The sequence below is a fragment of the Solibacillus sp. FSL K6-1126 genome (genome assembly GCF_038003445.1).
GTDB lineage: Bacteria > Bacillota > Bacilli > Bacillales_A > Planococcaceae > Solibacillus > Solibacillus silvestris.
In genome coordinates this window covers 1038872-1269557 of sequence record NZ_JBBOPD010000001.1, presented here as the reverse complement: position 1 = coordinate 1269557, position 230686 = coordinate 1038872, and the positions used below count along the sequence as shown (strand labels likewise).

Genomic DNA, 230686 nt, shown 5'->3' with positions numbered 1-230686 from the left:
CAACGCCGATCTGAACAGCAAGCTCATGCTTCAGCATTTCTTCGCCGCTTAAATCAACCTGCTTCGCCTTTAAACCAACATACACTTTTGGTTTTTGGACATCCATATGAAGCACGCGCTCTTTTTCTGCCACATTTGTTGGTTCTTCATCAAACAAACGTTTTAAATCTGTCGGCTTCTGGAATGTCTTTTTGTTTTGGTTGTCTTCAATAAAGGCCATCATTTCAACAGGATCTACAGCACCAATTACGAACAATAACATGTTCGATGGGTGGTAAAACGTGTTGTAGCACGTATATAAATGCTCGGCCGTAATTCCGTCAATTGACTCGATCGTGCCGGCAATATCAATTTTCACCGGGTGGTTATGATACATGTTTTCGATCGCGCCAAAATATAAACGCCAATCCGGCTGGTCATCGTACATCGTAATTTCCTGTCCGATAATGCCTTTTTCTTTATTCACCGTTTCTTCTGTGAAGTACGGCTCCTGTACGAAATTCAATAATGTTTCCGTACTTTTATAAATATGGTCTGTTGCAGAGAATAGATATGCTGTGCGGGTAAATGATGTAAACGCATTCGCCTGCGCGCCGACTTCACTGAACTTTTGGAATACATCCCCGTCTTCTTTTTCGAACATTTTATGCTCTAAAAAGTGGGCAATCCCGTCCGGCACAGTAACCGGTTCTGTTTCTCCGATCGGTACGAATGTACGGTCAATCGAACCATATTTCGTTGTAAATGTCACAAATGTTTTTGAAAAGCCTTTTTTCGGCAAAATGTATACGTCTAATCCATTGTTTAGCTGCTTGTAATATAATGTTTCATCTAGTTGCTGGAATTCAATTGTTTCCATGGATTACTCCCCCTTACCGCATAAGAAATACGTTGCTTCTAATTTAATATCCTGTGCCACTTTTTGCACGTCTTCTTTTGACACAGATTGCCAGCGTGCAGTCCACGTATCCAAATTAAACGGTTCGTCTAATGCTTTGTATTGGTCAAAAATTTCGATTTGGCCACGAGGTGAATCCAATGCTTCTTTTAACTGGTTAATAAGCATCGCCTTCGTTTGCGCCAATTCTAAATCGGTAATTTCTCCGTTTTGCATCACTTTTAACTGATCTGCAATTAGTTGGCGTGCCTTTTCTTCATTTGCCGGCTCAATACCTGACACGACAAACAATAATCCGTATTGAGAAGCGTATGAACTTGATGCATAATAAGCTAAACTTTCTTTTTCGCGGACATTCATAAATAATTTTGAATGGGCATATCCGCCAAAGATACCGTTGAAAATTTGCATGATTGGGAAATCTTTATCGCCAAATCGGACAGGTGTCGAGTAGCCGATATGCAGTTTCCCTTGTTTCATTTCCTGCGTTTCTTTTGTATATGGTTCAACGTTTGCAGGAGTTGTATCTTCTTTTGTTGTCTGATGTGCATCGCGGTCAGCAAACGGGAAAGCTGCTTTTAGCTGCTGCGTCATTTCTTCGATATTAATATCGCCGACAACGTAAATATCAATGACATCATTTGCTAGCATATCTTCATATGTTTTTGTTAATGATTGTGGTGTAATTGCTTTTACGGCTTCGATATTTCCGTTTGCAGAAAATGATGCTGCGCTGTTTGGACGGATAATTTCTGTTAAACGTTTTTGTGCATAGCGTGACTTGTCATCAAAAATGGATTGGATACGTTGGATGACCATCTCTTTTTCGCGGTTGACAATTGATTCTTTAAATACGCCGTTTTCGAAGTTCGGTTTGAAGATTGCTTCATGGATCAGATCGATTACTTCATTTAATACATTGCCATGTGATAAATACTGGTCGTTTACTGTTTCGACATTTAATAGTACAGTATGCTCCTGACCGCGCTTTGCTGTGTCAAAATACAATACTGTGCCAAAAAGGTCATCTAAATAGCTGCGGTAACTTGCCGATGTTGGAAATTTTTCGTTGCTGTGCTGCAGGACATTCGATAATACTGTACGTTGTGCCGCTGTTTCTTCATTTAATGGTGCTCTCCATTTGATCGAAAAGTTCACCGTTTTGAATTGGGCGGTTTGTCGTATATGAAGCGAAACACCTTTCGCAATTTCGGTTGTTAAAAACAAAAAAACTCCTCCTGACTACCTCGTGAATATAAATATAAATGCTTCTTCTCTACTATACATGTGTTGCCTTGATTTGTGCAAAGTTATTATCCGTACTAAGTGTTCCCTAATTCGTGACATTTATGAATAAAAAGTATGAACGGTAAAAAATTAAAAATATTTCTTTTTATAATAAAATTTCTAGACACTTTCTGCGTTTCTTAATGGAGTCCGTTGTACTGCGTTGCAGGGCACGCTTTCCTGGGGGCGTGGCTCCAACTAACTTGATGTATGCCTCTACGGCGGCATACATCAAGTGGATTTTCCGCGCACGCTTAATCCCCTAGGAGTCGGCCCCTCCACTCCGCACAACTATGGTTTTGTATGAAGTTTGGGCTGCTTATCTAATTCGTGGCAAGGTTCGTTAATTTTATTTTTTACTTTATAATGGTTCTTCTTTTTTACAGATCAAGGCTAATAAATTCCGCGGTTTCTACTTTTTCATGAATAGCTTCTACTTTAGCCGTAAAACTTTCTACTTTTTCCCGCAACTAGTTAATAAAATCAACGCTTTCTACTTTTCGAGCGAGAAGTTCCACTTTTTCCTAAATAGCTTCCATTTTAGCCCCATAACTTTCTACTTTTCCTTTAAAAAACTCTACTTTCCCCTGAATAGTTTCTACTTTAGTTCCTGAACTTTCTACTTTCCTCTAAATAGTTTCCGCTTTAGCCACAAAACTTTCCACTTTCTCTTCAATCAGTTCTACTTTCTCCAGCAATTTGGCTATTAAATTCAGTGCCCACACTTATTCAACATAAAAAAACCGTCTGTACAAATCCACTTTGTACAGACGGTTTTATAATTAGCGTTTTCCTTTGATGTATGGAACGCCTGATGCTTTTGGTGCTACTGCTTTTCCTACGAAGCCTGCTAATGCCAGGATTGTCAGGACGTATGGCAGGACTTGCAGGATTACTGGTGGGATCTCTTGAATGTATGGGATATTCCCGCCACCGATACTTAATGTTTGTGCTAATCCGAAGAACAGTGCAGCACCTAGGGTACCAAGTGGATGCCATTTACCGAAGATCATTGCGGCAATGGCGATGAAACCTTGTCCTGCTACTGTAGAGCCAGAGAAATCACCAGATGATGTCATAGCCAATGAAGCACCACCAACACCTGCTAATGCACCGGAAATCATAACGCCGATATAACGCATTTTTGCTACGTTAATCCCCATCGTATCCGCTGCCATTGGATGTTCTCCTACTGATCGAATACGTAAACCGAATGGCATTTTGTAAAGAACAAACCATGCTCCTACCGCAACAACCAATGCGATAATTGTTGTAGAGTATACATTTTGGAACAATAGCGGTCCTAAAAACGGTATATCGGATAAATACGGTATTTCAAAACGTTGTAATGGCGCTGAAACCATGTCTGTTTGACCTTTACCGTAAATTAATTTTACTAAGAATACTGTAATCGCTGCAGCAAGCATGTTCAGGGCAACACCTGTAACAGTTTGGTCTGCTCGGAATGTTACGGCTGCAACGGCAATAATCAACGAGAAGATGGCCCCTGCCAACAACGCTGCTAATAAAGCCAGCCAAATGACGTTTTTCCCAAAATCAGCATAGTATTCAAGGTTTATATAAATACCTGTAAATGCACCGACAATCATTAACCCTTCAACACCAAGACCGATTACCCCTGCACGCTCCGAGAATAGAGCCCCGATACCTGTTAAAATAAGCGGTGTTGCGTATAAAAGGGCAGAAGGGACGATAAAGTATAACACTTCTAAAAAGCTCATGTTACTTGCCCTCCTTTTTCTTTCCGAATTTCTGTAAACCAACACGTAAAATATAGCCTGATGCGACGAATAAAATAATTACTGCGATAATGATCGATACGATTTCTTCCGGAATTCCAGCTTCGTTCGGCATGTTTAAAGAACCGTATTTCAGGGAACCGAATAATGAAGCCCCGAAGAATACACCGATTGGATTGTTTGCACCAAGTAATGCTACGGCAATCCCGTCGAATCCGATACCTGAAGCTGCTGCTTTAATCGATGCGTTCTGGTATGTTCCCAATGCTTCCATCGCACCGCCAAGACCGGCGAATACACCGGAAATTGTCATCGCTAAAATGATATTGCGGTTTACGTTCATACCTGCATATTCAGCAGCGTTTTTATTGAACCCTACTGCTTTTAACTCATAACCGCGCGTTGTTTTTTCTAAAATGAACCACATGACAACAACCATGATCAGCGCAACGATAATCCCTAAGTGAAGACTTGAATTATCTGTAATGTCACGTAACCACTGATTACGTAATGTAGCGGACTCTAATACTGTCGGCGTTTTGAAACCGCCGTCTGATAATGATTTAATTGCAGCATTTGTTAAATATAATGCTGTGTAGTTTAACATGATCGACGCAATTACTTCGTGTACTTGGAGTTTTGCTTTCAGGAAACCGACGATAAATGCCCAGAATGCACCAGCTGCCGCAGCCGCTAGTAATGCTAATGGCAAGTGGATAATACGTGGTAATCCATCAATTGCATATCCGACATATGCCGCTGCAAGCCAGCCCATTAATAGCTGACCTTCAACACCGATGTTGAATAATCCTGTACGGAAGGCGAATGCTACCGCAAGACCTGCTAAAATATACGGTGTAATTTGGCGAATTGTATTACCGATAGAATAAGAATCTCCGAAAATACCATTCCATAGGGCAGTATACCCATCGATTGCATCATAGCCGCTGACAACCATGATGATTCCGCCAACGAGTAATCCTAAAACTACCGAGATGAGTGGAACGAGCAGATTCACAACTCGATTTGACATTATTCGTTCCCCTCCTTAACTGCCTTTGCTTTACGTTTTTCACCGGCCATCAATAAGCCCAGTTCTTGTTCAGATGTTTCTTTCGGATAAACCGTATCGACGATTGTTCCGTCATAAATAACGGCAATGCGGTCAGAAACATTCATTACTTCATCTAATTCAAACGAAATTAATAATACGGCTTTTCCTTTATCACGTTGCTCGATTAAACGAGAGTGGATAAATTCAATTGCCCCAACGTCCAATCCACGAGTAGGAAGTGCTGCAATCAGCAGATCCGGATCACGGTCAACTTCACGGCCGATAATTGCCTTTTGCTGGTTACCGCCTGAAAGTGCACGTGCAGGCGTCATTTCACCTTGACCTGTACGAACATCATACTCTTCAATGATTTTACGTGCTTTTTCGTTAATTTTCTTATAATCCATAATTGCGCCTTTTGAAATTGGCGATTTATAGTAAGTTTGTAATGCGATATTGTGCCCAATAGGGAAATCCAGGACAAGCCCGTGTTTGTGACGGTCCTGAGGAATATGTCCTACACCTGTCTCCGTAATTTCACGCGGTTTTAAACCTGTAATATCTTTGCCGCCTAAAGTAACTTTACCGCTCTTAATTTTACGCAGTCCTGTGATTGCTTCGATTAATTCTGATTGACCATTTCCGTCAATCCCTGCAATACCAACGATTTCCCCACGACGAATCGATAAATTCAAACCTTTTACTTTTTCGACATCCCGGTAATCCGTTACAACAAGATTTTCGACTTTGAAGATTTCTTCAGTAGGGTTTGCTTCCCCTTTTTCTGTTTTGAATTCTACTTGTCGGCCTACCATTAATTCCGCAAGCTGATCCGGGTTTGTTTCGTTCGTTACGACTGTTCCAACCCCTTCACCTTTACGGATAATTGTTACACGGTCAGATAATTCCATAATTTCTTTCAGCTTATGCGTAATGATAATGATCGATTTGCCTTCTTTAATCAGAAGTTTTAAAATCGCCATTAATTCCGTTATCTCTTGTGGTGTTAATGATGCAGTCGGCTCGTCAAAAATTAGGATTTCCGCACCACGGTATAATGTTTTTAAAATTTCTACACGCTGTTGCATTCCGACAGAAATATCTTCAATTTTCGCATATGGATCCACATCCAGATTGTATTTCTTCGATAATGCAGCGATATCTTTTGCGGCGTCTTTTATGTTGATAGCTCCTAATTTCGTAGGTTCGCTACCTAAAATGATGTTTTCCGTAACCGTGAAGTTTTCCACAAGCATAAAGTGCTGGTGTACCATTCCGATTCCTAAATCATTTGCTTTGTTTGGATCTGTAATTTTTACTGATTCTCCGCGTACTTTAATTTCTCCGGCTTCTGGTTGATATAGACCGAAAAGTACATTCATTAAAGTCGATTTACCTGCACCGTTTTCTCCTAGTAGTGCATGAATTTCGCCTTTTTTTAACTGGAGGGTGATATTGTTGTTTGCTACGAAATTACCGAACTCTTTACGGATTCCTAGCATTTCAATCACGTATTCCACTAGACTCACTCCCTTAGGCTATTTATCTTTAAAATTATTTTATAAAATTAACACATGAAAGATTTTTGGTAAAATCTTTCATCTATTAATTTTCAGACGAAATTTACACTAGATAAGTATCTTTTTTTACAATTCTATGAAAATATAACGCTTACATTTCCAATTTACTGAATATTTAAAACATACCTGTAAATTAGAAAATCATCATAGGGAATAATTCCCCTATGATGATTACTCCATTAAGAATTATTATTTATCTTTCGGTTTTTCTTCTGAAACTTTAATTTCGCCAGAAGCAATCTTCTCTTTATATTCTTCTACTTTATCTAATACTTCTTGAGGAATCGCACCACGAGAATCTGCTAAGCCAACACCGTCTTCAGCTAAACCGTAAACAGTTGTTGTTCCGCCTGGGAACTCACCGTTTTTCGCTTTAGTAGCGATATCCACTACTGCGTTGTTAACACCTTTTAACATAGAAGTTAAAGTGATGTTTGTTGAGTCATCAACTTGACCTTCTGCGTATTGGTCAGCGTCAACACCGATTACCCATACGTTAGCCTCCGGATCTTTTGCTTTACGCTCTTTAGCTTCTGAGAATACACCGTTACCAGTAGCACCAGCAGCGTGGAAAATAATATCTACGCCAGAAGAGTACATTGAGTTCGCAGCGATTTTACCTTTAGATGCATCATCGAAAACACCTGTGTAGTTTACTTGGATTTCGATATCCGGGTTAACAGCTTTTGCACCTTCGATAAAACCAGCGTGGAAGCGGTTAATTACTGGGATATCTGTACCACCTACGAAACCGATTTTGCCTGATTCAGACATTGAAGCAGCAACAACACCAGCTAAGAAAGCACCTTCTTGTTCTTTGAACAGGATGTTTGCTACGTTGTCAGCTTCAACAGCCGCATCGATTAATGCTAACTGTGCATCTGGATTGTCATTAGCGATTTCTTCAATTGCATCACCCATCATGAAACCAACACCGAATACTAAATCGAAGTCACGACGTAATAAGTTGTTTAAGTTTGTGTTGTAGTCAGCATCTGATTGAGATTGTAAGTAGTCGAAACCACCGTCACCTTTAGAAAGGCCGTTGTCAGCACCGAATTTTTGAACACCTTCCCAAGCTGATTGGTTGAATGATTTGTCGTCTACACCACCAACGTCTGTTACCATTGCGATTGAGAAATCGCCAGAACCAGCGTCTGTGCTTGTTTCAGAACCAGAAGTAGAATCGTTGTTAGAAGTGTCTTTTGAATCAGTGCCCTCATCGTCAGTTCCGCATGCTGCCAAAATTGCACCAGTTGCTACTACAGAAGAAATTAATAAACCAAATTTACGCTTTTTCATTAATGAGTCCCCCTCAAAGGTAATTGATATTAGCAGGAATTAAATAATAGAAATTATTGTTCTACACCCGTTTACGTACTACATGGAAGCTGAATTTGTCAGCTCTGAAATAATTTTTTGAATAAAGAACGACACGATCATTTTCATCATAGTGAAGTTGCTTTAATACAAGCAATGCTGTTTCCGGCCCACATTTCAATATCGGTGATACTTCATCGTGGAAGCCTACAGGATCGATATATGTCACTGCATATGCGACACGGATGGATCCGGTTTGCTCTAAAGCCGAGAAAATCGAAACGTTTTGATTACTTATAAATTCTTTTGGCAGTAAATTGGCCGGTACTTTGTCTACACAGTAGACGACCGGTTCATTGTCTGCCGTTCTTACACGTTCAATCGTGATAACATTGTCATCAATGTCAGTTTGGAAACGTTCCACATCATCTTCCGTGGCTTTTTCTTCCTTGGCACTGATGAAGATTGTGCCAGGATTCATACCCGCATTTTCAATCATAGATGATACACTCGATAAATGTTCAATGCCTGACGTAAAGACCGGCTTTGGATTGACGAATGTACCGACACCATGACGACGGACAATAATGTTTTCTTCTTCCAACAGTCGCAGTGCTTCACGAAGCGTTGCACGACTCACACCCAATGTTTTTGAAAGTTCGAATTCAGAGGGTAATTTTTCGTTCTCACGATAGGTCCCTTTATCTATATCTGACTTCAAACGATCAATCACTTGTAAGTATAAATGACGATGATCTGCTTTAATTGTCAATTAGTATCACCACCATAACTAGAGATCAGACATCTGATGTACAACATTCCTACTAATTCGTGAATAATATAACACTTTAAACGAAAAAAGAAAACATATTTCTTTCAATGTGTTATGTTAATGTGAAAAATTAGCGAATTTATTTCAAAACTTATAGAAAAGAATATATTCCGAAAAGTCCGATAATGTCAAGGTTTTCTAGTTAAATCGGTTCCCTAGAACTTGACGCGGTTTACTGCCTTCAGGTGGTCCAACGACACCGCGTTGTTCCATTTGATCGACAATTCGGGCTGCACGTGAATACCCGATTCTAAATCGGCGCTGCAGTAAAGATACGGAAGCTGTTTGCATTTCCAGTACGAGCTGAACTGCATCGTCATACAAGTCATCCGTTTCATCCATCACATCAACAATCGGTTCATCTGTCGGAATCATCGCCTCCTCATATTGTGCTTTTTGCTGTTCAATGACACTGTTAATAATTCGTTCCACTTCATGATCACTTACAAATGCACCTTGCACACGGACTGGTTTGGATGCTCCTGCCGGTAAATACAGCATATCGCCGCGGCCAAGTAGTCGCTCTGCCCCACCCATATCCAAAATGGTGCGGGAATCGACTGCAGATGACACGGCAAATGCAATACGGGAAGGAATATTTGCTTTGATGATGCCGGTAATAACATCAACAGACGGTCTTTGTGTCGCGATAATGAGGTGAATCCCTGCTGCACGCGCCATTTGGGCAAGCCGTGTAATCGCATCCTCCACTTCACTTGACGCAACCATCATTAAGTCCGCCAGCTCGTCGACAATTACGACAATGTAGGGAAGCTTCGGTTGTTTCTCCATTGCCTCTTCATTGCTTATATCGATATATTCGTTATATCCTTCAATATTCCTTGTACCGGAATGTGAAAATAGATCGTAGCGTCGTTCCATTTCCGACACAACTTTTTGTAAAGCCTGTGCCGCTTTACGCGGATCTGTTACAACCGGTGCCAATAAATGCGGAATACCATTATATACACTTAGCTCCACCATTTTCGGATCGATCATCATCATTTTCACTTCACTTGGTTTTGCGCGCATTAATAGTGACACAATAATGCCATTGATACATACACTTTTACCGCTGCCGGTTGAACCAGCGACCAATAAATGGGGCATTTTGTTAAGCTCAGCCGCAATCGCCTGGCCTGTTACATCGCGTCCCAAACTTACCAGCAATTTGGCCCCGACTTTCACCTGCTCATTTGCTTCAAGCACTTCACGTAATGTTACGACAGCTACTTCACTGTTCGGTACTTCAATCCCGACAGCCGACTTACCTGGAATTGGAGCTTCAATACGAATATCTTTTGCTGCTAGGGCAAGTGCCAAATCATCTTGAAGGCTGACAATTTTACTTACTTTTACACCAGTGTCCGGCATGACTTCATATTTTGTAACTGCAGGACCTAAATGAACCTGTGTCACTTTCGCTTTTACACCGAAGCTTAAAAACGTTTGTTCCAGTTTTTTTGCATTCATTTGAATGACCGAATATTCACCGCTTTGATCATGTTCTGGTGGTGGATTCAGTTGCTGCATGGACGGTAAAATGTAAGTTTGGTCCGGTTCGGAAGTTACAGCCATGATCGGCTCACTTATTTTTTCTTCTACCTCAATTTCGCTACCCTTTTGCTTTTCCTGTTTTACCTGCTCCACAAAATTTGAAATGATCGGTTCATGATGTGGTGCTGGCGTTGCCGTTGTAATAATCAGGTCTTCCAAATCAGCCGCTTCCTCTTCAATAATCGGTTCGGTTTTAGAACGACGCTGCTTCTCTTTCGTTTCAGGTTGCGGCTTACTTCTTGTGCTGCGTTTCGTCCTTTTGAACTTTCCCTTAAGTTTCGGGGCTTTCTCCACTAATATTGGCACGAGCGCTTTTCCGGTAATTAAAATAATTCCGATTGCCAATAATACAAATGCGGCAATTTTAGCTCCCGAAGCATCAAATAAAACGTGGAACAGGCTGAATAATAATCCGCCGATCATCCCTCCGCCGAGCGCATTGCTGCGGTTTACGATTCCGTCCGTACTGATGAGAATTCTCCAAGTTTCCTTTAATACGGAATTGGACAACAATGTATTCGTTGCATGCATTTGTTCGAATAACAAACTATGACTGAAAATCGTCAAGCTTGCCCCAACAAACAGCACGCCGTATACGACACGGGTATTGAATGCGACACCCCGGCGTTTAACCATTAACATCCCTGCGATTAAAAAGCATAATAACGGAATGATAAAATGTAAATTGCCGAAGAAAAACATGGCAATTGAATGGAGCATTCGTCCAACAAGTCCGAACTCCAGAAATTCGATAATGGCTAATGCGATGAGCAGCAATCCGATAATTTCATATGCGAGCGGATGCATCTCCTCTTTTGTTTTTGGCTTTAGCGTCGGCTTTGCTTTTGCTTTTGACTTACTACTTTTCTTTTTATCCAATCGTTGTTCACCTACTTAAAAATTGTTCCATATTGTTAGACGCCAAAGTTGCAATATAGGCTTCCGAATTATGTTGATGTGTTATTTAAGCGTAAGCGATAACTTAGTTTGTGCTGAATTAAAATAGTTTTACCGCTATGTACCGAAAAATCAGTTTTTTTCACGTAATCTTCAGGTTTTACTGTCTTTATCCAGCTCTCGCTAATTTCAACTCTATAAAGAACATCTCGACTCCGGAAATTTAGTTAGAAAAAGGGCTTTCTCACGCTTAATGTAAGAAAACCCTTTTTGATTATTAGATAAGGGAGCAATGATATGTCTCCCCTTCAAATTAGTACTCCATAATGATCGGAATAATCATTGGACGACGTTTTGTTTTTTGGAATAAATATTGATTTAGTGTGTCGCGAATTTCTTGCTTAATGTTTGTCCATTCGAATGTTTCTTTGCCGACATATTTCTCGATCACTTCGCGTGCGATTTCAGATGCTTCTTCCATTAACTGTTCTGATTCACGAACGTAAACGAATCCGCGCGATAAAATTTCGGGACCTGAAGCAATTTTCTTCTGTGCACGGTTCAATGTTACAACGACAATGAAGATACCATCTTGAGAAAGCAGTTTACGGTCGCGCAGTACAATATTCCCTACATCGCCTACACCGATTCCGTCGATCAGTACATTCCCTGCTTGTACACGACCTGTCATACGCACTTTGCCGTTTTTGTATTCAACAATATCGCCTTTATCTGCGATGAAGATTTGTGATTTTTGCAGACCTACTTGTTGTGCAAGTTTCGAGTGCGCAATTAACATGCGGTACTCCCCTTGAACCGGGATAAAGTATTTCGGCTTCATAAAGTTCAGCATCAGTTTTAAATCTTCCGCGCTGCCGTGACCTGAAACGTGGACTTTCTTATTCGAAGTCATGACATGTGCGCCCGCTTTTGCCAATTGGTTCATCGTGTTATACATTTGCACTTCCATGCTTGGTGATGGTGTAAATGTAATCAGGACTGTATCTGTATTTCTGATTTTAATGTCACGGTGGTGTTTACGCACAATTTTATCTAGTGCATCAAGTGGTTCACCTTTGTTGCCCGTAGCCATAATAATAATTTCGTCATCATGATATTTATGAATTTCGTTTACTGGTACAAGTGTTGATTCATCGATTTCCAAGTAGCCTAGGTTCACACCGATATCGACCATTTTTTCTAACGATTTTCCGACTACTGCGACTTTACGGTGCGATGCGGCAGCTTGTCTAAACACTTGCTGAATACGAATAAAGTTAGATGCATATAATGCTACGATAATTCGACCTGGTGCCGAATGGAACGTTTTTTGCAATTCTTCTGCAATAACTGCTTCACTTGTTGTATAGCCTGGACGTTCTGCTTCCATTGATTCTGATAAAAGCATGAATACGCCTTCTTCACCGAGCATCGCCATCTTTGCCAAATCCGGCTTGAACTTGCCTGTTGCCGACTGGTCAAATTTAAATTCACCCGTGTGAACGATAGCGCCTTCCGAAGTATGGAACACGATACCTAATGAATCTGGAATACTATGTGTTGTATGGAAGAATGTCACATAAGTAGAATTGAAGTTCATGCGACTATTGCTCGATACTTCAAAGAATTTCACTTGGTAAGGTGCAGGCAATTCTTTTAAATGCTCCTTCGCCAATGCGATCGTTAACTTCGAACCGTATACCGGTGCTTTAATTTTCTTTAATACATACGCAATCGATCCAATTGCATCTTCATGTCCATGTGTCAGGAAAATACCTTTTACGCGATCTTTATTTTCCTCTAAATACGTGATATCTGGAATGACGATATCAATTCCAAGCATTTCGTCTTCTGGGAACATGAGCCCACTGTCTACTACGAAAAGCTCTTCATCGATTTCTATTACATACATTGATTTTCCGATTTCGCCAACTCCACCTAATGGAATGACACGGATTAGTTCATTTTTTGATTTTGTCACTTTATTTCCTCCTAAATTGTTCCGAACAGCAACCACTTAAAGTTCATTATACGGTGAGAATGACGTTAGTACAAATAAAAAAGTGATTTTCTTTTTTTACGTTATGCCGGGCAAATTAAAATCGCAGCCGTTTTACTTGGCGCGGAAATTTTAATCCTCAGTTTAAACTGTGTAATCCTCAGCTGGTGACGGATATTCCTCAAGCATTGACGCATTATCCTCAGTTAGTTATGAATAATTCTCAGTTCATCCTCTATAATCCTCATTTCGCTAAAATAAAAAAACAGTCACCCGCTTCTCATCGGAAGGAGTGACTGTGTATGTGTTAGTTTACTTGTAATGCGCGGAAACCTTTTGCTTTTTCCTGATACGTATCCCAAATTTCATCAAATGCTGCCTTTTCTTCCGGTAGCATTTCCATCATTGGCATCCGTACATCAAGCGTATCAAAGCCTAGTTTTGTCATCGCATATTTAATTGGTGATGGATTCGGTTGTGCAAACAGCGCACGAACGAGCGGCAGTAATGCACGGTGAATTTTTGCAGCCTCCTGATGACGGCCTTCTTCAAATGCGCGAACCATTTGCTGCATATCTTTTCCTACAACATGTGAAGCGACAGAAATAATACCGCGACCGCCGATTGCAAGAAGTGGCAATGTTAACCCGTCATCACCTGAGTACACATGGAAATCCGAATCGACATTTTCAATGATGTCGCCCATCTGATCCAGGTTACCGCTTGCTTCTTTAATGCATGTAATATTCGGTACGTCTTTGCTGATCGCAATCGTTGTTTCCGCTAAAATGTTGGCACCTGTACGACCAGGGACATTATATAGCATGACAGGGAGTTTCGTTTCTTTTGCGATTGTTTTAAAGTGGGCATACATGCCGCGCTGGTTTGGCTTATTATAATATGGAGTTACGAGCATGATTCCGTTTGCCCCATTTTCCTCTGCTTTATGAGTCATCATAATCGAGTAAGCTGTTTCGTTATCACCTGTACCTGCGATAACAGGGATGCGTCCTGCCACTTTTTCAACTGTAAAGCGCACGACCTCGATTTTTTCCTCAGTTGACATTGTCGGGTTTTCCGAAGTTGTTCCACAAGCAATAATTGAATCTGTACCATTTTCAATTAAATGATCAATGATACGTTCTAACTCAGGATAATTAATCGTACCGTCTTTTTTAAACGGTGTAATCATCGCTGTACCAATACGTCCGAAATCCATAACTAATAATCCTCCCCTTATAGTAAGTGATCCTCTAGCATAGCTTCTGCAATTTGAATTGAGTTGAGTGCAGCCCCTTTTAATAAATTATCTGACACAATCCATAAGTGGAATCCTTTTTTGTTGTCTAAATCTTGGCGAATACGTCCAACATATGTCGGTTCTTCATTTTCCGCAAAAATTGGCATCGGGTAAAGCTGTTCGCGAATGTCATCTTGCAGAACAATACCCGGCGCATCCGTTAATGCGTCAAAAATTTGCTGTACTGTTGCTTCTTGCTCAAGTTCGATATAAACCGATTCTGAGTGGCCGGAAACAACCGGAACACGTACACATGTTGCAGCGACTTTCAGCTCAGGTGCTTCCATAATTTTTTTCGTTTCATTGATCATTTTCATTTCTTCATATGTAAAGCCATTGTCCGTAAATTTATCGATTTGCGGAATGACGTTACGTGCGATTGGATAATGTTTTTTATCTGATTTTACCGGCAAAACTTTCGCTTCAACGTTTTTACCTGCATCCCACTGTGCACTTTGCTCACGCAGCTCTTCAATTGCTGCCACACCAGAACCGGATACCGCTTGATATGTCGATACGACAACTTTTGTTAGACCGAACTTTTCACGGATTGGCTGTAATGCTGCAACCATTTGAATTGTCGAACAGTTTGGATTTGCGATAATCCCTTTTGGAATCGTTTTTAATGCATGGCGATTTACTTCCGGTACAACAAGCGGTACCTCTGGATCCATACGGAAATGGCTTGTGTTATCAATCACAATCGCTCCACGCTTTGCTGCTTCAGGTGCCAATACTTCTGATACAGCCCCGCCTGCTGAAAATAATGCTAGATCGATCCCTTCAAAGCTTTCCGGTTTCGCTTCTTCTATCGTATAGTTTTCACCATTAAATTCAATTTGTTTTCCCGCTGAACGAGCAGAAGCTAAAAACTTGATAGATGCAATTGGAAATTTGCGCTCAATCAGCTTCTCCATCATTTTTGAACCAACAGCTCCTGTTGCCCCAACTACGGCAACATTCAATTTCTTTGTCATGTCTCATCTCTCCTAAAATTATCGGTATGTATATAATGTTGGATATTGTATCATATATTATTAGAATTGTGCGAGATAATTTGATTATTTAAAATATTGTATAAATATCGGTTGAATCTGTTTTTTATGAGCGAGCGTATATGCTACAGTATCGAGCATTTTTGTGAAATCCGCTATAAGCGACGTCGGTTTTTTAATTGGATCGTCCTGACCGAATGGAATGAAGAAAATGTTTTTCGCATTCATTAATTTCATTAAATTCATCCCGTTTAACCCAAGCGCATCATTCGTTGAAATACCAAGTACTACAGGTGAACCATTTCGGAGTGTTGCTTTTGCTGCCATCAGTACGGCACTGTCTGTTGCGGCATTCGCAAATTTACTGATGGAATTCCCTGTCATCGGCGCAATTACCATACAGTCTAACGGATTACTCGGCCCAAATGGCTCCGCTTCCGCAATGGAACTGACAACCTTTTCCCCAGAGAATTCTTCGATTTTCGCAATCCATTCTTCACCCGTTCCAAATCGTGTAGCAGCGTGTAATACAGAAGGCGTTATAATCGGTACAACGGTTGCACCGGCTTCACGAAATTGGGTAATTTTCGGTATGACATCTTCATACGTACAATGTGATGCGGTAATTCCTAAACCAATGCGTTTTCCCTCAAGCATTTGCTTCCTCCTTTCGTAAATCTAGTATCGTTTCGTATAACAAGTTTGCTGCAGCTTGCGGAAAGTATTTCCCAGGTAATGCAGGTAGCAGCTCATATTGAGATAATTTGATATCGTTCAAACATCCCGGGCTTGATGCGATATCATAAATCGGACGGACCATCCATGATTCAAAATCCTTTGTCAGCCATTTTGTCGGAATCGTATTAATCAGAAAATCCGCTTCCATATCATTTTTCTCATTTAATTCAATCCCAGTATAGCCATATGCAAGGGCCTCGGCTTTTTGCGTTTCCGAACGAACGGCGATGATGACCTTTGCATTGAGACGTGTTAAAAACAGGGCAAGCATTTTTGCTACACGTCCAAACCCTGTAATCATAATTGTTTTATACTGCACATTTACTTTTTCTTTATACAGGTGCGCTAAAAAGCCTTCTGCAGTAAGTGCGGCATTTTTCCAGATGAATGTTTCATCTTCCAAATAATAATGCAAGCACTTGTTTTCAAGTATTTCTTTCCACTGATCTGTCAATTTCCCCGCAAAAAACTGTGCCTGTCGAATGCCTAGAAGCTCCTCCACTTGAATCGTTAAAGGGTGGATCGGCAACACAATTTCTGTCGGGTGCAGCTCCAACGCCACTTTGTTCAGCGCTTCATCCCAAACAGTCGTGTTTTTGTAATACACCGTGCGATCATTTGTCGATAATTGCTTCGCCAAAAACTTCATCCGCTCATCTGTCCCGATCACAAGCCAGCGTTCAGTCATCATAGGCATGCTTTAATGTCGATGTTGTTTTTTGAAATAATACCCGGTCTTCCCCAATTAAAATAATTTCACTCCAGGGAATGTATTTTACCATACCTGCCTTTTTCTTTTGGAAGGGCATTTTCACCATTTGTGCCGGCATTTCAAATCCGACAATCTTCCCTGTTTTGGCATCAAAAATACATTCCGTCTCGGCTAAAAATCCATATCGAACACCGTTTTCCATTTCGATCAGTTCTTTTTCAGCGAGCTCCGATAAAAGCATTGCATCCCTCCTCTTGTAAGAGCCTACATTACTATATGCATCAACTTTGGCAGAAGTGAAATGGTTCATCATTTAAGTTTGAAGGACCTACTCACAGGAAACGAGTCACACAACACTCCGTCGGAAAAATAACGGTAGTAATTAACCTAATTTAAAAATCTCTCTGGAATTGCTTTGATTTTTCAGTAGACATAATATGCCATATCTGTATATACTGTATATACACAGTTTAAACATGTGAGGTGAAACGATTGATAATCAAATTGAGCAATAATAGCGAAAAGCCTATTTATGAACAAATTACCGATCAGCTAAAACAGGCCATTTTGACAGGAACATTATTAACCGGTGATTCTCTACCTTCTATTCGGGCGTTGGCGAAAGAATTGAAAATCAGTGTGATGACAACGAAGCGGGCATATGCCGATTTGGAACGGGACGGCTTTATCGTCACGATTGCCGGTAAAGGGAGCTATGTATCAGAGCGCAATCAGGATTTCCTGCGTGAAGAGCTGATCCGACAAATTGAAGTTCATTTCACAAAGGCGGTATCCATTGCCAAAACGGCAAATGTGCCAAAAGAGGAACTGCATGACTTACTCGACTTACTATTGGAGGAATGATGATGAATGCAATTGAAGTAAAAAATGTTACGAAGCAATTCAAAAAATTTCGTTTAAATAATATTTCGTTCACTGTTGAGAGCGGGACCATTGCAGGCTTTATCGGGCAAAACGGTGCCGGGAAATCAACAACGATCAAACTGATGTTAAATTTGCTGAAAAAAATTGACGGCGACATTCTTTTATTCGGAAAAGATCATATCGAACATGAGGTGGAGCTAAAGGCGCAAATCGGGGTCGTGTTTGATGAACTGCATGTACCGGAAAGCTTTACACCAAAGGAGCTCGATGTCCTGTACGGGAATGTGTATCCTACTTGGGACCGTCCTTATTTTGACGGGTTGCTGGAGCAGCTGGATGTACCGAAGTATGACAAGATTAAAACGATGTCAAAAGGAACGAAAATGAAGCTCGCTCTTTCACTGGCACTGGGACACCGGCCGAAGCTTTTGCTGCTTGATGAACCAACGAGCGGGCTTGACCCGATTGTGCGCGATGAAGTGCTAAGTATGCTTCAACACTTTATGGAACAGGAAGATCATGCCATTCTCTTTTCTTCGCATATTACTACGGATCTAGAAAAAATTGCGGATACGATTACATTTATCCATGAAGGCGAAATTTTGTTCAGTGAAAATAAAGATGACCTGCTGTACGGTTACGGGATTTGGAAAGGAACGTATGAAGAAGCGAAAGTGATACCGAACCATTCGATTATCGGCCAACGGGATTATGTATTTGGAATCGAGTACTTAGTCTTGCGTGAATTTGTGAATCCAGTGATTGAATTGCAAAAACCGACGATTGATGATTTGATGTTGTTTTTCGTAAAGGGGCGAAAATAATGAAAAAAGTGCTTCTTCATTATTACGAACAGGGGTTGGTTTCCTGGCTTTTGTTTACACCACTTGTAGCATCTTTTTTTGCTCTTCCTTTATTATTTGAAGGTGCCGAAATGGCTGCATACTTAATACTGTCCATCAGTATTACAGCGCTTTGTGCCGTCTATTTGGATCAACGTGAGAACCAGCTCGTCATGACAAGTTTATTTCCGATTTCCAGAAAGACATTTTTCATTGTGGATCTCTCTTTTTTAGGTCGTTACACACTATATTATATCCTTTATACAATCGTAGCAACGACCGCTATTCAAACATTACTGGAAAAGCAGCTTGTTTTGCCTTCCGTCAGACAGCTATTAGTAAGCTTCGCCATCAGCTTTTTTATTATCGCTTTTTTCCTGCTGTTTCGTCGCAGCAAGTTTGGGCAAATGATAAACTTCTCTATATTTCTTATTCCATTAGGATTATCTCAACTACTTGTATTTTTAGGAAGCTTATCTACTTTTCAGAGTTTCAGTTTATTTATGAGTTTACTGATACTTCTCATCATCGCAGCAAGCATTACTTACTTTCGTGAATACTGGAGGGACGTCCCATGATTGCAATGCTTAAAATGCATTTTTATTTATCAAGAAAGATATTCATCACTGTTTTTTTATTCTTTTTAATCATGATCGGAATTCAGTGGGCGATCATTAAAGAAGTTAATTTAGGTTTTTTGACACTCTATTTTTTAGCTTTGTCGCCCGCATTAGGTGTTAGCTATTTACTTGAAAACCATTTTATAAACCGATTCCGTGTCATGCCGATTGACCCAAAGACTTTTGTGAAAAGTTTATTTATTTTCAGTTTGCTGCTTATGCTGATCATCACGGTTCCAATCGGGATTTATCAAACTTATTTATATTTAAATAATCAAATGGGAGGCATTGAACTTTCATTAATTTCAATCGTCTTTGCTGCTGGAATTGCTTCTATCGGCTCGATGCTGAAAAACTATTTAAGCAATCCGACAAAGGGTACGAAAAGCATATCAATTGGGACAATTATCGGTTATTTTTTTATCTTTACCTTTGTTCATTTACTGATCATGCTTATATTTAGTATTATGGACATTGAGCTCATAGGGGCACCGATTGCTCCAGTTTTAGGATTAATTGTTTATTACCGCTACTTTAAAACAGCCATCACAAAATTTAAAGCGGCCGAATTTTAAAAGGACAGCGCATGCTAACTACTAGCCCGCGCTGTCCTTTTGCGTTATTCGTTTTCCGGTCCGATAATCGCAATTGCCGGTTCGGATAATAAAATTTGTGTAATTAACTCATCGATCGTTTCCATCGAAATGGCATCGATTTTTGCCAATACTTCATCGACTGAACGGTGATTTTGGTGAATGAGTTCATTGACCCCGTTACGGTTCATAAAGTCTTCCGTACCTTCAAGCCCTAAAACGAAGCCGCCTTTTAATTGCTCCTTCGCATTTTCAAGCTCGGTTTCCGTTACCCCTCCTGCAACGAGGTCAAATAACGTCTGATCGATCTGCTGCTTTAATGAATCGAGGTTTTGTTTTGATGCCGACGCGTAAATCGTAAATGTCCCTACATCCTCATAGCTCGACTGGTAGCTGAATACAGAATACGCCAACCCGCGATCTTCTCGCACTTCCTGGAACAGGCGTGAGCTCATATTGCCGCCGATTATATTATTCAACGCAATAAAGCTGTACATTTTCGGATCTTTTACCGCAATTGCAGGGAAAGAAATCGCAATATGCGCCTGTTCCGTATCACGCAATTTTTCAATTTCACCTGGTGTAAATGTCGGATAGGATGGTTTGGAAACAATCGATTTCGCACTTGCTTCATAGTTTCCGAATAATGCTTCCACTTTTTCCAGTAAACTCTCTTCAATATTACCGGCAATTGAGATGACAACATTTTGAGGACCGTAATGTTTCGCCATATACGTACGGATCATCTCTTCATCAAATGTCGCCAATGTTTCCGGTGTCCCTAAAATTGGACGGCCTAGCGCATCATCCGGGAACATGACGCCCCATAATTTTTCATGGACATCATCTGCCGGATCGTCTTCGCTCATGTAGATTTCTTCAAGAACAACTTGCCGTTCTTTCTCGATATCTTCCTGCGCAAACAGCGAGTTAAAGAACATATCGGCCAGAATGTCGATTGCCAGTTCCCCGTGATGGTCCAGCACTTTCGCATAATAGCATGTATGTTCCTTCGATGTGAAGGCATTAATCTCTCCGCCGATGCGGTCGAACTCTTCCGCGATTTGACGGGCTGTACGGTTTTTCGTTCCTTTGAAAAGCATATGCTCGATGAAATGGGTAATGCCATTTTCTTCTTTTGTTTCGTAGCGTGAGCCCGCGTTGACCCAAATGCCGACCGATAAAGATCGGACATGCGGCATTTGCTCTGTGACAATGCGCACGCCATTTTTTGCTGTAATTACTTGTACCATAAATTTCTCCTTTATTTCGGCTAATAAACTATAAGTATTATTAAAAAATCTGTAATATTACAATTTTAAGCTTATTTTTGTAGTAAGTGTATGCTCCATTACGCATACCTCCCCTTACCATACTTCATCAAGTAATGGAAATCTCCAAACACCAGCTTAACGTTATTTAAAAAAGAGGCTGTACAATAGTGTACAACCTCCCTTTTTATCTTGTTTGAAACGCTTGTTTCAATTATTTTCCTTGTTCTGCGCGCTCTTTTTCTTCTTTGATTACTACTTTACGTGATAAGTTTACGCGACCTTGTTTATCGATTTCGATACATTTCACAAGTAATTCATCGCCTAGTTTTAATACGTCTTCTACTTCTTTCGTACGTTCTTCCTGAATTTCCGAAATGTGCAGTAAGCCGTCTTTACCTGGGAAGATTTCACAGAATGCACCGAATTTTTCAATGCGTTTTACTGTTGATAAGTAGTACTCGCCTACTTTAGCTTCGCGTACGATTGATTCGATCATTTCTTTAGCACGGTTAATCATTGCTTCATCAGCTGAAGCGATGTAAATTGTACCATCTTGTTCTGTATCGATTTTAACGCCTGTTTCATCAATAATTTTATTGATGACTTTACCACCCGGTCCGATTACATCGCGGATTTTGTCAGGATTAATTTTGATTGAAACGATTTTTGGTGCGTATTGTGATAATGAAGTGCGAGACGCTGAAATCGTTGACATCATATGCTCTAAAATGTGCATACGGCCGATTTTCGCCTGTGTTAATGCTTCTTCTAATATATCACGAGACAGACCATCGATTTTAATGTCCATTTGAAGTGCTGTTACACCTTTAGCTGTACCTGCCACTTTAAAGTCCATGTCGCCAAGGTGGTCTTCCATACCTTGGATATCTGATAATACTGTATAGTGTTCGCCTTTTTTAACAAGACCCATTGCAATACCTGCAACCGGTGCTTTAATTGGAACACCAGCAGCCATAAGTGCCATTGTTGATGCACAAATTGATGCTTGAGAAGTAGAACCGTTTGATTCCAATACTTCCGATACGCAACGGATTGCATACGGGAATTCCTCTTCTGTTGGCATTACCGCTAAAATCGCACGCTCACCTAATGCACCGTGACCAATTTCACGACGGCCTGGGCTACCGTAACGGCCTGTTTCCCCAACCGAGAATTGAGGGAAGTTGTAGTGGTGCATCCAGCGTTTTGACTCTTCAATACCTAAGCCGTCAATAATTTGAACGTCGCCTAAAGCACCTAAAGTACAAATTGATAATGCTTGCGTTTGTCCACGAGTGAATAATGCTGAACCGTGTGCACGTGGCAATAAATCTACTTCAGAAGAAAGTGGACGGATTTCATCTTGCTTACGACCATCCGGACGAACTTTATCTTCTGTAATTAAACGACGCACTTCATCTTTTACCATTTTATCTAAAATAGCATTCACTTGTTTCATCGTAGCTTCGTCAGCTTCCTGCACTTCATAAGCTTCGATTACACGTGTTTTTACTGCTGTAATATTTTCTTGGCGTAATTGCTTGTCCACTGTTTGGATCGCTGTATTCATATCAGCTTCACATTCAGCTTTGATCGCTGCTGTTAAGTCTGCATCTAATTCATATAATGTTACTTCAAGTTTTTCTTTACCAACTTCAGCAACAATTTGCTCTTGGAAGGCAATTAACTTTTTAATTTCTTCATGACCGAACATGATCGCTTCAAGCATAATATCTTCAGTTACTTCTAAAGCACCTGCTTCTACCATGTTAACCGCGTCTTTGTTACCTGCTACTGTTAAGTGAACAGTCGATTTAGCAGATTGTTCTACAGTCGGGTTCACAACGAATTCACCGTCGATATATCCTACATGTACACCTGCAATCGGTCCGTCGAATGGGATATCAGAAATTGCTAATGATAATGAAGAACCAAACATTGCCGCTACATCAGCAGGGCAGTTTGAATCATTTGACATAACCATTAAAATTGATTGTACTTCGTTACGGAAACCATCCGGGAACATAGGACGGATTGGACGGTCAATTAGGCGAGAAGTTAATACTGCCGCTTCTGATGGACGTCCTTCACGTTTAATGAAACCACCAGGGATTTTACCTGCTGCATATAGACGTTCTTCAAAGTTTACTGTTAACGGGAAGAAATCTAATGCTTTTGGTTGTTTTGACATTGTTGCCGTAGCTAGAACTGCTGTTTCGCCGTAGCGGATCATTGCAGCACCATTTGCTTGTTTTGCCAGCTGTCCTACTTCTACTGTTAGTGGACGGCCTGCCCATTCATACGAAAAGACCTTTTTTTCGTTCATTAAATGAACCCCTTTCTTATTGAAACACTCTACGTATCATATTATGTACCATAGTTAGTGTATCAAAAAAGCGTTTTCTATGCTAAATTTTTTGATCTAAATATCGATAAATTTAATAAAATATTTTTGGCTTTCCAGCAATGGTTTAACTTCTTTCAACAGGCGTGTTGACACCTGCTCAAAGAAGTTAAACATCGCACCATTGATTCGGAAAGCTGACTCATTTTCAAACATAATAAAAAGCGGGAAAAATCCCGCTTTTTATTGTCAGATTAACGACGTATTAGCGACGTAATCCAAGTTTAGTAATTAATTCACGGTAACGAGCTACGTCGTTTTCACGTAAATATTTTAATAAATGACGACGTTTACCTACCATTTTAAGAAGACCACGTTGAGAGTGGAAATCTTTCTTGTGAGTAGCTAAGTGAGCGTTTAATGCGTTGATTTCTGCAGTTAATACAGCTACTTGTACTTCTGGAGAACCAGTGTCTGTTTCGTGTACACGGTACTCAGCGATAATTTCGTTTTTACGTTCTTGTGTAATTGCCATTTTAAATGACCTCCTGATAATTAAGATATCCCCAATAGCACAGCAGTCGCTGGAGTTGCGAAAAGCCGAGCTAAGGTTCATACGAGAATTTCGTACTAGTGAATAGTACCATAATTGTTTATAGATGCGCAACTATTTAGCGTAGTTGCTCAAAATAGGCGATCGCTTGCTGTTTGTCCAATTCAATTTGCTCAATCAACGCTTCGATGCCGTTAAATTTCCGTTCGCTGCGAATGCGTTTATACCAACCTACAACGACCTCTTCACCGTAAATATTTTTATTGAAATTCAAAATATGCACTTCAATCGACAGCTGCTTTTCATCCGGATTGTTGAATGTCGGTTTATAGCCTACATTACAAACACCGTCATACCATTTATTTTGAACTGAAATTTTTACCGCATACACACCTGTTGCCGGTATGTAGCAGCCTTCCATCGCTTGGACATTCGCTGTCGGGAAGCCCATTGTCCGTCCGCGCTTATCTCCGTGCACAACGATTCCCGGCACTTCGAATGCGCGGCCTAATAGATTACGAGCCTGTTCCATATCCCCATCCTGCAATGCTTTGCGAATGCGTGTGGAACTAATTTTTTCAACTTCATCCTGCTGCTTTTCGATTACCGTCACACCATACTTTCCGTTTGACAGTTGGTCCATCAGCTCCATATTGCCTTTGCCGTAAGCGCCAAACGAGAAATCAAAGCCTGCAGTTACATGCTGAACATTTAAATCTACGATAAAGTACTTAATGAATTCTTCAGGTGTAAGCTTCGCAAAATCTGACGTAAAGTTTACAACAAATACTGTATCGATATTCAATTTTTTAAAAGTATCTATTTTTTGTGAAAGTGGCGTAATGTAGAATACTTTTTCATTACGTCTACCTAATACAATCGATGGATGTGGATCAAAAGTCATCACGGCGCTTTTAATATTTAGCTGCTCAGCTTTTTGCTTTGCCACTTCAATAACTGCCTGATGTCCTTTATGTACCCCATCAAAAAATCCGATTGCTAATGAGTACGCCTCTTTTTCTATTTCCTGTGCTAATTGATGGGGGTATTTCAAATGAATAACGTTCATCTCGTGCCTCCTAATTAATTTCGGGAAACATCTTATCCGGCTTCATTTGCCCGCTCTTTGTCGGATGGGCGATGTAAACCGCAAATGCTCGTCCCTCTACACCATATACAATTTTATCATGTTCCGTTAATAAAGTATGCATCGGGAGAACTTGCCCATTGAAAATTTGCTTTTCAATATCTTCCGTAATTTCAACGTATGGATAGTCGGATAATGCATATTCAACCGGCAACAGAAACTTCTCCTGCTCCCCGGCTTCCATCATTTCCGCGATTTCGGCCAATGTGAAGCAATTGTCTTTTGTGAATGTGCCTGATGCTGTTCGTACTAATTCATGCATATGTGCTGGGTAGCCTAGTGCTTCACCGATCTGAACAGCTAATGTACGGATATACGTCCCTTTAGAACATTTGATGCGAATAGAGAACGTCACTTCTTCCCCTTCGAACGTTTGTGCATCATCCATTAATTCCAGCTCATAAATCGTAATTTTACGTGTTGGGCGCTCGACTGTTTGGCCAGCTCTTGCATATTCATACAGTCGTTTCCCGTTCACCTTTACAGCGGAAAACATCGGTGGCGTTTGTTCGATTTCACCTGTCAATGTTTGAAGTGCGTGTAAAATTTCTTCACGTGTAAACGATTTGAAATCTGTATTTTGCTCGACCGTTTCACCTTCTGCATCTTCTGTTGTTGTCGTGCGTCCAATCGATACGACTGCCTCATACGTTTTGCCGGCATCTGTTAAATATTCGGCAATGCGTGTTGCCTGGCCGATACAGATCGGCAGTACGCCTTCTACACCCGGATCAAGTGTCCCGGTATGGCCTACTTTTTTCGTCTTTAATATTTTTCGTAATTTAAACACACAGTCATGACTAGTCATGCCGCGCTCTTTCCATAATGGCAAAATACCGTTCATTGTTTTGCTCCTTTGTTTGAAATAGGGATTTCGATATTTAATAGATTCTTTGATATAAGCTTCAGCTATAGTTGGTACTTTTCATACGATCCGTTCTGCTTCGCTACGGGAGGCCAACAGGATGTTAGTCACGAATGCGTTGTTACACGACGTAACGGTTTTAGCATTCGTTCTAATATTTAGCGGGCACGGCTCGAGCCTGTAGTCTCTCCCTCGTGCTTTTCCCGCAGGAGTCGCCCCCCTTCGCTTCGCGTCACTCTACCTTAGCATAAAGTTTATTTCCTTAACAAAACTTCTGTATTCAACAATTCCGTTAAATCAAAAGCAAAAAAGTCTGCCCGCATAGTTATGCAGTGCAGACTTCTTAGTTTTATTTCTCTTCGTGTAAACCACGTAGTAATGCATCGATTTTGTTACCGTATTCGATTGCTGTATCGAATTCGAATGCCAGTTCAGGCGTACGGCGTAAGCGGATACGTGAACCAACTTCCGAACGGATGAAACCGGATGCTTTTTCCAACGCTTGCAATGTTTCCGCACGTTCGCGGTCATTGCCTAACGATGTAATATAAACAGTTGCTTGCTGTAAGTCTCCTGTTACAGCTACATCTGTAACCGTAACGAAGCCTACACGCGGATCTTTGATTTTGCGCGCAATGATTTCAGTAATTTCTTTTTTCATTTGCTCAGCAACTCGATTGGAACGTAGAGACATAAATGTCACCTCATTTAAATTGCGTAATTAATAGTACATTTGCCACAAATCGTGGGCTTTATAAATATTCACGATAGAAATCCAGCTGTTCCCATTGCGGATTTGACTGCAGATAATGGATCGCCCGCATTAGCTCGCGTTCAGCCGCTTCTTTGGAAGAAGCAACTGCGACAAGCGCAAGCTTCGTACGCTGCCATACATCCTGATGATCAATTTCAGCAACGGAAACATTGAATTTTTGTTTCGTACGCGTCACCATTCGCTGAAGGACGGCGCGCTTTTCTTTTAATGAGTGGGCAGTCTGAATCATGAATTCAACTTCTGCGTATACAATCATTATTTACGAACGATTTCTTCCATTACGAAGGCTTCGATAATGTCGCCTTCTTTAATGTCGTTGTAGTTTTTAATCGTAATACCACACTCATACCCTTTTGCAACTTCTTTTGCATCATCTTTGAAGCGTTTTAGTGAATCCAGTTCACCTTCGAACACAACAACGTTTTCGCGGATAACACGTACTCCAGCATCGCGAACGATTTTACCTTCAATAACGTATGAACCAGCGATCGTACCAACTTTAGATACTTTAATTGTTTGACGAACTTCCGCTTGACCAACGATTTTCTCTTCGAACTCAGGATCAAGCATCCCTTTCATCGCGTGTTCGATTTCTTCGATTACTTTATAGATGATACGGTGCAGACGAATATCTACGCCTTCTTCATCAGCAGCACGTTTAGCATTTGTGTCCGGACGTACGTTGAATCCGATAACGATTGCATTTGATGCAGCAGCAAGAGAGATATCCGATTCTGTAATCGCACCCGCACCAGTGTGGATAATTTTAACATTAACGCCTTCAACATCAATTTTCATTAATGAAGAAGCCATTGCTTCCACTGTACCTTGTACGTCTGCTTTTACGATTAAGTTTAACTCTTTCATTTCGCCTTGGCTCATTTGTTCAAATAAGTTATCAAGAGTTACACGTTGTTTTTCTGAACGTGATGCTTGGATAGCTGTCATTGAACGAGATTCACCAACTTGACGAGCTGTTTTCTCATCTTGGAATACTACGAAACGGTCGCCCGCTTGTGGTACTTCGTTTAAGCCTGTAATTTCAATCGGCATAGAAGGACCAGCTGTTTTAATACGACGGCCAAGATCATTGACCATTGCACGTACACGACCATATGCATGACCGACTACGATTGGATCACCAACACGTAATGTACCATCCTGAACTAAAAGTGTTGCAACTGCTCCACGACCTTTATCAAGCTGTGCTTCAATAACTGTACCGATTGCTGAGCGGGTTGGGTTGGCTTTTAATTCGCCTACTTCGGAAACTAATAAAATCATTTCTAGAAGCTGGTCAATACCTTCACCTTTTAGTGCTGAAATTGGTACGAAGATTGTATCTCCACCCCATGCTTCAGGAACTAATCCGTGCTCTGTTAATTCTTGTTGTACACGGTCCGGATTGGCAGATGGTTTATCCATTTTGTTGATTGCTACGATAATTGGTACTTCTGCAGCTTTTGCGTGGTTGATTGCTTCAACTGTTTGAGGCATTACACCGTCATCTGCTGCTACTACGATAATTGCGATATCTGTAATTGATGCACCGCGCGCACGCATTGTTGTGAATGCCGCGTGTCCAGGAGTATCAAGGAATGAAATTTTCTTTCCGTTAACTTCTACTTGGTATGCACCGATATGCTGTGTAATACCGCCTGCTTCACCCGCAGTAACTTTCGTTTTACGGATTGAGTCAAGCAATGATGTTTTACCATGGTCAACGTGTCCCATGATTGTTACAACTGGTGGACGTTCTTCTAATGCGTTTTCGTCAACTTCCACGATTGTATCATCGAAGTACGTATCTAAATCTGTTTTGTCGATACGGATTTCTTCTTCAACTTCTACCCCGTAGTCTGCACAGATTAGCTCGATTGCATCCTTATCAAGTTCTTGGTTAATTGTTGCCATTACACCAAGCATGAATAATTTTTTAATAATTTCCGATGGCTCACGGTGTAATTTTTTTGCAAGTTCTGCAACTGATAAACTTTCATAGAAAGTAATTTTTTCAGGTAATTCTTTTTGCACCATTGGTTGTGGTGCAGGACGGTGCGTACGACGTTTACCACCATTGATACCTGGTTTTCTACGTTGTTGATAGCCGCCTTTATTTTGTGTGTTACCACCTTTATTTGGCGTGTTACCGCCTCTATTTGGCGTGTTACCGCCGCCTTTATTATTACTAGTGTTTTGTGTTGTGCCGCCTTTGCGGTTGTTAGAGTTATTTTGAGTCATATTTCGATTTTGGTTACCTTTTTCATTTCTTATTTTTTCGCCTTGTTGCGATTTTGTTTGCCCTTGGGCGTTTGAAGCTTTGTTCGGTTGTTGGTTATTCGAAGCAGATTGTGGACGATCCTGCTTTTGACCTTGCTGCACTTTTTTCTGCCCTTGTTCACCGCGTCTCGGTGTTACATTTACAGCTTTGGCAGGTGTCTTTGCAGGAGAATCTTTCGTTGGTTCCACTGCTTGCTTAAAGACAGAATTTAGTTTTGAGACCGCCTGCTCATCAATTACCGCCATGTGATTTTTCACCGGCAGATTATGTTTTGCAAGCTCTTCAATAACTTCCTTACTTGTTTTATTTACCTTTTTCGCATATTCATGAACTCTTACTTTGCTCATCTGCTCACCCCCGATTAATTTTCGTTGAGTAGACTAGACATTTTTTTAGCAAATCCGCTATCTGTAATAGCAATCGCTACACGGGCTTCCTTCCCGGTAGCATGTCCAAGATCATATCGATCCCCGAAAACATAATACTCAACATTATAAAACGTACATTTATCCTGAATCTTTTTGCTCGTATTTGCCGAAGCATCTGAAGCTAAAAAGACAAGCTTAGCTTTGCCGCTGCGAATTTCCTTTACGACAAGCTCTTCTCCGGATATTGTTTTTCGTGCACGTGCTGCTAAACCTAATAGCTGTAGCAATGCAGGGTTTGTCATAAAATCGACTCCCTGCGGATTAGCGTTAGCAACTCCTCATACACCTCATCCGGCACTTTTGCATCAAGCTGGCGATCTAAAATATTCTTTTTACGCGCCATTTCAACAGCATCTTCCGTTTTAGAAACATATGCTCCACGACCGGATTTTTTTCCTGTAATATCAACAGTCACTTCGCCCTCTTTAGAACGAACGACGCGAATCATTGATTTTTTCGGAAGCATCTCGCCTGTTGCAACACATTTGCGCAAAGGAATTTTTTTATTAACGACCATATTGCTTACCCTCCTTGCAAAATCATTCCAAATGACGGCTTATTCTTCGTCATCACCGTATAAATCAAATTTTACTTCTTCTGCATCTTCACGTGGAACGAATGTGCTCGTTTCAGAAGGATAGATTCCTAATTCGCGTGCATCTGTTTCACTCTTGATGTCGATTTTCCAGCCCGTTAATTTTGCTGCTAAACGAGCATTTTGTCCGCGCTTACCAATCGCTAGTGATAATTGATAATCCGGTACGACAACTGTTGTTGACTTTTCTTCTTCATTTACTTGAACGTCCAGAACTTTTGAAGGACTTAGTGCATTTGCAACGAATACAACCGGATCTTCTGACCATTCTACGATATCAATTTTCTCACCGTTTAATTCGTTTACAATTGTCTGCACACGGGCACCTTTAGCTCCGACACATGAACCTACTGGATCTACTTCTTCATTATGTGCATATACAGAGATTTTTGAACGGTCTCCCGCTTCACGCGCGATTGATTTAATTTCAACTGTGCCATCATAAATTTCCGGAACTTCCATTTCAAATAGGCGGCGCAATAATCCAGGATGAGTACGAGATACAATTACTTGTGGACCACGTGTTGTGCGTTCAACTTTTGTAATGTAAACACGGATGCGAGATGTTGGCTTGTAAACTTCACCTTGAATTTGTTCGTTAACAGGTAATGCCGCTTCCACTTTACCGATTGACACATAAATATTACGTGCATCTTGACGCTCGATTACGCCTGTTACGATGTCATCTTCACGGTCTACATACTCTTCATAAATTAAACCGCGCTCTGCTTCACGAACACGTTGCGTCACAACTTGCTTAGCCGTCTGTGCCGCGATACGTCCGAAGTTACGTGGTGTTACTTCTTCTTCTACGACGTCACCAATTTCATAAGCTGCATTAATAAACTTCGCGTCTTCCAAAGCGATTTCCAGACGATCGTCTTCTACTTCTTCTACTACGTCTTTACGAGAATAAACAACCATTGAACCTGTTTGTAGGTTAAGATCCACGCGAACATTTTGCGCTTGGTTGAAGTTACGTTTGTACGCCGTTACTAAAGCCGCCTCAATCGCCTCAATTAATACATCTCTTGAAATACCTTTCTGCTCTTCAAGGGCAGTTAGGGCATCTAGTAATTCACTACTCATTTTTGTTTTCACTCCTAAATTTGCTTATCTGAAAAATCGATAGCAAGACGCGCTTGCGCAATTTTTTCTTTTTCAATTTGTACTGTAACTTTACGTGTTTTAATACGGAATTCCATTTCTAAAAATTCATCTGTATATGCGCGTAAATAACCATAGAATTCTTTTAAATCCTTAACTGGCTCATAAGTTTTCACATAAATATATTTGCCGATTGCTTTTTCAAAGTCCTGTTGTTTCTTTAACGGACGTTCTGCTCCTGGTGAAGAAACCTCTAAGTAGTAGTTTTGCTCGATTGGATCATTTTCATCCAATTTCTCGCTTAAACTCTCACTCACTTGTGCACATTGTAAAATATCAATGCCGCCTTCTGGTGTGTCAACATAAATACGCAGGAACCAGTCGCGTCCTTCTTTTACGAACTCGATATCAACTAATTCCAAATCAAGCTCTTCCACGATCGGTGTCACTAGCTCTTCAATGATCGACGTAACTTTGCTCATCGTATCCTCCCTAACGTCTTTGTTTGTTTTAGATCTTCATAGTATTGGTTAAACAAAAGACGAGTTTTCATTGAAAAAATTGGACATTTACAACTAAATGCAATGGCGTCCAGATTTCTTTTGAGGCCCACAGGACGTGGGTCAGCCAGTCTTTGCCGCACGATGCGACGCGTTAGACGGACTTCTTTTTTTCATTATAAAATCTGCGACATTCGCCAGAGGTTTAACTCCACTCACAATTGATCAGAACACTTGCTCGTTGAAATTAAATAGTTGTGTAAACAACAGAAAAGAGCGGGAAACCCCACTCTTTTGCTGGCGAACTATCAACAAATTATTACATTTAGCATAGCACAAAGGCTATCCTAATGCAAATTTTGCCTATTAACACATAGAATTAACAACTACTGAGAGAATATGCATCCGAAAATACAAAATCCTCTCTTTTAGCCTGTCTGTACATTAGAATAAGGACAGCTGGTTGGCATCCGGCATTCCTTCCAAGCATCCAAGCTCATCCATATACTCGATTAACGTCTTCGATACACGGCCGCGCTGCTGTAAATCTTCTTTTGATAAAAATTCTCCATTTTTACGTGCTTCAACAATTTGTTTCGCTACGTTAGTACCAAGACCTGGAATGGCATCAAAAGGTGGAATCAATGAGTTTCCTTCGATGATGAACTCACTCGCATGCGAACGGTATAAATCAACCTTTTTGAAGCTCATCCCGCGTTCACACATTTCCAGTGCTAGTTCCATAACTGTCAGTAAACTTTTCTCTTTCGGCGCTGCATCGAGCCCCTTCATGTTGATTTCATCGATTTTTTTGCGGATCATGACAGAACCTTGTGTCATCGCAATTAAATCAAAGTCCGACGCACGCACAGTGAAGTACGCTGCATAGTAAAGAATCGGATGATGGACCTTGAACCATGCGATACGCACAGCCATTAATACATAGGCTGCGGCGTGGGCTTTCGGGAACATGTACTTAATCTTTTTACAAGAATCGATATACCATTCAGGCACTTTTTTCGCACGCATTTCCGCTTCCATTTCATCTGTTAACCCTTTACCTTTACGCACGGACTCCATAATTTTAAAGGCAAACGACGGTTCCAGATCCTGATAAATTAAATAAACCATAATATCGTCACGACAGCCGATTACTTCTTTTAATACACAAGTGCCGTCTTTAATCAGTTCCTGTGCATTTCCAAGCCATACGTCTGTACCATGTGAAAGTCCGGAAATCTGAACAAGTTCACTGAATGTCGACGGTTTTGTTTCTTCAAGCATTTGGCGTACGAATTTTGTTCCGAACTCCGGAATTCCGAGCGTTCCTGTTTTCGTTCCAATTTGCTTTTCGGTCACACCTAGCGATTCAGTTGAACTGAAAATCTTCATAACAATCGGGTCGTCTGTCGGGATTGTTTTTGGATCGATTCCGGATAAATCCTGAAGCATACGAATTACGGTTGGATCATCGTGCCCAAGTATATCAAGCTTTAAAATATTATCGTGGATCGAGTGGAAGTCGAAATGGGTTGTTTTCCATTCCGAATCCTGAGCATCCGCCGGGAACTGTACTGGCGAGAAGTCGTAAATATCCATATAATCCGGTACTACGATAATTCCCCCCGGGTGTTGTCCAGTTGTACGTTTTACTCCTGTACATCCTTGCACAAGGCGGTCCACTTCCGCATTCCGGTAAGTGATGCCATTGTCGCTTCCGTACCCTTTTACATAACCATATGCCGTCTTTTCGGCAACCGTACCAATCGTTCCGGCACGGAATACATAATCCTCACCGAATAGCACTTTCGTGTAGTTATGCGCTTGTGGCTGATATTCGCCGGAGAAGTTCAAATCGATATCGGGCACCTTGTCACCCTTGAATCCTAGGAACGTTTCGAACGGGATATCCTGGCCGTCTTTTTTGAACGGGGCACCACATTCCGGACATTGTTTGTTCGGTAAGTCATAGCCTGATGCAACCGAACCGTCCGCGATAAACTCGGAATGCTTACAGTTTGGACAAACATAATGCGGCGGCAGCGGGTTTACTTCGGTAATTTCCATAAATGTCGCGACAAGGGAAGACCCTACCGATCCACGTGAACCTACTAAGTAACCGTCAGCCAGCGATTTTTTTACGAGCTTCGCGGAAATCAGATAAATTACCCCGAACCCGTGCCCTAAAATAGATTTCAGTTCCTTATCAATACGGGCCTGGACAATTTCCGGTAAATTTTCGCCGTAAATGCTATGTGCCATCTCATAAGTTAAATTCGTTACTTCATCATCCGAGCCCTCAATTTTCGGCGTATATAAATCATCCTTGATCGGTTTTACATCGCCGATCATATCGGCAACTCGCTGCGTATTTGTCACGACAATTTCCTTTGCCAAATCCGGACCTAAAAAGTCGAATTCCTTCAGCATTTCATCCGTTGTACGGAAATGGACTTTCGGTAAAGGATTACGATTTAACGGGTTTGCGCCACCCATTGATCCAACTAAGATTTGACGGAACTTTGCATCGGTTTCATGCAAGTAGTGGACATTTCCCGTTGCTACGACCGGTAAGTTCAGCTTTTTGCCAAGCTTTACGATACGGCGGATAATATCTTCCAATGCCCATTCATCATGGACAGTACCGCCGTCCACTAATGGAGAATAGACCGGTTTCGGCATAACTTCCAAATAATCATAGAATTTTGCGATACGCTCGGCTTCTTCCTGCGTTTTATTCATCATCGTTTCAAAGAGCTCACCATTCGAGCATCCTGAGCCGACGATTAATCCTTGTCGTAGTTTCTGCAAATCAGAGCGGCGAATACGTGGTACACGGTAAAATGTTTCCGTATGCGAAATCGAAATTAACTTAAACAGATTTTTCAGCCCGGCATCATCTACAGCCAAAACTGTACAGTGACTTGGACGTGACTGCTTGTATCCTTCTTCACCGCCGACGTGGTCGTTCATTTCAATCAGATTTTTAATGCCTAAATCTGCAGCCTGTTTCAGCAAATGCAGGAATAGTTCACCTGTTGCTTCGGTATCATAAATTGCCCGGTGATGCTGGGTAAGTTCAATATTGTATTTTTTCGTTAAGGTTTTTAAGTTATGCGATTTTTGCCCTGGGTTTACAAGACGAGAAAGCTCGACCGTATCGATCCCCGGGTGACGAACTTCTATGCCAGCATTTTTGTAGGCAACATATAAGAAGCCTAAGTCAAACGCCGCATTATGCGCAACAACGACCCCATCACCGATAAAGTCATGGAATTCACGAATGACATCACTCAGCTCTGGTGCATTGACGAGCATATCATCGGTAATATGTGTCAGCTCGATAATTTTTGCTGTTAATTTTCGGTGCGGATTTGAGAATCGTTCAAATGTATCAATAACCTGACCATTCTTTATTTTGACGGCCGCCAGTTCGATAATCGTGTCATACACATTTGAAAAGCCGGTCGTCTCTACGTCAAATACAATATACGTTGCATCTTCAAGATCAACATCTATCGGATCGTAAACAATTGGTTTCCCGTCATCAACTAAGTTTGCCTCAACGCCGTAAATGACTTTAATGCCGTTTTTCTTGCCGGCAGCATAAGCTTCAGGGAATGCCTGAACAACAGCATGGTCAGTAACCGCAATCGCAGGATGTCCCCATTTAGCTGCCTGTGCTACTAGTTTATCGACAGATGTCATCGCATCCATTTGACTCATTGGTGTGTGCAAGTGAAGCTCAACACGCTTTTCGCCTTCCGGAGCATGGTCTTTTTTAGGTTCATGCTTAATTTCATTGATGTCTTTTACCATCATGACTAAATCGCGGGCAAATGTATCAAGCTGAATCGATCCGCGTACACGCACCCACATCCCTTTGCTCATCTGCTTCATCTTCACGACGTCCTCATCCCCGTTTGAGAACATTTTGACCATTAGTGAGTCGGTGTAGTCGGAAATTTTAAACTCAAGCAATGAACGACCGCTTCGAAGTTCCTTAATATCACACGCAAAAATAAACCCTTCCAGTACAATCGAACGTTCTTCTTCCAGTACTGTACGGATTTCAACAGGATCCGGATTTTTGATCAGTGCACCAATCTGGAACGGTGTATCTCCAGTAACAGCACCAGGATTGGCCGCCTTCTCTTTTTCGCGTGTTGCAAAATCGGCCATTGCCTGTTTCGACAACCGTTCTTCCTCTTCCTGACGTTGCTGATAAAACGCTTCTTGCTGCGCGATAAATTCATCTGATTCTTCCACCAGCTTGAACTCAAGCGGAATATGCGGGAAACCGAATGTCTTGTATGAATCGGCAATTTTATCCGTATACTTTGATTTTAATGATAAGTACTCTACTTCGAGCATCGACGTCACGACAAGCTTATGACCTGTCCATTTCGGTGTTTGCTTCGATAAATTGGTACGCAGCATTGGCGACATTTCATCCATTTGCTCAATAACTACTTGCCAATAATCCAAAATATGCTGCTCATTGACTACTGGATTATATGATTCAATCGTCAGTAACACATTGGCAATGGGCGAAAATTTCTCGACCATCCGCATCCGCAGTAATTGATACACTTGGTAAGGCAATATATTTTCTATTTTTATTTTAAAGTCCCAAACACGCTTCTTTTTATGAACTGTTACACGTTCGAGTGTTCCATTTTCAAAAAAGGACATATAGACATCATCAGTCAATTCAAGCTGCTGTAACAATAGTAGGAATTTTTGTCTTCCTTCCTGTTTTGACAATTGTTTCACCCTTTCATCATGCTGCTTTCATTGTGAGGCAAGGGTTGCACCGGCATGGAAAACACTCCGCGCGCACCAATCACCGGTCCCTTCACATCCAATGAAAAAGAAAAGAAAGTACATAAAAAATTGTACTTTCCCGTTCTCTCTATCTTAATCGTTACTAGTTTTGGCGGAAATATTCGTTTAAGCGATCGACTACTTCTTCTTTCGCCCATTCTGCAGATTCGCCTGTTGAACGGAATTTCACTTCCACTAGACCTTCTGAAGCTTTTTTACCTACTGTAATACGAACAGGTAATCCGATTAAATCCGCATCCGCAAATTTAACGCCGGCACGTTCTGCACGGTCATCATATAACACTTCATAGCGGTATGATTTCAGTACACCGTAAAGCTCGTCTGCTAATTGAACTTGTGCTTCGTCTTTAGCATTGACCGGTACTAACTGCAAATCATATGGCGCTAATTGTGCAGGCCATACAAATCCGTTTTCATCTTGGAAATGTTCTGCAACAGCAGCAAGTATACGTGAAACCCCGATACCATAGCATCCCATAATATAAGGTTTTGCTTTACCTTGCTCATCAAGGAATGTTGCATTTAGTTTTTCTGAATATGTTGTACCTAATTTGAAAATATGTCCAACTTCAATTCCTTCAGCAAACTTAATGATACCTTGACCGTCCGGAGATGGGTCACCTTGTTGGATGAAACGGATATCTTCATAAGAGCTGATCGCAAAGTCGCGCTCCGGATTGACATTTAATAAATGGAATCCATCTTCGTTTGCACCTGCAACACCGTTACGGATTGATTTGATTGCATTATCTGCAATTACTTTTACATTCACCGGCAATTTCACAGGACCGATTGAACCTGGTGTACAGCCAAGTAATTCTTTAATCGCTGCGTCTTCTGCCAATTCAACAGATGTAGCACCTAATGCATTTTTTAATTTAATGTCGTTAATTTCGTGGTCACCGCGCGCTAAAACAACAACCAACTCACCATCAATATCAAAAACTAGTGATTTAATCACATTTGAAGGTTCTACATTTAAAAATGCAGATACTTCTTCGATTGTTTTTTGATCTGGTGTTTCAATCTTTTCGATGTCTTTCATCGGTGTTGTCGGTGCTGTATATTCTACAACAACCTCTGCCATTTCGATGTTTGCCGCATAATCCGATGTATCCGAATAAGCGATTGTATCTTCCCCGATTTCAGAAAGCACCATGAATTCGTGTGTACCTTTACCGCCAATTGTACCTGCATCCGCGATTACGGCACGGAAGTTTAAGCCAAGACGTGTGAAGATATTTGAATAGGCACGGTACATATCATCATATGTGGCATCAAGTGATTCACGTGAAGAGTGGAAAGAATATGCATCTTTCATAATGAACTCGCGGCCGCGCAGTAAGCCGAAGCGTGGGCGTTTTTCATCACGGAATTTACTTTGGATTTGATAAAGTGTTAACGGTAATTTTTTATATGATTTAATTTCATCGCGCACTAAAGTTGTGATCACTTCTTCATGTGTTGCACCTAAAGCGAAGTCACGGTCATGACGGTCTTTTAAACGCATAAGCTCCGGACCGTATGCTTCCCAGCGACCTGACTCCTGCCATAGCTCTGCTGGTTGCAATGCAGGCATTAATAGCTCGATTGAATTGATTGCTTCCATTTCTTCACGGATGATTTGTTCGATTTTTGATAATACTCTGCGCGCTAATGGTAAGTATGAGTATACTCCGGCCGCATTTTGACGGATAAATCCGGCACGCAATAGCATACGATGCGATTTTACATCGGCATCGGATGGATTTTCCCTTAAAGTTGGGATAAACGTTTTGGTCTGTTTCATAAATAGTGCCACCTTTTTTATTTAAATTGCTACTTCTATAATACTAATCAAATTTAGCTTTGAACGCTAGTATTATTCATACAAAACGCTCAAAGCTGCCATTTTAAAACGTATTTTGTTTTAGAAGAAGAATCGCTGGATATCGTTCCATGTTACGACGACCATCAAGATCATCAGGAGGAGGATACCGACGAAGTGAACCATACCTTCTTTTTGACGGTCGATCGGTTTTCCTCTTACTGCTTCCACAGCGAAGAAAAGTAAACGGCCACCATCAAGTGCTGGTAGTGGTAACAAGTTCATAATCCCTAAGTTGACGCTCAGCATTGCCGCAAAGTATAGAATATTATATAAACCGAATGTGACAACCGTTTCAGTTGTTTTATAAATTCCTACAGGGCCTGATAATGCGTCAATCGAGAATTGGCCGGTAATCAGTTTGCCGACAAGTGTTCCGATTGTAATAATCATGTTATACGTTTCTTCCACACCATACACGACGGCTTTTAGCGGATTTTTTTCAATGGAACGCATTACACCGATTTGTCCGTAATCTGGACCACCTTCCTGCTCTACAGCTTTTGGTGTAAGTTCAATTATTTCATTACCCGTTTCACGTTCGACTTCGAATGTTACGGCTTTGTTCGGGTTTTCGAAAATTTGTTCTGATAATTCTTCCCAAGTTGAAATCGACTGTCCGTTCACCTTGACTACTTTATCGCCATCGACCAATCCGGCACTGCTCGCAACAGAATTGTCCATAACTTCGGCAATAATCGGTTCCTCAGAAGGAATCCCTTGAATAAGCCCGATAATCAGGAAGATGAAGAACGCTAAAATAAAATTGAATAATGGACCAGCGAAAATCGCCATTGCACGAGCACCAACAGATTTTGAATTAAATTGGCGATCAAGCGGCGCAATCATCTGCTCCGTACCATTTTCAACGATGCTTGCTGTACGGGATACATTGTAGCGAATGAACTGGTCATCCTCATCATAACCTTCAATCCAAAGTTCACGTTCCAGATCTGCACGCTCTACTTCTAAAAAGATGACGTTTTGATAATGTGTTTTTTGATTGAGTATGATTTTTTCTACGATATTTTCTTCATTTGTTATTAAAGCTACGCGGTAACCAGGCTGCAACTCTACCGTATCGGTATCTTCGCCGGCCATTCTTACATAACCGCCAATTGGTAATAGTCGTAGCGTATAGACTGTTTCACCTTTCGTCATCCCAAAAATCTTCGGTCCCATACCAATCGCAAATTCACGCACCATAATTCCTGCGCGTTTTGCAAATAAGAAGTGACCTAGCTCATGGAAAAAAACGAGTGAGCCAAAAATTAAAATAAAGGCTATAACTGTTTGCATAATCTCCCACCTTCATTGGAACTGAGCCGAATATTATTTCGCCCAATCTTTTTTAGCAATCAAGCTCTTTGAAAAAAGGCACCGCTTGTACAAAAAGGGGATGTCCACCTTTTTGTTCTTCACATCCGTTTTTCACACTTTCCTATTTTACCATGCTTGCGACTGTTTTTCTCGTTTCACTGTCTACATGTAAAATAGTTGCTAAATCTGGCAAAGCGATATTGTTATGACTATTCATAATACGCTCAATACATTCTTCAATTTCTAAAAAAGTAATTTTTTCTTGTAAAAACAATGCAACGGCTGCTTCGTTTGCTGCGTTCATTGCCGTTAAGATTGTCCCGCCCATGCGCCCTGCATCATAAGCAAGCTTTAATGCACGGAAACGGTCAAAATCCACTTCCTTAAAATGAAGCTGTCCAATTTGGGCCAAATTTAAACGTTGGCCATTTGCAAGCGGCAGACGATCCGGATAGCTAAGCGCATATTGAATCGGTACACGCATGTCCGGTGTTCCGAGCTGTGCGATGACACTTGTATCCTCATATTCAACCATCGAGTGAATGATGCTTTCTCGGTGCAGCAATACGTCGATGTTGTCATAAGGCATATCAAACAGTACATGTGCCTCAATCACTTCAAGCCCTTTATTCATCATTGTTGCTGAGTCAATCGTAATTTTGGCTCCCATTGACCAGTTCGGATGATTCAGAGCATCTTTTAACGTTACTCCTACTAGCTCATCTCTTGTTCGATCTCTGAATGAACCACCTGATGCCGTTAAAACAATGCGCTCGATACGCTTTTTGTTTTCACCGTTCATCGATTGGAAAACAGCTGAATGTTCACTGTCTACCGGTAAGATCGGTGCATTGTATTTTTTTGCTTCAGCCATGACAAGATGGCCTGCTGTTACAAGTGTTTCTTTGTTTGCAATGGCAATCGTTTTCCCCATGCGGATCGCAGCAAGTGTCGATTCCAGTCCAACGCTACCTAATACCGCATTAATAAGCACTGTCGAATCCGGATGTGTCGCTACTTCGACCAATCCTTTTTCACCATATGTAAAGGAAATATGCGGAAACTCTTTTTGTAAAGTGCCTGCCGCTTCCTCTGTTTGCATCGAAACTAATTCTGGTTGCAGTTTTTTTATGATTTCGCGGGACTTTTCAATATTTTGTCCGGCTGAAAATGCAACAAGCTTAAATTCATTCGGATTTGCAAGTAAAATATCAAAGGTTTGCCATCCGATGGAACCTGTTGCACCTAATAAACTAATTTTTTTCACAATGATACGTCCCTTCTATGTCCTAGGAAAAGAAATGTAAAAAATGCAGTAATGGTACGACAAATAGTAAACTGTCAAAGCGGTCCAATATGCCGCCGTGTCCTGGCAGAATATTGCCTGAATCTTTTACATCATAATGACGTTTAATAGCCGATTCGACCAAATCACCCATTTGACCAATAATTGATGCGATAATTGTCACAACGATTAATTGCAGCCAGCTTGAGGCAAAAGGATAGATGAGCTGCATAGCAATTGCAAAACAAACGGCAATCACAATCCCGCCAACAAAACCTTCCACTGTTTTCTTCGGCGAAATTTCCGGCCATAATTTATTTTTCCCTAATTTACGCCCAACAAAATAGGCGCCGGAATCTGTTGTCCACACGACTAACAATACAAAGACGACAAATTCTAGACCGATAAAACGTGTTTCGATAAAATAATGGAATCCAAGGCCGACATAAAATGCCCCTAACAATATAAAACCAATTTCATCAAAAGTCATTTTATTTTTTACAAGTACAATATAAATCAATAACAGTGCCGTAATTCCATACACAATCATCAAAATTGAATCATATTGAAAAAATTCAACGATATTCAGTGACCATTCATTTGGTACAACCAATACTATTAATGCAAGTGTACCAATAATACCTGGAACAGATGCAATTGAAATTCCTTTCATTTTCAGCAATTCATAGAAACCAATGACTGCGATAATACTCATTAAAATCGCAAATGGCGTTCCTCCATAAATTACGAATGGAATAAATAATGCTGCAGCAATTACTCCGGTAATGATGCGTTGTTTCAACTTGTTCCTTCTCCTTTCAGCCCTCCATAACGGCGGTTACGGTTTTGATACACGGAGATTGCCTCTTTTAAGCATGCTTCGTCAAAATCAGGCCAATGCGTATCAGTGAACCAAAACTCCGTATAGGCAAGCTGCCATAGCATAAAGTTACTTATGCGCACTTCACCACTCGTGCGAATTAATAAATCGGGTTCAGGTAAATGAGCCGTCATTACATACTGGGAAATATGTTGTTCATTTAATTCGTCAATTGTAAGACTTCCTGCTTCTACCTCTTTCAGAAGCTGTTGCATCGCCATTACAATTTCAGCACGCCCACCGTAATTCATCGCAAAATTTAAGACCAGTCCCGTATTCCCTGCAGTAGCTTCCATCGCCTTTTTTAAAGCGGATTGAGTATAGTCCGGCAATGAATCCATTACACCTATCATTTCCACTTTAATATTTCGCTCCATTAGCTCCGGCAAAAAGGAATTTAAAAATTGCTCTGGTAAACGCATTAAAAATTCGACTTCTGATTTAGGACGCTTCCAGTTTTCTGTTGAAAATGCGTAGAGCGTCAATACTTGTACTCCTAAATCACATGCGCAGCGTGTTATCTTTCGAATGGTTTTCATTCCTTCATGATGACCTGCGACCCTTGGCAATGAACGCTTTTTAGCCCAGCGTCCATTTCCGTCCATAATAATTGCAATATGGGTAGGGATTTCCTCTCCCTTAACTAAGTCCACATTTTCACTACTGAATGACTGTTCTTTATTTGTATTTTTTCCAAAAAGTTTTTTAAACATAGTTAATACCCCCAACTGCACAGATCGGACCGTTTCCCTTTTTATCATATCAAAAAAGGGATAGCCTGTCCTTTTTATATAATGAACTTCTTTAGTATCTAAAAGAATAAAGAATAAATTGTTCTTCTATTAACTTTCATATGTATTTTTTCTACAATTTATACTTTTCAATTAGGGGAAATGGGTTAATGCGCATTTTTTTGCTACAGCTATACTTCCCTAACAAACTTAAATTTTATCTATTATTGTAAAAAAAAACGTCCTTATTAGCAGGACGTTTTAATCCATGTAAAGTTCATACATCGCCAGAAAAAGATTTCGCGCTAATGTGATCCACCAGCGCGAAACAATATTATTAAAAATTAAGTATTATCTTATGAACATTGGGGTTAATATCCATTGCGGCCACCGCAGAAGAAGCAACGACTTGATGAATGAGAAGGCGAAATCTAGTCGCCTCCCCTATTCCAATCACCCTGTTTTATAAAATATACTTAAAATTAAACTGTTAAAATTTCTTTTTCTTTTTCTTTCACTAACTCCTCGATTTTAACAATTGAGTTGTCTGTTAGCTTTTGGATGTCATCGTTGAAGCCGCGTAGTTCGTCTTCTGTGATTTCACCGTTCTTTTCTAATTTTTTCAGGTCATCGTTAGCATCGCGGCGCACGTTACGTACAGCAACTTTCGCTTCTTCCGACTCTTTTTTCACCTGTTTAACTAATTCTTTACGGCGCTCTTCCGTTAATGCCGGTACTGCTAAACGAATAACATTCCCGTCATTTGTCGGAGTGATTCCGATGTCTGAACGCATAATCGCTTTTTCGATTTCGCCTAAAATTGATTTATCATAAGGCTGGATTACTAAAAGGCGTGCTTCCGGTACAGAGATACCTGCCATTTGGTTGATCGGTGTTGGAGAACCATAGTAGTCCACCGTAATACGATCCAATAGTGAAGCATTTGCTACACCTGCGCGAATTGAAGCTAATTCACGTGAGAAAGCATTAATAGATTTTGTCATTTTTTCTTGTGCTTGATTTAATACTTGTTGTGTCATTACGCATCTCTCCTAACAACTGTTCCAATTTTTTCGCCTAATGCGGCACGTTTAATATTACCTGGTTCTGATAAGTTGAAAACGACAAGCTTAATATCATTATCCATACATAATGTTGAAGCTGTAGAATCCATTACTTGCAAACCTTGTTGAATAACGTCTAAATACGTAAGTGTGTCATACTTAACTGCTTCAGAATCTAATTTTGGATCTGCAGAATAAACGCCATCCACATTGTTTTTCGCCATTAAAATTGCATCTGCATTAATTTCTGCGGCACGTAAAGCGGCTGTCGTATCTGTCGAGAAGTATGGGTTACCTGTTCCCGCAGCAAAGATTACGACACGTGCTTTTTCCAAATGACGAACTGCTTTACGTCGAATATATGGCTCTGCCACTTGTGTCATAACGATCGATGATTGAACACGTGTAGGAACACCCAGATTTTCCAGCGAGTCTTGTAATGCCAGTGCATTCATCACTGTTCCTAACATACCCATATAATCTGCATTGGCACGTTCCATTCCCATTTCAGCGCCGATTTTTCCGCGCCAAATGTTGCCTCCGCCGACAACTAATGCGACCTCTACACCTAAGTCGATAACTTCTTTAATTTCTCCAGCGATCGATTTAATAACATCCGGTGAGAAACCGAAGCCTAATTCTCCAGCTAATGCTTCCCCGCTAAGTTTAATAACTACTCGTTTGTACTCTGACACACCCATAGTAGACCTCCGTTACTCATTTATTTAAAAGGAAATACGACGCGATTTTTTTATGTATCGTACTTCGCTTCATTCAAAAATAGATTTCTTTAAAAATAGGGAACACGCAAATGGTGCTCCCTACTGTTTGCTTAAATTAATGTTAATTTAAGTTGTAATTTAATTAGTTACCTTTAACTTGGCTCATTACTTCTTCAGCGAAGTTATCTTCACGTTTTTCGATACCTTCACCAACACCATAACGAGTGAAGCTTGTTACAGTAGCACCTAATGAGTTTACGAAGTCGCGTACTTTTTGATCTGAGTTTTTAACGAAAGCTTGGTCTAATAAACATACGTCTTCGAAATATTTACCAAGACGGCCTTCTACCATTTTCGCTACGATGTTTTCTGGTTTACCTTCGTTTAACGCTTGCTCAGTTAATACTTTGCGCTCACGTTCAACTTCGTCAGTAGAAACTTCGTCACGAGAAATGTAAGTTGGGTTGATTGCAGCGATATGCATAGCGATATCTTTTGCAGCAGCAGCGTCAGTAGAACCTTCAAGAACTACTAATACACCAATACGTCCGCCCATGTGTAAGTAAGAACCGAATGCATCTGCATCAGTTTTTGTTTTGATTTCGAAACGACGTAATGAGATTTTTTCACCGATTGTAGCTGTAGCTGTAGAAATTTGGTCAACGATTTTCACGCCGTCTTTTTCTAATTCTAAAGCAGCTTCTACTGATTCTGGCTTAGCAGCTAATAATTGCTCTGCTAAAGAAGCAACTAAAACTTGGAACTTGTCGTTTTTCGCAACGAAGTCTGTTTCAGCGTTTACTTCTAAAAGAATCGCTTCATTACCGTTTTCTAAAATGTAAGTTGTACCTTCAGCAGCGATACGGTCAGCTTTTTTGCCAGCAGCAGCTAAACCTTTTTCACGTAGGAAATCGATTGCAGCATCGATGTCACCTTCTGTAGATACTAAAGCTTTTTTACAGTCCATCATACCTGCGCCTGTTTTTTCGCGTAATTCTTTTACTAATTGTGCAGTAATGTTTGCCATGTTGAGTTTCCTCCTAAATATAATGAAAAATTTATTTACACTATTTCATACTTTAAGCGATAAATCGCGATTTTTCAACGATTCATACATTTTCAAATTCATTTCTCAAAAAAAGGTGATAAGGGGTTCATCCACTTATCACCTTTTCTAACAGTGAATTACTCAGCTGTAGCTTCTTCTACTGCTGGAGCTTCTTCTTCACCTTGTTTAGCTTCTAATAAAGCGTCAGCCATTTTAGCAGTTAATAATTTAACCGCGCGGATAGCATCGTCGTTTGCAGGGATTACGTAATCAATTTCATCTGGATCACAGTTAGTGTCTACGATACCAACTAGAGGGATGTTTAATTTGATTGCTTCTGCAACTGCGATACGCTCTTTACGAGGGTCTACAACGAACATTACGTCCGGAATAGCTTTCATATCACGGATACCGCCTAAGAATTTAACTAAGCGCTCGTGCTCTTTTTTAAGTTGGATTACTTCTTTTTTAGGAAGTACAGCAAAAGTACCGTCTTCTTCCATTTTTTCGATATCTTTCATACGTTTTACACGTTTTTGAATAGTACCGAAGTTTGTTAAAGTACCACCTAACCAACGTTGGTTGATGTAGTAGTTACCTGAACGTTCAGCTTCTTCTTTGATCGCTTCTTGTGCTTGTTTTTTCGTACCTACGAATAAAACTTTACCACCGTCTTGACCAACTTGACGCATGAAATCGTATGCTTCTTCTAATTTTTTAACCGTTTTTTGTAAATCGATAATGTAAATACCGTTACGCTCTACGAAGATATATTTCTTCATTTTTGGGTTCCAACGGCGAGTTTGGTGACCGAAATGTACACCAGCTTCTAGTAATTGTTTCATTGAAATTACTGACATGAGTGTTTCCTCCTAATATGTTTGGTTTTTTTCCTCCGTATTTTTCATCTGCAACAAGCTACCCGTAGACTTACGAGCACCACTTACTACATCAAAATACGTGTGTATTGTTAACACCGCTTGTAACTATATCATAATGGACTTTCAAGTGCAACTACTTTACGCATGAAACTTTACGAGGAGCTCAATTTCCGTTTTTCCGCGTCCCATCATTCTCGCAATTTCTTCAATCGATTTCCCATTGCGATAATGATTGATTACTTGCTGTTCAAATGTCAGGTTTTGTTCTTGAATTTCATTGTCTTCAGAAAGTGTTTCCGCTTTTTCTAAAGCTTCATTGTCCTTTTCTTCAACTTGCTGCTGTGTCTTTTGCTTTTGATAGGCACTTGCAGCTTGCTTGACCGGTACGAATTTACGCGGTTCCATTTCCTGTTCTTTTACCGGTTGTTCTTTTATAGTCTGCGCCGTTCCTTCTTTACGGGTTGATGCTGCCTTTTGGACAACATTCGGTTTTTTCAGTTCACTGATTAACCGGTCATTTTCTTCTTTCATCTCCATTAAATATACGCTAATCGCATTGTCCATTTCATTAATCAGTTCATTTTGGCGCTTTTCTATATTCTGAAACTTAGAAAGCTTAGTATATAAAAGAACAATTACAAAAATCGTAATCATCTGGATGAGAAATAAGGTAATTACAACTGCGATCATGATGACTGCTCCTAGCCACTAAAATCAAAAAGGTTCCCTTTGAACGGGTGCTGCACTTTTTGTTCTAGCTGTTCCTTATTTTTCTTGTTTTCTTGAGTTTGCTCTTGTCCGTTTTGGGAAGGCTTATCCTGTTCCTCATCATTGAGGGCGTTCAGATGCTCTGTTTCATTGACGGATAATTGTTTGCGTTCCAGTTCCCTATTCAATGCTTCATTTGCATGCATTTGCTGCAGGATTGTATTTTGTTGACGCTGATCCGCCATCTTTCCTGCCTCAAATGTTTTAGGAATCGCAATCTGCAATTCCAGGCCCTTTAAACTCATAACGCCGCCTCCTTACGTATTAATCATTTCTGAAGACAATAATTTACGTAATTTAAACAATGCTTTTGAGTGAATTTGCGAAATTCTAGATGTGGACAGGTCCAGTATTTCACCGATTTCGGTTAATGTTAATTCTTCCGAGTAAAATAAACTAATGACAAGCTGTTCTTTTTCATTCAGCTTTTTAATATTTTCACCCAAATCGCCTAACAGTTCTACATGAACGCTATGCTGCTCCGGTGTTTTCGTATTGTCATCACGGATAACAAAGGACTTACCTTCCGATTCTTCCTGGTCCAGCTGCTCATTGATGGACAGCACATTAGAGAAAAAATGTTCCTGGAAAGTTTGGTACACTTCTTCGACAGGCAGATTCATATGTGCTGCAACTTCTTCTGCTGTCGCATGGCGCATCAACTTTTGCTCAAGTGACTCAATTTGCGATTCCAGTTTTTTTGCTTTTTCACGCGCTGATCTCGGGAGCCAGTCCTCTTTTCGTAAACCATCAAGGATAGCACCACGAACACGGAATGAAGCATACGTATCAAATTTTAAATCTCGGTTTATATCAAATTTATTTAACGCATCAAACAGCCCCATCATCCCAAGACTCATTAAGTCATCTCTGGAAATGTTTTTCGGAAGCCCGACAGCGATACGCTGTACATGATAGGATACGAGTGGTTTAAACTTTTTTATTAATAAATCGCCTGCTTCGGGATCACGGTTCTTTGTCCAACGAACCCATAATGATTGTTCGTCTCTATGCCTTTGTTCTGTCAAACATACCCACCCCTTTTTTGAAAAGTAACATATTTATGTTTATTATACCAAAAAGCCTTTTAATATACATTTAATCCAATAATTCGACACAGTATTTCCTTATATTCTGCTAAATAAAAAAGAGCCGGATATACGACTCTTTTACCTTGAAAGGGATTCATCGCTTTGAAGCATCGAACGAACGACTTGTGCAATTTCTTCCGAATTCTCATCTTCAACTTCCTTTGCCGGAAGGTCGCTTTGCGGAACAGCCTGTGTTTTGTCCGTCTCTTTTCCAACTGCTCCCGGAAGTTCCTCTTCTGTTTGTAACAAAACAGGTGATTCCGGTGTATAAAATACATATCCAAGGAAATAACGGATAAGAAACATTAAACTAAATGCAATGACAGCAACGACAAAAGCTGCGCCAATCGTCGGCAGTGGCAACGCATACGGATTTTGAATTGCAGCGATAAAATATACAGCGAATGAAAATAGTGCTGCCCAAAAATTATAAAATATTGAACCAAACATTAAATTTCACTCACTCCTTTATTGACGGTACGAACTGAAAGCATGCTCGTTTCAGGGTTAAACTCAATCGTACGACCGCTGTTACCGCCCGTATCTTCAGCGATGAGCGGTATGCCCAGTTCTTTTAACTGCGCTTTTACTGCTTCCACATTTCTAGGTCCAATCCTCATCGAATCTTTGTCTGCTGTAAATTGGAACATTTGTGCACCACCCGCAATCTTCGCCTTTAGCTTAAAGCGTTGTGCTCCTTCTTGTTTTAAAAGATCAACTAAAGCAGCAATTCCGGTATCGGCAAATTTTGCGGCATTCATTGTTGCCGTCCGATTTAAACTAGAATCCGGCAGCATGACATGGACCATACCGGCAACTTTTTTGGAATCGTCGTAAATGACTGCACCAACACAAGAACCTAAACCCGACGTACGGATTGTTTTAGGAACTTTTACGATATCCATTTGTGCAATACCTACTTTAATCACTTCGCTTGAATGGGTAACTATCATGTCGTAGGCACTCCTAATGCTTTAAAAATCGCTTCAAATGAATCAGGTTCAGGTAACAGGAAGAACTGCCCCTTTACTGCGTCATCATCAGACATGACTTCTTCATATATGGACGTGTTAATGACGATGACTGTATCGCTAACTTGTGAAAGTTCAATCAGGCCGATACTAATAATCGCACCAAACATATCCACACTCAATCCAGGGACAGTCGGATAGATTTTCAGCCCTGTAAAATCGGATAAAGCCGATAAATAAGAGCCGGATAAAATATTTCCCATTTCCTGCATTGCCGATACGCCCATTTCCGAATATGGAGGTGTGTGAAAATCAAATGATTCATCCTGAATAAGACTTTGAATAAATCGGTTTGCCTGTTCAATCGGCAAAATGAAAAACATGCTTCCTTGGGCATCCCCTTCTATACGAAGATAAATACCGACGACAGCATTTTCCGAGCCGCCAGCGAGTTCCATCATTTCATTAAACGAGGCCATCTTCACGTCGGGTACACGCATATCGATCTTTTTTCCCAATAAATTCGATAATGCCGTAGCCGCATGTGCAGCACCAATATTTCCGATTTCCTTTAAAACATCTAAATGCAGCAATGTGATTTTTTCACTAAAGTTCATTTTCAATCCCTACTTTAATAGATTCCAGGCAAGCGAAGCTCACCCGGAAAATTATTCATTGATATCAATCGAACGGATTTAACACTTTATCTAAGTGAAGTAAAATTAATAAGCGGTTTTCCAATTTTGCGACACCAGCGATAAAATCTTCTTCTAATGAGCCCACCACTTCCGGCTGCTGTTCAATGGAAGATGCATCGATATCCAACACATCATTTGCTGAATCTACTATAAAACCGACTTCCATCGTTTCCAGTGTAATAATAATGATTCGAGTTGTTTCCTCGTTCCCTGAAACCGGCAATTCAAACCGTTCACGTAAATCGATAACAGGGGTTACAACACCTCGAAGATTAATGACACCTTTTACATAACGTTCTGTTTTCGGCACACGTGTAATATGCATTAATTTTTCGATTCCTTTTACGTGCGAAACAGGAATGGCATATTCTTTATCTGCTAATTGAAACACAATTACTTTCAAGTTTTTTTGCTCTGTTGCATTCGTCATCCTTCACACCTCTTATCCTTTTACTTCATTAGTGCGTTACAGTCTACTATTAACGCCACTTTTCCGTTTCCTAATATCGTCGCACCTGAAATCGCAAAAATGTTCGTTAAGTAGTTTCCTAATGATTTCAGCACAATTTCCTGCTGACCGATAAATGAATCAACTACTAAACCAGCTAATTTATCGCCTTTACGGACAATTACAACTGAATGGAAGCCATCATCTTTTTGTTCAGCGCGCGGTACTTCAAAAATTTCTTCCAGGAATACAAGCGGTACAACTTTACCACGGAAATCGATTACTTTTTGATTATGGGCATTTAAAATATCTGAATGACGGATAATCGATGTTTCAATAATAGATGATAACGGAATTGCATAAATTTCATTTTCAATTTCTACAAGCATGACTGAAATAATTGACAGTGTCAGCGGTAATTGGATCGAGAAAACTGAACCGACATTTTGAGTTGATTCAATCGAAATATTCCCGCCTAATGATTCAATCGTTGTTTTAACAACATCCAAACCGACACCACGGCCTGATACATCCGAAATGACGTCCGCTGTTGAGAAACCAGATGCCATAATTAGCTCGTTAATCTGCTTGTCTGTCATCGTTAATGACTGTTCATGTGTAACAATCCCTTTAGACAGCGCTTTTGCCAATACTTTTTCTCGGTTGATTCCTGCCCCATCATCTTCAATCTCGATGAATACATAGTTCCCGCTATGATAAGCACGAAGTTCCACCGTTCCTTCTTCCGGTTTGCCTTTTGCACGACGTACTTCCGGACTTTCGATTCCATGGTCAACTGAGTTGCGGATCAGATGAACCAACGGATCTCCAATTTCATCAATTACTGTACGGTCAAGCTCTGTTTCTGCACCGACAATATTAAGTTCGATTTTTTTGTTTAAATCACGCGATAGTTGACGTACCATTTTCGGGAAACGGTTAAATACTGTGTCTACAGGAACCATGCGCATCGTTAAGACGATATTTTGCAGGTCACCCATTGTACGGCTCATACGTTCAACGGTTTCATTCAGTTCACCGTGATTCACGTCACCGGCAATTGTTAAAAGACGGCCGCGATCAATCGCAAGTTCTTCAAACAAGTTCATCAATATGTCTAGGCGTTCAATATTTACGCGGATCGTTTTACTAGATGCATGACCCGATTTATTAGTATTTTTAGCAGCTGCTGTTTTTGGCTGTTCTTCAGACACCGCAGTTACAGTTTCCTGTACTGCTGGCTGTGATTGTACTTCTTCTACAGGTACGTCGATGGCCGTAGTTTTTGTAACAAATACATCTCGGCTGATTTTATTGACAACTACACGATCGACCTCTGATACTTTCATGAGCATCTTTTGCAAATCTTCAGCTGACTCTTTCGAGATAAAGGCAACATGGAATTCACTATCAAACTGTTCTTCTTCTAATTTATCTACTGTCGGCGAAGATTTAATGACATCTCCATTTTTCTCCAGTATTTCGAATACCATGAACACACGAGCCGCTTTTAATAAACAGTCTTCACGCAAAAATACTGTAATTTCAAATGCATTGAAATCTTGTTCAGATGATTGCAGAATGACCGTTTTTTCAAAATCATCATAGGACAATTTTAATTCCAATCCTTGGGCTGGCTGTTCAAGCTCAGTTCCTACTACTGCAGCAGCAACTTCCTGTTCTGCCATTGTTTCTTCTGTATCGGTAGTTGCCGGTTCGCCTGCTTCAATGCGCTTTAGCTTTTCCACTGTTGCTTGCACATTGCGTTTACCGTCACCGCCATCAGCAATGTCAAATACCATTTCTTCTAAATGGTCGACTGATTCGAAAACGACATCTAAAATTTCTGCGTTCACTTTAATTTTACTGTTGCGGATCGCATCTAATATATTTTCCATTTTATGTGTTAAATCAGCCAAATCTTCAAAGCCCATTGTTGCTGCCATACCTTTTAAAGTATGTGCCGAGCGGAAAATCTCTCCGACAATCGTTAAATCTTCCGGATTTTTTTCAAGTTCCAATAAGTGTTCACTGCATGCTTGTAAATGTTCTTTACTTTCTTCAATGAACATTTCTAAATATTGATTTAATTCCATTTAGAGGGCACCCCTTTTTAAGGCATATATTTCATAATTGTTCGGGCAATATCATCAACATCCGCCACTTCATCTACAAGCTGCGTTTCCACGGCAGCTTTTGGCATTCCATATACGATACATGTTTCTGCTGACTCGGCAATAGCCGTGACATTCCCTGTTTTTTTGAGCGAGACAAGTCCTTTTGATCCGTCATAGCCCATTCCGGTCATAATGACGGCAATTTTATCGAATTCCGAATACTGACTGACATCTTCAAATAAGACGTCTACAGACGGGCGATGTCCTGCTCTTGGCGGTTCTTGATTATCGAGGACTACAGCAAATGCCGATCCGACTTTTCTTAATTTAAGATGATAGCCACCAGGGGCAATATAGGCCGTTCCCTTTTGCAATAGGTCGCCTTGTTCTGCTTCTTTTACATGAATTTCACTTAATTGATCAAGTCTGGCTGCCAATGATTTTGTAAATCCGGCAGGCATGTGCTGCACGATTAAGATCGGTGCATCCACATTTGCGGGAATTTTTGTAATGACTTCCTGTAAAGCTCTTGGACCACCTGTTGAAGTTCCGATTAAAATGATTTTCTTCGAAGTTTTGCTCCACTCCGTCTTTTGGGTCGGTACATCAATTTTGATGGTTGGTTTAGTCATGCTTTTTAGTTTTGATTCTTCATTATGAAGAGGTTGACGGATTGTTCTACTTACAACAGTCGATTTTTCGTATGGTTTTCTCAGTTTTGAAACCGTTACTTTAGATGCCTCTTCCACTTTTCGTACAAGTTCATCTTTAATTTTATGTAAATCCAATGAAATGGAACCGCTTGGTTTTGCAACGAAATCGACTGCTCCGTACTCCATTGCCATTAATGTATTCTCTGCACCGCGCTTTGTCGTACTTGAAAGCATGATGACAGGCAATGGGTACTTTTGCATGATTTCTTTTAACGCTTCCATCCCATTCATTTCCGGCATTTCCACATCCATTGTCACGACATCGGGTTTAAGCTGCTCAATTTTTTTTATGGCGTCTTTCCCATTACGGGCCGCCCCGATGACCTCAATATGCATATGATCCGAAAAAAAATCGCTTATTAGCTTCCGCATAAAGGCGGAATCATCAACAACTAGCAGTTTTGTTTTCTGTAAGTTGCTCATTTACTCACGCCCTCTCGAAAAGATGCTTTTTAATTTTGATATAAATTTCATCGACTCATTTGTTGCATGTACTTCTTTCATTACTGCCTGCGTTGTTAAAAATTGCTCTATAATTTTATCCATTGTTTTTGTGACAGGAGCATCAGGATAGAGCAATGCAAATAAGGCTTGCTGACGTACTGCTTGACGCACAACAGGGTCTTCCGGCAGCGATCCTAAAATCGATACTTCCTTTTCCAAAAAACGTTGCATCACTGTTTTCAGGCGCTGTGTCGTATCTTGCCCTTCCTCGATGGTAAATGCTCGATTGCATAATAGATAAAATTTCTTCATCGGGTCTTTTAGATGGATAAATTTCATCATAGAATAGGCATCCATAATGGATGTCGGTTCCGCGGTAGAAATAACGATAATTTCTTCTATGGATGTTAATAGATCGAGTGACCAATCCACAACACCGGCTCCCATATCAAATAAGACAAAATCATAATTTTTCTGCAATGTTTCAAAAGCCGTGATTAAACGTGCAAAAACATCAGGAGACCATTCCATTAACGACGACATACCGGTACCGCCGGAAATATAGCTTACCCCTTCCTTTGTTTCGCAAAGAACATCTTCCAGCGGCACTTGACCATCCAGGTAATCTTTTAAACTGTATTTCACGGAGCTTCCTATGAGAATGTGTACATTACCCATGCCAATATCCATATCTAATATAGCTACTTTTTTCCCCTTATTAGATAATAGGGTAGCGAAGTTTGTCGTGAAATTACTTTTACCAACTCCACCTTTTCCACTAACTACTGCAATTGATCGCCCTGGCTTATGTTCACTTTCAAGCATCTTCTGACGTAGTTTTTCAGCTTGATCTTTCATCGGAGTTCTCCTTGAAGAAAAGTTCTAGTAAATTATCACTATTAGGTTGTTCGATATCTTCTGGTACTTCTTGACCATTTGTATAATAAGCTATTCCTTTATTATATTTAATCATTAAATTAAACATAGTGCCAATAGAATTTGTTTCATCAAGCTTCGTAAAGATAAATTTTTCAATATGCAAGTTCGCAAATTGTTCAATAATTGATTCTAAGTCTTTTTGCTTAGACGTTAACGATAAAACTAAGTAAGATTCTACTTGTTCGCTAAATTGTATCAATGACTTTAAATCATCTACATATTTCGCTTCTTTGTAGTTTCTACCCGCTGTATCAATAAAAATTAAATCCAGATGGTCAAACTTTTGAAGCGCCTCTGCATAATCTGTTGGATTATAGACAACTTCAACCGGGGCCTGCAGCAATGCAGCATACGTTTTCAATTGTTCAATCGCAGCGATACGATAAGTGTCTGTTGTTATAAAACCGACTTTCTTTTTCTTTTCAAGTACAGCGCGTGCAGCCATTTTCGCAATCGTAGTCGTTTTCCCAACACCGGTTGGACCTAGCACGTTAATATATTTTTTCTCATATGAAATTCCGCTAATCGGCAAGTCATACAATTCTTTTCTTAGATAATCTTTGGCAACTTCCTGCATTTCTTTCCATGTCATTTGTTTGCCATGCTCGTTATAATACATAAAAAGCTCATCACTGATTTTTGTGATAAGCTCCTCTCCAAGTTCCTGCTCACGTAGAAAGTCGATAAATGATAAGAGTTCATCAGGATATTGAGACTGTGTAGACATACGTTGCATCGATTGCATCATCGATTTTAAATCAGCAATTTCTTTGATCAAGTTTTCAGGTAAGCCAGCAGCACCGTTTTGCGGAACTTTTGTATGTTGTTCCACAGACGATGCTGCTTCGCTGATTCCTTCCTCTTTCAATTGCGGTGCAAATGTCGGAAGGTCTTCAAAAGACGGTAATGAAGGTTTCTTTTCCAACGCGTCATATCCTGCCACGACTTCATAGCTTTTATTTTTTACTAATCCGAAAAACTTTTTCGTCACGACGACTTTCGAATTCAGAATAACTGCATCTTCCCCTAGATCAGCGCGAATTTGTTTCATTGCTTCAGCAATGGAAGGTGCATTGTATTTTTTCATCTTCATTCAACATTCACCACCCCTACACTTTGAATTTCAACGGCTGCATCCAATTCGTTATACGAAAGAATGGGGACTTGCGGGAAATAGCGTTCTGTCAGTTGTCTTATGTACAGACGCACACCCGGCGAACATAATATAATTGGCGACTGTTCCGTATAGGAAACACGCTCCACTTCTTTCGCAATAGCTTCCAATACGAATTGCGACTGCTGTGGATCCATCGCTAAATAGTTGCCATGGTCTGTTTGCTGAATGCTGTCAGCTACAAGTTTTTCGACTTTTGCAGACACTGTAATAACTTTTAACGCTTGTTGACCGTTAATAAATTGAGATGTAATTTGTCTAGCCAATGCCTGTCTCACATACTCAGTTAAAATATCGGGATCACTAGTAAGCTTTGCATAATCTGCTAATGTTTCGAAAATGATCGGCAAATTCCGTATCGAAACATTTTCACGCAATAATTTTGCCAATACTTTTTGTACTTCCCCTATCGATAATGGTGTCGGAATTAAATCGTCCACTAAAATGGCATGTGTTTCGCGTAAATGATCGATCAATTGCTTCGTCTCTTGACGGCCGAGCAGATCGTGGGCATTTGCACGGATAATTTCGGTTAAATGTGTAGAAACAACACTTGGTGGATCAACAACTGTATAGCCGAACATTTCCGCATCCTCTTTTACTGCTTCTGTAATCCATTTTGCAGGCAGGCCGAATGATGGCTCGGTTGTATCAATACCATCAATTGAATTATCATCCCCCGGACTCATTGCCAAATAATGATCCAGTAACAATTCACCTCTTGCCATTTCATTTCCCTTTATTTTAATCCGGTACTCATTTGGCTGCAGCTGAATATTGTCACGGATACGTACAATCGGTATGACAATCCCAAGCTCCAATGCAAGCTGACGACGGATCATAACAACGCGGTCCAGTAAATCCCCACCCTGTGCCGCATCTACTAAAGGAATTAATCCATAGCCAAATTCAAATTCTATCGGATCAACATTTAATAGATTAATAACATTTTCCGGACTTTTCATCGTATCAGAGGCAACTTCCTCTTCGAATTCCATAATTTCTTCCGGTGTTTCTTCCTTTTTACGGTCCATTAAGAATGCGCCAACCGCTAATGCAATTGCAATCGGAATCGTAATCCAGTCTGGAATCGGTGTAAATAATCCGAGCAGGAGAATTGTACCTGCAGCTACATACAATAGCTTTGATTGTGCAAATAACTGTGCTGTAATGTCTGAACCAAGATTTCCTTTTGAAGCAGCACGTGTTACAACAATCCCTGTCGCAGTAGAAATTAATAAGGCTGGGATTTGCGATACTAGTCCATCACCGACTGTCAGCATCGAATATTTAGATGCTGCTTCAGCAAAGCTTAGCTCCATCTGAATCATACCGATGATCATACCGAACAGTAAGTTAATACCAACCATAATAATCGAGGCAATGGCATCCCCTTTTACGAATTTCGTTGCACCATCCATTGCTCCGTAAAAGTCCGCTTCGCCGGATACTTTTTCACGGCGTTCCCGCGCTTCTTTTTCCGAAATCATTCCGGCGTTTAAATCAGCATCGATACTCATTTGCTTACCCGGCATCGCATCCAATGTGAAACGTGCAGCAACTTCCGCAACACGCTCCGAACCCTTTGTAATTACAATGAACTGGATAATAACTAGTAATAAGAAAATAACTAAACCTACTAAAATATTACCGCCTGTAACGAAATTACCAAATGTCTCTACTACTTTACCTGCGTCACCTTCCGCTAAAATGGCACGTGTTGTCGATACGGACAATGCCAGACGGAACAGTGTTAATAATAGAATAACAGTAGGGAAAATCGAGAAATCGAGCGCTTCCTTCATATTCATCGAAGTTAATAATACGAGTAGTGCCAATGTAATATTAATAATAATTAAAAAACTGAGTAGCCAATGTGGAAGAGGGATAATGAGCATCGCTACAACCATAATCACTGCAGCTAAAACCCCTAAGTCGCGTATTTGCATTGTTGTCCCTCCTGAAATCTATGTCAAATTTTGCGTTTGATTCGGTATACATATGCAAGAACTTCGGCAACAGCTTTGAAAAACTCTTCCGGTACAGCCTGGCCGATTTCAACCTGGTCATACATCGCACGGGCAAGCGGACGATTTTCTACCATAATGACATCATGTTCTTTTGCAATAAGTTTTATTTTCTGTGCGACAAAATCGGTCCCTTTTGCTACAACTTTCGGCGCATCCATCATATCTTCGTCGTATTTTAAAGCAATCGCAAAATGGGTCGGGTTTGTAATGACAACATCTGCAGCAGGTACTTCCTGCATCATTCTGCGCATCGCCATTTCACGTTGACGCTGTTTAATTTTCGACTTGATCAACGGGTCACCTTCTGCATTTTTATGCTCATCTTTAACATCCTGTTTCGACATTTTCAATTGTTTCTCATATTCATGCCGTTCATATATATAGTCAAACAATGCTATGAAAACGAGCATAATCGACGCGGCAATTCCCATGATTGCCGACATATATGCTACAGTGGCCAAAATTTCTGCCGGGCTATGTAAAGCAAGCGACAATACATCTTCCAGATATATAATTATGACAACGGTTGTCACGGTTCCGATTAACGTTACTTTCAATAATGATTTAATTAAATTGACGATTGCACGTACAGAAATAATCTTTTTGATCCCTTTAATCGGATCCATTTTTTTCAAATCTATTTTTAATGTTTCTGTTGTAAAAAGTAAGCCAAACTGAAAAAAGTTAGCTCCAATACCTGCAATAATGGCAATGACCATAATCGGCAGAACGATAATTGCCATCTCTTTAATGGACTCAACATACATATCCATTACGGTTTCAGCGTTCAGCGTTTCAATTAACATATTGCGGTTAAGTGCTTGTAATAAAAAATCTTTCATTCCTTCGTACATGAATGGTGCGAAGAAAAGTAAAAAGAAAAATGACAATAGCAGTAATACGGCAGCTGTGACGTCCTGACTTTTTAATACTTGTCCTTTTTTTCGTGAATCCTGCCGCTTTTTCGGTGTTGCTTTTTCCGTTTTTTCACCTGCAAAAAACTGAAGGTCAACGTTAATTAATAGCTTTCTGTCCATGTTAGCCACCACCTAAAATAACCATTAAGTCACGTAAAGAAATAATCATAAATTCAATTAGCTCCTTCATAACCCCCACTAATACACCCATTGTCACAATCAATACAAGAAACCCTACTGCAATTTTGATCGGGAATCCGATTACAAATATATTCATTTGCGGTACCGTTTTCCCTGTAATTCCTAACGCTAATGTTACTAAAAATAATGTTGCAACTATTGGAGCTGACATTTGAAATGCTATGGCAAAAACAGAAACAAATATTTTAATAATAAACAATGCGGTTCCTTCTTCACCGAAATTCGGGAAAAACTGATCCATCGGCATAAATTGATAACTATAATAAATACCATCTAAAATAAGATGATGACCATTTATTGACAGCAATAATAAAAGCATTAAAAAGTTTAAAAACTGCCCCATTAACGGAGACTGGGCACCTGTTTGCGGATCGATAATATTCGCCATCGCAAAACCCATCTGGAAATCGATAAATCCGCCTGCTATTTGAACAGCGGAAACGATAATCATCGCGGCCAATCCTAGCATGAGCCCGATAATTGCCTCTTTTAAAACGAGCAGCAAGTAAAACGCATTAATTTCAAACGGCTCGATATTAAACGTATAGTACATCATCCAAGCTAAAGCGACAGCCAATATAATACGCACTTGCGGTGGTATTGTACGATATGAAAATAAAGGGACGGAGACGAAAAATGCAGAAACACGTACTAAAATTAATAGCAATATTGATAAATTCGGTAATAATTCCGTCATCTACTCACCCAATATACCGAACTAGGTTATTTAAAATGTCGTGAAAGTAGTCCGTCATCTTGCTGATCATAAACGGGCCAAAAAAAATAATCGCCACTAAAACCGCTACGATTTTAGGTACGAACGCCAATGTTTGTTCTTGAATGGAAGTTGTTGCCTGAAATATACTGACTATTAAACCACTGATAAGCGCGATTAATAGTAAAGGTCCCGAAACTATCAATATCGTGAATACTGCATTTTCTGCAATTGAAATGACCATTTCCTGTGTCACTTTATATCATCCCCTAAAAACTTTGAAGTAAAGATTTCATCACTAAATACCAACCATCGACGAGTACAAATAATAAGATTTTAAATGGCAGTGAAATCATTACTGGAGGCAGCATCATCATCCCCATTGACATCAGTGTACTTGCGACCACCATATCAATAACTAAAAACGGAATGAAGATCATAAAACCCATTTGAAAAGCTGTTTTAATTTCACTTAACGCAAATGCGGGTACTAACAGTGTCATCGGAATTTCCTCGATGGAATCCGGATACTCCGCCTGATTATATTCGATAAAAAGCTCTAAATCCTTTTGCCTTGTATGCTGAGCCATAAATTGTTTAAACGGAATCGTCGCCCGATCATACGCCTCTTCCAAATTAATTTCTTCATCAAAAAGCGGTTGTAATGCCTGCTCATTTACTTGCTGGAAAGTCGGCGCCATAATAAAGAATGTTAAAAACAATGCCAACCCGATAATTACCTGGTTAGGCGGCATTTGGTTCGTCGCAAGGGCTGTCCTAGTAAACGACAAAACGATGACAATACGCGCAAAAGAAGTCATTAAGATTAATAGACTCGGTGCTAAAGATAGAACGGTTAACAGAAATAACAGCGTAACCGATGTGGATACATTTCCGGGATCACTTTCAGAAAACACGGAAAGAATGTCGTTCATCGATTATCACGCTCCTGTTCTTTCCAACGCTCCAGCTCATCACTTCGTTGTTGCTTGATTTTCCCGATTTTTTCATTGAACAAATCATTGAATTTAGGGCTTTCCGAAATATCTTGAGGGCGTTTTTTTTGTGAAAACTTATTAAATAATTGTGCTATATAAGGTGAAGTATTCACCATGCTCTGTTTAGTTTCGATCTGATTCAGTAAATGGTCGATTTCTTCCTCGGAATCAATTTCCTTCAGAAGCTGAATATTATCGCCGACACCCACTACATAAACTCGTTTTCCAATTAACAATAATTGTACAGACTTTTGCTGTCCTACAGACATGCCACCGATATTCTTAATTACGGCATTTTGTTGATAGTTGAAGTTACGCTTGTTTAAATACTTTAAAATGAACAATAATAGCCCTATGACGAAGACAAGTGCTATTAAAACTTTAAGATAATCCCAAAATCCAATACTAACGGATGCCGAGTCAGTTTGATCTGTGTCGGCATCCGGAGTATTTTCATCTGAAATTTTTTCTTCTGAACATACTTCAGGGTTTTCATTACAGTTTTCGTATACGTTACTTACCATCGCAAAAGTTCCATTTGAGTTTGGTGTAAATAGTGCCGTCATCCATACAATTCCAACAGCGAGCCAAAATCGAAATGATTTTTTTGCATTCATCACATCAACCTAAAGCTTTTTGAATCGCTTCGATTACGCGATCTGCTTGGAAAGGCTTTACGATAAAGTCTTTTGCACCAGCTTGAATCGCATCGATTACCATAGCTTGTTGGCCCATTGCTGAACACATAATAACTACCGCGCTTGGATCCGTGCCTTTAATTTCTTTTAATGCTGCAATACCATCCATTTCAGGCATTGTAATATCCATCGTTACTAAATCCGGACGTAATTCATTGTACTTTTCAACCGCTTGAATTCCGTCAGCTGCTTCCCCTACTACTTCAAAACCATTTTTCGTTAAAATATCTTTGATCATCATGCGCATGAAAGCTGCATCGTCCACAATTAAAATCCTTTTAGACATAATCTAATTCCTCCAATTAAAACTATCTAATATTGTTCAAGCGATCTGCCTGACTTAAAATATCTGTGATGCGAACACCGAAGTTCTCATCAATTACTACAACTTCACCTTTGGCAATTAACCGACTGTTTACTAAAATATCAACAGGTTCACCTGCAAGCTTATCCAATTCAATAATCGATCCGCTCGAAAGTTCCAGTATTTCTTTTACAGAACGTTTAGTCCGTCCCAGCTCAACTGTTACTTGCAATGGAATATCAAGCAGCATATTTAAATTGCGTGCTTCTGACTGTGTAATATTTGCCGATTCGAAGCTCGCAAATTGAGCTTGCTGTACATTTGCCGGTGGTGCTGTATAAGCGGGCTGCTGATAAACCGGCTGTTCATATACAGCTTGCTGTTGCACCGGTTGCTCATATATTGGCTGCTGATAGACCGGCTGCTGTACTGGCTGCTCATACATTGGCTGCTGAACAGGTTGTTCAAACATCGGTTGCTGTGCAGTCGGTTGTTGTGCCTGCTGCATTGGCTGCTGTTGTGTCGGCTGAACTGGCGGAGGCTCCACTGTTGTTGTTGCAGTAAGGGGCTCATCAGTTTCTCCCATTAATGACTTTACTATCTTTTTACTAAACTTTAAAGGTAATAATTGCATTAAATTCGAATCGATCAATTCACCGATACGCAATCTGAATGAAATTTTCACTAATAATTCATCTGTTGGAATAGTGTCTGTGCCTTCATTTTGTGAAATGTTCAGTAAATCAATTGTCGGCGGTGAAATATCAACCTTTTGGTTAAATACTGTTGACATGGAAGTCGCAGCTGAACCCATCATCTGATTCATTGCTTCTTGAACAGCACTTAACTGGATTTCACTTAATTCAGGTCTTGGATTTATACCATCGCCACCTAGCATTAAATCTGCAATAATGGCAGCATCCGATTGTTTGATGACAAGCAGGTTCATTCCTGATAATCCAGTTGTATACTCTACTTGTACTGCAACATATGGATGAGGGAATTCTTGTTCCAGATGATTGCGGTTAATCATTGAAATACTCGGCGTTGTAATTTCTACTTTTTGACCTAATAATGAAGATAATGCAGTTGCCGAACTGCCGAATGAGATATTCCCTACCTCACCTAATGCATCAATTTCTATTGGAGTTAAGTGATCCTCAACTTTAATTTCTTCTTGCGGACTTGCTGTATTTGCAGAAAAATCCTCCAGCGTTTCGCCCCTTAATAGAGCCTCAATTTCTTCTTGGGAGAGCATTTCATCACTCATCTTCGTCTCCTCCTTTCAAAGGGTCGATAATTTGAACAGCCATTTTATTATTCAATTTCCCTGGCTGAACAGTAAATTTCGGTAAACTGCCGACTTTTAGTGTTAACGGATTTTCAATTTTTTGATTTAACGGAATGACATCACCTACAGCCATTGTCAGGAAATCTTCAATCGTAATATCCGTCGTTCCTAACTCTGCAATTACGGGTAATTTAGCTTGTTTCACACGAGTTTCAAGCATTTTCGTTTGTTCCGGTGAAATTTCCTTCGTATTCGTCTGCATCCAGTAGCGAACAGATAAATTTGGAACGATCGGCTCTAATACAACATGCGGGATACAAATATTGATCATCCCTGTCGTATCTCCGATGATTGTATTAAATGAAATGACAACAACGGTCTCATTTGGCGAAATCATCTGTAAAAACTGTGGATTTACTTCCAATTCCACAAGCATCGGATCGATTTCCGCAACATTTTCCCATGCTTCACGCAAATTATCAAAAGAACGCTCGAATAAATTCGTCATGATTTTCGTTTCGATTTCAGTTAAATTATCAACATTGCTATGACTTCCCCCTGCTCCGCCCATCAAGCGGTCTAGCATCGAATAGGCGATGTTCGGGTTAATCTCCATTAAAATATTGCCATCCAAAGGCGGAACCTCAAATACATTGATCAATGTCATGTTTGGGATGGAACGAACAAATTCTTCAAACGGAATTTGGTCAACAGATGCAACTGTAATTTGGACATAGCTTCTTAACTGTGCAGAAAAGAAAGTTGTTAACAGTCGCGCAAAGTTTTCATGTATACGGGTCAAACTTCGGATTTGGTCTTTTGAGAAGCGCAGAGCCCGCTTAAAGTCATATACTTTTACTTTTCGTGTCTCATCTTCTTTTTTTATGTCTTCTGCAGACATCTCTCCGGTCGATATCGCTGATAAGAGCGCATCGATTTCGGATTGCGACATTATATCTCCTGCCATTTGCCCACCTCCATTTCAAAAATTAAAATTGTGTAGTACTGATTACTGAAGTACGTATGAAGTAATATACACTTGCGTAACTTCCCCTTCTTGCATTAACTCATTCACTTGAGATTTAATTGCATCTTGGAATGTAATTTTCCCTTGCTTACCTTCTAAAGCTTCTTCTTCCATTTCAGAAAGTTCCTGAATTACGATATTTTTCACTTGGAAATCTCGTTTAAACAACTCTTCACCAGCTTTTTTATCTGATGCCTGAATTTTCAATGTAATTCGGACAAAGCTTCCATCTGCTAAGTTCGTCGTAATCTCAGGAATGTCTACCGATGACTCGATGATTTCATCAATCGTTGGACCATCCGGCTTCTCTTTGTTGAGCTGTGTCAATAACACAACGACAATAACACCGAATAATGTAATCGTCACTAATATAATTAGCATAATTGTCAGTAATTTATTATTCTTCATCTTCTTCACCTCTAAGATGCGGGTTAGATAATACTTGGACATGCTGATAGAATGTCTTCACCTTTTGCCGCACCTGTTCTTCAGTCTCTAACACAATGAATTTACGTCCAGTCGTCAGCGTAATTTGGGTGTCCGGAAATGCTTCAACTGTTTCTATGTATAAAGCATTTAAAGTAAATGCTTTACCGTTAAGGCGAGTCACCTCGATCATTGAAATAGGGCCGGACCTGACTTGAGAGCCGGCCCGCCCCCCTTCTATAATGAATTTTTCAATGAAATTCAAATGAACTTAAACTATCGTTTTAAGTTAACTAGCTCTTGTAAAATTTCATCTGATGTTGTTATAATACGAGAGTTTGCCTGGAACCCACGCTGTGCAACAATCATCTCTGTGAATTCTTCAGAAAGATCCACGTTGGACATTTCCATGAAGCCTGAGTTAATCGAACCGATACCAGCTACTGTACCTACTTGGGAATATGGGGTACCTGAGTTAGGTGTAACTTGGAAGTAGTTTCCACCTTCCTTTTGTAAACCAGATGCATTTGGAAATTTTGTTAATATGATTTGACCAGCATATTGTAAATCACCTTTATAGTCTACATAGTTTACAGTTCCATCTTGGCTGATTGACATTGATTGTGCAGTTGTTGGTATACGAATAGGTGAGATATCAGTTGTAAAGTCGATTCCATCTTCTCCTGAAATATTTCCTTCAAAGTCTGAAATACCATTATTGTTTTTCGCATTCTCCGCCTCACTACCAACAATACTATCAGTATCTTCAGAAATCGATAATTCGTCAGCAGCATGACCCACTAAAAACTTACCATCTCCATTTACTAAATAGCCATTTCGATCCATATAAAAGTTACCTGCTCGCGTATACAGAATATTTGAATATCCTGGTTGATCGATATTCCCTTCATCATTAGGCAATCCATTCGAATCTGCAACCATGAAGAAACCTTCTCCTGATATTGCTAAATCTAATGTTCTCCCTGTTGTTTGCATAGAACCGGCATTATGGATTGTGTCAATAGCAGCTAATTGCGAGCCTAAACCGACTTGTACAGCATTTACACCACCGCGTGTTGCAGATGGACCTGATGCCCCTGTCTGTGTTTGCGAAATTAAATCTTTAAAAATAGTACGCTCTTTCTTGTAGCCGTACGTATTAACATTCGCGATATTATTCCCAATCACGTCTAATTTTGTCTGGAAGTTTTTTAAACCTGATATACCTGAATACATTGAACGTAACATAAAATGTCGTTCTCCCTTCGTTTTTCACATCTGTTTTTTAGTTCAGCCGTCTCGATCATTCAACGACTGTAGGCTTCCTTACTTCTGAAGGTCCGGCCTATAAAAGGATTGTTCCATCAATATTGGTAAATAGTTGCTGTTTTGCTTCATTACGATCCAATGCCGTAATAACCGTCGCATTTTTTGCACTTACAATTAATGCTGCCTGATCTAACAGGACTAATGGCTGCTTCACACCTTTATTTTTTGCCTCAAATACTTTTTCTGAAATTTGCTGCCATTCACGATCAGTTATAGAAATATTTCGTTCATTCAATCGTTCTGAAGCATGCTTGCTTATTTTTAATTCTTCACCGGTCGCCTGTTTTAAATGATCCATAAAGGACTGCTTTGAAACTTGGTCTGTATTTTGCTTTACTAATGGCTTAATCGGTGGATGGTATGGGATATGTTGAACATTGACTCGATTCATCAGCCCCACCCCTTATTCTGTTACATTTTCATTTTGGGCTGTTTGAGAACTTACCGTAAATTGGTCTTTCGTCAAACGGGAACCATCATTTAAAATGTATTCGATATTCACATTATTTGTTTTAATTGCTTCAATAATCGCCTCAACGACCTGATCTCCATTTTTATATTGAATGGTCTGTCCGATCAGCTTGCTTGCTTCTGCTAATGGATTTCCTGTTGGAACTGTCGGCTGTACTTCACTCGTACTACCAAGAATCGATGAAATATTGCCTGGTTTAATTTCCTTGCCATCAGCCAGTACAAACACGGCCTCTCCATTAACAAATTTCAATTCCTGAATAGTGCCTGTTCCTTCGTTATAGATCGGCTTATTATCTGCATCCACTTTATCTGTAATTTCATGCCATTTCACTTCTTTGCCTACAAATGTTGTATAACTCATCAATTGTGACTGTTGCTGTGATTGAAGTAAATTCTCCATCGCTTTTGTCATATTCTGCATTTGTTCCAACGATGAAAATTGTGCCATCTGAGAAATGAATTCTTTGTCATCCATTGGGCTTGTTGGATCCTGGTTTTGCAATTGGGTAATTAATATTTTTAGAAACGCATCTTTTCCGAGCGCCCCATTATCCTGTTTATCCGTTACTTTGAAATTTGCATTATTTGCCGGTAAATAATAATCATTTGAAATTGGGTTTGCCACTTATTCTACCTCCTCACTTAATAGGTCTTTAAACGATAGACTTTCTTCATCTAGAGTATCTTCATTTTTTTCTTGTTTTTCTTCATCTTTTTGACGGAAGAAATTATTAAAGAAGTTTTGATCACGCGCATTTCGATCGGCATCCTGTAAAGACTGTGCAACATCGATTCGTTCCATTTGAATATTCTGAGCGACGAAACCGGATTTTAGCTGGTTAATATTATTTTCCAGTAATTCTTTCCCCATCGCTGTCGTTGCCAATAATCGGGCAGTCATGACTCCATCTTTTTGAACTAGTTCAATGCGAATTTGACCGAGGTTTTCCGGAAACAGTTTCAGGAATAATTTCATATTACCTGGCTGTCCTGAAAGCTGACTGCGATTGATCAAGTTTTGAATTTCTTTTATTAATGCATCCGACTGTGCCGGCTTTTCAGCGGGTAATGTAACGGTCACGGTTTTTGTCTGTGTCACTTGCTGCTGTAAATGACCGGCTGTTTGCGTATCCGTTTCAACTTTTACGGTCGTCTGCTGGTTTTGAGTAGACTGTTGACCTTGCTGTACTACTTGTTGGAAAGTTGTAGTTTTTACAGTACTCTGTTCTGTCCCTGCTGATTTCTGAGCTTCATTTGCCAATGCCAGTAATGCATCTTTTAAACTGGCTAATTGGATTTCCTGTTGATAGACAGTATCGACTTTACTTCCGGCCAATTGAGCTAACTTTAACAGCTGGACAATTTGCTGCAATTCTTTTGGTTGCACATTGTTTTGTTCAGGCTTCTGCACAGCTGCCAATACTTCATTTAAAATATTCGGTGCCTGCTCGATAAGAGACCAAACATCCGTAATTTCTTGCTTTGCATCGCCTAATAACTGTTCAATAATTTGACTCAACTCCGCTTTTGTTATTCCTAAAAGCTGCGTTAAGTTATCCAAAGTCATTAGTTCGTCCAACGCGATTGGTGTACTTTCTTCACCTACTAATGCAAATAATCCCGACTCATCCAATTCAACACCTAATTGTTCAAGTAAACTTTCCAGTGAGTCCTCTTCTAAAATTCCGGAAATACTTTCAGCTAGCGGCGGTTCTGTCATTTCCGGTTGCTTGGCAGTTGGAGCAGATGACTTTGTAATCATCGAATTAAACACACTTCCAAATGCTTTTGAATCCGGCATTTCTGATTTCCCTATGTTTGACTGGAAATCTTGCTTCGGCATTTTTACTGTTTGTAACATTGCGATATTCATTTACTACACCTCCCTCCATTCAAGGACTATTGCTGTGATAAAAGCTCTGTATAGCGGGCAGCATCTGCCGGCTCCATTTTTGCGAAAATAGCTGATAATGTATCGGGTTTCATCTCCGACAGAATACGCACGCTTTCTGTATCACTCATTTCAACAAGTATAGGGGCTGCTTTTCTAGCAGACATTTTTTCGAAAGTAGACAGAATCTCTTTGAACTCTTTTTTCGTCTCTTCCTGATCACGCTGAAGTTTTTCAATTTCAAACAGCAATCGCTCCTGTTCGATTAAAAGCTCTTCCTTTTCAGTCGCTGATGCGTCAATTTGTGTTTGCAGTTGGGAAATTTGCGCTTCCTTCTCTTGAATTTCCGCTTGCAGCTCTACAACTTTTTGTTCATTTAGTGAGCTATTTTCTACTACTCCATCTTTTTCATCAGAGCTGATAAAGGGGATTTTCTCAACTGCCTTATCCGCTATTTTAAACACGTTATATTCCGTCATAGTTGAAATAATCAATAAAATTGCGATGAGAAACATGAACGGGATTAAAAAAAGGTAGAAAAACTTTTTGAAAAAACCTGGAGATTGGCTTTCCAACTCCATTTCTTCGAATTGTTCCATCGTATTTTTTATTTTTTTTGCCACGGAATCACCTGATTTCCTTCTTGTAATACGCAATTGTCGAAAGCTCATCCAGCTGTATTGCTTCTATATGAAGTTGATCTTCTATAAATCTTTCATGATCTCTTTCACGCATTTTTTCATATTTGCGTACTTCCAAACTTTTTTCCAATAATTTTTGCTCATGCCAATTCATTTTTGCCCGTGCCTGTATTACTTTTTGCTGAGCATCCTCGATTGTTTTTTCCATACTATCGATAAATTTCGAATAATGGTTAATTTCATCAATGGATGATCCTATTTTTAACCGTTCCTGCTGATATTCGATTAAATCTTCTTTTTTCTTTAACAGGTCATACAGCTTTGTAGCAATTTCCTCAAACACTTGCACGGATTCTTTAAAAGCCAGTTCCGATTCCGTTTTTTCCTGATCTTTTACAACAAGAATTTTTTCAAAACGATAATTGTACTTCATAGTTAACGGGCACCACCATTCGATAATGCGATAATTTCATTGACTGTTTGATCGATCGAAATTTTATCTTTATACCCTTGCTTTAAAAATTCCGTAATGAGCGGCTCATACATAATTGCTTCGTCGATTTCTTTTGATGTGCCCCGCTTATAGGCCCCGATATTGATCAGGTCCTCCGATTTTGAATAGCTGTAGTATAATTCCCGTAATCGGCTTGCTGCACGCACATGTTCAGGCTGTGCAATATGATTCATTAAACGACTTACACTTTTTAATACGTTAATCGCAGGATACTGGCCTTTATTGGCAAGATTCCGGTCCAGTACAATATGACCGTCCAAAATCCCCCGGACCGCATCTGCAATTGGTTCATTCATATCATCACCGTCAACTAGCACTGTATAAAATGCGGTAATTGTCCCATTTATATTCGTACCTGACCGTTCCAATAATGTTGGTAATATTGCAAAAACAGATGGTGTATAACCTCTTGTAGCAGGCGGTTCACCGATTGCCAGTCCAATTTCGCGCTGTGCCATCGCAACACGTGTTACGGAATCCATCATTAACATGACGTTCTTTCCGCGATCCCTAAAATATTCTGCAATGGCTGTGGCGGTAAATGCAGCTTTAATCCGCATTAATGCGGGCTGATCACTGGTAGCAGCTACAACAACCGACCTTTGTAACCCTTCTGGACCTAAATCCCGTTCGATAAACTCCCGTACTTCACGTCCACGTTCTCCTACAAGCGCAATGACATTGATATCTGCTTCCGTGTTTCGGGCAATCATACCTAGCAATGTACTTTTTCCGACGCCCGATCCTGCAAATATACCTACACGCTGACCGCTGCCAACTGTAAGCATTCCGTCAATCGCCTTTACCCCGACCTCTAACTGTTCGTTAATCGGCGGACGACTTAAAGGATTTGGCGGCTCTTTTTCCGTTGGTACTGTCATTAATCCTTTTGGCAATGGTTGTCCATCAAACGGGTTACCCATCGCATCAAGAACTTTCCCAATCAGTTCAGGACCTACTTTCACTTCCAGCGGTGAACCTGTCCCCTCTACAAGACAGCCAATCGAAATTTCCTTCAGCGAAGAGTATGGCATTAAAATCACAATCTCATCTTTAAAACCTACTACCTCCGCCAGCATAACTTGCGGACCATTTTTCGATGTTTGAATATGGATTTTACATACGTCACCGATGGAACTTTCAGGACCTTGGGACTCAATCATCAAGCCGACAACTCTCGTCACTCTACCATACTTTTTAAATGTATTAAGATTAGGAATCTGTTCAACTAATTGAGCCATTTTCATCCTTATCATTCCTTACTTTCGATTAGTTCGTATAACTGTCTGCGAAGCTCCTGCAACTGTTCATCTATTGAAACGACGATGCGTCCATGATTTGTTTCGATATAACTTTCCGAATCTAGTAAATCTTCATTGACAAATACCATAAACGGAACATTTACAGGAAACATTTCCGCTAATTCCTTTTGTTGCTCTGTTACAATCGGATGATATTTTGGCGAAACATATAATTTAATTTCCTTCATTTCACGTGCTTCTTTTAAACCACGTCGTACAATGGAAACGAATATTTCATCGTCACGGTCAAGTGTTGTATGAATGATGCGTTCTGCAGCTGATAATGCCAGTTCCAAAAGGACTGCCTCCTGTGACTCAATATAGGAAGCTGCATTTTTTTGTGCATTTGCCATCGTCTCATTTGCCGTTTGTAACGACTGTTGCATCGTTGCATTTGCCTTTTGTACGCCATCCTCATACCCTTGCGCAAAACCGCCTTCATAAGCTTCCTGCTGAAGAATGATTTTTTCTTCTTCCCACGATTGCTTTAACGCTTCAATTTCCGCAAGCTGCTCTTTTCGATATTGCTCAAATTCGACATTTTTCTGTTCGATTTCATCATTTGCCTGTGCCAGCATTTGCTGACGTTCAGCTTCAATGTCTATTGTTTTTTGTTGTGACAATTCCTCTATGCGTTCATCTTCCGTTTTCCCATAATGAATAGGCTCGAAGAAATTTTGAAGTTTAATTTCTACTATTGATGAATCTTCGGGTTGCTGTGCATTTGTTGAACGGATGATTTTAGACAATTACATCATCTCCTCCGCCACGTGCAATTATAATTTCTCCTGCATCTTCTAAACGTCGGATAACCGCTACAATTCGAGACTGTGCTTCTTCTACATCACGCAAACGCACTGGCCCCATAATATCCATTTCTTCACGGAATGTATCCGCCATACGTTGGGACATATTGCGGAAAATAATCTCTTTTACTTCTTCTGACGAAACTTTCATCGATAATAATAAGTCTTCGTTTTCACAGTCACGAATAACACGCTGGATTGAACGGTTATCGAGTGTAACGATATCTTCAAACACAAACATGCGCTTTTTAATTTCTTCGGCTAGTTCCGGATCTTGAATTTCAAGTGCATCAAGAATCGTTTTCTCAGTTTGACGGTCCACACCATTCAATACTTCCACGACCGCATCTACACCGCCTGTTTCTGTGTAATCCTGTGTAACAGTAGATGATAGTTTTCGCTCTAATACGGACTCAATTTCACTAATGACTTCCGGAGACGTCGATTCCATGATTGCAATACGCTTTGCAATATCCGCTTGTACTTCCTGTGGTAACGAAGAAAGAATAACCCCCGCTTGTCCTGGTTCTAAATAAGATAGAATAAGGGCAATTGTTTGGGGATGTTCATTTTGAATAAAATTGAAAATTTGTGCCGGATCTGCTTTTCTGGCAAAGTCAAATGGTCTAACTTGTAATGACGAAGTTAAACGATTCAGTATCGCCTGTGCCTGTTCAGCACCTAATGCTTTTTCCAGTACCGTTTTCGCATACCCGATACCACCTTGCGTAATATAATCCTGCGCAAGTGCAATTTGATGAAATTCTTCTATAATCTCTTCTTTGACAGTCGATTCCACTCTTTTAACACTTGAAATTTCCAGTGTCAGACGTTCAATTTCCTCTTCACTTAAATGCTTATATACAGAAGCCGAAACTTCCGGTCCTAGAGAAATTAACAGTAAAGCCGCCTTTTGCTTTCCTGATAGGTCTTTATCTTTCTTGGACACAGCGGAACCTCCTATTAATCTTCAGCAATCCAGCTACGCAATAGTTTCGCAAAATCTTCCGGCTTATCTTTAGCCATTTTCTCTAATTGCTTACGGCGTACAGTCGCTTCAGTTTCTTTTTCTTCGGAAATATCTTCTATTTCAATTAATTGCTGTTGCTGTTCTAAAATTTCCAGCTCTTCTTCATCTTGTTTACGTCGACGTGCACGTAGCACATTAATAACTAGTAATATAATTGCAACAACTAATATACCGCCAATTACCCATACCCACCATGGAATAACTGATTGTGGCTGATCTTCCGCTGTATCATTCCCTTGGAATTGCTGTACAGACACGACAATGCGATTTGCAATATCTTCGTCTGTCAGATTACCGGCAGCTTCTTGATCAATCGAAGTACGGACTATTGTCGATAAAATTTGTTCAATATCTGTGCGAACACCTTGATCGAACCCCTCTTCTGTATTTGGAGGGTCTACCATTACTTGAATACCCAAATTACGAATTTTGTAAGGACTTTCCTGTATCTCACGGCGAATGCGGTTAACATCATTGTTAATCGTCTCTTCTACTCGTTCATAATCGCCGTCACCGTTTGTTCCTTCTACATAATCTACAAAGTTATCTGTTACACTTCCTGCTTCAGTCGTGCCTTCTGCAGCTCCTGCAGCACCGCCCGAGTAAGTTTCTGTAATACGTTGGGCACTTATTTCAATGCCCTCCATATTCTCCTCATCAACAGGTCGGACCAGGTTTTCTTCGCGATTTTCTTTTTTAAAGTCAATATCGGCCGATACATTTACTACAACTTTATCCGGACCGATTAACGTACCGAGCATTTGCTGCACTTGGCGCTGCAAATCACGCTCAATTGTTTTCTTCACTTCCATTTGTCCAGTAACTGAATCTATTCCGCCGTTTCCATTTTCTGCTGAAGCCAGATCATAATATTCAGAATACTGATTCATGATCGTGATATTTTCTTTAGGTAAGTTCGGTATACTCATCGATACTAAATTAAATAACCCTTTAATTTGGTCGTCTGAGAACTTGTGTCCAGGTGCTGTATCCAATACAATTGCAGCCTGCGCTTCACCTTTGGCATCTTTAAGAAAGACTCCTTCTTCAGGTAAAGTAATCATGACACTTGCATCTTTTACTCCTTCGAATTTCCGAACTAAATTAGCCAGATCCGTTTCGATCGTCGCTTGTTTAATTACGTTAAATTCATTGTCTGTCATCCCAAAGCCTGCGTTAGAAGTAAAAAAAGACGTGTCAATTTCCCCAGAATCAGGATAACCCTGGGCTGCTAATGACACTTGTAAGTCCTGTACTTGATTTTCCGGCACTAAAATTACTGTCCCGCCATTTGTCACTTCGTACGTTACGCCTTGTGAAGCAAGAACTTCCGTAATTCTTCCTACTTCAGCTTGAGACATCTCAGGAAATAACTGAGCCATTGTCGTACGTGTTGAGAAATACGTAATTGCAGCTGCAATCGCAATGACAGCAATAAACGCCCCGATTAGTGCGCCTTTTTGATTTTTTGTACGACTTTGCCAGAAACCGGTTGAGTCGCTTTTAATTTTTGTAAGTCGTTCATTCATTATGAATCCTCCGCTTAAAGTGAATGCCCAACAATTCGTCAGTCGTTTTTCAAATCATTACACACTCATACGCATAATTTCTTGATAAGCTTCCACAGCTTTATTACGAACTTCAATTGTTGTGTTTAAAGTAACACTTGCTTTTTGTGCAGCAATCATCACTTCAAATAAATCAACATCTCCACCGTTAATTAATTTTTGAGTCATTGTATCCGATGTTTTTTGATGTTCAGTGACACTTGCAATCGCTTCTTTTAATGTATCCGCAAATTGCTGTTGGGCATTTGCAGGAGTCAGTTGATTCTGAACATTTACTTCATTCACAGATTGTGCAGGAGACATGAATGTTATTGGATTAATCGCCATTTAAATATCACCCTTTCCCGATTTCTAATGCTTTTGTCAACATGTTCTTGTTTGCATTAAAAGCAGTAATATTTGCTTCATAAGAGCGGCTCGCCGAAATCAGATCAACCATTTCTTTTAATACGTCAACATTCGACATTTGGACATACCCTTCTGCATTCGCATCGGGATGTGATGGATCATACATCAATTTAAAAGGGGTTTCCGTATCTTCTTTAATAGAACTTACTTTAACACCGTTACCGACACCGTTTTTTTCCGTTTTTCCGATTGCCATATTTAAAAAGTTAGAAAATTGGCCTTCCTGCTCTTTTAATGTGACAGATTTTTTCCGGTATGGCTCCCATTCTCCATTTACTTGCTTCGCTCTCGTTGTATCGACATTGGCAATATTGGAGGAAATTACATCCATTCGTAATCGCTGTGTCGTTAATGCAGAAGCTGTCGTATTCATACTATGAAAAATCGACATCGCTATCTTCCTCCTTTAACAACATTATTCAATGTTGAAAATTTACTGCTAACACGATCTATAAGCGCATTATAGTAAATGGTGTTTTCAGCCAGCTTTGCTTGTTCAGCATCCATGTTTACAGCATTTCCATTTGCTCTGCTGCGGAAGTTTTCATTTGAGTACACACCGTTGCTTCCAATATTAATTTTAAAATCATAATGCCTCGCATCTGTGCGATACGCAGGAATCGTGGCTTGCTTTGCATCATTTAATACGTCTTTGAAGCTTACTTCTTTTGTTTTATAGTTTGGTGTGTCAACATTCGCTATATTTTGTGTAATTGCTTTATTTTTCAATGTTGCATAGGAAAGTCCCTTTTCTAGGCTACTTATTGTCCCGCCAAATAAATCCAAATTTCTCACCTCGTTCATATTTCGCTAAAATTTGCGCACAGAAACTTAATAATACAATTGTAATTATATTAAACCTTAGTGTCTATCGACTTTAGTCCCTTTCGAATAGTCACAAGGAACTATTTTTATGTTTAAAAAATAACAGTTAACTATATATTAGTTCAAATATTTTTCGACATTTCATTTTATCCTATTATTTAGACCTACGTTAACATTATAGGTGAAAGAAAGTTATTATATAAATTTTAAATATAGATTTTCTATCTGGAAGAAATACTATTTAATTCCTTAAACATCATACATTAAATCCCTTTATATTAATATTTATATATATACATTTCATAAATTTGTAACAAATCGTTTGTCATATGAATTCTATCACCATTTAGGTCTAAAAGATATTTATTTTTTAATTTTAACAAAGACCTTATACCTAATTATATAATAAAAACTCTTAAAATACTCGTTCAAACTCTCGTCATTCGACAATTTTCTGCATTTTCTTAATTAAAAATAAATAAAAAAAAGCAAGGAGGAAAACCTCCTTGCTGTTTGTGAATATCTCTTACTTCATTTTAATTTCTGCTAAAGCGTTCAGGAACTTATCGTTTAATACTTTAATATATGTTCCTTTCATACCTAATGAACGTGATTCAATTACACCAGCAGACTCCAGTTTACGTAATGCGTTTACGATAACCGAACGCGTAATACCAACACGGTCAGCAATTTTCGAAGCAACTAGTAAGCCTTCGTTGCCATCTAATTCTTCAAAAATATGCTCGATTGCTTCAAGTTCAGAATAAGATAATGAATTGATTGCCATTTGGACAACTGCTTTTGAACGTGCTTCTTCTTCAATTTCTTCTGATTTTTCACGTAAAATTTCCATACCAACTACTGTTGCACCGTATTCAGCTAAAATAAGATCATCATCTTCAAATTGATCGCTAATACGCGCTAACATTAACGTACCTAAACGCTCACCGCCACCGATAATTGGAACAATTGTTGTTAAACCAGATGCAAATAGGTCTTTATTTTCCACTGGGAATGCAGTATGTTCATTGTTAATATCTAAATTGGAAGAAGTTTCTGTAATATTAAATAAGTTTTGTGTATATTCTTCAGGGAATTGGCGCTCTTCGAACATTTTCTTGATGCGCTCATTCTCGATTTGTTGGTGAATTGAAATGCCAAGCAACTTACCTTTACGGCTTACGATAAAGACGTTACTTTCGATAATATCGCCTAAAGTATTGGCCATCTCTTTAAAGTTAACTGGTTTACCAGCAGATGCTTGTAACATTGCGTTGATTTTTCGTGTTTTTGTTAATAAATTCATTTCTGTTTCCTCCTACGGAACGTTTCGTTTTAATTCACTTAATATTCTAAAGGTTTTTACAATTTAAAGATACTAATTCAACTTATACTTAAAGAATAAATTGCGATAAATCTTTGTTTTTTACTATATTCGCCAATTTTTGATCGACATAGTTCGGTGTAATGTCGATATGAGCGGGTGCAATTTCCGAAGCTTCAAAGGAAAGTTCCTCAAGCAAGCGTTCTAAAATGGTGTGCAGTCGGCGTGCACCAATGTTATCTGTCTCCTGATTTACTTCTGTTGCAATTTCCGCAATACGTTCTATCGCTTCGTCCGTAAAGTTCAGCGTAACACCTTCTGTTTCAAGCAATGCTTTATACTGCAATATTAATGATTGATCTGGTTCTTTTAAAATACGAACAAAATCATCTTTCGTTAACTTTTCGAGTTCGACGCGAATCGGGAATCGTCCTTGCAATTCAGGAATAAGATCGCTCGGTTTCGATATATGGAAAGCACCTGCTGCAATAAAGAGCATATAATCCGTTTTTACAGTGCCGTATTTTGTCGTAACTGTGGATCCTTCCACAATCGGTAATATGTCACGCTGAACGCCTTCACGGGATACTTCCGCCGATGAAGAACCTTTGCTTGCAATTTTATCGATTTCATCAATAAAAATAATACCAGCCTGTTCTGCACGCTGGATCGCCTCACTAGACAATGCATCCGTATCGATCAGCTTGTTTGCTTCTTCTTGTGTTAATAAACGACGCGCATCCTTTACTTGGACTTTGCGTTTTTTTGTCTTTTTCGGCATTAAATTAGATAGCATATCTTGCATACCGTTCGCATTATCCATATTCATACCAGGCATTGCATCAAAAAGAGATGGGGCATTTTCCGTTACTTCTATTGTTACCCATTGCTCTTCTAATTTACCGTCTTTTAAATCTTGGGTAATTTGCGCACGTCGTGTACGAATTTCCGGTTCATCCTGATTTGCTGTATCTTCTTGAGATGACTCTTTTTGTCCGAACAGCATTTCAAAAGGATTTTGCGTAAGCTTTTCTTTCACTTTAGAGGGTACAAGCAGTTTAACGAGTATATCATTCGCATTGCGCTCCGCCTGATCCTTTACTCTTTCGAACATTTCGTCCTTCACTAGTCGACGAGAAGCTTCTACCAAATCGCGTACCATTGATTCGACATCACGCCCCACATAACCGACTTCCGTGAACTTTGTCGCTTCCACTTTAATAAACGGAGCATTCGTCAGTTTTGCGATTCTGCGTGCAATTTCTGTTTTACCTACCCCGGTAGGTCCAATCATTAAAATATTTTTCGGTATAACTTCTGTTTTTAATTCTTCGCTTAATAAAGAGCGGCGATACCGGTTACGCAACGCAACTGCAACTGCACGTTTTGCTGTTTCCTGGCCAACAATATGTCGGTTTAATTGTTCCGTAATTTGTCTTGGTGTTAAATTGATCACAGTCATTATAATACCTCCAAGATAATATTATGGTTTGTAAACACACAAATATCCGCAGCGGTCGTCAGCGCAGCCTCTGCGATTTCTTTTGCCGATAAATGATCGCCCGCATGTTTTTTTAATGCTCTGCCAGCTGATAATGCATAGTTTCCACCTGACCCAATTGCTAAAATGCCATCGTCCGGCTCAATGACTTCACCAGTACCTGAAACAAGGAGCAATGTTGATTTATCCATTACAAGCAGCATCGCTTCCAGTTGACGGAGCATTTTATCTCCTCGCCATTGCTTCGCTACCTCTACCGAAGCTCTTTGCAGGTTACCATTATATTCATTCAGTTTTGCCTCAAACATTTCGAATAATGTAAAAGCGTCCGCAACAGAACCTGCGAAACCTGCCAGTACTTTCCCATTAAACAGACGTCTGACCTTACGTGCCGTATGCTTCATTACAACTGCATTTCCCAATGTCACCTGACCATCACCAGCCATTGCGCATTCACCGTTGTGATGAATAGCGAAAATCGTTGTCGCATGAATTTGACCCATTCTTTATTTCCTCCTTAACTATGCTCGCGGATGACTATTCATATATGTCTTTCTTAAAGCTTCCTTCGTTACATGAGTATAAATTTGAGTTGAAGATAAATTGGCGTGCCCAAGCAATTCCTGGACTGTACGCATATCTGCCCCATTATTCAATAAATGCGTAGCAAATGTATGTCGCAACATATGTGGATAAATTTTCGTATGCATACTGGCATTGTCAATCATCTCACTTAATATATAACGCACACCACGGGTAGTAAGTTCGCCACCGCGCATATTGACAAAAACTTTCTGATGATTTTCCTTCTTCATTAATGTCGGACGTACTTGTTCTATATAACGTATAAGTGCATCATGCGCATATTGACCGAACGGAATAATTCGCTCTTTCCGGCCTTTTCCCATTACACGGACGATATTGTAATGAAAATCGATATCCGTCAGTTCCAAACTGACACACTCGCTCACACGCATTCCAGTCGCATAAAGAAGTTCCAACAGCGCCATATTACGAATTTGAATCGGCTCATCGCCTTCATTTTTCTCGAATAGTTCCTTCAATTCTTCCTCATAAAAAAAGCTCGGTAATCGCTCTTCCTTTTTCGGATGATAAAGTGAACGAAACGGAGCATCATCAATATTCTGTTCTCGATTTAAAAAACGGAAAAAAGAACGGATCGATGAGATTTTCCTGGAAATTGAAGTTCTTGCTTTTTGTTCATCATAAAGCTTTGTTACATATAGACGTGCATGGATATACTCAACTTCTGCAATTTTTTGGATACCCTCAGCGTGCAAAAATGCAAAAAATTCTTCTAAATCAGAAGTATATTCGCGAACAGTATGTAGGGAAAAGTTTTTTTCTAGTTGCACGTAGCGAATAAATTGATCAAGCTGACTTTGCAAATTTTCATCCATCGTGTATACCCCCTGTTATTGCAAAAGAGAAATGATGTTGTATGAATAAATATGTTCATTTTCCTACTAAAAAAACACACATATTGACACTATACCTATTATGAATACTTTTCAAGTAAAATTTGCTGGAGTTATTCAACTTCTTTGTATTATTCGACAAATTTCGCAATATCATGTCAAGCAATTCTTATTTTTATAGTCATTTACAAAAAATCACCGCAAAATTAAAAGCCCCTAAAGTATAACAATCTTTAAGGGCTTTACGCAATTAAATTGCCTGATTATTAATAAAATTCTGAATTGCTTCTAATGCGCGGTTAGCATGGCGTTCAGCACGCTCAGGCTTTGATTTAATGCGTTCACCAAATTCCGGGAAAATCCCGAAGTTCACGTTCATCGGCTGGAAGTTTTTCGCATCTGTATGAGTAATGTATCGAGCCATTGCACCTAATGCTGTTTCATGCGGGAAGTAAAGTAACTCTTGACCTAACGCCATGCGAGCTGCATTAATTCCGGCAATCAGACCACTGCCGGCAGATTCTACATAACCTTCAACACCTGTCATCTGACCAGCGAAGAAAAGGTTTGGACGCGCTTTCAACTGATATGTCTGTGTCAGCACTTTTGGAGAATTGATGAATGTATTACGGTGCATTACGCCGTAGCGTACAATTTCCAAATTTTCTAAACCCGGAATCATCGAGAATACACGTTTTTGTTCCGGCCATTTTAAATGTGTTTGGAAACCTACTAAATTATAAAGTGTCCCCGCTGCATCATCTTGTCGTAACTGAACTACAGCATATGGACGCTTATCCGTTTTCGGATCTTCCAGACCAACCGGTTTCATCGGTCCGAATGTCATCGTTTTTTCACCGCGTGCGGCCATTACTTCAATTGGCATACACCCTTCGAAATATTTTTCTTTTTCGAATTCTTTTAGCGGTGCACATTCTGCTGTAATAAGTGCTTCACGGAAAGCATCAAATTCTTCTTTCGTCATCGGACAGTTCAAGTATGCCGCTTCACCTTTGTCATAGCGTGATTTCAAGTACACTTTATCCATATTGATCGAATCTTTCTCAATGATCGGTGCTGCAGCATCATAGAAGTACAAATAGTCTTCCCCTGTTAGGCCTTGGATTTGTTTTGCCAATGCTTCAGAAGTTAATGGACCTGTTGCGATTACTGTAATGCCTTCTGGAATTTCAGTTACCTCTTCATTGATTACCTCGATTAACGGGTGGTTTTTCACCTTTTCTGTTACGATTCCTGCAAATTCATGACGGTCAACGGCTAACGCACCGCCGGCAGGTACAGAACTATTGTCTGCTGCTGCAATAATAACAGAGTCCAATTTACGCATTTCCTCTTTAATTACACCGACAGCATTTGTCAGTCCGTTTGCACGTAAAGAGTTTGAGCATACAAGCTCTGCGAATTTATCTGTATGATGTGCCGGTGTTTGTTTTACTGGTCGCATTTCATATAAACGTACCTTCACACCGCGCTTTGCAATCTGCCAAGCTGCTTCTGAACCGGCTAAACCTGCACCAATTACATTTACTACTTGTTGTGTCATTTTTGTTACCTCTTCATTTTATTGTGACGGTGTTTCTTCATAATCACATTCACTGTTAGTACACTGAATCTGAACACCTTTTTTCAATTTCTTCTCTACTAATAATGCACTACATTTCGGACAAGGTCTACTAATCGGCTTATCCCATGATACGAAGTCACATTCCGGATACTGATTGCATCCGTAAAAAATGCGCTTTGTTTTGGATTTACGCTCGACAATTTCACCTGTCTCACATGAAGGACATTTAACGTCGATCGGTTTTACAATCGCTTTTGTATTGCGGCAATCCGGGAAGTTGGAACAAGCCATAAATTTCCCGTAACGTCCAAGCTTGAATACCATTGGCGCACCGCACTTTTCACAGTCTTCACCAGCAGGCTCATCTTTAATTTCGATTTTTTCCATCACTTCATCCGCATATTTTACCCGCGGTTCAAAGTCTTTGTAAAATTCATCGATGACATTTACCCATTGTGTAATGCCTTCTTCAATTTCATCCAGATTTTGCTCCATCTGTGCGGTAAATTCAATGTTGATGATTTCCGGGAAAAATTCCAATGTTGCTTGATGAACGATTTCTCCAAGTTCTGTTGGTACAAAGCGTTTTGCATCAAGCTGAACATAGCCGCGCTTTTGGATTGTATCCAGTGTAGGGGCATATGTCGATGGACGACCTATACCTAGCTCTTCCAATGTCTTTACTAGACGCGCCTCCGAATAGCGAGGAGGTGGCTGAGTGAAATGCTGTTTCGGTTCGATTTCAAGTGATTTCACTTTATCGCCGATTTCCATTTCAGGTAAAAGCTTATTCGTTTCTTCTTCCTGATCGTCTGTACCCTCAATATAAAGTTTCATAAATCCGGCAAATTTCACTTGAGATCCGTTCGCACGGAATAATACGTCATTGTTTTGCAAATCAACTGTTACAGTATCGAGTACAGCTGGAGACATTTGACTCGCGATAAAGCGTTCCCAAATTAAACGATACAGTCGCAGCTGGTCACGGCTTAAAATCGCCTTAAGCTCCTCTGGTGTACGCATCGCACTTGTTGGACGGATCGCTTCATGGGCATCCTGTGCATTTGCCTTCGCTTTTGCCTGTTTTTGTTCTCCGGCAATGAAATCTTTGCCGTATTTTGTTTCGATATATGACTTAGCCTCTGTTTTTGCCGTATCGGAAATACGAGTCGAGTCAGTACGCATATACGTAATTAATCCGACTGCACCTTCTTTTTTGCTTAGCTCGATACCTTCATAAAGCTGCTGGGCAAGCATCATTGTCTTCTTGGCGCGGAAGTTTAATTTACGTGCGGCTTCCTGTTGGAGTGAAGAAGTCGTAAAGGCTGGAGAAGCATTGCGTTTCCGTTCTCTTTTTATAACATTCATTACTTCAAATTCTGAGCCTTTTATACCTTTTAATATATCTTTAACTTGTTGTTCATTTGTTAATTTAACTTTTTCTTTACCGTTTCCGTAATAAAACGCATCGAATTGCTTTTTGTTTTTTTCGAAACTTGCATCGATCGACCAATATTCTTCAGGCTCAAAGCTTTTGATTTCATTTTCGCGGTCAATAATCAAACGCAATGAAACGGATTGTACACGTCCTGCCGATAAGCCTTTCTTTACTTTTTTCCAAAGGATCGGGCTAATATTGTAGCCTACTAGACGGTCTAAAATACGACGAGCTTGCTGTGCATCGACTAAATCCATATTAATCGGGCGCGGGTGCTTGAAGCTCTCTAAAATTGCTTCTTTCGTAATCTCGTTAAATACGACGCGGCAATCTGAATTAATATCAATGTTCAAAGCAGTGGCTAAATGCCATGCGATCGCTTCCCCTTCACGGTCTGGATCGGCTGCGAGATAAATCTTTTTCACTTTTTTTGCTGCTGTTTTCAGTTCCTGAAGTACCGGACCTTTACCGCGAATCGTAATATATTTTGGATCATAATTATTTTCGGTATCGATTCCCATTTGACTACGTGGTAAATCACGTACATGTCCAATCGAAGCTTTTACTTTATATTTTTTTCCTAAATATCGTTCAATTGTTTTCGCCTTTGCAGGTGATTCAACAATTACTAAATAATCTGCCATCTGTTGTCCTCCTTATAGAGGTATAGTTATTTTTCTTATATTCACGCACATGAAGCTGTCCATGTATGTCAAAGCTTTTCCTGTTGCAAAATGTATAACAGATTGGCTAATATTGCAACTTTTTTTCAACGCGAATTTGAAAACAATTGGATTTCCTCTAAGATTTGAAAGCCATCCCACACTGGAATTGCACCTTCTTTTATTAATTTATTTGTCCCTCGTGACTGCTCGCTAAAAATATTTCCCGGCACTGCAAAAACATCTTTTCCTTGCTCAAGAGCAAGCTCTGTTGTGATAAGTGTCCCGCTTTTGAGTGCGGCTTCCGTTACGACCAGTGCTTCACACAATCCGCTAATAATCCGGTTTCGTGCAGGGAAATGCCATTTTTGCACACCTACATAGGGTGGATATTCTGTTATGAGTAAATGCTCACTTGCCATATATGCATTCAGCTCTTTATTTTGTGGTGGGTAGCTATGGAATAAGCCATGGCCTAAAACACCTATCGTCTTTCCACCATATCGGATTGTTGCTTCATGTGCAAGTCGGTCGGCACCTTTTGCAAGACCGCTCACTATGATATATTGCTCACGAATTAATGGGGGAAGGATGGATTTCAATACGTTTTCACTATAGCTAGTCGCTGCTCTCGAACCGATGACCGCCATCATTTTCGGTCTGTTCAGCAGCTGAACATCACCTTTCGCATATACAACAGCAGGTGCATTGTACAGCTGTTTTAAGCGTTCCGGATATAAAGGGTCCGTATAAGGAATGGGCGTAATATTATGTTGGTCATAATATATTGCCATCGACCTTTGTATGAGCTCTTTATAATGTTTTATGAGCTGTGCGGCTTTTTCTTCTCTTATATTTAGCTGGCTCGCTAAAAATTTTGGCGAAATATGCAGTATTTCGTCGAAATCATCTGTAATTTTCATTAAATTTCGGACTTTTTCCCAGGAGAGAGGAAGAATATAATGCAGTTTCAATAATTGTTCATTTGCTGGATTGGTCATATCAACACTCCTTTTTAATAGAAGAAATTCAGATGACCGCAGTTTTAAGTGTGAGGTAAGCATCGTGTAAAACATAGTATTGCCAATGAATACAGGCTATTAACCCGTCCACGCAACCTAATGTACGGAGACATACGAAAAAGATGTAGCGAGGCGACCGCTACATCTTTCATTTTAATGTGTTTTACAAGCTTCGTACAAGCCTTTTTCTTTGATTACTTTAATCAGTGTTTCACCGATTACAGAAGGCGTCGGAGCTACTTCAATACCTGCTGCATTCATTGCTTTGATTTTCTCTGCAGCTGTTCCTTTACCGCCGGAAATAATGGCACCTGCGTGACCCATACGCTTTCCTGGAGGTGCTGTTTGACCACCGATAAAACCTACTACCGGTTTGTTCATGTTTTCCTGAATCCATTCAGCAGCTTCTTCTTCCGCTGTACCACCGATTTCTCCAATCATGACAACCGCATAAGTTTCCGGGTCTTCGTTGAATGCTTTTAAGCAGTCAATAAAGTTTGTCCCATTTACAGGGTCGCCCCCGATTCCTACCGCTGTTGTTTGACCAATTCCTGCCTGAGACAGCTGGTGTACCGCTTCATAAGTTAAAGTACCAGAACGTGAAACAACACCTACATGTCCTTTTGTATGAATGTAACCCGGCATGATACCAATTTTACATTCATCAGCAGTAATGACACCCGGACAGTTTGGACCAACTAAACGTGTCTTCTTGCCTTCCATATAGCGCTTTACTTTTACCATGTCAAGTACCGGTATATGTTCTGTAATACAAATCGCCATATCCAGGTCCGCATCCACTGCTTCGATAATTGCATCTGCTGCAAATGGTGCCGGTACGTAAATAACGGATACATTGGCACCTGTCGCATCGACTGCTTCTTGTACTGTATTGAATACAGGAACACCTTCGATTTCAAGACCGCCTTTACCTGGTGTTACCCCTGCAACGATTTTTGTTCCGTATTCAAGCATTTGTTTTGTATGGAAAAGGGCTGTTTCCCCAGTAATCCCTTGTACGATTACTTTTGTTTCTTTATTAATGAACACACTCATGCCGTTACCCCGCCTTCAGCTTCAACTAATTTCACGATTTTTTGAGCGCCGTCTGACATTGAGTCAGCTGCCACAATGTTTAAACCAGATTCATTTAACAACTTTTTACCTAGCTCTACGTTTGTCCCTTCTAAACGTACTACTAACGGAACCGCTAAACCAACTTCTTTTGCAGCCGTAATAACACCTTTTGCAATGATGTCGCATTTCATGATTCCACCAAAGATGTTAACGAAAATTCCTTTAACATTTTTGTCTGATAAAATGATTTTAAAAGCTTCTGTTACTTTTTCGGCTGTAGCACCGCCCCCAACGTCAAGGAAGTTTGCGGGTGATCCGCCGTAGTAACTAATCGTATCCATCGTCGCCATGGCAAGACCTGCACCATTTACCATACATCCGATATTACCGTCTAACGAAATATAACTTAAATCATATTTAGATGCTTTAATTTCTTTTGGATCTTCTTCATCGAAATCGCGTAATTCTACGATATCTTTGTGACGGTATAATGCGTTTGCATCAAAGTTGAATTTTGCATCAAGTGCCACTACCTGGTCATCACCAGTTACAACTAGCGGGTTGATTTCTACTGTTGATGCATCTTTATCGATAAATGCTTTGTAAATACCAAGCATTAATCCTACTGCTTTATTTACTAACTTAGCAGGAATATTCATATTGAATGCCATACGGCGTGCCTGGAAAGCATTCAGGCCTGTTACCGGATCAATCACTTCTTTGAAGATTTTTTCCGGATTCGTCTCGGCTACCTCTTCAATATCCATACCGCCCTCTTCAGAACCCATCATTACTACTCTAGAAGTTGCACGGTCTAATACTAAACTTAAGTAATACTCTTTTTTAATGTCCGAACCTTCTTCTATATAAAGACGCTTTACTTCTTTACCGTCTGGACCTGTCTGGTGAGTTACTAAAATTTTCCCTAATAATTCTTTAGAGAAAGAACGAACTTCATCCAGGTTTTTTGCAATTTTAACGCCACCCGCTTTACCGCGGCCCCCTGCATGAATTTGTGCTTTCACTACTGTTACGTTAGATCCTAGCTCTTTTGCTGCTTTTACTGCTTCGTCTGGTGAAAACGCGACACTTCCTCTTGGAACCGCTACACCGTATTGTCTTAATATCTCTTTCCCTTGATACTCATGGATATTCATGATACATCCTCCCATCGGACATTTGGAAATTATTCTACTAACATAATCTATTTTATACAATTATTCAGACAATGTCTATATTTGTCACACAAGCAATTTTTAGATTGCTTTATGTCAAAATATTCTTTGTCTAGATATTTTCTAATTTTCCGAAAGATATACTCTACATAAAAATAAAAAACATCGACTATTTATTTTTAAAAGTTAACCTCTGCTTTTCATCCAAATGATAAATAAAAGCAAAAACTTCTGCAACCGCCTGGTAAAGTTCTTCCGGTATCGATGTGTTCAAATCAAGCTGGCCTAACAGCTCGACTAAGTTTGGGTCTTCATAAACGGGTACTTCATGCATCGCTGCTTTTTCTAATATATTTTCCGCAATTTTCCCTTTCCCTTTTGCAACGATTGTCGGACCACTGCTTTTTTGCGGATCATAGGACAGGGCGATTGCTTCTTTTCTTATATATTTTTTTTCGGTCATACGCGTATATCGACACCACCCTGCTCATCTTCTCGCTGATTTGACAGTTTTGTGACAGTTTTTTCTCCTTGGTCTGCAAAAGGTTTGATAAACAGTCCCGATAATGTATATTCTTTTTCCAGCAATCCCGACTTTAATGTGCCTTTCAGCGATGTCGCCAACGAATCCAAATTCGGCATATCATTATATATATTAATCGTGACAACACGGTTTTGTACTTGCATATCGATTACCGTCTGCTGCAATGTTTCCATATTTAAATAGAATAGAATACGTGCAAAATTGGCATCGATTTTACCATCTTCCTTCATTCGACCATTCCATTGCAATGTGGCATCCATTTTCTTGCCGAAAAAATTTAGCGGCACTTGCATGACAAGCTGATGCTGATGTCCATTTTCCCCTGAAGTGAGCTGCATACCATTTAGTCTGGCCATCACCATTTCAGCGGCATCTTTTATTGCAGCGGGTGTTTGGACATCTTGAAGAAGCGCCAATAATTGCGGTTTTATCTGCTGGGCAATGGCCTGAATATCCCCTGCCTTATTTGCAAGTGTCGCCTCATAGCTGACACCGAGCCCCTTTAAAACGGTTTTTATTGCCTGTTCCATCGCACGACCATCAACTGCCGCCTGTACTTGACCTTCTGCTTGCGTAAGAGCACTTTGCATGACCGGCTGTGGACTATCAGCCGTCACTTTCACTAAATTCCGTAACAGCTGATCTGCAACCGGTAAATTCGCATCCGGCTTCAGTAACGTAAACAATTGATCCTTGGCGGAAAATCCTTGATCATTTTGCATAAACAATCGCGGTGTCACATTTTCACTGTATGCGTTTGTCAGTTGCTGCCGTAGTTGATTTACCAATGCTTCCACTGCTTGCTTCGAAGTCGGAATTTGCTCAAAACGCGTTAATAATTGCTGTAGCTGCTGCTTTTGTGTTGACGATAATAAGCTTTCATTATTAATCCAGACTCTTACTTGCTCTAACATCGGTTTTATCTGTTCAGAGCTTGTTTGCCCGAGCTGCTGCAGCATTTGACCTGCTTCTTTAAATAGCGGTGTTGCTGTTGTCTGTACTTGGTTCACAGATTGTTGGCTTCCTTGCTGGTTTACCGTTTGCCAATTTTGCAAAGTAGCATTTTGCGGTAAAATTCCAGCTTCTTTTAATACTGTCAGCGTCTGAAGTTTTGATGCAATCGACGAATTATTATCCATTAAATTTTGGGTCGCCCGCGCAAGGAGAATACCGCCTGTTTCATTGTTTAACGGCTTTGCCAGCTGGTCAATCTGCTGTAAAAGTGATGATTTAATCGCTTCATTCCCTCCAGACTGATTTGCCAAGAGCTGCGCTAAATTCGCTAAATTTGCCGACATACCATCTGTTTTAATCCCTTGAGTCAATGCTTGAAATACGGTATCTGTGAAAGGCATTTTCAGCTCCACCATACGCTGTAGTGCCTGAAGTGCACTATTTTTATCCACTCCTGCGGGCAAGTTTTTCATCCAGCTTTCCGCTGCAAGCAGCTGTTCTTTCGCAAGTGGCAGCTGGGCTTTCATAAAATGTGAAAGTACTTGCTGCATTTCATTCGATTTCGGCAAATTCATCGTCTCAAGCAGCTGGGACATTTGCTGGCCGGAAGTCATCGATTGTGACATCGGCCCGGTAATGACTTTTAATTCTGTTTGTGGATTTGTCGCTGTTACCTGAAAAAAGTGTGCATCGCCAAGTTTTAATGGAACTTCCAGCTTCGCCATGAGCTTTTGATTGCCCACTTGGACTTCCGCCATCTGATTTGGGTAGAGCTGCTTTATCGTCCCATGAAATACTTGATCTTGCCTTAGCGATAATGGCTGATTTGCTGGTACTTGCTGCGAAGTATTTGTTTGTACTGCATTAAACGTTGAGAAGTTCATGCCGTTACTCCCTTCTTTGAAGTATGGATTTTATCGGTTCGAATGTTTTTCGATGATGTATAGTCGGTCCATATTGCGCGATCGCTTCCAAATGCTGTTTTGTTCCATAACCTGCATGCTGGGCAAAACCATATTGCGGAAATTCGAGGTCCAGCTTCTCCATATAGTCATCACGTGCCGTTTTTGCTAAAATGGATGCCGCTGCGATTGCCAGGCTGCGGGCATCCCCCTTTATGATAGAAGCTTGCGGAATTGATGTTGAAAGAGTCATCGCATCGGCCAATATGTAATTTGGTGTGACTTCAAGTGCTTCAATACTTTTTAACATGGACTGTCGTGTTGCTTCATAAATGTTAAGGCGGTCAATTTCTTCGGCACTTTGAAAATGAACTGCATAATACAATGCATGTTTTTTAATCCGTTCAGCAAATTGATTGCGTTTTTCCTTTGACAATTGTTTGGAATCGTTTACGCCAAGGAGTTCCTGGCAGTGGTTCGGCAATATAACAGCCGCAGTTACGACAGGCCCTGCCAGTGGTCCGCGCCCGGCTTCATCTGTACCTGCGATATAGGCATGTTCATATGGTAAATAGCTTGCGTCAAATTGCAGTTTCTCATTATGTGCTTGTTGGAGTGCCTCCATCTTCTCAAGACGCTTTTGAAATTGTATCCATGCCTTTTGAACACCTGACCGTTCATCCTTTACTATAAAATCCATCCATGGCTCAATTTGTGCTGCTGTTTTCAATGCTTCTGTAATCTCTTTAATTGTTTTCATATAATGCCCTCAAATCTATTAATTCCGTTTTCTTTATATATCGTCAATTTCCATTCCGGAGGCTAACACAATGTTGGTCACGAAAGCGTTGTCACAGGACGTGACAGTTTTAGTTTCGTTCCATACTCCTCCATTCCAATCCACTTTGCTTTTTATCTCTAATTTTACTTTCTATCATTCTTACTTGTTATATCGTCTGTTGTTCTTATTATAAAAGAAAAAACCTTTCTCAAATAAATGAAAAAGGTTTCGCCTATCTATTATCCCACTTTATCCGTTGTTTTCTTGCTTTTTCTGGCGATTTAGCGCGGCAGTTTTTTTACGGCGTTCTTCGTTTTCCAGGGCAATCGCTTCTTCCAGTTGCTCTTTTTCAAGTTGCTCGGAAACAAAGTCAAATGTGAGTTTCCCAAGATTCTGTTCACGAATGTCGCGTACAATTAATACGGACACCTGATCATAGTCAATCTCTCCGCCTTGTCCAAATACACGGCGTAATTTCCCGATTGCATCGAATGTTTCAACAAGCTCTTCGGATACAGATGAAATTTTATAGCGTTCTTCCATGCGCGTTGGATAGTGCATTTCTAAAAAACGTAAGCCGTATACAGCCAAGTCTTCCATATTTGTAATCGTATCTTTAATCGCACCCGTTAATGCGAGCTTGTAGCCGACTTCCTGATCTTCAAACTTCGGCCATAAGATACCTGGTGTATCCAGAAGTTCGATTTCTTTACCGACTTTAATCCATTGCTGTGCTTTCGTAACACCTGGCATATTTCCTGTTTTCGCTAAGTTTTTCTTCGCTAAACGGTTGATTAAAGTGGATTTCCCGACGTTCGGAATACCGACAATCATGGCGCGGATCGCACGCGGCTTCATTCCTTTTGATTTCATGCGCTCCCATTTATCCGCCAAAATCTCCTGAGCAGCCTTTGTAACCGCCTGCAAGCCTTTCCCTTCCAACGAGTTGATTGCTACTGCTTTAAAGCCTCTGTCGGCAAAATATTGAATCCAGCGGCGTGTTTCCTGTTCATCGGCCATATCTTGTTTATTTAAAATGAGCAGACGCGGTTTTTGATGGATGACTTCATCGATCATCGGATTACGTGAAGATAATGGTAGACGTGCATCGACAAGTTCAAAAACGATATCGACAAGCTTTAAACTTTCCGATACTTGGCGGCGTGCCTTTGCCATATGTCCTGGAAACCATTGAATTGTCATAATGTATAACCTCCTGTAAATTACATACTTCTATTTTCAACAAAAAAATGAGGAGTTTAAACTGCCCCCTCATTTTAGACAATATTTACGATAATAAATATTACTTTACGATCTCAATTTCGTTTAACGGCCAGAAAATGATATTCGTATTACCGATAATTTCTTTCTGATCGACGATGCCGATATGGCGGCTGTCTTTACTGAAGCGACGGTTATCGCCCATTACGAATACGTAGCCTTCCGGAATCACATCCAGTGACGGATCGATATCTTTCAGCGAGAAGTCGCCTGTTAGGTTGCCTTCGCTAATTTCGGCTTTATATGCGTCCAAATACGGTTCGTCGATCGGTTCCCCATTAATGTATAATTGATCATCCTTATATTCTACAAAGTCCCCTGGAACACCGATGACACGTTTAATATAGTCCTTTTGTTCTGGTGCGTGGAATACGACGATATCAAAACGGTCGGGTTCGCCGATTTTATAGCTGAATTTGTTGACGATCATGCGATCACCATTTTCAAGGGTAGGCATCATTGAATCCCCGTCTACTACAATCGGTGTAAATAAAAAGTAACGAATAAATGCGGCAATCGCAAACGCAATCAGTAGAGCTTTCGTCCATTCCCAAAGCTCATTTTTTTCTTTTTCAGTTTTTTCCACGTAGCTATCCCCCTTGCTCATCACATTTATTGTATACGAAATATGTATATCAAGCAAAAATCTAATCTAAATATTGCATCAGATTATCTATAGTTTATTGTCAAAATCACATGTTAATACACATTTTTTATTTAAAGAAAGAAAGGGACTTGTATATACAAGCCCCCTTCTAAAAAGTTCTTATCGAATTTCTTTAATACGAGCAGCTTTACCACGTAAGTTACGTAGGTAGTAAAGTTTAGCACGACGTACTTTACCTTTACGTACTACTTCTAACTTAGCGATTTTTGGAGTGTGTACTGGGAAAGTACGCTCTACACCAACACCGTAAGAAATTTTACGTACTGTGAAAGTTTCGCTAATTCCGCCACCACGACGTTTAATAACTACACCTTCGAATAATTGGATACGTTCACGAGTACCCTCAACGATTTTAACGTGTACCTTAACTGTGTCACCTGGTTTGAATGTAGGTAAGTCTGAACGTAATTGATCTTTAGTGATCTCTGTAATAATGTTTGACATTGTTTTCTCTCCTTAGACAGATGCTCATGCACGCTAATTTAAGCCACAGCGGAACACCGTAATTCAGTGCTTACATTGAAGCACAAAATGAATCTTACCATAATTATTTTAGGCTTGCAAGTAGTTTTGCTTTACATTTCACTCTTAATTTTTTCAATTATTTTTATTTGCTTGTCCGTTAATTCAAGTGCTTCCAATAAATCCGGTCTACGCTCTAACGTACGCTTAAAGGACTGTTCCTCACGCCACGCTTCGATTTTCGCGTGATTACCTGATAACAGTATATCCGGCACTTTCATCCCTCTAAAATCAGCTGGACGCGTATAATGAGGATGCTCTAATAACCCTGTTGAAAATGAATCCTGAATATGTGAATCTTCCTGCCCTAATACACCCGGCAATAAACGTACAACCGCATCGATTACCGTCATCGCAGGAAGCTCGCCGCCAGTTAAAACAAAGTCGCCGATTGAAATCTCATCTGTTACAAGATGTTCCCGGATTCGCTCATCATATCCTTCATAATGGCCGCAAAGGAATACTAAATCATCTTCCAGTGCAAGCTCCTCCGCCTTCTTCTGCGTGAAGCGCTCGCCTTGTGGACACATGAGTATAACACGCGGTTTGCGGCCTTCTGTAATGGCTTCAACCGCATTGAACATCGGCTCCGGCTTTAATACCATTCCCGCACCGCCGCCGTATGGGTAATCATCCACTTGTTTGTGCTTATTTACACTGTACTCCCGGATATCGGTTACTGCGAGCTCGACTGCACCTTTTTCCTGAGCCTTTTTTAAAATTGAAGCGCCAAACACACCTGTGAACATATCGGGAAATAAACTTAATACGTGAATCTTCATTCCAGCAAACCTTCCATTACATGAATAATGATTTTCTTTTCATCGACATCAATATCTTTTACGATATCTTCAATGTAAGGAATGTAGTGTTTCTTACCATTTTGCGCTTTAACTTCCCATACGTCGTTTGCGCCTGTCTCTAAAATATCAGTAACAACGCCGATCAGTTCGCCCTCTTCCGAAAACACTTCACAATCTTTAATTTCAAAGTGATAGTATTCATTATCTTCAAGCTCATCTTCCGCTAATTGATCCATCGACACTTTTAAAAGACCTTCTTTAAATGGTTCCACTAAATTAATGTTTTCCATTCCTTCAAATGTCACCAATATAAAGTTTTTATGGCGTCTTGATGAACTGATCGTTACCCAAGTCGGTTTTTTATCATCTTTTTTGAATGCCGCAAGTTTAGAACCGACCGCAAAACGTTCTTCTTCAAAGTCCGTCGTCGATAAAATTCGCAGTTCCCCGCGAATACCATGTGTATTTACAATACGTCCTACATTAAACCATTCCATGTATATTCCACCTTTTATAATAATTTGTTACCACATAACTTTTATATACACCGTTGTTTGGAGTGAAGGCGGCGAAGTAACATTCAAATGCCTTTTGATTTGAATGTTACTTTGCGACGAAAGCGGAGCGACAGGAGCACATGCACAATGCTTCTATGGCAACCGCAATAAACTCCTACCGTAACGGAAAACAACATTATCATAACAAAAAAAGAAGGGTTAGCAAAATGCCACCCTTCTTTTACTAATCCAATATATCGACATACGTCTTTTTCTTCTGGTGGCCGCCCGCTGCTGAGTACACAATCGTACGAATTGCCTTCGCAACACGTCCTTGCTTGCCTATCACTTTCCCTCGATCCTCTGGATGAACAAAAAGTTTATAAACAACTCGATTGGAAGTTTCGTCCGTCTCAATACGAACGTCTTCCGGATAATCGACTAACGGTTTCACAATTGCTTCAATCAGCTGCTGCATAATGCCACCTCCGAATTAATCATTGAATTATTTGCTGTATTTAGCGTTATGGAATTTTTCCATGATACCTTGTTCTGAGAACAGGTTACGTACAGTATCAGATGGTTTTGCACCATCAGTTAACCATTTAAGAGCTTTCTCTTCATCGATTTGTACTGTAGCTGGAACTGTAAGTGGGTTGTAAGTACCTACTGTTTCGATTTGACGGCCATCACGTGGTGAACGAGCGTCTGCAACTACGATACGATAGAAAGGAGATTTTTTAGCTCCCATACGTTTTAAGCGAATTTTAACTGCCATTTTAATAGCACCTCCGAATAAGTTTCACACAAGATATTATATTAGCAATGTCTTGATGGTTTGTAAAGTGTTTTTTCTTAACACCTTATTTTTTATTTAAATAATGAATCAAAACCAGGCATTTTCATCTTCTTTTTACCTTTACCCTGAGCCATGCCCGTCATCTGTTTCATCATTTTTTTCATTTCTTCAAACTGCTTCAATAAGCGGTTTACTTCTTGAATTGTCGTCCCCGAACCAGTGGCAATACGCTTTTTACGGCTCGCCGAAATAATTTCAGGGTTTGTTTTTTCATTTGGTGTCATCGAATAGATAATTGCTTCGATGCGTCCCATCTGCTTTTCATCGACTTTGACATTGTCAAGGCCCTTCATTTTGTTTGCACCCGGAATCATTTTCAATAATTCATCAAGTGGTCCCATTTTTTTCACAGCTTGGAGTTGTTCGATAAAGTCATCAAATGTAAAGCTCTGTGTCATGAACTTTTCTTCCAGCTCTTTTGCCTTTTCCATATCAACGTTTGCTTGTGCTTTTTCGATCAGTGACAGGACATCGCCCATCCCTAAAATACGTGAAGCCATACGCTCCGGATGAAAAGGTTCCAGTGCATCCATCTTTTCGCCCATACCGACAAATTTAATCGGTTTCTCTGTAACCGAGCGAATCGACAGTGCCGCACCACCACGAGTATCACCGTCTAATTTTGTTAAGACAACGCCCGTAATGCCGACAGTTTCGTTAAAGCTTTGCGCAACATTTACAGCATCTTGACCTGTCATGGCATCAACAACTAAAAATACTTCATCCGGCTCTTTTAAACCGCGAATGTCTTTCAGTTCCTGCATCAGTTCTTCATCAATATGAAGACGACCGGCTGTATCGATTAATACAACGTCCAAATGCTCTTCCTTTGCATGCTCGATAGCCTGACGTGCAATTTCAACAGGTGAAACATCTGTACCAAGTGAGAACACCGGCAGTGATAACTGTTTCCCTAATGTCTGTAATTGCTCTACAGCCGCTGGACGGTATATATCTGCTGCAACGAGTAATGGTTTTTTATTATATTTTTTACGTAATACATTCGCCAATTTACCTGTAGTTGTCGTCTTACCTGCACCTTGTAAACCAACCATCATAATGACAGTAGGCGGACGGTTGCTGAATTTAATCGGACTTTGCTCGCCGCCCATTAAATTCTTCAATTCATCTTGAACAATTTTAATGACTTGCTGACCAGGTGTTAATGATTTCATGACGTCGACGCCGACTGCACGCTCACTAACTTTTTTAACGAATTCTTTTACTACTTTTAAGTTTACGTCCGCTTCGATTAAGGCAAATCGGACTTCACGCATCATTTCTTTAACGTCTTGTTCCGTTACTTTCCCTTTACCTTTAATCTTTTGGATCGTACCTTGGAGTCGCTCTGCTAAACCTTCAAAAGCCAACTCGTTCGCCCCCTAATCCGATTCCTTCAGTTGTTCAACCAATGCTAGTTTCGCCTCTGTCGTAGAAGCCTCATCCATGATCGCATTCGTCAATTGTTTTAACACGATTTGACGTTGTTGAAACTTTTCGAATAAATTTAGTTTTTCTTCATATTCTTCAAGCATCGCCTCAGTACGGCGAATATTATCGTAAACAGCTTGGCGTGAAATATTATAACTTTCGGCGATTTCTCCTAACGAGTGATCGTCCAAGTAATATAGTTCCATGTAGCTGCGCTGTTTATCAGTTAATAACGCTTGATAAAAGTCGAAGAGAAAGTTCATGCGTGTTGTTTTTTCAAGTAGCATTTTTATCTCTCCAATCATAATTTGTCTATCTTATCATAATCTTGTGGGCAGTTACTGTCAAGGTAATCCCCTTGTCCATTGAAGAACCTTTTCTTTTCATTAATAAACGATTTCAAAAAAATGACGATGCTCCTTCACGAAAAAGAGAGCATCGCCATTTCTTATATAATAGGAAGAATATGATAAACCGGACCAAATTTTCTACAGGGTAACACCTGTTTTAAAAATAGCCATTTCTTTGAAATTCATTCGTTCATGGTTTAATTGCTCTCCACTAGCAACAGCAATAATATATTGAATAAATTCTTCCAAAACCGCATCTTCGTCTACGCCATCTTCTAGTATTTGCCCTGCATTGAAATCAATCCAATGCTTTTTCTGTTCATAAATAGCGCTGTTTGTGGATATTTTCATCGTAGGTACAAATGAGCCGAATGGCGTACCGCGTCCTGTAGTAAACAACACTAATTGACAACCTGCAGATGCAAGCGCTGTACATGCAACAAGATCATTTCCCGGCGCACTCAATAAATTCAACCCGCGCTTTTTTAACCGCTCTCCGTATTTTAAAACATCGACAATTTCAGCACTGCCCGCTTTTTGCGTACAGCCTAACGACTTGTCTTCAAGCGTAGTGATTCCGCCTGCCTTATTGCCTGGTGAAGGATTTTCATAGATCGGCTGATTATAGTCGATAAAGTACTGCTTAAAGTCATTAATAAGCGAAACAATCTTCCCGAATGTTTCCTCATCTTGTGCACGGTTCATTAAAATCGTTTCCGCTCCAAACATTTCCGGCACTTCCGTCAGCACCGTTGTACCGCCCTGGGATACTAAAAAGTCGGAGAAACGCCCTAGAAGAGGATTCGCCGTAATGCCAGATAAGCCGTCTGAACCGCCACATTTCAGTCCGATACGCAATTCACTGATCGGAATATCTTCTCGTCGATCGTTGCGGACTGCCTCATGTAGTGCTACAAGCGCTTCTACACTAGCTTCAACCTCATCATCAACTTGCTGGGACACGACAAATTTCACACGGGACGTATCGTAATCGCCAAGTTCCTGCTTCATCTGTTCAATTGTATTATTCTCGCAGCCCAGCCCTAATACAAGCACAGCTGCAGCATTCGGATGGTTAACAGCATCCAGTAAAATAGTACGTGTATTTTCATGGTCATCACCTAATTGCGAACAACCAAAATTATGCTTTAATACAAGCGTGGATTCAAAAGGCGCAATACTTCCTACCCGTTGCTCAAATTCACGAATGATCATGTCCGCAATACCATTCACACATCCGACTGAGGGTATGATCCATAGTTCATTTCGTATACCGACTTCACCATTGCTACGTCGGTACCCTTTAAATGTTAAATTACGTTGCGGATAGTTCAATGAAATATCTTTCTTGTCGTAATTGTAGTTAATGATGTCCTGCAAATTTGTTTTTACATTATGCGTGTGGACGACGGTTCCTTTTGCAATGTCTTCAGTAGCATGCCCAATCGGATAGCCGTACTTTATAATATGTTCCCCTTTTTGAATGTTACGTGTGGCAATTTTATGCCCTCTAGGAACTTCCTGCTCTAGATTAATCTTCTCTTGGCCGATCGAAAATAGTTCGCCCGCTTCAAAGGAACGTAAAGCGACCGCAACATTATCAGACGAATGAATGACAATCGTTTCTTTCATAATCCTAGTGCCTCCTCTTCCAATTCCGCAATGAACTGTGCTGTTTGGCTCTCTTTAAACGCCGTAATTGCCTCCCCGACAAATTGTTCAAGTTGCGGAATCGTTGTTAAATCTATCCCCCAAAGATTTTCATTACTCAGTACACCCGCTAATGGCTTTGCCTTAATTTGCTCGATCGCTTCCGGAGCATCTTGCGGTGAAAATACTTCTGGAGTTTGATATAAGTATATCCACGCAGCCAATGCTGTTGTTAAATGTTTTGGAAGTGTTGCATATTGCTTATAATACGCCAGTAGCGATGGGATATTTCTAGTTTTAAACTTGGCAAGCGCATTAAGTGCAATACTTTTTACGTAATGTGCAATAAACGGATTTTCAAAGCGTTCTAATATCGCCTGTTGATATGTCATTAACTGTTCTTTGTCGCCATTAATCGTAGGAATCACTTCCTGTACAAGTAAACGTTGAACGAAAGGTCTTAATTTAGAGTGTTCCATCACTTGCCCGACTGTATCTGTATCCAGCAAAATAGCAAGCGGTGTTAAGGCAGAGTGTGCACCATTGAGCATTTTCACTTTACGCTCCCGGTAGTAACTCAAGTCGTCTACAAGCTTTACTTCAAATTGATTAGTAACTAACGGAAAAGAATGAAGCGCTTCTTCATTTTCTATTACCCAAATATAATACGGTTCTGCAGCAACGAGTAATTTATCCTCATAACCAAGCTTCAACGTCAATTCTTCATATTGGCTTTTCGGGAATCCGGGTACGATTCGGTCAACAAGTGTGTTGCAGAACGTATTGGCACCTGTCACCCAATCGATGAAGCTCTGCCCTAAATCCCATGCATTTGCATAGCTTACAATCCCGTTTTTTAAAGCGGTACCGTTCTGTTCAATTAATTCGCACGGTAAAAAGATCAGCCCTTTTGACGGATCCGCTCCAAACGATTCATAGCGTTTCCATAAAAAGTGCGTCACATTGGCCACAAAGTTTGTTGATGGCTGTGCATCAAATGGAAGCTGCTCATATACAATTCCTGCCTCCGTTGTATTGGATACAACATATTGGAGGTCTTCCGAAACCGCGAGCTTCATATATTCTTCATACTGGTTTTGCAATGATATACTGCGTGTCACACTTTCAATCACTTGTTCATAATTGACTTGCTGACCATTTTGAATCCCTTGCGTAACAAGTGTGTATAGACCATCTTGCGCATTGATCACTTCTGATGTACTTCCTGTTGTCGACTGGACAATAACAATTCCTAAATCCTGTTGCTGCTGTAAATTCGCTTCATGTATGAGCCAATCAACAAAAGCACGGAGAAAATTCCCCGTGCCGAATTGGACAATACGCTCTACGACAGCTGTTTTTCGAGTATACACTTCGTTAGATAACTGTTGCATGCTTCATCCACCTCATTTAAAAGTTAAAGTAATTTTTTGCATTGTAATAGCAAATATCTTGTACGATTGTTCCAAGAAGCTCGTAATCTTCAGGGAATTCTCCATTTTCCACCCATTCTCCAATGAGATTACATACTAAACGTCTAAAATATTCGTGACGTGTGTAGGACAGGAAACTACGCGAATCAGTCAGCATTCCGATAAAGCGGCTGAAAATCCCGATGCTCGCAAGTGCCTTCATCTGATCAAGCATTCCTTCTTTTTGGTCATTAAACCACCAAGCCGTACCGAATTGGATTTTCCCAGGCACTTTTTCCTGGAAGCTTCCGACTATACTTGCAATAACATAGTAGTCTTTTGGATTTAATGAATAAACAATCGTTTTCGGTAATGCATCTTCAAGTGCAAGCGCATCCAATAAACGTGTCAACGGTACTGCGATCGGTCCGTCATTAATGCTGTCATACCCTGTATCCGGCCCTAAATTATTGAACTGACGTGTATTGTTGTTACGGTGTGCCGAAATATGATATTGCATCGCCCAATTGTAAGAAGCGTACTGTTTCCCTAAAAAGATCAGTAATGCTGTTTTATATTTTGCTTCTTCTTCCAGCGATACTTGTTCCCCCGCAAGCCCCTTTTCAAAAATAGCACTCACTTCTTGTTCTGTCGCTTCTGCATAATAAATCGTATCCAATGCATGGTCTGACACTTTACCACCGACTTCATCAAAAAACTGAATTCGTTTTGCAAGAGCTTCTTTTAATTGTTCATAAGATTCGATTGTTTCGCCGACAACTTCCGATAATGATCCAATCCAAGCCGCAAATGTCGGCTTATTGATTTCCAATGCTTTATCCGGTCTGAAACTCGGCAGTACTTTCACGTTAAACTGCTCATCTTTTTGAAGTGCGATATGATATTCAAGTGAGTCAATCGGATCATCTGTAGTGCAGATCACTTCTACTTTTGAGTCCAAAATTAACTGACGAGCTGTCTTTTGAGGTAATTGTTCATTTACATTATCCCAAATAGCGCGTGCTGTTTTTTCATTTAATAAAGTTTCTTCATTAAAGAATCGGCGCAGTTCTAAATGTGTCCATTGATATAAAGGGTTGCCAATTGTATACGGAACGGTTTTTGCCCATGCTTCAAAACGCTCATAATCATCTGCATCACCTGTTACAAGATGCTCTGGAACTCCATTTGCGCGCATCGCACGCCATTTATAATGATCCCCGTACAACCAAGCCTCTGTAATATTTTTAAATTGCTTATCCTCATAAATTTCCTGAGGACTTAAATGACAGTGGTAATCGATAATCGGTAAATCTTTTGCATAGTCGAAATACAACTTTTCCGCTACTTTATTGTTCAATAGAAATGAGTTATCCAAAAATGTTTTTGCCATATTCTAGTCCCCTTACTTTAATAGTAATTCCGGAAGTTTTAACGTAATGTCTGGAACAAACGTTATTAATAGTAGTATAACAATCATTGCCCCATAGAATGGAAGCATCCCTTTTGTCGCTTTTTCAATCGGTACTTTTCCGATCGCACATCCGACAAACAGACATGTACCAACTGGCGGCGTTACAAGACCGATTGCTAAGTTCAGAATCAATACAACCCCAAATTGAACCGGATCCATACCTGCTTCAAGCGCTACAGGTAATAAAATTGGTGTCGCAATTAAAATTAACGGTGCCATGTCCATGAACATCCCTAATACTAGTAAAATGATATTAATAATTAATAATGTTACAAAATCATTCGGCGAAACAGCCAATAACGTTTCGGTTACCATTGCTGGTACTTTTAGAAATGCAAGTAACCAGCCGAATGCCGAAGAAGCAGCAATTAAAAACAGTACCATCGATAATGTTTTTACTGTACGTTTTAAAATGTTCCCCATTGCCGATAGCGGCACGTCTTTATAAACGAAGAACGAAATAATAAACGCATATAACGCACCGATTGCCGCGGATTCAGTCGCTGTGAAAACACCGGATAATATCCCACCAATAATAATGACCGCTGTAAACAATCCTAATAATCCTTCACGTACAATTTTCGGAACTTCTTCACGCTTAATCGGTTCACCTTTCGGATAATTACGTTTTACTGCAATCGTATACGCAAAGATCATTAAAATTAACCCTAATGCAATACCAGGAACTATTCCCCCCATAAACAATGCACCAACCGATACACCACCGGCAGCAGTAGAATAAATGATCATATTATGACTTGGCGGAATTAAAACCCCTTGTGCAGCACTTGAAATTGTAACGGCAACAGAATATTCCGCATCATATTTTTGCTTTTTCATCATCGGAATTAATACAGAACCAATTGATGAAACGTCCGCTACAGCCGAACCGGAAATACCCCCAAAAAACGTTGAAGATAAAACGTTTACCATTGCTAAACCGCCGCGTACTTTACCGACAATAACGTTCGCTAGATTAATTAAACGACGTGAGATACCGCCTTCATTCATAATTTCACCAGCTAAAATGAAAAATGGAATCGCAATAAGCGAAAAACTATTCAATCCACTTACCATTCGCTGTACAATAGCTGCTAAATCAATCCCTAAGTAAATCGTAGTGACAAATGACGATACAGCCAGACAAAGTGCAACCGGCACTCGTAAAAGTAATAACACTACAAATACTGCAAGTAATATCCCAATCCCCATTATTTAGCCGCCTCCATCGCTTCTTTGGCATCGTCATCAAAATCTTCATGAATCGCATCTTTAAAGAACATTTCAACCCCATAAATGAACGTTAAAATACCACTGACAGGAATTGCACTGTATAGAAAACTTTGCGGTAATCCTGTACCAGCCATTAGCGATCCGTGCATTAAAAATGTAAAACGGAAGCCGTAGTAAATAAAAATAATACTCATGGCGATCACTAAAACTTTTGTAATGAGATCAATTTTCTTTTGAATGGTCTTTGGCATCAAGCCTACAAAAACCCCTACCCCAATATGTAAGTTGTCTCTAAAACCAATAGCAATTCCGATAAAGGCAATCCAAATCAGTAAAAGCAATGCTAACTCTTCCGTCCATCTCGGTGTGAAATCTAAAAAGTTACGTGTGAATATTTGATAAATGATGATTAGTGTCATTGCAACAATCATTGTTCCTAACAGATAATCAAGACTGCGGTCTAAAATACTTTTTGCTTTTTTTATAGTAGCCACTCGTTTGCCCTCCCCTTTGTTTTACTTAACTAATGATTGAATCTTCTCTAAATTCTCTTTAAATTGCTCGCCGTATTTTGTGTAGATCGGTTGAACAGCTTCTTGCCAAGGTGTGACATCATCGATGACAGTAACTGTATTTCCGGCATTTTTTGCTTCACGCAAAGACTCTTCTTCCAACTCTGCCCACGCTTTTCGTTGCACTACTTGTGATTCCAGCGCCGCTTCCTTAAAGATTTCCTTATCTTCATCGGATAACGTATCCCAGAATGCTTTCGAAGCCGTCAAAACTTCGGGTACACCAGAATGTCCATCCATCGTTATGTACTTGGCCACTTCGAAATGATTCGTCGTGTAGTAACTCGGGAAGTTGTTTTCAGCCCCATCAATTACCCCTGTTTGAATAGCCGAATACACTTCACCATAGGACATTGCTGTGGCAGATGCCCCTAATGCCTCAACCATGTCAATATTTAAACTTGATTGCTGAACTCTTATTTTTAGCCCCGCTAAATCTTCCGGTGATTTTACTTCCCGGATTGCATTATAGAAATGACGATTTCCGGAATCGTAAAAAGCCAGACCTTGTAAATTTGATTCGCTTAATCCATCTAATAATGTCTCGCCGATATCACCATTCAATACTTCCCACTTATGTTCATCATCTGAAAACAAGTATGGTAAGGATAAAACACCTAATGACTCCGAGAATTCCATTAAAGGACTGCCATTAACTCGCGCCAGTTCAATTGCCCCAACCTGCATTAATTCAATGGCACTCTTTTCGTCACCAAGCTGTCCTCCTGTGTAAACTTCCACTTTATAACGTCCATTTGTTTTTTCTTCAATTAATCTCGCAAATTCATAATCGCCGACTGAAGTAGGATAATCATCTACCTGGTTCTCGGCTAAAATGATTGTTTGTGCTTCTTCTGAAGAATTACAAGCAGTTAAAAATATAGTTAATGCAAGTAATAGCATTAAAACCCCTTTTGTTTTCATCATTTCTCCCCCTTGTATGCGTTTACATTAGCTAAAACGTTTTAGTAAAACGTTTTATTAAAAAATAATAAATTATCTTCCAAACATTTGCAAGGACTATTCTTAATTTTTAGAATATTATTCTTAAAAAATAATATTCTATAATTTAAGAGGACCTGTTCTTATACAGTTCCTCAATCGTTATCATTTTTATACTAAAATGGGATCAAAACGGTATGCGGATAATAATTCTTCTGTGTAGCCGCTTTTTTTGATTTGAAGAAACAAATGAACGGCTTGTTTGGCCATTTCTTCTGTTGGCTGTTCAATCGTTGTCAATTTTGTAGACATAAATTTAGCTAATGGCATTTCGTCAATTACGGCAATACCGATCTTCGCTAAAAAATCCGGAGCATGTTCTTTTAAATAATGTAAAATTGCGAGCAGCATGCGGTCATTTCCGGCAATGATACCGTCGAGGTTGACTTCTGTAAGCAACTGATTGAACTGATCAGGCAGGTTTTCTGCTGAAGTAGCAATTATTTGGTGTTCTCCATAAGCTAACCCCCTATTATTCATTGCCTTGCGGAAACCTTCTAGCCTTTCGACACGTGGCGTAATATTTTGTTTGATCGAGCCCGCCACAATAGCTAAATTGCTATACCCTTTATTTAACAGTTCTCCAACTGCCAGATCGATTGCTTTTTCATTATTCAATAGAACACTTGGAATTTTCACATCGGCAATCATACGATCTAAAAATACAACCGGTATATTACTGTTATATAAATAGTCATACAAATCTTTGTTGTTGCCAGTAGGGAAAAGAATAAACCCTTCTACCTGCTTTGCGAGCAGCAAATCAATATGTTCACGTTCCAGTTGCGGATTATCATTTGCATTGCACACAATGACTTGAAAACCGTGCTGCTGAAACTGACGCTCTAAATGATGGACGATATGCGTAGTAAACGTGTACATAATATTGGCAACTATAATCCCTATTGTTTGTGTACCTTTGTTTTTCAGGCTTCGTGCTAAAATATTTGGTCGATAGCGTAGTTTTTCAACGGCTAACTGGATTTTTGCCCGTGTTTCAACACTCATGTACTCATAGCGCTGATTCATAAATTGTGAAACAGTACTGACCGAAACATTTGCTTCCTTAGCAACGTCGGCAATTGTTACTTTTTTCATTTTTGACTCCTTTTGTAAAAGTTTACTAAAACGTTTTGGTAAAGTTTATCATGTCAAAAGATAATACGAAATGCAACCCCTCAATTTAGAATTAAAAGAAAAATCAGTCGATTGACTCATTTCTCAACAAAAAAGCAATTCGTAAAATGAATACGAATTGCTTTTTGAATATAATAAATCATTACTCTTCTGATTTTTTAAGTTCTTTTTCAAGTCCCTCGGCAAATAAACCGTATACATAACGTTCTGCGTCGAATGGCTGCAGATCGTCCATTTTTTCACCAAGTCCTACAAATTTCACCGGGATGTGCAGTTTATTGCGAATTGCCAATACAATACCGCCTTTTGCCGTACCATCCAGTTTTGTTAAAACAATACCAGTTACATTTGTTGCCTCTTTGAACATTTGAGCCTGAACAAGCGCATTTTGGCCTGTTGTCGCATCCAATGCGAGCAATACTTCATGCGGTGCATCCGGAATTTCACGAGAAATTACACGGTGCACTTTTTCAAGTTCGTTCATTAAGTTGACTTTGTTTTGCAGACGGCCGGCTGTATCGCAAATTAAAATATCGACACCTCGGTTTTTGGCTGCACGAATGGCATCATACATTACTGCTGCCGGATCGGAACCTTCTGACTGTGCTATGACTTCTACACCGACACGGTCACCCCATACTTGCAGCTGCTCAATGGCACCGGCACGGAAAGTATCACCCGCTGCCAGCATCACTGATTTCCCTTCTGATTTTAAACGGTGGGCCAATTTACCGATTGTCGTTGTCTTACCGACACCATTTACACCAACAAATAAAATAACCGTTAAATCTCCGCTCTGCTGAATATTTAATTCTGTTAAATTTTCTTCGCCAGATTCATAAATTTCAACAAGCTTTTCAGATATAATCGCTTGAATTCCATTTGTATCTTTAATGTTTTGACGCTGTACTTCAAAACGTAATTTATCCATTAATTCCATCACGGTCTCAAAGCCTACATCCGCTTGCAGCAATACATCTTCAAGTTCTTCAAAGAAATCTTCATCCACTTTACGGTAACGTGCAACTAAATCATTTACTTTAGAAGTGAAAGAATTACGTGTTTTTTCTAATCCCGCTTTAAACTTCTGTGTAATCGACCAGGCAGACTCTTTTTGAGGTTGTTCCACAACATCAGTGTCCGATTGATTCGATATCACGTCTTCAACAGGTTGAATTTCTTCAATTGCCGGCTGTTCAATTGTTTCTTCCTGTTCTTTTTCAACAATTTGTTCAGAATTAGGATCTTCTTCCTCGACAGTTTCAATTAATCGATTTTCTTCCTGTACTTGTTCGTCAAGCGGTAACAAATCCACCTGTTGATCTTGTTGTTCTTGTTGTTCACTATTACCTGCCAGTTTTTCTTTCAGTCGCTTAAAAAAACTCATCTTCCGCCACTCCCTTGCGCTACTAATTCAGCATGTTCTTCCAGTTTTACTGATACAAGTTTCGATACACCTGACTCTTGCATTGTAATACCATACAGAACATCTGCCCCTTCCATCGTGCCTTTACGGTGCGTAATGACGATGAATTGAGTATGCTCACTAAATTTACGTAAATATTCACTATAACGCACAACATTCGATTCATCCAATGCTGCTTCAACCTCATCCAAAATACAGAATGGTACAGGTCGCGTATTTAAAATCGCAAACAATAAAGCAATAGCCGTTAATGCTCGTTCTCCGCCGGAAAGCAGACTTAAGCTTTGTAGTTTCTTCCCTGGAGGCTGGGCAATAATTTCGATGCCTGTCTCTAACATATTATTAGGATCCAACAGCACCAGATCAGCTGTACCGCCACCAAACAGCTCTCTAAAGGAAATGACGAATTGCTTGCGGATTTGTTTAAATGTTTCACTGAAACGTTCTGTCATTTCTTCATCCATCTCGCCGATTGCTTTGTGCAGCGTATCTTTTGCAGCGACCAAATCTTCGCGTTGTTCACTTAAAAATGTATAGCGTTCCTGAACACGCTCATATTCTTCAATCGATGTTAAATTGACTGGACCTAGTTCCTCGATCGATTGCTTCAACAGCTTTACTTTCCGTCGAACTTGTTCTTCGTCCTCTATGCCGATTGCTTCTTCTTGAGCAGATAAAATATCAAGTTCATATTGCTCGAGCAACTGCTCTTGCAAACTATTCATTTCAAATTCAATTCGGCTGCATTTCAGCTCCAATGCACGCAATGCATCGACATAGCTTTTGTGTACTCGCTGTATTTCCTGCAGGTGGATTTCATTTTCCGTAACTTGCTCATGCAAAGTAGAACGCATTGTACGGTTCTTTTGAATAATTTCTGTTAACGCGTCTTTTTTCTCCGTCCATTCGACAATTGTTTGGGCCAATTCTTCTGCAGATGGCCCGTTTAAGCCATCTTCAGATTCCACCCAGTCGATTTCCCGGGAAATTTTTTCGACATTTGCCTGTGCTTTTGACAAATTCAGTTCAATTCCTGCAATCGATGCCTGTACTTGCGTTAATTGTTCTTGTGCAACAGCAAGCTCAGATCTTTGTTGGGCCAACTGTTCACGCAGCACATCTTTTTGTGTTTCACTCTGCGCCTTAGTAAGTGTCAGTTCATCAACCGTTTGCTGAATTTCCTGTAATTCTTTACTTAATTCGGCTAATCGTGATTGTGCAGCTGCCTGTTGTTCATTTAAAGATTCTTTACGTGTCGATAATGAAGTTTGCTCCGACTGCGTAATCGTTACAGTCGTCTGCAGGTTCTTTACAATCATATCGAGCTCCATAAGCTTCGCACGGTGGATTTGCTCTTGTTCACGCAATGATTCACCTTGCAGCTTCATCTCTTCCAATGAATGTCGTAATGCTGCAATCTGTTCTTTCTTCGTCGCTACCGTATGCTCTGCAGAATGGATTGTTGTTTCCATTTCCCCTAATGTTGATACGAGTTTGTCGAGTTCCGCTTTTCGCGAGAACAATGAACTTTGCTGTTTTACGGCACCACCGGTTAAGGAACCACCAGCATTCACGATGTCTCCTTCAAGTGTCACAACCCGGTACTTAAATCCGCATAAACGGGCAATTTGACTCGCGCCTTCTAAAGAAGATGCAACTAGTACATTACCTAAAAGGTTCTCAATAATTGTAGTATTTTCTTGTGAATAATTCACTAATTCATATGCTAAGGCAACATATGCAGGATGTGATTGAATATCACTTAATTGCTGTGCATGAATCTTCCGAGAGCGCATGACTGTTTTCGGTAAAAATGTTGCACGGCCTGCACGTTTTTGCTTCAACCAGCCAATTGCTTTTTGGGCATGTTGTTCATTATCAGTCACAATATGCTGTGAAGCTGCGCCTAATGCTGTTTCAATTGCCTGTGAGTATTTCGCCTCGACTTGAATCAGCTCGGCAACCGCACCTTCAATCCCTTGCAGTTCTTTACGATCCCGCGCTAAAAGGACTTCCTTAACACCATGGAAGAAGCCTGAAAAATCAGCCTCAAGTTCAGCCAATGTTTCTTTACGTGCCTTTAATTGCTGATGATGCTGATAAGCTTTATACAATAATGCTTGCTTTTCATCTAAATCGGCAGTCGCTGATTTTAACTGAAGCTGCATGACATCAAAATGACCAAGCTGCTCTTTCACAGACTGTTCTGCCTGTTCCAGCGCACGTTCTGTCACTTCTTTTGCAACGAGTGCTTCAGTCAGTTCTTTTTGAATTTCTGATGAACGACCTGTCATTCGCTCAACAGATGCCTGTTCCTGCGAAAGTTGCTGGTCGATATGCTTTAATTCATTTTTTACTGTCGCTTCTTCGTTCAGCAAGTTAATATACGTATTTTTCGCATCTTCAATTTCTTGTTCGATTTCCGAAGCAGAGCGTGTTAAAGCTTGCTCTACTTGCTTTAACGTTGAACGAATTTCAGTTACGATTTTTTGCTTTTCCGTAAACTGACCTCGTTTTTCCCGTTCAGCCTCTTGCAGATCTTTTACCGTATTGGATGCTTCCGTTAAGCTATCACGTAGTTGCTGAATTTGTTTTTCGGCATTTGAACGCTTTTCGTTAAATAGCGCTTTACGCCCTTCCCAACGTTCTACTTCTGCGCTCGCTTCGACAAGCTGCTCTTGAGAACTGTCCAGCACTTCATCAATCGCTTTTAACTCCGTACGCATTTTGCGCAATTGCTGTTCAACTGTCGCAATTTCCGTTGCATGTTCTTTTTCGGTTGCTGTTAATTTGCGCTGCTCTTCGGTATAGCCTTGCAATACTTTCCCGCTTGTACGGATATCATGAACCATTAATGCTATATCAAAATCTTTCAGTTCTTCTGTCATCCGCACATAATCTTTCGCACTGGAAGCCTGAATTTTCAATGGCTCCAGGCGCTGGTCGATTTCATGCAAAATATCGAGAACCCGATTTAGATTTTCATCTGTTTCAACAAGTTTATGCTCCGCTTTTTTCTTGCGCAGCTTATATTTTAAAACACCTGCAGCCTCTTCAAAAATACTGCGGCGGTCATCTGGACGGCTGTTTAAAATTTCATCAACTCGTCCTTGGGAAATAATTGAAAAGGCTTCTTTCCCAAGCCCCGAATCCATAAACAAGTCTGTAATATCCTTCAGGCGACACTGCTGGTTATTCAATAAATATTCACTCTCGCCCGAGCGATAGACACGTCTTGTCACACTTACCTCTGTATAAGGTATTGCCACTTGTTCATCTGTATTATCTAAAACAAGTGTAACTTCCGCAAAGTTCAGTGCTCTTCTCGATTCACTTCCTGCAAAAATAACGTCTTCCATTTTGGCTCCACGCAGGCTTTTGGCAGACTGCTCTCCTAATACCCACCGGATTGCATCTGTTACATTACTTTTCCCACTACCATTTGGTCCTACAACTGCAGTAACACCAGGTACAAAATCGATCCCGATTCGTTCGGCAAATGATTTAAAGCCTACTACTTCGAGTCTTTTAAGGAACATGTTATTCCTCCTCTTGCTTTGACTGCTTAAGCATTAGCATGGCACTTTGCGCTGCTTGCTGCTCAGCCTCTTTCTTTGATTTTCCACGGCCAATACCTAACTCTTGGCTGTTTAACAATACGCGTGAAACGAATGTTCGATTATGTGCTGGACCTTTTTCATCAACTATTTCGTAATTTAAAAGGCCGTTATTTGTTTGTTGAATAATTTCTTGTAATTGACTTTTAAAATCCATCACATGCGAAAAAGCACCGACTTCAACTTTAGGGAATACGACACGTTCTAAAAATGCGACAACAACTTCTAAACCTTGATCTAAATAAAGGGCTCCGACAAATGATTCAAATACGTCAGCAAGCAATGCCGGACGTTCACGACCACCTGTTAATTCTTCGCCTTTACCTAATAATACAAATTGTCCGAAGTTCAATTCGTTCGCAAAAACAACTAGTGATGGCTCACATACGATTGATGCACGTAATTTCGTAAGTTCCCCTTCGCTCATATGCGGAAATTTTTCAAATAAATATTTTGATACAGATAACTCTAATACAGCGTCCCCTAAAAATTCTAATCGTTCGTTGTCCGTAAATAATTTGCGGCGATGCTCATTCACATAAGATGAATGTGTAAATGCTTGATATAATAAATCTTTATTCTGGAAATGAATGTTCATTTCGTTTTCTAAAATTTCAAATTGTGATTTTACTTTTTCAGGGAGTACACCGGGTTTCTGGTTGTTCCCTTTTTTTCTATAGGTCATGTAATTCTGCCTTCCTTCTAGTTTCTATCGTTTAGTTTACCTTGTTCTATAGCATTGTGCAAAGGGTATCAGTCAAAAACCTATCAAATTTCACTATATTTATTCAGCCCAATAGAAATGGCAATTTAACGAAATTTTCAGACGTAAAAAAGGCTGTACAAAAGTCGTTGTGACTTAGTACAGCCTGGTGTTTTATAAATGAATTAGCTAATTTTGCTTTCGATGTATGAAATTGCATTACCAACTGTTGCAATTTTTTCTGCATCTTCATCAGAAATTTCCATATCGAACTCATCTTCAAGTTCCATTACTAACTCAACAACGTCTAATGAATCTGCACCTAAATCCTCACGGAATGATGCTTCTAATTTCACTTCGCTTTCGTCAACGCCTAAACGGTCAACGACTACTTTTGAAACACGCTCAAATACTGTAGACAAATCAGTCACCTCCCCTCAATGCATGCTACTTTAATAATATCACTAACAATGCTTTCTACTACTAACAAGCGAAATTAGAGCTCGCTTTCCACGGGCGTGAGGCCAACACGATGTTGGTCACAAAAGCGTTGCCACAGGACGTGGCGCTCTTAGCTTTTGTTCCTTGTCTCAGGCATCACGCTTATCCCGCAGGAAGCTCGCTTGTAGCGAAAGGCATCGCCGGCAGCTACACTCGGCCCTTCACTCCAATCAACTAGATGGCTTATATTTAAATAATATTAAGCCATTACCATGCCGCCGTCTATTTGGAGCGTTTGGCCTGTAATGTAGTTGGAACTATCTGATGCGAAAAATACGACAGCTTTTGCGATATCTTCCGGTTGACCTAGTTTTGCCAACGGAATTTGTTTTAGCATACCTTCTTTCAAATCCTCCGGTAAGCCTTCCGTCATTTCCGTTGTAATAAAACCTGGTGCAATTGCATTGACTAAAATATTACGAGACGCAAGCTCCTGTGCAGTTGTTTTCGTCAGACCGATCACCCCCGCTTTTGCCGCTACATAATTAGCCTGTCCAGCATTTCCGGCAACCCCAACGATTGAAGAAATATTAATGATGCGACCTGCACGCTGTTTCATCATTTGACGCGTAACAGCTTTTGTACAAAGGAAAACACCTTTTAAATTCGTATTGATGACATCATCCCATTCGTCATCTTTCATACGCATTAATAAATTATCGCGAGTGATGCCCGCATTGTTTACTAAAATGTCGATCGAACCATACGTATCAAGCGCTGTTTTCATTAAATTCTGCACAGAATCCGTATCTGCCACATTCGCCTGTACGGCAATTGCTTCGCCGCCATTTGCTTTAATTTCTTCTACAACTTCCTGCGCCTTTTGCTCGCTCCCGCTATAATTGACAACGACTTTTGCCCCTTCACTTGCCAATTGTAATGCGATCGCGCGGCCAATGCCACGGGATGCCCCTGTTACGACAGCACATTTCCCTGTTAAACCCATTGTTTCCACTCCTTTGATGCCTCAACAACTTGTGTCAAACTCGCCTCATCATATACACAGTATGTTTGTACATTGCGGTCAATTTTTTTCACTAAGCCTGATAATACTTTTCCTGGTCCGCACTCGATAAAGACCGTTACCCCTTCAGCAATAAGCTTTTCAATGTTTTGTTGCCATTGTACTGAGCTTGTTACTTGGGCTACCATTTCTTCTTTAATCGCTTCAACAGTTGTTAAGAGCTCTGAAGTCACATTGCTCATTACCGGAATGTTTGGTTCCTGTAATGGTAAATTTGCTACCGTATTCTTTAAATTATGTGCCGCTTCCTGCATTAATGAACTATGGAAAGGACCGCTTACGACTAATGGTAAAGCTCGTTTTGCTCCTGCTTCCTTCGCTCTTTTACATGCTTCGTCAACACCTTGTTTCGTCCCTGAAATCACAATTTGGCCCGGACAGTTGAAGTTCGCTACTTGAACGACTTCTCCTTCAGCGGATACTTGCTGGCAAATGGCGTCTAGTTTTTCTCCGTCTAACGCCAATATAGCTGCCATTGCTCCTTGACCTGCAGGTACTGCCTCGTCCATAAATACACCCCGTCTATGAACCGTTTGAACTGCATCTTCAAAATCAATTACTCCTGAAATGACAAATGCACTGTACTCTCCTAATGAATGTCCCGCAGTATATTGCGGTGCAATACCAGCTTCAATCAGCTTATTTGCGATCATCACCCCTGATGTCAATAAAGCCGGCTGAGCATGGTATGTCAGTGTCAATGTTTCTTGTGGACCGTTTAACATATAGTCCGACAATGGAAGGTTTAACACTTCGTCCGCTCGTTTATAATACTGTTTGCTTACTTCATCATTCGCAACAAACTCCGCACCCATCCCTACAGTTTGTGAACCTTGTCCTGGAAAAATAAAAGCAATTTTTGTCATTTGATAATCCCCTTTGTAAATACGCTTATTCTGGCTTTGGCAATTGCTCGATTTTTTCGGCAATTGTTTCGCATACTTTATGCTCTACCATAATTGTCGCTTGACGAATCGCACTGTAAATCGCACGTGCATTCGATGAACCATGTGCTTTAATAACAGGTGCTTTCAGGCCGAATAAAGCCGCCCCACCGTATTCTGTATAGTCCATTTTACCTTTTAGCTGTTTTAAGTCATTCTTTACTAATGCAGCAGCAATTTTCGTTTTTGTCGTAGCAAATAATGCTTCCTTCAACATTTTGAATACCGTGCCTGCCGTACCTTCGATTGTTTTCAGCACCATATTGCCTGTAAACCCGTCCGTTACGACCACATCAGCGACCCCATTCAGCAATTCTCGTGCTTCTACATTGCCTTCAAAGTTAAAATCCGCTTCTTTTAATAATGTAAATGACGCTTTAGTTAATTCATTCCCTTTTTTATCTTCAGTACCGATATTTAATAATCCAATTCGAGGTGCTTTTTGACCGCGAACTTGCTTCACATAAATATCTCCCATAATTGCGTACTGTAATAAGTTTTCAGGTTTTGCATCTGCATTGGCACCTAAATCAAGCATAAGGAAACCGTCGCCATTCATTGTCGGTAAAGTTGTTGCTAATGCAGGACGCGCTACTCCATCAATACGTCCTACTTTGAAAAGTCCGCCTGCCATTAAGGCACCAGTATTCCCTGCCGATAAACAAGCGTCCGCCTTTCCTTCAGCAACTGCATCCAGCATACGAGCCATTGAAGAATCTTTTTTGCGGCGTACTGCGCGTGCCGGATCGTCCTCTGCCTCTACAACTTCACTACAATGAATAACCGTTAAGCGTTCGTGATTTTTTAAATATGGCGCCATTTTCTGTTCATCGCCATATAGATCAATCGTTAATTTCGGAAAATCTTCAAGCGCCATAAAGACTCCTGCTATGATTGCCTGTGGTGCGTTATCTCCGCCCATACCATCTACTGCTATTTTCATGTTGTTTCTTCACCTTTCATCCGATACATTTCAAACTCTCCCTTGAAAACTACTTCATTATCAACGGAAGAAGTCACTTCGATAAATGTACGGTTTTTATCAGGGTTTTTCCCTTTTACAACAGCCTTCGTTACGACACGATTGCCTGCACGAACCGGCTTTACGAAAGCTACATTTGATTTTACAGTAAGGGCAAGCTCATCATCAATTACTGCAACCGCCAAAGAATTGGCCTGTGCAAATAAATGGTGACCGCGCGCTATGCCGTTGCGCTGGAAAACATGTTCTTCTCCAACATCAAATATTGAAATTGCCCGATTATCCAGCTCTATATCAATAATTTCACCGATGACCTCATCAAGTGGCAACGATTTTACTTCATCATATTTTTTAGCAGCAACATCTTTAATACGTTCACGCAATTCCGGAATAGCGAGTTCCATGCGATCCAATCGAATTGTTTGAACGCTCACATTAAATTCAGCTGCTAATTGTTCATCTGTCACGAAAGGATTGTCTGCGATCTGTTCAGTCAATAACGACTGTCGCTCTTTTTTGGAACGCTTCATCGTATTTGTTACCTACCTTTAATTTTCTAAAAGATTAGTATTAGCACTTGGTACTAATATCAATATACATGTATAAAAAAAAGAACGCAACAACTTTTTGTTGCGTCCTTGAAATCTTAAGCTTCCAAGCTTAGCTGCCACAGCACACCAAACTTATCTGTTACTTGCCCATAGCACTTGCTCCAAAAGGTCTCCTGTAACTCCATTACGATCTTTCCGCCTTCTTTTAAACCATCGAAAATAAATCGGATTTCCTGCTCGTCTTTTGACGTATAGGCAATACTGATATTGTCCCCTACCGTCACTTGCGGAGAGCCCGGATACGTATCGGAAAACATCATTTGACCTTCCTCCAGTTCAATTTGTGCATTCATGACCAAATCTTTTGCTTCTGGCGGAATAGGGTGTTCAGGATTTGGCGGTAATTCTCCAAATGTTGAAATCGTTACACTTTTGGCATTAAACAGTTCTGCATATAACACTACTGCCTCTTTTGCTCGTCCATTTAACACAAAATACGGATACATGTTTCCCATCTTATTACCTCTTTTCAGCATTTTTAAGTAGCCTAAATAGTTTTCCACCAATTACAGGTTCTAACCGTTTAATCGATTCGTTCTCCTTGCATAACTCCAGAAGCCGTTAAATCTTCTCTTAAAAATTCATATTCCTGATCTTTCCAGAATGCTTCATCATAGAGCATTTTCTCGGCATCCTGTCTTGCCGTTTCAAGAGCCCGGTAATCATGGACAAGGTCGGCCAATTTAAATTCCGGCAACCCGCTTTGCCGTTTTCCGAAGAAATCCCCTGATCCTCGCAGCTCCAAATCTTTTTCAGCTAGGCGGAAACCATCATTCGTCTCGGTCATACTCATCATACGTTCTTTTCCTTCATCTGTTTTCGGATCGGCAATCAGCACACAATAGGATTGATGTTCTCCACGACCAACACGTCCACGCAGCTGGTGAAGCTGCGCCAAACCAAAACGCTCGGCATCATAAATTGTCATGAATGTCGCGTTTGGTACGTTTACCCCAACTTCGACAACAGTTGTCGATACAAGCACATGAATTTCCCCATCACTAAATGCTCGCATGACCGCATCTTTTTCGTCAGAATGCAGTCGACCATGCATCAGGCCGATTTCAAAACGGGTGCCGAAATACGCCTTCAATTGTTCGTAAGCTTCCACTGCATTTTGCACATCCAGTTTATCGGACTCTTCGATTAACGGCGCAATGACATACGCTTGGCGGCCTGCTTCAAGTTCTTGGGTCATGCGCATCAGCACACTGTTCAGCTGTTCTTTTTTCAGCCAATGCGTTTCAATCTCTTTACGCCCGGCAGGCAACTCATCAATAATCGAAACATCCATCTCACCAAAAGCTGTAATGGCTAATGTACGCGGAATAGGTGTTGCGGTCATGAACAGTACATCCGGATTTTCGCCTTTTTCACGCAGTACACGACGTTGTTCTACACCAAAACGATGCTGTTCATCCGTTATGACAAATCCTAGCTTCTTGAATTCAACATCCGGCTGAATGAGTGCATGTGTCCCAATAAGAATATCGATTTCTCCTGCTGCAAGTTGTGCCAATAATTCACGGCGTGCCTTTGTCTTTGTCGAGCCCGATAATAATGCTATCTTAACGCCAATCGGATCAAACCACATATGCAGGTTTTCTGCATGTTGCTCTGCTAAAATTTCGGTCGGCGCCATTAGAGCCCCTTGATATCCTGCCGTTACAGCTGCATATAGTCCGATCGCTGCCACGACAGTCTTTCCAGATCCTACATCCCCTTGAAGCAGACGATTCATACGTTGCGGCAATAACAAATCTTTGCAAATTTCATTGACAACCCGCTTTTGGGCACCTGTAAGCTCATATGGCAATGTCGTTATAAATGCTTTTAATTTTTCCAGATCAAAGCGAACGGAAATTCCTTTCTCATTTTCCTTATTCGCTTTTCTTAGGGCTTGAATACGCAGCTGGAACTGCAGTAATTCCTCATATACGAAACGGCGACGGGCCTGTTTTGCATGATCTGCATTTAGCGGAAAATGCACCCCTTCGAGCGCTTCTTGAATATTAACTAACTGATAGCTTTCACGCAGATAATTTGGCAATGTTTCAGGCAGTTCTTCCTTCACAGTATCCAACGCCTGGCGCATATATTTACGGAAGCGCTTTTGCTGAATATTCCCCTTTAAACTATAAACAGGCTCAAAATCCACTTGTTCTGTTTTCGGTCCGAATGTCACGGACGATCCGACAATAACTTGACGTCCGCGATCCCATTTACCGGTAACGGTTATGATGCCGCCAGTTGAAATTTTTTGCCGCAAATAATTTTGATTGAAAAACACAACTTTAATTAAATGTCTTCCTGCAAGAGCCGTAAATTGTAGTCGGGATTTATTTTTCCCTAAAAATAATACGGTCGGTTCACTTTCGACACGGGCTTCAATCGTCACACGCTCATTATGCGGTGTTTCAGTTAAATCTTTTAATCGAAAATCTTCATGGCGGTATGGAAATGTCCAAATCAAGTCATGGATTGTCTCGATGCCAATTTTCATTAAATTTTCGGCTGTTTCTTTTCCGATTCCCTTTAATTGTGAAACTGGCTCACGAATCATTGTCGACACTTCCTTTACGAATTATTTATCCCGCATTAACGGGTAGTAAAAGCCCGATTGGTTCGGGCCGACACGATGTTGGTCACACAAGCGTTGTCACAGGACGTGACGATTTTAGCTTGTGTTCCTTATAATCAGTGGGGTATGACCCCTCTGATTGAAGTTTCACTTTATAGTTTAACAATATCATAAAATGGGTGCATACGTTCTCTCATAAACTAAAAAAAGAACACAAAAATTTGTGTTCAATTTTTTATTAATTCAATGCAATATTATAACAAAGAGATAATTTCCTTATTAAATTATTATATTAATAAACAAACGTTAGTTACTGCCTACACGAGATTTGAGCAGGCTTTTCAGGTCTCCGCCTTCAAAGATTGCATGGGTAATCGCTTTGCCAGTTGGTGTTGCGGCTAAACCGCCTCGCGCTGTTTCTTTCAAGTTCGGGCTCATTGCCTGACCGATTCGGTACATTGCGCCGATTACCTCATCACATGGAATGCGGCTTGTTACACCTGCCAATGCCATATCCGCTGCGACTAATGAGTTGGATGCACCCATTGCATTACGTTTAACACAAGGTACTTCCACTAAGCCTGCAACCGGGTCACATACTAATCCGAGCATATTTTTCAGCGTGATGGCAAATGCTTCCGAACTTTGCTGCGCTGTTCCGCCAGCCATTTCTACAATCGCTGCCGCCGCCATTGCCGATGCACTGCCGACTTCTGCCTGACAGCCGCCTTCTGCACCTGAAATCGAAGCATTGTTCGCAACGATAAATCCAAATGCTCCCGAAGTGAATAAATATCGAATCATTTGTTCACGTGTCGGATTTAATTTATTTTGAACTGCAAATAATGTCCCCGGAACTACTCCCGCTGAACCTGCTGTTGGAGTCGCACAAATTGTACCCATTGCCGCATTCACTTCATTTGTTGCAACAGCTTTGCTGACAGCATCAAGTAAAAGGTCTCCGGCTAATGTATTGCCTTTTTTAATATAATTTTGAATGAGTACAGCATCGCCACCTGTTAAACCTGTTACGGATTGTACACCTTTTAAGCCGCGCTCTACTGCTTCTTCCATAATCGTTAAGTTGCGGTCCATCTGTTTAAAAATATCTTCACGAGAGCGACCTGTAATTAACATTTCCTGCTCAATCATTAACTCGGAAATAAGCTTTCCTTCTCTCTCAGCCAACTCCACTAACTCTCGAACACTGCGGAATAAAACATCCATATTTGTCACCCCTAGTTATTAATTTTCGATACCTTCGTAATATGTGGAATATATGAGATTTGCTCTAACAGACGCTTATCTATATTTTGATCGACTTCAATTACCATTAAAGCCGTTAATCCACGTTCAATACGCGATACTTCCATATGTCCAATATTGACATCATGCATGGCCAAACAGTTCGCCACGTTTGCAATACAGCCTGCACGGTCATCATGCACAACCAGAATTGCCGGCATCCCGCCTGTCAGACGCAGCTTAAAGCCATTTACTTCGCTAATCTCAATTTTACCGCCACCAATTGAAATACCTTCAACGCTCATTTCCGATTCATCATCGCCCATTAAAATGCGCGCAGTATTCGGATGCTCTTTATTGGCTGTTTCAGGAATAAACTCAAACTGTAAGCCTGCTTTTTCCGCTTCAGCAAAAGAAGTTTTAATCCGTTCATCATCCGTATCGTAATCTAGTAATCCACCTATAATTGCCACATCCGTACCATGACCGCGGTATGTTTCGGCAAAAGAACCGTATAAATAAATTTTCGCCCATTTCGGCTGACGTCCAAACAAATCGCGTGCAACACGTCCAATACGTGCTGCCCCTGCTGTATGTGAAGAGGACGGACCAATCATAACAGGTCCAATAATATCAAAAACCGAAGTAAATTTCATAAAGTTATCCCCCCATATTCTTTTATACTTTCATTTACTCCTAGTGTACTCATTTTTTCTGCAATTAACAAACTTCTTGTTGTAAAAACAGAATAATAACCATAATGAGGATTAAACTCCATAAGTTAACGCTGACAATTAAGCGGTTAGATGAATAAATCAATAGAATTATTCCCCTTACTTCCCACCAAATAGGTCTCACTACTGTAAATACCGCAAATTTGGGGCTTATTACCGAAGCGCCCGCTTAAGACACTTAAACATAATGAAAGCAGTGCATACTTGAAAGTACACACTGCTTTCACTATTTATTTTATTCTACAGATAAAATGAACGGATAAAGGGATTGTTTACCTTCAACAATTTCCACTTCAGCATCCGGATAATTTTCTTCGATAAAGTTTTGTAATTCTTCGGCTTGTTCAGCTGTTGCATCTTCACCATAAATGATTGTGATGATTTCTGAATCTTCATCCATCAATCCTTCAAGCACTTTTTTAGCTGCATCCATCATTTCAGGAGTCGATAAAATAATTTTACCTTCAGCCAATGCCATATAATCATCTTTACGGATTTCAACACCGTCGATCGATGTATCACGCACGGCAAATGTTACTTGACCAGTCTTTACATGTGCAAAGCCTTGTGTCATGTTTGCCTTATTCGTTTCAACTGACTCGGCAGGATTATATGCTAAAATAGCTGCCATTCCTTGAGGGATCGTTTTTGTCGGCACAACCGCTGCTTCAATTTCCAGAAGTTCAGCTGCTTGCTCTGCCGCCATAATGATATTTTTGTTGTTCGGTAAAATTAGTACTCGCTCTGCACCAATTTCTTTTACCGCTTTTACGATATCTTCTGTAGAAGGGTTCATCGTCTGTCCGCCTTCAATTACATAAGAAGCACCGATCGAGCGTAGAAGATTTGATACACCTTCACCCATTGCAATCGTTACAATCGCATATGGTACTTTTGTTTTTTGCTGTTTCGCAGGTGCTTGTGGTGCATCATTGACAATCGCAGAATGCTGTTCACGCATATTGTCTACTTTAATTTTAATTAAGCTACCATATCTTTGACCCGCTGCAAGTACGGCACCTGGAGTTTCCGAGTGTATATGTACTTTTGCAATTTCATCGTCCGAGATGACCAGTAATGAGTCGCCCATCGGATTCAACTCTTGGCGGAACTCCTCTTCATCAAAAGGCGCTTTGTCTTCTTCGAAACGCACCATGATTTCTGTACAGTATCCAAATTCAATGTCAGATGTGTCCATGAAGTCTTGTACACGGTGATGTTCTGCACTAATTAAATCATCCAATGAAGATTCATTTTTTTCCGGTAATGGCTCGCCTTTCATAGAAGCAAGGAATCCTTCATAAACGAACAGTAAACCTTGGCCGCCACTATCGACAACGCCTACTTCTTTTAATACAGGTAAAAGATCCGGCGTGCGGTTTAATGATTGTTTTGCTTCCTCGATAAACGCTTCCATCAAGACAATCATATCTTCTTCTGTTTCCGCAACTTCCACACCTTTTGCCGCCGCTTCACGAGCAACCGTTAAGATTGTCCCTTCCACTGGTTTCATAACGGCTTTATAGGCAGTATCTACGCCAGCCTGGAATGCGTTCGCTAAGCCTTTTGCATCGATTTCAGCTTCTTTTTCAATCGCTTTACCGAACCCGCGGAATAACTGCGATAAAATTACGCCTGAATTTCCGCGTGCGCCCATTAGTAAGCCTTTTGATAAAGCCTGAGCTGTTTTGCCGATATGTGCACTTACATTGGCTTCTGTTTCATCTGCACCAGATGTCATTGATAAATTCATATTTGTCCCTGTATCACCATCCGGCACAGGGAATACATTTAGCGAATCTACATATGCTGCATTTTGGTATAGGTGATGTGCACCCATTTGTACCATTTCAGCAAATTTAATTCCGTCTAAAGACTTCATTCGATTCATTTCCTCCTCTTACACGTTCGCAACACGAACGCCTTGAACAAAAATATTAACTGATTTAACGCTCATACCTAATGTTTTATTTACTGTATATTTTACTTTGGATTGTACTTGATAAGCGATTTCAGAAATTTTCGTACCATAGCTTACAATAATGTACATATCAATATGTAAGTCATCACCTTCTTGGCGAATGAGCACACCTTTTGCAAAATTCTCTTTTCGTAAAATATCTGTTAATCCATCACGAATCTGATGTTTTGATGCCATGCCTACAATGCCATAGCATTCAATCGCTGCTCCACCAGCAATTTGAGCAATAACATCATTGGATATATCAATATGACCGAATTCGTTATTTAATTCTACTGACATAGTGAATGCCCCCTTGGCTCTATTTGACTAATTTATATTGTACTACACAAAAGTCGATTATAAAAGAAAACGTTCACCTACGTCTAGCCTGAAGTCGTTTTTTTGAATTTCTCTTTATTAAGAATCTCTTTATTTTTAATCTTTCAATAAAGTGAAATTTCAATCAGTTAGGTTCTTTATCCCCACTGAATGCAAAACAACATCATATATTTTTTTGCACAACCTATTTAGAGTATTCGACAATTTTCAGTTGTTATACAAGGAAGCATCTTTGAAACATATCACTGACCATTTTAGCTCAATACCCAAATATATGTTTATCCGCACGTTCCACTACAGGCTGACGCTTTCCGCGGGCGTGGGCCATTCCTCACCGCTACGCTCTTGCGGTATATCGGCCGTCACGCTTATCCCGCAGGAGTCGCCGCCTTCCATTCCATATGCTTAGTTGCCAGCCGACTATTTATTACGTAACTATTTTGGGCGAGTCCCACTATTAACCGCGAAAAATTCGATATGATTATGCAAAATGGATATTTTTGCCGGAAGTTGGCTGATTAAGTCTCCGTCAACATTCAGCGGAAATGCTTCAGTCGCTTTTATATGCATTTCACGTGCATTCAATTTAATAATATTGTCATCGTCCTCATAATTGCCTGTAAGCAAATTTTTAGCTGTCCCTACTACTTGTAGTGTGCTCGTACTTTTAATAATAAACCCGTGCAAGAGGCCGTCTGATTTATCGGCATCTTCATTTAGTTGACGGAAGCTTCCGACTGAATCGGTTAATACACATATGAAGAGCATCATATTTTCTTTATACGTTTGTCCATCTGCCGTTACTTCCATTTCGTAGGAGTCATTTTGAATGGCCGCTTTCACTCCTTCAAATAAATAGGCGAGCGATCCAAGAGATGTTTTTTGCTCTACCGACACGTCACCAACCGCTTCTGCCAATAATCCGATTGCAATGACATTCGTGAAATAATGATCGTTCACTTTCCCGATGTCCGCTTTTGTTGTTTTTCCGCCAAGTAACGCGATCGCCTCATCAGGATCAAGCGATATGTCCAATGCACGCGCAAAATCATTGACTGTACCTAACGGAACAACTCCCACAACAGGGCGGTGAGGCTGTTCGGCAATTCCGTTGATCCCTTCATTTAATGTACCGTCTCCGCCGACTAAAATGACCGCATCATATTGCTCATCACATGCCATTTTAGCAAAGCGGGTTGCATCCTTCTCACCTGCTGTTTCTTTTACAATGACTTCATAATTATGTAATTGTCCGATAATTTTCTTTTCATACTCACTTGCTTTTTCTTTCCCTGAAGATGGGTTGATGATGACCATACACTTTTTCATAAATATTTCCCCCAAATAATTAGTTTATATAGTACATTACCTTTTCCAGGAAGTTTTTAATCCCGATTAAGCAAAATGGGGTGTAAAGGTTTTTTTCTTGAAAGGTTATGTAAAATGTCTTGCACTCATTGACTCTGTATGTTAAATTATTATGGTATGTGAAATAACGAACTGAAATAAAGATTTCAGATTCAGCTGTAAGGAGGAATTTTACAATGCCAAAACAATGCGTAATTACTGGCCGTAAAGCTCGTACAGGCAACAACCGTTCACACGCTATGAACGCTAACAAACGTACTTGGGGTGCTAACCTTCAAAAAGTTCGTATCTTAGTTGACGGTAAGCCAAAACGTGTATGGGTTTCTGCTCGTGCTTTAAAATCAGGTAAAATCGAGCGCGTATAATCGCGTATAGAGTATCAGCAATTTGCTGGTACTCTATTTTTTTGCAAAAAATGAACAAAAGCGCTAAAGCGCCCGTTCAACTCCGAGGGGGTATAACGCCACGTCCTTGTGGCATGCCCCCAATGGCTCACATCGTGTGAGCCTCAGACATTGGAAGGCCCGACGCAAAAGTAAACGGTTCACCACTTTTGCACGGAAGGACTGAAATGGCCGAGGAGTTGGCGCTTTAGCCTGGACGGGGACAAAAACTTGTTTCCAGGTTATCCATAGTGCGATAGTATATAATTTCCTTAACAACAGAAAAAATACAGCCCATAATCGCTATGAGCTGTAGACAGGATCTTTATTTTTCTTTTTTATCTCTACGAAACAACTTCACGCAGCCTCTTGCCACACCGCTTAACCATTTTGGCATTTGGAATGTATATACTTTCAGTGTTGTTCCTCCTTAATCTTTACTCTTTATCATTAAACATATGCCTTCCCTAAATGAAATAGACCCTGTACCTATTATTTCATTGCTTGTGAAACGTGTTGTCCCCTGTTCAATCACTTCATCTGTCGTCTCATATTTAACACTACGCAACGTCACGTTTCGCAGAGTCTTTCCATAGGCAAAAAACGATACGTAAGAATAATAGTCTTCTGTCAAAATATGTGTACCCGGCAGTAAAAATTGAATGATATTATGAGAATTAACGATTTTAAAAGTAATATGAGGATGCTGCTGCTGCATGAGAAATACAGACCGTAATGTCGCTTCGTAATGATCTAAACGCCCGCCTGTAACACCCGTTAAAAAGACTTCCTGCGGCTCATATGTGAGTGCCTTCTGCAAGGCTAAGTCTGTATCCGTCTCATCTTTTTCTGCCTGAAATTGTTCAACATGGTCTACAGCTTCGGAAATCCGCGCAAATTCCTCCGCTGTAATGGAATCAAAATCACCGACAATACTATGTGGCTGTATGCCTTTGTCCACTAAATATAATGCCCCCCGGTCGACTCCAATCCAGACATCCGGTGTTAAAGAAAAGGCGACCTCATGAACGGGGCCGCCTGAGCAGATTGCTACAATCATTGAATTGCCGCTAATCCTGCTTGTTTAATTTCCTGTAAAGCTTGTGCGCGATCTTCTTTACTGTAAATAGCTGAACCAGCAACAAAAACCGTTGCACCTGCTTTTGCACAAGGTACGATTGTTTCAGCGTTAATTCCGCCATCAATTTCAATTTCGATATTCAAGCCACGTTCTTTAATAATTTCCGATAATGCTTCCACTTTCGGCACAACCGATTCAATGAACTTTTGTCCGCCAAAGCCAGGGTTTACCGTCATAAACAGCACCATATCAACATCTTCCAAAATATGCTGTATTGTTTCAATCGGCGTATGCGGATTTAATACAACACCCGGTTTCACACCGTGTGAACGAATTAACTGAATCGTACGGTGCAGATGGCGGCATGCTTCAACATGTACCGTAATATAATCTGCACCCGCTTTCGCAAACTGTTCAATATACTGGTCCGGATTTTCAATCATTAAATGTACGTCCATCGGTAATGTAGAAAGAGGACGAATGGCTTCTAATGCAATTGCACCAAATGAAATATTCGGTACGAAATGACCGTCCATTACATCGATATGAATCAATTCGGCTCCTGCTGCTTCTACTTCTTTTACTTCTTGTCCCAGCTTTGCAAAGTCTGCTGCTAAAATTGATGGTGCAATTTTAATCATGTCTAATACCTCGGCTTTCGGTCAATAATTTCTTGTAAGATTTGTTCATAATGCTCATAGCGGTACGAACGGATTTCTCCCGTTTCTACTGCCTGTTTTACCGCACATTTCGGTTCTTTTATATGCAGACAACCACGGAACTTACAATTCTCGCTAATACGTTCGAACTCTGGCAAACAGGATGTCAGCTCTTCTTTTTCTATCATTTCAAAATCAAAAGAACTAAAGCCTGGTGTGTCCGCCAATAGTCCGCCGCATACTTCAATCAGCTCGACGTGGCGAGTTGTATGTTTCCCGCGCCCTAAACTTTTTGAAATAATACCTGTTTTTAAATCAAGCTCAGGAAGCAATGTATTTAATAATGTTGACTTCCCTACACCTGACTGGCCAGCAAGCACCGATGTTTTTTCTTGCAAGTATGGTTCAATTTTCTCCAGCAATGTTGGATCATCAATGTATGTTTCGATAATGTCATAGCCGATTTCTTTATAGTCGTCAATGTATGTTTGTAAATGTGCACGTTCTGCATCATTTAATAAATCCATCTTCGTTAAAATAATGATCGGCTGAACATGGAACGACTCGAGCACGACTAAAAAACGGTCGAGCAGTACTGTATTAAAATCCGGTTCTTTTGCGGAAAACACAAGTAATGCCTGATCCACATTCGCAATCGGTGGTCGGACGAGTTCGTTGTGACGTTCCAGTATTTTATCGATGGAACCATCCGATTCCCCATCATAGGAATATTCCACAAAATCGCCGACTAGTGGTGATTCTCCGCGATTACGGAAAATCCCACGAGCGCGACATTGAATTAAATTGCCGTCTTTTTCAACATAATAATAACCGCTTAATGCTTTTCGAATTTGGGCTTGCGCCATCCAATTCCTCCTTATTCCGCCAATTCTTCATACGTAATTGTTTTATTTTCGATTACATTGTTATCCCGTACAATCTGATAGGCTGCTTTGTCCCCTTCAACGATGACCAGCTTAATTGTATATAAAGTATCTTCATTAATTGTTAACTTTTCTACAGGCTCTGCCATTGTACGTGTTTTGTCCTGAATGTAAATGGAGACCTCTTGCTCGATCCCTTCTTCAAAAGGCTCGTACGGAATTTCAATTGTTTTTGTATAGAACTTTTCCTGTTTTGCTTTTGGTCCTTTCGAGATGACGACATTAATTGTGCCACCTTTTTCAAGCTTCGTGCCTGCTTTTGGTGTTTGACTGATTACTTCACCTGCCGGTTTATCCGAATATTCTTCACCAGTTACATTCACTTTAAAACCTGAGCTTTTTTCATATTCTGAACGGTTTGCATCATTAAACGCCATCAAGTCCCGCACCGTTACTTGTTCCTGTCCTCTACTAACTGTTAATACAACATCTGTCTCATTGACGTGAATTTCCTCTCCGGCTTCCGGTGTTTGACCGATAATCTCACCCGCTGCATGCTCAGAAGAATATTCCTCTCTAAAATCATAGCTATTATATTCTTCTAACTCATCGATTACTTCATCACGCTGTTTACCGACGAAATCCTCCATCTTTGTCAATTCCTTACCGATACTGACGATTAAATCCACCGTAGTGCCTTTATCACGTTCCCGACCTGCTTGCGGATTCGTTTCAATGATATTTCCGGATTCAATTTCTTCATTGTTGCGTTCCTCTTGTTCGCCAATAACGAAACCTTGCTCTTCTAAAATTCGAATCGCTTCTTCAACCGTCATATCTGTCACATCTTCTATGACTACTCTATTTGGAGTTAAAAGAACAGCTGCTACTACTGCACCAATTGCTAAAAGAACTAATAGACCAACGATAAGCGGCCATTTTTTCTTTTTCTTTTTTGGCTTTAACGGCTTCGGTTCTTCCTCTGCAGGCGGTTTTGAATCGATCCGGACTGTCTGTTCCGTAATGCCGGTAGATGGCTCCTGAACCGGGACAGGTACAGGCTTCGGATCTTTTATAATCGGCATTAGCTTTGTCGCGCCATTATCAACCGGCGGCATAAATTTAGGTTCATTCACCCGTTGTAATGATAAACATGTATTTAAATCTTCTTCCATCTCTTCTGCATTGCTATAACGGTGATTTTGATCTTTTGCTGTTGCCTTTAATACAATATTTTCCACGCTTTGCGGAATGCTTGCATCAAATTCACGTACGGAAGGTGTTTCCGCCTGCAGATGCTTTAACGCAATAGATACAGCAGATTCCCCTGAAAATGGCAATTCACCTGTTAAAAGCTCATAAAAAACGATTCCAAGTGCATATATATCGGACTTCATCGTTGCTACACCGCCGCGTGCCTGCTCCGGCGATAAATAATGGACTGTTCCGATGACTGAGTTCGTTTGCGTGAAGCTTGTTGCTCCAAGCGATGTCGCAATCCCGAAATCAGTGATTTTCACATTTCCTTCTTCGTCCATCAATATATTTTGAGGCTTTATATCTCGATGGATAATGCCGTTTTCATGTGCATGGGCAATTGCCGATGTAAGCTGCTTCATTATATGGGCACTACGCGCTGCAGATAAAGGTGAAAACTCTTGTATGTATTGTTTTAATGTTTTCCCTTTAATGTATTCCATGACAATATAGTGCATATCCCCATCTTCGCCAACATCATAGATGCTTACAATATTAGGATTAGTCAAACTTGTTGCAGACAATGCTTCACGCTGGAAACGACGGTGCAATTCTTCTTCATTCGATAAATCATAACGCAATATTTTGATTGCGACGTCACGGCTTAAAATAATGTCGTGTGCCAAATATACATTTGACATACCGCCTCCGCCAATTAATTTTAAAATTTTATAACGGCCACTTATATGTTTTCCTACTAGCATTGTTACACCTCCTGCACCGTTGTCATTAAGATAAGGGAAATATTATCTTCTCCACCACGCTCATTTGCTAATTGAACTAATTTTTTTCCTTTTTCCTGAACGGAAACCTGTGTAGTAATAATTTTGCCTATTTCCTCTGTAGACAGTTTATTACTTAACCCGTCGGAACAAATGAGTAAAAAGGCCTCATTTGATAGGGTGATTTCATAAAAATCAGGTTCAATCGAAATTTCTGTACCGAGTGCTTTTAAAATAAAGTTCCGTTGAGGATGATTTTGTGCCTCTTCTTCACTAATTTCTCCATTTTCCAATAAAATATTTACATAAGAATGATCTCTTGTTACTAACTTTACTGTTTCATTTGTAATATGGTATACACGACTGTCGCCGACATGGCTTATCGTGCAATCATTCCTATCAAGCAACACAGCGATCATTGTCGTACCCATACCTTGACAATTTTCATGTGTTAATGAGTAATGATATATTTTTTGATTAATATGTGACACCGCGTTACGCAACCATTCCAGCTTTAACTGTTTAGTTGCAAAATTTTCTGCATTTTCCTGTTTAAAGAGTGCATGCATTTCGGTAATAACCATTTCACTCGCTACATCACCAGCATTATGACCACCCATACCATCTGCTAAAATCGCAAGCTTAAAATGATCGGGGCGCTCAAAAAACGCGGCCCGATCTTCATTTATTTTTCGCTTTAACCCAATATCACTTTCCACTGTAAAGTTCACTATAGTCCACCTACTTTGTTTCGTGTGATCGTTCTTGTGCACGTAACTGGCCACATGCAGCTGCAATATCTGCACCTTGCTCACGGCGGATTGTTACGTTAATACCTTGCTCCTTAAGCGTTCTTTCAAAAGCAAAAATTTTACTGCGTGATGTACGAATATAATCACGTTCCGGCACGTAGTTAATCGGAATTAAGTTAACATGACATTTAATATTTTTGATCAGCTTCGCCAGTTCCATTGCTACTTCTTCTGTATCATTTTGACCTGACATTAAACCGTATTCAAATGTAACACGACGCCCTGTTTTCTTCGTATAGTATTTTACTGCTTCCATCAACTCTTCTAATTTATATGCTTTGGCAATCGGCATTAATTTCTGACGTGCCTCTTGGTTCGGTGCGTGAAGAGAAACCGCAAAGTTAATTTGCATGCCTTCATCTGCGAATTCATAGATTTTCGGTACAATTCCCGAAGTCGAAACCGTAATATGACGGGCACCGATATTTAATCCTTTGTCATCGTTCATAATTTTAAGGAAGTTCATCATCGCATCGTAGTTGTCAAACGGCTCACCGATTCCCATGATAACAATTGAAGATACACGCTCTTCTGTTTCGTCAAGCTGTTGCTGAACTTTTACGACCTGCTCAACAATTTCACCTGCCATTAAATGACGCTTCAAGCCACCTAACGTAGATGCACAGAATGTACAACCGATACGGCAGCCTACTTGTGTCGTTACACAAATTGAATTACCGTAATCATGACGCATCAATACAGTTTCAATTGAATAGCCGTCTTGCAGCTGGAATAAAAACTTGATCGTGCCGTCTTTTGATTCTTGTTTTATAATTGTCGATAGTGTCGTTAATGCAAACTCGGCCTCAAGTTTTTCACGCAATGCTTTCGGCAAGTTTGACATTTCTTCAAATGTTTGGACACGCTTTTCATAAAGCCATTCATAAATTTGCGCTGCCCGGAAAGCCTTTTCTCCATTTGCTGTCAGCCATTCCTTCATTTCATCTAGACGTAATGAGTAGACAGAAGGTTTTAACTGTGGCTTTTCTTTCTTCGCACGACGTACCGGTTTATCTGCTGTTTCTTCCACTAAATCCTGAATTCGTTCATCAAATTGTTTTAATTGTTCTTGCTCCATTAGTTAATTGGACGCTCCTTTTTTTACGAATGCAGCTACGAAAAATCCGTCACTGCCTATATCTTGCGGGAATACTTGTAGCATCCCGTCCTGTTGCTTCGCTTCTAGTTGTGTTGGTAAATTTTCAATCGGCACCAAGTTCATTTCAGGGTGCTCTTTTAAGAAGGCTTGTACCGTACCTTCATTTTCACTACGGTCTACTGTGCATGTTGAATACACTAATCGTCCGTCTTGTTTTAATAGCTGGACTGCATTATTCAAAATCGAAAGCTGAATTGTTTGCAGGCTCTCTAAATCTTCTTCTCGCTTTGTATATTTAATATCCGGCTTGCGTCGCATTACGCCCAAACCTGAGCAAGGTGCGTCAACCAGAATCGCATCATAGCCTTCCTTTTGTAAAAAGCCTGCTGCTTTTCTTCCGTCAAGCGGAGCTGTTTCGATAATATTCAATCCTAGACGCGCGACATTCTCTTCGATTAAATCCAATTTTTTCGGATGAAGATCGGTCGCTAAAATCGAGCCTTCGTTTTTCATAACTTCAGCAAGATGCGTTGTTTTCCCTCCTGGTGCTGCACACATATCAAGTACTTTCATACCTGGTTGCGGATTCAGCACTTTTGCCGGCAGCATCGAACTTTCATCCTGAATCGTAATAAGCCCATTTCGGAACGCTCCCGTACGTGCGGCCTGCCCGCTTTCAAGATGCAGACATTCAGGTATATATTCACTGCGGCGCGCTTTTACACCTTCACGTTCAAGTGTTGTCAATACTTGTTCAACAGTTGCTTTCGTCGTGTTGACACGTACTGTCTGCAATGGTGCAATATTATTTTCAAGCAGCATTTCACGTGTTTTATCATAGCCGTAGCTTTCAACCCAGCGATCGACCAGCCATTGCGGGTGACTTGTTTCGATTGCCAGACGCTCATTTGCATCTTCTATTAAATCGGTTGAACGAACACCTTCACGTAAAATCGAACGTAAAATACCGTTTACCATTGAGGCAATCCCTTTATGGCCTCGGCGTTTTGCAATTTCCACTGCTTCATTGACAGCGGCGTGTGCAGGAATACGTGTTAAATACTGCATTTGATAGAGCGACATACGCAACAGCCAACGCACCCAAATATCCACTTTTCCGCGAATAAATGGCTCCAGATAATAATCCAGTGTCAGTTTATGCTGCAATGTTCCATATGTGAGCTCTGTTAACAGGCCACGATCTTTCGCATCGATTTTATATTTTTCAATCGTTTGGTGTAATAATAAATTACTGTATGCCTGGCTTTTATCGACCGTCAGTAAAATCGTTAAAGCGGCATCCCGCACATTACCGTCCCAAATTACTTGTTTCTTTTTACTCATTCAAAACGGTCCCCAATCTGTAATTTCGAGCCCGTACCACGTAAAAACTCTTCTGCTGTCATGCGTTTCTTCCCTGCTGGTTGTACATCATACAGCGCCAATGTACTGCCATCGCCTGTCGCTACTTCAAAATGATCTTTTTCAATTTTCACGACTTCTCCCGGTGCAGCATTTGTTGCAGTTTCCCCCAGCTTTGCTCCCCAGACTTTAAAGTTAGCCCCTTCAAATGTCGTATAGGCAACAGGCCAAGGGTGTAGTCCGCGCACTTGATTATACAATGCACGCGCTTCATTATTCCAATCAATCAACTCCTGCTCACGGCTAATATTGCGTGCAAATGTTACGAGTGATTCATCTTGTGGAATGCGGGCATTTGTTCCGTCGATAATCGATGGCATTGTTTCTTTTAATAGTTCACGACCTACTGCACTTAATTTATCAAACATTGTACCTGTATTGTCTGTATCTTCAATGGCAATTTCCCGTTGTGAAATAATATCCCCGGCATCCAGTTTTTCCGCCATATACATAATCGTTACACCGGTTGATGCCTGTCCATCGATAATTGCCTGATGAATTGGTGCACCGCCTCGATATGCAGGTAATAATGATGCATGGACATTGATACAACCTAGTCGAGGTGCTTCAAGCAGTTCTTTCGGCAAAATCTGTCCAAATGCCGCCGTTACGACAATGTCCGCATTTAATGCTAAAATTTCTTCCAGCTCCTGTGAACCGCGCAACTTTTCAGGTTGAATAACCGGTAAGCCTAGTCGTAATGCTTCTTCTTTTACAGGTGGCGGTGTTAATACTTTTTTACGCCCAACTGGACGATCCGGCTGTGTAACAACCGCTGCGATGTCATAGCCCTCTTCATGAAGCATACGCAAAATTGGCGCTGAAAAGGCAGGTGTTCCCATAAATACGATTTTTGTCATCGATTATTCCTCCTCAACGTCCGCGTATAGCTCTTCTAATTCTTCCTCTGTTAATACACGCGTCATTTTCGAATCAAATAAAACGCCATCTAAATGATCGATTTCATGCAAAATACAGCGTGCTTCAAAGTCTTCAGCTTCAAGTTCATAAATACGTCCTTCACGATCTGAGGCTTCGATTTTTACGTATGTTGGGCGCTTTACCATGCCAAATAAGTCCGGGAAACTTAAACAGCCTTCCACATCTTCTTCTTCTCCACGTGTTTCAAGTACAATCGGGTTGATCATTTCTAAAATATCTTCACCTAATTCTACGATTGCTACACGTAAATCAACATTAATTTGAGGTGCAGCAATTCCTACACCATCATTTTCTACCATCGTGTCATATAAATCATCTAAAAGTTGAATGATATTTTCATCGATTACTTCAACTTCTCTTGTTTTTTTTGATAGTATATTCGCCGGGTTTTTTACAACTTCTTTAATTGCCATTTCAATACCTCTTTCTATATGCATTAGATCATTGTCGGATCTAAATCAACTGTTAACACAATGCCTTTTTTTATCCATTCCGAACGATACAGTTTTATTAGCTGTAAAAGAACCGGAATCAAATTTGGCTCTACTTTATATTTTATCAAACATTGATAACGATATCTATTTTGGAGACGAGCGATGCTGGCAGTGGTCGGTCCGATAACGGAAACATTAAATGATAAATTGGACCGCAAATACTCGGCAACACGGCCGGCATACTCAGCAGCAAACATGACGTCTTCATGCGACACTTGAATAAGCGCAATATAATAATATGGCGGATATCCTGCAATGTGTCTTGCATGCATTTCGCGTTCGTAAAACGGAGTATAATGCTGATCTTTTGATAGCTGGATTGCATAATGCTCCGGTGTATAAGTTTGGATATATACTTCGCCCAGTTTATTGTGGCGTCCTGCTCGACCACTTACTTGTGTCATGAGCTGGAATGTTTTTTCCGCTGCACGGTAGTCCGGTAAATGAAGCGAGGTATCGGCACTCAATACTCCGACTAATGTAATATTCGGGAAATCAAGTCCTTTAGCGATCATTTGCGTACCGAGCAAAATATCCGCTTCCCCTCGGCCGAACGCATCGAGCATTTTTTCATGTGCCCCTTTTTGTTTTGTCGTATCGACATCCATCCGCATAACACGTGCTTCCGGGAACAGCTTATGAATTTCTTCTTCAACCTTTTGAGTTCCGGTACCGAAATAACGGATGTTTTCACTTAGACATTCAGGACATCTTTCCGGTATATATTCATCGTGACCGCAATAATGGCATTTCAGCTTTTCCTGATAGCGGTGGTACGTCAACGAAATATCACAGTTCGGACATTGCACTGTTGTCCCGCAATCCCTGCATAATACAAACGATGAGTAGCCGCGGCGATTTAAAAATAGGACGGTCTGTTCTTTTTTATCGAGACGATCCCTTAATGCTTCCATAAGCGGTTCAGAAAACATCGAACGGTTTCCTGCCTGCAGCTGTTCCCGCATATCGATAATCTGAACGGTCGGCAATGCCTGATTTTTTGCCCGCTGTGACAATGTCAGTAACGTATACACACCTTTTTTCGCACGTGCAAACGATTCTAATGCAGGTGTCGCACTTCCTAAAATAACCGGACAATTATAATAATTTCCGCGCCATATCGCGACATCCCGTGCATGGTAGCGAGGCGAATCTTCCTGCTTGTATGTTGACTCATGTTCCTCATCCAAAATAAGCAGACCGAGATTTTTAAACGGTGCAAAAACAGCTGACCGTGCACCTACTACTACCTTTACTTTTCCTTGCTGCACTTTTCGCCATTCATCATACTTTTCACCGACAGACAACCCGCTATGCATAACTGCCACTTCGTCACCGAAACGCGATTTAAAACGCTCCGTCATTTGTGGTGTCAATGATATTTCAGGTACGAGTACAATCGCTTCTTTCCCGTCTGCAATTGTGCGCTGAATTGCCTGTAGATACACTTCTGTTTTGCCGCTGCCTGTAATGCCGTGAAGAAGAAAGGTCTCTTGACGTTTTTCATTTATGGCTTCCGTAATTTTTTTCAGTGCCTTGTCTTGCTCATCTGTTAATTGTAAAAAGTCTGTTTTTACGACTTCCTTTGTAAACGGATCACGGTAAACTTCCTCTTGTATATACGCTGCTGCCCCTTTTTCAATGACACTGTTTAATACACTGCTTGTCACTTGAACGGCTTCATATATTTGTTCCGGTAAAACGATGGCTCCAGCATGGTCTTGCATCCATTCCATCAATGCCAGCTGCTTTGGTGCCCGTTTTCCCATTTGTTCTATCACTTCTTCTATTTGTTCACGGGAATAAATTTGCACTTTACGTACTTGTTTCACTTGGCCTTTTTGTTTCACTTCATTTTCAATATTGACAAGATCGTCTTTTACTGCCCGTTTTAATGGTTTTAATAAATTTGCCTTTTCAAATTGTGCTAAATTCACTTTTTTGGCTTTCTCAAAGTAAGGCTGCAGCATTTGAGGTAATTGCGGCACTTCGCCTAGCAGGACAGCATACTTCTCATACTTGGCCCGCAAAGCACCCGGTAGCATTACTTGTAATGCATCAATTTCATAACAGATTGTTTGATGCTTCAGCCATTTTGCCAAGCTCAGCATTTCCTCAGTCAAAATGGATTCCAAATCGAGTATTTCTGAAATCGGCTTTATTTTTTCAACCGGAACGTCTGATTCGGCTACAATGCCGACGACAAAACCAAGCACATTGCGCGGTCCGAATGGGACTTTTACACGACATCCTATGTCAATCAGCTCTTCCCAATCTTCCGGTATTAAATAGTCGAAAGGACGGTCAACCGGATATGCGGAAACATCGACGATTACTTGTGCAAATCTCATTGTCCATCGCTTCCTGATTGCTCACGGAAATGCTTTTCTACGAGTGCAGTAATTTTTTCCGGCTCTTCCAGACGACCTTTCCCTACATAGCCGCATGCCAAAAAACCTTCAGACGGTTCGATAAAGCGGATGCCATCTTCGTGAAGTTGTGCAATATTCCGTAAAACGGCCGGATGTTCATACATATGTACATTCATCGCCGGTGCCACCCAAACAGGTGCAGTCGTTGCAAGTAATGTTGTTGTTACCATATCATCCGCCATTCCATGTGCCATTTTGGCAATCATATTGGCTGTTGCAGGAGCTACGATAATTAAATCTGCCCAATCCGCCAGATCAATATGGGCAATGACATTGGAATCTTTTTCATCGAACGTATCAAAAAACACATCATTTTTAGACATCACCTGGAAGCTTAAAGGGGTAACGAACTTTTGTGCTGAAGCTGTCATGATCACTTTTACATTGAAGCCTGCCTGAGACAGTTTGCTTACTAACGCTACCGCTTTATATACAGCAATTCCACCCGACACACACAATAGTATATTGTTTTTTTTCATTATTTTACCGTCCTTTCAAAGGATAAGCTCCCAAAGAAAAATTCTTAGGGAGCTTCTACTCAGGGAGTATTCTTTTAGTAAATTAACAACTAGATTTCGTCTTCGTAAACAGTTGAAGCGTCTTGTTGAACTTTGCGAAGCTTTCCGGCAGCTACTTCTTCCAATGCTTTTCCTACTGGTTTGTAAGAAACGTATGAGCTTAAGTGCTCGCCGCCCTCTTCTTGCATTTGGCGCGCGCGTTTTGAAGCTAAGCTCACTAAAGAATACTTAGAATCAATTTGTTTTTTTAACTTATCTACTGATGGATATAACATGGTTTCATTCTCCTCTCAACATTGACAAATAGCGTTTTTCCACACGTTCACGACGACAGTGCTCTGCTACTATGATAGCATTTATTTTATCACATGCATTTTGAACTTGGTCGTTTTCTACAACATAATCATATAAACTCATCATTTCGACTTCTTCACGTGCAGTAGCGATACGACGGGCGATTACATCTTCTGTTTCCGTACCACGACCAACTAAACGTTGTTCCAGTTCCGTAATGCTTGGTGGTGCTAAAAAGATAAACAACGCATCTGGTGCTTTTTCACGAATTTGTGCTGCTCCTTGTACTTCAATTTCCAAAAATACATCGCGTCCTGCTTCTAGCGTTTCATGTACATATGCAAGTGGTGTACCGTAATAATTGCCGACAAATTCCGCATGTTCCAGTAAGCCTCCTTGCTCAATTAACGATTCGAATTCCTCACGTGTTCTAAAGAAATAGTCTACACCATCTTCTTCTCCTTCGCGAGGATTACGCGTTGTCATTGAAATCGAATATTCGTAATTTGTATCCGGTTGTGAAAAGAGCTCTTTACGAACTGTCCCTTTACCGACACCTGATGGACCAGATAAAACAATTAATAATCCACGTTGTTTTTTCATAAGTAACTCCTTTATATTATTCAATATTTTGAACTTGTTCACGCATTTTTTCCAAAATCGTCTTTGCCTGTACAACTGCAGCTGAACATTGGGTTGACTGATTTTTTGAACCGATTGTATTAATTTCACGGTTCATTTCCTGCATAATGAAATCAAGCTTCCGTCCAATCGCAATGTTTTCATTTAATGTTTCGGACAACTGATTGAAATGGCTATCCAACCGGTCCAGCTCTTCTGTAATATCAATTCGCTCTGCATAAATCGCAACTTCCGTAAGTAAACGATCATCCAACGTTTGACCGCTCGCCACTTCTTCTAAACGGCTCATTAAACGTTCGCGATATTTTTCAACTGCGAGCGGTGCATAGTGGCGTATTACAGCAATTTGCGCTTCAAGGTCTTTTTTGTACTGTAGCATCACTTGCTGCAGACCTTGCCCTTCACGATCACGCATCGCAATGAGGTTTTGAATCGCTTCTGCCAATGCATTTTTTACAGCTTCTATGATCTCATCCTGCATGAACTCAATTTTTTCAACCTGCAACACTTGGTCCAAACTCACAAGCTCCTGCATTGTCCACTTTTCCTCCATTGGAACCGTTTGTGACAATTCCTTTTTTGCCTGGAGGAAAGCATTGAGCAGTGACCAATTGATTTGAATCGTCTGTTCAGTGTCATGGAGCTCCTTCAGAAAAATGATAACATCTATTTTCCCACGAGAAACTGCATCAGACAACATTTTTTTTGCTACTACTTCAGATTCCATCCATTCTTTTGGAAACTTTGTATTAATTTCTAAAAAACGATGATTCACAGCACGAATTTCAACAGTGAGTTGAAAGTGTTTCGTTGTTGTGACCCCCCTGCCGAATCCGGTCATACTACGTACCAAGGTTCGTCACATCCTTCTTTACTTAATTGTTTCAATTATAGCATATGTGTTATCGATTTTGCTTTAACGTCTATTATCCAAATATATATTTTATCATAGATAGGATGTAATAAAATACTTTTTATTTTATGTAAGAAGGAAGGAATTGGCTTCCTATAATTAGGGAGTTGATTTCCATTCCGGGGCGGACGCTTTCCGCGGGCGTGGCCTGAGCCTGTAGTCTCAGGCGTCACGCTGCTCCCGCTGGAGTTGCCACCCCTCCATTCCAATCAACAGGCTTTAATCATATTTCCCTCATATAAATAATACGTTTCCTTAATATATAGTAATTTACGATAACTACAGGTTTGAACGAAAAAATGGTATGATAAAACAATCAAAGAACTTATTTAATGAAAGAGGCATAAAGATGGCATTTGACGGACTATTTACTCGTTCGATGAGCAAGGAACTACAAAGCTTGACTTCCGGACGTATTACAAAAATTTATCAGCCGAATGCACTTGAAGTTGTATTGCAAATTCGTGCAGCAGGTCAAAATAGTAAACTATTATTTTCTATTCACCCTTCATATTCCCGTGTTCACATAACAGATCAATCGATTGAAAATCCGGCAGATCCGCCAATGTTTTGTATGCTGTTACGCAAACATATTGAAGGAGGCTTTATTTCCTCTGTCATTCAGGACGGCTTTGAACGGGTAATCACTTTTGAAATTGACAGTAAAAATGAAATCGGCGATGCGGTAAAGCGAAAACTCGTCATTGAAATTATGGGGCGTCATAGTAACTTGCTGTTAATCGATGCTAAAAACGATGTAATTATCGATAGCATAAAACATCTGCCACCATCGATGAACAGCTTCCGGACTGTTTTACCGGGGCAGCAGTATGTCGCACCGCCCCAACAACAAAAAATTGCCCTGACAAGTTTATCGGATGTTGAGTTGAAAGAGGTTTTCTCCAAACAACTAACCGCTAAAGACATTGTCCAACAGTTTGCCGGTTTTTCTCCATTGCATGCAAATGAATTGCTGCACCGTATCACAACAACTGATGCTGTTACTGCTAGCAGACAGCTGATGAATGAAATTGCAACGAGTGCAAACCCGACCTATGTTGAGCAGGAAGGAAAAATCTACTTCTCGCCAACAGCGCTAACTCATTTATCAGGTGCTGTTACAAACTATGGAACACTTGGCGAACTGCTTGACCGTGTATTTTTTGCCCGTGCAAAACGGGACCGGGTAAAACAGCAAGCTGGTGATCTTGAACGCTGGCTGCAAAATGAATTGAATAAATTAAAGCTGAAACAAAAAAAGCTTCAAAAAGATTTCGAACGTGCTCAAAATCTGGAGCAGTTCCAACTTTACGGTGAGCTTTTGATGGCCAATCTTTATAATTTCGAAAAAGGTGCAGAATTTGTAGATGTTGAAAACTATTACAGTGAAAATGCCGAAACAGTAAGAATACCGATTAGCCCGAGAAAAACACCGATCGAAAATGCGCAAAGCTATTACACAAAGTACAATAAAGCAAAAACTGCGTTAATTATGATTGAAGAACAGAAACATAAAGCAACGGAAGATATCAACTATTTGGAAATGCTTACACAGCAAGTACAGCAAGCCTCCACTAAAGATATTGAAGAAATCCGTGAAGAACTGGCAGAACAAGGTTTACTGCGAATTCGCCAGGCTAAACGAAAAAAGAAACCGACAAAACCCGAACCTGAAAAATTTGTATCTACTTCAGGTATTTCAATTTCGGTCGGCAAAAACAATAAACAAAATGATTATTTGACATTCAAAATTGGAAAACGCAACGAAGTATGGCTGCATACGAAAGATATTCCGGGCTCGCACGTTGTCATCCATTCGGAAAACCCGGATGAGCAGACATTAACGGAAGCCGCCGTATTATGTGCTTATTTTTCCAAAGCACGCGACTCTTCATCGGTTCCGGTCGACTATACGGAAATTCGCCATGTGAAAAAACCGAATGGTGCAAAACCAGGATTTGTCATTTATTTTGAGCAAAAAACGCTTTATGTAACACCGGATGAAGCGATTGTGATGCAATTGAAAAAATAAACATTGAAAAAACCGCTTAGAAAATTTCTAAGCGGCTTTTTTGTTAATAATTATTTAATTGGTGCGTCAGCTGTTAATTCAATTTCATGTAATTCAGTTGCATTTCCATAGTCAACATTGTAGTTTTTCACACGTTTGTTAACTGGAATGATTTCTGTACGGAAGTATGTTGGAACTGTTGTTGCTTGTTCGAACATGTACTCTTCCCACTTACGGAATGCATCAGCACGGTATTCTGCGTCAACCGCTTCTTTAGAGTCGATATCAGCTAATAATGTTTGTAATTCCGGTGTTACGAAACGGCTATAGTTGAATGAAGCTCCTTCACCGTATAAACCAAGTGGAGATGGGTTTGTACCAGTACCCCATGCAGCCATGAACATATCGATTTCTGGATCATCCGCTTTTACTTTGTCGTAGAAGCTGTTGAACTCGATTAAACGGCCAGTTGTTAACTGTACATCTAAACCAACATCTTTCCAGTTTTGACGGTAGTATTCAACGATTGCTTCGTCAGTATCAGAACCTGACATACCTGCCATACGGATTTCGAATTTTTCACCGTTTTTATCTTCACGGATTCCGTCGCCGTCAACATCTTTGTATCCAGCTTCATCTAATAATGCTTTTGCTTTTTCCGGATCATAGTTGAATCCTTCTAAAGAATTGTCATGGAATGAAGCGAACGCTGGCGGAATTAATGAAGTTGCACGTGAACGTAAACCTTGGTAGAAACGCTCACCAACTTGCTCGATATCCATTGCGTAAGCGATTGCCTTACGTAAATTAGCATCATTCATTTTTGCGTTTTCATCTGTAATGTTTACACTTGCAGTTGCATCCCATTTACCAAGCTTGAAGCCAAGGTAAGAGTATGCTAACTCCGGACGAGCTAATACTGTTAAGTTTTCAAGATCTTTAACGCCATCATACTGGTTTGTCGGATATGCAGATGCCATATCGTATTTACCTGTACGTAATGCTTCACCGATAGAAGATGAAGGTACTACTTGTAATACTACTTTGTCTAACTTCGGTTTACCTTTCCAGTAGTGCTCGTTCGCTACGAACTGAACAGATTCACCGTCAACTAATTTATCTAATTTAAATGGTCCTAAAGTTACAGGAGATTTACGTACCGCATCTGAAGAGATTAAGTCCTTAACAGGAATATCCTTCAGCACATGTTTCGGCGCTGCATAACCCCATAAGCCGTCACCTAAAGAGTAGATAGCCGGAGAAACTTTAGTCATAGAAATTTCAACTGTTTTGTCATCGATCTTTTTAATACCAGAGATTGTATCTGCAGTACCTGCTTTATATTCAGCAGCACCGATAATGTTTTTGAAATCATCATCATAACGGATACCTGTATAGTCAGGGTGACCGATAATTTCATATGCATAAATGATATCTTCAACAGTCATTGGCGTACCATCAGACCATTTCACTTCATCAGGTTGGATAGTGATTGTTACTTTGTTGTTATCTGCATCTACATCTAACTTCGCAATCCCTTCATCCGTTACAAGGAAGTCACCATCTGTTTCGAAAATTGAGTTTGTCATGAAATCTAAAATGTCTGAATCATAACCGTCTTCATATAATTCATACGAGAATACACCTTGGAAAGGAGAATCTGTTACTAAAGCGAATTGTAATGTACCGCCTTCGATTACATCTCCATCATTTGTAACGTCAGATGGTAATGTTGGAGATTCTGCAGTAGAACCGCCGTCATTTGTGTTTTCTTCTGTCTTTGTACCATCTGTATTTTCAGCTGGTTTTTCAGTTGTTGTTTCGTCATCGCCTCCACAAGCTGCTAATACTAGTGCCGTAGCAAATACTGATGACAGCATTAAACCTTTCTTTTTCTTCATCTGTTTTTCCTCCCTTATTATCCTAAACGTTGTTTTGCGTCAGCAGAGCGTCGTAACGCTTGACCAACGTAATTTATACCAAGCATCATTACTAAGATTAATATTGATGCAGGCAACCATACCCACCATTTACTCGATAAAATTATCGGGTTCATAGCATAACTTACTAAAGTTCCTAAACTTGGTGTTGACGGTGGTAAACCGAAACCTAAGAACGAAAGACCTGTTTCAATCCCTACATTTCCCGCAAAGCTTAATGTCACTTCGACAATTAAGAGCGAGCTTAAGTTTGGCAATAATCCTTTAAACATGATCGCGAAATCACTTGTACCCATTGTTTTGGAGGCACTAATGTAATCGCGTCGTGCTTCAGAAAGTGCTTTTGATCGCACAAGTCTGGCCGTCGACATCCACTGAAATGCTGCAATAATTAAGATTAAATCCAATATTCCGTATGATGGAATGATTGTTACGACTACGATGATGATCATAGTAGTTGGTAGAGTGATAAAGAAATCAATAATACGCATGAAGAAATTATCGATGAAACCACCGTAATACCCCATAATAATACCAAGACCGATACCTACTACATTTGCAATAATTGTAATAGCAATTGCAATCAAGATTGAGTTTTTAGCGCCAATGATCAGCTGCCCAAACATATCCCGTCCGGCTTCGTCGGCGCCAAGGAGATAACCTCGGACACCAGGTTCAGTGAAGCGCTCCAATAATTGAATTTTCATTACTTCAGTCTGATCAATAGTGAAGAATGCCATAATCATAATCGCAATCATTAGCAGAATACTTCCTATTAATGAGAACATTGCTAATTTATCTTTTTTAAACTCTCGCCATATTACTTGAATACCAGTTGGTGGAGAGCTTTGAGATTCTAATTTTTCTACTGTCTGTTCATTTTTGTTTTCCATGATTAAAATCACCTCTCCTTAGTCATTATTAATTGATTGATTAGTCTATGCGAATTCGCGGATCCACTATACTTAAGATAATATCGGATAATAGACTACCTAATAATGCTAAGAAGCCGTATAACATTACTAATGCCGTTATTACACTATAGTCACGACTTGAAATGGACTCGACAAACAATTTACCCATTCCCGGATAAGCGAATACAGTTTCAATGAAAATCGATCCACCGAGTAAACCGGTAATCGTGAATCCTAAGAACGCTGCAATCGGTAACAAAGAGTTACGGAAGATATGACGTGAATATACTTTCTTCATCGGTATCCCTTTACTGCGTGCTGTTTTAACATAATCCATTGTTTTTGCATCAATAATTTCCGAACGTAAATATTGAATGACACCCGTCGTACCTAGCAGTGCATAGCTGGCTGCAGGTAACAATAAATGGTAGAATTTACTCCAATAATAACTCCAGGTTCCTGGATCTACCCCTATTTCCACCGTACCACTTGTCGGGAACCACATTAGTCGGTAACCGAAAATGAATACGAAAATTAAATACAGTACGAATGCAGGTATTGCATAAGAGATAAAGCTGTAAAGTACAATAGACTTATCTAAAAATGAATCGTGGTAACGTCCAGCCAGTACTCCTAGAGGAATTGCCAGCACATAAAGGAAAATTACACTAAGCAATGAAAGTAATAATGTGTTCATAGCACGATCCCCAATAATATCTGCAACCGGCTTTTTAAATGTATAACTTTGACCGAAGTCACCTTGTGCTGCATTTGTTATCCAGTTATAGTACTGTACATACCATGGATCATAAAAACCTGCTTTAACACGTAATTCTTCAATAACATTCGGATCTGTTTCAGGAGTAATTAATCCTGTAAATGGATCCCCTGGCATTTGTTTCGCTAATATGAAAATTAGGAGACTTAAAATAAATAGCTGCGGAATCATTATTAATACACGGCGAACTATCGTTTTCCACATACTATACACGCTCCTTTTCATCTTCAGACATTGCTACTCTATGTGAGTCTGAAATCGATTTTAAAGGATATACTTTTCCATCCTTATCGTAATATTTATGTTGTTCCTGGCGATATGCTGCTTCAACTTGCTGACGTTCAAGCTTACGTTCAATTCGAGTTTCAGGCTCAATATCAGGAATTGCAGAAAGCAGACGATTTGTATAAATATGCTGCGGATTTGTGTAAATATCTTCACGCTTACCTGTTTCTACGAATCTACCTTTATACATAATAGAAATGTGGTCACACATATGGCGAACAACACCTAAATCGTGAGAGATGAATAAATAACTAATTCCATATTGTTCTTGAATATCCTTCATAAAGTTTAAAACTTGTGCCTGTACGGATAAATCAAGTGCCGAAACGGGCTCATCAGCAATAATCATTTTTGGGTTACATGCAACAGCACGGGCAATCCCTAAACGTTGCTTTTGTCCACCAGAAAATTCGTGCGGATATTTAAGTAGTACGTCCTCTGACATCCCTACAATTGCCAGTAGCTCATTAATACGTTTGCGCTCTTCTTGCGGAGACAACTTCAGGAAATTACGAATTGGCTCTGCTAAAATATCTAATACACGTTTACGCGGGTTCATACTGGAATGTGAATCCTGGAATATCATCTGGATATCTCGGTTATAGGCTGAATCACGTTTACGGCGTGCATTTGTTACATCTTCACCTTCATAAAGAATACGGCCTGATGTAATTTTTTCCAACCCGATAATTGCTTTACCGGTAGTCGATTTACCTGAGCCCGATTCCCCTACAAGACCGTAAGTTTTCCCTCGGTCAAATTCCATCGTTACACCATCTACTGCGTAAACATGGTCAACTACTGTGTTAAAAAATCCACCTCGGATCGGATAGTGAACTTTTAAATCTTCTACTTGCATGAAACTCATTGATTTACGCTCCCTTCCTCATCCTCAAAATGGAAATCTTTCCAACATGTACAGCGTACAAGGTGGCCAGGAGCAACTTCATGAAGCTGTGGATTTGCTTCATGTGCTGATTGCGGAATCCAAGGGATACGTGATGAGAAACGGCAGCCTTGGCGTGGTAACTTCATTAAAGAAGGAACCATCCCTTGAATTATTTCTAATTTTTCATTCTCACTGTTTGTTTGAGGAATTGATTTCAGTAAAGATCTTGTATACGGGTGCTTCGGATTTCTGAATAATTCCACAACAGGTGCTTCCTCTATTACTTCTCCGGCATACATTACAGCTACTCGGTCCGCTACTTCAGCAACAACCCCTAAGTCATGTGTAATTAAAATAATGCCTGATTGAATTTCATCTTGTAGTGACTTTAATAAGTCTAAAATTTGCGCTTGGATTGTTACATCAAGCGCTGTTGTCGGTTCATCCGCAATAATGATTGCAGGCTTTCCTGATAATGCGATGGCGATCATGACACGCTGACGCATACCACCAGATAACTGATGCGGGAATTGACTTGCAACACGTTGCATATTCGCAATCCCTACTTGATCCAATAATTCAATAACACGTTTTTCACGTTGTTCTTTAGTTAATTTTGTATGATAAATTAACCCTTCCTCAATTTGCTCACCGATACGCATTAATGGGTTTAATGCAGAAAGTGGATCTTGGAAAATGAAACCGATGTCATTTCCTCTTAACTTATTAAACTGTTCATCTGTCAATTTAACTAAGTTTTGATTGTTGTAAAGAATTTCCCCTTCAACTTTTGTAGTAACAGAATTGTGCAACCCAACCACTGATGTTGCCAAAGTACTTTTCCCACAACCTGATTCACCAACAATTGCTAAAATCTCATTTTTGCGAAGCGTTAACGAAACATTGTCTACAGCTGGGTAGTATGTATCTTTAATTCGGAAACTCGTACGTAAATTTCGGATTTCTAATAATTCATTCGTAGACACTATATAACCGCTCCTTTCTCCTTAAACATACCTTCGACTCTGCTAAACTCGTTCTATAATTAAATTTTTCCAAATAGAATAAAATACCCTTATCAAAAAAATTTAAACCTTGCTAATACTCAGTCTTTTTAAAATATTAATTATTTGTTAATTTTTGTATTACATTGTAAATTATCCATAAAACATATTTACATGTCAATTATTAAACTTTCTAACTATTCTAATTTAACATTTTAAATTTATCAATAGCAAACTATTCTTTTAAGTTTAAATTTTCCGATAATTTGATTTAAAAATTAACGTTTAATGATTAAATTTATCGCTTTTCCAACATAAAACAACGAGAATTACTTTTAGGCTTTGTTTAATAAAAAAGCATTTCATTAAACTTCATTATTAAAAAAACTGATATTTCACATAATGGAATTATATAACTATAACAAAAACGTGTAAAGTATATTTTTGATAACTTCACACGTTTTTGAATATTTTTAATATTTTTTATCCCGCATTAACGGGTAGTAAGACACCCAGGCGGATGACCAACTACCCGTAAAAGCCCGATTGGTGCAACTAACAATCCGTGGGTGATGAGCCCCCGGATTGAAGTTTTACTTTATCTCAATTTACCTGTTTTTAAATCTTGATGCCAATTTTTTAAGAAAGGAATGTCCTTTTCCTGAATGGCTGATGCCTCTTTTGCTGCATCGATTAAGTAATCAAAATTTGTTAATGAAACAAATTTCACGCCAGCTTCATCAAACGCCTGATCCGCTTTAGGCAAATTATATGTATACACACATACGACCCCTAACACTTCACAACCTGCATTTCGTAATGCTTCAACAGCAGTAATGGATGAACCTCCTGTTGAAATGATATCCTCGATTACAACGACTTTTTGACCTTTTGCATATTTTCCTTCAATTTGATTTCCGCGGCCGTGCTCTTTTGCTTTTGAACGCACATAAACCATCGGCAATTGCATAATATCCGCTACCCATGCAGCATGAGGAATCCCCGCAGTTGCAGTACCCGCCACTACTTCACAGTCAGAAAAATGATCTTTAATTAATGAGGAAAGTCCGTTGGCAAGCTGCTTGCGAATAACTGGATCTGAAATAGTTAAACGTGTATCGCAGTAAATTGGTGACTGAATTCCTGAAGCCCATGTAAATAAATCGGTCGGATTTAATTCCACCGCTCCTACTTTTAGCATTGCGTGTGCAATTTCGTTTTGTAATGACATTTTAATTAGCCTCCCATAAGTTACAAACTTCTTGATATGCTTTCACCGGATTGACGGCACCTGTAATGGCACGTCCTACAACAATTAGTGATGAGCCGTCTTTTTTAGCACCATCAGGGGTTGCAATACGCTGTTGATCATGTGCCTCCCCACCAAGCATACGGATTCCCGGTGTTACCCGTAAAAAGTCATCTCCGCATGCTTCACGAATAGCCTGTGCCTCATGAACAGAACAGACAACACCGTGAAGACCTGCTTGTTTTGTCAGCTGTGCATAATGTAAGACGGATTCTTTCAAAGATAGGGCAACTTTTTGCTCATCATGCATACGCTGTTCTGTCGTAGAAGTCAGTTGTGTAACGGCAATTAACGCCGCTCTTTTAGCTCCTGCTGGTGTACCCGCCTCCAAGCCTTCCAATGCACCTTCCATCATCATCCGTCCACCTGCTGCATGAACATTCACTAAATCCACACCTAGCCCTGCTAAGCCCTTCATTGCTGATTTCACTGTGTTCGGGATATCATGAAGCTTTAAGTCTAAAAATATATCATGTCCTTGTTCTTTTACTTTTCGGACAATAGTTGGGCCTTCCTGCATATACAGTTCCATCCCAATTTTAACGAAAAGTTTTTCTTCAAATTGTCCTAAAAAGCCCATAACTTCTTTCTCACCAGGAAAATCTAAAGCAATAATTGGTTTTGTATTCATATTAACGGTGGCTCCTTCCGATAATTTCTGAAATACGCTTCACATTTAATGTATCAAGCAAGACCGGTAATTCCTCGATGATTGTCGGACATACGAAGTGATCCACAAAGTTTGCTGTCCCGACTGCCACAGCTGATGCACCTGCAGACATAAAATCGATCACATCCTGTGCACAAGTCACCCCACCCATGCCGATAATCGGAATATTCACAGCTTTATAAACGTCATACACCATACGGATAGCTACCGGTTTAATGGCGGGACCTGATAAGCCGCCTGTCCCGTTTGCAATGACAGGTTTCCCTGTACGCTCGTCCAAACGCATACCCACAAGTGTATTAATCATCGTTATACCGTCCGCTCCACCTGCTTCCACCGCTTTGGCAATGTCTACAATATTTGTCACGTTCGGAGATAGTTTCACATATACAGGTACACTTGAAACTGCCTTTACAGCAGCAGTTAACTGCCTAGCTGTTTCCGGATCTGTCCCGAATTGAATCCCGCCGCATTTTACATTCGGACAAGAAATATTCAATTCTAACGCCTTTACGTTAGAGGCCTTTGAAATACGGTCTGCTACTTCCACATAATCCGCAACTTCCGTGCCGGCAACATTGGCAATAACCGGGACATCATAGCTTTCCAAAAACTTCAGCTCTTCATCCATTACCTTTTCAATCCCTGGATTTTGCAGGCCGATCGCATTTAACATGCCTGCTGATGTTTCGGCTACACGCGGTGTCGGATTCCCTTTACGCGTTTCCACTGTTGTTGCTTTAATCATGATAGCACCTAGCTTTGATAAATCATAAAGCTGGGCATATTCGCGTCCAAAGCCAAAGCAGCCTGACGCGGGCATAATTGGATTTTTCAAGTCCAAACCTGGCAATTGTAAGTTTAATCTGCTCATAATGCCACAACTCCTTTCGGGAATACTGGCCCGTCTGAGCACACTTTTACATAGTCTTTTCCATAACCTTCTGTCGTATCGCATACACATGCAAAGCACGCACCGATTCCGCAGCCCATTCGTTCCTCAAAGGATAGGTACCCTTCTTTTTCAGGGTAATAGCCTTCTAAAGCACGAAGCATCGGCAATGGACCACATGAATAAAACAGATCGAACTCGGGCTTCACTTCATCAAATACTGTTGTAACAAACCCTTTCGTTCCCTTCGTGCCGTCTACTGTTGCATAGTAAGTATCGCCTAAAGCAGTGAACTGTTCCTCGTAGAAGCATACATCCTCTGATTGGAAACCTAGAACATGGATCGTTTTCACGCCGCGCGCATTCAGTTGTTTCGCTAATTCATGGAGTGGCGGGACACCAATTCCCCCTCCTACTAAAAGCGCTATCTGGCCGGGCTTTGCCGCTTCAACAGGAAACCCGTTCCCTAACGGACCTAACACATCCACGATTTCATTTTCGCGGTTTGTTGCCAGAAATTTCGTGCCACGGCCTTCAGCACGGTAAATCATCGTAAATTCATTTTTTTCTTTATCTACATTGGCAATACTGATTGGTCGACGTAACAAAGGTTCGAATGTATTTGACACCTTTACATGAACAAACTGGCCAGGCGTCATGTCCTGAACCAGTTGTCCTTGTAGTGTCAATTCGAAAATGTTCGTCGCAATTTGCTTTTGCGCTACAACTGTCATTTTCTCTTGACGGATCATTTTAGTGTACTACCTCCGCTTTCGGCATTTCTTCTGCTGTAAATGTCATTGATTCGATTACGCGCAGCATTGCTTCTGCTGTATCTAATGAAGTTAGGCATGGTACACCGTTTTCAACGGATTCTCGACGAATACGGAAACCATCACGTGCAGGCTGTTTCCCTTTTGTTAATGTATTGACAACTAATTGGGCTTCACCATTTTGAATCATATCGATCAATGTCTTCCCTTTACCGCCGATTTTCTCTACGACGTCAGTTTTAATACCCTTTGCTTCAAATGTTTTTGCTGTACCTTCTGTCGCTACGATACGGTAGCCGACTGTCGAGAAGCGTTTCGCCAGACTGATTGCTTCATCTTTATCTTTATCCGATACAGTGAACAGGATTGTACCATGTGTTTTAATTTCCATTCCTGCTGCTACGAAACCTTTATATAATGCTTTTTCGTAAGTAGCGTCTTTCCCCATTACTTCCCCTGTTGATTTCATTTCAGGTCCTAATGTAATGTCGACACGGCGTAATTTTGCGAATGAGAATACCGGTACTTTTACGAATACGCCTTTCTGTTCTTGTGCCAGCCCTGTTGGATAGCCTTGTTCAATAATCGATTGACCAAGAATCGCTTTTGTTGCGATATTTGCCATTGGGATGTTTGTAATTTTACTTAAAAACGGTACAGTACGACTTGAGCGAGGATTTACTTCGATGACGTAAATTTCACCTTCACTCATTACATATTGGATATTCATTAAGCCGACAATACCAAGGCCTTTTGCCAGGCGAGTCGTATAGTCTACTAATGTTTCTTTCTGAGCATCTGTTAACTTTTGTGGTGGATATACACTGATTGAGTCACCTGAGTGCACACCTGCTCGTTCAACATGTTCCATAATTCCTGGAATTAATACATTCTCACCGTCGCAAATTGCATCGACTTCAATTTCCTGTCCCGTTAAGTAACGGTCTACTAATACAGGGTGATCCGGTGATGCTTCAACCGCGTTTGTCATATAGTGAGCAAGCTCTTCCATGTTATAAACAATTTCCATTGCACGGCCGCCTAGTACATATGACGGGCGAACTAATACAGGGAAGCCTAAACCTTCTGCAATTTTCATCGCACCTTCAGCTGATGTTGCTGTATCGCCAGGAGGTTGCGGAATTTTCAGTTCTTGTAATGCCGTTTCGAACTTGTTACGGTTTTCAGCACGGTCGATATCTTCAAGTGTCGTCCCTAAAATTTTCACACCATTCGCTTCAAGCTTATCCGCTAAATTGATCGCTGTTTGCCCGCCGAACTGTACGACTACGCCGATTGGCTGCTCCAGATCAATAATGTGCATCACATCTTCAATTGTTAACGGCTCGAAGTATAATTTATCCGAAATCGAGAAGTCCGTCGACACTGTTTCTGGATTTGAGTTAATGATGATCGCTTCATAGCCCGCTTCTTGAATTGCCCATACTGAGTGAACTGTTGCATAGTCGAACTCTACGCCTTGACCGATACGGATCGGACCTGAGCCGAGTACTACAACTGAAGGTTTGTCAGTTCGGATCGATTCATTTTCTTCCTCGTAAGTACCGTAGAAGTATGGTGTATTCGATTCGAATTCCGCCGCACATGTATCAACCATTTTATATACTGGAATAATGCCATGCTCTTTACGGAAATCATAAACCGCTTGCTCTTCCATTTCCCAAAGCTGTGCAATTTTTTTATCTGCAAAGCCTAAACGTTTCGCTGTGCGTAAAACTTCCTGATTGCCTTTGTTCTCTGCCAATGTTGTTTCCATATCTACAATTTTTTTCAGCTTCGTTAAGAAGAACATGTCAATTGCAGACCATTCATGGATTTTTTCCACAGTAACACCACGTCGTATTGCTTCACCTATAAAGAATAGACGCTCATCCCCTGCTTTTTTAATGCGCTTTTCTATCCATGTATCTGTTAATTCATCTGCATGTTTCATTTCAATATGCACATGGCCAGTTTCCAATGAACGGACAGCCTTTAAAATCGCTTCTTCAAATGTACGACCAAGTGCCATAACTTCCCCAGTCGCCTTCATTTGTGTACCAAGGTTACGTTTTGCCGATTCAAATTTATCAAATGGCCAACGCGGAATTTTTGCCACAATGTAGTCAAGTGCCGGCTCGAAGCACGCGAATGTTGAACCTGTAACAGGATTTTTAATCTCATCCAGTGTAAGCCCTACAGCAATTTTTGCTGCAAGCTTCGCGATCGGGTAGCCTGTCGCTTTTGATGCTAACGCAGATGAACGCGATACACGAGGGTTTACTTCAATTACATAGTACTGGAATGAGTACGGGTCTAATGCAAGCTGTACGTTACAGCCACCTTCGATTTTTAATGCGCGAATAATATCAAGTGAAATGTTACGCAGCATTTGGTTTTCACGGTCTGATAATGTTTGTGTTGGCGCCACAACAATTGAGTCACCTGTATGGATACCGACTGGGTCAAAGTTTTCCATGTTACATACAACGATCGCATTATCTGCCGCATCACGCATTACTTCATATTCAATCTCTTTAAAGCCTGCGATTGATTTTTCCAGTAAACATTGCGTTACAGGCGAGTATTTTAAACCAGACGTTACAATTTCCTGTAAGTCCTGATCGTTGTAGCAAATTCCGCCGCCTGTTCCGCCAAGTGTGAATGCCGGACGGACGATTACCGGATAACCGATTTTCGCAACGAACGCTTTCGCTTCTTCCATGTTATGGATAATATCAGACTCTGGAACCGGTGCACCAAGTTCATACATTAAGTTTCGGAATAAATCACGGTCTTCAGCTTTATGAATCGCATCCAGTTTTGTACCAAGAATTTCAATTCCTAGTTCATCTAAAATTCCAGACTCATCAAGCTCGATTGCCATATTTAACCCTGTTTGACCACCTAATGTAGAAAGAATTGCATCCGGACGCTCTTTTCGTAAAATTCGCGATACAAATTCAAGGCTGATTGGCTCGATGTATACTTTGTCTGCGATCTCAGTATCCGTCATAATTGTCGCCGGGTTCGAGTTGATTAAAATTACTTTATAGCCCTCTTCTTTTAATGATAGACATGCTTGTGTCCCTGCATAGTCAAATTCTGCTGCTTGACCGATTACGATCGGACCTGAGCCGATTACTAAAATTGTATTTATATCTGTACGTTTAGGCATATTGGTTCTCCTTTGCTGCTTCGATTTCCATCATTTCGATAAATTCGTCAAATAGGTAGTTTGAATCTTCAGGACCTGGTGATGCTTCCGGGTGATACTGCACAGTGAAAATCGGATAATTCTTATGGCGAACCCCTTCACAAGTACCATCATTTAAAGCGACATGTGTTAACTCTAGATCTGTATCCTTTAATGATTCAATATCGATTGCATAGCCATGGTTTTGGCTCGTTAAATCCGTGCGACCAGTACGAAGGTTTTTAACCGGATGATTTCCGCCTCGGTGACCGAATGGCAGTTTAAACGATTTTGCGCCACAAGCTAGTGAAAACAGTTGATGCCCTAAACAAATACCGAAGATTGGCACTTTTCCGATTAGTCCTTTAATTGTTTCGATTCCTTCTGTTACATCTTCCGGGTTTCCTGGACCGTTCGAAAGCATGATGCCGTCCGGATGCATTGCTAAAATTTGCTCGGCTGTAGTGTTATAAGGTACGACCAGTACATCACAGTCACGCTTGTTTAATTCGCGTAAAATACCGTGCTTCATTCCGAAGTCAATCAGCACGACACGTTTTCCGCGTCCTGGTGACGGGTATGCTGCTTTTGGCGATACTTCGCGGACATGGTGAGTAATATATGGTGTCTCCTGTAATTGAGCTACGATTTGTTCAATATCCACTTCGGCGTCTGCTTCAGTTAAAATCGCTCGTACAGCTCCTTTTGTACGAATAATGCGCGTTAATTTTCTTGTATCAATCCCTTCAATGCCCGGGATATCTTGCGCTGCCAAGTAATCCCCTAAAGACATATCCGAGCGCCAGTTTGAAGGCTGCTCTGCCAATTCACGTACGACAAAACCGCGGATTGCAGGAGTAATTGCTTCAAAGTCATCACGGTTAATGCCGTAATTTCCGACTAACGGGTATGTTAATGTAACAATTTGCCCGTAAAATGATGGGTCTGAAATAGTTTCCTGGTAGCCTGTCATTCCTGTTGTAAATACAACTTCTCCTTGACTCGCTTTGTCGCTTCCAAATGCAGTACCTGTAAATACAGTGCCATCTTCTAAGATTAGTAAACGCTTCTTCATTATTCTGCCTCCTGATATACAATATTGCCTTCAAACATCGTTACTACCGGCCATCCTTTTGCAGTCCATCCGTTAAATGGTGTGTTACGTCCTTTTGAGACAAATCCTTCTGCATCAATTGTCTGTTCTTTATCCAAATCGATTAGTACAAGATCCGCTGAAGCGCCTACTTCCAATGTTCCGTATGGAAGATCGAAAATTTGGGCTGCCTTTACACTCATCCAGTCGACTAATTGCTTCAATGTCCATTTCCCTGTCTCTACAAAATTTGTATACAATAACGGGAAAGCTGTCTCAAAACCAACAATACCGAATGGTGCCCCAACCATACCGCAGCATTTTTCTTCTGCTGTATGCGGTGCATGGTCTGTTGCGATACAGTCGATCGTACCGTCAAGCAGTGCTGCATGCAGTGAATCTTTATCGTCTGCAGCACGTAATGGCGGGTTCATCTTCCAGTTGGCATCATCAGATGGGATATCCATCTCTTCTAACAATAGATGGTGTGGACAAACTTCCGCTGTCACTTTAATTCCTGCTGCTTTTGCATCCCTTACAGCACGTACGGATTCTTTCGTCGATACATGGCATACATGGTATCGTGCACCAGCCGCTTCAGCCAGCAGTACATCTCGAGCAATCTGTATGGACTCGCAAATTGAAGGAATCCCTGGTAAACCAAGTTCTTTATTTCGCTTTCCTTCATGCATAACCCCATCGTAAATAAGTGAATTATCTTCACAGTGTGCTACGACAACCGCATCGAGCTTTGCTGCCTGCTGCATTTGCTCATACATGGTCGACGCTAGCTGAATACCGATGCCGTCATCCGAGAAAGCGACTGCCCCCTGTTCTTTTAACTCTTGCATATTCGTGCGAACTTCTCCGGAAATATCTTTCGTTAAAGAGCCATATGGTAAAACGCGGATAACTGCACTTTCTTTGATCAATCCGTTAATGAGCTGCATATTTTCTACCGAATCCGGTACCGGCTTTGTATTTGGCATCGCACAAATTGTTGTGAAACCGCCTTTTGCTGCAGATGCAGAACCTGTTGCAATCGTTTCTTTATGTTCAAAGCCAGGCTCACGTAAATGGGTATGTACATCGACAAAACCGGGTGATGCGAAATGGCCAATCCCGTCAATCACCGTAGCGCCAGCTGGAATGTCTCCATTAATTGAAGCGATTTTGCCGTTTTCTATTACAATAGTAGAAACTACTAATTCGCCTTCCTCATTGAGTAGCTTCACATTTTGTATAACTGTTGTCATATTGATCTCTTCCTTTCAAAATCGTTTCTAAAATGGCCATTCGTGTAAATACACCGTTCCGCACCTGTTCAAAAATGCGGGAACGACTGCATTCTACAAGGGCATCCGCAATTTCCACATCGCGGTTTACCGGTGCCGGGTGCATAATGATGGCCCTCTCTTTCATCCGCTGTTCACGTTCAATCGTTAAACCATACTCTGCATGGTAGCTTTCTTTTGAAAAGTTTTTACTTACGGAGTGACGTTCATGCTGGATTCGCAGCAGCATAATGACATCGCTGTCTTCCAGCACTTCATCCCAGCTATGTGCTGCTTCAAAATTGCCTGCCCATGCCGGCGGACAAAGGAATCGAACATTTGCCCCTAATCGAGTAAGTGCTGTCGCATTTGATTTTGCGACACGGCTATGTGAAATATCACCGACGATCGTAATATTCAAGTCTTCAAATCGACCGAACTCTTTTTGGATCGTATATAAATCCAGCAATGACTGGGAAGGATGTTGGCCAGCGCCATCACCTGCATTAATGACCGCACACCCGATGCCTTCTAGAAGCTCGTTGTAATATTCATCTTCCTTATCTCGAATAACGACAGCATCGATTCCGATCATTTCCAATGTTTTGACTGTATCGTACAGCGTTTCTCCCTTTGTTGTGCTGGAAAACTCGGCATCAAACGGTATAACTGTACATCCTAGTCGACGCTCCGCCATTTCAAAGCTCGTTTTTGTACGTGTACTTGGCTCAAAGAAAAGGTTTGCTACATGAAATTCGCGTTGTAACACAGGGTTTCCCCCATTTTCGAAATGCTGTGCTCGATTTAAAATCATCATTATTTCTTCATTTGACAAATGTTCCATCGATAATAAATTTTTCATGTGAGTGCCTCCGCTTATATCAATTACGCCCCGGCGCAAATGCTAGCTTGATATTATTTTATTACATTATGAATATTTAATCTACTTTTTGTTTAAATATACAATATCTCGTCATAAATAAGCCTCGCTATCATCATTAGCGAGGCTTGGAGGGTGTGACAAGGTAAGGTATCATTCTAAAAATGATCCTTTCATGCATGTCATACCCTTCCTTGCCTCTCTGGACAATCTTTAAAAGGTATTTCTTTTATTCTTCTGTTTCGTAAACATCTTTTTCTGTTACTTCACGACCTGGCAATACGAGGTTCAAGATGACACCGATAATCGACGCTAATGCCATTCCTTCAATCGCAAAGCTTTCCGTAAAGCGCATTGCCGCCCCGCCAATTCCGACTACTAATATTACCGATGCAATGACCATGTTACGGTTATTTCCGAAGTCTACTTTGCTCTCCACTAACATACGTAAACCACTTGCTGCAATAATCCCGAATAACAGGATTGAAATACCGCCAAGTACTGCTGTCGGGATTGTTTCAATCAGTGCCATCAGCTGACCCGAAAATGATACGACAATGGCCACAACTGCTGCTCCTAAAATTACATACACTGAATATACACGTGTGATAGCAAGAACGCCGATGTTTTCGCCGTATGTTGTTTTTGGCGGACCGCCGATCAGTGCTGAAGCAAATGTTCCAAGACCATCACCTAACAGCGAACGATGTAAGCCCGGGTCTTTAATGAAGTTGCGGTTTACAACTTTCCCCAATACTAGCTGGTGGCCGATATGTTCTGAAATCGTCACAATGACAATCGGCACCATTCCGATAAAAATTGCGCCTGTAAGTTGGAAGTCATAGTGTACACCAGGGATTAAAAAGTCCGGCAATGCGAAGAACTTCGCATTTTTGACTGCCGTGAAGTCAACGATTCCGATGATGACCGAATAAATATAACCAACGATAATCCCCATTAAAATTGGCATTGCACTTAAAATGTTTTTAAAGAATACCGTGAAAATAATCGCAGTAGCTAGCGTTACCAATGCCGCCGAGAAGTGAAGGCCGCTATATTCGCCGTCTACATTCATCGCCATATCGACTGCTGTGCCAGATAACCCTAATCCGATAACGATAATTACTGGTGCAACGACAATCGGCGGTAAAATATTCATCAGCCATTTGTAGCCTGTTTTCCAGATTAATAATGCTACGATTGCGTATACAACACCGACCATCATAGCCCCGATCATTGCATTTCCAGGGTTGATCGCAACACCTGCTTCCGATAAGCCTGCTACTAATATAATCGGAGAGATAAAGGCAAATGATGAACCTAAGTAAGCAGGTACTTTAAACTGTGTAATGATCAAAAAGATAATTGTCGCAATTCCGCTTGTTAAAAGTGCAATGGATGGGCTTAACCCGACTAATTTTGGTACTAAAATTGTTGATCCGAACATGGCAAACATGTGCTGGAAACTAAATGTAATCAGCTGCCCTACTGTAGGTTTTTCATGAATATCCAATACTGCTTTTGTCATGATGTTCTCTCCCTGTATTCACTTATTCCTCAAATTTATGAATTGTTACAATATCTTCTTTGTCTGTTTCTACTAGATTGACGACAATGCGTTCAGCGCTTGATGTCGGGATATTTTTCCCTACATAGTCAGCACGTATCGGCAATTCACGGTGGCCCCGGTCAACGAGAACCCCAAGCTGGATTTGCGCCGGTCTCCCTAAGTCCATAATGGCATCCAATGCTGCACGTACTGTTCTTCCTGTATAAAGAACATCATCGATCAGCACAACTTTCTGTTCCTTTACTTCGTGCTCAATATCAACTTGCTTAACCTGTGCCTGCTCGTGCTTAGGTGTTAAATCATCTCGGTACAATGTTATATCAAGCTCTCCTGTGCGAATCGCTTTTCCTTCAATCGATTCGATTCTTTCCGCAAGCCGTCTTGCCAAATAGGCACCGCGTGTTTTAATCCCGACTAAAATCACTTCATCAATGCCTTTGTTACGTTCAATAATTTCGTGTGCAATTCGTGTAATCGCACGGTTCATCGATGGGCCATCAAGTAATACTGTAAAATTTTCCATGGTGCTGCTCCTTTCGTTTTTTCCATGTTCACTGGGTATGATCAATGTAAATTTCAAACAAAAAACCCTCTAGAAAGTTCTAGAGGGTTTGAAAAGTCATGTTGAAAAACTGCACACGGGTATTTTTGCGCACAAAAATTCCGTTGCTTCACATTATCCCTTCTCAGCCTCTCTGGACTGCCATTAAAGGTGAACAATATTCAGATTGATTTGATTTGCTGTGACTACCTGCTTGCTCTCGTCAAGTTCTGTAGTTCACTGTTGTCAGTATAGGCTTGATTATTTAATAAGTCAACTAACTTAGCGAAGGTCAGACAACTGAAATTTAATGTTTGAAAAGTGTGAATTTTATTTTATATTTGGTTTTGGTAATGTTTTTCTAATAAGTGTGCTGTATTTTCTAAAATATTTTTAAATCTTCTAATAAATGCTGTATCTTCTAATATATTGGCGCATTGTTCAAATAAGTATGCCTGATTTTCTAATATAGCTCCCCAATGTGCTAATATGTACTGAGTATTTTCTAATATCTACTTTAAATGTTCTAATAAAAAGATTTTAGGCTGTCAGAACATCAATACATGCAGAAAATAATGACTCAAACCGAAACCATTCCCACCCGTTTTCTAATTAAAGCCACAGATCTTCTAATATCACCGCAACTTTTTCTAATATCTACTTCAAATGTTCTAATAATATCACTCCAGGCTACCTGAATGCCACAACACGCAGTATATAATGGTTCCAGCCGAAAACTCCCGAAACAAAAAACAACCGCCTCCAAAAAGGAGACGGCTGTTCGCGATTACCCGCGTAATTCTTCTATTAATTGTTTGAAATCTTCCGGTAGCGGTGATTCAAACTCTAAATATTCTTTCGTTACAGGATGGATAAATCCTAATACACCTGCATGTAATACTTGGCCGCCGAAATCGATTGTTTTTCTTGGACCGTATTTCGGATCTCCTGCTAACGGGAAACCGATATAGTTCATATGCACACGAATTTGGTGTGTACGGCCTGTTTCAAGACGGCACTCCACTAAAGTAAACTCACCGAAACGCTCGATCACTTGGAAATGTGTAACCGCATGCTTGCCTTTATCGACAACTGCCTGCTTTTGACGGTCTTTCTGGTCACGGCCGATTGGAGCATCAATTGTTCCTTTTTCATGCGCAATATGACCATGTACTAAAGCCGTATACTTACGTGTTACCGATTTTTCAACAAGCTGATTAACAAGACTTTCATGGGCAACATCATTTTTTGCAACCATTAATAAACCGGACGTATCCTTATCAATACGGTGTACAATACCTGGACGTGCCACACCGTTAATGCCGGATAAGTCTTTGCAATGATGCATTAAACCATTTACTAATGTGCCGGTTGCATGGCCTGGTGCCGGGTGAACAACCATTCCGCGCGGTTTATTCACAACTAATACGTCCGCATCTTCGTAAACGATTTCCAAATTTAAATCTTCTGGAATAATTTCCAAATCTTCTACTTCCGGAACCGTTACTTCAATAACGTCGCCTTGCTTCACTTTATATTTTGCTTTTACGGCTGCACCGTTTACTAAAATACGTTCTTCATCCAGCCAGTTACTAATTTGCGAACGTGACCAAGATTCTTCCATTTGTGAAAGTGCCTTATCGATACGTTCCCCTGCAAATTCTTCTATTGTTAATGTGACTACTGTCATTATTTCACCTTTTTCTTATCCTTTTTTTCTTCTAGTATGATCGTAATGAAAAGCATTACAACAGCAATTGTCAAAGCTGCGTCCGCTATATTGAAGATCGGGAAATGATAATTGATTACCGGTATATAAACATCGACAAAATCAACTACTTCTCCACGGAATAATCGGTCAATAAAGTTACCAACCGCGCCACCTAATAACAGCATTAAGCTTACATGAAAAAGTGGCTTCCCTTTTGCTTCTGTATGATTAAAATAAATAATGGCGATAATGACAGCAACTGTAACAACTGAGAACAACCACATTTGTCCTTCCAACATGCCCCATGCCGCACCACGGTTACGATGCGATAAAATGCCAAACCAAGGATCCCATACACTGATGCGTTCCCCTAATTCCATATTTTTAACAATGAGCCACTTTGTCCATTGATCCAAAATGACTGCAATTATTGCGATTCCGTAATATTTATACACAGCAAATCCTCCGTTTACGATATATCTTACCTATTTTAACATAATATCAGACCATCTGATATTTTTAATGTGTGAAAAGTGACAATAAAAGCAGCAGCTTCTACTTTTTAGGTGAAAGATCTACTTCTCATACTAAAGATTCTACTTTCGGTGATCAAGTTTCTACATTCGAATCCACATTAGCTAATAAAAGTGCGGCCACTACATTTCATTGAAAAAAGCTTGTTTAGTCACATTCAACTAAACAAGCTCAAAATCCTCTAAACCTTCAACCAAAAAATAATCGCAATCCGGCCATAGTCAATACTCCGGCAATGACTGTTTTCGATAAACTTTTTGTAAGTAAAGCAATAAATAACGTAGGAATAAACGCCATCACATTAAGCCAATGAACCGTAACGATCGCTTCTTCTTTCTCGAAGAAACCTTCAATTACAAGGGCAGACAATATACAAACAGGTATGTAGGCAAGCCATCGCAGCACGATTTTCGGCATCTTCATATTTTTCACTAATATAAACGGCAATATTCTAGGAATCCACGTTACTAGGGCGCAGCCTAAAATTAGTAATACCATCGCTACCGAGGTTGTCATTTTTCCAATGCCACCCCAATCGTTGCAACAATTACGGTTGATAACAGGACAGCTAAATGCCCGGGCATAAAGTAAAGCATCCCGTACATGCTGATAACCATAATGAGGATCAGTTTTATGTAATGCATTAATTTTTCTTTTGGAATGCTCGCAAGTGTCAGAACAAGCAGTGCGACAAACATTGCCACCAAAGCATAGTCCAATCCCCACTTTTCCGGGTCCGGCAGCCATTGCCCGATAACGCCGCCTATTGAGCATGCCGCAATCCAAGTCGTATACGCTGTAATGTTTAAACCGTCCATCCACTTCCCGCCAAGACGTCCTTCTTTGCCGGCACTAACGACGGAAACACCAAATGTTTCATCTGTCAGCAATGTCCCGAACCCGATATTACGCAGCGTGGAATACTTGGTGAAATACGGGGCAATAGTCAAAGACATAAGCAAGTGCCGTAAATTGACGATAAAAATGGTAGCAATGACCGCCGTTACAGGGGCACCGGCTAAATACAGGCCACAAAAGATAAACTGGGCGGATCCTGCATATACAAGTACCGAAAGTAAAAATACTTCCAATACCGAAATTCCCGAAGCAATTCCGACAACACCAAATGCAAGACCGATACTAATATAGCCGAGCAATGTCGGCACACAGTCTTTTACCCCCTGCAGAAACGTATCAGGAGTTAATGGCTTCTGTTCGATTCGTTCCAAAATGTACAACTCCTAAATAATTTATTTTTTCAAAAAATAAAAAAGGTATAAAGGAACGCCATTGCCAAAATGGCAATAGCGTTCCGGATTTTTATACGTAATAGTTTTCTACAACATCTGCACAACGTTTACATAATGTAGGGTGATTTTCGCTTGCGCCTACTGTTTCTGAAATTGTCCAGCAACGCTCACATTTTTCCCCATCAGCTTTTTCAACAACTAACGCTGTTTTATCAAGTACCAACGCTTCTGCAGGTGCATTTTCCTTACTGCCTGCGATAACGAATTGAGATACAATTGAAAGCTGTGCAAAATCGATGTTTGCATCATTCAATAGCTCGACTGTTTCACTATCTGCATAAACCGAAATTTTTGCTTCCAGTGATTTACCGATTGTTTTTGCATTACGCGCTTCTTCCAATGCTTTTAACACTTCATTGCGTACTGTGATTACTTTTACCCACTTCGTACGTAGTTCTGCAAAGTTTGCCTGTTCTACTACTTCAGGGAAATCTGTTAATTGGACAGATTGTGGCTTACCATCGAATTCGATGTAGCTCCATAACTCTTCAGTCGTATGTGGAATAATTGGCGTTAATAGTTTTACTAGTGCCATTAATGTATCATACATAACCGTTTGCATTGCACGACGGTCTTTATTATCTGTTCCTTCAATATATACAACATCCTTTGCGATATCCAAGTAGAATGAAGAAAGCTCGATAGCTACAAAGTTATTTACAGTTGTGTATACAGTTGAGAAGTCATAACGGTCATAAGCTTCACGGATTGTTTTTACAACATCCTGTAAGCGCATGTACATATACTGATCCATTTCACGTAATTCTTCATAAGCTACACGGTCAGTTGTTTCGTTAAAGTCAGTCACATTCCCGTGCAAGAAGCGCAATGTATTACGCACTTTACGGTATGTTTCAGAAACTTGCTTCAACATATCCATTGAAATTCGAACATCGCCTGTATAGTCGACAGATGCTACCCACATACGAATGATGTCGGCACCGTATTGGTTCATTACTTTAATCGGGTCAATCGTGTTGCCAAGTGATTTAGACATTTTGCGTCCTTCACCATCCAATACGAAACCATGTGTTAATAAACCTTTATATGGTGCATGCCCATTAATTGCAACAGATGTAATTAATGATGAGTTGAACCAGCCGCGGTGTTGGTCAGATCCTTCAAGATAAAGGTCAGCAGGATATTTCAGTCCGCGCTCTACAAGCACACCTTGGTGAGATGATCCTGAGTCGAACCATACGTCCATAATGTCGTTCTCTTTAGTAAACTTGCCGTTCGGGCTACCTTCATGTGTAAAGCCTTCTGGAAGCAAGTCTTTCGCTTCACGCTGGAACCAAATATTCGAACCGTGTTCACGGAACAATTTTGAAATATGTGCGATTGTTTCTGGTGTGATGATCGGTGTTTCATCTTCCGCATAGAAAATCGGAATTGGCACACCCCATGCACGCTGACGAGAAATTACCCAGTCACCGCGGTCACGGATCATATTGTAAAGACGAGTTTCGCCCCATGCCGGTGTAAATTCTGTCGCTTTTACGGCATCTAATAATTCATTTCGGAACATTTCAACAGATGCAAACCATTGTGGTGTTGCACGGTAAATTACCGGTTTTTTCGTACGCCAGTCATGCGGGTATGAGTGTGTAAATTTAGAAACATGCAATAATGCATTTTCTTCTTTTAATTTTTCAATAACAACCGGATTTGCCTTTTCGTAGAATAATCCTTCAAAACCAGGTGCTTCATTTGTATAGCAGCCACCGTTATCTACTGGTGATAAAATGTCAAGACCATAGCGTTTCCCGATCTGATAGTCGTCTTCACCGTGGCCCGGCGCTGTGTGTACACAACCCGTACCAGCATCAGCAGTTACGTGGTCACCAACCATTACTAATGAATCACGCTTGTAAATAGGATGTTCTGCAACGATCATATCAAGCTGTTCACCTTGTACTTCCTGAACGATTTGAACATCTTCCCAACCAAATGTTGCTGATAACTTTTCAAGTAAATCTTTTGCTACGATATATTTGCTGCCGTTTGTTTCAACGACAACATAAGTGAATTCAGGGTTCACTGAAATCCCTAAGTTTGCTGGAATTGTCCATGGCGTTGTTGTCCAGATAACAAATTTAGCATCTGCCGGTACTACGCCTTTGCTGTCTTTAATGCCGAATGCAACATAAATTGAATACGATTCAACATCTTTATACTCGATTTCCGCTTCTGCCAATGCAGATTCAGAAGACGGTGACCAATAGACTGGTTTTAAGCCTTTATAAATATAGCCTTTCTCTGCCATTTTCCCGAATACTTCGATTTGACGTGCTTCGAATTCAGGTTTTAATGTAATATATGGATTTGCCCAGTCACCACGTACACCTAGACGACGGAATTGGCTTTTTTGGTTTTCAATTTGTTCATAAGCATATTTCTCACAAAGTTCACGGAATTCTGCAACCGACATTTCTTTGCGTTTAACACCTTTATTTGTCAGTGCCTGCTCGATTGGTAAACCGTGTGTATCCCAACCTGGAATATAAGGTACATGGAATCCTGACATTGATTTTTGGCGGTTAATCATATCTTTGATAACTTTGTTTAATGCGTGACCGATATGGATGTCTCCGTTTGCATATGGAGGGCCATCATGCAACAAGTAGTGAGGACGATCTTTTGTACGCTCCAGTACTAGCTTGTTGATATCCATTTCATCCCATTGTGCTTGAACTTGCGGTTCCTTTGTTGGTAAACCGCCGCGCATAGGGAAGTCGGTTTTCGGCATTAATAATGTGTCTTTATACTCTACCATTGTAAATTCCTCCTAGTGATCTTATCGAGTGTTGATTTCCATTCCGGGGCGGACGCTTTCCGCGGGCGTGGCCTGAGCCTGTAGTCTCAGGCGTCACGCTATTCTATTCCCGCTGGAGTCGCCTCCCCTCCATTCCAATCAACGTTTCAGCAAAAATGACCGCGTTTCATCGATTGTCATGCTTTTAATGCTCCAATAGGGGTTTAGGAACTTTTAAACAAAAAAGCCCCTCCATCCCTGTAAAAAGGGACGAGGAGCATTAGTCTCGTGGTACCACCCTAAATTCGCTAAATAAAATTAGCCTCATTAGACACTGTAACGTCGTGTGCTACGAAATAACTTACTTGAATTTCAGTTATTTAGCTCAGGAGTGATTTTCGATTTAACTTGCTTCGTTCGAGCTCTCACCATCCTCGAATCGCTACCCCACAATGTCAAATTTACTGTCTCCGTCAAAGCATGATGCAAGTGCATCCTATTCATTATTTTTCAGTATATGAAAAGGCTGTATATAATGTCAAGTATCGTTGACTAATACACGGCATTTTCGTCATTTTGGTTCTCTTCATTGGTTTCTTTACGATTGTGGTCCTGAATTTCCGTTAAGTCCACATCATATTCCAGTAACTGATCCCAATCGCCTGTATTCAGTAAATCAAGCTGTGCTTCCACCAACATTTTAAATCTGTTGCGGAATACTTTCGACTGTTTTTTCAATTCGTCAATTTCAATCGTTATTTTTCTTGCTTTTGCCAATGCGTCATTTACAATACGATCTGCATTTTTTTCAGCTTCTTTAACAATGAGCTTTGCTTCTTTTTCGGAATTGCGACGAACTTCGCCAGCTGCCTCTTGAGCAACAACAATTGATTTCTGTAATGTGTCTTCCAATGAATTGTAATGATTCATCTGTTCTGACATCATCTTAATCTTTTCTTCAAGCTCTTTTTTCTCGCGTAAAACAATCTCATAATCTTTTATAATCTGATCTAAAAATTCATTTACTTCGTCTTCTGCATATCCACGGAACCCACGTGTAAACTCCTTATTATGTATATCAAGAGGTGATAATGGCATATCGTTCTACTCTCCTTTTTTACGTACATTCTTACAAGTATTATAAACGTTTCTTTTGGGAATAACATCATGTTTTCCTAAAAAACAGTTGAAAATTATACTTTTTGCTCTAAACGACCTACTTGTAATCGAATCTTATCTTTTTTTGTCCGCCCTTCTGTCAGGATGACTTTCAACCGCCCGTATCCTCGCGCAGAAATAATGTCGCCTTCCTGCAATTCAAACGCCACTGCTTCCCTGACAGTCCAGTTAACTTTTACTTTTCCGGCATTGATTAAGCTTTGTGATTTTTGACGGGAGATATTAACGATTGTCGCTAAGACGACATCCAGGCGCATTGAAGAAACGGTATGAGAGCTTTCGACCCATTGCTCCTCGTTTTGAATAAATGCTGTAGTCGGATCCATTTCCTCAGCACTTACCTTTACTTTGCCGATACTCGTTAAATTCGCCCGCACATAATCCGAGATTTCCGATGCAATTGCAAATTGAACCGTATTATCGGCAAGTCGTATATCCCCAAACTTGCTGCGGTCTAGCCCAATCGATAATAATGCACCTAAAACATCCGGATGGCGCAGCTGGACAAATTTTGTCGGGTAATTCAATGAATACACGGCAATTTGAAAATCGGCTTCTGCCGGCTCGTAATAGGAAGGGGCAATGAGCATGCGTTTGCGCTCTGCCTCTTCAAATATCCCTTCTCTGAATACATGGAGGTCATCTGATTGCTGAACAATAGACTCTACAATAAAACGCTGTCTCGGATCTAAAAAATCGGTCAATTTTGGAGCATAGCGATCTTCTACCTCACGTTGCCATCCAATGACTTGTTCAATAAAAGGTTGTTCATCTTTACGAAAATGTTGGATTAAATGCTCCATCACAATTCCTACTTTCTTCTAAACTGTGTTACTAATTTCTCCATATTTCAATTAAATTAAACTTTTATTTTATGTATAAATAACCTGCATTTTAATGCTCTTATGCATACAGGTCCGTTAATTATTAATAACCTTAATCCATAACAACTAAACAAACGTAAATAAAGAAAACTCCTACATTTGCAGGAGTTCAATTAGATTATAAGAAAAATGCTAGGACGCTATAGACGCCTCGCTCGATAAATACTAACGCGAATAATCCGACAATTGGTGAAATATCAATCATACCAATTGGTGGAATGAACTTACGGAAGAATCCTAAATACGGTTCACATACTGTTTCCAGGAAACGACCAACAGCCGATTCTTGCAGTGCCGGAACCCAAGACATTAATATGTATCCAATCAGCATAAAACGGTAAACAAGAAATGCTGTTGATACAATTGAAAATAGAATCATGTTTTTACCTCACAAAATTTAATTACTCGAACGTTAAATTAGAAATTTCTCCTGATACTTCTACATTTTCTGGTGTACATAAGAAAATATCATTTCCAATACGCTGAATATCTCCACCTAAAGCATACACTGTTCCGCTCAAAAAATCGATTATTCGCTTCCCTTGATCTCGGTCGATACGCTGTAAATTGACAACGGTAGCACGTTTATTTTTTAAATGTTCAGCGATATCCTGTGCTTCTGCATATACACGTGGTTCTAATAACACTAATTTTGAATTCTTCGATGAAGACGCAGCTTGAAGGCTCACAACATTGTTATGATTTTGCATAACGACTTCATTGCGTGGTGGTTGCTGTTGCATTTTACGCTCCTTCTTCATTCGATTTTGAATGAGTTGTGGTTGCTGCTTTTGTCCATAATCCTGGTAAAATTGCTGTGGTTCATTTTGAACTGCTTTTGGTGCTTGTTTTTGCGCTGTTTGCGTTTGGGCAGGAGCATATTCTTCTTCTATTTCTTCTAAATAAAAGAACTTGTCAAAAATATTTTTAATGCTCATATTAATCCTCCTTAACCAACAAGAGCTGTTCCAATTCTAACAAATGTTGCCCCTTCTTCAACTGCAATTTCGTAGTCATTTGACATGCCCATCGATAATTCAGTACAAGGTACATTTGGAATATTCAATTGTGACACTTCTTGTTGCAATTGTTTTAACTGTTTAAACACTTGTCTAATCATCGTTTCATCTTCTGTAAAAGGAGCCATTGTCATTAAACCTACTACTTCAATTTTTGGAAATTGCTCAAGCTGCTTTACAAAATCAAGCGCTTGTTCTCTCGTTAAGCCATGTTTTGATTCTTCACCGGAAACATTTACTTGTACGAAACATTTCACTCGTTTTGTTGCTCTTTTTTCAATTTCTTCTGCCAGGCTTAATCGATCAAGAGAATGTAAATAGTCAATCTGATCAATTACTTGCTTTACTTTTCTCGTCTGTAATGAACCAATATAATGCCAGGAAACAGCCGAGTTAATCGAATCTAGCTTATTTAATAAACCTTCCGGACGATTTTCTCCTAAATGGATGAGACCCGCCTCTATTGCCTCTTCTGTCCGGTTAACATCTACTTCTTTTGTCACAGCAATAATTTCGACTGTCTGTTGTGCATTAACACGTTGTTTTGCAATTTCTATTTGATGTTGAATCTGTTTTAAGTTTTCTATGATTTTCGTCACTTTTTTCCCAACTTTACAACAATAGTTTCTCTCATTGTATCAAGTGATAGTTTAATTTTCAATGAATAGCGTGAACTATTCATCGGGTGACTTCACTAAGATGACATCTTTTCCGACTGTAAGTATATTACTAAAGTGAATTTTCTTAACTAATTCTTCCCCTTGAAATAAGTGGTAAAACTTTTTGGGCGGGGAAATTATAAATGCAGTAATGGCACCTTCTTTTTCGTCCACTTCCGCATCTACAATATAACCGATAAATTTTCCGCTTGTCGCCTCAATGATTTCCTTTTCCTGAACGGATGAAAACCGCATTCCTCCATCCTCTCTGTATTATTTAATTACAATTACCTCATTATAAGTATTTAAACATCATGAAATTATGATGAAAGGGACAGCCCTACGTGTTGGACAGTCCCTCAGAATTTCTATCTATTTAACGGAAATCCCGTTTCATCAATTCTACCGCACTCTTTTCCAATCTTGATATCTGAGCCTGTGAAATACCTAAAGACTGAGCAATTTCCGTTTGAGTTTCACCTAGGAAAAAGCGCTTTTCTATAATCATTTTTTGTCTGCTATTTAGCTTTTTCATACTCTCTTGCAATGAAATCGAGCCGACCCAATGCTCCTCTGTTACTTTATCTTTAATTTGGTCAATCATAAAGATTGCATCGCCACCATCGGAATAGATCGGTTCCTGCAGTGACATCGGGTCTTGAATTGCATCAAGTGCAAACAATACATCCTCTTTTTTCATCTCTATTGCCTGTGCCAATTGTTCGATTGTGGGTTCTGTTAAATGTTCCGCAATAAATTGCTCCTTCGCTTTCATCGCTTTATATGCAATATCACGCAATGAACGAGACACACGCAATGCATGATGATCGCGCAGGTGGCGGCGGATTTCTCCCATAATCATCGGTACAGCATATGTTGAAAATCGAACATTATGCTTTAAATCAAAATTATCAATCGCTTTTAATAAACCAATACATCCTACTTGGAATAAATCATCTGCCTGTTCGCCACGATAGGCATAACGGCCGACAATACTCAGCACTAATCGTAAATTGCAGAAAACTAACTGCTCTCGAACAATCCATTCTCCTTGCTGTAATCGTATAAATAAATCTTTCATTTCATCTGGCTTCAGTACTGGTAATGTAGATGTATCCACACCACATAATTCGACTTTTGTACGCATCCAACTTCACCTTCCGAACTAGATTGTCTTTTGTCTTTTCAATCATTTTGTCCGAAATGGTCATCGCTATGCGCGCCAAATTTAACCATCTTATGCAATTGGTTCGTTCAAGAATTCACGTAAATCCATAATAATTTTTTTCTCCAATCTTGAAATATAAGATTGTGAAATACCTAAATGGTCCGCTACTTCCTTTTGAGTCATTTCTTCTTTTCCGTTTAGACCAAAACGACATTCCATAATATATTTTTCACGAGGTGTCAGCTGATTAATGGCATTAAACATATGCTGACGTTCAATTTTACGTTCCACATCAAGTGTTATTATATGTTCTTCTGTCCCTAATATGTCTGAAAGCAATAGTTCATTGCCATCTGCATCCGCATTTAACGGTTCATCAAAGGAAACCTCGCCTTTCATGCGGCTCGTCTTTCGTAAATGCATCAGTATTTCATTTTCAATACAGCGTGATGCATATGTCGCTAATTTAATGTTTTTATCCAAATTGAATGTTTCAATCGCTTTAATAAGGCCAATTGAACCGATGCTGATTAAATCCTCAATCGGCGTGCTTGTATTATCGAAACGTCTTGCAATATAAACGACTAAACGTAAATTTCTTTCAATTAACATATCTCTGGCATGCAAGTCACCATTCATAAATGCTTCGACTACGACAACTTCTTCTTCTCTAGTTAATGGAATAGGCAATGAATCATGTCCCCCTATATAGTAAGTCCCTTTTTTTCTTCTAAAGTAGCTTAGTATGTTTACAATTATCGATTGAATTTTTTTAAGCAATATCGATCCTCCCTTATGAATTCGTTAGGACAAACACATGTGCAATCATTTGTGCATTTTGCGGAAATCGCGCATCATTTTTCGTAAATACAACATAGTGATTTGGATACGTCTTGTTCTGAATGACAATTGTGGCACGAAAGGCCGGTACGAGTAATGTGCCTTTTTGGACCGTTGTAATAGGAACAATACGTATTCTTTTCTGTATTTCCTTTGAAAACATTGTCAATGAGTAAGGCTCCTGCTCATTCCATTTGAGCAGACATTCACTAAATTCATCTGGTAACATCGATTGAACTGATTTAAACGATATAAAATGGACCGGTGCCTGACTCAAAGGTTCAGTAGCTTCATTTCCGGTATCGATATATGTTACGAGCTCCATTTGATGTTCAAATAGTTCTACTTTGCTTGTCGTTACATAACGACTTTGTGCAACATTCTGCAGTTTTTGAAACCAGCCTTGTTTCATCACTGTCAAACTAATACATACTATGCCGAAACATATAAAAATATAAACGAAAAACGGAGATGCAAGCAAAAATGGTTGTATTGCTGTTATTAATCCACCTGCGAGCAAAGTAGCGACTACAATCCACTTCCCTTGTTCGCGAAAAATTTTCCATTTAAATGAAAAGGCAATCCCTAGTAGTACGATGAAACTTACAAGCAACATGAATATGTTTCCTATAAATAACACAGCGATCAGTGCACTACAAAAGGCACCTAATAGTAATCTCCAAATTGGAATGATGGTATATGTTATAGTTGCGGTAAATTTTAGTAGTACGAGATTCATTAAAAAGTTCATTAAAAGAATCCACTCTGCATACATGTATTGTCCTCCTGTAAATAAGATTATCAAAGCTCCCTAGAGATTTTTGTCTAACCGTTGCATAAATTTGGAAGAATCGTATGACATATAGTTACGCTATTCAAATCCAATCGACAAAAAGTTGGTGGCAGGAAAGTTGAGGTGTAACAAGGGGATATGAGGAAGTTCCGATAAGATGCACAAAATTTATTCAGCTCTTTTCACTCCAATACATGCACAAAGCAACACATTTCTTAAGAATCTCTTAAACTAAAAAAACGATTATTCACATAAAAATGTAAATAATCGTTTTTCATATTATGAAAACTTGTACTATTAGCGATTGCGACGGTTGCGTAAAAATGTCGGAATATCCAATGCATCGTCCTGCTGATAGTTTGTTTGTTGTGTTTGACGTGGCGCTTCTTGCTGCACTGGATCTTGTGAACGTACAGGCTGCTGTTGTTGCTGTTGAGTTGAGCTTGTTGCAGCTTGTTGACGAGCACCGATTGATGGACGTACAGGCTGTGGCTTTTGAATAATAAAGTCATCCGAGAAGCCTGTTGCAATTACCGTTACGATAATTTCATCATTTAAGTTATCGTTAATTACCGAACCGAAGATCATATTTACTTCTTCATCTGAAGCAAGCTGTACAATATCGGCCGCTTCCTGAACTTCAAATAAACTTAAGTTCGTTCCGCCTGTAATGTTCATAATAACACCTTTTGCTCCATCGATAGATGTTTCCAGTAATGGAGAAGAAATTGCCTTTTTAGCTGCTTCTACTGCACGGTTTTCACCTGCTGCAATCCCGATACCCATTAATGCAGAACCTTTATCGGACATAATTGTTTTTACATCGGCAAAGTCCAGGTTAATTAAACCAGGTGTTGCGATTAAGTCAGATATACCTTGTACACCTTGACGCAATACATTGTCGGCTTCACGGAACGCTTCAAGCATCGGTGTTGATTTATCTACAATTTGCAGTAACTTATCATTTGGAATAACGATTAAAGTATCAACCGCTTCCTTCATTGAAGTAATACCGCCGATTGCCTGAGTTTGACGTTTACGGCCTTCAAATGTAAACGGACGTGTTACAACACCTACTGTCAATGCACCTAAATCACGTGCGATTGAAGCGATTACCGGTGCTGCACCTGTACCAGTACCACCGCCCATACCGGCAGTTACGAATACCATATCGGCACCACGTAATACTTCTTCCAATTGTTCGCGACTTTCTTCAGCAGCTTTTTTTCCTACTTCAGGGTTTGCCCCTGCACCAAGTCCACGTGTTAATTTACCGCCAATTTGTAGTTTATATTCAGCTTTTGATAGATTTAAAGCTTGCGCATCTGTATTAACAGCGATAAAGTCTACACCTTGTACACCATGTTCAATCATACGGTTTACGGCATTGTTACCGCCTCCGCCAACGCCGATTACTTTAATAACGGCTAATTGTTCAACATCCGTTTCAAATTCTAACATCTCTTCTCCTCCTAATTGTTCACGTCATTCATTTTCGTATTAATCGAAAAATTTGTTTAATAAGTTTTTCGCGCGATCAATCACACTTACTTTATTTGCGCTTTCTACTCTCTCCGGCACATTTGATTGTTTTTTAGAAGGAGTTGGTTGAGTAGGATAAGGTGCTGCATATGAAGAAGCTGGTACCGGCTCGCTTCTTCCGTAAAATTCGTCTTCTGCATTTGCATAGCGAATTAAACCTACCGACGTTGTAAAGGCCGGTTCACGTACACCGATGTAATCCGGTGTATAAATGCGAACACGCGTTAACATTACTTGTCGCGCCAGCTGGGCAATTCCTTCCAGCTGTGCTACCCCGCCAGAAATGACGACACCACCTGGTAAATCCTGTACCCCCATACGTGCTAGTTCATCCAATACTAATTCAAATAACTCTTCTAAACGTACTCCGATAATTTCTGATATGAAGCGTTGACTGTATTGATCTGTTGTATCAGTACCAACAACAGGAACGTCAAATGTTTGTTCATCGGAAGCATCATCGTAAAAGGCATGTCCATACTGCTTTTTGATTTTTTCGGCTTGTTCAGTCGGTGTTTTTAATACGATCGATAAATCCTTCGTAATATGATCTCCGCCTACCGGGATCACAGCTGTATTTGTCAGCAGTCCATCTTTGAATACCGCAACAGTTGTCGAGCCGCCGCCTAAATCGATATAAGCAGTTCCTTGATTTTTTTCATCTTCCGTCAGCGCAAAATTACCTGCTGCTAATGGTTGTAGATAAATCTCACGAATTTGCAAGCCTGCACGTTCTACACATCTTAAAACATTATGTACAAGCGTCTTGGATGTCGTAATCATTGTCGCATCCATCTCTAAACGAATGCCAATCATACCACGCGGGTCTTTAATCTCATCTAGGTTGTCCACGATAAATTGTTTAGGTATTAAATTTACTAACTCTCGCTCTGGTGGAATCGACATTACCTGTGCAGAGTCTATTACTCTAGCTAAATCATCATCCGTGATTTCCCGGTCTTCACCGTTTACCGCTACAACCCCTTTGACAGGTTGTAAAACTGTCTGGTTTGCAGGAACTCCAAGCACCACTTCTTCTATATTAATACCAGTCATTCGCTCTGCTTGATCTACAGCTTTTTTTATGGACTGTACAGTTGCATCTATATCAACTATTGCACCTTTTCTTATCCCTGTTGATTTCACATGACCTACACCAATTACGTGCAATTGATCACCGTTCATTTCTCCGATCAGGACCTTTATTGAAGATGATCCAATATCGAGAGAAACATAAATTTCTTGATGATTCAACTTTCTGCACCTCCTTCGATTACTCCTATAGTTCATTCTATTGTAAATTTCGTTGATTGTCTAAGTAAAACGATAAATTGTAATGATATTTTAACGTGATTGTTAAGAGTTTTCCTCCTTTTTCAATCTACTGTTCTCATATTTTGTCAATAATAGCCGACGAATGACTGCGATATTTTGAAACAGTCGAACTCCGAATGCAAAAATAGCGGCTAAATACAGATCGACCCCTATATGGACACCGAGAAAAGCCAGTCCCGCTGCTAAAATTATATTAAAGAAAAATCCGGAAATAAATACCTTGTCATCGTAAACTTGTTGCAATAACGCACGGATACCGCCGACCATTGTATCGAGAGCCGCCAGCACAGCAATGGATAAATAGTTTTCATAAACAGATGGAATTTGAATATCTGTTAAAATTCCTAATACCACACCTAATATTAGACCTAAAAGTGGTAACCACATATTCGCATCCCCTTCTACTTTTCTGATAAATACTTAATTCTTGGTACAGATGCAACTGAATCGATTTGTATATTCTGCTCTGCTTCATGAATCGTCAATACTAGATTATCAATATAAAACTCATCCTGGAATGAAGATGCAAGCAAATGGTTCTTCATTTTTTCGGCTTGCTCATACGTAAACGTAATAATATTTATTTCGATATCAGTATTTTGAATCGGCTCACTATTGATCGTCGTTTTTCCATTAATATCGCGAATGGCCGAATTGTAGCTTAAACGTTTGTCATCCACTTCAATCGCCCGGGCATTATAGCGATTTAAATCATTTATCAGCCGAATTAACAGTTCGGGGGATACAGGCTTTATTTCATAGCCTAAACCCATTAATTCGGGCGAAGCGCCAACTGTTAATGTTAATCCCGGCCCTTCAACTGGCAAGATTCCTGCACGTTCTTTTAGTTGATCAACTGTTTGCTGCAATAGTACTTCCGGATTATCAAATTCTGCATCCTCATATTTACTTACTGTTTCGGACAATTCGCTTATTGCGGTAAGCAGTTCGGAATGCCGCTCCTGTTCCTCAGATAATTGCTGACGAATTTCCCAAATATCGACTGTCGTTCTTTCGGTCGGATTTTGAACAGTGTTGTACTGCACTGCGAGCATAAAGCCGATGATGAACGAGATAATTGTAATATTACGGTACATTTTTTTCGTCATCATCTTCCCTCCGATCTTATGCCTTATTCATCGCTGACTGTTTTCATTTCAATTAAATCGTTTGTTTCCAATGTAACGACAATTTGTTCATTTAATAATTGGTCAAATACTCCCCCTGTTAATTCTAATGAAGAAATAAGTACATCCTGATTACCTATCGCCTCGATTACAAATGGTGCAGGGTACTGTTGTCCATCAATTGTAATGACAGGACCGTTACAGACAATGTAGGAGTTTGGTTTCAAACGTTGCCCGTTAATCGAAATTGCCTCGGCACCTGCAATTTTTAATTCATTTAATACTTTAAATATGTGACTTTCATGCACAATATACTCATTTGGGTTGGTCGTCTTCGGATTATAATCACCATCTTGCAGTGTTATTGTGATCCCTTGTCCAATTCCATCTGTTAGTCCTAATAACAGCCGCAATTGTTCAGCATCTTGACGGTTCTGTTCATATTGCGTTTCGTTCGAAGAAAACTGCTTTTCATACATCCGAATTTTCTCCTCTAATTGGGCCAACTCATCTGCAAGCTCTTTATTTCTTTCCTGTTTTCCAGTCAAATCTTCCATGTACTGATTTTCCTGCTCAAACTGGGGAGAGGCAGAACTTAATGTACGCTTGTCCTTTGATAAATTATAGGAAAAGCCGATAATAAATCCTGTGATTACGCATACAATGAGTATAGCGCCATACTTTTTCGAAATTAAGGTTGATTTTTTCTTCGGCTGCCTGCTGGTATCATTCTGGCTCTTCTTCATTTTGTTCTTCCAGTTGCCCCCCTTCCTCAGTATCCGCATTTTCTGTTTCTTCTGCAGGCTCTTCAGTTTTTTCAGTGTTTTCTTTTATGAGTGTATATTCATCTGAAAAAGGTCGGTAATATGAACCAACTTCAATATCTACAATCCCTTTTTCAGAAACGTCCTCGCTTTCAATTTGGGCGATAATTGATGGATAGTAATTTAATTTTTCTGCTAAAGTATTCGCATCAGCGCGTACTTCATAGCCATCATTCATGAAAAGCGTAATTGAATACGGGTCCGCTTCTGTAGGATTTGCATTAATTTGTGAAATGAGCGACAGCACTTCCGGCTTTAGATTCGCAAGTTCCTTTAAAAGCTTTTTACGAAGTGCCTCATTTTCAAAGTCCCGAAAAATCGGTGCATCGATCGGGACAATTTCATTGGATTCTTCAAATACAATGCCATTATCGAGCATAGGGTAAAATTCCCCGTCTTGTGAAATATATGCCACTTTTTGCCATTCTTCTACTGTAATTTGAACTTCATTCAGGAATTTCCTTTCGACAGTAACGGATTTTACCCATTCATGCTGTGCAATTGCCTGCTCCACTTCCGAAATTTTAAAGCCCCATAACGAATCATTGATTTTTAGATTTGACTGATCGATATAATACGTATCTTCCTTAAGGGCTGCCCCTTTAATATCAATTTTCTTTATATCACTATAAGGTAATTGAAAATAAAGAAGGATGATAATGATAAAAAGAAAAATCGTCACTAGTGCTAAAAATTTAAAATTTGTACGGCGTCTTCTGCGTTTTTTCATAGCGGGTACTCGTTCTGTAATATCGATTACTTTTTCCATTATCCCTACTCCTTCCTTCTTTCATAAGAGAAATTTAAAATAAGGGCTACTGTTACCCAGACAACTACCAGCGATGTTCCGCCATAGCTTATAAATGGCAGTGTTACACCGGTTACTGGCAATAAATTAATAACTACCCCTATATTCAGTGCTGCCTGTACTGCAATCATCGTTGTAAGTCCACATATCGCATAAAAATGAAATACATGCTTACATTGTAATGCCAAACGATAGCCAAGAATTAAAAAGCACGCAAAAATAAGCAGCAGTCCCATTCCACCGACAAGTCCGATTTCTTCTAAAATAATTGCAAAGATAAAGTCGTTCTGCGGTTCCGGTAAGTATAAATACTTTTGTCTACTTTTTAATAATCCATGTCCAAACAAGCCTGCCGGACCTATCGCAAATAAAGATTGTACTGCCTGGAAGCCACTTCCTAGCGGGTCTGCCCAAGGATTGATAAATGCTTCGATTCGTTTAAGACGATATGGAGCCGCAATAATTAACCCTGCAAGACCGCCAATTCCTAACGTGATAAGGACTACATATAAACGCAACGGATATTGTGCAATAAATAATATAATTAAAACAACTACAACTAAAATAAAGACAGCACCGAAATCAGGCTGAAGCATAATTAAGGCTGCGGGAAGAATCAATATGAGAAAATGCTTCACTTGAACAATGCGCTCATACGATTTCCGCTCTGTTAATAATGCACTAATATAAATAATTGTCGTTACTTTCGCAATTTCAGCCGGTTGTATCGTTAAAGGACCGATTCCGATCCAACTTTGCGAACCGTTTCGGACAATCCCGATACCCGGAATAAGTACAGCAACAAGTAAACCAAGTGAGATGATATAAAAAATTTTCCACACTTTCGGTTGCTGTAAAAACTCCCAGTTCATAATTGCTGCACAAATGATAAGTGCAATGATGAAATAGATTGCCTGCTTCAGGTAAAACGGGGTTTGTCCATCATAGTGAACATTCCCCCAATATGTACCTGCAGAAAAAATAAAGAGAATGCCAATAAGCGACAATACAATCGCACTGATCATGAAATACTGTTGATTTTTTTGCGACAGTGTAACTATCCTTTCTTATGAAAGTTTCATGACACGATCAATAAATAAGTCGCCTCGAATTTCAAAGCTCGCATGTTGATCCCAGCTTGCACATGCCGGTGACAGTAAAATAATGTCACCTTCTTCCGACATTTTTGCTCCGTAACCGACTGCATCTTCAACATCAATTGCACGCACAATATTCGTAATGCCACATGATTTTGCAAATTCGATAAAGCGAAGTGCAGTCTCGCCAAACGCGACAACTGCTTTTACACGTGTCATTTCTTTACGAAGCTCTTCAAATGAATGCCCGCGATCCAATCCGCCGGCCAATAATACGATCGGTTGTTCAAATGCAGCCAAGGCACTTTTCGTTGCCAGTACATTAGTTGCTTTTGAATCATTGTAAATTTTACGTCCTTGCCATTCACGGACAAACTGCGTACGGTGACGCACCCCTGCAAATGTTCCTAACACTTCTTCAATCGCTTCAACGGGACATTGCTGCAGTAGCGCCGCTGCCACAGCACATAAAATATTTTCTAAATTATGCTCTCCAGGCAATACAATATTATCACGTTTTAAGATTGCATCGCCTTGCCAATAAATGTTTTCTTTATCTGCACTGATTCCCTCATTTACATGACCTTTTGTCGTAAATGGAATGAGTTTTGCCTTTGATTTTTGAGCATATTTTGCGACAACTTCCTGATCGGCATTATAGATAAAATAATCGTCAGCTGTTTGGTTGCGTGTGACACCAAATTTAGCCTCCGCATATTCTTCAAACGTTCCATGGTAATCTAAATGGGCTTCATACAAGTTTGTCAAAATTGCAATATGGGGTCTGAATTCACGTGTCCCCATTAACTGAAACGATGATAATTCCGTAACGATGACTTCATCTGCTTTTGCTTCTGCTGCAACACCACAAGCAACGGTTCCAATATTCCCGGCGATTAATGGTTTTAAACGGCCGACTTTAAGCATTTCGAAAAGTAAAGTTGTCGTTGTTGTTTTACCATTCGAACCGGTAATCCCGATAAATAGCGCTTCACTTACTAAATAGGCAAGTTCTATTTCTGTAATAACAGGCAGACCTTTTGCAATCGCATCGGCAACGATCGGATTTGTGTATGGTATCCCAGGGTTTTTTACGACAAGCTCAAAACCTTCGTCAAGCAAATCTTCTGGATGTCGTCCACAAATTACGGTAATTCCTTTCGATAAAAGCTCCTGTGCTTCAGAATTTGCATCAAATGGTTTTGCATCATTGACTGTTACAAATGCACCCAACCGATGCAAAAGCTCGGCAGCCGCTACACCACTTTTCGCCAATCCTAAAACGAGTACTTTTTTAGCTTGTAATCTTTCATATTCCATCATAATAACGCCTCCGCTAATACTGCTATAAGTGCTACGATACATCCAGTTGACCAAAATACAAGTACGACTTTCCATTCTGACCAGCCCGATAATTCAAAATGGTGGTGAATCGGACTCATTTTGAATATACGCTTTTTACGCAGTTTATAGCTTCCTACTTGTAAAATAACGGATAATGTTTCAATAACAAATACAAGACCGATTAACAGTAACAGCAATTCTTGTTTTACCAATACCGAAATCATTGCCAATGCACCGCCAAGCGCAAGGGAACCTGTATCTCCCATAAACACTTTTGCCGGGTTTGCATTGAAGATCAAAAATCCTAGTAATGCACCAGTTACAGCAAATGCAAATAAGGCGATATCGGCTTGCTCGTTAAATAATGCAATAACACCGAATGCAGCAAATGCGATTGAAGCCGTTCCTGATACGAGTCCATCTAAGCCATCTGTTAAATTGACTGCATTTGAAAAACCTACTAGCCAGAAAATTAAAAACCCAACATATAGGATTCCTAAATCAATCGATACATCGGTATACGGAATTCCTATAGATGTATCAAATGAACCTAAACGTAATAGTAAAAACGCTGCAATCGCAATTGCGATTTGACCTATTAATTTTTGAAGGGAAGTCAATCCTAAATTACGTTTAAAAATTACTTTCAGCCCATCATCTAAAAAGCCAATTACGCCAAATCCAACTAAAACAAGTAATAGTACTATCGTTTGTGTTGTAAACAAGTCGAAAATCATTGCGACTACAATTGTCGAAATAATAATGGCTAACAAGAAAATTAATCCACCCATTGTAGGTGTTCCTGCTTTTTTCATATGTGATTGAGGGCCTTCTTCACGTATGCTTTGCCCGAATTTCAATCGGCGTAAAAGAGGGATTCCTACTGGTGCTAAAATGACCGTTACTAAAAATGATGAAAAGAGTATGGTCAATGTTGTTGATAATGTCATAATATATCTCCTTTAAAACTTCTGTCTGAATATGGTGGAACGTTTGATTTTCAACGGTTACGACCTCTAGTTATTATTGTGAAAAAACGTCCTTCACTATAATAGTTGTTTTAGTTGCATTTTGAAAGATGGAAATTCAAATTAATTTCCTAAATATAAATGAACACTACCACTTTGGTGAATGAGGCTATCAGCTGACGGGACTTGCTGAATCACTTTATCACCTTCTCCGTGCCATTCGATTTTATAAGGATATAAGTGCGGAATTACTTCTTCTTTGGTCATTCCAATAAAGTTTGGTGTACGCTCCGTCAATTCATCGCCCCAAACGTAATTCCGTTCTATTTGATCTTTTTGCTTTTCGATATTGTACAGTGGTGCTGCATCTTCAATAATGCGGCCTACAATCGGTGCAGCGATAACACTTCCGAATTGCAATGAACTTTTTGGATTGTCAATCGCAACATAGACAATAATTTCCGGGTCATTGGCAGGTGCAAAACCGATAAACGATACAATGTAGTCTCCGTCTTTATAGCGACCGTTTTCAACCTTTTGAGCTGTCCCTGTTTTGCCTCCGATGCGTAAGCCGTCACGAAATGCCTGGCGACCTGAACCTTTCGCAACTACAAGCTCCAATGCATGACGTACTTTTTCCGAAGTCTCTTCACTGATGACCTGGGCTTTCGCTTCCGGATCTTGTTCCATAATGACTTCGTTTGTTTTGGAATCCAGTATTTTCGACACCGTATATGGTGTATATAATGTACCGCCATTAATTGCTGCTGACACCGCCTGCATCTGCTGAATCGGCGTAACGGATACACCTTGACCAAAAGAGGTCGTAGCATGCTCTACCGGGCCAAATGCTTCTTTCGAAAATAAAATGCCTGATGATTCTCCAGCAATGTTCGAGCCTGTTTTTTTCCCGAACCCGAATTTATGAATATACTCAAGTAACTTTGTTGAACCTACTCGTTGCCCTAGCTCTACAAATCCTGGGTTACAGGAATTTTGTACAACTTCGTAAAATGTCTGGTCTTTATGGCCTTCCCGTTTCCAACAGCGTAATCGTGCTCCCTCGACCATTGTATAGCCATGATCATGAAAGTGTTCTTCCTCCATATTGACTACACCTTCTTCAATAGCAGCACTGAGTGTAATAATTTTGAATGTGGAACCTGGCTCATAGGACATAAATACAGGAAGGTTGCGGTTATATATACTTGGCTCCACTTCCGAAAATTTCGTGGGATCATATGTCGGAAATGATGCAAGTGCCAGTATTTCACCACTGTTTGGATTCATGGCAATAGCCAATGCCTGATCTGCATCATACTCCAGCATCGCCTGCGATAATTCTCGCTCGACAATTTTCTGAAGCTTTAAATCAATTGTCAGCTGTATTGTCGCTCCATCTTTTCCGTCTTTCCATTCATCATCTACATGCTCCAATGCATTCCCCTTCGCATCAGTAAATAACCGAATGGCCGCATCCGAGCTTTTTAATAGTTCATCATACTCGTACTCGATTCCTGCCAAACCCTGGTTATCGGCACCTGTAAACCCTAAAAAGCGTGCGAGCAAATTACCGTGTGGATAAGACCTTACATAATCGACACCACTGTATAAGCCCGGAATTTGAAGCTGCTGAATTTTTTCCGCTTGCTCATAAGTAATGTTCTTTGCTTCTGGCGCAATTTTCACTAGAGATACCCGTTGCTGCAGTCTTTCCAATATTTTGGCTCGATCTTTATTGATTACGTTTGCAATGGCATCTGCTGCTTGTTCTTTATCTTCGTTTTGTGAAGGCATGAAGTACAAAGTCGGGGCAAGTTTATTCGTTACGATTACTTCGTTGTTACGGTCAGTAATTTCGCCTCGCTGTGTATGGAACGGAATTTCCCTGTCCCAATTTTCTTTTGCCTTCGTTGAAAGCTCATCATACTGAATAATTTGAACGGATACTAGTTTAACAAAAATCGCCACGCCGTATAGTACAAGTGCGATGGCGATCCATGTTAAACGTTTTTTAGATTTTGTAGTTACCCATTTCATAATATGACACCTCACCTAAAACAACGTATGTTAAAGATGAAGTTTGTATTCAAATCTCTCTAATCTTGTGGCGGTTCTTCACTAAATTCTTCGTCTTCCAGCTCCATATCCTCTGCTGGCGGAGTCAAATGCATTTCCTCAGGGGTTTTCAACTTGACAACGATTGGTGAATCATCCGTTATCGGCGTCCCTTGAGATACGCTCTGGCTTTCAACATAGCCTTCCCCAACAATTTCAATCGGCAGTTTAGATAGTGACTTATAGACAAGTAAGTTACGTAATGACCAATTATTAAACGATGGTAATGTAATTTCTCCATCGGTCTTTAAGAACACGATACTTCCACTTGTTAATGATGAATCCGCTGCAGGGAACTGTTCTGTAATTTCTCCGTCTTGACCAATTATTACCGGTATTAGTCCTTCTGCCTCCAGTTGAGTCGTGACTGTATCTGTCTGCTCACCTACATAATCGTCAATCTTTGTCGTTTCGACTTCCGCTACGTCCGACGGATTGATATTCATATACTTCAAACTGTTTAGAACAACTGAATTGAACACTTGCGAAACTGGGTCAGAACCTATTTCGGTTGCACCTAGTTTTGGCTTTGCAACTGAGATAAATACAGCCAGCTGTGGATCTTCTGCGGGAGCCATTCCTAAAAACGAATAAAGGAATTCATTTTTACCCCAGTCATAACCGATACCGTTTGCTTTCGGCATTTGGGCAGTCCCTGTTTTTCCTGCTACTTTATAGCCTTCAATTTCGAAACGTTTCGCATTCCCTGCTTCTCCGTAAATAGTAGAAGCTAGAACTTCACGTGTTTTCTGTGCTGTCTCTGCCGAAATCGGTTCACCTTTTATAGTAGGTTCTGAATCTACTAAAACCTCACCAGTATTCGGATTAACAATTTTATCGATTACATATGGCTGCATCATTTTTCCGTCATTTGCAACTGCGGTTACTCCTTGAATTAACTGTATCGGTGTAACAGTCGAACCTTGACCGAATGTTGTCGTATACTTTTCTAAAGGATAGCGCGAGTTAATAATGCCGCTCGCTTCATTCGGTAAATCGATGCCTGTTTTTTGACCGAAACCAAATTCCTTTAAATAGCTTTCATACGTTTCCCATCCCATAATATCAAGCAAGTTCGTCATTGCCGTATTTGAAGAACGCTGTATGCCTTCCAAATAGGAAATTCTCCCCCAGCCGTATCGATTATGGTCTCGTATTGTATCGTTATAAACTTTATACTGTCCAGATTGATAAGTCGCATTCGGATGCCAGTTATTGGAATCTATTGCAGCTGCTACTGTAAATGTTTTAAATGTAGAACCTGGTTCAATCGTATTTTCCACGACATCATTTAGCCAGTTCCCATCTAAACCTGTACGCGTATCAGGATTGAATGTTGGCCGTTGTGACATCGCCAATATTTCTCCAGTTTTCGGATTTGCAACGACAGCAACCATAGACTGTGGCTTATACTCGTCATTGACACGTGTCATTGCTTCTTCCAGGAAGTTTTGGATTGTTTTATCAATTGTTAAATAAATATCATTTCCATCCTGTGCTTCCTGTATTACTTTATCGCTGCTTGGCAATAAATAGTTACGGGCATCACGCTGGTATGTTAACTTCCCGTCGGTCCCTGTTAATTGCTTGTCATAAATATATTCAAGCCCCATTTTCCCGACAACCGATGAATTTCCGTCATCATCAGTTTCACGCAAAGCAAAGCCAATAAGATGGGAGGCAAATGCACCATTAGGATAATAGCGTTTTTTATCGCTGTATAATAGAATCCCAGGTAGATTCAGCTCTTCAATTTTCTTTTTCACTTCATGACTGATGCCGCGCCCTGCCAGTCCAAACTCGACTTGATATAAATCTTTGGAAGGGTTTAGCCGTTCATAAATTTTCTCTTCATCCATCGGGATATATTGTGCCAATAATTTTGCTGTTTCCGCTTTATCGACGACATGCCTTGGATTTTTTTTGTTTTCTGTTGCCGATTCTTTAATTACCGCTACAAGACGGTAACTCAATGTATCTTCGGCAATTACATTTGCATTGCGGTCCAGAATCTTCCCACGGTCTGCCGATAACACATAACCAGTTTCGTACCTTGATAATGCTTCTTCTTCTAATTCATGCCCTTTTACCATTCCTGTCGCCTGAATTGATGCAAAACGCCAATATAATAGTAAAAAGAGCCCTCCAAAGAATATAAACATTAGAAAGGCTCCTATCTGGTAACGAAATCTTCTCTTTTTCATTCTCCCGGCACTACTTTCACATTTTTCTCATTTAGTGTTAATCCGAGTTCTTTCGCTTTTTCCCAAATACGTTGGTGAGTGGAGCGTTCACTTACTTGTACTTTTAAATCTGTATTATTGTTATTGACTTCAGTTATGTCGCGTTCGATTTTTTGGATTTCCATACTGAGTGTTTGGATTTCTCCTTGAGTATGTAATATGGAAATAGCGAAAGATGCTACTACGATTGCAAATACTAGGAACAAAAACTTTTCCTGGGCCGAAAAATATTTTGCTTTTCGTTTTTTCGGCTGCACCGGCAGTCTTTGTTCCTGCTGCTGATGTTGAGGTAGTTCTGGCTGCTGCTGTATATAAGTTTGTCTTGCTCTTACTGCCATTTTTTACCCACGTCCTTTATCGTTAATTTTTTCAGCGATGCGCAATTTTGCTGAACGTGAACGATTATTCGCAGCTAACTCCTCGTCTGACGGTAAAATCGGTTTTCTTGACACTAATTTAAGTATTGGTTTCATATGCTCTGGAATAACCGGTAATCCGGGAGGTAAATCCGGCAGTGATGAAGCCTCTTTAAATAGTGTTTTTGTTAAGCGGTCTTCCAATGAGTGGAATGTAATCACACTTATACGACCACCAATTTTCAATAAATCGATTGCATCTACTAAAGAATCTTCCGCTGCGCCTAATTCATCATTTACAGCAATTCGAATAGCCTGGAAAATTCGTTTTGCAGGATGTCCACCTTTGCGACGTGCTGGGGCTGGAATACCATCTTTTATAAGCTCCACTAATTGACCTGTCGTTTCAACAGGAGCAATTTCACGGGCTTGTTCAATTTTGCGCGCAACTTGTTTCGAAAACTTTTCTTCGCCGTAGCGGAAGAAAATACGTACTAGATTTTCGTATGACCATTCATTCACAACATGATATGCGCTCAGTTCTGCAGTCTGATCCATTCGCATATCGAGCGGAGCATCATGGTGGTAACTAAATCCGCGTTCAGGTGTATCAAGTTGTGGTGACGAGACACCTAGATCATATAAAATCCCATCTATTTGATGAATGTTCAGTTTGTGTAACTCTTCTTTTAAATAGCGGAAATTTGAGTGTACGAATATAACGCGATCCAAATAATCGGCTAATCGTACTTTTGCATTTTCAATAGCCGTTGTATCTTGATCAAAACAAATTAAACGGCCTTTTTCTGACAATTGTTGTACAAGGTACTCACTATGTCCTGCACCACCTAATGTGCAGTCTACATAAATACCATCCGGATTGATGTTCAACCCATCAACAGTTTCTTTCAATAATACGGTTGTATGATCGAACATAGTTTGAAGCACCTCTTAATATTAATTCAATTACGTGTCGGTACTATTACACCCGGATTAAAAGTTCATGTCGGACATGTAATAGTTTCATCTTTTACTTAAAAAAACCTAAAAATCAAAGCCAATCAGATTTTCTGCGATTTCATCAAATGATTCTGCCGATTGCTCGAAGTATTGCTGCCAAGATTCTTTCGCCCAAATTTCAATTTTACTCGATACACCTAAGATTACGCATTCCTTTTCAAGATTAGCGTAACCAATCAGTGTAGATGGGATATTAATTCGGCCTTGCTTGTCCACTTCTACTTCTGTTGCCCCCGAAAAGAAAAATCGCGCAAATGCACGTGCATCTTTTTTGGTCATCGGTAAATCCTTTAATTTATCTTCGAGTTTTCGCCATTCATTCATAGGATATCCAAAAATGCATTGATCTAGCCCGCGTGTTATTACAAAGTGTTCTCCAAGTGATTCTCGAAACTTTGCAGGGACAATCATACGGCCTTTCGCATCAATAGAATGTTGATATTCTCCCATGAACATGCTACTCACCCCACTTTAATAAATAATGTACCACATCCCCCCACTTTCTACCACCAAATTCCTTGCTTCTCATAACAATAAAACGAAATTACGTAAATGAGCATATTCTCACACATACGTTCGGTGCCAAAAGACACAAAAAAGAGTTATCTGCATATGAGATAACTCTTGTTTCTTATAAGGTAATAAGTTGGTGTTTCACGGAAATATTCATAGGTAACTCCAATAAATCATCAATCAGCTTTTCCCCATAGGTATTTAGGAACATATATGGATTGTACAAGCGCTCTTGGTAGCTATCATTCGGATATAATAGTGACTGAATTGTTTTATATTGGCGAATTGCGACTTCATACTTTACTATATTTTGCTGCTCCAGTTTCGAACGTAAATATTGGAATTGACGTTCATGGTAATTTTTATTCTTCTCCAATAGATCTTCTACATGATAGTTGCCATGCTGCAGATAACTCGTCAGTTGCTCATACTGCTCTTCCATCTGTTTTTGCATCTGCTCAATTGCGCGCGTTACTTGCTCATCTTTTACACTTTCCACAAATTGAGCTAAATGTTCATCGACTTTGCCTGTTAGCACATCCGTTACAGTCAGCTCTTTTTGTTCTAATAATGCATCAACTTGACGGGTAACAAGCGTTATGCTGAGTCTTGGCGCAAATATCGGCATCTGCAGCTGCAGCTCATCAAACGCAGGTTTTAATGTAGCCCAATAAGCCAGTTCACCAGGACCACCAACAAACGCCAGTACCGGAAGCGCCATTTCCTGCATTAATGGGCGGGTAACGACATTATTGCTTAAACATTCAGGAGACTCATTCGCAATAGCTACTAATTCCTCTTTCGAAAAATTGGCATGGGCTGTCACATTTTTAAAATGGCCGCCACTGCGCTCCAACAGAAAACGCTCGCCTTCTTTAATGTAAAATAAATTGGCATTTTGCTCTGATGCATCAATCGGCATTGCATAGCCTTTCTCGCCGAGCTTTCTTTCCTGCGCTACAACACCCGTTGCAATCGATTCGTTCTTTTCGATCAATTGGACAAAATAGTTTTTTTCATACTTCCTGAACGGTTCATATGTAGCATCCAGCATTAATAAGCCATGCTTTTTAAATAAATCATTCATCAGCAACGTAAAGAAATCCGTAAAAGTTTCACTATTTTCCGCATGACTCAAAACACTATTCAATAAGTCCGCTGTATGTTCTGTTTCTCCAAAATCTTTAAATACATTTAATATAAACTGTTGTAGTGCTTCTTTATTCAATTGTGTAGTTGAAGCCATTTTCTTCAGCTTAGAACGTTCACTGTAACCACGTTTTTTCACTTCACCATTTGTCATTGAATACGTATGATTGATCTCTTCTATATCGTGATCTTCACCCGCAATCCAAAACATTGGTACGACCGGTGCATTTAATATTTTTCGTTGTTGTTCTGCCAGTAGAATAACCGAAATTGCTTTATGGACAGAATAGAGAGGCCCCGTCAGCAAACCAGCTTGCTGACCACCCACCACGACTACTGCACCTTGCTCAAGTTCATCTAAATGGTGCGCCGTCTTTTCCGAGATGCCATACCGCTCCATATAACTGCGAATAATTTTTGCAAGCTCTTCCGAACGATATGTTCGATTTTTCAAATATGCAAATCGTTGACCAAAAGCTTCCTCAGTATATTTATATTCAAAAAACGAATGGATATCGGCATTCTCAGACCAATAGTCCGCTAATAGCTTATTCGTTACTGGTGAATTTATTTGTTCTAGCTCCATGAAAATTCTCCTCTACTTCTCTTTACTCAATTTTGAAATTACCTTAATCACTGTTTTATCCCACATTAACGGGTATTAATTTTCCGCCTTGAAAGCTTAATGTTTTCCCGGATACTAGTTTACAGTAAAAGAAAAGTTTAGCCACCTAATCAACCATCATAAACATCATAACTGAATGGGTAATTCCAACAATCCAAATTATAAAATAAGTGATGCTGAACAATAAAAAGTAAAAGCGCCAAATTTTTTTCAGTAATGGCTTTACTTCAATTTCTTTTTTCGTTCGCCAATCAACATATGTAAAAACAATCGCGATTACGAGTACAACAATTAGCATCGGCATTAATATACCAATATTCCATAGTCCTTGTAACGCAATCGGTATCGAAAAAAACATAAGAAATGTTGTAATATCCGCTGCCAAGCCAATCGCTTTATGTTTTTTTATTCGAAGCTTACGGCATATGAGCAGCACAGTGATAAAAGCAATAATCGGGCATACAATAATTGTTGCCACCAAATATTGAAAAAATAATATCACATTTGTTCACCGCTCTCTTCAAATGCTTTCACTAAATAATAAAGTGTTTGTAAAACAGGCAATTTTTTCTCATTTTGCTCCGCTTTTTTCAAAATCGCACCTGCTATTGTATCAATCTCGGTTTTGCGATTTGCAAGACGATCAGCCAGCATAGACGATGTATTTTCCGCTGTCTTTTCACAAAGTGCAATGACCTGATTAAAATGAAATTTTTCTTTAAATTGCGGAAATGCCGTCATGAGTTCGTTGTATAAATCTTTCAATAATTGCAATGTATGGCTTTGTGTAATTAGCTGTCCATTTTTCACTTGCAGAATCGCGGTTAACGGATTGATAAAACAATTCAACAGTGCTTTCTCCATTAGCATTTTTTCAGCATCCTGTTCGAATACAATCGGAAGCTCCGCCGATGAAAGGCCGTTTAAAAAACTGAACTCACTGCCCGCGCCTTTTGCCACCGCAATTTTCATCATACCTTCCCCTTTATGGGCGACATAGTGCTCCGAAAATTTAAGTGCCCCGAATTGAATCGAGCTAAATGCAATATGCATTTTACTTAATGCAAGTGCTTCCTCATAATGGGCTAAACCATTCTGTAAAAATAATAATGGAATAGAATCCTTTACATGCTCCATACTTGCATACACTTCATGAAGTTGTCCATATTTTACAGCTACAATGATTAAATTCGCTTTATTTGAAAGCGCCGAAATATATTTCACATTGACGGAAGTAACAGATTGATTTACATTCGTCCTTTCAATCTGTATGTCCTTGCATACCGTTTCCCCCGTAGGTTTCCCGACAATGTACACATCCATATTCTTTTCAGCAAAATAACTTGCTACTAATAAACCAACTGCACCTGCACCAATGATTTCAATTCGCATTATATTATACCTCAAATTTATTTCGAATTAAAAAGGTCTGCCTTCAAGACAGACCTTTAGCTAAATTTATTATACTGGATATACCGGATGTTTTCGATATGGTAAAGCAATTTGTTTCGAATTATAGTAATTAAAACGTTGAATTAATGTATGTCGCAGTTGATTTGGCATGACAATATCATCAATCACCATTTCGGAAGCCAGTTTATATAAGTCGATTTCTTCTTTGTATTCCTCAATTTTTTGTTTCACAAATTGAATCCGCTCTTTCGGATCTTCAATCGCCTCGATCTTATTTGAATAAACAGCATTTACAGCTGCTTCCGGACCCATTACCGCAATTTGGGCAGTCGGCAATGCAATGACTGCATCCGGTTCGAATGCCGGGCCGCACATCGCATAAAGGCCAGCTCCATACGCTTTACGAACGATAACCGAAATTTTCGGTACCGTTGCCGAGCTCATCGCCGATATAAATTTTGCCCCATGTCGGATAATGCCCGCCTTTTCCACTTTTGTACCGATCATAAAGCCCGGTACATCCGCTAAAAATAATAGCGGGATGGAGAACGCATCACAAAGCGTAATAAACTTCGCTGCTTTGTCGGCAGAATCGATAAACAGTACGCCGCCTTTTACTTTCGGCTGATTGGCAATAATCCCTACAACTTGCCCATCAATGCGGGCAAGTCCTATAATCAGTTCAGAAGCAAATAACTTTTTAATTTCAAAGAAGCTGCCTTCATCAATCAGCTGTTCGATACATTCATACATATCAAATGGTGCATTCTGATTTTCCGGAATAATCTCTTCCAGCGTTCTCCCGCTTTTCGGTGCCTTTGTTTCATCAATTGGCGGGAATTCCGCAAAGTTTGCAGGGAAATAACTAATATAGCGTCTCGCTTCAAGGATTGCCTGTTCTTCGTTTTCAGCCAATACGTCCCCACATCCGCTAACGGTACAGTGCATGCGTGCTCCGCCCATTTCTTCGAGCGTAACCTTTTCACCGATTACTTTTTCAGCCATTCTCGGTGATCCTAAGTACATTGAAGCATTTCCGTCCACCATAATTACAATGTCACAGAAGGCCGGAATATAGGCCCCCCCTGCAGCAGATGGACCGAATAGTATACATATTTGAGGAATCATCCCACTCATACGTACTTGATTATGGAAAATACGGCCTGCCCCGCGTCGCCCAGGGAACATTTCCAGCTGATCTGTAATGCGTGCCCCTGCAGAATCGACTAAGTAAAGCATTGGTACTTGCATTTTTTCCGCAGTCTCTTGAATACGGATTATTTTTTCAACTGTGCGAGAACCCCATGATCCCGCTTTGATTGTAGAATCATTAGCCATAACACAAACGGTTTGCCCGTCAACTTGCCCGATAGCTGTTACAACACCATCTGCAGGCAAATCTCCGGCCTCATAATTTGCAAAACGGGCGTCTTCCTCATAAACCCCATCATCAAACAATTGCTTCAAGCGATCCCGGACAAAAAGTTTATTCGTTTCTTTTAACTTTTCGTGATATTTTGGTTGCCCGCCTGCGTATATTTTTTCTATTTTTTGCTGTAAGTGTTCGTTATAAGTAGGCTGTGTCATTATCGTCCCTCCATCACTTAAGCTAATTCTACTAAAATATCATTCTCTTCAACAAAATCTCCTTCAGCAACAGTAATTTTTGCTACTGTCCCATCCGTTTCTGCCTCATGTGGGATTTCCATTTTCATCGATTCTAAAATGATGAGTGTCTGCCCTTTTGTCACACTATCCCCTTCTTTAACACTTACCTCAAATACTGTCCCTGCCATTTGTGCTTTTACTTCTGCCATGCGAAAGGCCCCCTTGTTAGAAGATATTTGCGCTACTCGCGCTTTGTTTCTACTTCTATTGTAAGTAGCCTTAAAATTAATTACAATTATTTTCTCGAAAAATTATTTTATTTCTATTTATAACTAGTTTTTCTTTAACTCGGTTTTCCCTTCGTTAAGGCTACCCCTTGTTGTAGCCACTTCGAAATTTTGTCGTACTCTGATTGTAATTCCGAATACTTCATTTCTAGTTCATTATAGGCTTCAGTCAATTCTTCAAAACTAGATAACGCCAACTTTAAGTGACTGCGCATTAATTGTTTTGGACGCTTTCTGACACTGTTCAAAACCTGTCCATACTGTGCTCGCAATGTTTTATTCCATCGGAAGCCGCAAGCTTGCTTCGTCCGGTTTAACTCCTGTGCTGCCTGTTCAAAAGCTTCTAGTTGTGTACGTCCGTTTTGAACTGTTTGAATCACAATTTCAGCTAACTTTTCATCGTCTGCAATTGTCCATTGATCTTTCCTTCTTTTTTGCTCCACAGTTGCACCACCTCATATTTTTTACTACTATATGCCATGATGAACAAAATAGACTTAAAAACAAAAAAAGTTACGATAAAAATAGTTTTCATCGTAACTAGGGGAAGCTGATTTCTATTGCGGGTTGAGGCTTTTGTTCCTTTTGCTCAATTGCCGGTGCTACTGAGGCATGAATCTGCTGCCCTCCCCTCCATTCCAATCAACGTACTTCCTATAAATTATTCTTTAAGCAGTCTGTTAACAAATTACTTTTTCTTCTCGAGGAAGTTCTGTACTGCAGTGTGGTGCGCTTCGGATTCCCACAGTTTTGCGCATAGTTTTATTTCTTCCATTACACGCTCATACATATTGCGCTCACGCCATTTTCGTAATTCAATTTCTTTATATGCCTGATGGACAGAAGGGTGGATTTTCGCCATGTGCTCTATAAAATCTGCAAGAGCCTGCTCTTTCGTCCCTTCAATATACACACGCATTGCCCAACCAATTTCATATAATGTTCGCGCGTCATACGGCTTAGCATCAATCAGCATTTTTAATGCACGATCATGGCGCAGGCCGCGCTCAAATAAATAAGTACCGCCACCCCATCCGGATGTAATTGCTAGCGTCCCTTGGATGAAGCCGGCTTTTGCATGAGATGAAATGAGGCGGAAATCGCAAGCCGTCGCTATTTCACAACCTCCTCCTACAGCCGCTCCATTTATTAAGGCAATTGTCGGTACTGGCAATGTCGCTAAATCATATAAAATATGCCCCATTTTACTCAGCATGCCAAACGCTTCTTCTTCTGTTTCCAAACTATGAAATTCCGACAAGTCCCCGCCCGAGCAAAATGATTTTTCCCCAGCGCCTGTAATAACTAAAAAGCGCACATCATTATGTTCTTTTATGTATGTAATAACTTCCTTTAATCCATCCATCACCGCATAGTTTATGGCATTTCGTTTTTCCTCGCGATTAATTGTAAATGTTAGAATCCCGTCTTCATTCTGAATTAAGTAATCCATTTGCCCATCCCCTTTAGTAATTATTTCGATATATCAAACTATTCTAATAATAGTTGACCGCTATTGTTTTGACAATGTTTCTATGCAAAAACAGAAAAAAGACTAGTTAAGAGCCATGGTCTCTTAACTAGTCTTTATATAGCGCAAATACTGAATTATTTCGCTACTACTTCTTTACCTTTGTATTGTCCGCAAGCTTTGCAAACACGGTGAGATAGTTTAGCTTCTCCACAGTTTGGGCAAGCTACCATACCAGGTACAGATAGTTTGAAATGCGTACGACGCTTTCTTTTTGCAGTTTTAGAAGTTCTTCTAAATGGTACAGCCATTGATGGCACCTCCTTACAGATATTTATTCATCTGTTTGATCAAAATACTTAGCTAAATCAGCCAGTCTTGGATCCAATTTTGGTTCGTCAACTTCCTTAGCATTTTCTACATCTTCATCCGTTGAATAGTCCCAGCCTTTACCGCCTTGCACTTGTCCTTCGGTATTCTCTTTGAATACTTGCATCGGTACTTCCAGAAGAATTAATTCCTCCAGGACTGGTTTCATATCAACAACGTCACCATCAACATAATGGATTTCGCTCTCAACATCCCCGCGATTTCTTTCATCGGTCCAGCTGAAAACTTCTACCGTTTCAATGTTCACAGGATATTCAACATCTTCCCACGTGCGTGCACATGGAAGCGTCAATGTAGTGCTAATCGTTAATTGACAAGTCATTTGCGATGCACCAAAAGTACAAAGCCCTTTTACATGAACGGGTGAAACGTTACGTATATCGGTGTTACGATTTTTTACTTCATCCAACTGAACAACTGTATCAATCGGCATTCCGTCTTTTCGAAACTTTGATAATTGATGAATTGACCATTTCATTCGTTAATCACCTCGAGACAACACTGTTTATTATATAGCCCATAAAAAAAGATGTCAAGATAATTTCTTGTCACTATTACAAAACGTGCTTATAATCAAATTAATTCTAACATATTGCATAGATACATTCATTTCGAATGTATTGATGCGAACAAAAAACTATTTTAGCGTAAGGGGGAAGTTTATGCAAGCAGTCGGTATAGTTGTTGAATATAATCCGTTTCACAATGGTCATCTGCATCACGTAAATGAAGCAAAGCGCACAACGAACAGTGATGTTGCGGTTGCTGTTATGAGCGGTCAATTTTTACAGCGAGGAGAGCCCGCACTCGTCGACAAATGGCATCGGACAAAGATGGCACTCGCAAGCGAAGTTGACATTGTAATTGAACTTCCTTATATTTTCAGTACCGCTCAAGCAACTGGTTTTGCTTCTGGTGCTGTCCAACTATTGGAAGCAATGCAGTGCACGACATTGGCATTCGGGAGCGAACAAGGAAGCATCACGCCGTTTCTAAACACTTTTCACTTAATCGAAAGCAATCGGACGCTCTATAACGCCATCATTAAAGAAACAATTCAGCAAGGCAAAAGCTACCCGCAAGCTCTTTTTGCGGCATATGAACAGCTTAAACAACTTTCCCCGAATGCATACATTGATTTAGGGCAACCAAATAATATATTAGGCTTCCATTATGTTGAAGCAATGGAGCAGCTTCAGACAGTTATGAGACCTGCTACCATTCAGCGAATTGCTGCAGGATATCATGATGCAATTGACACAGACAGTGAAATTGCCAGTGCTACCGGGATTCGTCAGGCATTGTTTAGTGGCCAGTCGCTTGAACAGGTAACACAGTATTTACCCGAAGCAAGTATTGATCAGCTTGGTCACTGGCAGGTAGAACATGGGCGTTTTGCAAGTTGGGAAAGCTTTTGGCCACTTTTACAGTATGCTATTTTAAGACATACTCCACAGCAGTTGAAACAGTATGCAGACGTATCAGAAGGGCTTGAAAACTCGCTTATTAAATATGCAAGATCAAGTTCGAACTTTGTGGAATTTATGAATGCGATGAAATCGAAACGTTATACATGGACAAGACTCCAGCGAATGTTGACACATATTTATACCGGAGTCACGAAAGAACAGCTGCATGCTTATTCCAGCCCTACATATATTCGGATATTGGGCATGACATCAGCAGGGCAGCAATATATTTCACGTATTAAAAGGTCCCTTTCATTGCCGCTCATCAGCCGGGTTGCAGCTGTCAGTGATCCAATATTGGCCATCGATCTGCATGCAACCCAAATGTACCAATTAGGCATCCAGCAATTTTCAAATAAAAAAATAGACGAAGATTATAAAACTCCGCCTATTCGCTATTAATTTTTCGGTTGTAGTTGATCTAAATAATTTAAGGCATCATCAATTGTTTTGACAGGAACAACTTTTATGTCCGAATTAATGGCTTTTGCTGTTTGAGCTGCCACCTCATAATTTGAAGTAATGCTTGGGTTATACTCAAGCATTTCTTTTGTTATTTCATCATCAGGGGCAAAGAAAATATCGACACCTTCTTTATCAGCAGAAACAACCTTTTTCTCAATACCGCCAATTCGGCCTACCGTTCCATCCTCCAGCATTTCACCGGTACCTGCAATTTCATAGCCTTTTGTCAGATCTTCATCGATTAGCTGATTTAACAGCTCTAATGTAAACATTAACCCGGCAGACGGTCCGCCAATATCTTCTGTTTTCACAGTCACTTTTGGATCGGTTTTGATTGATTTACTTTCGGAATAGGTGATACCTATGCCAAAACGCCCTTCAGAGCCTGGTATTTCTTTAATCTCCAGCGTTTCGTCAATGAGCTTTCCATCACGTTTTACAACTAGATTAATTTTATCTCCTTTTACTTTCGGTGTAATGATGGTAACGAACGTTTTCAAACTATCAATACGCTCATTATCCACTTCCACAATCTCATCTCCCGGTTTTAGATGCCCGTCAGCAGCACCTTCTGCAAGAACATTCAATACATAAAGTCCTTTGTAGGTCACCTGATAATCAAGCCCCGCTCGATTGAACGCTACATACGTTGCATTAAACTGGGAGTCCGTCATATATTTCAATTGACGAACATTATATTCTTCGTCATCCTCTTCTTCTTGTCGCACATCTGTTAATTTTACAATATCATAATAATCCGCGACAGCTGCCATCGCATAAGTTAACGGGGTTGCCTGCCCCATTGCAACGGTCGTCATATAAAAAGAACCTTCATCGTCCGGATCCCCATTCTGAATCGCCAGAAAATCGCTTACATTATATGTACCACCCGGTTTTGTAATATAATAATCCAACCTATAAAAAGACAAACCCATTAATATAACTAAAAACAGGCCGAATGCTATTTTCCCTTTATTCCCCATGTATTTAAACTCCTCTATAATTAATCAATTTCGCATTGGCGCAATTGTATCAGGGCCAATTTTTGTAAGCCGTGATCAAATAACAAAGACGATTTAATGTCAAAATTCGTTCCTTTAAAATTATGTTCCGGCTAGTTGAAATACTAATTTAATCTTCAATTGCATACAATTAGTGTAGCATTTGAACGAGCGAATGACAAAATATTGAAAAGGATGAAGAATATTTGGACAATCCTTTTATGCATCACATTAATTAGTTTATTATTATTCTTTCCGGAAATGACACATGTAGGCGCAGACATTGGTGTATCGCTTTTTATGGAAGCTTTATTCCCCTATTTACTGCCGTATTTAGTGTTAACAACATGGCTTTTAAAATTGACGCATTCTTACAACAGTGCGCCATTTATCGTTTTTTTGCAAACTTACGGAATTAGTGCAGTCGGAGGGTACCCTACAGGTGCTGCCACAATTACGCAACTCGTGAAACGTAATTCAATCACAAAGCAGCAGGCTGCCTATTTGCTCGGTATTTGCCATTGTCCAAGTCCGCTTTTTTTATTCGGCTTTGTCGGAAGCGACTTATTAAATTCTACAACATTCAGCTGGCAATATTTAATTTTACTACATAGCTTTTCATTCATTTTATTGGTTGCCGTATATTTAATTTGCCCTCCGCTTTCAAAAGAAGTGCATAAAGCACCAAAAGATCCGACACCTTTTACGTCAAGTATTAAGGAAAGTGCTCCGACAATATTAATTGTTGCAACAACAATCATTTTTTTTACGACGATTTACCAAGTGTTTCTACATAGTGTCGAAGTTGTTTTCGAATCAATTCCTACCTATTTAGAAATTGGAATTGCCAGCTTTCTTGAAGTGACGAACGGATTACATTTGCTCCACCAGCAGCTCTATGGCGACATGCTTATTTTTTTCACAGTTGTATTCTTGACGACTCAAAGTTTAAGTATTCATCTGCAAGTAATCGTAATCGCCCGCTCTGCTAATATTGCAATTCGTCCGTATATTTTCATACGTATTGTTTACAGTATCGTCATCCCAATATTATTTTTCCTGCTGTTTTTATAAGAGAAGGGTTTTATTATCTTCCGTCAATTTCCTTTATGAAAAAAGAGCTTCTGTGTAAGGAAAAATCCTTACACAGAAGCTCTTTTTTATTTAGCGAATTTTTCTTTTAGTGCCTGTTCGACGATGGCTGGTACGAGTTCACTTACATTTCCGCCGTATTTGGCTACTTCTTTGACGATGCTTGAACTTAAAAATGAATACTGATTTTTTGACATGATGAAGAATGTCTCGATATTTTCATCAAGCACTCGGTTCATCGAAGTAATCTGCATTTCATATTCAAAGTCGGAAACGGCGCGTAAGCCCCGTACAATGGCTTTCGCCTTCTTTTCACGGGCATAATCGATCAGCAGTCCCGAAGAAGTTTCGATTCGAATATTCGGCAAATCTTTTGTTACTTCTTTGATTAAGGCTGTACGCTCTTCAATTGAAAATAATGGTTTTTTTGATGAGTTATTTAATACTGCGACATATACTGTGTCAAAAACATCGGCTGCCCGACGAATAATGTCAATATGACCATTCGTAATCGGATCAAAACTTCCAGGTACTACTGCGATTTTTTCTGTCAAACGATTTCTCCCTCTTCCTCTACATGACGATAAATAGAAATGATCGTACTGCCGTATTCTTCTTGTCTTACTAGGTGAAAGCGGCCGTAGTTTTCCGGCAATGTAACTTCTGTAGAATGTTCGCACATAATGATGGCATCTTGGGCCAACTTTCCGCCTTCAACAAGTGTTTCGACTAAGTCATAATATTCTTTTTTGTGATATGGCGGATCCAAAAATAAATAGTCAATGACAATATCTCTTTTTAATAAGGCTTTCACCGCACGCATCGCATCTGTACGGAAAAGTTCAGATACATCCTCATAACGGCATTTTTTTATATTTTCCTGAAGCACTTGGAAAGCACGGGCATCTTTCTCGATAAACAGTGCATAATCTGCCCCGCGACTTAGTGTTTCGATACCAAGCCCGCCGCTCCCTGCAAATAAATCAACCGCCAAACCGCCATTAAAGAATGGGCCGATCATATTAAAAATGGATTCCTTGACTTTATCTGTTGTCGGTCGTGTTGTATTTCCCGCAATTGCCTTTAATGGCATCCCTTTTCTGTCTCCTGCGACTACGCGCATGATTTCCACCAAACTTTCCTACTAAATCATCTAACATTTTTAAGGAGCCGAAATATTAATTCGGTCCTCCGTTTTTTCAATTTCAACTATAAACAAACGCTGTAACCATGATTCCTCTATGAAATATTGGCCTGCAACTTGTTTAACCGGTAAAGATACCGTGTCATAGCGTCGCTGATTAAATACATAAAAACCCGGTTCATTCGGAAATCTGAATTCACGTGTTTCACTTACTACATAATACCCATGTTTTCCTATACTTACATCATAACCGATCGATTCCAGCAGTATATCTGCCCCGTACAATACTTCACCATCTTTTAAGACGACTTGAACGGCAGGCTGCTTTTCCGAGTTGATATATAGTTGACGCGGGTCATTATATAGAAACGGATAGGACTTTTCTGATTGTGCATTCATCGAAATATATTTCGTAGAAGCATCCAATACTTCAGACAACTCCTTGTCGAGCAGTTCTCCGCTGATTGTTTTACCTTCCAGCGCCCGTAAACGTTCTTGCCACTCCTTCAGTTGCCCGTCCGTTAGTTGGCCAGTAATTGTTGCAGCGACTTCTTTTGTTTTCTCGCCGCCAAATACAGTACCCGTTAAAAAGGATGCCAGTAATTCTTTCAGCCAATGCGGACTGTCACCAAAATCATAGGTTGCTTCCAGTTGTGTAAGCAGGACATTTTGTTGCACCTTTGCCACTGTCACATTTGGTACAAAAATCATACGGAACCCATCGACACCATCTGTATTTGTTCCATTAACGATGGCAAGATGTTCATTGCTTAAAAAATTAACTTTTTCAAGCTTTTCATAAAATGCAGCTTTCAATGGGGTTCTTGAATAAATAGAGACAGCACCCATTTCATTTTGCAGCGCAAAGTCTCCATCTTGCCAAAACAGATCTTTCACTGGGCCTTCCCCACTGAACATGGAATAGTTGACAAGTGATAAATTTTGCTCACCGATTAATGGCAAACCCGTTACCCACTGTCCTTTCACATCTTTTTCTGTGGAAATATGAACCGTAGAAAACTGAACATCACCGTTTTTTAATGTAGCAAATACATTTTTCATAAGCTGACGAGACTGTAAGCCGTCCTTTAATGGAATGACATAGGAAATCGATTGTGCCCTCGTTTCTCCAGCTTTAAACTTCGTGGAGTCTTCACTTAGTCGAGCACAGCTATGTTCATTTTCTATAAAACAATCAGGATTGATGGAAGCTTTCGGCCATTCAATCGTCAATTCTTCATTCGGTAAATTTTTAAAATGCTGACGAATATCCAAGCTTTCGTCTCGGTACACAATTTCAATTTCCTGAGAATAACGATAGCCTTTTTCAGCTGAATCCACTTCCTCCGAATAAACTTGGAACTGCATAAAAAGTATAGTTCCGATTAGTATCGTTAAAAATGAAAAAATACTAACGGCAATTTTCAAGTGCCTGACCTCCTGCATCATGTTACTATTATAAAGAAAGGATGTGCTAAAAAAATGATTCAACAATTTATCGAACTCGGTCAAGGCTATGGCGATATATATGAGCTTTGCGAACTGGTCAAAACAAATGAGCATCGATTCCATAACGCATTTATTTTCACTGCAACTCATGATGGCAATTCAGTCGCTTCACTAGCCGTGGCGTTTAAACCATCAGGTGAAAGCAAATTCATGCCAATATATATTTGCCGCGAAGGGATTCCATATAACGAGGAAAAACTGTCAAAGCGAATTGAGATATTTAAACAAACGATTCAAGATGTTAAGCAGCAAGAAAACATCCTTGAAATTAAACACTCATCTGTTTTTTCGGAAAAAAATCAATATTATCAATACTTAATTGGTATTTTGAGATTAAACCGATACATACCACCTATGCAATAAAAGAAAAATTATAAACCTATTTTATAATCGTATTCTTTAGCCTTATCCGGCTTTGCATTTTCAAATTCATTTTTAACAAATGGACGGTATGATTCCACAACGTCTTTCACAAATGGAAGGCGTTGTATTTTATTTTTCAATGTTTCGATCTCGTCCCGATTACAATAAATTACAACGTATTTTAATCTCCTGGAGATGAAATTTACATGACCATACTTCCTTAACGACTTCGCATGTTTTAATTGATGAACGTATATAATTAAACCTTGTCTTTCATTCATGGAAAACTCCCCGTTTCTTCATAAAAATATTTATATTCAGCCAAATCATGCAACAAATTCCTTTAAATTACCTCAGTTTCAAGCCGTCTTTTTCACTAAAAGCATACCAAATGTGCAAATTGTTAGCAACAGAGTTTAGACAGTTCCACTTCTTTTCCGTTATAATGGAAAATAGTAGAGTGAGATATACACTTCATACTATTTCAAGCTTTTTACACTCATTTATTGCACATAGCTTTCAACGAAACAATGTACGGTTAGAGGAGGACGAATTTAATGGGTAAGAAGACAAAAGTAGCTTTAGCAATCGCGGCAGCTAGTGCGGCGGCATGGGCAGGAACAAAAGCGATTTCAAAGCCGCAAAAACGTGAATCAAAAGAAGCATTACAATTTGAACGTCCAATTATTATCGCACAACATGGAGGCGCGGGTCTGGCACCTGAACATTCGTTACTTGCTTTTGAACGAGCAGCGGAAATCGGTGTGGATGGCTTTACAGTAAGTGTCCGCCTTTCAAAAGATGAAGAAATTATCGCTTTTCATGATGCAACGGTAGACCGCACAACTAATGGCTCTGGCTTTATTAAAGATTTTACATTCGAACAATTAAAAGAACTCAATATCGGCTATAACTTTGAAGATTTAGAAGGTGCTTTCCCATACAGAGAACAGCATGTACTGGCCGTGACATTACGCCAATTAATTGAAACATATCCAGATAAACTATTTATCGTAAACATCCAAGATAGTCCAGACACATATGAAGGTAGTTTAATGCCTTCTAAACTATGGCGGTTAATCGAAGAATTGAATATTCAATATCAAGTGATTGTGACAAGTCCTTATAGCGAACAAATCGACCGCTTCAATCTGTATGCACAAAACCGCATCGCTCTTGGTGCCGGTGAAGGCGACATCAAAAAGGCGATGACTTCATTTACAAGTCAATTCGGTCATTTGTATCATCCAAAAGTAGACTTGTTCATCGTGCCATTAAAACAGGGTGTTTTCAATTATGATTCACCGCGCTTTGTTAAGTTTTTATCGGAACTTAATGTGCCGACGATCTACAGCGACATTGATGATCTTGTAACAATGAACCGTGTCATCCGACAAGGAGCAATGGGTATCGTGACAAACCGTCCGGATATCGCAGAAGTGCTCATCCAAAAAGTATCGCAATAACCAAGGGCTAAAGCGCCCGTTTAACTCCGAGTGGGCAAAACACCCACATCCTTGTTGCATTCCCCCAATGACTCACATCGTGTGAGCCCAAGCCATTGGAAGAGCCGACGCAAAAGTAAACGTTCCACCACTTTTGCACGGAGGGGCCTCGTGCGAGGAGTTGGCGCTTTAGCTTAGACGGCAACCATAACAAAAGCTCCCGAAATTTTCGGGAGCTCTTTTTATTTCATTAAGCTGAACACGAACAACCGCCACCTGTACCGCATCCACTGCCACAAGAAGAACTGCTGGCGAAAAATGGATTGCTTACCGGAACTTTTACAGCTTCCGAAACGGAATGGCCAATGAGAAGGCTGATTTCATCGAGAAGATCCTGAAAATCATTTTCCGCGACCTTCAGTGCTGCGATTTGTTCATTCATATCGATCAGACGCTTTTCTGTTCGAATTTTTTTCATAATTATATTGTAATCAGGATGATATTTGCCAAAGCGTTGTACATCCTCATATTGGTCTTTTAATCGTTGAAAGGCCATAATTTGTGCGCTTAATTCCGCATCCTCGTAGACTGCCTTTTTCGCAAGACGAAGGTTTTCGGCTTGCTCAGAGGAAAGGATCATCGCATTTAATTCATCGACCTCATCTAAAATAAAAACCCAATCAGAAGTCATGAGCATTGTTTATTCCTCCAATCTCACTTTATCATAACAGAATTGAAGGGAAAATCAATGATTGTTCAACCTACGTTTTTCCAATTGTCTTATCATTTCCCGAACAAATACTAAATCGGAAAAGTATTTTTGTTTGTCTCCAATTTGCTGTGTTTTTTCATGACCTTTACCTAACAGTACGATTGTATCGCCTTTTTCCGCATAATTAAGTGCATGCTCAATGGCTTCTTTTCGGTTGAGGCACTCAATATACTCCTGTGTAGAAGAAAAGCCTTCGCGGATCTGTTTATTGATCTGCTGCGGATTTTCGTTACGAGCATTATCGGTCGTTAAAATAATATAATCCGCATAAATTGATGCAATCATTCCCATTTTTGGACGTTTTGCCTTGTCTCGGTTACCGCCGCAACTAAACATGACAATTAATCGGCGCTTTGTATGTTTTTTCAATGTCTGCAAAATCATTTTCATCGCATCCGGTGTATGTGCATAATCGACGACGATCGATAAGCCTAACTGATTTTCCACATGCTCAAAACGACCTTCAGGCAATACTAAATTTCCGATTGTATTGCAGATGTCACTTAACGGAAAATCAAGCTGTGCAATACAGCTGATCGCTGCAAGCACATTGCTGCATTGATAGTCTCCCACTAACGGGATGTTCACTATATGCTTCTCTTTCTTATGCTGAATACAGCAAGTCGTTGATGCTGGTCCGTCAACTAGCGTTTGGAAAAAGTAGTCGACATGGCTCCCTTTGCCGAAAAAAATACGCTTGCCTTTTGTCGCTAAACCGATTGAACGACAAACACTGTCATCACTGTTTATAATATTTTTTTTCGCCAAAGTCGATAAAATCTGTTTGGATAGTTTGTAGCGTTCAAAACTACCATGGTCTTCAATATGATCTTCTGTCACATTCAAGAAAATACCGATATCAATATCACAATGATCCAGACGGTGCTTTTCCAGACCAATGGACGAAGCTTCCAGAACAACGTAAGGTACATCAAGACGGATTGCTTCTTTAAATAAAAATTGAATATTTTTTGCCTGTAATGTTGTTAGTGCTTCCATTTCCTGATAACATTTTTCCCGGTCGATAAAAACACCATTTGTCCCGATCACCATAGCGCGCTTATCCAACTGGTTTAAAATTTGTCCTATAAAATGTGTAACAGTTGTTTTGCCGTTTGTTCCCGTTACTGCGATTACGGTTAATGCTTCGGCAGGGAAATTATAAATTTTTGCACTTGCATAAGCAATAAAACTTAAACAGTTCGGTACCCAAATAATCGGTACAGGTAAATCCGCTTCATTAAAGTAATTTTCATCATCTACTACAATTGCTGCTGCGCCCTTTTCCAAAGCGCTATCAATATACGAAATACCACTCGAATTATTTCCCTTCCTGGCGATAAAAGCATCTCCAGGTAAAATAAGATTCGCATCGTCTTCCACTCGTTTTATTTCCACTCTAATGGAGCCCTTCATAGTGCACGGCCAGTCTTTAATTAATTCTCCAATTTGCACGGTTTCACTCCTTACCCTACTTTATGAAGACAAAAAAAAAACGCTACATTTCGCAGCGTTTAATTTTTAATTTATTTCATTTTTGTTTCACATACAGCTGAGTATAGTAATTCATAAAAGCTCCTGAACCGATATGCGTAAATTCCTCATCCATCAGCAATGTCCGATGCTCTTTGGAGTTCATCCAGCCATGAATTACCTCAATGGCATCTTTATAATTTGTTGCAACATTGACACCATGCCGCTCATAACTTTGCTGTACTTCATTCAACTGGTCTCCAATCGCATATTCATCATTTGTTATTTGAGAATCCATCATTTCCAAAAACATATGTTCACTATTATAATCCGCCAAGGAAGCGAGCGTGTCTGTAGGCAATAATTTCGGTAACCCATACTCTACGCGCAAGGAATTTGCCAAATCCGTCAATTGTCTCCGATTCGCCAAATTGATGTCAATTTGCATATAGCTGGATGGCGTGCTTGCTTCATAGAGCTCCCCTATAAATTGCATTTCATATGGTTTATGTAATACGAGTGTTTCCCCATCCAGAAAACGGACACTGTGTAATTGATTCGTTTCATGATCTATGTATAATTGTGCATATAAATTATCATATTTTACTAAAATACGTTCATGTAAATCTTGTTCATTCATTGCAAATATATAAATATTATCACCGATTTCGACCGTTATCTCCTGCCCCAGTACTGTCGTACGATATATATCGTCCAGTGGCTCCCCGACTACAAACGGTGCAATATCGATTTCGCTATTATTTGTATAAATCTGATTTACCCGATTCCCCTTCATACTGACCATTAATAGTCCATTGTCTGTATCGTAAATCCACCATTCATATCCATATTCTGATGGATCGATTCGTTTTGGGGTACTGTATGTTTCCAATATTTCCTTCGATGTTTTTCCTATTAATGTAGAAATACCGGTAGCTGGCCGCGGAAGAAACTGTTCAGACGGCATAGAAGGTTCAAGTTCCACTACCGGTTTCGTAATGCTCGGCGGACCTTCCAATAATTCTGTTTGAGAGGACACTCCATTTGAATAATAAATAATAATCCCGATACAAGTAGCAATAATTAATATGCGAAATAAAACTTTCATTAAAATCCTCCAACATTATTTTCAGTTAGTATAATTATACCAATTTTGGACTCTATGACACAATGTTGTCATTGCATCAATTACCATTTTGTTCTATTATTAGAATTGACCGTAAACTTATGTACGATAGGCAAAGGGAGGATATAGAAATGTATTTTGAAAACACACAACTCGAACATGTTAAAGTTGATCAAGAAGTTTTAACGACAGTAATGGGCAAATTCGGTTTAGAGTGCCACGGTGCATGGGATTATGACCGGATGACATTTGACCGCTGCTATGATGTACGTGAAGGTCGTTTTTATTTACGTGTTTTTTGTAATGCAGTATCAGGAGATGTAGGAGCACATAATGCAACTTTAAATATCAACAAACCTGCAATTGGAAAATACTATTATCCACACGGTGTTGAATACACAGATGAGGTATTCCCGGGACATCTCGTAAAAGAATGTGAAAAAGTACTGGCAGATGTTCGCAGAGAGCTATCAGCATACGGTATTTAATCCCTTTAAAAGCTGGCAACTTCCAACCCAGCTTTTTTTATTTGCCAAAAAAGCTCCCTATACTAATGTATAGGAAGCCCCCAAATTTAAAAACCTAAAATTGCTTTAAAGACAGACGTCGTTTCGCCGCCCTCATAAATAACGTAAAGCAGTGAATAAACAATAACCCCAGTAATGGCTACAAAGAACCAAATAATACTCGTAATCGCACCAATTTTGCGGTGTAATTTCAGATTGGATTTAAGACCTGAAATTATACTTGTCAGACCGAATACTGCTCCAACTGTCGCTAATGTAATATGGAAAACTAAAAAGACTGTGTAATATATTTTCAGCTCATCCGGTCCACCAAAGGCTGTATTGCCAATGAACACAGTACGTGATACATAAATGATAAAGAATGCCAGTGCCGATACACCTGCTGCCAGCATTACTTTTCTATGTGCTTCCACATTTTTCTTTGCGATCAATACCCAGCCAATTGCTACGAGCACTGCACTAAGGACAATAAACGTCGTGCTTATTGTGGGTAATATAGGTAAATTCATTTTCAAATCTCCATTCTTACTTAATCTATCAATATGAACAACATTACTATGTTGATTGTTCCATTTTTACACAGTTTAACATCTTATTAATACTGTGTTCTATTTTGGAACTCTTTTAAAGCATTATCCGTAATTTCCTGCTGATTCGAGCGCTCTGTATTCCACCACTTACGGAAAATTTTAAATAAAATAACACCAAATATAATTTCCTGGATGATTTTCATCAATACGCCGCCAACTTGCTGATCGCTCAATAAATCCATGCTTGAGAACAATTCTGGTCCTGACAATGTAAGTCCCGACAAAGTAGAGGAAGGAACACATAATTCCATTGCCTTCAGCCACATATCACTATCACTGTATGTACCGTACATTGGGCTTGAAGCAAATATGATGAGCGCACAGGCAGGCGTTATTAATACTGCATTCGAGGCAATATAGGCCAATTTAGTCATATTCTTCATTTCATGCTGACCTTCAACATTATTCAATAATGGCCAGTACATAAAAATAGCAGAAATAAACAGAACTGCTGTATATGCCAGGTGGTAAATTTCGTTTAATTTTATCGTGTCAAATACAGATGGCAAATGGTAGACCGAAAATAAGCCAATAAAGACGATAATAGAAACGAGCGGTTTTGTGAATATTTTAAAAATTGTTCGCATAACCGGTGCTTCCACAACTACTTGCCAAACCCACCATGGAATTCCTTTAATAAAGAATATCGGCACTAATAATAATAAAAATGCCATTTGCGTCATATGCATTGTAAACATAATATGACCCAGCAAATCTATTGGAGATCCTTTAATTATATAAAAAGAAATGATACCTAGTACAAAATATGCTGCTTCACTTTTCTTTAACGGCTCGCTAACTTTAAACTTTTCTCGCCACGTAACAGTCAATAAAAAATAGAATGCCATTACGAGTAATAAAAACCCGAATAAATATGGGCTCCATAATGCTTGAAAACCGAATATACTTATTGGCATATGACCATGCTCCTTTAAACATCAGTAGTTTTATCCCGTAAAAGCCCGTTTGATTTAACTAACAATCAGTAGTGATAAAGAAAACCCCCATTAATTGTAGTTTCACCTTATTATAGATGGCAATTTCTCCAACATCAATGAAAGAACTATGACAATTGCTTGAATCAAACATGTATTTTATATACAGGTTAGATTGTACTTTAAATAGAAATAGACTAAAGTCAATTTCAGCTTTTAAATATAGTCCGTTGATTTCCGTTGCGTGCGGACGCTTTCTGCGGGTAAACCCTAATATAATAAATTTTCTATGTACCTATATAATATTGCATTTGCTAATATCCTTAAAAACAAAAAACGTCCCCAGCATTTGCTAAGGACGTCATTGTTATGCGATTAACCCCACCAAATAATTGTCGTAAACGCCAGGAAGAACGTAAACGCGATGAAGGCTGCACTCCAGATGAAGAACTCAATAACACCAACCATATGAGTTGTGCGATCTTCCAAGTGCATAAAAGCATAAAGTTGCAGTACTACTTGTACTCCAGCCAATAATAAAATAATCGGAATGATAAATGTTGGAGCAAAATCAGCCAGTACAGCGGCAAATGCGATAAAAGTCAGGAAAATCATGATCGCAAAGTTTACTACTTGTTTACGCATATGCGCTTTGGCATGTTCTCTGTCATATTCGAATTGTGCCTGAGTACGTACTTCTACATGAGTTTCGTGTCCCATTTTATCCAACCACTCCCATCAGATAGACTACCGTGAAAATGAATACCCATACAACGTCAATGAAGTGCCAGTACAGTGAAGCTGCAAAGAACTTCGGTGCATTGTATAAGTTCAATCCACGGCTACTATTGCGGATGATTAATCCCGTAATCCAAACTAAACCGATAATAACGTGCAAACCGTGCATCCCTACGAGCGTAAAGAACGCAGAAGAGAACGCCGATTGTGTATAACCAAACCCGATGTGTACGTAGTGCTGGAATTCATAGATTTCCAGCGCAAGGAAGCCTAAGCCCAATAACACTGTAATGCCCATCCAAGTACGAACACCGGAATAGTTAAAGTTTCTCATATGGTACATCGCATATACAGAAGTTAATGAAGATGTTAATAATAACATTGTCATCACAAACGCCAACGGTAATTCATAAAGATCCTTTGCCGCGAATTCCATCCCTGCCGGACCGCTATCTTTAAGCGCGATATATGTAGCAAATACACTCGCGAATAATACTGTATCCGATGCCAGGAAAATCCAAAGTCCAACTAACTTGTTTTTCCCTTCCATAGTAGCTTGTTCAGGGTGTTTCGGCCAAGTTTGTGGAGTAAATTTTTGATTAAGATCCATTACTTGATACCCCCTTTATTACCTGTTGCACGGTAGTGAGCTAAATCCGCTTCCACTTTTTCAATTTCATCAACTGTTACATGGAATCCTAAATCGTCTTTGAACGAACGAGTGATCATACATGCAATTGTTAATCCTAGACCGCCAATAATTAATGCTAAAGAAATGGCAGGTGTTGTTCCTGTAGCTGTACCAGCCTGAACTTGATCTCCCCACGGGCTGTATAGAGCACCAAATGCGGCAATCATCATTCCAATTGACATAATGAATGGCAGAATTGAATTGTTTGGCATATGGATTTCACCTAATGGCTCAGCATAGACCATACCTTCTTTGTTGCCTTCTTCTTTTTCAATCCAATACGGATCATAACCACGAATAAGTGGTGTTTGTTTAAAGTTATAGAATGGCAGCGGTGTTTCAATCGCCCACTCAAGTGAACGACCATCGCCCCAGTAATCACGACGGTTAACCGGTTCTGATTTAATCGATAATATTGCATCGATTACTAACAATACTACCCCGATTCCCATCATAATAGCACCGATTGACGAGATAAAGTTGAATAAATCCCAACCTTGACCACCCATATAAGTGAATACACGACGTGGCATACCCATTAATCCTAAGAAATGCTGGATGAAGAACGTTAAGTGGAACCCGATGAAGAACATCCAGAAAGTTATCATTCCCAGTTTAGGATTTAATGCACGGTTAAACATAATTGGCCAGTAGAAATGGGCTGACCCGAATAACCCTGTTACGATACCACCAACGATTACATAGTGGAAGTGAGCAACGATAAAGTAAGAATCGTGCAGCTGATAGTCAAGTGGTGCAGTTGCCTGCATTACTCCTGTAACCCCACCCGCAACGAATGACGGGATAAATCCAAGTGCATAAAGCATCGGCACTGTTACTTTAATCGAACCGCCCCAAATTGTCAGAATCCAGTTGAAGACTTTCATCCCTGTTGGAACAGCGATCGCCATTGTAGCAACAGCGAAAATTGCGTTCGCAGTGGCACCTAAACCAACTGTGAACATATGGTGGGCCCATACCATGAACCCTAAGAAACCGATTAAAATTGTAGCGAATACCATTGATGAGTATCCGAATAATCGTTTACGAGCGAAAACCGGAATAATTTCCGAGAATAAACCAAATGCCGGCAGTACTAAAATGTATACTTCAGGGTGACCGAAAATCCAGAATAAGTGCTCCCAAATAATTGTATTACCACCCATTGTATGATCAAAGAAGTTTGCCCCAAACATACGGTCAACTAACATTAAGAACAATCCACCTGTAAGTGGAGGGAATGCGAATAAAATTAATGAACTTGATACTAAAGTCGTCCAAGTAAATAAAGGCATACGCATGAACGTCATACCTGGTGCACGCATCGTAATGATTGTTACGATGAAGTTAATACCTGAAATTAACGTACCTGCACCCGAAATTTGCAGACCAAGAATATAGAAGTCAATACCATGGCCTGGTGAGTATAAAGATAATGATGCATAAGAAGTCCAACCTGCATCAGGTGCTCCACCTAAAAAGAATGAAAGGTGAAGGAATACTGCTCCAATAAAGAATAACCAAAACCCTAATGAGTTTAAAAATGGGAATGCAACGTCACGTGCACCAATTTGAAGTGGTACAACCGCATTCATAAAGGCAAATATTATTGGTGTTGCTGCTAAGAATAGCATCGTTGTGCCGTGCATCGTTAATAGTTCGTTAAATAGGCCTGCAGAAATGAATGTACTTTCAGGGAACATTAATTGAATACGCATCAGTAACGCTTCAAATCCTGCAATTGCGAAGAACAGAGTACCGGCTGCTAAATACATGATCGCGATCTTTTTATGATCGACCGTTGTTAAATAGTCCCATACATGTGCTCCAAAGCCCTTTTTCTGTGTAACAGAGCTCACACCTTTAACCTCCTTCAATGTTTCTCTCTAATGTATAATTACTTTTCAACTGATAATGTCATTAAATAGTCAGCAATCGCTTGTGCTTCTTCTTCTGTCACAAGTTTATCCGGCATTGTATTACCTGGTTTGTATTCAGAAGGTAAATAAATCCAGTTTGCCGTGTTTTCTACTGTATGCTCCATGTAACCGGCAACACGGTTACGATCCCCGAAAGTTGTTAAGTTAGGACCTAATCCATTACCTGCAACTCCGGATACTGCGTGACATCCTAAGCAAGAGTTGGCAAATGTCGCTTCACCTAAATTAGATGACTCTTTATCCGCTGTAGCACCTTCAGTAGCCTGCATTGCTGTTACCCACGCGTTAAACGCTTCCGGCTCAAGTGCTTTTACTTTGAAATCCATTAAAGCATGTGAAGGACCACATAACTCCGCACATTTTCCGTAGAATACGCCTTCACCATCGTTTAACCCGGCTGATTCTCTATCAAACTGTAAATAGAATTTATTGATACCATCAACGTTCGTATCCATTTTTCCGCCAATAGCCGGAATCCAGAATGAGTGCTTCACATCAGATGCGATTAAGTTGAAGTATACTTTTTCTCCTGTAGGAACAACCAGTTCCTGTGCTGTAATAATTCCTTGGTTTGGATATTCAAATTCCCACCAGTATAATTTTGCCGTAACATTTACTGTAAGTGCTGTATTGTTACCGCTTTCGTCTACTTTGTCCATTGCAGCAACATTTGAAAATTTATACGTATAGTGCAGTGTTGGAACAGCTAAGATAAGTAGTAAAATAATCGGAATAACTGTCCAAATCACCTCTAAAGTATGGCTTCCTTCCACTTGCTTCGGCATATGGTCTTCGCCAACTTTTGAACGGCGGAATTTAAAGAAAGCAACTAAATAAATTGTCGATACGACAATTACGACTAATGCCATAATAGCTATGGATAAATATAAGATGTTTAATTGCTCTTTACCGACTTGACCAGATGGACGAAGCGTCGAAATATACTCTTCACCACATGCTGAAAGGAATACTGTCATTACTGTTAATAACGAGAATAAACGCCATTTTTTAAGCCCTTTCATCATAGCTTAATAAACCCCTCTTTCTTTGTTGTATTTTAATGTGTAACCAGGACTGCGGTTATGTCTATGTGAATTCTTGTACAGTGCAATACCATACTGGAAAGAATCCCGATTTTATTAGCCGCCCATAATCGCTGCTTCACTTTATATTCAAATACTGATTAGTCTCCTGTTCTTCCAATCTATTAACGAAAATTCCAGATCGATTGGAAAAATTCTAAGATATTTGAGTAAAGTTTCGCTTAAATGATATGGCTTAGAAAATTATTAGCCATCACATGCTGACAGCAGTCGCTGCTATCGGTTACAAAAATCCGCTTACGAAACAAGTAGGATTTTTCAATTATTGAGACATTTTTACTTATATCCCATTTCACTACTAACTCATAGTTTAAACTATTTTGCTAGAAAAATAAGCAAAATTCTAGAATTCTTCAATTCTTCTTTAAGTTTTCATTAATGTGAAGTACCAATCTCAATCTTTATAAGTGCAAGAAAACTTAAAGAATAATTGTGCTAAAATTATACATAGTTCGACGGGTTTTGGTAAAAGAGTCCAATAACTTACTTCTCCTTTCAAATTTGTAAGCATATTCCGTTACCATAACTATATCTAAATTTGGATAGGATTTCTAGACGTTTCATGAAATTTCAAACTACTTCATCTCAAACTTGACGAAACATGCAGAAATCCACATCAACAACTATATAGTAATGTATTTTTTGCCAATATTTGTGAATGCAAGGAGACGAATTTATGAACAATTTGTGAAAAAATGGTTGCGTTTACAATCCAATCCTTAATACGGTTGTATTTTTCAGATATTTTCGCTATTATCTAAAATTAGAGACGCTCTTTGTAGCGAAGCGAAAATTAAAGTAGGTGAGCTCATTTTATGCATCAAAAATATTACAAATTTTTAAAATGGTTTGCTGTTTTATCTACCCTCGGCATGTTGCTCATCCTTCAAGGTGGAGCACTAGTTACAAAGACTGACAGCGGATTGGGCTGTGGTAGAAACTGGCCGGACTGCAACGGCTCATTAATACCGAAAGAAATTACTACCGAAGTATTAATAGAATTTTCTCACCGTCTTGTAACAGGGTCAGTATCCATTTTTATTCTTATTCTTGTTATTTGGACATGGCGCGCACTAGGCCATATTCGTGAAGTTAAGCTCTTAGGATTTTTGGCATTGTTCTTTCTTGCTCTTCAGGCACTCATTGGAGCTGCCCAAGTATTATGGGGACAAGGTGACTTTATTTTAGCGTTACATTTCGGAATTTCATTAATCTCATTTGCAGCTGTACTGCTGCTTACCTTGATTGTATTTGAAGTCGACAAAAAATTTGATGCCGATCGATTGTACATGAGCAGGAAATTAAGAATACATACTATTTGCGTTACTTTATATTCATATGTAGTTGTTTATACAGGGGCTCTTGTACGTCATACCGATGCTAGTCTTGTTTGCCCGGACTGGCCGTTCTGCCGTAACGATCAGCCAATGACGATGCCGTACAATATGTATGAGTGGGTTCAGATGGGGCACCGTTTTGCAGTGTTAATCTTTGTTGTTTGGATTGCCTATATTGCTATCCATGTTATCAGAAACTACAAAAATCAGCGGATAGTTTTCTGGGGCTGGACAATCGCCCTTTCACTTGTTATTTTACAAGTGATTGCAGGCATGCTCGTAGTCCTGTTAAAACTTCACTTATTCGTTTCATTAATGCACTCGTTATTAATAACACTTCTATTCGGTTTATTATGTTATTTGATTATGCTAGTTTCAAGGTCGAAATAAAACCTTATATTAAATTATCTTAAATTAAAAGACGTCCCAAATTTTGAATTCTAAAATTTAGGATGTCTTATTTTTATCTGTTGAATATATTGTTCTCCGCTACGGCGGACGCTTTCCAGGGGGCACGGGTCGAGCCTGTAGTCTCTCCCACGTGCTTGTTCTCTAGGAAGCTGTTGAGTTACTACTCCGAATCCGCTTCGTTCTGCAACGAAAGGCGAAGCCGGCAGTTGCACTCGCCGCCTTCACTACGAACAAAAATCATCTTTCTATTTAAAATGAACCTTGCATAATTTCAAGTATATAAATTTTCATTACGTATTAATTACTTAAAAATGATATTACCTTTCACGTATACTCCCAAATATTTAAAAGCACAAAACGAGAAAATGCATAGTGCAATTTCTCGTTCTGCTGAATGGACTAATTATGTTCTGACCTTATTCTAATTCAATAAGCAGATCACCTGTCGAGATGGCATCTCCTGCTTTTGCATAGATTTCTTTTACAATACCGTCTTTCGGCGCTTGTACTGTTGTTTCCATTTTCATCGCTTCAGTAATTAATAAATGCTCGCCACGTTTTACTGTGCTTCCTTTATTAACAACAACTTTTAGAACAGTACCCGGCATTGTTGCACCAATTTGGTTCGGGTTGGACGGATCGGCTTTCAAAGCAATGCTTCCGTCAACTTCAACCGTTAAGTCTTGAATTACCAGTTCACGAGATTGGCCATTCAGTTCAAAATAAATAATACGTGTTCCGTCATGCTGTGGTTCGCCGATTGATACGAGCTTAACAATCAGTGTCTTACCTTTTTCGATTTCTACTTCAATTTCTTCGCCAATTTTCAATCCATAGAAGAATGTAGGCGTATCGAGTACAGAAACATCGCCGAATGCATTTACAGCATCAATATATTGCTCAAATACTTTCGGGTAAAGCGCATAGGCCAATACGTCTTGTTTAGATGGTGCTCGTCCATACTTTTCAGTCAATTCTGCTGTCAGCTGATCAAAATCAACAGGCGGCAATAATTCTCCTGGGCGAACCGTAATAGGCGTACGATCCTTCAAGACAACTTTTTGAATTTCTTCCGGGAATCCGCCATGCGGCTGTCCTAAATAACCTTGGAAAAATTCAATAACAGATTCAGGGAAATCAATTGTTTGTCCACGCTCAACAATATTGTCTTCCGTTAAATCATTTTGTACCATAAACAACGCCATATCCCCTACGACTTTAGATGACGGTGTCACTTTTACAATATCACCGAACATTAGATTTACACGGGAATACATTGTCTTTACTTCATCCCATCGATCGCCTAAACCGACTGCTTTTGCTTGTTGCTGCAGGTTGCTGTATTGACCGCCAGGCATTTCATGTACATAAATTTCAGAATGTGGTGCATTCATGCCACTTTCGAAATCAACGTAATATTTACGAACATCTTCCCAGTAGTACGACAATTTTTCCAGGCTTTCGATATCTCCACGTACATTACGTTCAGAACCTTTCATTGCATAGTACAATGAGTTTGCGCTTGGCTGTGATGTTAAACCAGCCATTGAACCTAGTGCTGTATCAATAATATCAACACCCGCTTCAATTGCTTTCGCATATAAGAAAATTCCGTTACCGCTCGTATCATGTGTGTGCAAGTGGATTGGCAGACTTGTCGCATCCTTCAACTCGGAAATAAGTCGGTATGCTGCCTGTGGTTTCAGTAGTCCCGCCATATCTTTAATTGCTAAAATATGAGCGCCCGTCGCCTCTAGTTCACGTGCCATATCTTTGTAGTATTGAACCGTATATTTCGCTCGGCTGTCATCTAAAATATCGCCAGTGTAACAGATTGCCGCTTCCGCCACTTTTCCGCTATTACGGACTTCATCGATTGCTACTTCCATTCCTTTAATCCAGTTAAGCGAGTCGAAAATTCGGAAAACGTCCACACCTGAAGAAGCGGATTCCTGAATAAATTCACGTATCAGATTATCCGGATAATTCGTATAACCTACCGCATTCGCTCCGCGTAACAGCATTTGAAACAGAACATTCGGAATTTTCTTTCTAAGTTTTTCCAAACGGTCCCAAGGATTTTCACTTAAGAAACGGTATGCAACATCAAACGTTGCACCACCCCACATTTCAAGCGAGAAATAGTCATGCATTAAACGAGAAGTTTCGTCTGCAATTTCAAGCATATCCTGCGTACGTACACGCGTTGCAAGCAATGATTGATGGGCATCACGGAATGTCGTGTCTGTCAGTAAAACATCTTCTTGTTCTTTAATCCATTTCACAAGTCCATCTGCACCCTGCGCATCAAGAATTTGCTTTGTGCCTGCTGGAGAAGGAATAAGAATATCTAATTTTGGCTTATCTGGCTGTACAAAAATAGGCTTTGTACGTTTTTCAACACCTGGGAATCCATTTAATGTGACATTCCCGATATAGTTTAATAGTTTCGTTCCACGGTCTTTACGTTCCGGGAATTCAAACAATTCAGGTGTCGTATCGATAAAACTTGTATCAAATTCGCCTTTTATGAACTTTTCATGTAAGACAACATTTCCTAAAAACGGAATATTCGTTTTCACACCTCGAATACGGAATTCACGTAAGTTACGGTCCATCTTCGCCGCAGCTTCTTCAAACGTCATTCCCCAAGTCGAGATTTTCACAAGCAAGGAATCATAGTATGGAGTGACAACAGCACCCTGGAAGCCATTTCCTGCGTCCAGACGAACACCAAAGCCGCCACTTGAACGGTATACCATTAATTTCCCTGTATCCGGCATAAAGTCATTCGCAGGGTCTTCCGTTGTAACACGAGACTGAATTGCGTAACCGAACAGCGGAATTTTGTCTTGCGCAGGAATTCCTACTTCTTTTGAATGAAGGTCAAGTCCTTCTGCAACTTTAATTTGTGCATGCACAATATCAAGACCGGTAATCATTTCCGTAATCGTATGTTCAACTTGAATACGCGGATTTACTTCGATGAAATAAAATTGATTGTCTGCAACTAAAAACTCGACAGTCCCTGCATTAATATAGCCGACATTTTTCATCAACTTCACAGCCGCATCACAAATATCATTACGGAGCTGTTCGGAAATGGAATTTGACGGTGCAATTTCCACAACCTTTTGATGACGACGTTGAATCGAACAATCCCGTTCATAGAGATGGACAATATTACCGTGTGTATCCCCGATAATTTGTACTTCAATATGCTTTGGCTTAATAATCGCCTTCTCCACATATACTTCATCCGAGCCAAATGCGGCTTTCGCTTCAGATTTTGCACGCTCATAAGCCGATTGCAGTTCTTCTTTGGAATTAACTAAACGCATTCCACGTCCGCCACCTCCAAGAGCCGCTTTAATCATGATCGGGAAGCCATATGAATCACTAAACTGTTCTACTTCCTGCAAGTTTGCTACAGGACCGTCCGTACCAGGAATAACCGGGATTTGTGCAGAAACTGCCTGTTCACGCGCTTTTACTTTGTCACCAAACATATCAAGATGCTTTGAAGTCGGTCCAATAAATTGAATACCTTCTTCTTCACAACGACGCGCGAAATCAACATTTTCAGATAAAAAACCGTAGCCAGGATGAATCGCATCCACGTTGGCCTCTTTTGCAATCTTAATGATGCCTTCAATATCCAAATAAGCATCAATCGGTTTTTTCCCTACGCCAACGATATATGCCTCGTCTGCTTTATAACGGTGATAAGATCCGCTATCTTCACGAGAATAAATTGCCACTGTTTTAATATGTAACTCATTACAGGCGCGTAAAATACGGATGGCGATTTCGCCACGGTTTGCAACTAAAATCTTTTGAATCGACTTCATTTCTCCTTAACCCCCAATTACTTTCTTTTTTCCAATTTGTGATGTGTGGATACATTAATAAGTATCCCCATTGCCACTGAGAGCAATAATATAGAAGTACCGCCATAGCTAATGAAAGGTAGCGTTACTCCGGTTAACGGGATAAGTCCCGATAATCCACCTAAATTAATAAAAGTCTGTAATCCTATCCATGTAGAAATGCCCGCCGCTAACATTCGTGCAAGCGGATCTTTTGTTGACATCGCGATATAATAACCGCGCATCACAATAAAGCCTAAACCAAGAATAACAATTGATACACCAAAAATCCCTAACTCTTCGGCAATAATCGCCATAATGAAATCGGTTTGCGGTTCAGGTACATATCCCAGCTTTTGAATCGACTGACCGAGCCCTCGACCTTCCAAGCCCCCTGCTCCGATTGCATAATAGCCGTTGACAACATGATACCCGGAATTAAGCGGATCACTGAAAGGATCTAAATAGGAAGTAATCCGGCCTCTCCGACTTGCGTTAAAAACCGTGTCCCATTTGAAAATTAAGATTCCGATCATTCCGACAACCCCTAGAGCAGAGAGCAGTCCAAAAATTCTGCCGAGCGTCTTACCTCTAAGTCCGCTCGTAATAACGACAACAAGTGCAATAGCAACAATAATAACAAGTGCACCTAAATCAGTTTCAAAACCGACAACAAGTACGATAAATAGCCACATGCCCAGAGGATACGACACATCATCAAATGTTAACAGCTGCATCGAACCACGGTTCACACTTTTACGGTAAAAAGTTCCCGCAAAGAAAATAATAATAAAGAGTTTGGCAAATTCGGACGGCTGGAAATTCATAAGGCCGAACAGGCTGATCCAACTTCTAGAACCGTTAACACTATTACCGGCTATTAAAAGCCATAACTCTAGTATAAACATAACTGCCAGCAAAAGACCTAATATAGATTTATTGGATAATCTTTTATAGGGCGTAATGACAGCGACCGTAAACAAAATTAACGCTAAAATTATATTGACGAGCTGGCGATTATAATAAAAGTTCGGATTTGCATCATATTGAATAATAGATACCCAAATACTCGAACTGTAGATCATGACAAGTCCAAATAACATTAACAAAATGTAAACGAACAACAATCCATAATCAAAATTGCGAAAATAATTTTTAAAATATTGTTTCATGTTAAAAACCTCATCTTTGAAAAAAAAACTCAAACCGCATTGTTGCGTTTGAGTTTTCTTTTATTTGTCTGTATACGCATCATGTAGTAAAGAAAGCTCTTTCTCTAACGAATCGAGAATTTGCTTGCCTTGTTCACGTTCGATCAGCCCGAGTTTCGCGGCAAATTCAATTTCACGCGATAAACCAAACATTTGTGTATCTAAAACCTCTTCATATAACGGACAAGATGGCATTGTCAGATTATCCATTTGTACGCGAATTAATCGAGCAATTTTATCTGCATCCGCAGTTAACAGCTCTAATGCTTTTTCCTGAAAGGAAGCTTGTGCTTTCGTATCCATGAGGACGCCCCCATCTATGATATTTCTTCGATTCTATCTTAGTAAAGTGTATCTTTTTACATTCAAAAATGCAAGTGTCTTTGTATGTTTTACATTCAATTCAATTATATTTCTTTCTATGAGGAATCGCGTTATAATTATGAAGGAACATAGTGAAGGGGGACTGAAAAATGACCGAAACAATCATTCCAATTAAAGGCGCGGTTAAATTTGAACTAACATTAGATCCTACTGTATGGATTTTTGATGATCGTAAACTAGATCTGAATACATATTTTGTTTCAGAAAAAGTTGAAGAAAATAACGAAAAGTATTTACGTGAGATGGGCGCACACTGGTCACGTGAAATTATGGAAGGTGCAGTATTTCCGCCTACATTAAAAACTGAACGTAAGTTTGACCGTAAAGGCATGATGACAGGTACATTCGGAATGGAAATTAAACCATTTCTGAAAAATGCCGAAATTGCTGATAGTGCAAATGAAGTTGTTTTTGAATGTACAACAGGCGAGGAAGTTGCTTTTCCATTACAACAGGCTGAAACTTTCATTTTAAAATTCAGCCAGGATGGCAAACCTCTTTTGGAAGATGGACCAGTACATGTGCTATTTGCTGATGGTTCAAATGTAGAAAATCCAATAAAAAATGTGCGTGCGATTCGTATTCAATAGGAGGATTTCGTCATGCGTGTAAAATGTGTCATTTGCGATACACTACATGAACTACCAAACGATTTACCTTTAGCGAAAAAATTACGCAATCGTCCCATCCATACTTTTATGTGCACAGAATGTTCGGAACGTATTTCCGAAAACACACATACAAGAATAGCAACAGGAAAATTCCGCTTTTTCCGAACATCATCAAAATTTGATGAAGAATTTTAAAATGCGACGGGCTCATAAAGAGCTCGTCGCATTTTTATTAATATTCAAAAGACTGTTCGTGGAATTTAAAGTCGACAAAGCTTTTTCCGTTAATTTTGCTTAACTGGAAGAAGTTTAATACTTCTGTTTTTACCCCTTCAAAAACACGTTCTTCGTCAACAACATATGCTTCAACAGTTACTGGAATTTCGCCGAATTGTGATTTTAAAGCATCTGCAATTTGCTGTGCTGTTGCTTCTGAAATTTCTTCGTCCACTAATAAGTGCACAGTAGCTTTCTCCGCTTCCACATCTTCAAGTGCTGTCTCTTCTTCCAAGTCTTTCTGGAATACATTCGACATCACTAATATCTCTTCCCCAACGATTGGTTGAATCAGTTCATTTACTTGCACATTTACATTTTCACCATAATATTCACCAAAATATTTACCGTCTTTAACATCAAAATCATACACTGTTTTTGAAGTTTCCGATTGGACCGTCACTTCAAAATCGTCCCCGATTGCAGGTGCCGTAGACTTTGTAACAACAAATTGGTCATTATAAATTTCACTTAATTCCGCTGCTGCATTATCTTCATTTTTTGCTGATAATACTGCAGGTATAAAAATAACGCAAGATATAATAATTAGCGCTAACCCAACAATGATAAAGATCTGCTTTTTAGTAAGATGCATTTTCCTCTACTCCATTTTAGTTATTATCCCCAGTTATGAATTATAACGCTCCGAATAAAGCGTTTTCAATTAAATTGTCTTAAAAAAAGAGGGGAATGTGTCCAAATTAACACACTCCCCTCTCTATTAATTTATTTGTTTCGCTTCTTCTCGTTTTTCACGCCATAAACGTGATTTATAGACGATCAGAATTAACGCAGCTACAATTAAACCTTCAATCATCGGTAAGAATAGGGCCAAAAATGTTAATACCATACATCCTAAAAACAGGAACGTATAAATGATGACATTTCTGCCGAATGAAAGTTTTTTTGCAAAGCCTAGTTTATATACAATTGCCGACATAAGGAATACAAGAACAAATGTTGCATAGCCAGCTATTTCGTAGCTAGGTAAATTTTCGTATAAATATCTTGTAATTCCGGACATACGATTAAACACGTAATCACTTTCATTTGTAGATACAGTTGCCAGTAATACTAAATTAAAATAGCTACCAAACACAGCCATCATATTCAACATCATTCAACCTTTCCTTAATGACGCCAATTAAGCTTCTAACTCAGCGTTCTTTTTCTTTTTAGCAACACGTTCACGTTCACCTTTATCAAGGATCTGTTTACGTAAACGGATTGATTCTGGAGTTACTTCTAAATACTCATCATCACCTAAGTATTCTAATGCTTCTTCAAGTGATAAAATACGAGGCTTTTTAATAACATTCGTTTGGTCTTTGTTCGCCGAACGGATATTTGTTTTTTGTTTTTGTTTTGTAATGTTTACAGTAATATCAGCATCACGTGTATTTTCACCAACGATCATACCTTCGTATACTTCAGTACCTGGCTCAATGAATAATGTACCGCGATCTTCTACACCCATCATACCGTAAGTTGTTGCTTTACCGTTTTCCATAGATACTAATACACCTTGGTGACGGCCGCCAACTTTACCTGCTACTACTGGAGCGTAGTGATCGAATGTATGGTTCATCATACCAAAACCTTTTGTGATAGACATGAACTCAGTTGTATAACCGATTAAACCACGTGCTGGTACGTTAAAGATTAAACGAACTTGTCCTGATCCGTTGTTTATCATATCTAACATTTCACCTTTACGAGTACCGATTGATTCAATGATAGAACCTACAGAATCTTCTGGTACGTCGATTTGAACGCGTTCGATTGGCTCAGATTTTACGCCATCGATGTTACGGATGATTACTTGTGGTTTAGATACTTGTAGTTCATAACCTTCACGACGCATGTTTTCGATTAAGATCGATAAGTGAAGCTCACCACGACCCGAAACTGTCCATGCATCTGGAGAATCTGTATCTTCTACGCGTAGAGATACATCTGTTTGTAATTGTGCAAGTAAACGCTCTTCAATTTTACGAGAAGTTACCCATTTCCCTTCGCGACCTGCGAATGGTGAGTTGTTTACTAAGAATGTCATTTGTAATGTTGGCTCATCAATACGTAATGGTGTTAACGCTTCTTGATGATCAATTGGACAAACTGTTTCACCAACGTTGATATCTTCCATTCCTGAAACCGCGATTAAGTCTCCAGCAATAGCTGTTTCGATTTCTTCACGCTTAAGACCGAAGAAACCAAAGATTTTTGTTACACGGAAGTTTTTCACTGTGCCATCTAATTTCATAAGAGAAACTTGTTGACCTACAGAAATTTTACCGCGGAATACGCGACCGATACCGATACGACCAACGAAGTCATTATAGTCAAGTAATGCTACTTGGAATTGTAAAGGCTCGTCCGAGTTATCAATTGGTGCTGGAATTGATTCAATGATTTTCTCGAATAGGCAAGTCATGTTTTCTTCTTGATTTGCTGGGTCTGGATCTAAAGATGCTGTACCATTTACACCAGAAGCATAAACAACTGGGAAATCTAATTGATCTTCATCTGCACCTAGCTCGATTAATAACTCTAATACTTCATCTACTACTTCTAGTGGACGAGCTGAGTCTTTATCTACTTTGTTTACTACAACGATTGGTGTTAAGCGTTGTTCTAACGCTTTCTTTAATACAAAACGTGTTTGCGGCATACAACCCTCATACGCATCGACAACTAAACAAACGCCATCTACCATTTTTAAGATACGTTCTACTTCTCCACCGAAGTCTGCGTGTCCAGGCGTATCAAGGATGTTGATACGAGTACCGTTATAATCTACTGCTGTATTTTTAGCTAAAATTGTAATTCCACGTTCACGCTCTATATCACCAGAATCCATTGCACGTTCTTCTACACGTTCATTTGAACGGAAAGTACCTGATTGTTTTAATAATTGGTCTACTAACGTTGTTTTACCATGGTCAACGTGAGCAATAATTGCGATATTACGAATATCTTGACGTAAATTTGTCATTATTCCACTCCATATTCTTTTTTCAATTGTTTAACTGTGATATTATAGCACATGAAAGATTAAATGTCTTTTCACAATAATTAATTACATTTATTGTCACATATAAAAAGTATATGGAGGTACGAACGATGAATAAAGCAAAATTTGTGATGTTTATTTACGCATTAGCGGCAATTCTTTCAATGATTAGCATTGGATTTGCCTTTTCACTTGTTTTTATGACAGGGCCAAAGTATGAAACAACCGGCTGGATCGGTGTTATTTTAGGTGTTATCGTAATGTGTGGAATTTTCGGGATGGCATTTAAGACAAAACGTAAATTCAGAGATCAAGGTTTATTATAGAAAATAAAAACTTCGGTGCAATAATGCACCGAAGTTTTTATTTTTTTTCTTCAATATATTTATCCAAGATTAATTGATGAATTGAAGGATTGGCAATTAGGAATGTATCCTTCGATAAATAATCGAAATCTTTGCCGTCCAAGTTTGTGGCAACCGCCCCAACCTCTTTTGCAATGATCACTCCCCCGCCGATATCCCAAGGTGCAAGACGCATGGACATATAGGCATCCAGCTTTCCGCTTACAACAAAAGCTATTTCCATCGCAGCCGAACCGTAAGAACGTGTACCGCGCACCGTTTGAACAAGTTCGATAATTTTTTCGTGATTGATGCGAGTATTCGGTGTAACCCAATTTGCATTAATGCCGATTACCGCCTCTTCGATTTTCACCGGCTGCAATTTGCGCAATGGAGAATCATTATACCATGCACCTACACCGGCAATCGCATTAAATAAATCTTCTCGCATTACATCAAATATGTAGCCTAACACTCCGACACCATCGACATAAATACCAATCGTAATCATAAAGTGACGATGCTGCTTCACAAAGTTCATCGTCCCGTCAATCGGATCGATAATCCAGACAACACCTTTCAAATTGTCAACCGTTTCGCCCATTCCTTCTTCACCTAAAATACGATGGTCCGGATTAAATGCCTTTATTTTTTCAATGAAAAATAATTCTGTCTCCCGGTCTATATTCGTTACTAAATCATTGGGATTCGACTTTGTTTCGATTTCAATATTATAGGAAAATGCTGCTCGAATATTTTTCCCCGCTTTAAAAATAATTTCTTTTGCAAATTCATCCAGTTGTTTTATATCCATCGTTCATCCACCTTCCGACAACAATCGCTAGTTTATTTATGTAAATATGTTGAGCGTTTTCTAAAGTATCCTTATTATAACAAAAAATCACTTGCTTTCTTACGTCGGCAAGTGATTTTTTATTTTGGAAACATTTTTTTGTTACGCATATGCATGTAGACCTTTTAATTCCTCTTGAATTTCTGTTAAGCGTTTTTTAGATTTATCAATTTCAGATTGATTTTTGTCATTCATCGCAGCGTAGAGTGTTGCTAGTTCGTAATCCATTTCCAACATTAAAATCTCTTCGTATTGCTTTTCAATATCAACTTTGCGTATAATCTTAATCATCTGTTTCATAATAAATCACTTCCTTATCATAATTTTTCAGACTTTAACCAACCTGGATAATATGAGCAATTCCTTAAGACTTATAGCCTCGTCCTTGATATTTTCCATTGGTATAAAGTTTCTATTACAAGATTTTTTCCCAAAAAATTAATAAAATAAACATTAAATCGAAAGGAATTATAAAAATGAGTATTGTCAAATGGACTAAAGAAGACTTTCAAGTATTTGATATTGACGGCCTAGATGAGCGTATGGAAGCTTTAACAACTATTATTCGCCCAAAGTTTAATGAGCTTTCAGAAACGTTTACAGGGTATTTCAGTGCACAAACAGGAGAAGAATTTTTCGGTCACGTAGCTAAACATGCCCGCCGTACTGTAAACCCTCCAAAAGACTCCTGGGTTGCGTTCGCTCCTTATAAGCGTGGATATAAAGCTTTGCCGCATTTCCAGATTGGATTATGGGGTACGCATCTTTTCATCGTTGTTGCAGTGATTTATGAAGCGCCGCAAAAACAGGAAATGGCACAGCGCTTACTGAAAAATATGCAAGTGATTAAAGGTTTATCTGATGATTACGTACTTTCCGGCGATCATATGCAACCAGATACAATCCCTTTAAAAGAAGCGCGCACCGAAAAGCTTGAACAGCTCCTTATACGCCTGCGTGATGTAAAAAAAGGAGAATTTCTTGTTGGGCGTCGTATACCTGCAGATGAGGCAATTAAAATGTCTGCAGAACAATTTTTGCAGTTGGCTGAACAAACATTTGATGAGCTTCTCCCTGTTTATGAAATCATCAAAGGTTAATTGCAACCATTTATTATTAATATGTACAAAAGACTGCTAAACATTCCAACAATTTAAAAATAATTTATAAAACTTTCATCCTTAAAACGAAAAGCAGCATTTTCTCTGTGAGAAAATGCTGCTTTCTGCTGTACTGAACATTCGTTTCTTTTATAAGTGTGCTACCTTATCCAATAACTTTCTATTTCTGTCACAGCGTTTTTATTTCATTCTTACAATTTGACCGTCCGATAATTCCTTTGCCAGCTTTACGACGCGGTATGGTACATATGAGCTTGCCTGCTCGAATTCACGGCAGATTGTTTTTTCTTCCGCCTGGGAAGGTACAATCTCTTTAAAACGTTTGTAGCGCGACATGACTAATTCACGCTTTGCCCCTTTTTCGTATGCCATTTCTACCACTTCAAAAAAGCGTACGACATCGACCATTTCATCTGTTGACCAGTCCGTCGATAATGGGTATGAATATTCCATAAGTTATTACCTGCCTTTAATCATTACTGTCCCCATTTTAAACGGATTTTTTCCGCTTGTACAACCATACGCTGAATTAATTCTTCCACTGATGGTACATCTTGAATTAATCCCGTTACTTGGCCTGCCCAGCCGAAACCTTTAGTTGCATCTCCATCGTAAATGAAATTTTTGTTTGCTTCACCGCTAATATATGATTTCAACGCTTCATAAGTAGGCGTTTTTTGTTCCACTCCTAAAATTTCATCTGTGAATGCATTGCGGATTACTCGGGCAGGTGCACCAATCGACCGTTTAATAATTGTTGTATCTGTTTCTTCACTTTCAATCAGCGCCTGCTTATATGCTAGAGAAGCGTGTACACATTCTTTTGTTGCAATAAAGCGTGTCCCCATTTCAATTCCTTCAGCACCTAATGCATGTGCAGCCATCCATCCACGACCGTCTCCAATTCCTCCTGAAGCGATAACCGGAATCGATACACTATCGACAACTTGTGGTACTAGCACCATAGTTCCGACGTCATCTCTTCCTAAATGACCGCCTCCTTCTTGCCCAACAACCATTACTGCATCCGCTCCCAGTTGTTCAGCTTTTTGGGCCTGTCGTTTCGCAGCGACAAGTACGAGTTTTTTACATGATGCGTCTTTTAATATGTCGAATATCGGTGCAGGATTTCCTCCCGTTATTGTGACTACGGGCACATCCATTTCACCAGCCACCTCGATCATTTTTTCGTAACCTTTTCCATGCATCCCAATCGCAAAGTTTACTCCAAATGGTCGATCTGTCATTTCTCTTACTTTTTTTATTTCTTCCTTTAGCGCATCCGGTGACGATAGGCTCATCGCTGTAATCTGCCCTAAGGCTCCTGCATTCGAAACCGCTGCAGCAAGCTCAGAATAAGCCAGGTAGGCCAATCCGCCCTGAATAATCGGATAATTAATTTGCAGTAATTCAGTTACTTTTGTTTGCCATTTCATTGTTATTCCTCCTAAAATAATAACTGTCAATTCAGTTGATTAAAATATTTATATAGTCAGCAACTTTAATAGGTGCTATAATTCATTTGTTTTTAAAAAATACTATATAGTGAGGTGGTACCTGCGTTGTCACAGTTAGAGACTCCTTTGTTTGATGCATTACTTAAGCATCGCAACAGACACCCTATCCAGTTCCATATCCCAGGCCATAAAAAAGGGCAAGGTATGGATCCAGCTTACAGAGAATTTGTAGGCGACAACGTTTTATCAATTGATTTAATTAATATTGCTCCACTAGATGATTTACACGCTCCTAAAGGTGTGATTATGCAAGCACAAAACCTTGCTGCTGAAGCCTTTGGTGCTGACCATACATTTTTTTCCGTGCAAGGTACTAGTGGCGCCATTATGACGATGATTATGACTGTCGTTGGCCCAGGCGATAAAATTATAGTACCGCGGAATGTACATAAGTCAATTATGTCAGCAATTGTTTTTGCAGGTGCTATTCCTATTTTTATTCATCCGGAAGTTGACAGTGAGCTCGGCATTTCTCACGGTATTTCACCTGAGTCGGTTGAGCGCGCTTTGACGACATATCCAGATGCAAAAGCCGTACTTGTCATCAACCCGACATATTTTGGTTTTGTTGCAGATTTAAAACGCATTGTCGAAATTGTACATGCACGTAATATTCCAGTAATCGTGGATGAAGCGCATGGCGTTCATATTAAATTTCATGACGAATTGCCGCTATCCGCAATGCAAGCCGGTGCAGATATGGCCGCTACGAGCACACATAAGCTTGGAGGCTCGATGACAGGCAGTTCTGTATTAAACGTTAGAGAAGGCCTTGTAACAGCCAAACGCGTACAGGCTGTATTCTCAATGCTTACAACAACATCGACTTCCTATCCATTACTGGCGTCTTTAGATACGGCACGCCGCCAGCTTGCTGTCCACGGATATGATTTATTGGATGAAGCAATCCGCTTGGCAAAGGATGCCCGTAAACGAATTAACGCAATTCCGCATCTACATTGTGTAGGACGCGAAAGACTCGGAACTTCTGCTACATTCGATATGGATCCGTTAAAGCTATTAATTAGCGTTAAAGATTTAGGTATTACCGGACATGTTGCAGAAGAATGGTTACGTCAAAATGCCAACTTAGAAGTAGAGTTGTCCGATCTATACAATATTTTATGCTTAGTAACAATCGGAGATTCGAAAAAAGAAATTAATTTACTTATAAATGCTTTGACACGTATGTCGAAAAATTTCGAATCGGAAGCATCGGTTATTGAAACAAATGTTCAAATACCTGAAATTCCTGCTCTTGCCATGACACCGCGCGATGCATTTTATGCGCAAACAGAAAGTATTCCCCTATCCCAGGCAGAAGGGTATATTTGCGCAGAATTTATTATGGTGTATCCACCGGGCATTCCAATTTTTATTCCCGGGGAAATAATTACGCAAAGCAACATAGATTTTATTAAGATGAATATTGAAGCAGGTCTTCCTGTTCAAGGCCCTGAAGATAGTACATTACAAAATATTCGTGTTATTAAAGAGCGTAAAGCGATTTATTAATATTACCGACAGACAGCTATGCTGTCTGTCTTTTTTAAAATAAATAAATCGAAATAAGGGGAATAATGAAAGCCCCTACAACTGCACTGAGCCCCATAGACAGGGAGCCAATCGATAAATCTTCTTCACTATACTCCTTTAATTTTGTCAATCCGACACCATGTGAAGCACTTCCCATAGCGACCCCTCGACTGATCGCCGTATCAATTTTAAATAATTTAAATAGTACAGGTCCTAAAATAGCACCCGTAAACCCTGCTACCATTACCATTACAGCAGTGAGCGGCGGGATCCCCCCAACAATATCACTTACTTGCATCGCAACGGGTGTTGTTAATGATTTAGGTAAAGAAGTGAGGATAAAGTCTTTGCTAGCCCCAAATAGTAAAAGTAAAGCTACAACGCTAATAAGACCAGCAAGCATTGCCACAATGATGCTTGTAATAATAGAATATTTGTATTTAAATATAAGCTCCCGCTGATTGTATAAAGGAAATGCGAGCGCTACAACAGCCGGACCAAGCATTTTGGATATCCACTCTCCCCCCTCCATGTATGTCTCATAAGGAATATTAAATACTAGTAAAATAATGACTGTAATAATAGTCGCCGTTAAAATAGGCAATAAAAATGGGTTACCCACTTTCAAGTACAGTCTATTCAGTAATATAAAAAGAAGAACGGTGCTACTTATGATGAATAGAATTAACAGTAGATGCAGCAATATTCTCTTCCTCCTTCATTTTGCGCTCTTTTCTTTCTATTAACTTGCTGATTTTTCCAGTAATAACAAGTGTAAAAATTGTACTGATTATAACAGCTAAAATGAATAGCCCCCCTGAAACCGTGAGCAGTTCAGGATAATTGATGACTGCCACTGTTGAAGGGATAAAAAACAATGTTAAAAACGCTAACATAAAACCGGCACCATCTTGTATGTATTTCACATTTAAAATTTTAAAGTAAAGAGCAAGCCATAATATCACTAACCCGATAATACTTCCCGGTATAATAATACCAGTAATCGAAACAATAAATTCTCCAGCGAGATAAAACAAAATGATAATACCAATTTGAACGATAGTACGGATAATTTCCATCAGCTAACCCCCCTTTACACAGTATTAATTGTACGTCCATTAGAAATTTCTGTCTATTTTATTTTCCTACTATAATTTGGTTATTTCTTTTAAAAGAAACGTTAAAAGCTACCTTGTTAAAATTTATACAAGATAGTTTCGTTCAGCAGTTTTCAATTAAAATATCCGGAAGCGATTCCATTATTAAAGGCTTTGTTTGAAGTATCCTGGCGGCTATTATCAGGTCGTCACAAGCTTGCCCTATATTAATTAGACTTCTTATTGTTAGCATCGCATATGACGCGCTGTAACAACTCATAAGAGTCTTTTGTAAAATTTTCTTTTTGCACTTCCAGCAGTTTCCTTATTAATATATCTAAATCAATTATGGCAAAACGATCTGTTTTACCCTCATGTTTCTTTTCATTTGAATCGCTTAATAATACAACTGCCGAGGATGCCCATTTACTTTGCAGTTTCTTTTTTTCACTTTGTTAATTAAACTTTTCAAACGTTCTTCAGGTTATATTTAACCATTTTTCACAATATAAAAACCTTGAGTAATAAACGCAGGGAAATTATTTTCTTAGCCTCTATAAAGCTTTTTTCATTGTGAGAACCTCACATTATTCATACCATCAAAAAACACTGCCCATTTGATAATGGGCAGTGCATTTTATAAAATTATTTAGTTACAATATGGATTGGGTTGCCTAGTAAAACTTCAGCAGCTTCCATTGTAATTTCACCTAAAGTTGGGTGAGCATGGATAGTTAATGCGATATCTTCTGCAGTCATGCCGCCTTCAATAGCAGTTGCCATTTCAGCGATCATATCAGAAGCGCCAACACCAACGATTTGAGCACCGACTAATAAGCCGTCTTCTTTACGTGCTACTAGTTTCACGAAGCCTTCTGTTTCGTTTAATGCTAATGCACGACCGTTTGCAGCGAATGGGAATTTAGCAGCTTTCACTTCTAAACCTTCCGCTTTTGCTTGCTCTTCAGAGTAGCCTACAGTTGCCATTTCTGGATCAGTGAAGCATACTGCTGGAATTGCTAAGTAGTCAACTACTGATGGTTCACCAGCGATTGCTTCTGCAGCAACTTTACCTTCATAAGAAGCTTTATGAGCAAGTTGTGGACCTGCAACGATATCACCGATTGCATAAATGTTCGATACTGAAGTACGACCTTGTTTGTCTACTTCCAATAATCCGCGTTCTGCGAATTTAATACCTACTTCTTCTAAGCCCATTTCATCCGTATTCGGACGACGACCTACAGTTACTAATACGTAATCTGCTTCAACAGTTTTTTCTTCGCCACCTGCTTCATAAGTAACGATAACGCCGTTTTCGTTTTCTTCTACGCCTTTAGCAGATGCGTTTACTACAACTTCAACGCCCTTTTTCTTAAGACCTTTTTTAACGATTTGCGTCATTTGTTTTTCGAAGCCAGCTAAAATATCTTTACCGCCTTCGATAATTGTTACTTGAGAACCTAAGTTAGCATAAGCAGAACCAAGCTCAGTACCGATGTAACCGCCACCGATAACTACTAATTTACCTGGTACTTCAGGGAAAGATAACGCACCAGTTGAGCTTACTACACGCTTAGTAAATTTAAATGTTGGGATTTCGATTGGACGAGATCCTGTTGCTAAAATAGCATTTTTGAATGTATAAGTTTGAGCATTATCGCCGTCAATAACACGTACAGTGTTTGCATCCACGAAGTATGCTTCACCTTTTACGATATCTACTTTGTTTCCTTTTAATAAGCCTTCAACGCCGCCAACTAATTTTTTAACAACGCCGTCTTTAAATGCTTGTGCTTTAGACCAGTCTAATTTCACTTCAGATGCAGTAATACCCATATCATCTGAATGTTGGGCATTTTCAAAGCGGTGACCTACAGAAATTAAAGCTTTTGAAGGGATACAACCTACATTTAAACATACCCCACCTAATGCTCCACGTTCAACGATTGTTACTTTTTGACCTGTTTGTGCTGCACGAATTGCTGCTACATAGCCACCAGGGCCAGAACCTACTACAAGAGTATCTAGTTCGATTGGAAAATCTCCTACTACCATTTTTTTACGCCTCCATTAATAATAGTTGCGGCTCACTTAATAAACGTTTTAAATGATTTAAAGCGTTTTGTGCAGTCGCTCCATCGATCATTCGATGATCAAAGCTCAATGATAATGCTAACACATGTGCTGCTACAATTTCACCATTTTTTATTACTGGTTTCTCTGAAATACGACCAATTCCTAAGATCGCTACTTCAGGATGGTTAATTACCGGTGTGAACCATTGTCCACCAGCTGAACCGATATTTGAAATCGACATTGACGCACCCTTCATTTCATGCGGTGCTAGCTTACCATCACGTGCTTTTACAGCCAATTCATTAATTTCCTGTGATAAGCCGAATACAGATTTACGATCAGCATGCTTAAGAACAGGAACTAATAAACCTCTTTCTGTGTCAGCTGCAATACCAATATTATAGTAATGTTTTTGAATAATTTCTTGTGTTGCATCATCCAGTGAACGGTTAAATTCAGGATATTTACGCAAAGTCGAGATTAAAGCTTTCACAACGTACGGTAAAAA

The 230686-nt window shown here is 39.9% G+C and carries 224 protein-coding genes, 1 pseudogene and 1 other annotated feature (2 of these 226 cut by a window edge); of the genes and pseudogenes, 17 read left to right on the top strand and 208 right to left on the bottom strand.

Annotated features, from left to right (window positions below; all coding sequences use genetic code 11):
• The 14 genes from yfmH to MHH44_RS06005 form a co-directional block, all read right to left on the bottom strand.
• Positions 1–859 carry the 5' portion of an EF-P 5-aminopentanol modification-associated protein YfmH gene (gene yfmH / locus MHH44_RS06070; protein WP_008403203.1) on the bottom strand. 446 nt of this gene lie to the left of the window's left edge, so the window shows 859 of its 1305 coding nt (coding positions 1–859); the start codon lies at positions 857–859; the stop codon falls past the left edge of the window.
• A 3-nt stretch (positions 860–862) separates the two neighbouring features.
• Positions 863–2125, bottom strand: a complete 1263-nt coding sequence (yfmF, locus tag MHH44_RS06065) for an EF-P 5-aminopentanol modification-associated protein YfmF (RefSeq protein WP_340798043.1) — start codon at positions 2123–2125, stop codon at positions 863–865.
• Between the two features lie 842 nt (positions 2126–2967).
• Complete coding sequence (locus tag MHH44_RS06060) at positions 2968–3927, bottom strand: ABC transporter permease (RefSeq protein ID WP_014824453.1); 960 nt, start codon at positions 3925–3927, stop codon at positions 2968–2970.
• 1 nt (position 3928) lies between these two features.
• Positions 3929–4978, bottom strand: coding sequence for an ABC transporter permease (locus MHH44_RS06055; RefSeq protein WP_340798042.1), 1050 nt, complete (start codon positions 4976–4978; stop codon positions 3929–3931).
• Positions 4978–6519 carry an ABC transporter ATP-binding protein gene (locus tag MHH44_RS06050; RefSeq protein WP_340798041.1) on the bottom strand — a complete coding sequence of 514 codons (1542 nt, stop codon included), beginning with the start codon at positions 6517–6519 and terminating at the stop codon, positions 4978–4980. The genes MHH44_RS06055 and MHH44_RS06050 overlap by 1 nt, the downstream gene beginning before the upstream one ends.
• 249 nt (positions 6520–6768) lie before the next feature.
• Positions 6769–7881, bottom strand: coding sequence for a BMP family lipoprotein (locus MHH44_RS06045; RefSeq protein WP_340798040.1), 1113 nt, complete (start codon positions 7879–7881; stop codon positions 6769–6771).
• A 61-nt stretch (positions 7882–7942) separates the two neighbouring features.
• Complete coding sequence (locus MHH44_RS06040) at positions 7943–8671, bottom strand: GntR family transcriptional regulator (RefSeq protein WP_340798039.1); 729 nt, start codon at positions 8669–8671, stop codon at positions 7943–7945.
• Positions 8672–8869: 198 nt separating this feature from the next.
• On the bottom strand, positions 8870–11167 hold the full coding sequence (locus MHH44_RS06035; protein WP_340798038.1) for an FtsK/SpoIIIE family DNA translocase: 2298 nt from the start codon (positions 11165–11167) through the stop codon (positions 8870–8872).
• Between the two features lie 331 nt (positions 11168–11498).
• Positions 11499–13166 (bottom strand): ribonuclease J, encoded by a 1668-nt coding sequence (locus MHH44_RS06030; RefSeq protein ID WP_008403216.1) that lies wholly within the window; start codon positions 13164–13166, stop codon positions 11499–11501.
• Positions 13167–13491: 325 nt separating this feature from the next.
• Entirely contained in the window at positions 13492–14403 is a 912-nt protein-coding gene (dapA, locus tag MHH44_RS06025; protein WP_014824457.1) for a 4-hydroxy-tetrahydrodipicolinate synthase, read from the bottom strand.
• A gap of 17 nt (positions 14404–14420) precedes the next feature.
• Positions 14421–15461 carry an aspartate-semialdehyde dehydrogenase gene (locus tag MHH44_RS06020; RefSeq protein WP_008403218.1) on the bottom strand — a complete coding sequence of 347 codons (1041 nt, stop codon included), beginning with the start codon at positions 15459–15461 and terminating at the stop codon, positions 14421–14423.
• 84 nt (positions 15462–15545) lie between these two features.
• On the bottom strand, positions 15546–16136 hold the full coding sequence (locus MHH44_RS06015) for a dipicolinate synthase subunit B (protein WP_008403219.1): 591 nt from the start codon (positions 16134–16136) through the stop codon (positions 15546–15548).
• A complete protein-coding gene (locus tag MHH44_RS06010) occupies positions 16129–16905 on the bottom strand; it encodes an NAD(P)-dependent oxidoreductase (RefSeq protein WP_340798037.1) in 777 nt (258 codons plus the stop codon). Before MHH44_RS06010 ends, MHH44_RS06015 begins: the two co-directional genes overlap by 8 nt.
• The gene (locus tag MHH44_RS06005; protein WP_008403221.1) at positions 16898–17170 is read right to left on the bottom strand and encodes a YlmC/YmxH family sporulation protein; all 273 of its coding nucleotides are present in this window, start codon (positions 17168–17170) and stop codon (positions 16898–16900) included. Before MHH44_RS06005 ends, MHH44_RS06010 begins: the two co-directional genes overlap by 8 nt.
• 251 nt (positions 17171–17421) lie before the next feature.
• Here MHH44_RS06005 and MHH44_RS06000 point away from each other — a divergent pair, with 251 nt between their 5' ends.
• The 4 genes from MHH44_RS06000 to MHH44_RS05985 are packed head-to-tail and all read left to right on the top strand — an operon-like array spanning position 17422 to position 19851.
• On the top strand, positions 17422–17793 hold the full coding sequence (locus MHH44_RS06000; protein WP_008403222.1) for a GntR family transcriptional regulator: 372 nt from the start codon (positions 17422–17424) through the stop codon (positions 17791–17793).
• A 2-nt stretch (positions 17794–17795) separates the two neighbouring features.
• Positions 17796–18638 carry an ABC transporter ATP-binding protein gene (locus tag MHH44_RS05995; RefSeq protein WP_340798036.1) on the top strand — a complete coding sequence of 281 codons (843 nt, stop codon included), beginning with the start codon at positions 17796–17798 and terminating at the stop codon, positions 18636–18638.
• On the top strand, positions 18638–19234 hold the full coding sequence (locus MHH44_RS05990) for a hypothetical protein (RefSeq protein WP_014824460.1): 597 nt from the start codon (positions 18638–18640) through the stop codon (positions 19232–19234). Before MHH44_RS05995 ends, MHH44_RS05990 begins: the two co-directional genes overlap by 1 nt.
• Positions 19231–19851 carry a hypothetical protein gene (locus MHH44_RS05985; RefSeq protein ID WP_340798035.1) on the top strand — a complete coding sequence of 207 codons (621 nt, stop codon included), beginning with the start codon at positions 19231–19233 and terminating at the stop codon, positions 19849–19851. The genes MHH44_RS05990 and MHH44_RS05985 overlap by 4 nt, the downstream gene beginning before the upstream one ends.
• A 44-nt stretch (positions 19852–19895) precedes the next feature.
• On the opposite strand, the gene MHH44_RS05980 is transcribed toward MHH44_RS05985, so the two are convergent.
• The 100 genes from MHH44_RS05980 to MHH44_RS05485 all read right to left on the bottom strand — a co-directional run bounded on the left by MHH44_RS05980 (position 19896) and on the right by MHH44_RS05485 (position 122434).
• Positions 19896–21122 carry a M16 family metallopeptidase gene (locus tag MHH44_RS05980; RefSeq protein WP_340798034.1) on the bottom strand — a complete coding sequence of 409 codons (1227 nt, stop codon included), beginning with the start codon at positions 21120–21122 and terminating at the stop codon, positions 19896–19898.
• Positions 21123–21354: 232 nt separating this feature from the next.
• Complete coding sequence (pnp, locus tag MHH44_RS05975; RefSeq protein ID WP_340798033.1) at positions 21355–23469, bottom strand: polyribonucleotide nucleotidyltransferase; 2115 nt, start codon at positions 23467–23469, stop codon at positions 21355–21357.
• A gap of 283 nt (positions 23470–23752) precedes the next feature.
• The gene (gene rpsO / locus MHH44_RS05970) at positions 23753–24022 is read right to left on the bottom strand and encodes a 30S ribosomal protein S15 (protein WP_008403229.1); all 270 of its coding nucleotides are present in this window, start codon (positions 24020–24022) and stop codon (positions 23753–23755) included.
• 136 nt (positions 24023–24158) lie between these two features.
• Complete coding sequence (gene ribF / locus MHH44_RS05965; RefSeq protein WP_008403230.1) at positions 24159–25109, bottom strand: riboflavin biosynthesis protein RibF; 951 nt, start codon at positions 25107–25109, stop codon at positions 24159–24161.
• Between the two features lie 10 nt (positions 25110–25119).
• Positions 25120–26031, bottom strand: coding sequence for a tRNA pseudouridine(55) synthase TruB (gene truB, locus MHH44_RS05960; RefSeq protein ID WP_340798032.1), 912 nt, complete (start codon positions 26029–26031; stop codon positions 25120–25122).
• 370 nt (positions 26032–26401) lie between these two features.
• Entirely contained in the window at positions 26402–26746 is a 345-nt protein-coding gene (gene rbfA / locus MHH44_RS05955; RefSeq protein ID WP_008403233.1) for a 30S ribosome-binding factor RbfA, read from the bottom strand.
• A 58-nt stretch (positions 26747–26804) separates the two neighbouring features.
• Positions 26805–27083 (bottom strand): DUF503 domain-containing protein, encoded by a 279-nt coding sequence (locus MHH44_RS05950; protein ID WP_008403234.1) that lies wholly within the window; start codon positions 27081–27083, stop codon positions 26805–26807.
• Positions 27083–29455 (bottom strand): translation initiation factor IF-2, encoded by a 2373-nt coding sequence (infB, locus tag MHH44_RS05945; RefSeq protein ID WP_008403235.1) that lies wholly within the window; start codon positions 29453–29455, stop codon positions 27083–27085. Before infB ends, MHH44_RS05950 begins: the two co-directional genes overlap by 1 nt.
• Before the next feature lie 14 nt (positions 29456–29469).
• Entirely contained in the window at positions 29470–29778 is a 309-nt protein-coding gene (locus tag MHH44_RS05940) for a YlxQ family RNA-binding protein (RefSeq protein WP_014824466.1), read from the bottom strand.
• Positions 29775–30053: an RNase P modulator RnpM gene (rnpM, locus tag MHH44_RS05935; protein ID WP_008403237.1), complete on the bottom strand. Its 279-nt coding sequence runs from the start codon at positions 30051–30053 to the stop codon at positions 29775–29777. The genes MHH44_RS05940 and rnpM overlap by 4 nt, the downstream gene beginning before the upstream one ends.
• Before the next feature lie 39 nt (positions 30054–30092).
• A complete protein-coding gene (gene nusA, locus MHH44_RS05930) occupies positions 30093–31220 on the bottom strand; it encodes a transcription termination factor NusA (protein WP_008403238.1) in 1128 nt (375 codons plus the stop codon).
• A gap of 14 nt (positions 31221–31234) precedes the next feature.
• Entirely contained in the window at positions 31235–31720 is a 486-nt protein-coding gene (gene rimP, locus MHH44_RS05925) for a ribosome maturation factor RimP (protein ID WP_340798030.1), read from the bottom strand.
• Between the two features lie 462 nt (positions 31721–32182).
• Positions 32183–36505: a PolC-type DNA polymerase III gene (locus MHH44_RS05920; protein ID WP_340798029.1), complete on the bottom strand. Its 4323-nt coding sequence runs from the start codon at positions 36503–36505 to the stop codon at positions 32183–32185.
• Positions 36506–36668: 163 nt separating this feature from the next.
• Positions 36669–38375 (bottom strand): proline--tRNA ligase, encoded by a 1707-nt coding sequence (locus MHH44_RS05915; RefSeq protein ID WP_065216406.1) that lies wholly within the window; start codon positions 38373–38375, stop codon positions 36669–36671.
• Positions 38376–38495: 120 nt separating this feature from the next.
• On the bottom strand, positions 38496–39752 hold the full coding sequence (gene rseP, locus MHH44_RS05910; protein WP_008403244.1) for an RIP metalloprotease RseP: 1257 nt from the start codon (positions 39750–39752) through the stop codon (positions 38496–38498).
• Positions 39753–39894: 142 nt separating this feature from the next.
• Positions 39895–41040, bottom strand: coding sequence for a 1-deoxy-D-xylulose-5-phosphate reductoisomerase (dxr, locus tag MHH44_RS05905; RefSeq protein ID WP_340798028.1), 1146 nt, complete (start codon positions 41038–41040; stop codon positions 39895–39897).
• Positions 41041–41062: 22 nt separating this feature from the next.
• Positions 41063–41860 (bottom strand): phosphatidate cytidylyltransferase, encoded by a 798-nt coding sequence (locus MHH44_RS05900; protein ID WP_087615392.1) that lies wholly within the window; start codon positions 41858–41860, stop codon positions 41063–41065.
• Positions 41857–42651 carry an isoprenyl transferase gene (locus MHH44_RS05895; protein ID WP_008403248.1) on the bottom strand — a complete coding sequence of 265 codons (795 nt, stop codon included), beginning with the start codon at positions 42649–42651 and terminating at the stop codon, positions 41857–41859. Before MHH44_RS05895 ends, MHH44_RS05900 begins: the two co-directional genes overlap by 4 nt.
• Positions 42652–43151: 500 nt before the next feature.
• Positions 43152–43709 (bottom strand): ribosome recycling factor, encoded by a 558-nt coding sequence (gene frr, locus MHH44_RS05890; RefSeq protein ID WP_008403249.1) that lies wholly within the window; start codon positions 43707–43709, stop codon positions 43152–43154.
• The gene (gene pyrH / locus MHH44_RS05885) at positions 43709–44434 is read right to left on the bottom strand and encodes a UMP kinase (protein WP_008403251.1); all 726 of its coding nucleotides are present in this window, start codon (positions 44432–44434) and stop codon (positions 43709–43711) included. Before pyrH ends, frr begins: the two co-directional genes overlap by 1 nt.
• 163 nt (positions 44435–44597) lie before the next feature.
• Positions 44598–45482: a translation elongation factor Ts gene (gene tsf / locus MHH44_RS05880; protein WP_008403253.1), complete on the bottom strand. Its 885-nt coding sequence runs from the start codon at positions 45480–45482 to the stop codon at positions 44598–44600.
• A 158-nt stretch (positions 45483–45640) separates the two neighbouring features.
• The gene (gene rpsB / locus MHH44_RS05875; RefSeq protein ID WP_008403254.1) at positions 45641–46363 is read right to left on the bottom strand and encodes a 30S ribosomal protein S2; all 723 of its coding nucleotides are present in this window, start codon (positions 46361–46363) and stop codon (positions 45641–45643) included.
• A gap of 159 nt (positions 46364–46522) precedes the next feature.
• Positions 46523–47074, bottom strand: a complete 552-nt coding sequence (locus MHH44_RS05870; protein WP_340798027.1) for a hypothetical protein — start codon at positions 47072–47074, stop codon at positions 46523–46525.
• A gap of 11 nt (positions 47075–47085) precedes the next feature.
• A complete protein-coding gene (locus tag MHH44_RS05865; RefSeq protein ID WP_087615395.1) occupies positions 47086–47397 on the bottom strand; it encodes an RNA polymerase subunit sigma in 312 nt (103 codons plus the stop codon).
• 12 nt (positions 47398–47409) lie between these two features.
• Complete coding sequence (locus tag MHH44_RS05860; protein WP_340798025.1) at positions 47410–48180, bottom strand: FliA/WhiG family RNA polymerase sigma factor; 771 nt, start codon at positions 48178–48180, stop codon at positions 47410–47412.
• A 141-nt stretch (positions 48181–48321) separates the two neighbouring features.
• Entirely contained in the window at positions 48322–48693 is a 372-nt protein-coding gene (locus MHH44_RS05855) for a multidrug transporter (RefSeq protein ID WP_340798024.1), read from the bottom strand.
• Positions 48693–49196, bottom strand: a complete 504-nt coding sequence (locus MHH44_RS05850) for a chemotaxis protein CheD (protein ID WP_008403259.1) — start codon at positions 49194–49196, stop codon at positions 48693–48695. The genes MHH44_RS05855 and MHH44_RS05850 overlap by 1 nt, the downstream gene beginning before the upstream one ends.
• Complete coding sequence (locus tag MHH44_RS05845) at positions 49193–49831, bottom strand: chemotaxis protein CheC (RefSeq protein ID WP_340798022.1); 639 nt, start codon at positions 49829–49831, stop codon at positions 49193–49195. The genes MHH44_RS05850 and MHH44_RS05845 overlap by 4 nt, the downstream gene beginning before the upstream one ends.
• Positions 49832–49895: 64 nt before the next feature.
• Entirely contained in the window at positions 49896–50342 is a 447-nt protein-coding gene (locus tag MHH44_RS05840; RefSeq protein ID WP_008403261.1) for a chemotaxis protein CheW, read from the bottom strand.
• A 20-nt stretch (positions 50343–50362) separates the two neighbouring features.
• A complete protein-coding gene (locus tag MHH44_RS05835; RefSeq protein WP_340798020.1) occupies positions 50363–52456 on the bottom strand; it encodes a chemotaxis protein CheA in 2094 nt (697 codons plus the stop codon).
• Positions 52457–52473: 17 nt separating this feature from the next.
• Positions 52474–53613, bottom strand: coding sequence for a protein-glutamate methylesterase/protein-glutamine glutaminase (locus MHH44_RS05830; RefSeq protein ID WP_008403264.1), 1140 nt, complete (start codon positions 53611–53613; stop codon positions 52474–52476).
• Positions 53614–54492 carry a MinD/ParA family protein gene (locus MHH44_RS05825; RefSeq protein WP_340798018.1) on the bottom strand — a complete coding sequence of 293 codons (879 nt, stop codon included), beginning with the start codon at positions 54490–54492 and terminating at the stop codon, positions 53614–53616.
• Positions 54476–55666 (bottom strand): flagellar biosynthesis protein FlhF, encoded by a 1191-nt coding sequence (flhF, locus tag MHH44_RS05820; RefSeq protein WP_340798017.1) that lies wholly within the window; start codon positions 55664–55666, stop codon positions 54476–54478. Before flhF ends, MHH44_RS05825 begins: the two co-directional genes overlap by 17 nt.
• Positions 55663–57696, bottom strand: coding sequence for a flagellar biosynthesis protein FlhA (gene flhA / locus MHH44_RS05815; protein ID WP_340798016.1), 2034 nt, complete (start codon positions 57694–57696; stop codon positions 55663–55665). Before flhA ends, flhF begins: the two co-directional genes overlap by 4 nt.
• 23 nt (positions 57697–57719) lie before the next feature.
• A complete protein-coding gene (gene flhB / locus MHH44_RS05810) occupies positions 57720–58814 on the bottom strand; it encodes a flagellar biosynthesis protein FlhB (RefSeq protein WP_008403268.1) in 1095 nt (364 codons plus the stop codon).
• Between the two features lies 1 nt (position 58815).
• Positions 58816–59592, bottom strand: a complete 777-nt coding sequence (gene fliR, locus MHH44_RS05805) for a flagellar biosynthetic protein FliR (RefSeq protein WP_008403269.1) — start codon at positions 59590–59592, stop codon at positions 58816–58818.
• A gap of 4 nt (positions 59593–59596) precedes the next feature.
• On the bottom strand, positions 59597–59866 hold the full coding sequence (gene fliQ / locus MHH44_RS05800) for a flagellar biosynthesis protein FliQ (RefSeq protein ID WP_340798015.1): 270 nt from the start codon (positions 59864–59866) through the stop codon (positions 59597–59599).
• Between the two features lie 13 nt (positions 59867–59879).
• Entirely contained in the window at positions 59880–60545 is a 666-nt protein-coding gene (gene fliP / locus MHH44_RS05795) for a flagellar type III secretion system pore protein FliP (protein ID WP_339263981.1), read from the bottom strand.
• On the bottom strand, positions 60542–61225 hold the full coding sequence (locus MHH44_RS05790) for a flagellar biosynthetic protein FliO (protein WP_340798014.1): 684 nt from the start codon (positions 61223–61225) through the stop codon (positions 60542–60544). Before MHH44_RS05790 ends, fliP begins: the two co-directional genes overlap by 4 nt.
• Before the next feature lie 4 nt (positions 61226–61229).
• On the bottom strand, positions 61230–61592 hold the full coding sequence (locus MHH44_RS05785) for a response regulator (protein ID WP_008403273.1): 363 nt from the start codon (positions 61590–61592) through the stop codon (positions 61230–61232).
• A 22-nt stretch (positions 61593–61614) separates the two neighbouring features.
• Positions 61615–62880 carry a flagellar motor switch phosphatase FliY gene (fliY, locus tag MHH44_RS05780; protein ID WP_340798013.1) on the bottom strand — a complete coding sequence of 422 codons (1266 nt, stop codon included), beginning with the start codon at positions 62878–62880 and terminating at the stop codon, positions 61615–61617.
• Entirely contained in the window at positions 62873–63868 is a 996-nt protein-coding gene (gene fliM / locus MHH44_RS05775) for a flagellar motor switch protein FliM (RefSeq protein ID WP_008403275.1), read from the bottom strand. Before fliM ends, fliY begins: the two co-directional genes overlap by 8 nt.
• 42 nt (positions 63869–63910) lie before the next feature.
• Positions 63911–64336: a flagellar basal body-associated protein FliL gene (gene fliL / locus MHH44_RS05770; protein ID WP_065216418.1), complete on the bottom strand. Its 426-nt coding sequence runs from the start codon at positions 64334–64336 to the stop codon at positions 63911–63913.
• Entirely contained in the window at positions 64326–64547 is a 222-nt protein-coding gene (locus MHH44_RS05765; RefSeq protein ID WP_008403278.1) for a flagellar FlbD family protein, read from the bottom strand. The genes fliL and MHH44_RS05765 overlap by 11 nt, the downstream gene beginning before the upstream one ends.
• Positions 64548–64630: 83 nt before the next feature.
• Positions 64631–65602: a flagellar hook-basal body complex protein gene (locus tag MHH44_RS05760; RefSeq protein WP_065216419.1), complete on the bottom strand. Its 972-nt coding sequence runs from the start codon at positions 65600–65602 to the stop codon at positions 64631–64633.
• A gap of 97 nt (positions 65603–65699) precedes the next feature.
• The gene (locus MHH44_RS05755; RefSeq protein ID WP_008403280.1) at positions 65700–66074 is read right to left on the bottom strand and encodes a TIGR02530 family flagellar biosynthesis protein; all 375 of its coding nucleotides are present in this window, start codon (positions 66072–66074) and stop codon (positions 65700–65702) included.
• Positions 66075–66086: 12 nt separating this feature from the next.
• The gene (gene flgD / locus MHH44_RS05750; RefSeq protein WP_340798012.1) at positions 66087–66782 is read right to left on the bottom strand and encodes a flagellar hook assembly protein FlgD; all 696 of its coding nucleotides are present in this window, start codon (positions 66780–66782) and stop codon (positions 66087–66089) included.
• Positions 66783–68030, bottom strand: a complete 1248-nt coding sequence (locus MHH44_RS05745) for a flagellar hook-length control protein FliK (RefSeq protein WP_340798011.1) — start codon at positions 68028–68030, stop codon at positions 66783–66785. It abuts the gene before it with no gap.
• A 26-nt stretch (positions 68031–68056) separates the two neighbouring features.
• Positions 68057–68671, bottom strand: coding sequence for a MotE family protein (locus tag MHH44_RS05740; protein WP_340798010.1), 615 nt, complete (start codon positions 68669–68671; stop codon positions 68057–68059).
• A 4-nt stretch (positions 68672–68675) separates the two neighbouring features.
• On the bottom strand, positions 68676–69122 hold the full coding sequence (gene fliJ / locus MHH44_RS05735) for a flagellar export protein FliJ (protein ID WP_008403284.1): 447 nt from the start codon (positions 69120–69122) through the stop codon (positions 68676–68678).
• Between the two features lie 2 nt (positions 69123–69124).
• Positions 69125–70450, bottom strand: a complete 1326-nt coding sequence (gene fliI / locus MHH44_RS05730) for a flagellar protein export ATPase FliI (RefSeq protein ID WP_039966248.1) — start codon at positions 70448–70450, stop codon at positions 69125–69127.
• Positions 70451–70455: 5 nt separating this feature from the next.
• Positions 70456–71253: a flagellar assembly protein FliH gene (fliH, locus tag MHH44_RS05725; RefSeq protein ID WP_340798009.1), complete on the bottom strand. Its 798-nt coding sequence runs from the start codon at positions 71251–71253 to the stop codon at positions 70456–70458.
• Positions 71246–72259 (bottom strand): flagellar motor switch protein FliG, encoded by a 1014-nt coding sequence (gene fliG, locus MHH44_RS05720; protein WP_065216424.1) that lies wholly within the window; start codon positions 72257–72259, stop codon positions 71246–71248. The genes fliH and fliG overlap by 8 nt, the downstream gene beginning before the upstream one ends.
• Before the next feature lie 14 nt (positions 72260–72273).
• Positions 72274–73869, bottom strand: a complete 1596-nt coding sequence (gene fliF, locus MHH44_RS05715; RefSeq protein ID WP_340798008.1) for a flagellar basal-body MS-ring/collar protein FliF — start codon at positions 73867–73869, stop codon at positions 72274–72276.
• 57 nt (positions 73870–73926) lie between these two features.
• Positions 73927–74235 (bottom strand): flagellar hook-basal body complex protein FliE, encoded by a 309-nt coding sequence (gene fliE / locus MHH44_RS05710; protein WP_065216426.1) that lies wholly within the window; start codon positions 74233–74235, stop codon positions 73927–73929.
• Positions 74236–74242: 7 nt separating this feature from the next.
• A complete protein-coding gene (flgC, locus tag MHH44_RS05705) occupies positions 74243–74707 on the bottom strand; it encodes a flagellar basal body rod protein FlgC (protein WP_065216427.1) in 465 nt (154 codons plus the stop codon).
• Positions 74708–74709: 2 nt separating this feature from the next.
• Complete coding sequence (gene flgB, locus MHH44_RS05700; protein ID WP_065216428.1) at positions 74710–75102, bottom strand: flagellar basal body rod protein FlgB; 393 nt, start codon at positions 75100–75102, stop codon at positions 74710–74712.
• A gap of 565 nt (positions 75103–75667) precedes the next feature.
• Positions 75668–76447 (bottom strand): GTP-sensing pleiotropic transcriptional regulator CodY, encoded by a 780-nt coding sequence (gene codY, locus MHH44_RS05695; RefSeq protein WP_008403294.1) that lies wholly within the window; start codon positions 76445–76447, stop codon positions 75668–75670.
• Between the two features lie 88 nt (positions 76448–76535).
• Positions 76536–77927 carry an ATP-dependent protease ATPase subunit HslU gene (gene hslU, locus MHH44_RS05690; RefSeq protein WP_008403295.1) on the bottom strand — a complete coding sequence of 464 codons (1392 nt, stop codon included), beginning with the start codon at positions 77925–77927 and terminating at the stop codon, positions 76536–76538.
• Positions 77927–78469, bottom strand: coding sequence for an ATP-dependent protease subunit HslV (hslV, locus tag MHH44_RS05685; RefSeq protein WP_008403296.1), 543 nt, complete (start codon positions 78467–78469; stop codon positions 77927–77929). The genes hslU and hslV overlap by 1 nt, the downstream gene beginning before the upstream one ends.
• 18 nt (positions 78470–78487) lie before the next feature.
• Entirely contained in the window at positions 78488–79387 is a 900-nt protein-coding gene (gene xerC, locus MHH44_RS05680; RefSeq protein WP_065216430.1) for a tyrosine recombinase XerC, read from the bottom strand.
• 268 nt (positions 79388–79655) lie between these two features.
• A complete protein-coding gene (trmFO, locus tag MHH44_RS05675; protein WP_014824495.1) occupies positions 79656–80969 on the bottom strand; it encodes an FADH(2)-oxidizing methylenetetrahydrofolate--tRNA-(uracil(54)-C(5))-methyltransferase TrmFO in 1314 nt (437 codons plus the stop codon).
• A gap of 18 nt (positions 80970–80987) precedes the next feature.
• A complete protein-coding gene (topA, locus tag MHH44_RS05670) occupies positions 80988–83072 on the bottom strand; it encodes a type I DNA topoisomerase (protein WP_014824496.1) in 2085 nt (694 codons plus the stop codon).
• Positions 83073–83197: 125 nt separating this feature from the next.
• Positions 83198–84091, bottom strand: a complete 894-nt coding sequence (dprA, locus tag MHH44_RS05665; protein WP_340798007.1) for a DNA-processing protein DprA — start codon at positions 84089–84091, stop codon at positions 83198–83200.
• Between the two features lie 174 nt (positions 84092–84265).
• Positions 84266–85168: a succinate--CoA ligase subunit alpha gene (gene sucD / locus MHH44_RS05660; RefSeq protein WP_008403301.1), complete on the bottom strand. Its 903-nt coding sequence runs from the start codon at positions 85166–85168 to the stop codon at positions 84266–84268.
• Positions 85165–86346, bottom strand: a complete 1182-nt coding sequence (sucC, locus tag MHH44_RS05655; protein WP_340798006.1) for an ADP-forming succinate--CoA ligase subunit beta — start codon at positions 86344–86346, stop codon at positions 85165–85167. The genes sucD and sucC overlap by 4 nt, the downstream gene beginning before the upstream one ends.
• 187 nt (positions 86347–86533) lie before the next feature.
• Positions 86534–86827 carry an EscU/YscU/HrcU family type III secretion system export apparatus switch protein gene (locus tag MHH44_RS05650; protein WP_014824499.1) on the bottom strand — a complete coding sequence of 98 codons (294 nt, stop codon included), beginning with the start codon at positions 86825–86827 and terminating at the stop codon, positions 86534–86536.
• Complete coding sequence (locus MHH44_RS05645) at positions 86824–88746, bottom strand: hypothetical protein (protein ID WP_340798004.1); 1923 nt, start codon at positions 88744–88746, stop codon at positions 86824–86826. Before MHH44_RS05645 ends, MHH44_RS05650 begins: the two co-directional genes overlap by 4 nt.
• Before the next feature lie 4 nt (positions 88747–88750).
• Complete coding sequence (locus tag MHH44_RS05640; protein ID WP_340734796.1) at positions 88751–89524, bottom strand: ribonuclease HII; 774 nt, start codon at positions 89522–89524, stop codon at positions 88751–88753.
• A 270-nt stretch (positions 89525–89794) separates the two neighbouring features.
• Positions 89795–90748: a ribosome biogenesis GTPase YlqF gene (gene ylqF / locus MHH44_RS05635; protein WP_340798003.1), complete on the bottom strand. Its 954-nt coding sequence runs from the start codon at positions 90746–90748 to the stop codon at positions 89795–89797.
• 100 nt (positions 90749–90848) lie between these two features.
• Positions 90849–91412 carry a signal peptidase I gene (lepB, locus tag MHH44_RS05630; protein WP_008403307.1) on the bottom strand — a complete coding sequence of 188 codons (564 nt, stop codon included), beginning with the start codon at positions 91410–91412 and terminating at the stop codon, positions 90849–90851.
• A 180-nt stretch (positions 91413–91592) separates the two neighbouring features.
• Positions 91593–91937 carry a 50S ribosomal protein L19 gene (gene rplS, locus MHH44_RS05625; RefSeq protein ID WP_008403308.1) on the bottom strand — a complete coding sequence of 115 codons (345 nt, stop codon included), beginning with the start codon at positions 91935–91937 and terminating at the stop codon, positions 91593–91595.
• A gap of 131 nt (positions 91938–92068) precedes the next feature.
• Positions 92069–92797, bottom strand: a complete 729-nt coding sequence (gene trmD / locus MHH44_RS05620) for a tRNA (guanosine(37)-N1)-methyltransferase TrmD (RefSeq protein WP_008403309.1) — start codon at positions 92795–92797, stop codon at positions 92069–92071.
• A complete protein-coding gene (gene rimM, locus MHH44_RS05615) occupies positions 92794–93315 on the bottom strand; it encodes a ribosome maturation factor RimM (protein WP_008403310.1) in 522 nt (173 codons plus the stop codon). The genes trmD and rimM overlap by 4 nt, the downstream gene beginning before the upstream one ends.
• 244 nt (positions 93316–93559) lie before the next feature.
• On the bottom strand, positions 93560–93793 hold the full coding sequence (locus MHH44_RS05610; protein ID WP_008403311.1) for a KH domain-containing protein: 234 nt from the start codon (positions 93791–93793) through the stop codon (positions 93560–93562).
• A 27-nt stretch (positions 93794–93820) separates the two neighbouring features.
• Positions 93821–94093, bottom strand: coding sequence for a 30S ribosomal protein S16 (rpsP, locus tag MHH44_RS05605; RefSeq protein WP_008403312.1), 273 nt, complete (start codon positions 94091–94093; stop codon positions 93821–93823).
• A 92-nt stretch (positions 94094–94185) separates the two neighbouring features.
• Positions 94186–95544 carry a signal recognition particle protein gene (ffh, locus tag MHH44_RS05600; protein ID WP_008403313.1) on the bottom strand — a complete coding sequence of 453 codons (1359 nt, stop codon included), beginning with the start codon at positions 95542–95544 and terminating at the stop codon, positions 94186–94188.
• Positions 95545–95556: 12 nt separating this feature from the next.
• Entirely contained in the window at positions 95557–95892 is a 336-nt protein-coding gene (locus tag MHH44_RS05595; RefSeq protein ID WP_008403315.1) for a putative DNA-binding protein, read from the bottom strand.
• A 201-nt stretch (positions 95893–96093) separates the two neighbouring features.
• Entirely contained in the window at positions 96094–97587 is a 1494-nt protein-coding gene (locus MHH44_RS05590; RefSeq protein WP_340798002.1) for a UxaA family hydrolase, read from the bottom strand.
• A complete protein-coding gene (locus tag MHH44_RS05585) occupies positions 97584–98999 on the bottom strand; it encodes a tagaturonate reductase (protein WP_340798001.1) in 1416 nt (471 codons plus the stop codon). Before MHH44_RS05585 ends, MHH44_RS05590 begins: the two co-directional genes overlap by 4 nt.
• A gap of 16 nt (positions 99000–99015) precedes the next feature.
• On the bottom strand, positions 99016–100410 hold the full coding sequence (uxaC, locus tag MHH44_RS05580; protein ID WP_339263961.1) for a glucuronate isomerase: 1395 nt from the start codon (positions 100408–100410) through the stop codon (positions 99016–99018).
• 12 nt (positions 100411–100422) lie between these two features.
• Positions 100423–101703, bottom strand: coding sequence for a TRAP transporter large permease (locus MHH44_RS05575; RefSeq protein WP_065216436.1), 1281 nt, complete (start codon positions 101701–101703; stop codon positions 100423–100425).
• Positions 101703–102218 (bottom strand): TRAP transporter small permease, encoded by a 516-nt coding sequence (locus tag MHH44_RS05570; protein WP_340798000.1) that lies wholly within the window; start codon positions 102216–102218, stop codon positions 101703–101705. The genes MHH44_RS05575 and MHH44_RS05570 overlap by 1 nt, the downstream gene beginning before the upstream one ends.
• A 21-nt stretch (positions 102219–102239) precedes the next feature.
• The gene (locus MHH44_RS05565) at positions 102240–103220 is read right to left on the bottom strand and encodes a TRAP transporter substrate-binding protein (RefSeq protein ID WP_008403321.1); all 981 of its coding nucleotides are present in this window, start codon (positions 103218–103220) and stop codon (positions 102240–102242) included.
• Positions 103221–103409: 189 nt separating this feature from the next.
• Positions 103410–104396, bottom strand: a complete 987-nt coding sequence (locus tag MHH44_RS05560; protein WP_340797999.1) for a LacI family DNA-binding transcriptional regulator — start codon at positions 104394–104396, stop codon at positions 103410–103412.
• Positions 104397–104577: 181 nt separating this feature from the next.
• Positions 104578–105822: a signal recognition particle-docking protein FtsY gene (ftsY, locus tag MHH44_RS05555; RefSeq protein WP_340797998.1), complete on the bottom strand. Its 1245-nt coding sequence runs from the start codon at positions 105820–105822 to the stop codon at positions 104578–104580.
• Positions 105819–109400: a chromosome segregation protein SMC gene (gene smc, locus MHH44_RS05550; RefSeq protein ID WP_340797997.1), complete on the bottom strand. Its 3582-nt coding sequence runs from the start codon at positions 109398–109400 to the stop codon at positions 105819–105821. The genes ftsY and smc overlap by 4 nt, the downstream gene beginning before the upstream one ends.
• A gap of 1 nt (position 109401) precedes the next feature.
• Positions 109402–110163 carry a ribonuclease III gene (rnc, locus tag MHH44_RS05545; RefSeq protein WP_008403326.1) on the bottom strand — a complete coding sequence of 254 codons (762 nt, stop codon included), beginning with the start codon at positions 110161–110163 and terminating at the stop codon, positions 109402–109404.
• A gap of 203 nt (positions 110164–110366) precedes the next feature.
• On the bottom strand, positions 110367–110603 hold the full coding sequence (acpP, locus tag MHH44_RS05540) for an acyl carrier protein (RefSeq protein WP_008403327.1): 237 nt from the start codon (positions 110601–110603) through the stop codon (positions 110367–110369).
• 278 nt (positions 110604–110881) lie between these two features.
• The gene (gene fabG / locus MHH44_RS05535) at positions 110882–111628 is read right to left on the bottom strand and encodes a 3-oxoacyl-[acyl-carrier-protein] reductase (protein ID WP_008403328.1); all 747 of its coding nucleotides are present in this window, start codon (positions 111626–111628) and stop codon (positions 110882–110884) included.
• On the bottom strand, positions 111619–112572 hold the full coding sequence (gene fabD, locus MHH44_RS05530; RefSeq protein WP_008403329.1) for an ACP S-malonyltransferase: 954 nt from the start codon (positions 112570–112572) through the stop codon (positions 111619–111621). The genes fabG and fabD overlap by 10 nt, the downstream gene beginning before the upstream one ends.
• Before the next feature lie 25 nt (positions 112573–112597).
• Positions 112598–113593 (bottom strand): phosphate acyltransferase PlsX, encoded by a 996-nt coding sequence (gene plsX, locus MHH44_RS05525; RefSeq protein ID WP_340797996.1) that lies wholly within the window; start codon positions 113591–113593, stop codon positions 112598–112600.
• Positions 113590–114162, bottom strand: a complete 573-nt coding sequence (gene fapR, locus MHH44_RS05520; RefSeq protein ID WP_008403331.1) for a transcription factor FapR — start codon at positions 114160–114162, stop codon at positions 113590–113592. The genes plsX and fapR overlap by 4 nt, the downstream gene beginning before the upstream one ends.
• 116 nt (positions 114163–114278) lie before the next feature.
• On the bottom strand, positions 114279–114698 hold the full coding sequence (locus tag MHH44_RS05515; RefSeq protein WP_008403332.1) for a VOC family protein: 420 nt from the start codon (positions 114696–114698) through the stop codon (positions 114279–114281).
• 68 nt (positions 114699–114766) lie between these two features.
• The gene (recG, locus tag MHH44_RS05510) at positions 114767–116806 is read right to left on the bottom strand and encodes an ATP-dependent DNA helicase RecG (protein WP_340797995.1); all 2040 of its coding nucleotides are present in this window, start codon (positions 116804–116806) and stop codon (positions 114767–114769) included.
• Positions 116807–117130: 324 nt separating this feature from the next.
• Complete coding sequence (gene sdaAA, locus MHH44_RS05505) at positions 117131–118051, bottom strand: L-serine ammonia-lyase, iron-sulfur-dependent, subunit alpha (RefSeq protein ID WP_008403335.1); 921 nt, start codon at positions 118049–118051, stop codon at positions 117131–117133.
• Between the two features lie 11 nt (positions 118052–118062).
• The gene (gene sdaAB / locus MHH44_RS05500; protein WP_008403337.1) at positions 118063–118725 is read right to left on the bottom strand and encodes an L-serine ammonia-lyase, iron-sulfur-dependent subunit beta; all 663 of its coding nucleotides are present in this window, start codon (positions 118723–118725) and stop codon (positions 118063–118065) included.
• A 313-nt stretch (positions 118726–119038) separates the two neighbouring features.
• Positions 119039–120685, bottom strand: a complete 1647-nt coding sequence (locus MHH44_RS05495) for a DAK2 domain-containing protein (RefSeq protein WP_340797994.1) — start codon at positions 120683–120685, stop codon at positions 119039–119041.
• 18 nt (positions 120686–120703) lie between these two features.
• A complete protein-coding gene (locus MHH44_RS05490; RefSeq protein WP_008403339.1) occupies positions 120704–121066 on the bottom strand; it encodes an Asp23/Gls24 family envelope stress response protein in 363 nt (120 codons plus the stop codon).
• Positions 121067–121540: 474 nt separating this feature from the next.
• On the bottom strand, positions 121541–122434 hold the full coding sequence (locus MHH44_RS05485) for a diacylglycerol/lipid kinase family protein (RefSeq protein WP_008403340.1): 894 nt from the start codon (positions 122432–122434) through the stop codon (positions 121541–121543).
• A 215-nt stretch (positions 122435–122649) separates the two neighbouring features.
• Here MHH44_RS05485 and rpmB point away from each other — a divergent pair, with 215 nt between their 5' ends.
• Entirely contained in the window at positions 122650–122838 is a 189-nt protein-coding gene (rpmB, locus tag MHH44_RS05480) for a 50S ribosomal protein L28 (protein WP_004227417.1), read from the top strand.
• Between the two features lie 448 nt (positions 122839–123286).
• Here the strand turns inward: rpmB and MHH44_RS05475 are convergent, their stop codons facing one another.
• From MHH44_RS05475 to MHH44_RS05410, 14 genes and pseudogenes are all read right to left on the bottom strand, one after another.
• Positions 123287–123916: a thiamine diphosphokinase gene (locus MHH44_RS05475; protein ID WP_008403341.1), complete on the bottom strand. Its 630-nt coding sequence runs from the start codon at positions 123914–123916 to the stop codon at positions 123287–123289.
• A complete protein-coding gene (gene rpe / locus MHH44_RS05470; RefSeq protein WP_008403342.1) occupies positions 123913–124578 on the bottom strand; it encodes a ribulose-phosphate 3-epimerase in 666 nt (221 codons plus the stop codon). The genes MHH44_RS05475 and rpe overlap by 4 nt, the downstream gene beginning before the upstream one ends.
• A gap of 2 nt (positions 124579–124580) precedes the next feature.
• Positions 124581–125462, bottom strand: a complete 882-nt coding sequence (gene rsgA, locus MHH44_RS05465) for a ribosome small subunit-dependent GTPase A (RefSeq protein ID WP_008403343.1) — start codon at positions 125460–125462, stop codon at positions 124581–124583.
• A gap of 11 nt (positions 125463–125473) precedes the next feature.
• On the bottom strand, positions 125474–127441 hold the full coding sequence (pknB, locus tag MHH44_RS05460) for a Stk1 family PASTA domain-containing Ser/Thr kinase (RefSeq protein ID WP_008403344.1): 1968 nt from the start codon (positions 127439–127441) through the stop codon (positions 125474–125476).
• Positions 127442–127443: 2 nt separating this feature from the next.
• The gene (locus tag MHH44_RS05455) at positions 127444–128190 is read right to left on the bottom strand and encodes a Stp1/IreP family PP2C-type Ser/Thr phosphatase (RefSeq protein WP_008403345.1); all 747 of its coding nucleotides are present in this window, start codon (positions 128188–128190) and stop codon (positions 127444–127446) included.
• A 10-nt stretch (positions 128191–128200) separates the two neighbouring features.
• Positions 128201–129349 (bottom strand): 23S rRNA (adenine(2503)-C(2))-methyltransferase RlmN, encoded by a 1149-nt coding sequence (gene rlmN, locus MHH44_RS05450; protein ID WP_008403346.1) that lies wholly within the window; start codon positions 129347–129349, stop codon positions 128201–128203.
• Between the two features lie 3 nt (positions 129350–129352).
• Positions 129353–130714, bottom strand: a complete 1362-nt coding sequence (gene rsmB / locus MHH44_RS05445) for a 16S rRNA (cytosine(967)-C(5))-methyltransferase RsmB (RefSeq protein ID WP_008403347.1) — start codon at positions 130712–130714, stop codon at positions 129353–129355.
• Entirely contained in the window at positions 130711–131652 is a 942-nt protein-coding gene (gene fmt, locus MHH44_RS05440) for a methionyl-tRNA formyltransferase (RefSeq protein WP_340797992.1), read from the bottom strand. The genes rsmB and fmt overlap by 4 nt, the downstream gene beginning before the upstream one ends.
• Positions 131653–131655: 3 nt before the next feature.
• Positions 131656–132147: a peptide deformylase gene (gene def / locus MHH44_RS05435; RefSeq protein WP_008403349.1), complete on the bottom strand. Its 492-nt coding sequence runs from the start codon at positions 132145–132147 to the stop codon at positions 131656–131658.
• Positions 132148–132170: 23 nt separating this feature from the next.
• Positions 132171–134579 (bottom strand): primosomal protein N', encoded by a 2409-nt coding sequence (gene priA / locus MHH44_RS05430; protein WP_340797991.1) that lies wholly within the window; start codon positions 134577–134579, stop codon positions 132171–132173.
• Between the two features lie 14 nt (positions 134580–134593).
• Positions 134594–135139 (bottom strand): annotated as a pseudogene (coaBC, locus tag MHH44_RS05425) (bifunctional phosphopantothenoylcysteine decarboxylase/phosphopantothenate--cysteine ligase CoaBC); the annotation flags it as partial.
• A gap of 89 nt (positions 135140–135228) precedes the next feature.
• Positions 135229–135453: a DNA-directed RNA polymerase subunit omega gene (rpoZ, locus tag MHH44_RS05420; protein WP_008403352.1), complete on the bottom strand. Its 225-nt coding sequence runs from the start codon at positions 135451–135453 to the stop codon at positions 135229–135231.
• 4 nt (positions 135454–135457) lie between these two features.
• On the bottom strand, positions 135458–136075 hold the full coding sequence (gene gmk, locus MHH44_RS05415; protein WP_008403353.1) for a guanylate kinase: 618 nt from the start codon (positions 136073–136075) through the stop codon (positions 135458–135460).
• A 16-nt stretch (positions 136076–136091) separates the two neighbouring features.
• Entirely contained in the window at positions 136092–136967 is an 876-nt protein-coding gene (locus MHH44_RS05410; protein ID WP_340797990.1) for a YicC/YloC family endoribonuclease, read from the bottom strand.
• A gap of 409 nt (positions 136968–137376) precedes the next feature.
• Here MHH44_RS05410 and MHH44_RS05405 point away from each other — a divergent pair, with 409 nt between their 5' ends.
• Positions 137377–139059 (top strand): Rqc2 family fibronectin-binding protein, encoded by a 1683-nt coding sequence (locus MHH44_RS05405; protein WP_340797989.1) that lies wholly within the window; start codon positions 137377–137379, stop codon positions 139057–139059.
• Positions 139060–139109: 50 nt separating this feature from the next.
• Here MHH44_RS05405 and MHH44_RS05400 read toward each other — a convergent pair whose 3' ends face one another.
• The 52 genes from MHH44_RS05400 to MHH44_RS05145 all read right to left on the bottom strand — a co-directional run bounded on the left by MHH44_RS05400 (position 139110) and on the right by MHH44_RS05145 (position 192614).
• Positions 139110–140939, bottom strand: coding sequence for an oligopeptide ABC transporter substrate-binding protein (locus MHH44_RS05400; RefSeq protein ID WP_008403356.1), 1830 nt, complete (start codon positions 140937–140939; stop codon positions 139110–139112).
• Between the two features lie 17 nt (positions 140940–140956).
• The gene (locus MHH44_RS05395; RefSeq protein ID WP_008403357.1) at positions 140957–141871 is read right to left on the bottom strand and encodes an ABC transporter permease; all 915 of its coding nucleotides are present in this window, start codon (positions 141869–141871) and stop codon (positions 140957–140959) included.
• Positions 141872–141911: 40 nt separating this feature from the next.
• Positions 141912–142874: an oligopeptide ABC transporter permease gene (gene opp4B, locus MHH44_RS05390; RefSeq protein WP_008403358.1), complete on the bottom strand. Its 963-nt coding sequence runs from the start codon at positions 142872–142874 to the stop codon at positions 141912–141914.
• Between the two features lies 1 nt (position 142875).
• Positions 142876–143823: an ATP-binding cassette domain-containing protein gene (locus MHH44_RS05385; RefSeq protein WP_008403359.1), complete on the bottom strand. Its 948-nt coding sequence runs from the start codon at positions 143821–143823 to the stop codon at positions 142876–142878.
• Positions 143820–144830, bottom strand: coding sequence for an ABC transporter ATP-binding protein (locus MHH44_RS05380; protein ID WP_008403360.1), 1011 nt, complete (start codon positions 144828–144830; stop codon positions 143820–143822). Before MHH44_RS05380 ends, MHH44_RS05385 begins: the two co-directional genes overlap by 4 nt.
• A 616-nt stretch (positions 144831–145446) precedes the next feature.
• Entirely contained in the window at positions 145447–146079 is a 633-nt protein-coding gene (pyrE, locus tag MHH44_RS05375; RefSeq protein WP_008403361.1) for an orotate phosphoribosyltransferase, read from the bottom strand.
• Between the two features lies 1 nt (position 146080).
• Entirely contained in the window at positions 146081–146788 is a 708-nt protein-coding gene (gene pyrF, locus MHH44_RS05370) for an orotidine-5'-phosphate decarboxylase (protein WP_008403362.1), read from the bottom strand.
• Position 146789: 1 nt separating this feature from the next.
• On the bottom strand, positions 146790–147701 hold the full coding sequence (locus tag MHH44_RS05365) for a dihydroorotate dehydrogenase (protein ID WP_008403363.1): 912 nt from the start codon (positions 147699–147701) through the stop codon (positions 146790–146792).
• A complete protein-coding gene (locus MHH44_RS05360; RefSeq protein WP_008403365.1) occupies positions 147698–148471 on the bottom strand; it encodes a dihydroorotate dehydrogenase electron transfer subunit in 774 nt (257 codons plus the stop codon). The genes MHH44_RS05365 and MHH44_RS05360 overlap by 4 nt, the downstream gene beginning before the upstream one ends.
• A 1-nt stretch (position 148472) precedes the next feature.
• Positions 148473–151670, bottom strand: a complete 3198-nt coding sequence (gene carB / locus MHH44_RS05355; RefSeq protein ID WP_008403367.1) for a carbamoyl-phosphate synthase large subunit — start codon at positions 151668–151670, stop codon at positions 148473–148475.
• Entirely contained in the window at positions 151663–152763 is a 1101-nt protein-coding gene (locus MHH44_RS05350) for a carbamoyl phosphate synthase small subunit (RefSeq protein WP_340797988.1), read from the bottom strand. Before MHH44_RS05350 ends, carB begins: the two co-directional genes overlap by 8 nt.
• The gene (locus MHH44_RS05345; RefSeq protein ID WP_340797987.1) at positions 152763–154037 is read right to left on the bottom strand and encodes a dihydroorotase; all 1275 of its coding nucleotides are present in this window, start codon (positions 154035–154037) and stop codon (positions 152763–152765) included. The genes MHH44_RS05350 and MHH44_RS05345 overlap by 1 nt, the downstream gene beginning before the upstream one ends.
• Positions 154000–154917 (bottom strand): aspartate carbamoyltransferase catalytic subunit, encoded by a 918-nt coding sequence (locus tag MHH44_RS05340; RefSeq protein ID WP_014824534.1) that lies wholly within the window; start codon positions 154915–154917, stop codon positions 154000–154002. Before MHH44_RS05340 ends, MHH44_RS05345 begins: the two co-directional genes overlap by 38 nt.
• A 247-nt stretch (positions 154918–155164) precedes the next feature.
• On the bottom strand, positions 155165–156463 hold the full coding sequence (locus MHH44_RS05335) for a solute carrier family 23 protein (protein WP_340797986.1): 1299 nt from the start codon (positions 156461–156463) through the stop codon (positions 155165–155167).
• 22 nt (positions 156464–156485) lie between these two features.
• A complete protein-coding gene (gene pyrR / locus MHH44_RS05330; protein WP_269454588.1) occupies positions 156486–157067 on the bottom strand; it encodes a bifunctional pyr operon transcriptional regulator/uracil phosphoribosyltransferase PyrR in 582 nt (193 codons plus the stop codon).
• Positions 157068–157833: 766 nt separating this feature from the next.
• Entirely contained in the window at positions 157834–158736 is a 903-nt protein-coding gene (locus MHH44_RS05325; protein ID WP_008403374.1) for an RluA family pseudouridine synthase, read from the bottom strand.
• Complete coding sequence (gene lspA, locus MHH44_RS05320) at positions 158736–159212, bottom strand: signal peptidase II (protein WP_008403375.1); 477 nt, start codon at positions 159210–159212, stop codon at positions 158736–158738. The genes MHH44_RS05325 and lspA overlap by 1 nt, the downstream gene beginning before the upstream one ends.
• A gap of 268 nt (positions 159213–159480) precedes the next feature.
• A complete protein-coding gene (locus tag MHH44_RS05315) occupies positions 159481–159807 on the bottom strand; it encodes an AzlD domain-containing protein (RefSeq protein ID WP_251689470.1) in 327 nt (108 codons plus the stop codon).
• Positions 159804–160520: an AzlC family ABC transporter permease gene (locus tag MHH44_RS05310; protein ID WP_014824537.1), complete on the bottom strand. Its 717-nt coding sequence runs from the start codon at positions 160518–160520 to the stop codon at positions 159804–159806. Before MHH44_RS05310 ends, MHH44_RS05315 begins: the two co-directional genes overlap by 4 nt.
• Before the next feature lie 91 nt (positions 160521–160611).
• Positions 160612–163377: an isoleucine--tRNA ligase gene (gene ileS / locus MHH44_RS05305; RefSeq protein ID WP_340797985.1), complete on the bottom strand. Its 2766-nt coding sequence runs from the start codon at positions 163375–163377 to the stop codon at positions 160612–160614.
• Positions 163378–163619: 242 nt separating this feature from the next.
• Positions 163620–163842: a binding site (T-box leader), on the bottom strand.
• A gap of 66 nt (positions 163843–163908) precedes the next feature.
• Positions 163909–164454, bottom strand: a complete 546-nt coding sequence (locus MHH44_RS05300; protein ID WP_008403380.1) for a DivIVA domain-containing protein — start codon at positions 164452–164454, stop codon at positions 163909–163911.
• 95 nt (positions 164455–164549) lie between these two features.
• On the bottom strand, positions 164550–165338 hold the full coding sequence (locus MHH44_RS05295; RefSeq protein WP_340797984.1) for a YlmH family RNA-binding protein: 789 nt from the start codon (positions 165336–165338) through the stop codon (positions 164550–164552).
• A gap of 199 nt (positions 165339–165537) precedes the next feature.
• The gene (locus tag MHH44_RS05290; protein ID WP_008403383.1) at positions 165538–165798 is read right to left on the bottom strand and encodes a YggT family protein; all 261 of its coding nucleotides are present in this window, start codon (positions 165796–165798) and stop codon (positions 165538–165540) included.
• Positions 165799–165820: 22 nt separating this feature from the next.
• Complete coding sequence (locus MHH44_RS05285) at positions 165821–166357, bottom strand: cell division protein SepF (RefSeq protein ID WP_008403385.1); 537 nt, start codon at positions 166355–166357, stop codon at positions 165821–165823.
• A gap of 11 nt (positions 166358–166368) precedes the next feature.
• Complete coding sequence (locus tag MHH44_RS05280) at positions 166369–167037, bottom strand: YggS family pyridoxal phosphate-dependent enzyme (RefSeq protein WP_008403386.1); 669 nt, start codon at positions 167035–167037, stop codon at positions 166369–166371.
• 75 nt (positions 167038–167112) lie between these two features.
• The gene (locus MHH44_RS05275; protein WP_008403387.1) at positions 167113–167352 is read right to left on the bottom strand and encodes a PRC-barrel domain-containing protein; all 240 of its coding nucleotides are present in this window, start codon (positions 167350–167352) and stop codon (positions 167113–167115) included.
• Between the two features lie 121 nt (positions 167353–167473).
• Positions 167474–168244 carry an RNA polymerase sporulation sigma factor SigG gene (sigG, locus tag MHH44_RS05270; protein WP_008403388.1) on the bottom strand — a complete coding sequence of 257 codons (771 nt, stop codon included), beginning with the start codon at positions 168242–168244 and terminating at the stop codon, positions 167474–167476.
• 90 nt (positions 168245–168334) lie between these two features.
• On the bottom strand, positions 168335–169045 hold the full coding sequence (sigE, locus tag MHH44_RS05265; protein WP_008403389.1) for an RNA polymerase sporulation sigma factor SigE: 711 nt from the start codon (positions 169043–169045) through the stop codon (positions 168335–168337).
• A gap of 13 nt (positions 169046–169058) precedes the next feature.
• Positions 169059–169880 (bottom strand): sigma-E processing peptidase SpoIIGA, encoded by an 822-nt coding sequence (locus tag MHH44_RS05260; RefSeq protein ID WP_008403390.1) that lies wholly within the window; start codon positions 169878–169880, stop codon positions 169059–169061.
• Positions 169881–170195: 315 nt separating this feature from the next.
• Positions 170196–171359 carry a cell division protein FtsZ gene (gene ftsZ / locus MHH44_RS05255; RefSeq protein WP_008403391.1) on the bottom strand — a complete coding sequence of 388 codons (1164 nt, stop codon included), beginning with the start codon at positions 171357–171359 and terminating at the stop codon, positions 170196–170198.
• 39 nt (positions 171360–171398) lie between these two features.
• Positions 171399–172694, bottom strand: a complete 1296-nt coding sequence (gene ftsA, locus MHH44_RS05250; protein ID WP_008403392.1) for a cell division protein FtsA — start codon at positions 172692–172694, stop codon at positions 171399–171401.
• Between the two features lie 102 nt (positions 172695–172796).
• Positions 172797–173162: a small basic family protein gene (locus tag MHH44_RS05245; protein ID WP_087615474.1), complete on the bottom strand. Its 366-nt coding sequence runs from the start codon at positions 173160–173162 to the stop codon at positions 172797–172799.
• 14 nt (positions 173163–173176) lie between these two features.
• Positions 173177–173884 (bottom strand): DUF881 domain-containing protein, encoded by a 708-nt coding sequence (locus MHH44_RS05240; protein WP_340797983.1) that lies wholly within the window; start codon positions 173882–173884, stop codon positions 173177–173179.
• Positions 173885–173907: 23 nt separating this feature from the next.
• Positions 173908–174648: a DUF881 domain-containing protein gene (locus tag MHH44_RS05235; protein ID WP_008403395.1), complete on the bottom strand. Its 741-nt coding sequence runs from the start codon at positions 174646–174648 to the stop codon at positions 173908–173910.
• Positions 174629–175495: a cell division protein FtsQ/DivIB gene (locus tag MHH44_RS05230; protein ID WP_008403396.1), complete on the bottom strand. Its 867-nt coding sequence runs from the start codon at positions 175493–175495 to the stop codon at positions 174629–174631. The genes MHH44_RS05235 and MHH44_RS05230 overlap by 20 nt, the downstream gene beginning before the upstream one ends.
• A gap of 5 nt (positions 175496–175500) precedes the next feature.
• Positions 175501–176559: an FtsW/RodA/SpoVE family cell cycle protein gene (locus MHH44_RS05225; RefSeq protein WP_008403397.1), complete on the bottom strand. Its 1059-nt coding sequence runs from the start codon at positions 176557–176559 to the stop codon at positions 175501–175503.
• Between the two features lie 42 nt (positions 176560–176601).
• Complete coding sequence (gene murD, locus MHH44_RS05220; protein WP_340797981.1) at positions 176602–177954, bottom strand: UDP-N-acetylmuramoyl-L-alanine--D-glutamate ligase; 1353 nt, start codon at positions 177952–177954, stop codon at positions 176602–176604.
• Positions 177951–178925, bottom strand: a complete 975-nt coding sequence (gene mraY, locus MHH44_RS05215) for a phospho-N-acetylmuramoyl-pentapeptide-transferase (protein WP_008403399.1) — start codon at positions 178923–178925, stop codon at positions 177951–177953. Before mraY ends, murD begins: the two co-directional genes overlap by 4 nt.
• Positions 178926–179066: 141 nt before the next feature.
• Positions 179067–180983 carry a penicillin-binding transpeptidase domain-containing protein gene (locus MHH44_RS05210; RefSeq protein ID WP_340797980.1) on the bottom strand — a complete coding sequence of 639 codons (1917 nt, stop codon included), beginning with the start codon at positions 180981–180983 and terminating at the stop codon, positions 179067–179069.
• A 59-nt stretch (positions 180984–181042) separates the two neighbouring features.
• The gene (locus MHH44_RS05205) at positions 181043–183223 is read right to left on the bottom strand and encodes a penicillin-binding protein (RefSeq protein ID WP_065216466.1); all 2181 of its coding nucleotides are present in this window, start codon (positions 183221–183223) and stop codon (positions 181043–181045) included.
• Positions 183224–183261: 38 nt separating this feature from the next.
• On the bottom strand, positions 183262–183642 hold the full coding sequence (gene ftsL, locus MHH44_RS05200; protein ID WP_008403403.1) for a cell division protein FtsL: 381 nt from the start codon (positions 183640–183642) through the stop codon (positions 183262–183264).
• A 3-nt stretch (positions 183643–183645) separates the two neighbouring features.
• Positions 183646–184596 carry a 16S rRNA (cytosine(1402)-N(4))-methyltransferase RsmH gene (rsmH, locus tag MHH44_RS05195; RefSeq protein ID WP_008403404.1) on the bottom strand — a complete coding sequence of 317 codons (951 nt, stop codon included), beginning with the start codon at positions 184594–184596 and terminating at the stop codon, positions 183646–183648.
• A 108-nt stretch (positions 184597–184704) separates the two neighbouring features.
• Positions 184705–185136: a division/cell wall cluster transcriptional repressor MraZ gene (gene mraZ / locus MHH44_RS05190; RefSeq protein ID WP_340797979.1), complete on the bottom strand. Its 432-nt coding sequence runs from the start codon at positions 185134–185136 to the stop codon at positions 184705–184707.
• A gap of 175 nt (positions 185137–185311) precedes the next feature.
• A complete protein-coding gene (gene bshC, locus MHH44_RS05185; RefSeq protein ID WP_340797978.1) occupies positions 185312–186928 on the bottom strand; it encodes a bacillithiol biosynthesis cysteine-adding enzyme BshC in 1617 nt (538 codons plus the stop codon).
• 145 nt (positions 186929–187073) lie between these two features.
• Positions 187074–187469, bottom strand: a complete 396-nt coding sequence (locus MHH44_RS05180; RefSeq protein WP_008403407.1) for a DUF3397 domain-containing protein — start codon at positions 187467–187469, stop codon at positions 187074–187076.
• Entirely contained in the window at positions 187466–188359 is an 894-nt protein-coding gene (locus MHH44_RS05175; protein ID WP_340797977.1) for a ketopantoate reductase family protein, read from the bottom strand. Before MHH44_RS05175 ends, MHH44_RS05180 begins: the two co-directional genes overlap by 4 nt.
• Before the next feature lie 69 nt (positions 188360–188428).
• A complete protein-coding gene (locus tag MHH44_RS05170) occupies positions 188429–189967 on the bottom strand; it encodes an acyl-CoA carboxylase subunit beta (protein ID WP_340797976.1) in 1539 nt (512 codons plus the stop codon).
• Positions 189968–189984: 17 nt separating this feature from the next.
• Entirely contained in the window at positions 189985–190197 is a 213-nt protein-coding gene (locus MHH44_RS05165) for an acetyl-CoA carboxylase biotin carboxyl carrier protein subunit (protein WP_008403411.1), read from the bottom strand.
• A 134-nt stretch (positions 190198–190331) separates the two neighbouring features.
• On the bottom strand, positions 190332–190718 hold the full coding sequence (locus MHH44_RS05160) for a transcriptional regulator (RefSeq protein WP_008403412.1): 387 nt from the start codon (positions 190716–190718) through the stop codon (positions 190332–190334).
• A gap of 245 nt (positions 190719–190963) precedes the next feature.
• Positions 190964–191728, bottom strand: coding sequence for an enoyl-CoA hydratase/isomerase family protein (locus MHH44_RS05155; protein ID WP_340797975.1), 765 nt, complete (start codon positions 191726–191728; stop codon positions 190964–190966).
• A 155-nt stretch (positions 191729–191883) separates the two neighbouring features.
• Positions 191884–192057 (bottom strand): 50S ribosomal protein L32, encoded by a 174-nt coding sequence (gene rpmF / locus MHH44_RS05150; RefSeq protein ID WP_008403415.1) that lies wholly within the window; start codon positions 192055–192057, stop codon positions 191884–191886.
• Between the two features lie 23 nt (positions 192058–192080).
• The gene (locus MHH44_RS05145) at positions 192081–192614 is read right to left on the bottom strand and encodes a YceD family protein (protein ID WP_065216469.1); all 534 of its coding nucleotides are present in this window, start codon (positions 192612–192614) and stop codon (positions 192081–192083) included.
• 184 nt (positions 192615–192798) lie between these two features.
• Between MHH44_RS05145 and MHH44_RS05140 the strand changes: the two genes are divergently transcribed.
• The gene (locus tag MHH44_RS05140; protein WP_340797974.1) at positions 192799–194007 is read left to right on the top strand and encodes a nucleotidyltransferase; all 1209 of its coding nucleotides are present in this window, start codon (positions 192799–192801) and stop codon (positions 194005–194007) included.
• Here MHH44_RS05140 and MHH44_RS05135 read toward each other — a convergent pair.
• Positions 194004–195053, bottom strand: coding sequence for a SepM family pheromone-processing serine protease (locus MHH44_RS05135; protein ID WP_065216471.1), 1050 nt, complete (start codon positions 195051–195053; stop codon positions 194004–194006). The two genes, MHH44_RS05140 and MHH44_RS05135, sit on opposite strands and share 4 nt — an antisense overlap.
• A 213-nt stretch (positions 195054–195266) precedes the next feature.
• On the opposite strand from MHH44_RS05135, the gene MHH44_RS05130 reads away from it, so the two are divergent.
• The gene (locus tag MHH44_RS05130) at positions 195267–196145 is read left to right on the top strand and encodes a hypothetical protein (RefSeq protein ID WP_008403423.1); all 879 of its coding nucleotides are present in this window, start codon (positions 195267–195269) and stop codon (positions 196143–196145) included.
• A gap of 86 nt (positions 196146–196231) precedes the next feature.
• On the opposite strand, the gene coaD is transcribed toward MHH44_RS05130, so the two are convergent.
• The 3 genes from coaD to MHH44_RS05115 are packed head-to-tail and all read right to left on the bottom strand — an operon-like array spanning position 196232 to position 198735.
• Positions 196232–196717, bottom strand: coding sequence for a pantetheine-phosphate adenylyltransferase (gene coaD / locus MHH44_RS05125; RefSeq protein WP_008403425.1), 486 nt, complete (start codon positions 196715–196717; stop codon positions 196232–196234).
• A complete protein-coding gene (gene rsmD / locus MHH44_RS05120) occupies positions 196714–197286 on the bottom strand; it encodes a 16S rRNA (guanine(966)-N(2))-methyltransferase RsmD (protein ID WP_065216472.1) in 573 nt (190 codons plus the stop codon). The genes coaD and rsmD overlap by 4 nt, the downstream gene beginning before the upstream one ends.
• 39 nt (positions 197287–197325) lie before the next feature.
• A complete protein-coding gene (locus MHH44_RS05115) occupies positions 197326–198735 on the bottom strand; it encodes an RNA polymerase II (RefSeq protein WP_340797973.1) in 1410 nt (469 codons plus the stop codon).
• Between the two features lie 54 nt (positions 198736–198789).
• Between MHH44_RS05115 and MHH44_RS05110 the strand changes: the two genes are divergently transcribed.
• Positions 198790–199179, top strand: coding sequence for a DUF7147 family protein (locus tag MHH44_RS05110; protein ID WP_008403429.1), 390 nt, complete (start codon positions 198790–198792; stop codon positions 199177–199179).
• A gap of 8 nt (positions 199180–199187) precedes the next feature.
• Here the strand turns inward: MHH44_RS05110 and MHH44_RS05105 are convergent, their stop codons facing one another.
• Positions 199188–199460, bottom strand: coding sequence for a YlbG family protein (locus MHH44_RS05105; protein ID WP_008403430.1), 273 nt, complete (start codon positions 199458–199460; stop codon positions 199188–199190).
• Positions 199461–199736: 276 nt separating this feature from the next.
• On the opposite strand from MHH44_RS05105, the gene MHH44_RS05100 reads away from it, so the two are divergent.
• Positions 199737–200645 (top strand): glycerophosphodiester phosphodiesterase family protein, encoded by a 909-nt coding sequence (locus MHH44_RS05100; protein ID WP_014824557.1) that lies wholly within the window; start codon positions 199737–199739, stop codon positions 200643–200645.
• A 229-nt stretch (positions 200646–200874) separates the two neighbouring features.
• Here the strand turns inward: MHH44_RS05100 and MHH44_RS05095 are convergent, their stop codons facing one another.
• From MHH44_RS05095 to MHH44_RS05085, 3 genes are all read right to left on the bottom strand, one after another.
• Positions 200875–201321 carry a YlbF family regulator gene (locus tag MHH44_RS05095; protein WP_008403432.1) on the bottom strand — a complete coding sequence of 149 codons (447 nt, stop codon included), beginning with the start codon at positions 201319–201321 and terminating at the stop codon, positions 200875–200877.
• Positions 201322–201369: 48 nt separating this feature from the next.
• Positions 201370–202851, bottom strand: a complete 1482-nt coding sequence (locus MHH44_RS05090; protein WP_340797972.1) for a UDP-N-acetylmuramoyl-L-alanyl-D-glutamate--2,6-diaminopimelate ligase — start codon at positions 202849–202851, stop codon at positions 201370–201372.
• A 76-nt stretch (positions 202852–202927) separates the two neighbouring features.
• On the bottom strand, positions 202928–203977 hold the full coding sequence (locus MHH44_RS05085) for a CAP domain-containing protein (RefSeq protein WP_065216476.1): 1050 nt from the start codon (positions 203975–203977) through the stop codon (positions 202928–202930).
• 149 nt (positions 203978–204126) lie between these two features.
• Between MHH44_RS05085 and MHH44_RS05080 the strand changes: the two genes are divergently transcribed.
• Entirely contained in the window at positions 204127–204483 is a 357-nt protein-coding gene (locus MHH44_RS05080) for a YugN family protein (RefSeq protein ID WP_008403436.1), read from the top strand.
• 86 nt (positions 204484–204569) lie between these two features.
• On the opposite strand, the gene MHH44_RS05075 is transcribed toward MHH44_RS05080, so the two are convergent.
• From MHH44_RS05075 to coxB, 6 genes are all read right to left on the bottom strand, one after another.
• Positions 204570–205031 (bottom strand): DUF420 domain-containing protein, encoded by a 462-nt coding sequence (locus MHH44_RS05075; protein WP_008403437.1) that lies wholly within the window; start codon positions 205029–205031, stop codon positions 204570–204572.
• An 86-nt stretch (positions 205032–205117) separates the two neighbouring features.
• Entirely contained in the window at positions 205118–206029 is a 912-nt protein-coding gene (ctaG, locus tag MHH44_RS05070; RefSeq protein ID WP_008403438.1) for a cytochrome c oxidase assembly factor CtaG, read from the bottom strand.
• A 393-nt stretch (positions 206030–206422) separates the two neighbouring features.
• Positions 206423–206767, bottom strand: coding sequence for a cytochrome C oxidase subunit IV family protein (locus MHH44_RS05065; protein WP_008403439.1), 345 nt, complete (start codon positions 206765–206767; stop codon positions 206423–206425).
• Between the two features lies 1 nt (position 206768).
• On the bottom strand, positions 206769–207395 hold the full coding sequence (locus tag MHH44_RS05060) for a cytochrome (ubi)quinol oxidase subunit III (RefSeq protein WP_008403440.1): 627 nt from the start codon (positions 207393–207395) through the stop codon (positions 206769–206771).
• A complete protein-coding gene (locus MHH44_RS05055; RefSeq protein ID WP_014824560.1) occupies positions 207395–209335 on the bottom strand; it encodes a cytochrome c oxidase subunit I in 1941 nt (646 codons plus the stop codon). The genes MHH44_RS05060 and MHH44_RS05055 overlap by 1 nt, the downstream gene beginning before the upstream one ends.
• Before the next feature lie 38 nt (positions 209336–209373).
• Complete coding sequence (gene coxB, locus MHH44_RS05050; protein WP_008403442.1) at positions 209374–210441, bottom strand: cytochrome c oxidase subunit II; 1068 nt, start codon at positions 210439–210441, stop codon at positions 209374–209376.
• Positions 210442–211334: 893 nt separating this feature from the next.
• Here coxB and MHH44_RS05045 point away from each other — a divergent pair.
• Positions 211335–212246 carry a COX15/CtaA family protein gene (locus tag MHH44_RS05045; protein ID WP_340797971.1) on the top strand — a complete coding sequence of 304 codons (912 nt, stop codon included), beginning with the start codon at positions 211335–211337 and terminating at the stop codon, positions 212244–212246.
• A gap of 437 nt (positions 212247–212683) precedes the next feature.
• On the opposite strand, the gene pyc is transcribed toward MHH44_RS05045, so the two are convergent.
• Genes pyc through MHH44_RS05030 form a run of 3 tightly spaced genes read right to left on the bottom strand, consistent with a single transcriptional unit; the run spans position 212684 to position 217650 of the window.
• Positions 212684–216118: a pyruvate carboxylase gene (gene pyc / locus MHH44_RS05040; RefSeq protein WP_340734761.1), complete on the bottom strand. Its 3435-nt coding sequence runs from the start codon at positions 216116–216118 to the stop codon at positions 212684–212686.
• Between the two features lie 17 nt (positions 216119–216135).
• The gene (locus tag MHH44_RS05035; protein ID WP_008403445.1) at positions 216136–217308 is read right to left on the bottom strand and encodes an FtsW/RodA/SpoVE family cell cycle protein; all 1173 of its coding nucleotides are present in this window, start codon (positions 217306–217308) and stop codon (positions 216136–216138) included.
• Positions 217309–217368: 60 nt separating this feature from the next.
• Positions 217369–217650, bottom strand: coding sequence for a YlaN family protein (locus MHH44_RS05030; RefSeq protein ID WP_008403446.1), 282 nt, complete (start codon positions 217648–217650; stop codon positions 217369–217371).
• Between the two features lie 170 nt (positions 217651–217820).
• On the opposite strand from MHH44_RS05030, the gene MHH44_RS05025 reads away from it, so the two are divergent.
• The gene (locus MHH44_RS05025; protein ID WP_340797970.1) at positions 217821–218321 is read left to right on the top strand and encodes a peptidyl-prolyl cis-trans isomerase; all 501 of its coding nucleotides are present in this window, start codon (positions 217821–217823) and stop codon (positions 218319–218321) included.
• A gap of 12 nt (positions 218322–218333) precedes the next feature.
• Entirely contained in the window at positions 218334–218537 is a 204-nt protein-coding gene (locus tag MHH44_RS05020; RefSeq protein WP_008403448.1) for a YlaI family protein, read from the top strand.
• Between the two features lie 37 nt (positions 218538–218574).
• Here the strand turns inward: MHH44_RS05020 and MHH44_RS05015 are convergent, their stop codons facing one another.
• The 3 genes from MHH44_RS05015 to typA all read right to left on the bottom strand — a co-directional run bounded on the left by MHH44_RS05015 (position 218575) and on the right by typA (position 221613).
• Positions 218575–219213, bottom strand: coding sequence for a fucose permease (locus MHH44_RS05015; protein WP_340797969.1), 639 nt, complete (start codon positions 219211–219213; stop codon positions 218575–218577).
• A gap of 126 nt (positions 219214–219339) precedes the next feature.
• Entirely contained in the window at positions 219340–219738 is a 399-nt protein-coding gene (locus tag MHH44_RS05010; protein ID WP_008403450.1) for a YlaH-like family protein, read from the bottom strand.
• Between the two features lie 24 nt (positions 219739–219762).
• A complete protein-coding gene (typA, locus tag MHH44_RS05005) occupies positions 219763–221613 on the bottom strand; it encodes a translational GTPase TypA (protein WP_008403451.1) in 1851 nt (616 codons plus the stop codon).
• A gap of 128 nt (positions 221614–221741) precedes the next feature.
• Here typA and MHH44_RS05000 point away from each other — a divergent pair, with 128 nt between their 5' ends.
• Positions 221742–221957 carry a DUF5325 family protein gene (locus tag MHH44_RS05000; RefSeq protein ID WP_008403452.1) on the top strand — a complete coding sequence of 72 codons (216 nt, stop codon included), beginning with the start codon at positions 221742–221744 and terminating at the stop codon, positions 221955–221957.
• Positions 221958–221994: 37 nt separating this feature from the next.
• Here the strand turns inward: MHH44_RS05000 and MHH44_RS04995 are convergent, their stop codons facing one another.
• Positions 221995–222789, bottom strand: coding sequence for an inositol monophosphatase family protein (locus tag MHH44_RS04995; RefSeq protein WP_340797968.1), 795 nt, complete (start codon positions 222787–222789; stop codon positions 221995–221997).
• A 141-nt stretch (positions 222790–222930) separates the two neighbouring features.
• Positions 222931–223128: a hypothetical protein gene (locus tag MHH44_RS04990; RefSeq protein WP_008403454.1), complete on the bottom strand. Its 198-nt coding sequence runs from the start codon at positions 223126–223128 to the stop codon at positions 222931–222933.
• Between the two features lie 176 nt (positions 223129–223304).
• Between MHH44_RS04990 and MHH44_RS04985 the strand changes: the two genes are divergently transcribed.
• Positions 223305–223928: a YktB family protein gene (locus MHH44_RS04985; protein WP_340797967.1), complete on the top strand. Its 624-nt coding sequence runs from the start codon at positions 223305–223307 to the stop codon at positions 223926–223928.
• A gap of 201 nt (positions 223929–224129) precedes the next feature.
• Here MHH44_RS04985 and MHH44_RS04980 read toward each other — a convergent pair whose 3' ends face one another.
• Positions 224130–224402 carry a UPF0223 family protein gene (locus MHH44_RS04980; protein ID WP_340797966.1) on the bottom strand — a complete coding sequence of 91 codons (273 nt, stop codon included), beginning with the start codon at positions 224400–224402 and terminating at the stop codon, positions 224130–224132.
• 23 nt (positions 224403–224425) lie between these two features.
• Positions 224426–225385 (bottom strand): NAD(P)H-dependent flavin oxidoreductase, encoded by a 960-nt coding sequence (locus MHH44_RS04975; protein ID WP_340797965.1) that lies wholly within the window; start codon positions 225383–225385, stop codon positions 224426–224428.
• A gap of 126 nt (positions 225386–225511) precedes the next feature.
• Between MHH44_RS04975 and MHH44_RS04970 the strand changes: the two genes are divergently transcribed.
• Positions 225512–226981, top strand: a complete 1470-nt coding sequence (locus MHH44_RS04970) for an aminotransferase class I/II-fold pyridoxal phosphate-dependent enzyme (protein WP_008403458.1) — start codon at positions 225512–225514, stop codon at positions 226979–226981.
• Between the two features lie 34 nt (positions 226982–227015).
• Here MHH44_RS04970 and MHH44_RS04965 read toward each other — a convergent pair whose 3' ends face one another.
• The 4 genes from MHH44_RS04965 to MHH44_RS04950 form a co-directional block, all read right to left on the bottom strand.
• On the bottom strand, positions 227016–227705 hold the full coding sequence (locus MHH44_RS04965) for an LrgB family protein (RefSeq protein WP_087615512.1): 690 nt from the start codon (positions 227703–227705) through the stop codon (positions 227016–227018).
• The gene (locus tag MHH44_RS04960; RefSeq protein ID WP_008403461.1) at positions 227668–228081 is read right to left on the bottom strand and encodes a CidA/LrgA family protein; all 414 of its coding nucleotides are present in this window, start codon (positions 228079–228081) and stop codon (positions 227668–227670) included. Before MHH44_RS04960 ends, MHH44_RS04965 begins: the two co-directional genes overlap by 38 nt.
• Positions 228082–228744: 663 nt before the next feature.
• On the bottom strand, positions 228745–230157 hold the full coding sequence (gene lpdA, locus MHH44_RS04955; RefSeq protein ID WP_008403464.1) for a dihydrolipoyl dehydrogenase: 1413 nt from the start codon (positions 230155–230157) through the stop codon (positions 228745–228747).
• 4 nt (positions 230158–230161) lie between these two features.
• Positions 230162–230686 carry the 3' portion of a dihydrolipoamide acetyltransferase family protein gene (locus MHH44_RS04950; protein ID WP_339263920.1) on the bottom strand. 855 nt of this gene lie beyond the right edge of the window, so the window shows 525 of its 1380 coding nt (coding positions 856–1380); the start codon falls outside the window, past its right edge; its stop codon occupies positions 230162–230164.

Coding starts and splice junctions, on each gene's coding strand:
- MHH44_RS06060 (WP_014824453.1), bottom strand. CDS start 3,927: ATGAGCTTTTTAGAAGTGTTATACTTTATCGTCCCTTCTGCCCTTTTA.
- MHH44_RS06055 (WP_340798042.1), bottom strand. CDS start 4,978: ATGTCAAATCGAGTTGTGAATCTGCTCGTTCCACTCATCTCGGTAGTT.
- MHH44_RS06045 (WP_340798040.1), bottom strand. CDS start 7,881: ATGAAAAAGCGTAAATTTGGTTTATTAATTTCTTCTGTAGTAGCAACT.
- dapA (WP_014824457.1), bottom strand. CDS start 14,403: ATGGATTTCGGACGTATTGGTACAGCGATGATTACACCGTTTAAAAAA.
- MHH44_RS06020 (WP_008403218.1), bottom strand. CDS start 15,461: ATGACAAAGAAATTGAATGTTGCCGTAGTTGGGGCAACAGGAGCTGTT.
- MHH44_RS06015 (WP_008403219.1), bottom strand. CDS start 16,136: ATGCTTGAGGGAAAACGCATTGGTTTAGGAATTACCGCATCACATTGT.
- MHH44_RS06010 (WP_340798037.1), bottom strand. CDS start 16,905: ATGACTGAACGCTGGCTTGTGATCGGGACAGATGAGCGGATGAAGTTT.
- MHH44_RS06005 (WP_008403221.1), bottom strand. CDS start 17,170: ATGCTTTTATCGGAGCTCGCTGAAAAAGAACTGATCGAAATGGAAAAC.
- MHH44_RS05995 (WP_340798036.1), top strand. CDS start 17,796: ATGAATGCAATTGAAGTAAAAAATGTTACGAAGCAATTCAAAAAATTT.
- MHH44_RS05990 (WP_014824460.1), top strand. CDS start 18,638: ATGAAAAAAGTGCTTCTTCATTATTACGAACAGGGGTTGGTTTCCTGG.
- MHH44_RS05985 (WP_340798035.1), top strand. CDS start 19,231: ATGATTGCAATGCTTAAAATGCATTTTTATTTATCAAGAAAGATATTC.
- MHH44_RS05980 (WP_340798034.1), bottom strand. CDS start 21,122: ATGGTACAAGTAATTACAGCAAAAAATGGCGTGCGCATTGTCACAGAG.
- pnp (WP_340798033.1), bottom strand. CDS start 23,469: ATGAACGAAAAAAAGGTCTTTTCGTATGAATGGGCAGGCCGTCCACTA.
- rpsO (WP_008403229.1), bottom strand. CDS start 24,022: ATGGCAATTACACAAGAACGTAAAAACGAAATTATCGCTGAGTACCGT.
- ribF (WP_008403230.1), bottom strand. CDS start 25,109: ATGAACGTTATTCATTTGAAATACCCCCATCAATTAGCACAGGAAATA.
- truB (WP_340798032.1), bottom strand. CDS start 26,031: ATGAACGGTATTTTGCCATTATGGAAAGAGCGCGGCATGACTAGTCAT.
- rbfA (WP_008403233.1), bottom strand. CDS start 26,746: ATGTCTCTACGTTCCAATCGAGTTGCTGAGCAAATGAAAAAAGAAATT.
- MHH44_RS05950 (WP_008403234.1), bottom strand. CDS start 27,083: ATGATTGTATACGCAGAAGTTGAATTCATGATTCAGACTGCCCACTCA.
- infB (WP_008403235.1), bottom strand. CDS start 29,455: ATGAGCAAAGTAAGAGTTCATGAATATGCGAAAAAGGTAAATAAAACA.
- MHH44_RS05940 (WP_014824466.1), bottom strand. CDS start 29,778: ATGACAAACCCTGCATTGCTACAGCTATTAGGTTTAGCAGCACGTGCA.
- rnpM (WP_008403237.1), bottom strand. CDS start 30,053: ATGGTCGTTAATAAAAAAATTCCTTTGCGCAAATGTGTTGCAACAGGC.
- nusA (WP_008403238.1), bottom strand. CDS start 31,220: ATGAGTAGTGAATTACTAGATGCCCTAACTGCCCTTGAAGAGCAGAAA.
- rimP (WP_340798030.1), bottom strand. CDS start 31,720: ATGAGCAAAGTTACGTCGATCATTGAAGAGCTAGTGACACCGATCGTG.
- MHH44_RS05915 (WP_065216406.1), bottom strand. CDS start 38,375: ATGAAACAGACCAAAACGTTTATCCCAACTTTAAGGGAAAATCCATCC.
- rseP (WP_008403244.1), bottom strand. CDS start 39,752: ATGCAAACAGTTATAGCCTTTATTTTAATTTTTGGCTCACTCGTTTTT.
- MHH44_RS05895 (WP_008403248.1), bottom strand. CDS start 42,651: ATGTTTAAAAAACTTTTTGGAAAAAATACAAATAAAGAACAGTCATTC.
- frr (WP_008403249.1), bottom strand. CDS start 43,709: ATGACACAACAAGTATTAAATCAAGCACAAGAAAAAATGACAAAATCT.
- pyrH (WP_008403251.1), bottom strand. CDS start 44,434: ATGGGTGTGTCAGAGTACAAACGAGTAGTTATTAAACTTAGCGGGGAA.
- tsf (WP_008403253.1), bottom strand. CDS start 45,482: ATGGCAAACATTACTGCACAATTAGTAAAAGAATTACGCGAAAAAACA.
- rpsB (WP_008403254.1), bottom strand. CDS start 46,363: ATGTCAGTAATTTCAATGAAACAATTACTAGAAGCTGGTGTACATTTC.
- MHH44_RS05870 (WP_340798027.1), bottom strand. CDS start 47,074: ATGATCGCAGTTGTAATTACCTTATTTCTCATCCAGATGATTACGATT.
- MHH44_RS05865 (WP_087615395.1), bottom strand. CDS start 47,397: ATGAGTTTAAAGGGCCTGGAATTGCAGATTGCGATTCCTAAAACATTT.
- MHH44_RS05855 (WP_340798024.1), bottom strand. CDS start 48,693: ATGTTTGGTTCAATATTTTATAATTTTTGGGCAGCACTATTTTCATTC.
- MHH44_RS05850 (WP_008403259.1), bottom strand. CDS start 49,196: ATGATAGTTACCCATTCAAGCGAAGTGATTAAAGTAGGTATTGCACAA.
- MHH44_RS05845 (WP_340798022.1), bottom strand. CDS start 49,831: ATGAACTTTAGTGAAAAAATCACATTGCTGCATTTAGATGTTTTAAAG.
- MHH44_RS05840 (WP_008403261.1), bottom strand. CDS start 50,342: ATGACGAATGCAACAGAGCAAAAAAACTTGAAAGTAATTGTGTTTCAA.
- MHH44_RS05835 (WP_340798020.1), bottom strand. CDS start 52,456: ATGGAATTAAATCAATATTTAGAAATGTTCATTGAAGAAAGTAAAGAA.
- MHH44_RS05830 (WP_008403264.1), bottom strand. CDS start 53,613: ATGAGCAACTTACAGAAAACAAAACTGCTAGTTGTTGATGATTCCGCC.
- MHH44_RS05825 (WP_340798018.1), bottom strand. CDS start 54,492: ATGAAAGATCAAGCTGAAAAACTACGTCAGAAGATGCTTGAAAGTGAA.
- flhF (WP_340798017.1), bottom strand. CDS start 55,666: ATGAAGATGAAAAAATACAATGCACCTTCCATTGCTGAAGCAATGAAA.
- flhA (WP_340798016.1), bottom strand. CDS start 57,696: ATGCAAATACGCGACTTAGGGGTTTTAGCTGCAGTGATTATGGTTGTA.
- flhB (WP_008403268.1), bottom strand. CDS start 58,814: ATGGACAGAAAGCTATTAATTAACGTTGACCTTCAGTTTTTTGCAGGT.
- fliR (WP_008403269.1), bottom strand. CDS start 59,592: ATGACGGAATTATTACCGAATTTATCAATATTGCTATTAATTTTAGTA.
- fliP (WP_339263981.1), bottom strand. CDS start 60,545: ATGAACGACATTCTTTCCGTGTTTTCTGAAAGTGATCCCGGAAATGTA.
- MHH44_RS05790 (WP_340798014.1), bottom strand. CDS start 61,225: ATGAATGCAAAAAAATCATTTCGATTTTGGCTCGCTGTTGGAATTGTA.
- MHH44_RS05785 (WP_008403273.1), bottom strand. CDS start 61,592: ATGTCTAAAAGGATTTTAATTGTGGACGATGCAGCTTTCATGCGCATG.
- fliY (WP_340798013.1), bottom strand. CDS start 62,880: ATGAGTGATGAAATGCTCTCCCAAGAAGAAATTGAGGCTCTATTAAGG.
- fliM (WP_008403275.1), bottom strand. CDS start 63,868: ATGGCAGGAGATATAATGTCGCAATCCGAAATCGATGCGCTCTTATCA.
- fliL (WP_065216418.1), bottom strand. CDS start 64,336: ATGAAGAATAATAAATTACTGACAATTATGCTAATTATATTAGTGACG.
- MHH44_RS05765 (WP_008403278.1), bottom strand. CDS start 64,547: ATGATCGAGGTGACTCGCCTTAACGGTAAAGCATTTACTTTAAATGCT.
- MHH44_RS05760 (WP_065216419.1), bottom strand. CDS start 65,602: ATGTTACGTTCAATGTATTCAGGTATATCAGGTTTAAAAAACTTCCAG.
- MHH44_RS05755 (WP_008403280.1), bottom strand. CDS start 66,074: ATGAATCGAGTCAATGTTCAACATATCCCATACCATCCACCGATTAAG.
- MHH44_RS05745 (WP_340798011.1), bottom strand. CDS start 68,030: ATGAATATCGCAATGTTACAAACAGTAAAAATGCCGAAGCAAGATTTC.
- fliJ (WP_008403284.1), bottom strand. CDS start 69,122: ATGAAGTACAATTATCGTTTTGAAAAAATTCTTGTTGTAAAAGATCAG.
- fliI (WP_039966248.1), bottom strand. CDS start 70,450: ATGAAAATGGCTCAATTAGTTGAACAGATTCCTAATCTTAATACATTT.
- fliF (WP_340798008.1), bottom strand. CDS start 73,869: ATGAATGAACGACTTACAAAAATTAAAAGCGACTCAACCGGTTTCTGG.
- fliE (WP_065216426.1), bottom strand. CDS start 74,235: ATGGCGATTAATCCAATAACATTCATGTCTCCTGCACAATCTGTGAAT.
- flgC (WP_065216427.1), bottom strand. CDS start 74,707: ATGTCGATTTTTCATAGTATGAATACGACAGCTTCTGCATTAACGACA.
- codY (WP_008403294.1), bottom strand. CDS start 76,447: ATGAATTTATTAACAAAAACACGAAAAATCAACGCAATGTTACAAGCA.
- hslU (WP_008403295.1), bottom strand. CDS start 77,927: ATGACTGTGATCAATTTAACACCAAGACAAATTACGGAACAATTAAAC.
- hslV (WP_008403296.1), bottom strand. CDS start 78,469: ATGGGTCAAATTCATGCGACAACGATTTTCGCTATTCATCACAACGGT.
- xerC (WP_065216430.1), bottom strand. CDS start 79,387: ATGGATGAAAATTTGCAAAGTCAGCTTGATCAATTTATTCGCTACGTG.
- trmFO (WP_014824495.1), bottom strand. CDS start 80,969: ATGACACAACAAGTAGTAAATGTAATTGGTGCAGGTTTAGCCGGTTCA.
- topA (WP_014824496.1), bottom strand. CDS start 83,072: ATGGCAGATTATTTAGTAATTGTTGAATCACCTGCAAAGGCGAAAACA.
- dprA (WP_340798007.1), bottom strand. CDS start 84,091: ATGACCAATCCAGCAAATGAACAATTATTGAAACTGCATTATATTCTT.
- sucD (WP_008403301.1), bottom strand. CDS start 85,168: ATGAGTGTGTTCATTAATAAAGAAACAAAAGTAATCGTACAAGGGATT.
- sucC (WP_340798006.1), bottom strand. CDS start 86,346: ATGAATATCCATGAGTATCAAGGGAAAGAGATATTAAGACAATACGGT.
- MHH44_RS05650 (WP_014824499.1), bottom strand. CDS start 86,827: ATGACCGAAAAAAAATATATAAGAAAAGAAGCAATCGCCCTGTCCTAT.
- MHH44_RS05645 (WP_340798004.1), bottom strand. CDS start 88,746: ATGAACTTCTCAACGTTTAATGCAGTACAAACAAATACTTCGCAGCAA.
- MHH44_RS05640 (WP_340734796.1), bottom strand. CDS start 89,524: ATGAAAACAATTAAAGAGATTACAGAAGCATTGAAAACAGCAGCACAA.
- ylqF (WP_340798003.1), bottom strand. CDS start 90,748: ATGACAATTCAATGGTTTCCAGGACATATGGCAAAGGCACGCCGCCAA.
- rplS (WP_008403308.1), bottom strand. CDS start 91,937: ATGTCAAACATTATTACAGAGATCACTAAAGATCAATTACGTTCAGAC.
- trmD (WP_008403309.1), bottom strand. CDS start 92,797: ATGAAGATTCACGTATTAAGTTTATTTCCCGATATGTTCACAGGTGTG.
- rimM (WP_008403310.1), bottom strand. CDS start 93,315: ATGGAATGGTTTAATGTAGGACGTATTGTAAATACACATGGTATTCGC.
- MHH44_RS05610 (WP_008403311.1), bottom strand. CDS start 93,793: ATGCAGCAGCTGATTGAAGCAATTGTGAAACCGTTAGTCGATTATCCG.
- rpsP (WP_008403312.1), bottom strand. CDS start 94,093: ATGGCAGTTAAAATTCGCTTAAAACGTATGGGAGCTAAAAAATCTCCT.
- MHH44_RS05595 (WP_008403315.1), bottom strand. CDS start 95,892: ATGCTACTTGAAAAAACAACACGCATGAACTTTCTCTTCGACTTTTAT.
- MHH44_RS05590 (WP_340798002.1), bottom strand. CDS start 97,587: ATGAAAGAAACGATTGTCATTCATTCGTCTGATAATGTTGCGGTCGCT.
- MHH44_RS05585 (WP_340798001.1), bottom strand. CDS start 98,999: ATGCAACAGTTATCTAACGAAGTGTATACTCGAAAAACAGCTGTCGTA.
- uxaC (WP_339263961.1), bottom strand. CDS start 100,410: ATGGCAAAAACATTTTTGGATAACTCATTTCTATTGAACAATAAAGTA.
- MHH44_RS05575 (WP_065216436.1), bottom strand. CDS start 101,703: ATGGGGATTGGGATATTACTTGCAGTATTTGTAGTGTTATTACTTTTA.
- MHH44_RS05565 (WP_008403321.1), bottom strand. CDS start 103,220: ATGAAAACAAAAGGGGTTTTAATGCTATTACTTGCATTAACTATATTT.
- MHH44_RS05560 (WP_340797999.1), bottom strand. CDS start 104,396: ATGAAAAAAGTAACAATTGCCGACGTTGCTAAGGAAGCAAATGTTTCG.
- ftsY (WP_340797998.1), bottom strand. CDS start 105,822: ATGAGTTTTTTTAAGCGACTGAAAGAAAAACTGGCAGGTAATAGTGAA.
- smc (WP_340797997.1), bottom strand. CDS start 109,400: ATGTTCCTTAAAAGACTCGAAGTAGTAGGCTTTAAATCATTTGCCGAA.
- rnc (WP_008403326.1), bottom strand. CDS start 110,163: ATGACCTATAGAAAAAAAGGGAACAACCAGAAACCCGGTGTACTCCCT.
- fabG (WP_008403328.1), bottom strand. CDS start 111,628: ATGGGTTTAACAGGGAAATGTGCTGTCGTAACAGGGGCATCCCGTGGC.
- fabD (WP_008403329.1), bottom strand. CDS start 112,572: ATGACAAAAATTGCTTTTATTTTTCCAGGACAAGGTTCACAAACTGTA.
- plsX (WP_340797996.1), bottom strand. CDS start 113,593: ATGAAAATAGCAGTAGATGGTATGGGCGGAGATAACGCACCACAGGCA.
- fapR (WP_008403331.1), bottom strand. CDS start 114,162: ATGAAGCGTTCCAAAAAAGAGCGACAGTCGTTATTGACTGAACAGATC.
- MHH44_RS05515 (WP_008403332.1), bottom strand. CDS start 114,698: ATGGGAAACATGTATCCGTATTTTGTGTTAAATGGACGAGCAAAAGAG.
- recG (WP_340797995.1), bottom strand. CDS start 116,806: ATGATTCGTGAGCCAGTTTCACAATTAAAGGGAATCGGAAAAGAAACA.
- sdaAA (WP_008403335.1), bottom strand. CDS start 118,051: ATGGATGTTTTATTCCGCAGTGTTCGAGAGTTAGTGGAGTTGGCTGAG.
- sdaAB (WP_008403337.1), bottom strand. CDS start 118,725: ATGAAATTTACTTCGGTTTTTGATATTATTGGACCTGTTATGATTGGT.
- MHH44_RS05495 (WP_340797994.1), bottom strand. CDS start 120,685: ATGAAGTCTTTAGACGGAATTAAATTTGCTGAAATGGTACAAATGGGT.
- MHH44_RS05490 (WP_008403339.1), bottom strand. CDS start 121,066: ATGTCAGTAGAATTAAATAACGAATTCGGTCATATTGATATATCCAAT.
- MHH44_RS05485 (WP_008403340.1), bottom strand. CDS start 122,434: ATGAAAAAGTGTATGGTCATCATCAACCCATCTTCAGGGAAAGAAAAA.
- rpmB (WP_004227417.1), top strand. CDS start 122,650: ATGCCAAAACAATGCGTAATTACTGGCCGTAAAGCTCGTACAGGCAAC.
- MHH44_RS05475 (WP_008403341.1), bottom strand. CDS start 123,916: ATGATTGTAGCAATCTGCTCAGGCGGCCCCGTTCATGAGGTCGCCTTT.
- rpe (WP_008403342.1), bottom strand. CDS start 124,578: ATGATTAAAATTGCACCATCAATTTTAGCAGCAGACTTTGCAAAGCTG.
- rsgA (WP_008403343.1), bottom strand. CDS start 125,462: ATGGCGCAAGCCCAAATTCGAAAAGCATTAAGCGGTTATTATTATGTT.
- pknB (WP_008403344.1), bottom strand. CDS start 127,441: ATGCTAGTAGGAAAACATATAAGTGGCCGTTATAAAATTTTAAAATTA.
- rlmN (WP_008403346.1), bottom strand. CDS start 129,349: ATGGAGCAAGAACAATTAAAACAATTTGATGAACGAATTCAGGATTTA.
- rsmB (WP_008403347.1), bottom strand. CDS start 130,714: ATGAGTAAAAAGAAACAAGTAATTTGGGACGGTAATGTGCGGGATGCC.
- fmt (WP_340797992.1), bottom strand. CDS start 131,652: ATGACAAAAATCGTATTTATGGGAACACCTGCCTTTTCAGCGCCAATT.
- def (WP_008403349.1), bottom strand. CDS start 132,147: ATGGCAATTAAAGAAGTTGTAAAAAACCCGGCGAATATACTATCAAAA.
- priA (WP_340797991.1), bottom strand. CDS start 134,579: ATGAGATTTGCACAAGTAATCGTCGATGTTTCCGCATATCCGGTTGAC.
- rpoZ (WP_008403352.1), bottom strand. CDS start 135,453: ATGTTATATCCATCAGTAGATAAGTTAAAAAAACAAATTGATTCTAAG.
- gmk (WP_008403353.1), bottom strand. CDS start 136,075: ATGAAAAAACAACGTGGATTATTAATTGTTTTATCTGGTCCATCAGGT.
- MHH44_RS05405 (WP_340797989.1), top strand. CDS start 137,377: ATGGCATTTGACGGACTATTTACTCGTTCGATGAGCAAGGAACTACAA.
- MHH44_RS05400 (WP_008403356.1), bottom strand. CDS start 140,939: ATGAAGAAAAAGAAAGGTTTAATGCTGTCATCAGTATTTGCTACGGCA.
- MHH44_RS05395 (WP_008403357.1), bottom strand. CDS start 141,871: ATGGAAAACAAAAATGAACAGACAGTAGAAAAATTAGAATCTCAAAGC.
- opp4B (WP_008403358.1), bottom strand. CDS start 142,874: ATGTGGAAAACGATAGTTCGCCGTGTATTAATAATGATTCCGCAGCTA.
- MHH44_RS05385 (WP_008403359.1), bottom strand. CDS start 143,823: ATGAGTTTCATGCAAGTAGAAGATTTAAAAGTTCACTATCCGATCCGA.
- pyrE (WP_008403361.1), bottom strand. CDS start 146,079: ATGTCATTACAAAACGAAATTGCACACGCAATGCTAAAAGTAGGAGCG.
- pyrF (WP_008403362.1), bottom strand. CDS start 146,788: ATGAATACAAAACCAATTATTGCTTTAGATTTTCCTGGTGAGAAAGAA.
- MHH44_RS05365 (WP_008403363.1), bottom strand. CDS start 147,701: ATGAGCAGATTAAACTTACAATTGCCAGGTTTGGACTTGAAAAATCCA.
- MHH44_RS05360 (WP_008403365.1), bottom strand. CDS start 148,471: ATGATCCGTCAAGAGAAAATGACAGTTGTAGCGCAAAAGCAAATTGCG.
- carB (WP_008403367.1), bottom strand. CDS start 151,670: ATGCCTAAACGTACAGATATAAATACAATTTTAGTAATCGGCTCAGGT.
- MHH44_RS05350 (WP_340797988.1), bottom strand. CDS start 152,763: ATGAAGAAGCGTTTACTAATCTTAGAAGATGGCACTGTATTTACAGGT.
- MHH44_RS05345 (WP_340797987.1), bottom strand. CDS start 154,037: ATGACAACAGTTATACAAAATGTGAAGCTACTCAATGAGGAAGGCGAA.
- MHH44_RS05340 (WP_014824534.1), bottom strand. CDS start 154,917: ATGAAAAATTTATTATCGATGGAACATTTGTCAAATGAAGAAATAATG.
- MHH44_RS05335 (WP_340797986.1), bottom strand. CDS start 156,463: ATGACAAAAGCAGTATTGGATATTCATGAAAAACCTACAGTAGGGCAG.
- MHH44_RS05325 (WP_008403374.1), bottom strand. CDS start 158,736: ATGACAGTAGTCACATTAACAATAGAAGAATTTGCAGGGGAACGTATC.
- MHH44_RS05315 (WP_251689470.1), bottom strand. CDS start 159,807: ATGACAACCTCGGTAGCGATGGTATTACTAATTTTAGGCTGCGCCCTA.
- ileS (WP_340797985.1), bottom strand. CDS start 163,377: ATGGTAGAGTATAAAGACACATTATTAATGCCGAAAACCGACTTCCCT.
- MHH44_RS05300 (WP_008403380.1), bottom strand. CDS start 164,454: ATGCCATTATCACCTCTTGATATACATAATAAGGAGTTTACACGTGGG.
- MHH44_RS05295 (WP_340797984.1), bottom strand. CDS start 165,338: ATGGAGCATTTAATCCAACATTTTCGTAAAGATGAACAACCTTTTATT.
- MHH44_RS05290 (WP_008403383.1), bottom strand. CDS start 165,798: ATGATTCTATTTTCAATTGTATCAACAGCATTTCTTGTTTACCGTTTT.
- MHH44_RS05285 (WP_008403385.1), bottom strand. CDS start 166,357: ATGAGCATTAAAAATATTTTTGACAAGTTCTTTTATTTAGAAGAAATA.
- MHH44_RS05275 (WP_008403387.1), bottom strand. CDS start 167,352: ATGCGGTTTTCATCCGTTCAGGAAAAGGAAATCATTGAGGCGACAAGC.
- sigG (WP_008403388.1), bottom strand. CDS start 168,244: ATGCGTACAAAAGTCGAATTATGTGGTGTGGATACATCTACATTACCA.
- MHH44_RS05260 (WP_008403390.1), bottom strand. CDS start 169,880: ATGTATGCAGAGTGGATTCTTTTAATGAACTTTTTAATGAATCTCGTA.
- ftsZ (WP_008403391.1), bottom strand. CDS start 171,359: ATGTTAGAATTTGAAACGGATGTTGAACAATTAGCCGTTATTAAAGTA.
- MHH44_RS05245 (WP_087615474.1), bottom strand. CDS start 173,162: ATGTGGTTACCACTTTTAGGTCTAATATTAGGTGTGGTATTAGGAATT.
- MHH44_RS05240 (WP_340797983.1), bottom strand. CDS start 173,884: ATGACGAAAAAAATGTACCGTAATATTACAATTATCTCGTTCATCATC.
- MHH44_RS05235 (WP_008403395.1), bottom strand. CDS start 174,648: ATGAAGAAGAGCCAGAATGATACCAGCAGGCAGCCGAAGAAAAAATCA.
- MHH44_RS05230 (WP_008403396.1), bottom strand. CDS start 175,495: ATGGAAAAAGTAATCGATATTACAGAACGAGTACCCGCTATGAAAAAA.
- MHH44_RS05225 (WP_008403397.1), bottom strand. CDS start 176,559: ATGATCAGTGCGATTGTATTGTCGCTTATTGGCATTCTCTTTATTTTT.
- murD (WP_340797981.1), bottom strand. CDS start 177,954: ATGATGGAATATGAAAGATTACAAGCTAAAAAAGTACTCGTTTTAGGA.
- mraY (WP_008403399.1), bottom strand. CDS start 178,925: ATGACATTATCAACAACATTGACCATACTCTTTTCATCATTTTTAGTA.
- MHH44_RS05210 (WP_340797980.1), bottom strand. CDS start 180,983: ATGAAATGGGTAACTACAAAATCTAAAAAACGTTTAACATGGATCGCC.
- MHH44_RS05205 (WP_065216466.1), bottom strand. CDS start 183,223: ATGTTTATATTCTTTGGAGGGCTCTTTTTACTATTATATTGGCGTTTT.
- ftsL (WP_008403403.1), bottom strand. CDS start 183,642: ATGGCAGTAAGAGCAAGACAAACTTATATACAGCAGCAGCCAGAACTA.
- rsmH (WP_008403404.1), bottom strand. CDS start 184,596: ATGTTCGATCATACAACCGTATTATTGAAAGAAACTGTTGATGGGTTG.
- mraZ (WP_340797979.1), bottom strand. CDS start 185,136: ATGTTCATGGGAGAATATCAACATTCTATTGATGCGAAAGGCCGTATG.
- bshC (WP_340797978.1), bottom strand. CDS start 186,928: ATGGAGCTAGAACAAATAAATTCACCAGTAACGAATAAGCTATTAGCG.
- MHH44_RS05175 (WP_340797977.1), bottom strand. CDS start 188,359: ATGCGAATTGAAATCATTGGTGCAGGTGCAGTTGGTTTATTAGTAGCA.
- MHH44_RS05170 (WP_340797976.1), bottom strand. CDS start 189,967: ATGACACAGCCTACTTATAACGAACACTTACAGCAAAAAATAGAAAAA.
- MHH44_RS05165 (WP_008403411.1), bottom strand. CDS start 190,197: ATGGCAGAAGTAAAAGCACAAATGGCAGGGACAGTATTTGAGGTAAGT.
- MHH44_RS05155 (WP_340797975.1), bottom strand. CDS start 191,728: ATGGATTACTTAATTCAGAATGAAGACGGGATTCTAACATTTACAATT.
- rpmF (WP_008403415.1), bottom strand. CDS start 192,057: ATGGCTGTACCATTTAGAAGAACTTCTAAAACTGCAAAAAGAAAGCGT.
- MHH44_RS05145 (WP_065216469.1), bottom strand. CDS start 192,614: ATGAAATGGTCAATTCATCAATTATCAAAGTTTCGAAAAGACGGAATG.
- MHH44_RS05140 (WP_340797974.1), top strand. CDS start 192,799: ATGCAAGCAGTCGGTATAGTTGTTGAATATAATCCGTTTCACAATGGT.
- MHH44_RS05135 (WP_065216471.1), bottom strand. CDS start 195,053: ATGGGGAATAAAGGGAAAATAGCATTCGGCCTGTTTTTAGTTATATTA.
- MHH44_RS05130 (WP_008403423.1), top strand. CDS start 195,267: ATGAAGAATATTTGGACAATCCTTTTATGCATCACATTAATTAGTTTA.
- rsmD (WP_065216472.1), bottom strand. CDS start 197,286: ATGCGCGTAGTCGCAGGAGACAGAAAAGGGATGCCATTAAAGGCAATT.
- MHH44_RS05110 (WP_008403429.1), top strand. CDS start 198,790: ATGATTCAACAATTTATCGAACTCGGTCAAGGCTATGGCGATATATAT.
- MHH44_RS05105 (WP_008403430.1), bottom strand. CDS start 199,460: ATGAATGAAAGACAAGGTTTAATTATATACGTTCATCAATTAAAACAT.
- MHH44_RS05100 (WP_014824557.1), top strand. CDS start 199,737: ATGGGTAAGAAGACAAAAGTAGCTTTAGCAATCGCGGCAGCTAGTGCG.
- MHH44_RS05095 (WP_008403432.1), bottom strand. CDS start 201,321: ATGCTCATGACTTCTGATTGGGTTTTTATTTTAGATGAGGTCGATGAA.
- MHH44_RS05085 (WP_065216476.1), bottom strand. CDS start 203,977: ATGAAAGTTTTATTTCGCATATTAATTATTGCTACTTGTATCGGGATT.
- MHH44_RS05080 (WP_008403436.1), top strand. CDS start 204,127: ATGTATTTTGAAAACACACAACTCGAACATGTTAAAGTTGATCAAGAA.
- MHH44_RS05075 (WP_008403437.1), bottom strand. CDS start 205,031: ATGAATTTACCTATATTACCCACAATAAGCACGACGTTTATTGTCCTT.
- ctaG (WP_008403438.1), bottom strand. CDS start 206,029: ATGCCAATAAGTATATTCGGTTTTCAAGCATTATGGAGCCCATATTTA.
- MHH44_RS05065 (WP_008403439.1), bottom strand. CDS start 206,767: ATGGGACACGAAACTCATGTAGAAGTACGTACTCAGGCACAATTCGAA.
- MHH44_RS05060 (WP_008403440.1), bottom strand. CDS start 207,395: ATGGATCTTAATCAAAAATTTACTCCACAAACTTGGCCGAAACACCCT.
- coxB (WP_008403442.1), bottom strand. CDS start 210,441: ATGATGAAAGGGCTTAAAAAATGGCGTTTATTCTCGTTATTAACAGTA.
- MHH44_RS05045 (WP_340797971.1), top strand. CDS start 211,335: ATGCATCAAAAATATTACAAATTTTTAAAATGGTTTGCTGTTTTATCT.
- pyc (WP_340734761.1), bottom strand. CDS start 216,118: ATGAAGTCGATTCAAAAGATTTTAGTTGCAAACCGTGGCGAAATCGCC.
- MHH44_RS05035 (WP_008403445.1), bottom strand. CDS start 217,308: ATGAAACAATATTTTAAAAATTATTTTCGCAATTTTGATTATGGATTG.
- MHH44_RS05030 (WP_008403446.1), bottom strand. CDS start 217,650: ATGGATACGAAAGCACAAGCTTCCTTTCAGGAAAAAGCATTAGAGCTG.
- MHH44_RS05025 (WP_340797970.1), top strand. CDS start 217,821: ATGACCGAAACAATCATTCCAATTAAAGGCGCGGTTAAATTTGAACTA.
- MHH44_RS05020 (WP_008403448.1), top strand. CDS start 218,334: ATGCGTGTAAAATGTGTCATTTGCGATACACTACATGAACTACCAAAC.
- MHH44_RS05015 (WP_340797969.1), bottom strand. CDS start 219,213: ATGCATCTTACTAAAAAGCAGATCTTTATCATTGTTGGGTTAGCGCTA.
- MHH44_RS05010 (WP_008403450.1), bottom strand. CDS start 219,738: ATGATGTTGAATATGATGGCTGTGTTTGGTAGCTATTTTAATTTAGTA.
- typA (WP_008403451.1), bottom strand. CDS start 221,613: ATGACAAATTTACGTCAAGATATTCGTAATATCGCAATTATTGCTCAC.
- MHH44_RS05000 (WP_008403452.1), top strand. CDS start 221,742: ATGAATAAAGCAAAATTTGTGATGTTTATTTACGCATTAGCGGCAATT.
- MHH44_RS04995 (WP_340797968.1), bottom strand. CDS start 222,789: ATGGATATAAAACAACTGGATGAATTTGCAAAAGAAATTATTTTTAAA.
- MHH44_RS04990 (WP_008403454.1), bottom strand. CDS start 223,128: ATGAAACAGATGATTAAGATTATACGCAAAGTTGATATTGAAAAGCAA.
- MHH44_RS04985 (WP_340797967.1), top strand. CDS start 223,305: ATGAGTATTGTCAAATGGACTAAAGAAGACTTTCAAGTATTTGATATT.
- MHH44_RS04980 (WP_340797966.1), bottom strand. CDS start 224,402: ATGGAATATTCATACCCATTATCGACGGACTGGTCAACAGATGAAATG.
- MHH44_RS04975 (WP_340797965.1), bottom strand. CDS start 225,385: ATGAAATGGCAAACAAAAGTAACTGAATTACTGCAAATTAATTATCCG.
- MHH44_RS04960 (WP_008403461.1), bottom strand. CDS start 228,081: ATGGAAATTATCCGTACTATCGTTCAAATTGGTATTATCATTTTGTTT.
- lpdA (WP_008403464.1), bottom strand. CDS start 230,157: ATGGTAGTAGGAGATTTTCCAATCGAACTAGATACTCTTGTAGTAGGT.